A 165,459-nucleotide genomic window follows, 5' to 3' on the forward strand; every position below is an offset into this window, starting at 1 on the left:
ACCGCGCCATGGACGAGATCGAGGCCACCGTCCTCATCGCCAGCGAGGCCCGCGAGGAGATCGGCGACGTCGTCGCCGCCCGCCGCTCCCTCGACCTGGGCGCCGAACTGTCGGCCGCCGTCGCCCTCATCGAACTGACCGGCGCCCGCTGCGACCTGCGCCTCGGCCTCACCGAGATCGACGAGGTCACCGGCGACGCCCTCGCGTGGATCGTCAGGGAGGCCGCCACGAACGTCGTCAGGCACAGCACCGCCCGCACCTGCGTCATCGAACTCGACGACAAGGACGGCCGCGTCCACCTGCTGATCACCAACGACGGCGCCCGCCGCGCCACCAGGGGCGACGGCTCGGGCCTCATCGGCCTCCGGCAGCGCGTCGATCGGCTGCACGGCGACCTGAAGGCCGAAGAGACAGGCACGGACGGTTTCGAACTGCGGGTCTGGCTGCCCGCCGTACACGATCAGGAGAGAGTGATCACCGTTGATTCGCGTTCTGCTGGCTGAAGACCACGGTGTCGTCCGGGGCGCCCTCGCCGTCCTGCTGAACCTGACCGGCGACATCGAGGTCGTGGCCGAGACCGACCGCGGCGACAAGGTCGTCGCCCAGGCCCTCGCCGCCCGCCCCGACGTGGCGGTCGTGGACATCGAGATGCCCGGAGCCGACGGAATCGAGGCGACCTACCGGCTGCGCCAGGCGCTGCCGACGTGCCGGGTGCTCATCCTGACGGCCCTGGCCCAGACGACCCTGCTGAAACGCGCCATGGACGCCGGAGCCAGCGGCTTCCTGCTGAAAGACGCCCCGACCGAGCGGCTGGCCGAGAGCATCCGCCGCATCGCGGCCGGAGAACGCGTCATCGACGCCACCCTGGCCCTGGCGGCGATGACCGCGACGGCCTCCCTGCTGACCGACCGGGAGGCGGACGTGCTGCGCCTGGTCGGGCTCGGCGCGACGACGGGGGAGATCGCGGCCGAACTGCACCTGTCGGCGGCGACGGTCCGGAACTACATCTCCAACATCATCACCAAGACGGGCGCCCGCAACCGGACGGACGCGGTGCGCATCGCGGTCGACTCGGGCTGGATCGAACGACCGCGCCCTAACGCCGCGACGCCGGCCCGCCGGTAGGCGCGTACGACGACGACCGGAACAGCGCGACCATGCCCGCGATCATGAGGAGCAGCGCGCCCACCAGCAGACCGACACTGCCGAAGTCGATGGCGAGCCCCGATTCGGCGACGGGCGGCGCGTCAACGGGCGCACTCGCGGTCGGCCTGAGGACGGGCTTCATGAGGACGTTCGCCGACTCCCGCGCCGACTTCTCCGGATCGCCCCGGCCGGGCCCCGCCTGCCACGCCTCGATCAGCTGCACGGAGACGCCCTCCAGGCTCGCTTCGACGCCGGTCGGCAGACGCCGGCCCAGCACGTGGATCGTCCGGGCCGGCAGCACCTCGTCGAGCAGGGGCGACCGTTCGAAGGGCAGGGCCATGGCGGTCGGCACGACCGCCATGGTGACGTCGCCCCGCTCGATCGCCCCGGAGAGCTCCTCCTCCGGCAGCAGCACCAGCTCGGGCTCCGGGTAGCGGGCCTTCAGCCTGTCGGCGTCGGGGAAGTCGGTGCGGACCGCGACGACGGTCTTGTCCGAGGCGAGCGCCTCGGGGAGCTGCTCCGCCTTGATCTCGTCGGGGTTGAAGACCAGGCCGTTCTGGACCGGCGGCGGGTCCAGCAGCGGGTCGTAGCCGGGGTAGCTCGCGGCGCTGCCGGTGATCACGATGTGGGCCCGCTCCGGGTCGAGGCTGGTGAACGCCCGCACCTCGGAGTGGTAGCCCAGGTTGCGCAACATCTGGGCGTAGACGTCGGCCAGGAAACGGTCGCGCGGGTCGGCGTGCACGGTGATCGACTGCCGGACCTCCTGGACGACGGCGGTCGTCGTGTCGGCGGGCGCCGCGCTGTTCTCGCCGGGGCCGGAGAAGATGCTGAGCGTCGCGAAGAAGAAGAGCACCAGGCCGACGGCGAGCGCGCCCACGCTGAAGACGTACTTCCCCGCCCTGCCGGGCGCCACCCGCTGCCACCACGGCCGGTCACCGCGGAGGTCGTTGATGACCTTCTTGACCTGCGCCGGAGTAGTCGACCTGGTGAGGAGCACATCGGCGATCTCGGTCCGGCAGGTGTCGGCGGTGAAGGCCGCCTTCGCCACCTCCGTGTAGCGGGGCTCGGGGTGTTTGAACCTGCTGATCGGGAACTGGAAGCAGTCGTGCTCGAGCAGGGCCGACTGCAGGACCAGCCGGTCTTCTCGCGTCTCGATGGCGTCGAGCAGCTCGCGGAGCCGCCCGGACACCTCGGAGTCCTGCGTCGCCATCTTGAGCGACCCGACGAGGCGGGTGATCGGCGGCCGTTCGGGTTTCGCCTTCGGCGTCGGCTCGGGTTCGCGCGGCTCGCGGGAGATCTGTTCGGCGACCGGGAGGGCGCACTCCTCCAGGAGGATGCGCGCCTTGAGGCACCCCGCCTCGTCGAACGAGATGGGCGACCTCTTCTCCGCCAGGCGCTCCACCAGCTCCCGGGGCGGCACCCGGCGACCGGTCAGCAGGGCGGCGTACTCGCGGGCCACCGACTCGGTCGCGGGGATGGGCGCGCCCTGCCGCCAGGCGACCACGTGGGTGCCCTCGGCGGCGTGTTTCGCGAACGACAACCTGATCTTGTGGCCGGCGGTCGCGCTGACCCAGGTGGCGGCGGTCATCCTGGTGCGCATGCCGTAGGGGAGCAGCGCCGCGACCTCGTCGACGAACCGCAGGCGCTCGATCATCGGGGCGCCGTCGGCGCCGAGCACGCACACGTGCCTGCCGGTCATCAGCAGCGCGGCGGCGCTCGCGGCGTCGCCGTAGAGTTCGTCGTCCTCGGGCAGGCGGGCGTGGGCGCGGACCGCGATCGTGGGCGGGCGGTTGTCTCCGAGGTCCTTGAAGGCGTCGTACAGGGCCTCGTAACTCACCCGCTGCCCGGCGAGCTGATCGAAGGGGACGTAGTACCAGCGGGTGCGGTAGATCTTGCGGTTGGTGCCGTCGCGGTGGCCCGACCACTCGTTCTGCAGGGCGAGCACGACGTAGTAGGAGACGCCCTCATCCTGCTGCCGGGTGCCCGCGAAGGCGATCGTCACCTGCGGCTGGTCGCCCGTGGCGCCGGTGGCGTAGCGGCTGCGGATCTCGTCGAAGATGCCGAGGCTGAGGCCGTCGCTGTGACTCAGCACCTCGTAGTCGTTGTAGCTGCCCGGCGGTTTGCCCTCCAGCGCCCACTCGTAGTCGACGGTGACATGGCGGACGGTCTCGGGGCTCTGGGTCATCGCGGACGCCCCGTCCGGGCCAGGCGCTCACCGAGCCACAACATCGGCTCCACCACGTTGATCGGGTAGACCGGCCCCCTGATCCGCAGCGCCGCGTGGTCGGACTCGTCGGGGATGAGGTTCAGGTAGTCGTGCCAGTCGAAGGTCTCGGTGTGGGGGTTGACGTAGAAGCCGATCGACGACGTCACGTAGAACTTGATGTGGCTCTGGTGGAAGAACTTGTCGAGCGAGTTGATCACCATGTCGGCGGTGCCGGTGGCCGAGACCCTCGACAACTGGCCGAACAGGTCGCGGGCCTCGTCGCTGCCGACGGTCGGGAAGCGGTGTTTGTCGTCGTATTCGATCAGGCCGCGCTTCTGCGCCGTCTGCAGGACCCGGGGGTCGTCGAACTTGGTGATGCACACCGCGATGTGGTGGGGCAGCTTGCCGCCGTCGAACTCGTCGCTCTCCAGCATCTTCTCGGCCAGCCGGTTCAGCGGGCCGTGGAGGTGGTCGTAGGCGTCGCCGACCTCGAACTCGCGGATCGGGTCGAACAGGAACACGATGCCGCGGCTCTGGGTGAGGTTGGCCATCAGCTCCTCCTGCCGCTCCTCGGCGCCGCCGCCCCGGCCGGTCCGTTTGCCGGGCGCGAAGTGGCCGCCCGGCGCGTCGACCATGGTCAGCCCGATCGTGGTGGACGCGCGTTTCGACCCGCGCCGGAACAGGCTTCTCCGCTGGGCCGGGCCGATCAGCGCCCACTGGTAGGTCTCCAGCGCGGTGCTGGCCTCGGGGAACTCCTTGCCCGAGGTCAGCGCGCTCGTCATCTCGGTCAGGTAGGCGGTCGACTCCGGGTTCTGCCCGATGATCTTCCAGTCGTCGTCGCGGCGGTTCAGCGCGATGGACAACGCGGCCAGCAGTGTCGTCTTGCCGCTGCCGGGAGCGCCCCACATGGCGATGTGGTGGCGGGGCGAGTCGGGCTGCATGGTCAGTACTCCACGTCGATCAGGGGGAACGGGACGGGAACGGCATCGGAGACGAGCCCCAGACCGGAGACGAGCCCCCGGAGGTCGAGCGCGTCGAAGTTGGCCAGCGCCGCCGAGCCGAGCTGCCGCCACACCCGCGACATCCGGTCTCCTGACTGGTAGTCGACGATCGCGCCGAAGACGACCTGCCGCGACTGCTCCAGGCGGGTGGCGACGGCCCGCCAGTCGTGCCGGTGGGGGCAGGGCAGCACCCGCGAGGCGTCGAGCTTCGGCGGGTGCGGCGGCCGGTCGCCGATGGTCAGCAGCGCGACGGACGACGCCGGGTCGCGGGAGAGCCGCCGTTCGACGACGGCCAGCATGTCCTCGACCTGGGCGGCGTGCGGATGGAACGGGTAGCCCTGCGTGATCGCGCCGCGTTCCTCCAGCTCGTCGAGGGTGTCCTGGGCGGCGGCGACGTCGACGCGCCAGGCGCGCACCTCGACCGGGACGTCCTTCACCGACCGGTCGAACGAGTGCGCCCCGTAGGCCACCACCGAGAACGACAACCCGGTCCGGTCCGACAACGTCGAGACCACCTGACGGGCCCGGCCGACCCGCTCGGCCACCTTAAGGTCCGGCCCGCAGACCTCGATCGCGCAGATCAGGTGTCCCGGGTCGGAAGGCCGCACCGGCAGCCGCGCCGGGACGTCGGCGACCAGTTCGGCCCAGCCGCGCGGATCGTCGGTCAGCTGGGGCAGGCCGCTGAAGCTCACCCGGCCGGGCCGCCGGAGTTCGGCGGTGACGTTGTAGGAGCCCGGGTGCAGCGAGCCCGACACCACCGACAGCAGCTGGGGTTCCTGGCCCTGCCAGGTGACCACCGCGAAGGCGGTGCCGTCCGGCCCGCCCTCCTCGCAGCGCAGCGCCATCGTCATGGTCGCGCCGGGCCGGGCCTGCGCCGGGAACAGCGGCACCGTCGTGAGTTCCAGGGTCCCGTCGGTACGCGGGCGTAGGACGACCAGATCGTAGGAGCGCGTCAGCGGGTCGTCGCGCAGCACCTCGGTGATCGCGGCGGCGACGGAGGCGTCGACCCGTAACGTCGGCGCGTCGGGACGGGTCGCGCGGAGCCACTCGAACGCCTGGTCGGCCTGGGCGCTGCCGGGCGAGGAGCAGACGAGCAGCACGTCGTCTTCGGGGTCGAGGTCGGCCGCCCGGAGCAGCGCGGCGTGCTCCCCGCCCAGTTCGGTCCACGACGAATGCCAGCGGCGGCCACGCGGAACCCCGTGGTCGTCGCGCGCGACCTTGAACGAGGTGAGCCCGTCGGCGGCCGCCTCCACCACGCTCAGCCTGCCGATCCCCGGGAGACCCGCCACGGCCTTGGCGAGCGCCTTGCGAAGGAGATCGTTTTCGGGGTCGGGCACCGGGTGCGCCTCCGGGGTGTCGTCAATTGCGGAGTGTCGTAAATAGGTCAGATCATTGGGTGAAGGTCCCGGTTTAAAGCGAAGTGCGATATTGCAGATAGGCTAGCGGGGGTTGGCCGTGACTGCGAGGATCTAGACCCAGCACAGAACGTGAGCTCCATGGGTGGGGAAAACATGAGGCGCTTTCTGATCGCGTTATCCGGTGCGCGGCCCGATGTCCTGGCTCGCTGTAAAGGCGAGACGGCGAAATTCGAAGGCGTCGGCGGAGCGGTACTGACCACGGCGGTGATCGCCGTGATCTCGATGTGTTTCGCCCTGGTGAGCGCCCTCGACGTCACCGTCTGGCTCGCGGTGCCGACCGCGCTGGTCTGGGGTCTGATGATCCTCAGCCTCGACCGGTGGCTGGTCACCACGATGCGTAGCGACAGCCCGCGCCGTTTCGCGCTGGCGGTGCCGCGGCTGCTCATGGCCGTCCTGCTCGGCGCGGTCATCTCCACGCCATTGGTGCTGCAAATCTTCAAATCGGAAATCGACGCACAAATCGTAGAAATCAAGCAGCAGCGTGCCGAGGCGTTCGAGCGCGAGCAGTCCCAGGGCGCGGTGGGCAAGAGCGTCGACGAACTCCGTGCCGATGTGACCCGGCTCCAGCAGGTGATTTCGTCCGGCGGAGACGTTCCGGTCGACCTCTCGCAGGACGCGAAGATCAAATCCCTGCAGGCCGACCGGGCGACCGCCGAGAAGCAGTCGGAAAAGCAGTACAAGGAATGGCAGTGCCAGCTCTACGGCGGCGCCGGCTGCACGAAGAAGGGCGACGGCCCCCTCGCCCAGAGCAGCAAGCGGGCCTACGACCGCAGCCAGGCGCGCATCGCCGACCTGAACCGGCAGATCGAGAACCGGAAGGGCGAGCTCACCTCCGCCGGCGCCGACGCCAAGGAGAGCAGGCTGGCCAGCGCCCGCGAGGCGCTGCCGAAGGCGCAGCGGCAACTCGACCTGGCGGTCGACCGGCAGGCCGACCTGCAGAACGTCTTCGACGAGGAGAACCTCGTCACCAACGGCCTGCTGATCCGGCTCCAGGCCCTCAACGAGGTCACCGGCAAGGACTCCACGCTCAGCACCGCCCGGATCGTGCTCTTCCTGCTGTTCCTGCTCATCGAGTGCCTGCCCGTGATGATCAAGCTCATGATGCGCCCCGGCAACTACGAGCGCGTGCTCGCCCTCGCCGAGAAGGACGAATACCGCAAGGCCCGCAGCAGCTTCAACGAAGGCGGCCCCCAGGGCGACACCGGCGAACCCGACCCGGGCGGCTCGTGGAACGTGTGGGGGGTCTGGTCCCGCCCGTCCGACACCGACGGCTTCAAGGCGCAGGGCCGGCGCGGCCCCAACGGCACCAGCGTGGAAGAACGCCCGGAGCCGGTGGCCGGCATGCGCGACGACGACGCCCTGCGCCGCATGAACGACACCCGCGCCGCCAGACTGACGAGCATGGAACGCCCCGGCGGCGTGGAACTGCTGCCCGACGACGACCACTGACAGCAGGATGATCAACGAGAGATACGAGCTGATCCGTCAGCTCGGCGCCGGTGGCATGGGCACCGTGTGGGTGGCCCGCGACACCAGGCTCGGCCGCAAGGTGGCGCTCAAGCGCATCACCCTGTCGGGCCACAAGGAAGCCGTCGACACCCAGCGCCAGCGCGCGCTGCGCGAGGCCCGCGCCGCCGCGTCGGTCACCCACTCGGCGGTGGTGCCCGTCCACGACTGGTTCCTCGACGACGACGGCACCCCGTGGATCGTCATGGCCTACATCGAAGGCGACACGCTGGAAGAGTGGATGGAACGCGGCCCCCGCACCGAACGCGAGGTCGCCACCCTGGCCCGCCAGGTCCTGGGCGGCCTGATGGCCGTCCACCGCGTGGGCGTGCTCCACCGCGACATCAAGCCCGCCAACATCGTGGTCACCCGCGACGAACAGGTGTGCCTCGTCGACTTCGGCATCGCCCGCATCGCCGGCGAGACGGGCGTCACCGCGACCGGCCTGCTACTCGGCACGGTCGAGTACATGGCCCCGGAGCGCGTCAACGACCGCGCCCAATCCCCGGCCGCCGACCTGTGGTCCTTCGGCGTAACCTTCATCCACGCCCTGGAGGGCCACTCCCCGTTCCGCCGCAGCAGCTTCCCCGCGACCTTCCTGGCCATCCTGAACGACCCGCTGCCCCCACCCCGCCGCCCCGGTCCCCTGTACGACGCCCTGACGGCCGTCCTCCCGAAGGACCCAGGCCGCCGCCTCGCCGCCGAAGCCCTGGCCGCCCGCCTGGACCGAATCCTGGCCCCGGCACGTGTTCCACCGAGGCGACCCGACCCACACGATCAGAGGGGCCCAGCCGCACCCAGACAGCCGACCCCGCACGCGCAGAACGAGCCGGCGGCCTCCAGACGGCCGGACTCACCCAACCGAGGTGATCAGGCTCAGCGTGGTGAGGTGGGGCCAAGGCATCCGCAGCGCGACCCGGCTGCGCCGTCGGATTCTCGTCAGGGCGGCTCGGCTGGGCCTAGCGAGTCGGCCTCCTCCGGGCAGCCCGACTCGCACGATCAGCGTGGCCAGGCGGCCCTCAAGAAGCCGGGCCCTCGTGGGCCGGGTGGGTCGGATGGGTCGGCCTCCTCCGGCCAGCCGGATTTCCACGATCAGCATGGTCAGGCGGCCTCCAGGGAGCCGGATCCGCGTGGGCGGGGTGGCTCGCCCGCGCCCAGGGAGCCGGGTCATGGTGGGCGAGGCGGTTCGGTTGGATCCGAGCAGCCGGATTTCCACGATCAGCATGGTCAGGCGGCCTCCAGGGAGCCGGATCCGCGTGGGCGGGGTGGCTCGCCCGCGCCCAGGGAGCCGGGTCATGGTGGGCGAGGCGGTTCGGTTGGATCCGAGCAGCCGGATGCCCCCGATCAACGTGGTCAAGCCGCCCCCAGGGAGCCGGATCCTCGCGGGCGAGGTGGCTCGGCCGTGCCCGAGGAGCGGGGTCATCGTGGGCGGGGTGGGTCGGCCGGATCCGAGCAGCCCGATTTCCGTGATCAGCGTGGCCAGGCGACGCCCGGCCAGCCGGATCCTCGTGTGCGGAGGGGAACGGCAGCGCCTGGGGACTCCTCCGGACAGCCGGACCTGCACGATCAGCGCGGTCAGGCGAGATCCCGGTGGTCAGATCCCGCTGGGCAGGGTGGCTCGGCCGCGCCCAGGCAGGCAGACCGTCGTAGGGAGGGCGAGCCGTCGGCGCCCAGGCGGCCGGACTCGCACGCTCGCCCAGGCCAGGTGGATCCCCGTCGGCCGGGTGGTTCGGCCGGCGGGTCGAGGCAGGCGGATCCTTCTTCGCGGCGGGGGCAGGATCCAGGCGAGTCGGGTCGGCCCACCGTTTCCGTTGGGCGGATGGAGCCGCGGGGGGCGGCTGAGCGGCTCGATGATCTGGTGGCGACTCGTCCCCATGAGGTGGCCGCGACGCTCAGGGCCCTTCCGGCCGAGCGGGCCGGGCGCATCCTCGGGCTCATGCGGCCTGAAGGGGCGGCGGCGGTGCTGGTCATCCTGCCCCCCGACCAGGGTGTACGTCTGCTGCTGCACACCGGTGAGCGCACCGCCGGGGCGTTGCTCGGCACGCTCGGGGTCACCTCGGCGGCGACGCGGCTCCTGGAGGCGATGACCCTGACGCGGGCCGTCGGGGTGCTGGAGCATGTGCCGCCGGCCGTGACCGCCGGCCTGCTCAAGGCTTCGTCGGACGGCCGGTCGGGCCGGCTTCTCAAGGGTCTGAGCCCCGCCACCAGGGCTCAGGTCACCGAGACCTACTAGCACCTCCTTCGATACTCCCCAGCGGTTCAGTGGCCGCGGACGACGATGTCGCCGTATGAGGTGGTGGCGCGGATGTCGACGGTGAGGTCGCCGTCGAACTTCTTGCGGAGGTCGCGCAGGGTGCCGTGACCGGTGGTCGCCTGCAGCCCCGCCGAGACCCCCGCCGCCACTCCGACCTCGATCGTGCCGTGGCTGGTCTTCAGGTCGAGCAGGCCGCTGACGGCTTCGTCGATGCGGATGTCGCCCTGCGCGGTGTCGGCGATGACGGCGCCGTCGACGGTGCCGAGGGAGATGTCGCCCTTGGCGGTCTGGACGCGGCCGCCGCCGAAGCGGCCTTCGGTGCGGAAGCCGGTGGCCATGCCGCTGCCTTCGGCGGTCGACCCGGCGGGCAGCTCGACGGTCACCTCGACCGAGCCGCTCTTGCCGAAGCGGGGGCTGTCGGGAGCCTTGACGTCCAGGACGCCGCCGGCGAATTCGACGGTGGTCTGCTCGGCGGCCTTGACGTCGGCCGCGCCGCCGGGGTTGGTCGGCCGGACGGTCACGACGGTGTCGGCGCGGTCGCCGGCGACGATGCGGACGCCGCCCATCGGGACGGAGATCTTGGCGGTGATGGCCTGGGGGGTGTCGAACTGCATGATGTGCTCCGTGGTGTCCGGTGTGTTTCTGACATTCGAAAGGCTATGTTGCGTTCGCGAATCCTTCAACTGTCTCGTTGCATTGAAAAGGCATCACAGCAGCTAATGGCATCGAAATCATTGCAATGGAGGTGAGCATGAATGCAATGCGACGATGCCACGTGTTGCAATGAACTGAGGGTGAAGGCCATAATCGGCAACGTCGAGGCGGTCGAGAGAAGGGGCGCGGCCCGATGCCGGGAGGAAGACTCAGTCAGCAGGAGCGGCAGCAGATCTCCGCGGGGCTCGCCGACGGGCTGGCCTACGCCGAGATCGCCCGGAGCCTGGGCCGGCCCACGTCCACCGTCACCCGTGAGGTCATGCGCAACGGCGGGCCCGCCGCCTACCGGGCCGAGACGGCCCATCGGGCCACCGAACGCCGGGCCCACCGGCGCAGGCGGTCGCCCGCGGGGGCGCCGGCGGCGGCGCCCGACGCCTACGGGCGGGATCCCGAGGCGGTTCGCGGGTTCGAGGAGTCGTTCACGACCTCGTTCGTCGAGTCGGGGCTGCCGCAGATGATGTCGCGCATCCTGGCCTGCCTCTACGTCAGCGACAGCGGCGGGATGACCGCCGCAGAGCTGGTGCGGCGGTTGCAGGTCAGCCCGGCGTCCGTGTCCAAGTCGATCGCGTTCCTCGAACGGCAGGCCCTGGTCAGGCGTGAACGGCAGGACAACCGGCGGGAGCGCTACGTCGTCGACCTCGACCTCTGGTACCAGTCGATGCTGGCCAGCGCGCGGGCCAACGACCGCATCGTCGCGGTCGCGCGTGAGGGTGCCCAGGTGATGGGGGCGGACACCCCGGCGGGGCAGCGGCTCGAATCGGTGGCCCGGTTCATGGACCACGTCACCCACGACCTCATCCGGTCGACGTTGCAGTGGCGTTCGGTGCTGTTCCCCGACGAGCCGCAGTCGTGAGGGTCAGACCGTGTTGAGCGACAGGCCGATCACGTCGAGCAGGTGGGCGACCCGTTCGCTGGGCTTCTCGAAGACGAGGTCGTGGCCGCGGTCGCGGACGGTGGCGCGGGCGCGCATGAGACCGAAGATCCCGGTCGAGTCCATGAAGACGACGTCGGAGAGGTTCACGGTCAGCCTGCTGCGTCCTTCCGCCATGAGCAGGAGGAAGTCATAGAGGTCGAAGATCGACGCGATGTCGATGTCTCCGCCCACGTGGACGACGATCGCGGCGCCGCGTTTGCGAACGCTGAGCCGGAGGTTCATCTCTCGATCCCGAGTCAGACGATCATCAGCATGTTGATGTGCTGGTAAAAGCCGCATACCCTGCCAAACCACCACATAAACCCTGCGTTGATCACGTGACAAGGGGTAGGGCGGCCACATGACCAACAAGAAGAAGGGTGACGAGGTCACCTGGAAGAGCCACGGTCAGACCGTCCACGGAAAGGTCGAGAAGAAGATCACCAAGCGGACCGAGGAGTCGGGCCGCACGGTCGACGCCTCGCCCGAGGAGCCGCAGTACCGCGTGCGCAGCGACAAGAGCGGGCGGACCGCCGTACACAAGCCGGAGGCCCTCGATGACGACGGGTGACAAGGATTTCGACGAGGCGGTCAACATGACGGCCGCCGAACTGGAGAAGTGGCTCCGCACCGACGAGTCCCAGCAGGTCGGGCAGAAGAACTCGGGAGGCGAGTCGACCGGCCACGAGTCGGGCCGCAAGATCGTCAAGATCCTGCGCAAACGCAAGGGGCAGATCACCGACGCCGACCGGGCGCACATGCGCAAGGTGACCGGCTACGTCCACCGGCACCTGGCCCAGCGCCCGAGCGGCGACGTCAGCGGCACGCCGTGGCGTTATTCGCTCATGAACTGGGGCCACGACCCGGCGAAAGCAGGATCTTGATCGCCCCGTCGCGCTTCTTCTGGAACATCTCGTAGGCCTGCGGGGCCTCGTCCAGCGGAAGCCGGTGGGTGGTCAGGTCCATCACGCCCAGCGGGTCGGCGTCGTCGGCGACCAGCGGCATCAGGTCGTCGATCCACCGTTTGACGTGGGCCTGGCCCATGCGCAGGGTGACGCCCTTGTCGAACAGCTTGAGCATCGGCATCGGGTCGCTCATGCCGGCGTACACGCCGGAAATCGAGACCGTGCCGCCACGCCTGACCGCGTCGAAGGCGGTGTAGAGGGCGCTCAGCCGGTCGACCCCGGCCGTCGACATGAGCGGCGCGGCCAGCTTGCCGGGCAGGAACGTGGTCATGGTCTGGGCGACCTTGGCCACCGGTGACCCGTGCGCCTCCATGCCGACCGCGTCGATCACCGAGTCGGCGCCGCGCCCGCCGGTCAGGTCGAGGATGTGCGCCTGGACGTTGTCGATCTCCGAAGCGTCGACGGTCTCGATGCCGTGGCGGCGGGCCATCTCCAGCCGTTCGCGCACCCCGTCGACGCCGATCACGCGGTGGCCGAGATGGCGGGCGATGCGGGCGCACATCTGGCCGATCGGGCCGAGGCCGATCACCGCCACCGAGCCGCCCTCGGGCACGTCGGCGAAGGCGACCGCCTGCCAGGCCGTCGGCAGCACGTCCGACAGGAACACGAACCGCTCGTCGGGCGGCCCCTCGGGCACCTTGATCGGGCCGAACTGGGCCTGCGGCACCCGCAGGTACTCGGCCTGGCCGCCGGGGACCTGGCCGTAGAGCTTGGTGTAGCCGAACAGGGCGGCGCCCTTGCCCTGGTCGCGGACCTGGGTGGTCTCGCACTGGGCGTAGAGCCGCTGGTCGCAGGTGTGGCAGTGGCCGCAGGAGATGTTGAACGGGATCACCACCCGGTCGCCCGGCCTGATGTGGGCCACCTCGGGCCCGACCTCCTCGACGACGCCCATGGGCTCGTGGCCGAGGATGTCGCCCTCGTCGATGAACGGGCCGAACAGTTCGTACAGGTGCAGGTCGGAGCCGCAGATCGCGGTCGTGGTGACCCTGATGATCGCGTCGTTCGGCTCCTTGATCGCAGGATCGGCGACCTCGTCGACGCGGACGTCGCGCTTGCCGTGCCAGGTGACTGCCTTCATGGTCTGCTCCCTCGAATTCGAAAGCCCCCCTTGTTCGCCGTGCCCTCCTTCGAAAACCGCTAACGGATCCGATGGCCGTCCTCCTGTTGGCCGCGATCTCCGCGGGTCGTCCGCGACCGGCTTCACCACCATGGGGTTCGGCCTGCCCGGAGAAGGTCCATCCCGACATCCCGGTGACCATCAACCAGGGGCAGTTCGACGAGCAGGCGTTCCTATCGCCGACCAGGGCGGCTGGAACCGGGTGAAGGCCTTCGCCGACACCTTCGACTACTTCGGCGCCGGCAACCCCTTCGCCAAGGACCAGCTCGGCATGTTGCCGACCGAGCAGTTCGTGGTGGCCGCCATGGCGGGCGCCGACCCCGACGCCGACATCACCGTGCTGCCCTTCCTCGGCCGCGACGGCACCCCGGTCAACAACGTCGGCGGCAACGCCTGGGCGGCGCCCAAGGGCGCGAAGAACCCCGAGGCGGCCTGCACGTGGATGAAGGAGATGACCTCCGCCGAGACGTGGATCGCGGCGGCCAGGGCCCGCCAGGCCAAACGCACGGCCGAGGGCAAGGTCAACATCGGCACGTACACGGGCAACATGAAGGCCGACGAGGTGATCTTCGGCGAGATCGTCAAGCCGTCGGGCCACCGGGCCTACGACGACGCGGTCACGGTCATCCGCTCGGTGCAGCAGGCCGGTTTCACGGTGCCGCCGTCGCGGGCCGCCGCCGAGTTCACCACCGCCTACCAGCAGGCGGCGACCCGGGTCCTCCAGGGCGCGCAGCCGGCCGCCGAGTCGCTGCGCCAGGCGCAGGCCGAGGCGGTCAGGGCGCTCGGCCCGTGAGGACGGTGCTGTTCGCGGCGCTGCGCAACGTGCCGCGCGAGCTGACCGAGGCCGCCATGATCGACGGCGCGGGCACGTGGGCGCGTTTCCGGCACGTCACCCTGCCGATGATCAGCGCCGCCTTGTTCTTCGTGGTGATCGTCGACACGATCGCGGCGCTGCAGATGTTCGACCAGGTCTACACGATGTACTTCGGCACCTCCCAGGCGCAGCAGACCAGCGGCGACGCCGCCCTGTTCTACGTCGTGTACCTGTTCCAGCAGGGCTTCCAGTACCTCCACATGGGCTACGCCTCCGCGCTGGCCTGGTTGTTGTTCGCGGTGATCGCCGTGATCACGTTCGTGCAGATCAAGGTCGGTGACCGTCTGGTGCACTACGAATGACCGCCCGCCGGATCTTCCCCCTGATGCTCCTGGCCGCCGCCTCGGCGATCTTCCTCTACCCGTTCGTCTGGCTGGTCCTCGCCTCGTTGCGGCCGCGCGACCTGACCTTCGCCGGGCAGTTGCCGATCCCGTTCCGGCCGCAGAGCTACGCCGACGTGTGGGCGGCCGCCCCCATGCTGACGTGGCTGCTCAACTCGGTCGTCGTCGGCGTCGCGGCGGCGCTGGCGGTGACGGTGTCGAGCGCGTTCGTGGCGTTCGGGTTCGCCTACTTCCGGTTCCCCGGGCGCGGCCGGCCCTGATCATCGCGTTCGTCTTCGAGCTCAAGGCGAGCTGGTTCGACCTGATGAAGCCGCTGATCTACCTCCAGGACGCGGAGCTGTTCACGCTGCCGCGCGGGCTGAAGGCCGTGGTCGACCAGTTCTACCAGGGCGGCGACCCGAAATGGGAGATCGTGCTGGCGGCAGCGTGGTGACCACGCTGCCGCTGATCGTGGTCTTCTTCCTCGGCCAGCGCTACTTCGTGCAGGGCATCGCCACGACCGGCCGCCGGTGACCGGCCTCAGCTCACCAGCGCCTGGGTCGCCGAATCCTTCAGCCGCGCGTTGGCCCAGCGCAGCTGGCGCAGCGTCTCGGGGTGACACCGTTCGGCCAGCGACAGCAGGTCGGCCCGCCGGGCGCCCTGCGCCGCCTGGGCCAGCAGCTCCCAGTCGGCCGACACCCCGGCCGCCAGGCGGTAGAGGTAGCGGAAGTCGGCCAGCAGCAGGACCGAGGGCTCCCGGTGGCCGAGCCAGTCGCGCGTCAGGGGCACCGGGCCGTCCGACGGGGTCAGGTCGAGCCCGAACTCCTTGCCCGCCGGGGCCAGCGCGCGCAGGTGGTCGAACGACCAGGCCGCCAGGTCGCGGGCCACGTGGAAGGTCTCGTGGTCGTTCCGGTGCCGGTCGGCCATGGTGAGCAGGGCCCGGCCGAGTTCGTCCTCCGACCGGTGCAGTTCGTCGATCAGCAGGTGGAACTTCACGGCCGGTCCTCCTTCTCCACCTGGGCGGCGGCCGTCTTGAAGATCGGCTGCTTGGACACCGGATCCCAGTCGGTGATGGTCAGCTCGTTGGCCGCCCGGTCGTGGTCGCCGCCCTCGCGGTCCCAGTAGCCGTAATGGAACGGCAGGAAGACCACGCCCGGCCGGATCCCGGTGACGCGCACGGGCGCGACGACCACGCCGCGCGGCGTCGTGACGCGCGCGAGGTCGCCTTCGGCCAGGCCGAGCCGGCGGGCGTCGGCGGCCGACAACTCCGCCCAGACCTCCGGGTCGGCGTCCTGGAGTTCCGGGGTCCGGCCCGTCTTGGTGCGGGTGTGGAACTGGTAGAGCGAGCGGCCGGTGGTCAGCCAGAACGGGAAGTCGCCGCCGGGCGACTCGTGCGGGGCGACGTACCCGGCCGCGCGGATGATCGCCCGGCCGCCGGGGTTCATGGCGCGGTAGTCGGTCTCCTCGAACGGCGCGCCGGTGACCAGGTCGCGGCCGTAGCTCTCGCAGTAGTCGGGCGCGGCGAGGAACTCGCCGCCGGCGTAGAGGCGCTCGGTCCCGTCGGGCTTCTCGTCGGTGCAGGGCCACTGCACGCCGCCCTCGCGGAGTCTCCGGTACGTCAGCCCGCTGTAGTCGCACGGCCGCCCCCGGGAGCACTCCTTCCACGCCTCGAACGCGGCCTCGGGGTCGTGCCACTTCACCAGGGGCGCGCCGTCGCGGTCGGTCAGGCCGAGCCGGGCCGCGAAGTCGACCAGGATGTCGAGGTCGGACCGGGCCTCGCCGGGAGGGTCGACGGCCTGCTCCGACAGGTGCACGGTCCGGTCGGCGTTGGTGAACGCGCCGGTCTTCTCGCCCCATGCGGCGGCCGGGAGCACCACGTCGGCCAGGTCGGTCGTCTCCGTCGGGAAGATGTCCTGGACGACCAGGAACAGCTCCTCCCGGGCCAGGATCTCCCTGATCCGGGCCAGTTCCGGCAGGGAGACGGCGGGGTTGGTGCCGATGACGTACAGGAACCTGATCGAGCCCTCTTCCGCGTAGCGGAAGATCTGCATGGCGTGGGTCGGCGGCGAGTAGCTCGGGATGTCGAGCGGGTCGATGTTCCAGATCCGCGCCAGGTCGGCGACGTGCGCGGGGTTCGACCAGTTGCGGAAGCCGGGCAGGTCGCCGTCGGCGCCGCACTCGCGGTTGTTCTGCGCGGTCGGCTGGCCGTTCATCTGCAGCACCCCGCACCCGGGCCGGCCGAGCATGCCGCGCACCAGGTGGACGTTGTTGACCTGCACCGCCGCCGCGGTGGCCTGATTGGCCTGGTAGAAGCCCTGCAACACGGTCGACAGCAGCCGCTCGGCGGTGCCGACGAGCACGGCGGCCAGGCGCAGGTCCTCCTCCGGCACCTCGCAGATCAGCGCGGCCTTCTCCAGCGGGTAGTCGGCGACCGTACGCCGCAGCTCGTCGAAGCCGACGGTGTGGGCCTCGACGTAGGCCCGGTCGATCCACCCGTTCTCGATGATCTCGTGCAGCAGGCCGTTCATCAGCGGCACGTTGGTGCCCGGCCGGTTGGCCAGATGCACGGTCGCGGCCTCGGCGACCGGCGTCGTGCGCGGATCGACGCAGATCAGGGCGGGCGGGTGCGGCCCGGCCAGCCGGTCGAGGATCCGGCTCCAGGTGACCGTCTGGGTGGCGGCCATGTTGTGGCCGTAGAGGCAGATGACGTCGGCGTGGTCGATGTCGGCGTAGCTGCCCGGCTGCCCGTCGCAGCCGAACGACTCCTTCAGCGCCGCTGCGGCGGTCGCCGTGCACAGGCGGGTGTTGCCGTCGACGTGGGCGGTGCCCAGCCCGCCGTGGGCGATCAGGCCGAGGGTGTAGTACTCCTCCAGGAACAGCTGCCCGGTCGTGTAGAAGCCCAGCGCGCTCGGCCCCTGCTCGTCGAGCAGTTCCCTGACCCTGCCGGTCACCCGGCCGAGCGCGGTGTCCCAGCTCGCCTCGACCAGACGGCCGTCCTCCCTGACCAGCGGCCGGGTGAGGCGGTCGGGGGAGTTGCCGGACTGCCAGCCGAACAGGTCCTTCGGGCCCAGGCGGCCGTGGTTGACCCGGTCGCCGGCCCGGCCGCGCACCCCGGCGATGCGGCCGTCCTTGACCGCGATCTCCAGGCCGTCGCCGTTGCTGTGCAGGATCGCCGCGCTCGGCACCCATCGGTCGACGTCGCCGGGCGCCAGCCCGTCGGCGAGTTGGCAGTCGACCCGCACCGGCCACGCCTCGCCCGGCCCGTAGGGGGTGCGGTCACCCCACGGGTCGGCGATCCGGCCGCTCACCACTTCTTCTGCCGCAGCGGCGCGATCTCGTCGCCCGCCTCGGCGGTCTCGGGGCTCAGCATCATCTGCCGCCGCCGGGTCAGGATGCCCTCGCGGACCGCCCACGGGCACATCTCCACCTCGTCGAGGCCCAGGTCGGTCATGACCGCCTCGGCCACGATCGCCCCCGCCAGCACCTCGTCGGCGCGGTCGGGCGCGACGCCCTTCAGCTTGGCCCGTTTGCGGTTGCTCATCGCGGCCAGCTTCGGCAGCCGCTTGCGCAGCCGCTTCAGCTTCAGCACGCCGTGGCCGCCGGTCAGCTTCGCCAGCTCGTGAAAGGTCTTGGACGTCGCCACGGCCCGCACCGGCCCATCGGCCCGTACCTTGCCGACCGACCCCGCCAGCTGGTTGTGGACGACGTCGCTCGCGCGCCGCACCTGGTCGGCGCTGGGCGGATCGCCGGGCAGATACTCGGCGGTCACCCGCCCGGCCCCGATCGGCAACGAGATCTCGGCGGCCGGTTCCGCGCCGTCTCCGACGGCGACCTCCAGCGATCCCCCGCCGATGTCGAGCACCGCCAGGCGGCCCGCCTGCCAGCCGTACCACTCGCGCGCGGCCAGGAAGGTCAGCCGCGCCTCGGCCTCCGACGGGAGGAACCCCATCCGGACGCCGGTCTTCTTGGCGACCTTCGAGACGACGGCGTCCCGGTTGGGCGCGTCCCTGACGGCCTCGGTCGCGAACGCGATCAGCTCCTCGACGTCGTGCTCGCGCGCCTCCCGGACGGCTTCGTCGACGGCCCGCACCAGTTCCTTGACCGCGCCGGGCCCGATCGCGCCGTCGTCGCCCGTGCCCTCGGCGAGCGGCGCGTCGTGCTTCTCGGACGCCACGGCGTGGAACGGCCCCTCGCGGGTGATGTCGGAGACCGTGAGATGGGTGGTGTTCGACCCGATGTCCATTACTCCGATGCGCATTCACCCGCCTTACCCGTTATGTCTGGGTTGAAGGTCGAGAGAGTCCCCCGGCTTGCCCATGTTCACGAGACCGGCCGCGCCTTCGGGCGGCGGCCGGTCTCGGCTCACGATCAGGCTTCGGCGTTGAGGCGGACCTGCTCGATCTGCGCCTCGGTGACGTTGAGGGCGCCGAACTGCTTGACCGCCTGGTAGTAGGTCCAGGCCACGCCGTTGCAGGTGTTGCGCGGGATGGTCGAGTAGCCGGCGCAGACCTGCTTCATGTCGTAGTAGAACGCGTCGTCGATGCGCGGCTTGTTCGCCGAGAACTGGCCGACGGCCTTGTAGTTGCGGTAGCCGAAGTCGTGCCGCCGGCACGGCATCCGGAAGTCGAAGCCGAGCGGCTGGTCGGGGCTGGTCGAGCACAGGTCGGTCGACCAGTCGAACCCGTAGTCGGCCCAGGCGCCCTGGTTCTGCCAGGCGCCCCGCCAGCTGTCGGCGCTCGACGCGGTGGGCTGGCTGAAGGTGGAAAGTGCGGAAAGTTTTTGCTGCAGGGTCACCGCGTATGCGGGAAGAGTTAATCCGACTAATGTGGCGAGGGTGGGGGCGACGATTGCGACGGCTCGCTTGACCATGAGGGCCCTGCCTTTTGGGTGAGGAGACCTGCCACGCCCCACGATGAGGGGAAACCGTCGCCCACGCCGGAACAGATCTCCATCAAGACGAGCCGGAACATTGGCGGAACATCGCCATTTACAAACGCATATTCCCGCCGTCACCACACGTTGTCATAGCCAGGTCACGAAGCGCCCGCGGGGAAAATCGGGAGGACGTTGACCTGAAGGAGATTCCCCGGAATGGAGATGACATCGTCGAAAAGCAGCCCGGGGCCGTCGGCGGCCCGCGCGGGAGCGGCGACCCCCACGGCGCCAAGTGCGAGCAGGGCCACGACGAACGCCTTCTTCACTTCAGTCACTCTCCGCTGGTAGATGGGGGCCTGACGGCTACGGAGAGTATCGGGGGTCAGTGAAAGCGGGTCAACTCGATGGTCCGTGCACGATCTGCGCCACGCAGTCGCGGAACAGGTCGTCGACGGTCCGGCCGGGCTCGAAGTACTCCGTCACGCCGGCGATCACCGTGGGATACGCCGCCGCGTAGGCGTCCATGTCGAAGCCCTCCAGCGCCTCCGCGCCGGGCGGCCCGGTCTGCTCCTCCAGGACGTAACCGACGGTGAACCGCAACACCGTCACCACGACCAGCCGGGCCCGCCGCAACGGGACGCCCCGCGCCACGAGCGTGCTCATCGCCAGTTCCGAGATGCCCGCCATCGTGAGCGACAACTGGGAGGCCGAGATCACCCGCGCGCCGTCGGGATGGGCCAGCAGCGCCCGCCGCAGCCGCCCGGCCAGCCGGATCAGCCAGTCGGGCCAGGGCTCCGCCGGATCGGGCGACACGAACTCGGGGAACTGCTGCTCCAGGATCGCCTCGGCGATCGCGGTGACCAGCGCCGCCTTGTTCGGGATGTGCCAGTAGAGGGTCGGCGACTGCACGCCGAGCCGGGCGGCCAGCTTGCGCGTGGTCACCCCGTCGAGCCCTTCGGCGTCGAGCAGCGCGACGGCCTCGGTGATGATCCGCTGCCTGTCCAGAGCCAATTTCCGCTACCTCCTTGCGCACCCTATCGCTGATAGAGTTCTCTATCGGTGATAGAGAACCCAGAGGAGGCACCGATGAGCCACCGGCTCCGAGACCTGCTGCACCGGGCGACCCACCGCATCCCGGGCATCCCCGCACACGCCGAGAATCCGCCGCCAGGCCACCAGGGCCGGCCGCGCCACGACCACACCCGGCCGCCGCGCGTGCTGGTGGCCTGGCAGACCCGCGTCGCCCGGGTGTTCGGCCAGGACCGGCCGTGAAAGCCGCGGTCCTGTACGAGCCGGGCGGCGTCCCCCGCTACGAGGACTTCCCCGACCCGGTGCCCGCCGACGGCGAGGTCGTCATCGACGTGAAGGCGGTCGCCGTGGAGAACGTCGACAAGGCGATCGCCGCCGGCACCCACTACGTGAGCGCCGAGTACCCGCTGATCCCCGCCTTCGACGGCATCGGCGCCCTGCCCGACGGCACGCTGGTCGGGTTCGGCAACATCCGCCCGCCCTATGGGGCGCTGGCCGAGAAGTCCGTCGTCCCCCTCGGCTCCTACGTGCCGATCCCCGACGGCGTCGAACCGGCCGTGGCGGCGGTGCTGGCCTCGGCGATCACCGCGATGTCGATGAAGACGGCCGCCGGGTTCACGCCGGGCGAGACGGTGCTGGTGCAGGGCGCCACCGGCGTCGCCGGACGGCTCGCCGTCAAGGTCGCCCGCCTGCTGGGCGCCGGGCGCATCGTCGCCACCGGGCGTGACGACGTCCAGTTGCGGGAGATCCGGGCCCTCGGGGCCGACGAGGTGATCAACACCGCCGTCTCCGACGACGACCTGGCGCGGGCCTACCTCGACGCGAAGGGCGACGGCTACGACGTCGTGCTGGACTACCTGTGGGGGAGGCCCAGCGAGATCCTGCTGCGGGCGCTGACGCCGACGTCGTTCGCGTTCGGCACGCCGACCCGGGTGGTCCAGATCGGGGAGTCGGCCGGTCCCGCGCTCACGGTCGCGGCGTCGAGCCTGCGCACCTCCGGGGTGGAGATCTGCGGCGCGGCCAAGGGTCTCGACCCGCGGACCATGGACGAGGCCTACCGGCAGATCGTGACGTGGACGCGGTCGGGCGAGCTGACCTTCGACGTCGAGAGGGTGCCGCTGAGCGACATCGAGAGCGCGTGGCGGCGTACCGACCTCAAAGGGCGGCGCCTCGTCGTGACGCCGTGACCTGTTCGGCCATCCGCTGCAGCTCGGCGGTCGCCGCGGGGGTGGCGTACACGAAACCGTTGGTGGCCGTCGGGCTGCGCAGGAAGCGTCGCAGGACGGCGATCAGCACCCCCTCGGGCAGCGTGCGCACGGCGGCGACCGCGCGGGGGACCGGCGGCGTCGGCAGGGCGGCCAGGTTCCGCCGCATGTGCCGGATCATGGCGCGGACCGCGCCGGGATCGCCGGCCAGCGACTCCGGGCCGCCCGCCGCGTTCGACGCCTGACCGAGGGGCACCTCGACGGCGGCGTGGGTCTTGAGGTAAGCGTCCACACGCGGTTCGGTTCTGGCGGGGAGACCGGCGGCGCGGAACATCTCGACGACGCGCTCCACGCGCGGGGTGGTCCGCCCGTCGGGCTCGCCGACGGCCATCGCGATGCGGCGGGTGACGAGGTTGGTGGGCCGGTAGCGGAGGACGTCGCCGTCGAGCGTGCCGCCGGACGCGGGGAAACCGAGCAGCACCCGCTCGGGCCCGATCGCCGCGCCGAGCGGCTCGGGGCCGGCCGCCCAGTTGAGCAGGAACAGCACGTCTCCTTCGACGTGGACGAGTGTCCGCAGGACCTCGTCGACCTGGTGCGTGCGCACGATGACGAGGATCAGGTCGTATGCGCCGGCGGGTTTCTCGACGACCGGCACCGGTATCCGCCTGATGTCGGGGCTGGTCCCCTCGGCGAGGCGCACGCCGTGTTCGCGCAGGTCAGTCAGGCGCTTGCCCCGGGCGAGGAGCGAGACGTCGTGCCCGGCCTCGTGGAGGCGGGCGGCATAGAAGGTGCCGAGTGCCCCGGCGCCGTAGACGAGCAGCTTCATGATCGCCTCATTCAAACGTTCGTTTAAATCAGTCGTTCGTATACTGCCACACGTGACGAACCCCGACACCCGCACGCAGATCCTCGACGCGGCCGCTCATCTCTTCGCCGAACGCGGCTATCGAGGCACCTCGGTGCGCGCGGTCACCGACCGGGCCGGGGCGAACCTGGCGGCCGTCGGCTATCACTTCGGCTCCAAGGCGGAGCTCCTGGCCGCGGTGGCCCGCCGCGTGGTCGAGCCCATCATCACCGCGCAGTGCGCCGCCCTCGACCGGCTGCTCGCCGAAAATCCGGAGCCGCCGGTCGCCGACCTGGTGGCGGCGTGGGTGGGGCCGATGTTCGACGAGATGTCGGCGGCCGAGGGGACGTCCAAGCTGATCATGATGATCCTCGGCGACCCGGCCGAGGAGGTGCGCAGCTGGACCGGCCCGGCCCAGAGCACGGTGTACGACCGCTACCTGGCGGCCTTCAGGCACGCGCTGCCGGCCCTCTCCCCGGAGGAACTCTGGTTCCGCATGCGGGGACTCCTCGCCGTGACGGCCGTCGACCGGGCCGAGGGCGCGTGCCGAGTGGGCGGCGAGGAGTCCCGCGCTTACGCGATCACGTTCCTGGCGGCGGCGATGAGCGCGCCGCCGACCTGAGCCCTACGACATGGGCTTGCACGGCGGCGTCTGGAAGACGACCCCGTCGAGGAAGTTGCCGAACGCGCCCCCGCCCGCCGACGAGACGGCCTGGAAGGAGAACCGGGTCGTGGTCTGCCCGGCCGGAACCGTGTAGGTGCCGGTGTACTGACGCCAGGCGGTGTTGCCGGTGGCGATGTCGGGCGAGCTCGCCCCGTTCGGGGTCTGCGCGACGGTCGCGCCCGGCGCCCCGATCAGCACGTGCATGACGTCGGTGCCCGCACGGCCGCGGTGCCAGATCGACCAGCTCATGACGGTGCCGGGCACGGTCGGCACGTCCTGGTAGAGCGTCGAGGGCTGGGTGGCGTTGAGCTCCGCGAACTGCTGCCCGTCGGCCGAGGGCACCCCCTGGTAGCCGCTGCGCCAGATCTCCAGCATCCCGTCGGTGGCGGTGGTGCGCCATCCGGCGGCCGGGTTGGTGGCGGCGTCGGGGATGTCCCATCGCGCCGAGGCGACATAGGGCGACTCGAAGCTGCCGTTGGCCAGCCCGATCGGGTTGCTGACGCACGTGACGACCACGGTGACGGTCGCCGTGCTGGTCCCACACGCCGTGGTGATCGTGTACGTGAAGCTGTCGGTGCCGCTGAGCCCGGCCGGCGGCGTGTAGAGGACACCGTTGCCCGAGACCGTCGCGGTGCCGTGGGCGGGCTGCCCCACGGCGGTGATCGTGGCGCCCGCGCCGGTGTCGTTGCCCAGCACCGGGATCGTGACGGGGGTGTCCTGCGGGGTCGTGACGTTGTCGTCGACCGCGGTGGTCGGCGAGATGCTCTGACCGCTCACGATGCGGATCGGCGGCGCCGGGGTGTTGTTGCCCAGCTGACCCGGGAAGGCGATGACACTGCTGATGCCGCTCGGCCGGATGGTCATGCTCCGCCCGACGGTGCCCTGCTTGACGCGGAAGGTGATGACCTTCGCGGCGGGGTCGGACTTGGTGCCCGACGAGATCGTCAGCGTGTTGCCGCTGATGGACCCCGTGCCCGACTGGCCGACGACGTCGGCGTTGGCCAGCAGCGCGGAGATGTCCCACCTGGTGGTGTAGGTGCGCACCAGGAAAGGCCACTGGGCGGTGCGGTGGGCAAGCCGGACGCTGAACGTCGAACCGGGCGCGATCTCCCCGCCCCACAACGACGGCGTGGTGGTCACGGACACGTCGCCCCGGCCCAGCTGCGCGCCGATGACGTTCTTCCAGTAGTAGTTCACCGGATAGGCGGCCTGGCCCGTCCGCACACAGGGGGTCGTGTTGTTCCGCGTGGCGGGTGCCGCCTGCGCGGTCCCGGTCGCCATGGCCGAAGCGGTGACCAGCGTGAGCAGTGCGGCGGCAAGGGCCGGCGTACGCCGATGTGACATCAAGACGAGCTCCGTTCTCCTAGATCAACTCGGCCGGAACGTTACTGGTCGTGATCTTGAAGTCACGTGTGGCGACACACTTGTTGATCATCCCGTTGCGTCGGTCGGCCTAAAGCGAGGCACCGTTACCCGCGGCGACGAACTCGAGAGCTGCCCCCGGTCCTACTCCAACACCGGCTACACCGCCCTCGGCCTGCTCGCCGAGAAGATCACCGGCCTGCCCCTGCGCAGGCGCTGACCACCCACTTCTGCGCCAGATGACGACCCGTGGCCCGGGGAAGGCCGCCACGCCGGCGTCAGCCGAACACGGATCCTTTCGACGGCGTAGGCAGCACGAAGCCCGGTCCTCAGGTTCGGTCAAGGGACGCATCGTTCTGGGTCATCGGTGGCGCGGCATCACGGGCACCCGCGTCGGCCGGGGAGAACATCCGCGTCATGCGGAACAAGATCATCGCAGGACTGGCGTGCGTGGCCATCACCTGCTCCGGGCCGACGGTCGCCTCGGCCTCGGCGGGCATCTCGTCTGCCGCGGCGCCGGTAGTCCGGTTGTCGCTGGACGGCGAACACCTCACCGTTCGTGACGCCTTCGCCGTCCTGGAGGCCGACACCGTACAGGTGAAACTCGACCCCGAAGCCGTCACGGCCATGAAGCGCACCCGCCGAGGCGCACTCGCCGCCCTCAAGGGCGGCGCGAGGGTCTACGGCTGGAACCAGGCCCTCGGCCCGCTGAAAGACCATCCCCTGGACGCCACCCAGCAGCGCCGCTTCCAACGCAACATGCTGCTCTCACACGCTGCCGGAACCGGCCCCGCCCTCCCGGACCGCGTCGCCAGGCTGGCCCTGATCATCAAAGCCAACCAGATGGCCCGCGCCGACGAGGGCGTCCGCCCCGAAGTACCGCAACGGCTCCTGGACCTGGTCAACGCCGGCATCACCCCGGTCATGCCGCAGATCGGCTCACTCGGCACCGGCGACCTGCAACCCCAAGCCGCAGCCGGCCTGGTGGCGATCGGCGAACAGGCCCCCGCCCGCTACCGAGGCGAGGAACGCCCCGCCGCGCAGATCCTCCCGATGGCCGGACTGAGCACCGACTTCGAGTTCCAGCAAGGTGAAGCCCTCCCGCTGATCAGCGGAAGCACCGTCGCGGCGGCACAGTTCCTGGACGCCGTCCACCAGGCCGAGTCCCTCGCCGACCTGGCCGAGGGCGCGTTCGCCCTGTTCATGGAGGCCACCCGCGCCGAACAGAGCTCCCTGGACAGACGCACCCACGACGAACGCCACATCCCCGAGCAGAAAGCCGTCGCGGCCAGGATCCGCACCCTGATCAAGGGCAGCCAGTGGATGACCGACCGAGGACGAGCCCAGCTCGACACCGCCCTGGGACAGGAGCCTCACCCGCGGATCCAAGACGCCGTCTCGGTACGCGCCGCCCCGCACATCCTCGCGGTCCTGCGCCGCGACCTGGCCCACTGCCGCACCATCCTGCGCCGCGAGATCAACTCCTCGACCTCCAACCCGCTGATCTTCCCCAAGGCGGGCGGCGGCTACGAGTTCGTCATGGGCGGCAACTGGGACGCCGCGATGATGGGCCACGCGGCCGACACCCTCAACGCCGACGTTGCCGACGTAGCCGTACTCTCCCAGGAACTGTCCGGCCGCCTGCTGTCGAGCAGATGGAGCTACGGCCTGCCCGCCAACCTCGCCGGCGGCGTGGTCGGCCTGAACTCCGGCCTGGTCCAGGTGCAGACGGTCGCCGCGGCGCTGATCCCCGAGATGCAGAGCAACGCCTTCCCCGCCAGCGTGCTGTCGCGCCCGGTGAAAGACGGCCAGGAAGACCACAACTCCATGGCGATGGCCTCCATCCGCAAGACCCTCGCCAACCTAGGGCAACTGCCCACGGTCCTGGCCGTCCAGTACCTCATGGCGGCCCAGGGCATCGACCTCATCAAGGACAAGATGACCGGCCTGTCCCTGGGCGCCGGCACGAACGCACTGCACCAGGCGATCCGCAAACGCGTCCCCGCCCTCGTCGACGACCGCTGGATGAGCCCCGACCTGCAGGCTGTCACCAACGCGGTCACCAACGGCGAACTGCTCGCAACCGTCCGCGCAGCCACCAAGGGCTGACCCGCCGACGGCTGCTCCGACTAGCGTCGACTTGCCTCGCCCCGGGCTACGCGGGGCGAGCACCGCCCAGAGGCGGCTGCCGCCGATTCTTCGCCCACGCCGTGATCCTCTGCAAGGGAGGCGCACTCGGGCACTGGTAGCACTCAGCCACCCAGTTCAGGGCCGGAGGCGGCCGCCTTCCCTGCTGGACGCGGAAGGCGATCGACTCCGGAGGCTATATCGGTGACCTCACCGGCCTCGCGTGCAGCTGTAAAACGACAGGGCCGGGAAGACCAAACCCAGAGTTTCCGCGTCGCAAAACGACTCACGCCTGATCCGGCAGGTCAATAGATGGGCCGGCCAAAGAGCCCGATCACGAAGAGAGATCCCGTAGCCAGGAGGCGATGGCCTCTCCGATCTCATTGGGCGCGTCTTCTTGGAGCATGTGGCCGCCCTTGATCGTGACGTGCGCCTGATTCGGCCACGAACGGGCGATGACGCGATGCGCTTCGAACATCGTCCCCGGAACCGCTTCGACGAACAATTTGGGAACCGGCGAATTCCCGAGCCATTCCGCATAACGCGAGATGACGTCATGGACGTCGCGAGGTTCGCCCGCGACGGGAACCTCACGCGGCCAGGTGAGCGTAGGCCGACGCGACTCACCTGGCTCCGTGTAGGGACGGCGGTAGACGGCCAACTCCTCCTCTGACAACCCTCGCAGCACCTGCGCAGGCAGGATGTCGTCGACGAAGATGTTCCGGTCGATTACCATCTCCTCTCCCGCCTCGGAGCGAACCGCCTGGAAGAAGGCCACTGCCTCCTCCGGCCAGTCACTCCACGAGGAGATCGAGCTCACGAACGCCTCCATGTAGGCGATGCCCCTCACCGAGGCAGGGTGACGGCAGGCCCAGTCGAAACCCAGGGCCGAACCCCAGTCCTGCAGCACCAACACCACCCGCTCATGTACGCCGAGGGCCTGGAGGAACGCGTCGAGATAACGGCGGTGCTCGACGAATCGATATGAGCCCGGCCCGCTGTTTGGGAGTTTCGCTGAATCGCCCATCCCGATCAGGTCAGGGGCGATACAGCGCCCGTAACCGGTCAGGTGCGGAATGACGTTTCGCCATACATGCGACGACGTAGGGTTGCCGTGCAGAAAGACGATCGGATCGCCTTCACCCTCATCGACGTAGGCCATTTCTAGCCCGTCGATCTCAATGCGGTGCTTCCGATAACGTTCATCGCCAGAAATCACGGTTATCCCCACTCCGAATATCGCGCCACACAGTTGTCGGCACGGCTCCGGTCGGAGATTCTGCATGACGACAGGGGTCTTGCCACAAGCCCACCCATAGGCCATACTCTGCGGCCGTTGTCAGGTATCGCCTGTCGCGGCAATGCCACCCCTGCAGTTCACAGCCTCCAAGGCTGCGCGAGCGAAGCGAGTGCGATCCGAGCGGAGCGAGGCCTGTCCAGGGAGCGCGAGGGGCGGAGCCCTTCGCCAGGGAGCGAAGCGACCCCGGAGCGTCAGCGACGCCAGGGCCGTGACAGCGGACCAGGGGGAGCGCGAGGGGGCGCAAGCCCCTTCGCATCGGGGGTCCGGGGGTCGCCCCCCGGAGTAAACGAGAAACGACTCATGACAGCCGCCCCGAAGGGGCGTCAACCATGAGTCGGTTCGAAGGGTGGGGCGCCAGGGATTCGAACCCTGAACCTACGGATTAAAAGTTCGAGGGTTCCGTGCCGTTCGGTGTCGGGGCGTGCTGGCTTCTGCCGGTTTGCCCGCCATCATTCCTGATCCAGTGCCGGTCGGTGGTGGCCCGTGCCGCGCTGTTTCGCGTGCCAATGAGCAACCCCCGAGCAACCGGGAACTACCCGACAGGGCTTTACCGAACTACCAGGACGCGACTTCGACCCCGATCTTTGTGATGGCCCGCCTCATTGTTGGGACAGGAGCGTCCCCCGCGAGCGGCATTCCGCCTGCTCGCGGAGGACACGAACGTTATTCGGTCACTCGGGATGTGCGCGGTGCAGCATGCCCACCGCAGCCAGCACCGCAAGCGCGGCCACCACTGCGGCCAGGATCCCCTTGATCTCGTCGACACTCTGGCCGGTCTGAAAGCCCAGCACCAGCACAAGAATGATGATCATCAAGGGGCGGGGCGGCCGGGGATGGGGTGAGGGATCGGGCGAGGGATGAGTCATCATGGGTAGGACACCTTTCTTCTACGGAGTGGGTGGCGAACCGTCGGCCCCTGTCCTGCTGTGGAAGGTGGAGGCAGGGGCGACGGGGTCTGGGTGAATTCAGGGCGCCTCGTGCTCGGCTTGAGCGATCACCATGTTCCCGAGTCGGCGTGCGATGTCAGCCCGTTGATCCGTTCGAAGAGCGCGGAGGAGCGCCCAAGTGCGTTCCGCATCGGTGGGTGGCCTATGGTCCATGGCGATCCATGCGAGCAACTTCGTCTGATCGCTCGGGGAAAGCCCCTGGACCAGATTCCAGACTGCTTCCGGGTCGAGCGGGTCATGCGACCGTCGGTCATAGGCCGCATGGCAGTTGGCACAGAGTGTAATTAGGTTGTTTAGCGAGTCGGTGCCGCCCTCGGAACGTGGCCGTACGTAAGCAAGCTTCAGAATGTGTTGGATCTCGGAGTCGATGGTTCCCTCCACCAGCGAAAGTCCGCAATTGGTGCAGGAGTGGCCATCGCGCTCCAGGACCGCGTCGCGTATTCGACGGTGTGGCACAAGGCCAGACTTCGCAACATAGACGAGTCCGTGCGGCTCCCAAACAGGGTCGCCTGCTTTGACGAACAACATCTCCGATGGAGCCAAGCCGGCGAGGGTTCTCGACGTCTCGATTACCCAGCCGTGGTTACGGAGGTCTCGTAGCCGTCGATCTACCTGCGCGGACGGGAACGCATGATGGAGTCGCTCTTTGGTAAAGGGGTTTCCTTCGCCGACCTCGTCCAGCAGCCAGAGCGCGACTCGGATACGAGTGCCCAGCTTCTCGTTGCGCCAGTTCGGTCGCTCGGTAGATGCCTCCGCTTCGGCTCCCCTATCCGTCATACCACAAGGGTACATGATCTGTTTGCCTCGGCATGCCTCAACTTGCCGCAGCCAAGATGCCTCGCCGCATGACGTGGTGCGAGCAAGGCTGAGGCTGCAGGCGGTCAGGGTGGCCGGCCACGTCACCTTGATGACGTAGTCGCCGAAAGTCGTCGGAGTCGCAATAAGCGGGTTAACCGCCAAGATCTGAGACATGAACGGACCATTTTCCTGGGGGGAGGGCGGCAGATCTGGTGACCGGTTAGGGGCGTGACGAGCGGTGTTTGCGTCTGGGGTACCCTCGGGCCGACCACGACGCTGACGTCTACGGTCTGAGCTGTAGGGGATGACGTCGTAGCGCGAGCCCCAGCCCACCCGAGCTCCTAATTGCAACCCGGTAGCAGTAATCTCTCCCGATCCGGTCCGACTCCTCGCAGTAACACCTTCGTGTTGGATCTTCGAGCGATACGTTCAGTCCGAAATCATGATCGAGAAGCCTCTTGATCACTGCGCTATGGGTGGGTCCACCGCGCCATTCCAGTTGGATTCCGTCATCAATCCACAGACTCCAATAGCGAACGTTTTGGCCGCCATATATTGCGTGACAACGGCGTATGAGGCCAGACGTGAACGCATTTCCGGAAATGCCGAGATCGAAAAGTCTGTTGTTGATCTTGTAGAAAGCTACTTCTTTCGGTGTCCATTCATCCGCATGGTCCATCCACACTGCCATATCGCGGTTGGTGTGGTCGATGGCGAGTGCAACTGCGGCCTCCCAGGCGAAGGAAGGGGTAAGGACCTTGATCCGTCCGGGCCGACCGGGACGAGTGAGTAGCACATGCTTTGCGCGTACCTCGGCGCGGAGTCCTGCGATCCCACCCACCTCAGTTCCGTCCGTTTCGACCGCAGGCATGACCAGCCCGACAAAGAAAGGGAGGAGGTCGGGATGGACGTCGAGTTGGAGCTCATCGGGAAGCGGGACGACATAACGGAATCCGAAAGGTGGGTACCAACGCCGCTCGGAGTTAAGAGGTGCACGCCAGGGGCGATAGTCCATGCGACCGCACATGATAAGCAGTAGCGTTTCGAGCGCAGCCTGCTCCGGTGTTGCGGATGGGATCGATAGCGTGCTATCGAGAAGGTGACGGCTGGCGATGCTCAGCGGCTCACCTGTGTATCGCCTGCGATTGCGAATGAGATTGCGGCGCTGTGAATGAAGCATTAATTGCTCCGTTGCGCTGCCCGACTCAGCACATATCGGAGAAGTGACTGCTTCACTTCCGCACTCAATGAACTCATAATCGTGGTGAGGCGTGCCCCTGGGGTCCTGCAATGACCGCTGTCGGGTCGGTCACGCGGACTAGGCGGCCACACCGCCCGGAAATCCCTGCGGACATTATGCATCAGCCGTCGATCGGGCGCTACTCAAACTGTTTTCGTGCACGGAGTTGCAATCTCGTCACCGGAGCGCCCACCTGACCCGTTTCGGAAGGCGCTGACGGTGTCGCTTGCTCGGATGAGTTGGTCACGAATGATCGAGGTGCGCCTTGGCCTCCTCCCGGATCCGGGTTAGGAGTTTGGAGATAGGGCTGTGGCTTCTTGTAGCCCGTCAGGTCGGCGATCTCGCAGAGCTCGGTGAACCCGCTGTTCAGGGACATGACAACCTGGCGCTCGCGGCCGTCTCCTGATGGCAGACCTCGGCTTCCCCCAGGCCGAGCACGAAGGGCTCATCGGCTGGCCCTGGCTCAGCGCATGTCCGAATACCGACCGCCACCCGCGTTCATACGTAGCTCGAACCTCGCGGGATGCGCCTCATTCCGAACGAGCAGGAGACGACGTCCCATGCTGTGTGTCTAGTGCTGTGACCGGAAATGTTGGCCGGGTTGTGCGGTCAGGCGGCAGGTGACAGTGGCCGGCCGCCCCAGCGGACGCGTTTCTCGCTGCGGACGCGGGCGCGTTCTCGGCGCTGGGCGGCCAGGACATCAGGGTGGCGGGCGTTGGCGTTGCGCCAGCGCAGGTAGGCATGCAGCGCCCGGGTCTGGACGGTGTGGTTGGAATGGTTGGAGCCGGCGATGGTGAACTGGCGTAGCGGCCCGAAGTGGGCCTCGATGGGGTTGGCCCAGGAGGCGTAGGTCGGGGTGAAACACAACTCGACCCTGTTGCGCCTGGCCCAGGAGCGGATGCGCCAGTTCTTGTGCGTCGACAGGTTGTCCAGGATCACGTAGATGGGGGCGCCGTCCGGGCGGGCCGCGCGGATCGACCGGAGCGCGGCCCAGGTGTGGTCGATGCCTTTGCGGCGGCGGTTGACGCCCCAGAGCAGGTCATCGCCGACGGAGTAGCAGCCGTGGAAATAGGTGATCCCGTGGGTGCGGTGGTAGGTGGCCGGCAACCGGCCCGGCCGGCCCTGCTCGGCCCAACCCGATCGGTGTGCGGGGCGGATGCCCAAAGGTCCGAACTCGTCGAAGGCGAAGGTTCGCTCCGGGCGCTGGGTCAGGGCGTACTCGATCCGGTCAAGTTTGGCGTCGAAGTCCAGGTCGGGGGATTCCTTCCAGGTCTTGGTGCGCTGGAAGGTGATCCCCGGCGGGCGAGCAGGGTGCGTAAGGTCTCGCGGCCGATGACCAGCGGCCGGCCGGGAAGGCGTTGCAGATGGGCGGCCAGCTTGCGGATCGACCAGCGGGTGAAGGGCTGCCCCAGCTTGGCGGGGCGGGTGGTGGCCATCTGGATGACGAGCTCTTCCTCATCGTCACTGAGCAGGCGGGGACGGCCTCCCGCCCACCGAGGGTCCAGGCAGGCCAGCCCGATCTCGTACAACCGGTGGATGACGTCGCGGACGGTGTCCTCATCTGCGGCTACCAGGCGGGCGATCACCGGGACGGTGTTGCCTCCGGCTGAGGCCAGCACGATCATCGCCCGCCGGTACCGGACCGAGCTGGTGCTGCCCCGGCGGACGATCTGCTGCAGTTTCTGCCCTTCGGCGTCCATCAGTCTTCGCACTCTGACCGGTTCTGCCACCGCGCCTCCTCGCATCGGCCGGACGTGTACGACACATCCAACCGATGCCGGCGGCTACACGCGAGACCGGTGAAGGTTTCCGGTCACAGCACTAGGAGCTGTTCCGAGTTCGGATCATGTGGTTGAGGTGAGGAGCTTCAGCCACATAATCGAGCCCCGCAGGTGGAGTCCGGCCTCATAGCTGTCCGGGGATTTGTCGTAACGGGTGGCTAACCCGCGCCAAGCCTTGATCTTTTGGAAGCAGCGTTCGACGGTGTTGTGCTGCCGATAGAGGTCCGCGTTGAAACCGACGGGCCGTCCGCCGGCCGAGCCCTTCCTCTTCCGGTTGGCCTGCTGGTCGGCCTTCTCCGGGATGACCACAGTGATCCGGCGGCGGAATAGCAGATGGGGCCAAGATCTTACATGTCCAGTTTGCGGGGTCCAATAGAAGTAATGACCCGGATCATCGCTTTGTGCTAACAAGGGCGATTCGGTGACCAGCGAGCTCTCGTGAACTCCATCGCAGGCCTCAGCGGCAAGCCACTTCGACATCGGGCATACTCTTACGTATGACCATGCAAGACGATGTTCAGGCGGCGATTCGGCTGGCCGAGCTGGAAGACAACGAGCTACTCGTCCGGCTCGGTCGCGAGCTATTCGGCGACGGCCGGGATGTATCGCCAGGGCAAGCGTGGGAACGCATGCGACAGCGGACAGAAGAATGGTTCGATGCGTGGCTGCGAACCTCGCGAGAGGCCATCTGTAGCCACAAGTCAGTCATAAAGATCCAGAACGACAGTACAGCAACACGCATACAGGAAGCGGCAGCGCTTATAGACGCAATCGCTTCCCTGAAGGCAGTACCTCCGCTAGCCACCGTGACAGCGATTCTATTGAAGCGAGGCATCGGAAGAATCTGCGCCGTTTAGTGGAAGCCGAGAGTAGATTAGCACTACGATCTCTACCTCCGACCGAAGAGGTCATGAGGGCGTCTATTACTCATCTGCGATCTCTGTACGAGAGCGCTCCACCGGAGCTCATCGAATCCATAATCGATGAATTCAATCGCCACGGAACCATGACCTCGGATGTGGAGCGCGCCTGGGCGAGGCTACGAAATCGAGTCATGGACGAGGGTGCATCAGAGCGCCTCAGCCAGATCTCATCCAAGCTTGTCGTGGGGGCGTGCAGTGGCGGTGAAGTCTCTACAGCCACATTCGCGTTTGATGACGGTTCATTCTTGATCCTCATGGACCATGGACTCGCGAACCTCACATTCTTTTCCGCCGCACTCTACGTCGCCAGCCGCAACTCCCCTCTGCTGGGTCGCCCAGTGATCGGCGAGCAAGTGGATTCCGTCACAGCAGCGCGTGCAATCAGACTTGCCGTAGCGTGGGTTGCTGCAGGCGGGCGTGCAGGGCAGGTTCCGCCACTCAAGTTGACACTCGAAGAATTGGAGATGGCTAGCCTACTGGTCGCCGAAATGGACGTATTCGTCCTGGGCCATGAAGCGGCACATATTCTGCTGAACCATTTCGCTGGCGAACGCAAGTCGCTCGGAATGGTCGGAGGAACCAATCGATTGCTCGGCAAGGGACAGAACGAAGAACTCTCTGCAGATATCCTCGGCACCACATTGATGTTCGACGACATGCTGGAGAGTGGAACCGGCTCCACAGCGGTTATCGAGCTGAGAATAACGGCTATCCGCCTTTTCCTGGCCACTCTGGAGATGTACGAGCAGTCGTGCTTTTTGACTCAGCCAAGTAGTCATCCTCCTGCAGGGCTCCGATGGCAGCGAATAGTCGATACATGTCTTAATCCACGGTTTCCCGAACTCTCCGAGGAACTACGCTTTTTCGATCTGCCGTCCAGAGCCCTCGACCGACTGAGGGATTTCCCGCGCTGGGGGGATGCAGACGCCGTACGCAACGGCCTCGGGAAACGCCTGGATACACCCTTGTGGCGACAGGACGACTGGAAACGAGCAGCGGAACTCAGTTTCCTACTGTGTGCAACCACCTCCGAAGCATTGGCCGCACTAACAGGCTGGTCCGGATGGTTGCCCGAGGAACATATCGGAGAACGTATTAGCGCGCTCATCAAGTGCGTTCTCGAAACGCCGCCCGTGCGCGACCTGATCCGAGAAACAGTCGTCGACGCCCGGACCGTGACACGACTCGAAGCGCTGGAGATCATCGCGGCCGAGGTTAACTTGATTATGGGTCAGCCGGAAGGCGAAGACCCTTTTCCGAACTGGGCCATTGCGATCATACTTATTGCCTCCGTTCGGGGCATGGGGGAGCGTAAACGCGCGAACAAGCACGACGATCCGTTCCAGGAGGAGCCGCTAGAACGGCTGCCATCCTGAACGAAGCGCTCCGCACCCTCGGTTCTTTGACATGATGAGCGAGATCTGCGGGATCATGCCCGAGGCGCGCACGTTGCGGCGGAAGATCTCCCCGTACAGGCCGAGAGAGACCACACCCTCCTGGATGCGCGCCCCCGCACCCTCGTTGATGTTGACGATCGGGGCGCCGATCTTGACGGCCATGTCCATGACCTTGCAGGTCTTCTCGACGTAGACCTCTGTGCCTGCCGATTATTCCATCCGTCCAGGTCACGGGCTTGAAGGCAGGCTTCGATTCCTGACGAGAAATAGTGCGGCAGGATGACCGGTCATGCTCCTTCGCCTGGCCTACCCGGCCGTCACGAACACCTTCGCGGCGCTGCGGTTACTGCCAATGGGAGATCGGGACAAGGACATCGAGATCCTCGCCCTGCGTCACCAGATCATCGTTCTCGAACGGCAGCTCGGCGTCGGCGCTCGGGTAAGGTTCGCTCCTGAGGATCGAGCGTTCCTCGCCGCTCTCCTGGCACCGCTGCCCCGCGACGTCCTGCGCCGGCTGAAGCTGCTCATCCGGCCCGACACCGTCGTGCGCTGGCACCGCGATCTGATGAAACGGCGTCATGCTCGTGCCTGCGCGCCGAAACGGCGTGGACGCCCGCCGACCGTCCGCTCTATCCGCGTCCTTGTCCTGCGCCTGGTCCGGGAGAACCCCTCCTGGGGCTACCGGAGGGTCCACGGAGAGCTCGCCACGCTCGGCATCACGGTGGCGCCGTCCACAGTCTGGGAGATCCTCAAGCGGGAAGGCATCGATCCCGCACCGGGCGGGCGTCGACCACGTGGGCCGACTTTCTGCGCTCCCAGGCCGAGGCGCTGCTGGCCTGCGACTTCATCGAGACTGTCACTCTTGATGGGCGGCGTCAGTACATCCTGGCCGTCATCGACCACGCCACCAGACGCGTCCGCGTGCTCGGCACCACCACCCACCCGACCGCGAACTGGGTCGCCCAAACCGTCAGGAACCTGATGATGGATCTGGAGGACACCGGCTGCCGGGCCGCTTTCTGATTCGCGGCCGGGACGGCAAGTTCCCCGGGCTCATGGACGAAATCCTGGCTCAGGCCGACGTTCAGACCGTGCTCACCGGTATCCGGATGCTGCGGATGAACGCGGTCATGGAACGGTGGGTGCGGTTGTGCCGCCGCGAGCTTCTTGACCGCTGTCTGCTGTGGAACGAATGCATCTGCGGCACGCTCTGCGCGAGTACGAACAGTTCTACAACGGCACCGCGCCCATCAATCCCTTGGCCAGGCGGCCCCGCTGCGTCCCGTCCCGGCTCTGATCATCGAGCAGGAGCGGATCGCGAGCTTGACCATCCGTCGGCGGGACCGGCTCGGTGGAATCCTTTACGAGTACTCACATGCGGCTTGAGCTGCACGGATGGAATTATCGGCAGGCACAACCCTGACGCGCAAGCTCGTCGTGACGCCGGGGACCGACGCCGTGGGCATCCTCGATGGAGTGTCCGCGCCGTAACACGCACCCGATTCACCCCTCCATGGCCGGTCCGGACTCCCTCCGGGCCGGCCATGGAGGTGGAGTCGCCGGGACGGTCCGGTGCGTTCCTGGGAGGAGCGCGTGAAGCTACGAAGACGGATCCAGGCGGCGCACGTGCGCGACAGCCTGGAGATACCTTTCAACCAGTACGGGCTGAACTGCTGCGAGATCGGCCAGGTCCACACGGTCGCGGTCCAGGGCTTCTGCGAGCATCAGTGCTCGTCCGCGTTCGAGCGCGACCACCGCATCGGCTCCCTCGCCCTGCCGGGCCGCCGCCGACGCTGTGCGAGCGCCCAGTTCCGTGAAGCTCAGCAGCCACGTCTCTTTGTTCCGGCGGCCTGCCTGCAGGCGGTAGAGCTGTTCAGCGGCCCGCCAGGCGAAGGAGAAAGCCTCGCTCGCTTCGGCCCAAGCGTCCCGCTCCATCGCCCAAATGCCCCAGTTCTGTGCGGCCGACAAGATGTCCTCCGCATACGCGTGCGTGTCGAGTTCACAGCATCGGCGGTACAGGGCGATCGCCTCGCGCGTGTCGCCTGCGCCGAAGCGCAGTGCGGTGGCCAGATTCGTGAGCCTGCCGGGAAGGTGGGGGGAGTCGGCGGGCGTGGAAGCGACGGCCTCGCGCAGGCAGGCAGTCGCCCGGGTGTAGTCGTCGTCGGACTTCAGGACGGTCGAACGGTCCAACAGCGCGATGCCGAGATTCATGAGGATCTTGGGGTGCAGCGGGGAGCCATCAGAAAGCTCGGCGGCTCGTTCGTAGGCGCGGATCGCCAGGAGCAGATCGGTGATCTCGATCGCCGGATCGTTGCTCGCCTGGATGCTTTCCATGGCCAGGTGCTCGTATCTCAGGCGACGGGCGTTGCCCAGGTTGTTGAGATGGCCCGAGAATTCCTGGTCACCGGCCGGGGTGTTCTTCAGCGCAGCTTCCGCGGCTTGGATGGCGGCGTCCAGAGCCGAGGGCGTGAGTGTTCGCTCGTAACGGTCGATCAGCAGCATCGACAGATTGGAATAGGCCCTGGCGGTGTCAGAGGAGCCGGGTTCGGTGTGGTCCAGAGATTCAGTCAGCAGGTCGAGTGCGGTGTCCAGGTCGTGGAGATCCCCCCGGCGGTCGTATCGGTCGGACAGGAAGACTCCCAGATTGCTCAGGTAGGTGATTCGGTCCGGCGAATCGGCGGAAGTGGTCCGCAACGCCGCCCAGCCCATGTCGATCGCCTCATCCAGGTCTGATTCTGAAGCAGTGCGCTCATACCTGTCGGACAGGGCGACGGCCAGATTGGACAGGTAGACAGCCAGGCGGGGATCGTCGGCGGACGCCGCGTCCAGTGCGGCGCGGAAGAGGGCGATGGCTTCCTGGAGTGGTTCGAAATCTCCGGTGACGGCGTATCTCGCGCGTGCTTCGATGCCCTGCTCCACCAGTGCGCGGGACTGTCGCGGCCCGTTCGTGTTCGTCATCGGCGAGGCGGCAGGTCTTGCCGGTATCGCTGTTTACCGAACAGGAATGCTGACTGCGGGCCGATGAGGTATTCCTCACGGCGTCCATCGATGATGTCCTGGCTGGTCGCCAGGATCACGCCTTTTTCTTCGGGATCCTGGGCCAAGGCGATGATGTGTTGCAGCATGCGCCAGGTGCGTTCATCAGAGGAGACGGGCTCGTGTATTTCGAATACGCGGAGCTGCCAATACTCCTTGCCGGGGATTCTCCGGGGCCGTTCGACCACTTTGCGAACGGATTTGAACGTGAGGGCCTCAGTACCGGCGGCGAGTTCGCTGTGGCCGATTTCGGCGAGTTCCTCGGCGAGTTCTCGTCGCAGGCATTCGGTGACGGACTCGCGGTCGCTGTTCGTGCCGAACCACCGCAGGAATGATGCCAGAGCTCGGGAGGGAAGGAAGCCGCGCAAGTCCGATGAGGTCATGTCTTCGTTCACCGAGGGGCGATCGGCGCGGAAGGAAAGGCGGTCGAGGGTAGACATCGCTTCGGGATGGAATTTGAACACCCCGCCCGGCGGCCCGTAGGAGCCGGGCGTGTAGGGGGTATGGAAAAGCACGAAGCGGTCGTCTCGGCTGATGCGCAACAACGCGCTCATCGAGACCCTCACTTTCGCGGTCGGACGCAGCGCTGTCGACCATGCCGGGAGAATGTCCCGGTTGCGCCACGCCAACGCCCCAATGGCGATGAGAGCACTGGCTAGGAGACTGGAGACGATGCCGCTGACCATTCGGACTCCGGCTTCTCGGGCTGCATGTACAACGCACGTGCTGTCAGCTTGGCATGGGGGTTCAGCTCGGTGGAAGGCGAGCTGTGACAAACCCCCATCTGGGCGAGTTTGTCCTCACTTGTCATTCATCGCGGAGCGAGCGGGAGTCGCGTCACTCGGCGGCGGCTCGGTGAAGAGTCCGGCTTTGTGCTCGGCGTCGCGTCGTAGTCGTGACAGCACCGTCCGAACGGAGTCGGGCAGGGCCGTGGCCTGGAGCCTGGTGGTGATCGATAGGGCCACATTCGTCTCGCTGTCGGCGGGTGTGTCGTTCCGCCAAAGCTGTAAGGCGTTGGCCGCGATCTGCGCGAGCCGCGGGTCATCGAGGTCGCACCCCTCCAGCACCCGCCTCCATTCGCCCAGGTACGCCAGGCCCGTCAGTCGGCCGACGGCCACGCTGGGATGAGATCGGGCGACCGGAAAGGCCGAGAGCGTGGCTCTGGCCATGTCGGCTTCGGATCGGTTGCCTCCTCGTGCCGAAATTCTCCCCAAGTAGCCGACAGCAGCGAGAACACCCGCCAGATCGGTCTCCTCAAGGTGGCCGTACCCGCTTGTGCTGATGATCGCCGTGGTCGGGTTGCCGCTCAGTTCCACGGCGAGATCGCAGGCGTAGGGGAGCGCCTCAGTGGCGCCGACGGCGGCGGCCGCCATCACATACCGCCATGCCTGCCGGCCGGAGGGCTTCGGTCGGGCGGCGCGGAATCCGCCGGCGCCACGTTCGTCGAGCCGCACTCCGGGACCCGGCCGTGCGTCGATGAGGAATCCGAGGCCGGCCAGGCCGAAGATCGCCAGCTCGACTGCTCGGTCGTCCCCTGCCAGCAGGGACAACAGGTCGGTGATGCCGCCTCTGGTTCGGGCGAAGGCCATGGACCAAGGCCAGGCCTGCCGCCCGGCGATGCCTCGGACCTCCAGGGCTCGGGCGGTGTGCAGCGTCAGCCTCACCCCGCGCTCGCGGTCGATGGCGAACACCCCGGTCACCAGTGCGGCCAAGGATTCCAGCCGGTCGGGGTCGGCGTGCGCGGCCATCTCGGTTATGACGTGTTCGACGTGGTCCAGCGCTCTGGAGGCATTGACGACGTCGAGGTCGGCGATGGCCGCCGCGGTGATGAGCATCCTGGAAGGTGATCCGTCAGGGACAGCGCCCATCACGATGGCAGTCGCCTGCACGGGAAGCAGACGATGGGCGGCCGCCGCCGCCACCGGCTCGTCGTCTTGGTCGATCAAGTTCATCAGACGAGCTTCGGTCTCCGGCTTGGTGAGCACGGCCCACGCAGGCGTGACGTCCTGAGAGGAGTCCGTCTCCAGGTCGTTCAGGAGGTCGGCGACATCGTCGGCGAGATCGAACCGGAACCGGTACCGGAGAAGGAGGTCGTGATGGGGCGCGCAGGCGAGTTCGGCCAGCAGACGGCGGCGTTCGCCGGTCAGCCGGACCTGTTCCTCATGTCGTGCCGCGTCGGCGATCTCGGATTCGATGCCCTGGAGTCGGTCAGAGCACGAGGCCGTCCAACGGTGGCGGACAGCGTCGGTCGAATCGGCTTGGAGAGCCCGGAAGGCTGTCATCGCCGCGTCGGTCGTCGGCCAGGGCTGGGCCGGGTCGACGAGCTCGGCGATGCGGGGCAACAGGTGATGGAGGCCGGCTCGCCCGGCCAGATCCAGCGCGGCATGGCGGACCTGTGGCGGGGTGCCGGAGGTGAGTACTGCGTGGATCGCCTGGCGAAGTGTCGTGCGGACGCGCCCCGAGGCCGGTTCAGGCGCGCGGTGCATCATCCGTTCCAATCCCCGCAATGCGGCTACGCGCGCCGGGGCCGACACGGATGAGTCGGTCACCAGGGAGCCCAACAATTGTCTGGCCCCGCGTCCCCCGAGATCTGCCAGCGCCGACGCGGCGCGAACTCGCTCGTCTTGACGTAGGCCAGGCAGCGCGATGCGGTCGCGGAGGTCGGCACGCAACTGCGGCAGCAGGGCACGGGCGGGGGTGCGGGCGGCGCGCAGGAACTCCACGGCCAAGCCCTCGTCGTACCGCATGGCTTCGTCGACCAGCGCGGAGACGGCGGGGTCGTCTCCTTCGAGGCTGTTGAGCAGCAGAAGGATCGGCACATGCCAGCGGAAGTCCCTCACCCCCTCCAGCAGTTCCGAGCGGTTGACGCGAGCGAGCGCACGAGCGGAGAAATAGTCCTGAATCAAAGAGGATTCGAAGGTCACACTCGCGGCTTGGCGGGTGAGCAGACCGCATGCGACCAGGTCATCGACCATGTCTTCGACGTCGTCGGCGGCCGAAACGGCAGGAAGATCCGTGAGAGGCAGACGTTCCGATCTTCTGCGGGTCAGTTCACCGGCGATGGCGGACAAGACGCGGTCTCTGAGGTGAGCGTCGATTCGCGAGGTTTCGACCAGCCTGCCGACGTATCGGCCCAACAGCGCGTTGACCGAAGGGTCGGCGTCGGGTTCCTCCGCGAGGATGTGGATCAGCGGGAGCACCGCAGGCGACCACAGGGTCGGGGAGGGCCATCGAGGGATCCCCTCACCCCCGTCGGCATGGTCGTCGACGAACCGATCGATCAATGATCGGCCGGTGTCACCGTTGGAGGCCAGCGCGCGCTGCAGGAAGGGTCGAACGAGGGCGGGAGCGGGCGGGGCCAGGATGTGGATGCTGAAAGGCCCGATATGTGAAGTGCTGCCTGAAGTGTCGGCATGAGCGCCGATGCGGCAGGCGATGACGACAGAGCTGCGGCGGCCTTCATCGAGGGCCAGGTCACGGAGCCATTCGAAGATCCCTTCTCGCCCGTCGACGCCGAGATGATCCAGGTGATCGACGAGGAGGCGGACCGCCCCGATGGCCAGGAGCGCGGGAAGCTCCTGTGCCCAGTCTGTGGGCAGTCCGCAAGCCGTCCAAGCGAGGCGCAAACCGTCCAGGTCGCCGACTGCCGACAGGTCGGCGGCGCTCACCTTCAAGGGCAGGAATGCGGGAGCCGGTGATGGATCACTCTCGATGTCGGGTGTCATCGAGCGCAGGCGAATTTCCTCGAGCAGAGTGGTTTTGCCGGCAAGGGCCTGTCCAAGGAGGACGACGTGCCGGTCCTGCCTGAGGAGTAGCAGGGCGTCCTGTCCCGGCGGATGACCCCCACCGGGGTATGCGGTCAGCGGGACGTACTCGACACGATCTCCAAGAGATGTCGGATGCGCCGATTGATCTCCCAGGACGCCCTTCACCAGACTGTCACGAAAGGAGGCCAGCGTCTGTTCGACGAGGGCGTCGCGGACGCCTCGACGGTCGAGTTCGGTCACCAGTTCGGCCGCGATCTCGGCTGCATCCCGGCTCCGGCCGTCCAGGATCGGGATCAGTGCCCGGGCGGCTGCTGTCAGTACAGAGATCTGCCACCTTTCGAAGACGCGATCGCTCCGCCACATCTCCGATGCCGCCCCACCGGCCGCGACGACGGCGCTCATCCCCGCGGCGGTGTGACCGTGGTCGCCCCACTTGAAGGTGCGGTTCACAGCGATCACCAGCTGTGCGGCGTATTCGCGCCACCAGGCGGGGCCCGACTGGGCCGGATAGACATGACAGCCCTGGACCCTGACCGCCCACAACAGGCGAAACGAGTTCTCCAGATCGGGGGCGACCTCCCGGATGACCTCGACGAGGGCCGCTTCGACGGCGGCTGCCCGTCGCGCGGAGCCAGGGGGTGCGGTCGCCTCCAGGGCGCGGCAGGCCAGGCCGAGCAACCGCTGCAGCAGGAGCATCTGGCCGAAACCGTGCCGACCGGCCAGCACGTCACGGAGTAGTCCTGTTTCCAGCCAGGCGTAGTCGCTCAGCAACGGCTGTCCGGCGTCGGTCTTGTCGAAGTCGATCAGGAAGGGCCGGTCAGCGCAGACCACGATGTTGCGAGGATTGAGGTCGCCATGGACGAGCGCGACGACCCGGCCCTGCTCTTCTCGGGTGAGAATCTCGTAAAGGCAGCCGAATGGCAGGTCGGTCTGCTCCCTGCCCCAGAAGAGGTGCGCTCCTTCACGTCGCAGGTCTGGGCACAACCTGGACATCAACGACCAACTGGCGCCGGCGAAGGTCTCAGCCACCTTGCCGGTGATCTCGGCGACCTCGCCCGGAACCGGCGCAGCGTCTGCCGCCACCTTGATCTTGAGCCCGTAGTACTCACCCCACAGGCCGTCCCGTCCGGGGATCAGCGTCAGAGGGAGACGGACGCGGCCGAGTCCGGCCTCGGTCGGAAGGGACAGACAGGCGGCCAGCAGGGTGTCCGAGTCGACGAGGGGGCCGTCGCCGTCGTCGGGGTCCAGTGTGAGCATGCAGCCGAGCGTTCCGGCCTGACTCCGCAACGAGTCCGGACCGGGTTGCGGTTTGGCTCCGCCGTACAGCACCGAACCCGCCGATCGGGCGAACCGGGCGATGACGTCGATCAGTCGATCGACGGTGTCGTGACAGCCCTGGCGGGCCAGGTCTTCGAGAGTGGCGAGAGACTGATCGGGGCTACCGGAGAAGGACGTGACGTGGCCATAAACAATCAGTTCTCTCTGCCCGCGGATGCGCTTGGTCTCATCCAGCACCGCCGGCGTGGCCAGTTCGACGGGCGCGCACAGGACGTTCGACTTGCCGGCGAAATACTTCCTGTAGGCACCCCACTCCCGCGCCAGTTCTTCGGCCGGCCCGAGCTTGGCGACGTAGCGCCAGTGCCCCTCATCCCAGTAAGCGGTGATTTCGAAGACGTCGGCGCCACCTCGTCCGCCCGTCAGCACACCGTCCACGACGATCCGGTCGGGCAATCGCGCCCACCGGCTCTCACCCTCGGACGAGGCGACCAGCCGGTGCAGCGCGTCCCGCGCCCCGGCAGGAGCGCCGTCACCGACGGAGATCCGTGGAATCGGCACATTCCCTCCGCTTCTCATCGCCTACAGTCAGTATGCATAGGCAGGGGATATCGCGATGTTGCAAGAACCACCCGAGCTGCCCACCTCATGGGCGGACATCTGCGCGCTCAAGCGACGGCTCAGGCAGTCGGCCCGGGAAACGGGGCATTACCTGCTATGGCGAGACCTCGACGACGACGCCAAGAAGGGCCTCGACACCATCGAGGGATGGCTGGGCCTGTGCGAGAAGATCGCTGAAGGCGGGGAGTGGTACGGCTCCTACATCATCAGAGACGGCGCGGCCGAAGATGACGACGACGGCGAGCAGTTGTACGGGTGTCCCAACCACCGGCGTTGTGAGCGGGTCATGACCGCCTGCCCCCGGGGGCGGCCCATCTGCGAGCTGTCGGGCGAGCCGATGGCGGAACTCCCGTCGCCCGATGCGGGAGGACGTGCCTGAGGCCGCGTCCCCCCTTCCTCACTCCGGTCAAGGTGGTTGCCATGCCCGACTCTCACCGGGATCGTCTGCTCATCGACCGGGCCCGGATCATCGAGCATCTGGGAACTCTGCGGGCCGGTGACCTGACCCGGCTGCTGTGGCTGAACAACCTCGGCAACCTCTCGCTGGCGCTCTACGACTGCACCGGCGAGCTCGAGCACCTGCAGGCGGCAGTCGATTGGCACACCGCCGCCTGGACGCAGTCGCCGGGTGACGACCCGGGACGCGCGGGGTTCGCCGCCAACCTGGCCACCAGTCACTTGCAGCGTTTCCGCGCTCGCGGCGACTCAAGCGATCTGGCCGCCGCCAGGGAACACATCGAATCGGCTCTGGCGATCACGCCGAGCGGACACGAGCAGCTTCCGGGACGGCTGCACACGCTCGGCAACGTGCTGGAGGTCATGTTCCGTCGCCATGCCGACCCCGAAGTCTTGGAGGAAGCCACCCGCGCCCGGCGGCGGACACTGGAGGCCGTGCCCGAAGGTGCCCGCGGGCGTTCGATCTTGCTCACGGGTGCGGGCAACACCGCCAAACTTCGCTATGAAACCCACCTCGATATCGCCGATCTGGATGCTGCTCTCGCATTTCACGAGCAAGCTCTGGCCGAGGCGCCGTCAGACGCCGTCCGCGCTGCGGCCCGAAGCAATCTGTCGAACTGTTACGCCGATAGGTTTCAGATCTCGGGAGTTCAGACTGACCTGGCCGCCGCCCTCGATCTCGCAGAGGGCGCTCTCGCCCTCACTGCGAAAGATCACCCTGAACGGGCCGGACGCGCGAGCAACCTGGCATCCATGCTCCGGGCCCGCTACGACCACGAGGGTGATCCCGCGGATCTGGATCGGGCGATCGCGCTCACCGAGGGCGCCTTGGCGGGGCATCCCGCCGGTTCACCGGGCAGGCCGGCTCTATTGGGCAATCTGGGAGCCGCTTTGCACACCCGTTTCCGGCATCGCGGCAGCGGCGCTGATCTCGAGACGGCCGCAGGTCTTCTTCGCGAAGCGGTGACTGCTTCCGGAGTCTCCAAAGCTGAGCTTCCGCGTTGGAAGAACAATCTCGGCAACGTGCTGAGCAGTCTGTTCCTGCGCACGTCCGACATGCGGGACCTCGATGAGGCGATCGACAGTCTACGCGGGGCCGTGGCTCTGACGCCCGGGGCGCATCCCCAACGGGCGGCGCGACTGCACAACCTGGCCGGGTCGCTGCACCGCCGAGTGGCCTATCGCGGTTCCGTCGCCGACCTGAACGAGGCCATAACCTGTTATTCCGCCGCCGCCCAGGCGGCTCCAGCCGGTCGGCGACTCGCTTCCGCGGCCAACGCCGGACTCGGCGCCACGCTCGGTCTGCGCTTCGCCCTTCAGGGCGACGGAGAAGACCTCGACGCGGCCGTCCGCCGGCTCCGACTCGCCTTACGTTTCGTCGGCGATCTCGATCCCGATCGCCCCACGTGGCTGGTCAACCTGGCCGATCAACTGATCAGGCGTTTTCAGCACACCCAGGATCGGGACGCGCTCGACGAGGCGATCGAGGTGCTGGCTCAAGCCACGAGAGCCACTGAGCCCGGGCACCCGTTCCAGTCGCTGCGGCTGGAGACCCACGGCCGGGCGCTGGCGATGCGCTTCGAGGCTTTCGCCGACCTCGCGGACGCCGACGCCGCAGTGCGGCGATGTGAGCAGGCGGCGGACGCAGCCCTCGATCCGGTGGACCGCGGCACCGCGCTTCATGTGCTGGGCGACGTGCTACAAGCCCGCTATGTGTACGCGGCGGGCCCCGAAGACCTGAATCGAGCCGGTGCGGCGTTGAGAGAAGCGGCACGTATCCTCCCGGCCACCCATCCCGATCATCCGATCGCCCGGCGCAGCCTGGCCCTGTGGGTGCGCTTCTGCGCGGCCCTCAACCACGATCGGCATGCGGCGGATCAGGCGGTCGATCTGCTGGAGAGTCTGGCTCGGCGGACATCTCGTCCGGGACGGCCGGACCCCGTGACACTGATGGAACTGGCGACGGCCTACCGTGTCCGCTCCGAACTGCCCGGAGACCCCCTGCGAGGGCGAGAGGACCGTTCGCTGTCCCGGCGGACCGGCCAGGAGGCACTCCAGGCCTGTGCCGAGGAGGTCCTGCTCCAACCGGGCACCGCCGACGGCCTGGCCGTCGCCCGCCGGACGGCCCGTCGGGGCTCGGCTGTCATCTCCTGGTGTCTGCTCGACGACGAGGTCGCCGAAGCGGTGGAGGTGATCGAGTCGGCGCGCGGGCTGGTTCACCGAGCCGCGATGTTCACCGGATCCACCGGGCGGCGGTTGCGTGCGGCTGGACACGACGATCTGGCGACGCGGTGGGAGGCGGAACAGGCTCTGGCCATCCAAAGCCGCGGGACCATGGTCGGTGCGACGGCGGTCGCCCCGCCGGATGCCCCGATCATGCCGAGTCGCCTGCGTGGCGAAGTCATCAGCGTGCTCGCGGGCCGGGGGCTGGAGACCGCGTTTTCGCCGGACGCCCTGTCGGCGACCTTGGCTGAGACACGCACCGATGCCCTCGTCCATCTCTTGCCCGGTACGGCCGAACGGCCCGGGTACGCGGTGCTGACGCCCGCCCGAGGCCCCTCACGGCGGCTGATCTTGGACGACTTCCATGCGGTGCCGGGCGGCCACCTGTCGGTTTTCGTGGACGCGTACAACAGGCTCCTGGTGGCGGCCGCAAGGGAGATGCGCGGCCCCGACGACGAGGATCCGCACCGCGAGCGCCGGCGATTGACCGAGGCGTGGATCGCCACCCTGCACGCGCTGTGTGACTGGGCATGGGAAGCGGTGATGGCACCCGTCCTCACGGCGGTCGGCGATCTGTCCCCAGCGTGTGACGGCGCGCCTCCGCGCCTCGTCCTGGTCCCCGTCGGACATGCCGCGCTGGTTCCCTGGCACGCCGCCCGGACCCCCACCGACGAGGGAGGACACCATCACGCGGTGGAGGAGGCGGTCATCAGTTATGCCGCCTCGGCGGAGCTCTTCTGCGAAACCGCCCGCCGTGGACGGCTGTCCATGGACGGCCGTGCCCTCATCGTCGGAAACCCCACCTTCAACCTGCGATACGCAGAGGCCGAAGCGCGGCAGATCCTTCGGCGCTGCTACCCGTCCGGTCAGTTCATCGGTCCTCCTCGTGCAGGTGAGCAGCTCCACGTGACAGCCGAAGACCTGACGTCACAGCTGTCGGGCGAGGCTGCCTTCCCCGTCATCCACCTGGCCTCCCACGGCTACGCCGCCGCGGATCCGGCACGTTCCCGGCTGGCGCTGACAGGTGGCAGGTCGTTGACCATCGAGCAGTTGCTCGCGCACGGACGGGGGATCGGGGACAGGTCCGCCGGACCGCTGGTCGTGCTTTCCGCGTGCGCGTCGGGAATGAGCAACGACGACTTCGACGAGATGATGACGCTCACCACGGCCTTCCTCATCGCAGGAGCCTCAGCCGCCGTCGGCTCACTGTGGATCGTGGACGACCGCACGACCGCAGACCTCATGACCACCTTTCACGAGTTGCTGACCTCGGATCTTCCGGATCCGGCAGATGCGCTGCGGGCGGCCCAGATCGAGATGATTCGGGCCGGTCGTCAAACCTCGCCCGTGCCTGGCCGCCGTTCTCCGGGGGATCCGTACTGCTGGGCCGCCTTCACCCATCAAGGGAACTGACCTGGCGGCCGCTCGATGGGTGGGCGGCCGGTGGATCCTGAGAGGGTCGCGATCGTGGTCGACGCGGCCGCGAAGCGCGCCACGAGGTCGGAGCGCTGGGAGGACAGCGGTTCCAGGCGATGGCGCTGGAGGGCCTCGTCGAGAAGGGCCGCACGTCCACTGTCGAGTGCCAAGACCGCTTGGGCGAGATCGCCGGCCATCACCTTGGCGGCCGCGGCCTCGGCGGCGAGCTGCCCGGCGACGCGCAGCCAGTTCTCTTTGTGCGCGCGCAGAAGTTGACTCGTGAAAACCTGCCGCAGCGCGGCCAACGCGTGGTCGTAGGCCTCGACCGCGTCGGGCGCCGCTTGCCGGGCCATCGCCCACCTGCCCCAGTTCCGCGCTGCTTCCAATGCCCACAGCGCGTCGGTCAGCGCGCCTTCCCGACACGCGGTGCGGAACGCCTCGGTGGCCTCGCGGAGATCGGCTCGGGCGTCGGAACGGGTGTGACGATCGCGCAGGAAACAGCCCGCGCTGTTGAGGTACACGGGTCGAGACGGCGAGGTGGGCGGCAACAGATTCAAGGCTGATCGGATGAGGTCGATGGCGTGATCGAGATCAGCGTCGGCACCGTCGCGCCGCCAGCGAAACCAGACCGCTCCCGCGTGGTTGGCGATGACACGGGCCCGGTCGGAGGATCGCGCGGGCATGGCGTCGAGGGCCTCGGCGTAGGTGTCCAGGGCGCGGTCGAGGTCGCCGGGATCCTGCGTACGCTCGTAGCGGTTCACGAGTGCGTTGGCGAGGTTGTCGAGGTAGACGGGCAGGTCAGGGGCGGTCGGCGGGGTTCGCAGCACGAGGTCGTCGAAGGCCGACAACGCGGTTTCGAGGTCGGAGATCTGGTTCAGGTGCCGATAGCGGACGCGGAGCGCGTTCCCCCAATCGTTGACGACACCGGCTCGATGGGGGGATTGAGGAGGCGTCGCCTCTACGGCCTCGGCCAGACGACTCACGGCCTCGTCGAGGTCGGCGTCGACTCCGCTGCGATCGAAGCGGGACAGCAGGGCGTCCGCGAGGCCTTGAAAGGCGTCTCGGCGCATTGAGGAGGCGCCGCCGAAGTGTGCCGACGCGGCGATCTGTGCCCGGCGGGCGGCGATGGCCTTCTGAAGGTCGTGCAGGTCGCCGGTGAGGTTGTAGCGATCATTCAGAGCTTCGGCCAGGTTGCCCAGATAGCGTCCCCGCCGGGGCCCGGTTCGTTGCTCACCCCCGGGAGTGACGAGCTCTGTGAAGCGTTGTATGACGTCGGTCAGCTCTTCCCGTCTCTGACCGGTCATCCTGCTGCGGCTAAGTCGTGCGAGAGCCTGATTGTTGCGGTCGCCCATCGTGGGCGGCAGACTGCCATTGCGGGTGACCGCGCTGTCGAACAGGGCCTGCGCACGTTCGAGGTCTCGGTCATCCCCGACGATGTGCCAGCGTTCGATGAGCGCGACCGCCAGGTTGCCCTGCTGGTCGGCGCAGGCGGGCGATCGCGGTGCGACGGCGTCCACGGCGAACTCGAGCAGCTCGATCGCCCGGTCGAGAGCGTGACGTGATCCGTCCACACCGAACTGCTCCATCAGGCAGAGGGCCAGTGTCGCCGTCCCCGTGGGTCCGATGATGGACTGCTCGTGCCCGGCGTGGAAGGCGCCTTCTCCCGCTTGTATCGCCAGGCGGAGCTCACGCTGGTCGCCGGATCGTTCGTACTGCGCCAGCAGGGCGTTGACATAACCGATACGCGCGTGTTGAGAGAGGCCCTCGCGGTCGTAGAGACGCAGGCCCCGGGCGAGATCGTCGGGGTCGCCGTGTTCTTCGTAGCGGGTCACCAGGGCTTGGGCAAGGGTGTGCATCTGCCGACCGCGGTCGGCCGCAGTCGAAGGACTGAGCGCGAGAGCCCGTTCGGCCGAGGAGACGGCCTCCGTCAAATCGGAGAGGTCGCCGAGGCGGCGGTGCCGAGCGAGCAGGGAGCCGGACAGGTTCGCCAGGCGCAGCGGCAGGTCGGGAGATCGTCTCTCGGTCAGGTCGATCGCCTGCCGATAGGCGTTGATCGCTTCGGTCATGTGGCCGGCTTCGCCGGTGAGGTCGAAGAGTTCCTGGAGGGCGGTGCCCAGGTTCGTCAGGTGCAGAGGGCGATTGGAGTCCTGAGGTCGTCCACGACTGACCGCCTGGTGGTGGGCGGCCAGCGAGGACTCCAGGTGGGTGGTGTCATGGTCGATGAGATAGCGCTCGAAGTGAACCAGCCCGAGATTGTCCAAGACGGTCGGGACGAGATCGTCATCGTCATCGTCGAGAGCGAGTTCAGCGGCCAGGGTGAGGACCTCGCCGGCCTCCTCGAGCAGCGATCGCACGTCGGTGTGGGCGTAGGACGTGCGCAGGCAGTTGCCCAGATTGTTGAGGACGTACGGATCGCCGTGTGATGTGATGACGTCCGCTTGCCGGTAGACGCGCAGAGCGTAGTCCAGGTCGTCTCCGTCGCCGAGAACCCCGAAACGCTCGAGCAGTGCGCCGCCGAGTTCACCCACCAAATCGGGGTCGGAGGGGACGAGGAGGGAGATCTGCTCCCACAATTGCACAGCCAGCGTCGCCGCCTCGACGTCGCCGGTCTCGGCGAATTCCTCTCCGGCCGCATCGGCGCGGCGGATGAGGTCGTCCAGGTCCGGTTCCGCTGGAATGTCGTCGTTGAACAGGGCCATGTCCTTGTCATCCTTAGCGCCGGGATTCACACAGATGATCCGGTCCCCCGGATCGGTCAACGCCCGGCGACTGTGGCTGTGGGGGAGCCGTAGACGCTGTAGGCAAGCCAGGTCGGATCGCCCGCCTCGTCCATGATGTCCAGTCGCGCCGCCATCGTCGCCTGACCCAACGGCTTGCCACGTTGACAGAAGTGCTCGTAGAAGCAATCAGCGAACCGGGCTGCCGACGTCGACCGCACCCCCCAAAGGGAACCGATGAAAGCACCCGCGCCGATTCGCAGGAACGTGTCGGCCCACCCCGTGTTGGTGCGGATGGCCGGCGCCTGACCTGCTGTGCGGCATCCGTTGAGGAAGACCAGCGGGTTGCTCTTCCACCGGTTGCGATGCGCAGCCAGCTCGAGGTCGACGGGCCGCAGTTCGCCTCCGTGCAGTCGTACGGCCGGCCCGTGGGGCAGGGAGTATTCGTGGTGTCCGGCCAGATGCAGGATCCCGGCGAGATCGGCCTCGACGAGGGCGTGCAGATCGTCGAGGTCTTCGATGACGGGATCATCGCTGATGGTCTGGACCCTGTTCCGGATCGCCGCCATCTCGGCCGAAAAGCCATCGGCGTGTCCCTCATCACCGGGCTGCGGTGGTGGTGCGACGCAGACCAGGCGGTTCACGGCCAGCCTTTGCACCCGTTTGTGCCCGTAGGTCCAGCGGACGATCGGCACCGTCTCGGCGAGGAATCCGTTTTCCCGGTCGCCGTCCACCGGGTAGAGTAGTTCCCACGGGATGACGTCCAGTTCGCTGACGATGGTGAGGGAGCTGATTCGGCCAGCTTGCGCCCAGAACTGCTCACGCACCTTCTCGGGCACGATGCCCCATAGTTCGGCTCCCCTGCCTTGAAGCCGGCGGCGGATCAAAGACGAGGAATCGTGAGAGGCTTCACCGGCTGCCATGCGTGTCAGTTCATCGACGATGCGTTCGACGATCTGCGATGGATCGGCGGCGAGTCGGCTCACCGACTCGGGAGCGTTCATGACCTCGCCGAGGAATTGGAAGCGGTATCCGTCGTTGTCGCGCTGGACGTGAAGGGTGACCTCTCCGGGGTCGGGGGGAGCCGAGGAGAGAGCGGTGGCCTGCACTATCGGTTCCTGGCCGGAGACGACGGTTTGAGCTGCGAGCTGGACTGCGGTCTCACCGAGCAGCGTGCCATTGCGGAAGACGCGCACGGTCACCCTGTGCAGACCTGCGGTGTGGGCAACGAGGCCGAACCGTACCGGTTCTGAGTCGCCGTCGGCGGGAACGGTCAGTTCGGCTTCCATATCGTCTTTGACGACGAGAGTGGGAGCCCACAAGGAGATCAGGACCCGAGCTCCGTGGGACGGGACGTCGAAAGCGCGCAGCGCGGCCCCGAGATCGGAGTCTGATCGCGTGATCCGGACGTAGAGGGGCACGCGCTGTCCCAAGGCCATGTTCTCCGGCGCCGACACCTCCAGGAACCGGACCAGCTGCGCGGTGCGGTAGCCCTCCTCCTCAGGCACTTGGGTGCGCAGCCAGGCGCGGGTCTGCTCGTGACGGGTGAGCAGTTTGCGCAGCCTCTGCTTGGCCGCAGGGCCGCTGGGCATGCTCATGGCCAGGTCGAGATCCCGGATGAAGGTCATGGCAGTGCCGGAGTCTCCGATCAGCGTTGCCGCCAGCGGCCGGATCCGCTCGGCGAGAAGGCGCCACTCCGGCTCGGTCAGCGATGCGCGCACCGCGGGCTCCTCACAGTCTCCTGCGCGGACGGGTCACACTCCGACATGGCAGAACGCCGCCCAGTGGCGAATGGAGGCGTCATCATGTCGCCCGGGTTCGCGCTGCAGAATCCAGTCGAGGTGCGCATCCGCGACGCCGGGATCCGGCCACGAGGGATCTTCTTCGAAGGCGCGTTCCAAAACCTGCGCCTTCTCCTCGTTGGTGCTGTCTCGAAGCCAGAGCTGAGCTGTCCTCAAGGCTTGGGCCGGCGACCACGAGGGGCTGCGCCAGTCGCGGTAGAACTCGGTCATCAGCATGCTCGTCCGCACGTCCGGCACCGCCCACATCGGCGCGACGACACCGGCAGCCCCGGCTTGCAGAAGTCCGGCGGGAAGTCCGATGACCTCGTCCGGCAAGTCCGTCCCCGGCAGAGAGGCCTCGCATGAGGACAGGACCGCGACCCTGATCTTCAATTCCATCTCCAGCAGATCCCGCACACGAAGCGCCTGCCCGGCCGACAGCACGAGCCCGCTTTCCAGCGGATTGGTTAGGTCGGCGTAGCCGTGGCAGGCGAAGTGGACGACGTCAGCCGCCCGAAGTCTGCGGCGAACCTCAGGGAGCACCGCCGCTGACCCGGCGAGGACATTCGCCGTGCCTAGGGTGGCCGCCCTGACCGTGGCCTCTTCCAGTGCCGTGAACGGAATCGGCCGGAAGGCCGCGGACATGGGCTGTGGATCGATGACGGCCATGACCCTCTCCCTGCCCCGATCGGCGGCGATCTGCCTGGCTGCGGTCAGCGATCTGGCATTGGGCGCATAGCTGATGGCAGAGGTGTCTAGCGCGTAGCTGCGGCCCGTCGGTTTGGCCTGATCCGGTGTCCAGGCAGCGTGTAGTGGCAGGAGACCGAGCAGTCCGCCGGGGACCAGGGTGATGGCCGGTTCCGGTCCGATCAGGTCGAAGAGTGGTTCCATGACGGTGTCCCACAGCCACCGCGTGACCGCGTCCAGGTCGGCTTCCCACGGCCCGGCGACCGAAGTGGGATCGGTCCGGAATTCGTGGTAGGAACTGAACAACGCCGACACGCGAGTTTTCAGCGAATCCGTGGTCAGGTCGGGGAGCACCACGGAGTCGACCCCGCCGTCGGAACGAACGACCATCGCGAGGCCTTCCGCATCGGTCGCGCTTATGTAGCACAGTGGCTGGAACGCGGCGGCGGCTATGTCACCGAAGGTCGGAGCCGCGAGGAAATCCGCGTATCCGGGCACCTGGCGAATGTCCTCGACGACATCGTTGAGTTCCCGCCACGCGGCCCGTAGCTCCTCGAGGTCGTCGCCCTCCACGCCGGCTGGATCACTCATGGTGAGGATGCTACGCGTCGGGATGATCGTCGCATGGTGACTGCAGTGGAACGCCCGGCTATTTCGTTTATGTCGTGAATGCGTAATGTTGAAAGGCGCCGCGAATCAACGGGCGCTCACCGCAACCCTTTGCATGACTATCGGCACGAAGGCCGCCGGGATCAGGGCGAAGTGGAGGATGGTGACGGTAAGCCACGCGGGTTCGCTCGTCACCTGGGCGACCGCCATGGCGATGGAAGTCACCATGAGACCCCCGGTGATCAACAGGTAGACGCCCAGAGTCCGGCTGGAGGTCAGGAACCGCCGAGGTTGCCCGAGCCCGAGCCACCAGCGCAGCGCCCACCACAGGACCAGGCTCGCCACGGCCACGACGACGGCCGAGAAGGCCGCCGCTCCGGGGCTCGGCGGCACGTCCTCGTCCAGCGCGCCGAGGCCGAGCCACCCCGTCACGACGAACGGCACGAAGCAGAGCCAGGCCGCGAGGTTCAACGCCGAGACGACGCGCCTGCCGGGAACGGTGGCCTGGAGTTCGCGGGACACGGCCCGCCAGAGGTGGACGGCGGGCCCGATGTCGTCGCCGCCACGCCGCACTCTGATCGCCCGGTAGACCCAGACTGCGGCCACGCCCAGCGCGACGACGATCACCAGCCCCGTCAGCGGGGACTGTGCCTGCCGATAATTTCATCCGGCCACGTCACGGCCTCGCAGGGCTTCTCTTGTAGGCGGGCTTCGATTCCTGCGGAGGAGCCAGTGCGGCAGGATGACCGGTCGTGCTCTTTCGCCTGGCCTATCTCGCTGTCACGAATACCTTCGCGGCGCTGCGGTTGCCGCCGATAGGAGATCGGGACAAAGACGTCGAGATCCTCGCCCTGCGTCACCAGATCACCGTCCTCGAACGGCAGCTCGGCGTCGGCGAGAGGGCGCGGTTCGCGCCTGAAGACCGGGCCTTCCTCGCCGCCCTCCTGACACCGCTGCCCCGCGACGCCCTGCGCCGGCTGAGGCTCCTCGTCCGGCCCGACACCGTCATGCGCTGGCACCGTGACCTGATGAAGCGGCGTCATGCTCAAGCTTGCGTGCCGAAGCGGCGCGGGCGCCAACCGTCCCTTTCATCCGCGCCCTCGTCCTGCGTCTGGTCCGGGAGAATCCGTCCTGGGGCTACAGGAGGGTGCACGGAGAGCTCGCCACGCTCGGCATCAAGGTGGCGCCGTACGGTCTGGGAGATCCTCAAGCGGGAAGGCGTCGATCCGGCGCCCGAGCGGGCGTCCACCACCTGGGCCGACTTCCTGCGCTCCCAAGCCGACGCGCTGCTGGCCTGTGACTTCATCGAAACCATCACCCTTGATGGACGGCGTCAGTACATCCTGGCCGTCATCGACCACGCCACCAGACGCGTCCGTGTCCTCGGTACCACCGCACACCCGACCGCGCATTGGGTTCCGCAAGCGTTCAAGAACCTGGTGATGGATCTGGAGGACGCCGGCTGCCGGGCCCACTATCTGATCCGCGACCGGGACGGCAAGTTCCCCGCGCTCATGGACGAGATCCTCGCCGAGGTCGGTATCCACACCGTTCTCACCGGTATCCGGATGCCACGGATGAACGCGATCATGGAACGGTGGGTGCGGTCCTGCCGCCGCGAACTCCTCGACCGCTGCCTGCTGTGGACGAACACCACCTGCGGCACGCCCTACGCGAGCGAACAGCTCTACAACCGGCACCGCGCCCATCAATCCCTTGCCCAGGCGGCCCCACTGCGTCCCGTCCCGGCTCTGATCATCGATCAGGAACGGATCGCGAGCTTGACGATACGCCGGAGGGACCGGCTCGGCGGAATCCTCCACGAGTACTCACATGCAGCTTGAGCTGCATGGATGGAATATTCGGCAGGCACAATGCCGACCTCTTCTCGAGGGGTGGATGGCACGCAAGTCAAGCAAAGAGACTCCACGGAAGCCGGGGAAACACCAGAGCCTCCACCGATCCCGGACCGCTTCAAAGAGCCCGAATGGGAAGTGGTGGGGCGCCAGGAATTCGAACCTTGAACCTACGGATTAAGAGGGTTAAATGTCGGTTTCCCTCCGTTGGGCGAATCCCTCTTGCCAGGCGATGGGATTCCACAATCGCACGAACTGCGTTTTCAGGGCGGTGGCCTCGCCGGACAGTCTGTCGCCCTTCTTGAAGAACCGCCCGGTTGCCGTCGGCCCTGTACAGCCGCGGGCCCAATAGTCGTTGGCCCAGCGGAGGTAGGCCCGATCCGCCTCCAGGGATGCGAACAACGCGCCCACCAGAAGATTCTTGATCTCAGCGCCGTTCTCGATTGCGTCCACCTGGAGTGCGCTGGCCCGCGCGTGCTGCTCTTTCCTGGCCCCGGTGATCCGCTGAATGGTCACGAATCCGCTGTGGTCCAGGCAGGCACGTGCCTCGCCTATCGCGGTCCCGAGGTCACCTCGGCTCTGACGGGTCGATTCGATCAATTCGTCGATCGCCGTGACCTGTGCACGACGGGCCGTCTCGTGGTCGTCGACGGTAGCGGGCGGCTGGGGTGGATCCGTTGAGAACGTCTCGGCTGGAGAGGGACTCACCTGCTCCTGAACCGTCGCCTCGGGTGATTCGGCCGCAACGGGTGCCGGCTTTCCGACGAGGGGGCTTGGCACGGCGGGAGTCTCCCGGGCCGCGAGTTCGGCCCGAACGAAGGTGGTCATACCGAACCCGACTGAGATCAGCAGCGCGAGTACCAGACCACCGGCCACCGGGCCGACCGCCGAACGTCCTGCGCCTTTCCTCCGGCGCCGCCACGCGGAGCCGTGGACGAGACCACCGACCAGGCGCTCCCTGCCCAGGGCGTGTTCTTCCAGCCGATCCTTGTCATCCATGGAGGCCCCCCGCAGGGAAGCATGGGTTATGCCTGCAGTGCGCCACGAACGCGGCCCCGCATGGTCTCGACCGATTCCGTGGTCTGCCCGAGCGATGTCTTGACTTGAGCGAGAATGCCCGCGATTTGGGCGGCGGCGTTGTCCCACTGGTTCTGCACGCCGCGGTAGAGCTCCTGCTCGTCACCTTCCCAGTTCGCCGTAACGCCAGCGACGAAACCGCCCAGTTCGGCAAGGTTGTTCTCCAGCGCGGACATGGTGGCAGCGAGGTTCGCCTCGGCCTCGCGGGCGACTGCGGAATCGTAGCTGTACTTGTCACTCATCGTGCCCCTCCTGACGGCCGCTGAGCCGGATGGTCGTCACCCACGGAATTTGGCGCCGTCCCAGTCGGCGCTCGCTGCCGTCTGGCTAATGCCGGCCGCCTGTTCAGCGTGATAGGCGTCGTAGAGCTGACCGGCGTTCCCCACGCGGCCGCGGATGGTGGTGAGCGCCGAGTTGAGGTCGTGGGAGGCCGTCTCCCATCGCTTGGTCAACTGGTCGAAGGACTGGAACGCGGCTCCCTGCCAGACGCCAGGGAGGGCTTCCACGGCCGCCAGGAACTGGCGCAGGTTGGCATTCAGGTTGTTCACCGAGGTGTCCAAGTTGGTGCCGTGCTTGTTCACGGCATCGCCGGTGATGGAGAACTTCTGTCCCACCGTCAATCCTCTCTGGTCGGGGTGTCGTCGGGCTGGTCGGCTGGCACTGCGCGCGTGGCCGCGCGCAGCCGCGAACGCAGGTCGGCCTGTGGTGCCGCTTTGGGCAGGTCGGGTTCGAGAGAGGTGGCCATCCGGCGCACCGTCTTGGTCATGAGCTCGGCGTGGGCCGCGTTGGTGGTGGCGCCGGTGCAGAGCGCGGTCCACGTAGTGCCGGGCACGGGCAGATAGATCTGGGTGTCGAAGGTGCACCCCTCGGCCATGAGCCAGGGAAGCGGCTGGTCCCACTCGGTGCGCCCCGCCACCTGCAGCCCGGTCGCCAGATCGGTCTGCATGATCTCCTGAGTGCCCTGTTCGCCCGCCACCAACTGGACGAAGGCTAGGTCGGGCTCGATGGGCGCCGAATCGAACCATGCCAGGGTGAGCGTGCCGATGAAGGGCGGCCCGGCGGCAGAGGCGAACTTCGTCGCGGACACGCAGGCACCGGTCGCGCGGGCCACCGCAGCCACGTCGGCGAGAATGCGCAGGGCTCCGCGCCGTTCCGCGCCGGACAGCCGTCGCGCCCCTTCTTTTTGGACGTCCAGGAGAGCCTCTGTGCTGCGCTGCCAACCCTCGGCGGAGGTGTCGAAAATCGTCCAGTCGTCGGGCACCTCGACCCGAAAGGCGAATGGGGGCAGGACCGCCCGACTTTCGCGGGTCATGATTCCTCACCCCGGAAAGCGGCCGCGAGGGCCTGATCGTGCTCGCCCATCAACTGGCCGATATTCGTGGCCTTCTCTCCCCATGATCCAGTCTTCTGCACAAGGCGCTGGGTGGCATTGTCCCAGTCTTCCCTGAAGTCCTTCAGCGCCGAGGTGATCTCCTCGTACTCCTCGGCGCCGGTCGCCTCGGGAAAGACGGCACCGAATCGGACGGTTTCGGAGACATCCCGAAGTTGGGACCCCAAATTCTGCAATGTCGAGAGCCGTACGCTGAAGTGAGACGAAACCATGCGCATGACCTTGAAGATAGGCAAATCGTATGGAATGCACGCTACCATAGCCATCATCAGGAGTCAGGTCTAGGTTACTGTCACCCCACCCTCAAGGGCGCAGTCGCTTCCGATTGCGACATTTGGGGATTTTTGCTGTCTGATTCAGGGAGGAAACGCGCGTGCCCGTGCTGGAATTCCCCGCCGCCACGTTCGTTGTGGCAGGCGATCCCGAGTCGATCAGAGACACGGCCCGCTCCTATAGCACCTTCTCGACCCTCACCGGTCAGGCCGCGAGCGACATGCGCCGGCTCAGCTCCGACGAATGGGTCGGCTCCGAAGGAGATCTTTTCCGCAGCGGCCTGAATGAGCTGCCCTCGCATTTCGACACCGCACACCAGGCTTTCGGTCAGGTCTCCACAGCCCTTTCGGGCTTCGCCGCCGAACTGGAATCGGCGAAGTCGCGGATGAGTGGCTTATCCTCCGACGCCCAGGTGACCTTCGAGGCGTTAAAAGCGGCCCGAAATTCCCGTTCCGATCTCCAGCCTCCCCACCAGGACGACGAGGCCGACGGCTACGCGGCCTCGATGACCGCGTACGAGCAGCAGAAGAACAGTCTGAACGTCCGGGTCAACGGGCTGGAGGCCGACTGGCAACGGCACCTCGTCAGTGCCACCGCCCTCCGCAACGAGGCACGGGAGGCGGCCGGCCGGGCCGCGAACTCCATCCGCGCCGCCGGCCGCACCTCGCCCACCGCCGATCAGAATTTCCTGGAACGCAACCTGGAGAAGGCCGATACCTGGGTCTCCACGCGGCTCGCCGAACTTAAGAGCTTCATCGCCGACCGGGCGGTGATGTTCCGCGGGATCGCGAAGGCGCTGAAGGCTGTCGGCGCGGCCCTGATGGCGGTCGCGGCCGTTGCCATGGTCCTGGCCGCATTCGTCCCGGTCCTCGGCTGGCTCGCAGAGTTCCCCCTGGCTGGCATGTTCGCGGTGGGCGGCGCCCTGTACGGGACCGGGGACGCGCTGAATACCACCGTCGACTGGGCTGAAGGCAAGATCACCGGACAGGAACTGCTCTTCCGGGGCGGGCTGGCGATCGGGCTAAGTGTGGTCGGGGCGGGGGTTGGCGTCGTCGCGCTCAAAGCAATGGAGAAGGTGGCCCCCACCGTCAAGAAGTGGTTTGACGACGTCATCGAGCGCACCCGACACGACGAAAGGGGCAGCGTCTCCCTCCCCGCGAGCACTGCGCAGGCGATCAGAGATCGCATTAACTATTTAAGATATGAGGGGCCAAAGTCACATGCCGTGCAGCGCCACCTCGAGGTGACTGACGATCAGCTCAAGAAACGCCTTGGCACACCTTTGTATAATCCCGACGGGACGCCACAGTTAAAATACGATTTCGTCCAGACCAAAGACCGTATCGACCCTATGAACCCCGGAAACCCGGGATTCGATGGGGTCCATCCCGGCAAAAAACACCAGTGCTTCCCCTATGCCACGAGGTTCAACGACGCCAGTGATTTCGTCTTTGTAGACAAAGAACTTCGCCAGAAGGTAATCGAGACCGGAGTGCTGGAACAGAAGGTCCCCCTGAAGGAAATCTTCAAGGACGGCTGGGATGGCAAATTCACGGGCTACTACATCAATCCCAAAAACCCGACAGAGTATCTACCGGCGGATTTTTCAACTGGGAAAATCGTCGCCGTATACAAGCGCGACGCCCAAGGGGACCCATTCCTATATACTATGTATCCGGACCCTCTTGGATCCCCCTGACGTAAAGGTGGAAAAATGACCCTGAGCAAGGAGCTGGACACGTTCATCGGCTCGATGTTGCATATTGAGCTGGCCGACAACTTGGCGGACGCGAAAGAAGTCCTCGACGACGGGCCTGCGGCGCATGCGGTAGTAGTGAAGGACGGCCTGCGGCAACTGATCGCGGAGCACACCCTGACCGCCCGTGATTGGTTCTATCTGACCGGCGTTGGATTCGACACCGACGAAGAGCTCTATGTATACCTTCAGAGAGTTCTGGAATTCCTCACCGGAGTCAGGACTACTCCGCCGGACCTTCCAGACTGAGGCGCAGCTCACCGCGAGCAGTCATCCCGACCACTGCCTAGCCAGTTCCACCGCCCACCCATAAGCGTTGAAAAGACCGAGAATCAAGGGGCCGCAGGCGATCAGCAGAACGAGTTCGAGCCGATCGACCTGCTTACTCACCCGGATTCGTGTGATCTCACTCAGCCGCACGGTCGCACACGCAGCCAGCAGCACGGCGGCACCCACGGCGACAACGAGCGAAACGAGGGGATTACTCGCCTGCCAAATCACGGTCGTAGCGGCGACGAACATCCCCACGGCCCCAGCGGTCACGAGTACCCTGACCTGACCGGCGTGGCTGTACGCTCGAGCGCGCAGCCACAGCACCGCCGCCAGCGTCACAGCGCAGATCATGCCCCACACGCCCGGTGCGAGCGCGAGCATCCAGAGTTCGAAGACGGTCGGCACCGCGAGCCCGACCAGAAGCCACGTCAGGTATTCACGGGCTCGCGCCGCCAGGTCCCTGACCTCGCTCCTGCGCGTCGGGCCACCGGCGGACACTTTGTCGGCGACACGGCCGAGGCCGGTCGTCTCCGCGGCCAGCCGAGGCAGGAAGGCGATGCCGACCACCACCGCCAGCGCGCCGATCGCAGCCGCCCGGTATGGGCCGAGCCCGACCGCGCTCAGCCCGGCCCACCCCGCCATTCCGACCGCCGCGACCGCCGTCACGAGGAAGACCGCGGCCAGCCTCAGGCCGAGCCGGAAGGCTCCGATCGCGACGCCCGCCGCGAGCAGGGCGCCGACGCAGAACTGGGCAGACGCACCGAGATTGGCCAGGCCGGCCACGACCGCCCCCAGCGAGGCGGCAATCGTCGTCAATGCGAACGCCAGGCTGCTCGCGATGGCGGTCCGGCCCGATCGAAGTGCCGCGCCCCCGGTAACGGCGAGCGTGAGCGCGGCGAACGCGAGGATCACGACGTTCCCCACAGCGGCGCCGTACCGCATCACGAGCACCGGCCCGAACAACCCGAGCCAGATCCCTAGCAGCACCGTGGCCGCGTGGCGTGTGCGATCAGGTGTCCACGCCCCCGGGTCGGCGTCGGCGACGGCCGCGGCCTCCTCGGCGACGTCTTCGGCGAAGGGCGCCAGCGAGCCGTCGCCGGACGGGTGCAGGTAGAGGATCTCGCCGTCGAGGATCCCGGCCGAGCCGAGGCCGTCGTGCGGGGCGAGCGGTCCCTTGACCGGATGAATCAGGTTCCATTCACGCGGCTGATCGAGGCTGTTTCCCCCTGCCAGCCGAATCAGTTCGATGACGGGCGTATTGCCCGGAACGGACAAGTCGACGCGAAAGTCTGGCCCGGAAACGGTAATCCGGGTCATTGTGGTAGCGGCTACCACGAATCCCCACATTCTCCACGTAAGTAGTGCATGATTAACATGACACGGTTCATAGAATATTAGGCGATCTTGCCTGCTTATGGAGAATCATGGGTCACGAGGTCGTGCACCGTCCGGCACGTATTTGGCCGACCGAAATTCCCGCTGGCGTGGAAGAGCTCGCCCGCCCGCCGGTGCCCTCACCGCCACCGGGACCCATGCAGGCCGTGATGCAGGTCGCGATGCCCGTGCTCGGCGGCCTCGGCATGGTCGTCTTCGTGTTCGCCGGCCGGAATCCCCTGCTCATGGTGGGTGGCCTGGTGTTGGTCCTGGCCATGATCGGAGGCGGGGTGGGGATGCTCGTCGCCCAGCGCACCGGAACCCGCAGGCGCGCGGCCATGGCACGTGAGCAGTATCTGGCCTACCTGGAGGACCTCCGGGAGAAACTCCGGAATGCGGCACGGGCGCAAAGCGAGGCGGCCGCCACCATTCATCCCACACCGGGCGCATTATTGCATTTCGCCCGCCACCCGGCCCGCCGGTGGGAACGGCGCCCCGGGGACCCCGATTTCCTCGACCTGCGAATCGGGCTGGGCGACGTGCCGCGTGCGCTGCGCGCGGTCATGCGGCGGAACCAGAACCCGCTGGAGGAACACGACGCCGTATGTCAGCGGGCCGCCGAACGAATTGTTGCGAATTACACCGTTCTGCACCATCAACCGATCGCCGTCCCGATGCGGGACTCCGGCGTGGTGTCGATCGTCGGCACGGTGGATCACACCCGTTTGGTCGCACGGTTGCTGATCGCGCAACTGGCGGTCTCGCACGCGCCCGGCGAGGTGCGCCTGGCCCTCTGCTTCGCCCGGGAGGCGGAGCCCGCCTGGCGCTGGACGAAGTGGCTGCCGCACTGCCTCGCACCGGACGCCAGGGGCGCTCAGCCACCGCGCTACATCGCCGACTCCCCGGACAAGCTGAAGACGCTGCTGCGGCAGGAGTACGCCGAGCGCGCCGCCCAGGTGGATCGTTCCGCCCGGCTCGGCAGTAAGGCGGTCCCGCGAGACCGCCTGGTGATCGTGGTCGACGAGGCCGGTCTCGGGGAGCGCCCCGACCTGCGGCCCGACGATCAGACCCGGTCCCTGGCCGACCTGGGAATCTGCGTGGTCCACCTGGTCGGTGAGCGCCGCGACGAGCCCGGCCAGGTGGACGTACGCGTGTCGATCGGCGAGACCGCCGAGGTGGCGGTCCTGCGGCCGGCCTCGAACGCACCCGTGTCCTCCGTCACCCGGCTCGACGTACTGAGCGTGGCCGAGGCGGAGACGCTGGCCCGGGCGCTCGCGCCGCTGCGCCTTGACCACGGCGCCGCCAGCGCGGAGGAGCCGCTCGTGGTCGATCTCGACCTGCCCCGGCTGCTCGGCGGGGAGGCTGGTGCGGATCCGCCGATCCGGTGGCAGCCGCGTCCGCTGGCCGATTTCCTGCGTGTGCCCATCGGCGTCACTGCCGACGGTTCGCCGCTGCTCCTGGACCTGAAGGAGAACGCGCTGGGCGGCATGGGTCCCCACGGGATCTGCATCGGCGCCACCGGGTCGGGCAAGAGCGAGCTGCTGCGCACGCTGGTGCTGGCGCTGGCCATGACACACCCACCCGAACGGCTGGCCTTCGTCCTGGTGGACTACAAGGGCGGCGCCGCCTTCGCCGGGCTCGGCGAGCTGCCGCACACGGCCGGATTCATCACGAACCTGTCGGATGGCAGCGAGGCGGCGGATCCGTCCGGACCGGCCGCGGTCGGCGGCGGGTTCGCCCCGAACGCCGAGCTGGTGGATCGCATGTACGAGGCGTTGTCCGGCGAGATGCGACGCCGCCAGCAGATCCTCATGGCCGCCGGGAACCTGCCGAACGTGGTGGAGTACAACCGGCGGCTCGACGCTGGCCTGCTGACCGAGCCGCTGCCGAATCTGCTCGTCGTCGTGGACGAGTTCGCCGAACTGCTCGACGCCAAGCCCGAGTTCATCGGCCTGTTCGACCGGATCGGCCGCATCGGCCGTTCCATCGGCATGCATCTGCTGCTGTCGGCCCAGCGGCTGGAGGAGGGACGGCTACGCGGCCTCGAAAGTTGTATCTCCTACCGCCTCGGCCTGCGGACCTTCACCGCCGCGGAGAGCCGGGCGGTCCTCGGCGTGCCCGATGCGCACCAGCTACCGCCAGTGGCGGGATCCGCTTATCTCAAGGTCGACCCGAACGTGTTCCAGCGGTTCAAGGCCGCGTACGTCTCGGGGCCGTACCGACAAGGGCGGCCCGCACCGGCGGAGGACCGTGTCCCGATCACGGAGTTCCCCACCTACTACCGAGAACCGGCCTCTCCCCGGGCAGCGGGGGAGGCGCGGCCGGAGACTGCGGTGGGGACGGCCGACGCTCCGAGTGTGCTGAGTGTCGCGGTCAGCCGTCTGGCCGCCCGAGGCGGGAATGTCCATCAGGTCTGGCTGTCGCCGCTCCCAACGGCGCTGCCCCTGGACGCGGTTGCCGGACGGCCCTATCAGGACGAGCGGTTGGGACTGCGAGTGGCCCGGCAGCTGCCGCTCCGGGTGCCGCTCGGGCTGCTCGACCTGCCGGCCGAGCAGCGGCAGGAGACCTGGACGCACGACTTCTCCGGTTCCGGCGGCCATCTGGCCATCCTGGGCGCGCCCCAGAGCGGTAAGAGCATGCTGCTGCGCACCCTGATATTGAGCGCGGCGCTGACCCACAAGCCGGGCGAGGTCGCCTTCCACTGCGTGGACTTCGGCGGGGGCACGCTGTCGAAACTGGCGGACCTGCCCCACGTCGGCACCGTGTGCGGACGTCTCGACCCGCAACGTGTCCGCAGAACCGTTGCCGAGGCCGCATCCCAGTTGGAGGAGCGCGAACGGGTGTTCGCCCGGCGGGGAATTGACTCGGCGGAGACTATGCGCGCCATGTGGCACGCAGGTGAGCTGCCGGAACTGCCGTACGTCGATCTCTTCCTGGTGATTGACAACTACATGACCATCAAGAATGACTACGAGGATCTGGGCGACCTGCTCGCCGAGATCGCCGCCCGAGGGCTGGGCTACGGAATCCATCTGGTGCTGACCGCCGCCCGCTGGCACGATCTGCGCGGCAACCTGCAAACCGCCATCGGCGGCCGAATAGAGTTGCGGCTCAACGACCCGATGGACTCCATCATCTCCCGCAAACAGGTCGAACTCCTCCGATCCGATCAACGTGGCCGGTGCGTGACCATCGACGCCAGGATGGTCCAGATCGCCCTGCCACGGGTCGACGCGATCGCCGCGACCGCCGACCTGTCCGACGCGCTGACGTGGGCTTGCGGCCAGATCAACCGAAGCTGGCCGGGGCCTCGAGTGCCGCCGGTGCGGTTGCTGCCGGAACGGGTGGAACACGCCCGGCTCGCCCCGCCGTCAGCGGGCGGCCGAGTCGTCCTGGGCATCGGAGAAAACGACCTACGCCCGGTAGAACTTGACCTCTTCGGAGCCGACGGTCATCTGCTGGTCTTCGGCGAGGGTGGCGCCGGTAAGACCTCGGTGCTGATGACCCTAATCCGCTCACTCATGGCGGCGCACACCGATGACGATGTCGTCTTCGCGATCTTCGATCCGCGGCGCACGCTGCTAGGGTTCGTCCCGGAGGCATACGTGGGCGCTTACGCCGGGACTCCCGACCAGGCTGCGGGACTGGCCGCTGGCCTGGCGCAGGAACTCAAGGCGCGACTGCCCCCCGATGACATCACCCCTGAGCAACTGCGGGCCCGAGCGTGGTGGCGAGGGCCTCAGATGATCGTGGTCGTCGACGACTACGAACTCCTGGTCGGTTCCGGCAATCCACTCACCCCCCTGCTGGAATATCTGCCGCAGGCGCGGGACCTCGGCCTGCACGTCATGGTGGCTCGGCATAGCGGCGGGGTGGGACGCGCGCTGTTCGAGCCGTTCCTGCAGCGGCTGCGCGAACTCGGAGCGGCCGGGCTGGTTCTGCGCGGAGATCGTCAGGAAGGCCAGCTCTGGCCGGGGGTATGGCCCTCGAGCCAGCCAAACGGACGCGGTCACCTGGTCCGCCGTGGTCATCGGCCACTGCTCGTTCAGGTCGCACATCTGGACGAGCAGCCCCAAGTTTGAGCGGCGAACTATGTGGTGGATACCGCGGTTCCTGGTCAATGCCAGGGGGGATGATGTTCCCCCACTTCCGTGGAGTCGCTTTGCTTGACTTGGGTGCCATGGACCCCCAGGAGAGGTGGGCATGCCACGCAAGGGCTACCCCTCGGAGTTCCGCCGCAAGGTGCTGGACCTGGTCGAGGCCGGACGGCCCGTCCGGGATGTCGCCCGTGATCTGGGGATCAGTGAGCAGACGATCTATGTCTGGCGCAAGCAGGACCTGATCGACACCGGCCGCTTACCCGGAGCGACCACGACCGAGCAGGCCGAACTGCTGGCGGCCCGCAAGCGGATCCGGGAACTGGAGACCGAACTGGCCGTCACCCGCCGGGCGATCGAGCTGGTGCGGGAGGTGGTGCCCCCAAAAGACGGTTCGAAGCGATCGCGGTGATGGCCGATGAGGGTCTGCCAGTTCAGGTCGCCTGCCGGGTGCTGAACGTCTCCGAATCGGGCTACTTCGCCTGGCGAGGTCGGCCGCCTTCGCCTAGATCGCTGCGGCACGCGTGGCTGAGCGAGCGGATCCGGCAGATCCACGCCGCCTCCCGCGGCACCTACGGATCGCGGCGCGTCCACGCCGAACTCACACTCGGCAGCGGCCTGATCGTCGCCTACCACACCGTCGAGATGCTGATGCAGCGCGAAGGCATCCGAGGCCTGCCCGGCACCCCGCGACGGCGCCGGCCACCCCAGCAGGTCCCCACCGCCGCCGACATGGTCGACCGGGACTTCCACCGAGACGCACCCAACATGCTGTGGGTCACCGACATCACCGAGCACCACACCCGCGAGGGCAAGGTCTACTGCTGCGTCGTCCTGGACGTCTACTCCCGCCGCGTCGTGGGCTGGTCAATCGACTCCACCCAGACCTCGGCGCTGGTCACCAACGCACTCGGCATGGCCGTCCACAACCGCACACCGCAAACCCGGCGGGCTCATCCACTCCGATCACGGGACGCAGTTCACCTCCTGGGCGTTCACCCGCCGCGCCCGCGAATCCAGGCTCATCCCCTCCATGGGATCCATCGGCGACTGCTTCGACAACGCCGTCATCGAGTCCTTCTGGGGCCGCAGGCAGGTCGAACTCCTCAACCGCCGGCGCTGGAAAACCCGCATCGAACTCGCCAACGCGATCTTCGAATACCTCGAGATCTTCCACAACCGCCAACGCCGCCACAGCGCCCTCGGCATGCGCACACCCGTCGAATACGAGATGCTCTACCCAACCCGCCTACCGGCATAAAGTCCAGCGAGACGACTCCACCCAACACGGGGAACATCAGAGCCTCCATCAGACCCGGACCGCTTCACCCTGGATAAGAGGGGTTATGCGGGGAGTTAGCAGTCGCCGGATTGACGTTGGTCACGCCACCTCGGGGGCGGCTGGGGATTCCCCGGCGTGGATAAGGCAACCGGTTGAGGAGTCAATGAGCCAGCCGGGCGGCCACACGTGTGGGCGTGCGGGGTCGTCGGCGCGGCATCCTTCCAAGTGCACGCGATCGTGGAAGACCGCATCGGTGAAGTCGCCGCGCCCGCCGAAGGTCGCGCCGCGGAAGATGGCATCGCTGGCGAAGACCGTCTCCAGAAACCAGGCGTCTCCCCCCAAGGTGGCGTCGGTGAACCATGCGTGGCCGGTGAAGGTGGCGCCGCCAAAAACGGCGATCTCGGTGATCACCGCATCGCCGAAGTAGGCACCGCCCAGGATCCGCTTTCTGATGAAGGTGGCGCGCCGCACGTGGCAGCCGTGGAAATTCCAATCGATCAACGCCGCATCGGTCAGGTCGATACTGATGCCGGACCAGAATCGGAGCTTAGACGACGTCACTGCCAACGGCAGCTCAACTGCTGCGGCGGCTGCGGTGAGGCACAGATGCTGGTTGAGGATGCGCTGAGCCGCCAACCGTACCTGCCGCTCCTCACGCGCGGCATGTGCGACCTGGGGCTCGGCCTCTTCCCCCGGCATCTCATAAGGCATCCGCAGATAGGCGCAAATGACCTCGACGATGCTCTGACGATGAGACACGTGGTTGTCGGCCAGGCGCTCCAGCGCGTACAAGCCGGCCAGCCGCACTGCGGCCTTATCCGATCCGAGCTGATCGGCGGCCTTGGTATACAGCTCTGTGATCCTCCTCTCAGTCGCGTCGTAGTCGCCCAGCGCGGTGGCGATCTCTTGATGACGCTGCCTCCGGAAAGCCAGCAACAACCCCACCGCCGCCCCGGCCCCCGCACCGGCGGCCAGCCCCGTTCGTACCGCCTCCATCTGAAGCCTCGCCCGTTCGGCACCGGGCGGCACCTGATCAGCCGTCCCCAGCAGCGCGGCCGTGACCACCCAGATCGCCGCTCCGGCCACCAACCCAGCGACCACCATCCATACCCCGGCCGCTAGCGGTCTCAGACGCGGCTGGGACATAGGACGTCGCCAACGCGAGACCAACCACCGCCGAGCCTGCGGCCTCCACCTACCACCCGAGCTCCCCGGCTCAACGAAGGTCATACGACCACAATCACTGCTTCACTACCCCCTGCATAGATCCCGCCGCGGGCCTCGGCGTGGTTCTTGCTGTCGCCGGAACAGCGCGGCAGGGGTCGAATGAGGGACTGAGTTTGCTGACCGGCCTCGGAATGATCAGGCGCCCGAGTACAGGCCGGGCACGACGCAGTCCTTATCGGGGCGGCCAACTGATCGCCACCTCCGAGCAGCAGCACCCGGTCGGCGCCGAGGCGGTGCCCACACGAGCCAGGGTCTCTGCACTTGCCTGGCCATTTGATGACCAGGGCCAGGCCCATCTCGACCTCTTGAAGCGTCGCTTGTGTGATCGATGCCGTCACGATCGCCGGATTTGTGTTTCTCCGTTTAAGGAGGAAGGTGATGACGATGGGTGAGAGTCATCCAGTGGTCTACAAGCGGTGTGGTTGCACCGGGCGGAGCGGGTGTCCCAGGTTGGCCGAGGACGGGCACGGTTCGTGGTATTTCGCCGTGCAGGTTCAGGGCCTGTCGGGGCAGCGGGAGCGTATGCGGCGGCGCGGATACGCAAGCGCGGCGGAAGCCGAACAAGCCGGGCTGCAGGTGATCGCGGCCGAACATGGTGGGGGCATCGGGGCGGCATGCACCGTGGCGCAGTGGCTCCGGTATTGGCTGGCTACGGATCAGGGCATCCGGCCGAGGACGCGTCAGGGGTATGCGGATCACGTCCGTTTGCATCTGCTCCCGGCGTTGGGGCGGATCAGGCTGGCGGAGCTGTCCTTCCGTGATGTGCGGCGGATGTTCATGGTGTTGGCCGGGCGCCGGAACCGGTATGGCAGGCCGTTGGCGGCGGCGTCGCTGGAGCGGATCCGTGCCACGTTGCGGGCGGCGCTGAACGAGGCCGTCCGGGAAGGGCTGATCGACGCCAATCCCGCTCGTGGGTTGCGGTTGCCTGCCGCGCCGCGTCCGAGGGCGCAGGTGTGGACCGATCGGCGGGTGGCGGTGTGGAGGGCGACCGGTGAGAGGCCGACTGTGGCGGTTTGGACGGTGCCGCAGCTGGTGGACTTCTTGGACAGCATCCGGGGCGACGCCTTGTTCCCGCTGTGGTGGCTGGCGGCGCTGCGTGGGCTTCGCCGGGGGGAACTCGCCGGCCTGCGCTGGGTGGATCTCAGCCTGCAGACTGCCGAACTCGACGTGGTGCGGCAGCTGGTGCAGGTCGGTGGAAGGCTCGTGTTCTTCCCACCGAAGAGCCAGGCCAGTAGACGCACGGTCGCGCTGGATCCGCAAACGGTCCGGCTACTGCGCCGCCACGAACGCGAGCAGCGAACGGAGGGAAGGTTCTGCGACGGCAGGGCGCAGGTCTTCACTCGGATGGACGGCAGCCCGGTGGCGCCGGACTACCTCACCTACCGGTTCCATAAGCTGGTTCGAGAGAGCGGGCTGCCACCGGTGCGGCTGCATGACCTGCGGCACGGCGCCTGACGATGGCACTGGCCGCGCACGTGGATCTACCGGTGGTCCAAGACCAGGGGGGCCACGCCAGCATCGTGCTGACCGCTGACACCTACACCTCGGTGTTGCCGGAACTGCAACATGAGGCCGCCAGAGCGACGGCGCGTCTGGTGATGTCAGCGGCCCGCGGAGCTGCCCGGAAGGTGCGCCGGGGGAGGTGCGGGTGGATGACCCAGGTATGACCCATCCGTGTCCCAGGCCATGATCGGGGGATCTTGGACCTGGGAGGACGCGCAGGTCAAGAGTGGTGGGGCGCCAGGGATTCGAACCCTGAACCTACGGATTAAAAGTAGTTGCGTCTCTTGCCGGAATTTATCGGGATCGATCGCGATACGCCGTGCATGCAGGTCAGAGGCTTGCGTACTTGCCGGAATCTATCGCTCTCAACGCTCGGGATCGGGATCGTACGTTCCTGCCGGTCTCCCCTCGGTCTCCCCGGCCGTCGGGAGACCGAGGCGTTCCCGGGGCTTCAGTCCTGCTTCAGCCGGCCGGTCGCGCGGGCCCAGTCGAGGATGTCGGCGAGCCACCACCAGTCGCGGCCGGAGATCTTCCCGGCGGGCTCGGGGAACTTCTCGACGGTCACCCACTCCTTCGAGCGGCGTCGCCACGTGACGACGGTGTCTTGCGTGACGCCGAGCTCGTCGGCGATGCCGTCAATGCCGACGGGAACCCAGGGCGCGCTGGGGCGAGTCGCGGTCATGGGCACATCGTACGGGTCAGACGGGCGCACGTCTGTACAGGGCGCACGTCCGAATCGGGCGACGATCTAGAACGGGCGTACGTCTAAGGTTGACAGGTGTACGCCTGGGACGTACGGTCATCGTGTTGGCACCAGTTAACACGGCGGGCCCGCCCAAGCGACTGCAACGCGAGGACGGACCCTTGACCGGGAAAGGCACTCCCAGCCCATGACCCACCGTACGGGCGTCGACGAAGACGCCACCAGCACCCCCCAGAACGGCACGCCCGACCACCCCGCCCGCGCTCCCTGGCTCACCGGGCCTTGCCCGCCGTGGTGCCGGGAGCAGCACACCGACCTGTCCGTGGCCCCGGCCGACCGGGCGCACGTCGGCCCGTACGCCTCCGTCCCGCTCACGTCGGAGAACTACCCGAAGGGCAGCAAGGCCCCGATCGACCTGATGGCCCGCCTTGAGCAGGGCTACCGCGAGGCCGAGGCCCGCGTCTGCCTGGTCGACAACGAGACCGAGACGCCCCGGTTCCTCACCCTCGACGAGGCCGAGCGCCTGGTCGAGACGCTGACGCAGCAGATCCGCCAGGGAAGGGGCGAAGCATGACCGCCAAGCACACCGATTCGTGCCCGTCCTGGTGCGTCAACGGCGAGCATGGCGTCCAGCCGCTCGCCGGGGACCGGATGCACGTGGTGATGGTCGACGCGCAGCCGCTGCTCACCATGGAGTTCGAGAACTGCGGTTCGGAGTGGGAGCCGTATGAGCTCCTCGTCGAGATGACCCAGCACGTTCGCGAGGTTGAGGCCCGGATCGTCATCGCCTCCACGCTGCCGCTGGACAAGCCCCGCGACATGCAGCTCACCCTCGACCAGGCCGAGCATCACGCCCGGCTCGTCCTGGAGCTGGTGCGCGCGGCCCGGACGAACACGCCGGTCGACTACGCCAACGTGACCGGCTCGGAGGAGCAGCAGTCCTGAGCGTGCAAGAAGCCCCCGCCGACGCGATCGGCGGGGGTTTCGCCTTGCGCGGGGCCGGCTGGTCTTCGCGCTGGCGTCAACCGCGGCGCCCGCTCGAGCATCTCCTGTGCATCCCGATACGCCAGGAGCCGACCGTGCGACGACTCGCCCCCGCCCTCATGCTCGCCTTCGTGCTCGCCCTCGCGGGGTGCGGCGACGACGAAGGGACCGCCCCGGCGGGCGGCAGCGAGGCGTGCAACTCCCCGGAGACCCTGACCAACGACGAGGCGATCTGGTGCGCCTACCAGATCGGCGAGACCTGGTGATGTCCTACGAGGTGGGGAGCGCCTCGCCGTAGGTCAGCGTGTAGCGCTCGGCGCTGAGCACGGACTCGGCGGTCTCGACCGGGCGGCCGTCGAGGTCGTAGTGGGTGCGCGTCAGGACGTGGACGACTGAGCCGGGCGGAACCCGGAGCGCCTCGACCTCCTCGGCGATGGCGATGCGCGCGTCAACCTGGTCGACGCAGCCCGCGATGATGACGCCGATCGAGCGGAACCGGTCGGCGATGCCGAGCAGGTTCTCACTCTTGCCGGGGATCATGACCGGCGTTCCGCCCGTGATGGCCAGCAGCTCCCACGAGACCGTCTTCTCCGACGGAACCCCGTCCACCTCGAAGAGTGACTCGGTGCGGATGACGTCGGGCTCTTCGCCGGCGGGGTCCATCCGGAGCCGTTCGCGCACCGGGCCGGGTGCGACGTCTGGCCGCGACGTGGTCCGTAGGAGGACCTGGTGGCCCTGTTCGGGGAGGTCGAAGACGGCCGATGATCCGGAGTCGGTGAGCCGGAGCGTGAAGTTCCTGACGAGGGTGCGCCTCTTGGGCCGCGCCCTGACGTACGTGCCGCTTCCGGCGCGTGCTTCGGCGAGGCCCTCGGAGACCAAGATCTGGCTCACCTTGAGGGCGACCGAGTTGGACACGCCGTACAGGCGCTGGATCTCGGGCCGGGACGGGAGCTGGTCGCCGGGTTCGAGCTCGCCAGATTCGATCTTCTCGCGTAGCTCTTCGACGATCTTTGCGTACAGGTAAGGGCGATCTTCGGTCACAAAGTACAGCTTGACACCCTGTACCGTCAGCTTGCAAGCTGTAGGAGCAACACAACAGCCTGTACCGACAGCTAGGCGGTTTGATGTTCCCGACGTCGCTCCCCCCTACTGCGGACTCCCCGGCGCTGGCCGCCGCGTGGGCCCGCTCCATCGCCCAAGCGGAGTTCCCGAAGTTCGCCGACGCCGCTGAGGACCTGGCCCGTGACCTCGTCTCGCAGGCCATCCCCGCGCAGCCGCCGCCCGGCGGTCACCACGTTCAGCTCCAGGTCGGCCTCACCGACGAGGGGCGGTTGCGGGTCGAGGTCCACGCCCCGTTCGCCACCAGCCGTGGCGGTGCGGAGTGGGCCAGCCTCTACAGCCTGACCAAGTCGTTCGAGACCACCAACGGCGCCGACGGGCACCACGCCTGGGCCGAGCTCGGGGAGGCGGTGTGAAGGCGGACGACGACGAGCTGTTCATCCCGGAGGGCAAGGCGCTCAAGGCGATCGAGTCGGCGGACATCAAGCCCGGCGACCGGGTCGTGGTCGAGCAGCTCCTCAAGGACCCGGACGCGATCGTCCCGAGCGACGCCCCCGCCTCGATCGTCGGCCGGAAGGCCCGCGTCCTGCGGGTCTCGGCGAACAAGCGGACCGCCCGGATCCAGATCGAGCAGGTGGGTTCGATCCACACGCTCGTGGCCGCCGGCCTCCGCGCGATCTCCGAGGACGACAAGCCGTGAGCGGCCAGGAGGACGACCAGAGCGCCGCGCTGGCGACGACGAACCAGACCGGTAAGCCGCCGTTCGCGATCGATCCGAGCGAGTGGCCGACCGAGGCCGACGCCATCGTCGACCGCTACCTGACCACCTGAAGCGCCTGCCGACCACGAGCCCCCGCAGTGGAAGGCAGGCAGGGCCCGGTCCTCCGGCTACGCAGCCAGGGACAGGAGGGCCGGGCCCCCAAGACGACGACACAGCCCCGAGAGGAGCAACACGTGGACCAGAGCAGCGCGGCCGGAGGGGACACCACGGCGACGCCGAAGTCCACCGGACCGTGCCCGTCCTGGTGCGCCCGCCACGCCCACTCCGGCATGGGCGAGCAGCACCACTTCCGGATGATCGGCGGCTGGCACGACGACAACGACGTCAGCGTCGAGCTCGTGCTTGAGCAGGAGCTCGGCGAGGGCGAGGAGCCCGTCGTCCGCGTCCTGTACGGCCCGGACTGGGCGAAGACCGAGCACGTCGACCTGACCGGCCGCGCCGCCGCCGGGCTCGCCGAGGCGCTCGCGTTGATGCCGCCGGGCAAGCTCCCCCAGTTCGCCGAGGGCCTGCGCCGCGCTGGCGCCGCACTCACCACGGGTTAGCCGCCGGCTGACCCGCTGACGGCCCCCGACAGGGAATCCGACCTCCCGGCCGAGGGCCTCCCCAGACAACCTGACGAAAGCAGGAGTCCGAGTGAAGACAGAGGTACACCCCAGGCCGCCCGCCGCGCCAGAGAACGCGCGTTCGGTCGAGGCGGCCGAGAGCGTGGCCACGCGCAGGGCCGCGAAGATCGTCGTCAGCGTCATCGCGATCGTCGCCGCGTACGTGTCGTTCCGCCACCAGTTCGGCCTGGCCCGGCTCGCCGGTGACTCGGCGGAACTGGCGTGGACGCTGCCCGTCCTGATCGACGGCATGATCGCCATGGCGTCGCTGGTGATGCTCGACTCGTCTCGGCGCGGACTGTCCACGCCGTGGCTCGCCCGGGTCGCGCTGGTCCTGGGGACGGTGGCCACCCTGGTGGCGAACGTGGCCCACGGGTGGCCGGGCGGGCTCACATATCGCGTGATCAGCGGGGTGGCCCCGGTGGTCCTCGTGATCGCCGTCGAGCTGCTGATGGGGATGCTCCGTCGCTCCGTCGTCGCCCCGCCCGTCGAGGTCGTCGACCAGGCCCCGGCCGACCCGGAGCCGGTCACGGTCGAGGAACCGCCTGCTCCGGAGCCCGTCCCGAGGACGGCCGACGAGGCGGCCCGGCTCGCCTACGAGGCGTCCGTGGTCGACGGTAAGCCGATCTCCGAGCGCGGTCTGGCCAGCCAGTTCAACCTCAACCGGCACGCCGCCGGTCGTGTGATCGCTGCGGTGGTCACGGACGCGGTCCGTGCGTACTCGCTGACGCACAACGGGGAGCTCCCTCCGGCCGCCGACCTGACCGCCCGGTTCGGCATCACCGCCAAGCGAGCCACGGACCTGGTCATGGCGGCCTACGAGGTCGACCCGGCGCACGGCCCCGAGGCCGCCGACCCCGAAGAGCGGATGGTCCGGCCGGAGCTGAACGGGGCGGCGGCCTGATGAAGATCCGTGTGAAGAGCTTCGGCTTCGGCCACGGCGCGCAGCCCGAGGCCGACATGACGTTCGACGCGCGGCGCGTGCTGCGCAACCCGCACCACGACCCGGCGATGCGCGAGCTGACCGGTCTCGACTGGGCCGTCCGCGAGCACGTCGCCAAGACGCCCGGAGCCGTCGGGATCGCCGTCCACCTCGCGGTCGGCGCGCGGCACCTCGCGTGGGAGACCGGCCGGGACATCGACGTCGCGGTCGGCTGCGCCGGCGGGCGTCACCGGGCGGTCGCCCTGGCGGAGATGGTCGCGGCCGAGGTGCGCAAGCTCGGCGACTTCGAGGTGACCGTCGAGCACCTACACGTGGACCGGCCGCTGCTGCCGCTCTCGGCTCACCGGGAGGTGCGGTGAAGCGCTGGGAGTACCACGTCGAAGTCACCCGCCCGCCCCTCGGCAAGCAGCCCCTCGACGAGCTCGGCGAAGCCGGTTGGGAGCTGGTCGCGGTCGCCATCCGCGGCGAGCACGGCAGCTTCATCTACACCTTCAAGAGGGAGTTGGCGTGACCGAGCGCGACCTTCGCCCTGTCCGGGACCCGGAGCAGGCGCCGCCTCTCCCCGTTCCGGCCCAGGGCGGGGAGCTCGACAGAGTCGTCTACGCCGCCGAGGTGGTCGACGACGAGGTCGAGGTCGAGGCCACCGACGAGAAGGGCCGACGTCTCCCGGCCCGGATCGTCGGTAAGGCCGCGGCGACCCGGGGGCCTGAAGACGGCCCCACCGTGGGCCGCCGGGTGCTGAGCGTCGGCGTGACGATCGCGATGGGCTGGTTCTCCTGGCTGTTCCGGGCGGGGGACGCCGCCACGTACGGCGTCTATCGCAGGCAGATCAAGGCCGCCGAGGCGGTAGGCGACCGCGAGGCCCTGACCCACTGGCTGACGCTGAAGGACACGGCGGCGAACTCCCGGCACGCCCGGGTGATGGACCTGCCGGCCAAGGCGTTCGGGGTCGCCCGGGTGCTGGTCGGCGGGTGCCTCGGCCTGGTCGTGCTGATGGTGCTGACCGCGACGCTGGTGTGGGCGGTCGGGGCTGGCGAGTTCACTGCGGTCTTCTCGTGGGTGGCGACGGCGCTGCGCTGGTTCTTCTGGACGGTCGCGTTCCTGTCGACGCCCGCACTGATCGCCTTCCCGTTCGCGGTGCTGTTCGCCGCCTACCGGGAGGGCAGCCGCCGGGGCGCGACGCCGACATGGCTGGCCACCTCGGCTGACCTGGACATCGACATCGAGATCGACGAGACGACGATCGCTCGGGCGCTCGGCGCGCTGCGCATCCCGCAGATCACCGCGTACCTGAAGGAGGGCCTGCCGCTCCAGTTCATCGTCACGGCCCGCCGTGACGGGCGCGGTACGTACGCCGAGGTGCGGCTCCCGGCCGGTGTGACCGCCGACTCGGTCGCCCGTCGCCGCGCTCAACTGGCCACCGGCCTCTACCGGCTGGCGAAGGAGGTGTGGCCGGGGACCGGCTCCGAGGCCGGAATCTTGAAGCTGTGGATCGCGGACAAGGGCGCTCTCGCCGAGGGGGCCGGGCCGTACCCACTGCTCACCGAGGGGACGGTCGACGTCTTCGAGGGGGTGCCGCTCGGTAAGACGCTGCGCGGCGACCCGGTCACGGCTCCGCTGATGGAGCGCAACACGATCGCGGGTGGTCAGCCGGGTCAGGGCAAGTCGTCGCTCGCGCGGTGCATCTGCGCCGGGTGGATCCTCGACCCGACGGCCGAGCTGTGGATCGGCGTCCCCGACACGAACTACGACTTCGAGCTGTTCAAGCGCCGGTGCGCCCGCTACGTGATGGGCAACGAGCTCCACCACTTCAAGCAGATCCGGGACGACCTGCTCGACCTGGAAGCCGAGGTCCAGAAGCGCGGCCAACTTCTCATTGACCACGAGGAGCCGCAAGTCACGCGGAAGCTCGCCGACGCCGGGATCGGTCTGCACCCGCTGCTCTACCTGCTGGAAGAGGCGCACCTGGCGATCCAGCACAAGAAGTACGGCAAGGAGATCTCGCAACTCCTGATCGACATCGTCCGCCTCGGCCGTAAGCGCGGCATTCACGTCATCGTCTCGACCCAGGCGCCGACGAAGGACAGCATGCCGCGCGACGTCACGCGGAACTGCTCCAACGGCTGCGCGTTCTACGTCGGCGACCACGTCGCGAACGACGCGCTGCTCGGGCAGGGCGCCTACGCGGCCGGCCACCGGGCGACCGAGCTGATCCCGGGCGTCGACCGGGGCACGGCGGTCTGTAAGGGCATCACGGGCGAGCGGTCGGAGATCGTCCAGATCTACTTCATCTCCATCACCAAGGGTCGCGACGAGCTGACGCCCATCGTCGAGCGGTCGCTCGCGCTGCTGGAGGCGCGGGGTTCGGGAGTCCCCGGGACGGACCGCCCACAGCCGGAGCCCGAGGCACCCCGTGACCTCCTGGAGGACCTGGCGGCGGTGCTCGGCGACGAGCCGACCACGGCAGCGGACCTGCCCGCGCTGCTGGCCGCACACGCCCCCGGCTGGGCTCTGTACAAGTCGATGACCGGCGTCGGTCTCCGGGCGCTGCTCTCCGAGTCTTACGGCGTCCGGGTGCCGTCGACCGGCAACAAGTGGCCGGTCTCCAAGGCCCTGATCCTCGACGCCCTGGCGGCCCGCCTCGACCTCGATGAGGACGAGGAGGACGGCAGTTAGTTAGGTCCGCCCGGTGTCCCCTGAGGCGCTCTCAGGGGCCGTTTCAGGGGCTCGCCGGGCCGGGGCTAACTCACCTAACTACCTAACTTCCCGCAGCTCAGCGGCGGTTATAGGCCGCTGATGGCTGGAGTTAGGAACCTAACTCGATCTGCTCGACCTAACTCACTCCGAAGGGACCCAGGATGCCCCCCAAGACTCGCTCGACGACGGCCCGGAAACCGGCCGTCAGGAAGGCGCCGGCGAAGCGGAAGAAGGCCCGCCGCAAGATCGTGAAGGCGAGGATCACGATCGCCCTGTTCCGCTGCAAGACGTGCAGGCGCGGCTACAACTGGCCGTTCGGCCATGTCTGCATGGTCGGCGCCACGCCCGCACAGCGCGCCGCCGCGCTGAAGAACATCGCCCTCGCCCGCAAGGCCAAGGCCCAGAAGCGGCGGTGGTGGTGATGGAGACCATCGGCGTACTGCTGTTCGTCCTCATCGTCATCGCCGTCTTCTACCGGGCGACCGTGAGCAACCCGCTCAAGCGCTGCGGCCGATGCAAGGGCAAGGGCACCATCCCGAGCACCGTCCTGTCGGGCCGCTATCGGGTCTGCCCGCGCTGCACCCGCAAGGGCGAGGTCCGCGCGTGGGGCGGTGGTTCCGAATGACCATCGTCGCGAACGACATCACGCAGTGGCCGCCGGGCACCGTGGCCCGCTACCTGACGGTCGTCAAGGCGATCGTCACCCTGTCCGAGCACGCGGGCTGGGTCCGCCTGCCGGACGTCTTCACCGAGCACCGCGCCGAGTGCTCCGGCTGCGGCGACCACGAGACGTGGAGCTGGCGGTTCAACATGGCCGCCCACGAGGAGGGCCGCCGCCAAGACCCCCACGTCGCCGAGCTGAAGGCCAAGGGCGTGAAGCAGGGCCGCGAGTGGTCCCAGGCCCACGCCGAGAGATGCCGGGCGCTGCCCCGGCCGCAGGCCAGCCAGTAACACCCCCAACCACACGAAGGAGAGCACTGTGCCCACGAACGAAGTCAGCGGCGGCTACACGCCCATCATGGTCGGCCGGGTGGTGGGCAAGTCCCAGCCCGACCTCGACGACGAGCAGGAAACCCCGGAGACCGAGGAGCCCAGCCCGCGCGGCAGGACCCGGAACGTCGTCACCGGGAACGCGAAGGTCGGCGTCCAGGCCGACGTCATCCACGGCGGCGTGAACGTGGTGATGTGGTGAAGGGCCCCGAGGCGCTGCACGGCATCGACTTCAAGGAGCGGCAGGCCCGCGCCGCGATCCCCTACGACCTCGACGACGACGGCCTTCCCCTCAACCCGGTCGAGCGGCACCTCCCCGCCGGGCGCGGCGACCTGTGGGTGTGGGGCGAGCAACGGATGGCGGACGCGGTCGTCACCGCGACGCTCGTCCGGCCCGTGCGGAAGCTGGTCGACCCCGGGCAGCGCGTGGTGCTGATGGTCCGGCGCGGCGACGACGGCACGTGGGCGGCCCCCGGCGGCGGCATGGACCCGGGCGAGACCCCGATCGAAGCGGCCCGGCGCGAGTGCCGAGAGGAGACCGAGCTCGACCTGACCGGCGTGGACGGACAGGAGGGCGAGGCCGAGTACGTCAAGGACCCGCGCGCCGGCCTGAACGCCTGGGCGGTCTCCAACGCGTGCCGGTTCGACCTGGGCGAGGTCGAGGTGTTGCCCGTCGTCCGGGCGTCGGACGACGCCGATGAGGCCGTGTGGGTTCGCGCGGACTCCTTCGACCAGCTCCTCGACGAGCTGGCCGCTTGTGGCGGCGAGCTCTTCCCGGCCCACACGTCGTTCCTCCGGGCCGCGCTCGACGGCGTGATGGTGTAGCCGTGGCCGACCGCACCCACCCCAACGCCCCGCCCGACAAGGACAACCCGATCGACCACGAGGAGTGCGCCGGCCAAGGCTGCCCGGTCGACGGCGGCTCGGGCATGGTGCCCGGCTGGCTCTACACGATCGACTCCTGAGCACGACAAAGCGCCCCCACCCCGGTCCGGAGACCAAGGTGGGGGCGCTTCGCTTTGCCCCGGGGAGAGGGCAACCGCCGCGTGAAGGCGGGGTCAGGGCTACCGGATGGCGGGTGCGGTCATCTGCGGGCCGGCGTGCGGCTCGACGTGGCCGCGCACGTACGCCGAGGCGAGGACGGCGACGAAGCCCATGACGCTGGCCACCTGGACGGCGGACCAGTCGAGGCCGAACGTCGCGCCGAGCGTGAGCAGCGCCTGGGCCAGGCCGAGGATCGCGGCCTGCAGCGACGAGCCGCCGTCGACCGCGCGGGTCGCCCACGCGGTGACGAAGCCGAGGACGGCCGCCGCGGCGGCGTTGACGACCGCGACGGTGGCGTCGTCCCAGTGGAGCCAGAAGGCGACGAGGAACTGAAGGGCCGCGCTGAACAGGCCGAGCAGCAGCGCGGGTTCACGGCCGAAGATCTTCATACGGGACTCCTGTCAGGAGGATGGGCTCGGCGACGGAACCGGCGTCGAGGTACACGAGAACGTCCAGACGGTCGACGTCGTGGCGGCGGCGACGCGCGGACATGACCAGGTCTCGGCGGGCCAGCGGAACACCAGCCGGGCCGGGGTCACGCCGGTCACGGACGGCAGAGTGATGCGCGTCTCGGAGCTCTGGCACTTGCCGTAGACCGACTTCGGCAGCCGGTTCCGCTCCAGGGCCCGCAGGTCGCCGGTGGCCTTGCTGACACAGACGCCGTACGACTTCGCGGGCTCGGGGTCGGCGGCCGAGGCGACGGCCGGGCCGATGAAGGCCAGGCCGAGGACCGCGACGGCAACCAGGGCGAGGATCTTCTTCACGGGGCGATCTCCTCCTTCGGGGGTTCGGGCTCGCTGACGTCGAGGCGGATCGTGATGCCGTCGATGACGGCCCCGACCTTGGCCTCGATCTTCGCTACCAGCGCCTCGACGTCGACCGCCTCGTCACGGGCGGCGAGCGCCTCGGCGAGGGTCTGAATGACGACGGCCTGGGCGTCGAGCCGGGCGAGGATCGCGTCGAGCCGGGCCAGGGCTTCGCGGTGCCTGGCGTAGCCGTCCTTGCCGTAGGCCCAGATCTGCCGGATGCCGGTCTTCGGGTCGAGCGTCTCGCCCTCGGGGAAGATGCCCTCCCGGACGGCCCACAGGTCGCCCCCGAGCTTCTGGGTCAGCCGGGCGTAGACAGCGTCGGCGTACTCCTTCGGGCTCATGTCCGCCTCCTGATAGTCGGGATAGCCGTAGCCATAGATCCGGTCACTCGAGCGGGCGACCGTCTTGCGGTAGACGCCGTCGCCGTTGTGGTAGGTGCCGGCGAGGCTGCCGGAGGTGTTGCCGCCGATCGTGGTGATCGTGGTGTCGGTGACCTTCTCGACCCACTCGACATGGGTTCCGCCACCGGCGCCGTAGTAGACGAACGCGCCCACCTTGGGCGTCCGGCCGAACCGGTCGTGCGCCTTGAACCAGGCGACGCCGACCTCACACCCGGCGGTCCACGGGAAGTCGACGCCCGGCTCCAGGCCGACGCGGTCGAGGCCGACCGAGAGGAACGTGTGGCACCACGGGTAGCCGAACCCGTCGTGGGGGTAGCCGGGGATCTTCCCGAAGGCCCTGTTGAAGGGCGTGTTGTTCTGCCCCGCCTCGCGGTAGCCGATGTGGCTGGCCAGCTCGCGCTGTGTCTCGTCTAACAGGGTCACGGTGTCCCTCCTTCGGGGATCAGTCGCTCCAGGGCCGCCACGCGCTCTTCCAGGGCACGGCGGGCACGGCGCTCGCTGGCGAGCTCGTCTTCGAGGGCGCGGCGGGCTGACCGTTCGGTGTCGAGCTGGGTCTCGACCTCGGCGAGCTGGTTCTTCAGCCGCTCGTTCATCTGCGTGAGGGTGTCGAAGGTGGCCACCTGGACGTCGCTGGTGTTCTTGCTGGCCTCGCTCTTGTCCTTCCGGCGGTTGCCGAAGTAGCCGATGACGGCGGCGACCGTGCCGCCGCCGAGGATCGTCGTCAGCACGGTCCCGACGTCAACGGCCATACGCACCCCGCCGGTTGCTGAGAACCGCCTGCTCTACGGCGGTGCCGAATGCGACGACTCCGAGGGGCCAGGCGGCCAGGGCGCCGGCCCATCCGCCGACCGTGATGATCGCGACGCCGTAGACGAGCGCCGTGATGCTGATCAACTGGAGGCCGAGGATCATCGCCGGGAGTCGCCGGACGACGAGGCGCCCGTCGACCTCCCGGACTGAGGCCAGGCCCGCGCCCCAGGCGAGGCACCCGAGCAGCAGGGATGCCGCCCACAGCGGGCGGGCCCAGAACGGCAGGACCGTGTCGAGCGCCCTCGATGTCGAGGGGCCGACGAGTGTGAGCACCCCGGACGGGATCCCGAGCAGGACGCACATGACGGAGATCGGCTGTGCCTGGACCCACTCGGGGAGGTGTCGAACCAGGCGGCGGATCATGGGCGCCTCATATCCGGGAGTAGGTGACGCCGTCGAAGGAGAGCCAGGTCGCCGAGGTCACGGCGCGGCCGATCGTGACGTTGCCGGACGTGTCGATGAACCCGTGAATCGCCGTGCTCTGCCCGTTCGCGAGGGAGAACCGGACGGTCTTGGAGGGCCTGAACTGGCTCGGCAGGATGAAGACGACGTCGTTGAGCACGGTGTTCGTGACGTTCACTCGGCCGCGCATCTGGACCGTCTCGTTCGCCGGGCCCACGAGCCGGACGGCCGGTTGCCACTCGGCGTGGTTGGCGTCGACCGGCGTGTAGTCCACGTCGTTCGACGTCAGGACCGTCCACGCGCCGTTCGCGCCCTGGAAGCTCCCGGTGATGACGAGGTTCCCGTTCGGCTTCACGCAGGCCAGCACCGTGGCGTCGGTCCGGTTGTTCAGGACCTGCCAGATGTCGGCCGTCTGCCCGGACAGGCCGTACCAGCGGGCCGCCGCCTCGTCGATCTTCGCGGCCTCGCCCCGGACGCTGCCGTTCTCGTTCCACCAGGTCTTCTTCACGCCGTTGTTGAAGATCCGGAACAGGTCCGGGCTGTTCACCGGGTCCGTCGTGTAGTTGACGTGCCACTCAGCGACCGGCGCGGCAGGCTGCGAACTCGCGGTGTACGCCTTCGGCAAGAACGTCGCCGCCGCGTGCGCCCGATCACCGTGCGGGTCCGATGCGGCAGCGTGCGCCGACACCTTCGCCGTCGCCCCCGACGTCGTCTCCAGCGCGCTCGTGTCCGCGATGCCATGCACCGCCGTCGTATCGCCAGCATGGGTGGCGAGCTGGCCATCGGCGTAGGCCCGATCTCCGTGGGGATCGAAGGCGACGGCGTGGGCGCTGACCTTTGCCGTCGCGCCGCTCGTCGTCTCCAGGGCCGCTGTGTTCGCGATCCCGTGGACGCCTGTCGTGTCGCTGGCGTGGGCCGACACCTCCGAGGCGGCCGTGCCCGCCGGGTCAGCGCCGACGTCGACGGCGTCCAGGACGACCGTGCCGGTCTCGCCGTTGACGCTGTTGACCGCCCCGCCGCCGCCCTCGCCCGCGTTCTCCAGGACCCATTCCCGGCTTGCCGCCTGGCCGTCTTCGAGGACCAGCGGCCCGGACAGTTCGCCGCCGGTCAACGGCAGGTACCCGGCCAGGTCGACGCCCGCCTCGCCGGGGAGAGTCACGCGAAGGTCGGCCGCCCGGTGGTCGCCGTCGGCGGGCACGGAGATGTGGAAGCGCCCGGCCTGGCCGCCGCCGGTCTCCTCGACGCGCCACAGCGTGGCGCCGTGAGGCGAGGCGATGTCGGCGGTCGGGACCAGGTCGACGGACCAGTCGCCGTCCGCGTCGACCGCCGGCGAGAACGCCGAGACGATCTCGACGCTGGAGGTGAAGCCGACCACGGGGACGTCGGCCAGGTCGACCAGCGTGACGCGGATGGTGGGCCACTTCGGGATGCCCCCGCCCGGGGCTGCAACCTTGCCGGTTACGGTCGTCACAGTGCGCCCTCCTCAGCTCGTGGGGGTTACGGAGATCTCCCGACAGGAGATGTCGGCGGTCCCGGCCCCGGCCGCCGTCGCGTGCATCACCCGGGCGTAGTACGTCTCGCCGGGGATGAGGTTCTGCAGCAGCGACGTCCGGGAACCGTGGGCGTACTCGGTGGCCGGCACCGAGGCATAGCCGCGGACCACGACGCTCGGGGTCAGGTGCTCGGTGCCGCTGGAGTTCGGGCCGCGGAAGACCTGGGGGGCGATGAACACGCGGTCTCCGTTGCCGCCGTTGTCGCGGCATCCGCCGCCGACCGTGAGGATCACCCGGCCAGACGTGGGCGCGGTGAACGTGACGCCGACCTCCGGTGTGCCCGTGGCGTAGGACGTGTTGCTGAGGTTGAGCTGGGACAGATCGTCTTGGGCCCAGGCGGTCGCGGGAGCGTCCTGTCCTCGGACGTTCTGACCGTTGATCGGCATCGCTTCTCCTACGCGGCGGGGGCGATCGTGATCTGGCGGTAGGCGATGTCGCCGGTCTGCGCGCCCGGGTCAGCCGAGACGACGTGCATGATCCGCGCGTAGTAGGTGGCGCCCGGCGTGAGGCCCTCCAGGATCGAGAGCCGGGAGCCGTAGTGGAACCCGGCGGCCCCGTTCTCCGCGCTGTAACCCCTGGTCACGACGGTCGGGGCGAGGATCTCCGTGCCGGTGGCGTCCGTGCCCAAGAAGACCTGGGGCGAGAGGAAGATGCGGTCTGCGCCGCTGGAGTTGCCCAGGCCGCCGCCGACGATGAGCCGGACCCGCCCGGTCGTCGGGGCGACGAACGTGCCGCCCACGACGGGGCTGCCCGTGGCGTACGTCGTGTTCGTGGGGTTGTCGATCTGGGTGGCGTCGGTGTATTCGACCGCCGGGGGGAAGTCGAGCGCGTCGACCACGGTCCCGGCAAGCAGGTCTCCCATGTCGTCCTCTCAGCTCACGGGCTCGACGACGATGTCTCGGACCTCAAGGTCGGCCGTCGAGCCGCCCGAGACCTTGTGCATCGTCCGGACGTAGTACGTGCTCCCGGCGGTCAGCCCCGTGATCAGCGACGTCCGGGAACGGTGCTGGTTGACGTTCGAGGTGTTGCCGACCGAACCGACACCTCGCCCGACGACGTCGGGCGCGAGGAACTGGGTGCCCGCGTTCGAGGTGCCGAGGAAGATCTGAGGCGCGAGGTGGACGCGGTTGCTCGCCGAGTCCTTCGCGGCGAACCCCACGGTCAGCAGCACGCGACCGCTCGTCGGCGCCACGAACGTCACACCCACCTCGGGCGACCCGGCCACGTACGTGGTCGAGGTGATGTTGTTGTTCGCGGTGTTGTCGAACACCGAGCGCGCCGGGGGGAAGTCCGCGGGCTTAACCCTCGCCCCGGCGAACGTGTCTGGCATACCGACCTCCTACAGGGCCCTGATCGCGGGCTGGAACAGCTCGACCGGCGCGGCCGAGCCGTGCGCCTTCACGACGCCGTTGACCGAGCGCGTCACCGTGAACGTCTGCGGTGAGCTGGTGCCGCTGATCGCGGTGACGGTCATGCGCTCGCCGCCGATCACGATGTCGAACGGCATCTCGCCGGCGTCCGTCGTCCACCTCGGGCCGGACGTCGTGGCCACCGACAACGACGTCGCCGAGCTGGTCGCCGAGCTGTTGAGCTGGGACCCGGCCGTCCCGTAGCGGCCGGTGCCGTACAGCGCCACATCCCACGGCCGGGCGGGCGACAGGTTCGCCGTCCACAGCCAGCGGAACGAGTCGATCGTCTCCGAGTAGCCGTCGATGATCAGATCGGCGAGGCCCGGCGGGAGCCACGGCGGCAGGTTCGCGATCGTGATCCGGTCGCCCGAGTCGAGCGCCGCGACCTCCTCGATCAGGTCGGGGTTCGCCCCCAGGTCGATCGTCAGCGTCGGATACCGGGCCTCGTCCCACGCGCCGAGGTGAAGCAGCCACCCGGCCTGGTCCGCACAGTGGAGGTCCCGGGCCAGGTTGAGCGTCACCGGGGCGTCGTAGCGGCCCGCACCGAGCGGCGGGGCGAGGACGCTGTTCGGGCCGGACGTCTTCTCGGCGCGTGCTGAACCGCCGCTGCTGCGCGAGACGGTGACGTCGTTCGTCAGCTCCGAGTCGTCGTCGAGCGGCTTGAACGGCGGGCTGATGTGCCCTTGGGCGTAGTCGAGGGCGAGGCTGACCGGCTGGTTGTAGCGGCCTTGGCGGACGCCGTAGCCGTAGCCCAACTGCGTGCGGAGCTCGGTCAGAACCCCGTGGTCGGCGTCCGCCGCGTCCTGGATCAGGGTGGAGAGCGTCGCCGGGAGCTGCTCGCCCATCAGCGTGCCGGTCCCGGTGACCGCCGCGGTGATGCCGTTCTCGGCGCACAGCCGCGCGATCCTCGACCCGGCCGGCTCCCGGAGCCAGCCCCGCGTCTCGTCGGCCAGGTCGTAGATCGAGGTGACCGAGGTCTGCAGGCTGATGTGCCCGATCGCCGTGTTGGTCAGCCCTCGATCGGGAGCGGCCCAGATGGTGGTGACCCGGCCAACCGTCTGGGAGTTCGCGGTGCCCGAGGTGACGAAGCCCGCGCCGGTCACCGCCGACATCGTCGCGAACTCCCAGTTCACGTTCCCGCCGGACTGCGTCAGCCCGATCGTGATGCGCAGCAACTGGCCGTTGACGGCGTAGCTGATCGCGCCGGAGTCGACGGTCGCCCCACCGTCGGGGCTGTAGCCGAACAGCCGCAACGATCCGCCTGTGCCGTACACGAGCTCCCAGCGGACGATCGAGCCGGTCGTGATGAACCGGATGATCGGCTGACCGACCGTCGCGCCCCCGGACGGGACCGCGAGCAGCCATCTGACCTGGGTCTGCCCCGTGATCGCGTAGGCGGCGATCCGGCCGTAGAAGCAGGCGTCACCCATGACCGGGATCGGGTCGCTGGCCAGGAAGCCCGAGAACCCCGCGAGATTGGGCGTGCCTGCGATGGACATGGGCAGGCCGCCCACGCCGCTGGAGATGGACTCGGCGCGCTCGCTGTCCTCGCACGGCCAGTACGCCACCGGGGGCACCGTCGAGGTCGCCGCCGTCAGGCCGCGCCGCAGAGTCGACGAGAGCGCCGACTGGCCCTGACCGAGCCGCCGGCCGATGCCCGCGGCGGTCATGTCGACCCAGACGTCGTTGCCGGTGACGTCCCACTCCGACGGCCAGGCGGGGATCTCGCCGACGAAGCGCGTGCGCCGGTTGGTGAGGGCGCTGCCGCTGGCCACGGTCCACGTCCGCCCGGCCGCGTCGGCGAAGCTGGCGGCCGCCACGGTCTGCGCGGTGAAGTCGGGGTTGGCGACCGCCGACCCGCCGATGCCGTTGCGGATCTCCGCCCCGTAGAACTCGCCGAGTGGCTTCAGGAAGGCGATGTTGGTCGCCCCGCCGATCCTGACCTGCGACGTGCTGTTGAAGATGCTGGTCGTGCCCGAGGTGGTGACGACCTCTTCCAGCAGGGTCCACGAGCCGCTCAACGTGGCCGCGTAGTAGAACGCGACCGTGTAGCCGCCCGACCCGTTGCTGACGTCCAGCGTGATCCGCCACGCCTGGCGCCGGCCGGGCGGGATGGGCGGCTCGACCGAGCAGTGGGCCGACAGGGTCGCGGTGCCGTTCGCTGACCACTCGAAGTAGGGGCGGCCGTCGCGCGCCTGCATGAACCAGGACCGCTGGTTCGAGGTGGTGGTGAACTTCCCGATCAGGTCGACGGCCAGAAGCGACCCGGACGTCACCCAGTTGTCGAGCCGGGCGTCAATCCTGACGTCGATGTCGCCAGTGATGTCCAAGGCGCTGGCGTCGGGGGTCGTCACGCCGGTGTTGCCCGTTCCGCCCTGCACGTACAGGTAGGCCGCGCCTTCGTTCACCGACATCCGGACGGGCGTGTTCCGCCCGATCAGGCCATACAGAGGGCTGAGCGGGTTACGCGGCGAGTACTGCCCACCGGCGTTGTTGACCTGCAGATCCATCGCGGACGGGTCGGTCTTGTCGCCCTCGTCGCGACGCCCTCGGCTGATTGAGATCTGCCCGTTCTCGCGAAGGAGGACATCGTCGGTGATGTCCTCCCAATCGCCGTCCACGTAGATCTCGATTAGCCCGTCGAGCGGCGTGCTGGGGAAGGCCATCAGGCCGCCCTTCTCTTCCCGAAGGCGACCTGGACGTTCCCGCCGCCGACGACTCGGACCCGTTCGCGGAACCAGCTCATGAGGTGATCGCCTCCGCCCGTGAAGTCGACGAGCACGTGGACGGTCCCGCCGCCCGAGGTGCCCGTGCGGACCATCCCGAAGTCGCGGGCCATCTGCGCCACCAGGCCCATCGCGGCGGGACGGTGGGCGGGGTCGTAGGGCACGAAGCCCTCGGGTGCCTTGCCCTCCCCGAACAGGACAGTCGGCCGGGTGGCGATGCCGGGGCCCGGGCGGATGCCGCCCCGGTCGTAGCGGTGGATGCCGCCCCGCTCGTACCCCATGGAGGAGTACGCCGCCGAGATCTCCTCTTCGGACAGGCCGGTCATGGCCATGACCTCGGGGATGCTCTTCGCGCCGCGCTTGCGGGCGTCCTTGATGGCGAACACGGCCGGCAGGCTCGCAAGCTTGGCCTGCTGCTTCGAGGCCGTGCCGACCTGGTTGGCCAGCGCCTTCAGCTTCGTGTTGCTGAGCTTCGCGGCGTCCTTCGCGTACGCCTCGGCCTCGGGGCCGCCGATCTCCAGCAGTTGCGCGGCGAGACCCGGGTAGCCACGGGCGGCGATGGTCTCCAGGTTCTTGATGAAGCTCGCCGTGTTCTTGATCCCGAGGCCCACGGCGGCGGATAGCCGGGCGGCGGGCTTGAGCTGGGTCTTCTTGTACCCCGCCTCGGCCGTCGTGAGCTTGGACGTCGCCGCCGCGAGGTCGCGGCGCTCCTTCGCCACCCGGGCCTCATCGTCGGCGATGGTCCGGGCGCTCTTCCCCGACCGTCGGTCATCGCGCAGCTTCCGTTCGGCCTTCCGGAGCTGCTCGACCGCGTCCTTCCGCCGGTTGATCGCGGTGGTCAGGTCGGCCTTGGTGACCGGGCTGCTGCCCATGTAGCGGTCGACGAACTCGCTCAGGGGGGCGTCGACCGGACCCCCGGCGGCGTAGCCGCGCACCGCGCCGCCGGGGGCGTTTCCGACCGGGCCGCCGTTGGCGAACCGGTTCTCGTTGATGGCCTCGATCAGTCCGCGGTGCCGCCTCGTGGCGTCGGCGTTGACGACGTACTCGCCGTTGCTGGCCCAGATGGGGACCTTGTCTTCGCGCGGTCCGCCGGGGCCGGTGACGGGGCCGCCCGAGGCGCGACGGCCAGCGCGGGCGCCGTGCTCTTGGAGGTCCGATCGGACATGCACGCCGATCGTGATCACGCGGCCTGACTGCGTCCTGATCAGGCGCCCGATCGACGCCTCGGCCGGCGACGTGTTCGCCCGGATCGTGACGATCTTCCCGTTGGGCAGGACCTTGATCGCACCACCGAGGCGGTTGGTGACGATGATCCCTTCCTTGGTCTTGGTGATCGTGCCGCCCATGGAGCTGGCGAGCCCGTCGACCGCAGCAGCGCCGACCTTGCTGTTCCCCGCCAGCTTCACCAACTGCGGCAGATGCTTGACGATCTCCGCGTCGGTGAGCTGGACGATCTTCTTGGCCTGGGCCTGCTTGTCGATGTACGTGCCGACCGCGCCGAGGTTCGATTCGAGCTGGCGGCTCATCGACCGCAGCGCTTCCGACTTCTCGGCGTCGGTGCTGGTCGAGTCCTTCAGGACCTTCTGCGCGTCCTTGATGGTCTTCCCGCTGGCCGCGAACGCGTCGGCCATCTGGTTGGTCGCCGACAGCACACCGAGCGCCGGGTTGAAGTAGGCGCTCATCGCGGTCGAGACCGCGTCGACCCGGTCCTTCAGCGTCAGCGCCTGGTTGCCGGCGTCCGCCCACGCCTGCGCGACCACCCGCGTCGGGTCAGAGGCGAACTCCACGGCCTGCCGGTAGCGGTCGAACTTCGCCGCAGCCCCGGCGGTGACCTCGCCGTTCTCCAGGATGCCCTTCGACAGGTTCACACCGACGGCGTCGGCCAGACGGATGGCCTCATCCCGGGTGATGCCGTACTTCTTGGCGATGGCGTCCGCGCCGGACACGACCTGGCGGGCCTGCTCGTTGGCCTTCTCCTGCGCGGCGGCGAGCTTCTCGGCCGACTGCTGCGCCTGGTAGCGGGCGTTGGCGCTCTGGACGACCGAAGCGTTGACCATGCCGTTGTTGGCCTGGACCGCCGCGGTGACTTCCTTCTGCTTCTGCGCCTGCTCCGCCAGGGCCTTGTTGACCTGGCCACCGAGGGAGGCGGCGAGGTTCTGGTAGCCCGCGATGTTGTTACCGGTCGCCCGGTTGGCCACCGTCAGGGAGTCGATCAGCTTGTCGGTGTCGGACTTCGCCGACAGCGCCTTCGCGCCGAAGAACGCCAGCGCGACGCCGGCGGCGACGTACAGGTTCGGGCCCGCCGAGGTGACCAGGTTGAGCGCCTTGGTCGCAAGGCTCGCGTCCTTGGTCTTCTTCGAGAACGCGCCGTACTTGTCCCCAGCCTTGCCGATCATGCCGGTCAGCCCGGAGATCGGGGAGCGCAGCGCCAGCAGCAGGACTGCCGCCTGAGCGAGCTCGGGGTTCAGGTCAGCCAGAGCTGACACCAGGTCGGCGACCATGCTGATGGCGCCCAGGCCCGAGGTGGCCAGCGGCATCAGCGACTCGGTCAGCGACATGACCAGGCCGACGCCGCTCCCGGCCGCCTGCCCGAGCGCGGCCACGGCGGCGGGGGCCTCGCGCTCCAGGAAGACGAAGAACTCATCCGCCCGGTCGGAGTTGAGAGCGTCCTCAAGGTTGTTCGCGAACGTGGTCAGTTCCCGCGCGACCGACTTCGTGAGCGGCACCAGGCGCGGCATCAGCGCCTCGGTGACCCCCAGCCCCGCGTTGAAGGTCTGCAGCACCTCAGGCTCGACCGACTTCGCGAGCTCCTTGTACCGGGCGATGAGCTGCCGCAGCCCCGACGCCGCGACCTTCTGCTCAGTGGACAGGGTGTCCCACTGCTCGCCCATCTCTGCCTGAGCCTTGACCACGCCCATGATGGCGGGCACGGCCAGGGCCCCGAAGGCCACGACCCCGGCGCCGGCGGCGACAGCGGCCGGGGCAACGGCGGTAGCGGCGGCGGCCAGCGACAGCAGCTCACCGCGCATCAGGGAGGCACTCTTCTGGGCCGTCTTCTGGCGGTTCTCCATCCGGGCCGCCGCGTACTCCAGCCGCCGGAGGGACGCCTCAGCCTTTGCGACGGCGCGCTCTAGGCCGCGGGGGTCGCCGTCGATTGGGACGTTGAGGTCTCTCTCCACCGGTCACCTCCCTCGTCGTGTCGTCGTCGTGGGGGATGAGGGCGACCCGCGCCCCGTAGGACTCGTCGGTCAGGCCCTTCGAGAGCGCGCCGATCTGCGCGCACCCCCGGCACTGGGTGATCTCGGCGTAGTAGGCGTCGGTCCGGCCGCCCTTGTCGGGGTCCCACTCGTCGGCCCGGGTGCCGCACCCGGAGCAGCGCTGACGGGAGCGGACCATCTGCCAGATGGCCTTGTCCCGGTCGTCCTGGCTCCACTTCAGGAACTCGCTGTGCGGCACTTGGTAGGCCGCGCAGACGTCGAGCTCCAGCGTCAGGAGAGGATCGACATCCAGTCTTTTGGGAGCGTCGGGGAGATCGTCCTCACGTTCACGGCCACGGCGGCGTTGAACAGGCTGATCTTCTCGGCGTGGCTGCACGTCTTCTTGATCCAGGCCAGCCACTCCGGCCCGGTCATGACGTCCGGCGCGCACGCCAGGAACGCCGCCTCGGGGAGCGTGTCGGTGTTCCACGCCTCGTCGACCGGGTGGCCCTCACGCGCCGGGTGCGCGGCCAGCAGCGCCTCGAACTCCTCCGGCTCCATCGGCGTCAGCGGGATCGGCTCGAAGCACGCCGCCAGCGCGGCCTGAGCCGCCTTCACCGCCTCGCGAGCCGCCTCCTCGCCTTCGGTGCCCAGAGCCGCAAGGAACGCCTGCTGCGCCTCCGTGGCCGCGCTGGTGGCCTCGGTGGTGTCGTCCACCCTGACCAGGTAGGGCAGCGGCAGGCGCTTCTTGCCTTCGAGCCGTTCACGCAGTCCCACAGGTTCCCCTCCTACTTCCAGCCGTGGCGACGGCCGATTTGAACGATGGTGTCGGCGAGCTCCTTGGTGACGGCCTCGCCCTTCTCCTCGACCGCGTCGAACAGGAACGGCCGCGCCTTCTGTGCCACCCAGACGTCCCGGTTGCCGAACACCGGGTGCCGGAACGGGTCGCCCGAGATGCCCTCGAAGGGGCGCGCGTGGGGCGCACGCTTCGCGCTCGTCACGATCACGACGCCGCCGCGCCTCTTGGCGAACTTCGTGGTGATGCGAGTCGCCCTCGGGATGCGGCTCGACCAGCTCGCGTTCGCGCGGGCCTGGGAGAGCACCGGCTCGGCGCCCCGCTTGAGCGCCGGCCTGAGCTCCTTCCGCAGATCCGGCGGGATCTTGCCGAGATCCCGGGTCAGCTTGCGGATCGCCCGGGTCGCGTCGAGCTTGACGTCGATCATGGCTACGACGTCGCCCGCGAGACCGCGCCCGAGGTCGGGTACGTCACGCCCTTGGTCGCCAGCTCGCCGACGTTGCCGCCCACGGTGTGCTGGCTGATGAAGACCTCGCCGGTGTACTTCGGGTTGGTCGCGGAGACCGAGCCGGCGTCCGGCCGCACCTCGAAGCTGACGACCGTGCCGAACAGCGGCCACAGCGTGACGTCGGTCTCGGCGGCGGCGAAGTCGTCGAGGAACTCGATCTGGAGCTGGCCGGACTTGAGGCCGCCGCGGGCCTTCACCCAGCCGTCGCCCATGGCGGTCGGGTCGAGCTGGGCCGAGTCCAGGGTGAGAGTCGCACCCTTGACGTGGTCCGACATGTCGACCGAGTTGATGGCGACGTACATGTTGGTCAGTGCGAGAACACCCATGGGAACCTCCGGACATGCGAACCAGGCCCCGCGACGGCGAGGCTGGAAGGGGCTGCTACTGGACGGCGAGAGCCCCGGCGACGACGAACGCGCCGGTGATCGCTGAGATGTTGAAGCGGTAGTGGGTGTCGGTGATGGCGCCCGCGACCCGGGTCATCCACCGCCCGCCCGCCGTGGTGAAGGGGCCGAGGGTGGCCCGCGTCGTCGGCGACCCGAACCCGGACGAGTCGTCCGACTGGACCTGCACCGTGATCGTCGTCCCGGGCGTCCCGAACAGGTGCAGCGTGGCGTAGAGGAACTGCCCGGCCCCGACGGCGCCGAGGTTCTGAACGCTTCCGAGCACGCCCGTCGCGTTCACCTGCCCCATCGCCTTGGCCAGGCGACCCCGGACCACACCGACGGCCTCGGTGTTCTTCCCGGCCAGCGTGAACGGCGCCAGGTCGCCCACGTTCCCGCCGAGGACGTAGTTGAAGTTGCCGCCCTGCCACATGTAGGCCGGGCCGCCCTCGGTCTCCTCAGGCCCGAACGTGACGACCCTGCCGTCTACGCCGAGGTCACCGAACGCGATCGGGTCGACCTGGTCGGCCCCGGCCTGCCACAGGCCGCCCATGCTGAACTCGCCGGTCTTCAGCCCGCCACCGGCGAGCGTCCGCCAGCCCTGGGAACGGAAGGTCGTCCGGTCGAGCTCGGCCGCCGAGCCGTTGAACGTCAGGGCGTTGCTGTCGCCCGTGAAGTCGTGCGAGTCGACATACGAGAAGGCGTTGACCAGCGTGATCGGGCTCATTCGTCACCCTCCTTCGGCTCGGTCTCCGACTGCGGCGCGGCCGGGGCCTTCACGGCGATGTGGCCCGCCTCGACGAGCGCGTCGACGTCCACCACGTCGGGGTCGAGGGTGACGGTTCGGCCAGGGGGGACGCCGTCGACGGCGTGCGGCCCGACGACGTGGAAGCGGCGCTTTGCGGCCATTACTCCTCCGGTGGGTTCTCATCCGGCGGCGGCTCGTCGGCGATCGGCTCGATCCATCCGCCGGCCAGGTAGGTCTTGGCGTTGATGTCGTCGAGCTCGATCCGCTCGCCGGGTGCCTTCCCGGCGACGTGCTCGGGCCCGACCACGCGATAGACGGCCACGGCTACTCCGTTCCTCGGGTGGCGACCATGAGCCGCAGCTTCGCGCCGATGTGATCGATCGAGGCGGCGGTGAACGTGGTGCCGTAGCTCGACATCGCCGTGATGTGGGCGGCGGTGTTGGACAGCCCCAGCGTCCGCGCCTTGAAGATCGCCTGACGGATGGACCGGTCACCGGCCCCGGTCACCAGGGCGTCGAGCTGGTCCTGAGCTGTGCCGAGCTCTCCGTCGGAGACCATCACCCACAGCTCGAAGAACCACACGTCCGTGCCGCGCCCCATGGTCTCCCCGAACTCGGCGTCCTGGGGGAAGACGACGACGCACGGCAGCACGTTCGTGGCGCCGGGAACGGTGTCGTACACCTGTAGCCCCGAGATCGCGCCCTCCAGGGTCGCCTTGATGGCGTCCCGGACCGCCTCCAGGCCCGCCATCAGACACCTGCCATCTCGGCCCGCACGAAGCCGTTCAGCAGCTCGCAGACGTCGGAGTCGCGGCGCGAGATGCGGACCGCGAACCCCTCCGAACCCATGCCGGCCACGCCGAACGGCGAGTCCTTTCGCAGGAACAGCGCGGCGGCCCGGAGAAGGGTCGCCTCGTGGACGTCGTCGGGGATCGCCGACCAGCCGAACCGGGCCGTCACCCGCAGGGTTGGACGGCCCGAGCTGACCGGGAACCGGTGGTCGCCGATCGCCCGCAGCTTCCACCAGGCGTACGCCCCGCCGTCCGCGTCAGCGTCCAGCGGTTCCGGCTGGAAGTCGGACGGGCCCCAGGTCGTCGACCACGAGCCGTCCAGCGCCGGGTCAGTCTCGACGACCAGGTCGTCGAGGGTCGAGATGTCGTGGACTCTCACCAGCGCGCCGTCATCGGGCCGGTAGCGGCGGGTCTGGACCGTCGGGTCCTGCCAGAACCGGCGATGGGTGTACTTCTCCACGGCCCGCGAGGTCGCGTTGACGGCCCGCTCCAGCAGCGTCAGGGACAGCTTGTCGCCGGAGTCCCCGAGGTGCTCGCGCAGCTCGTCGACCGTGCAGTAGCCGTTGACGACTGTCACCGGTTCGCCGCGCCCTTGTGCTGCCGGTCCGGCGCGGGCTTGGCCTGACGCGGCTTCGCGGGCGTCTCCTTGGCCTCCTGGAGGGCGCCCGGCGAGTCGTTGTTGACCCAGTCGGCGACCTCGGGCTCCAGCTCGACGGTCTCGCCGGCCTCCCAGGGGCCGAGGACGTCGCCGTCCCGATCGGCCCGGTAGGCGTGCTGCACCTCGTAGCGGGTCATGACTGCGCTCCGACCATGCCGTACCAGCGGACGCCGTCACACCACACCATCGCGGCCTCGGCCTGCGTCGGCGTGACGATCGTGGCGCCGAGGGCGTCCCGGACGGTCAGCACCTCGGCGGCGTCGGCCGTGTTCGAGATGTACAGGAACGCCCCACGGCAGGACGCCGCGGCGGGCAGGTCGAGGTTCCGGCCGGCGCCGCCCGGGTCGAAGGCGACCGCCTGGAACTTCTCGACCTCGGCCAGGGTCAGCACCCGGTTGCCCGTCAGGGTTTCCGCCGTGCGCGCCGAGAACCGAGAGGCCCGGCCGGTCGGCGCGATTGCGATGCGCTCTCGCATCGATACCTCCTCATGCCGAGGGCCGGGCGCGACGGCCCGGCCCTGGTTGGCTCGCTCGGTTACAGGTCGATGTTGTAAAGGACGTCGGCCCACTCGATGCCGCTCGCGGCACCGGTGGGGGTGAAGCGCCCGAAGCCCATGCGCAGCGAGTAGACGATGCGCGTCTGGTCCGTGGCCGGGATGCGCTCGGTCTCGACCTGGACGCTGCGCCGGTTGCCGACCACGCAACCGCCACGGTTGAACGTGACGATCTGCCCCTTGGTGTTGTTCGCCGGGGTGTCGAAGCTGACCTTGCCGTCGGCCTCGGTCTTCGACAGGTCGATCGAGGAGATCAGCGGGTGGGACAGCACCCGCCCCTGCTGGCCGTTGAGGATCGTCGCGCCGGGGCCGAACTTGTCGACCGTCAGGACCTCGTCGAGGAACGCCACGGCGTCGGCGGTCTCGGGGTCGGCGATGTAGACCAGGTCGCTCGGGTCGTTCGGGTGGCCCCAGTCGTGCTTGTAGGTCGTCGACAGCATGCGGCCCTTCTGGGCCCGGAACTCGTTGAGGCTGATTGCGCCCGCGACGCTCTTGGAGTTGCCGGTGTTGTCGACCAGGCCGGCGTGCCGGATGCCGTCGAAGGCGAGGAAGTGCTCCGTGCCGCCCGGGTCCTCGTCGTCCTGGTTGATGTTGCCCGTCGCGGCGTCGGTCGTGTCGCCGTTCAGGACCAGGGAGTCCATGTGGTGGGCCAGCGAGCGCATCGCCTGGCGCCGCAGGAACGGGATGAACGGGGTGATGGAGTCCTCCTCCATCTCGCCGGACCACATCTGGTGCATCACGAACTTGCGCGCGTTGACCTGGACGCGGTTGGAGCCGGTCTTGGTCGTCGCGTAGTTCGCCGAGTTGTTGTCCGTCGACTCGCCGACGAACAGCAGTGCCGGGAGGCCCGCCTCGACCGGCAGGTACGCGGTCGGGTCGGTCATCTGGAAGGAGTTGATCAGGTTGAACACCCGGGCCTGGGCTTGGGCGCCCGTCCAGAGCTCGCCGACGTACTGGGCGCCGATGAGCTGCGAACCGAAGCCCGACTCGGCGGTGTCCATCGCGCGAACGGCGCGCTCGTAGTCGCGGAAGCTGCCGAAGCGGCCTTCCCGCCACATCTTGTCGAGCTGCTCGTAGCCGTCACCGCGGACCAGCGCGGTCTCCCGATAGCGGCCCTCGGAGATCGCGTTGAAGGTGCGGGTCAGCTCCTCCGACGGGCCCTGCTTGGACCGGCCCGACTCCTTCGCAGCCCGGAGCAGGTCGTGGCAGAACTCCACGTCGGCGACGGTCCAGCCGAGGCGGGCGTACTTGCCGCCGATGAGCTGCTGGTCGGCGCGGCCGAACTTCATCTTGCGGAGGAACTCGTTGTCCTCGGTGAGCATGCCCTGGAGCGTCTCCTCGACCAGCGCGCGGAGGCGCTGGTCGCTCATCTTCTCCGCCAGGTCGGCGTTGACGCCTTCGAACCGCTGGCGGATGTCAGCGGCGAGGGCCTCAAGCGTGATCCCACTCATTCCATGAACCCCTTTCAGAGGGTGATCGCGGCCAGGAGGCCCTGGGCTGCGTCGTCTTCGATCCCGGCCACGAGCTCCTCGGGCGGGGCGGTTGGTGTGGCCTTCATCGCCCGCGCGACCGCGAAGGCGAGAAGGTCAAGGTCGGCGGTCTCCGCCAGGTCGGCCGAGACGCGGACGGTGTGCCACAGGCCGGAAGGCTCGCGGACGGTCTCCACGGGGACGTGAACGCCGGCGGCGTCGAGCTGTTCGAGCAGCGAGGCCATGGCCCGGGAGCGGCCCGACTCCACGACCGCCGCGGCGTCCATCGGGACGGTCACCGCCGAGAGCTCCAGCAGCTCCCACTTCTCGGCGACGCCGCCCTTCCAGTACGAGCCGACGCCGTTCTCCCAGGCGTGGACGTCGAAGCCGATGCTGACCGCGTTCATGAACCCGCCGCGATACTTCCGCTCGACCTCGACGGCGAACTCGTCGGCCCGGTCGAACACCACGTCGATCAGCAGCCGGGCCCCGTCGACCCGGACGTCGGTCGCCCGGCCGATGGGCAGGCTCGACCGGCCGTAGGTCTGGTGCCCGTACAGGAAGACCGGGTTCGAGCGGTAGCGCTCCAGCTTCGCGCCGGTCATACGCAGGTCGATCAGGTCAGCCTTGCGGCCCTCGGTCGCGGCGATGAACCGCAGCGGCCCATCCTCTTCGGTGGCGTCGCGGTCCAGAGCGGCCCGCGTGTAACCCATATCCATGGTCATCTCCTCGCGTGACCGTTGATCTGCGGGAACGCGGCCATCAGCAGCGCCCTCGCCTCGTCTTCCACGGCCTGATCGTTCGTGGTCTCGTCGTCCGGCTCCGTGTCGGGCTCGGTGTCCGGCTCGTCATCGGCCTCGCCGGTGGGGGAGGTGTCGCCCTGGGGTCGCGACGTGGCGTCGCTGACCGCCGACTTGTTGACCGGCGCCCACCAGACGTCGCCCCAGGCCACGGGCGCTTCGCCGTTCTTGGCGCGGATCTCGTTGATCGTGTAGCGGCCCACCTCGATGGCCTGCCGCTCACGCGACCACACGTCGGAGACCGCCTCTTGCAGCGCCGGCACCTTCGAGTAGTCGTACTCGGCATACTGCGCCCCGCCCCGCCGCTTGAACATCGGAAGGAGCGACTCGGCGATCTCGTCGGACCGGAGCTGAGAGTCAGGGACGAGCGTGTGAGTCCAGAGGATGCTCTGCAGGTCGCGGACGTTGCTGAGGGTCGCGTGCTCCAGGTCGTTCAGCAGCGGCACCGGGATGCCGTAGGCGTTGGCGACCTGCCGCAACGTGAGTTGGAGGCCCCCGAGGAACTCGGCGTCCTTCGGGGTGACGCCCATCTCCTTGAAGGACGCCTCGAAGCGCAGGACCGCCCACCGGTGGGCCTTGTCGACGCCCTTGAAGCGCGTGTCCAGGTCGTCTCGGAGGTCGTCGGCCTGGTGCTTCTCGAAGGTGACCTTGTCGCCCGCCGGCATGACCACGCCGCCGGGCATCAGGCCGTTGGTGAACAGGTTCCGGTTGGCCTTCATCATCGCCGAGGCGGTGTCGGCCGCCAGGCGAGACGCGGCCACGGGGGAGAGAGGCGCGAACTCGTCGAGGGGGTTCGGGTAGCGGAACCAGACGATCTCGTCGGGCCTGAACTCGATCATCGGGCCGCCGTAGATCGGTTCGTAGAGGAACTTCTCCAGGTAGCCCGACTCGTGCTCGACCGGGCGCATCCTCGACGGCTTGCACCACCAGATCTCGCGGGGAACGCCGGCGTCGTCCTTCTCGACGGCCCAGAACGACTGGCCCCACACGCACATCGACAGCTCATCCATGCGGGCCAGCCGGCGCGGCGTCCAGAACGGGTTCACGTACTCCAGCAGCTCGACGGCCGGGCCGTTGATGACCTCGGTCCGGGCCGTGCCACGGCCCCGGAAGAGCTGCAGATTGAGGCTCGACATCAGCCGGGCGCGCAGGCTCGCCGCCGAGAAGATCTCGTTCGAGGTGGCGATGTACTCGCCGTACTCCTCGGGCGAGAACTCCGAGACGTCGTGCCCGTGCGAGGAGACGAACGGGACGACCGCGCCCTGACCGACCGGCCACGCGCGAGGCTTCCGCGCCGCGCGCATGCGGTCCAGCAGGCCCATCAGTCGGCCTCACCGTGGGCGGACTTCCAGCCCAGCACCACGGCCGTCAGCGCCCACGACACGACCGCCCACACCGCCCGGACGACCTGAGCGGCGACCCAGCCCACGACGAAGAACACCCACGCGATCGGCGTCAGCACGACCGTCACGGGGTCGAGCTGCCGCGCGCCGTGCTGGACGCGCTCCACCACCGTCGTCATGTCCACCCCCTATGCCATCAGCGAGCCGACCAGCTTGATCGGCCCCTTCTTGAGGTGGCCCCGGGTCTGGAAGCCCCAGCGGGCCAGCGTGACCGCCACGACCGGGCTGATGTCGACGCTGACGCCGCGCCGGGCCCACGCCCACAGGTCGGACAGGTCGCGTTTCGTCGCGCCGGCCAAGGCGGCGTTGAGCGGCGCCTGGTCGAGGTGGCGCAGCGTCGAACGCCAGTCCTCCGGGGCGTCCTTCGGGGGCACCACGGCGTCGTACAGCGATCCGCACGCCTGGGCATGGTCACGCGCGGTCGGCTTCACGACCTCGATGCCCGCCGCCTCCAGATCGGGGATGAGCGAGCCTGCCGGGCCAGCGCCGTCGACCACGACCGCACACGGGCCCCATCGCTCGATCAGCGTCAGCGTCCGCGCGACCATCCATCCCGTGCCGGCCCGGTGGTCGATCACCTCGACGTGCTCCAGGCCGTCGGCGCGGCGGCCGGCGGCGGCGATCGAGCCCCACGACCGGTCCGGGGTGACGTCGAGGGCGATGGCGATGGGGTCGACCAGCTCCGACTCGGGGTCGATGATCGCCGTCCAGTCGTCCTGGGGGATCACCGACCACTCGGGTGCCAGCTTGTCGACCTTCTGGCAGAGGCACTCGGTCCGGAACACGCCCTCGGGGTCGGTGTCGAGCGCGTCGGCCAAGGCCTCCTCGGTCACCGTGTAGCCCAGGCTCGGGTTCGCCAGCGCCCACGCGGTCCGGTCCTGCAGCCGACACCGGACGGTGTGCCGCTTCCCCGGGCGCCCGCACGTGCATTTCACGTCGTCGGGGGCGCTCCACTCGAAGTGCCCGAACGAGCCGTCCCCGCCGCTCTCGACGGCCTCACGGCCCTTCTCGACCAGGTCGTTCAGGACCACGCTCTTGTCGTCGCCCGCGTTGGTGAAGGCCCAGATCTGCGCCTGCTTCCGCGCGATCGTGGTCTTCGTGACGGCGGCCCAGGCGTCCCAGGTCTGATGCTCGCGCAGCTCGTCAAGGTTGACGTCGTCCGCGCTCAGCGACCGGCCGCCCTTGCGGCTCGCCGCGGCGACCTTCCACCGGGAGCCGTTCGCCAGGCGCAGCGCCTTCTTCCCGTTCGTCCGGTCGACGTGCACGACCTCGGCCGCGAGCTCCGGCGTGGCCTCGACCAGGTCGACGGCGTTGCCCCAGGACTCTTCGGAGTAGTCGAGGTTCTGCGCGGTGCCGAGCACCAGGCCCACGCCGAGGATGAACATCTTCCACAGGTTCTTGACCTCGACGATCGTGGTCTTTCCGTTCTGCCGGGCAACCAGGACCAGGACCGTGCGGAACCGGAACTTGCCGTCGGGGCGCAACTCGTGGGCGTGGATCAGCAGCCAGCGCTGCCACGGAATCGGCTCGATGCCCAGCGGGTCGTTCGCGAACTCCACCGCGCCGAACCCGCGCGACGTCTCCGGCGTCAGCGCACATCCACACCCACACGGACCCGGAGGCCCGGTCACCAGCGGCGGCGTCCAGAGCCTAGGCGTCGTGCTTCCCAGCAGCGGCACGGAGCTGCGCAACACGACCCCCCGCCTGCTTCTCCTTGCCCAGCACCTTGCGTGCGGCCGGCGCCCCGCCGAGGTCACGAAGCACGCCCTGGAGCTGGGGGCCGAGCCAGCCGACGGTCTTGGTGACCTCGCACTTCGCTTCGAGGGCCTTCAGGCGCTTGAAGGCGCCCTCGTCGCCGGCCAGGTCGCGGCGCACCTCGTCGAGCTCTTGCGCGCGGTCGACGGCGGTCTCGATCTCGTCGGCCAGACGCAGCGCGAGGGCCTTCATGGGCTCGTCGGCGGGGGTCAGCCAGTCCATCGCCTTGATCGCGTCGCGTACGGCATCACGCAGGTCAGGGGCGCGTTCGCGGGGCGGATCGGCTGTGACGGCCTTCAGATCGGGCTTGCGAGTACGAGGGGGCACCCCATCACCTCCGACCGGGTAGGGGGTGGTCGGGGGGAGAAAAAGGGAGCGGGCGGGCCGGGTCTCCCATATGTCCGGTTTGGCGTGATTTTCAGGGGGCTATCCCCATGATCACGATCACCACGGTTAGGGCTCCCGATCTACCAAGATCGCGACGTGGGGAAGGGGGGTCGGCCGGGCTTGGTGCCCTTCTCCTGGTTGCACTTACGCCCGCAGGTCGGACAGCCCTGCCATCCGTGCGCGGGCTTGAGGTAGAGGGGGTCGCGCGGGTCGAGGCCGTTGGCTTCGAGCTCCTTGAGCGGCGGGTTGTGGTCCACCTCGGTCGACCCGTCATGACCACACAGCCAGCACGTGGTCGAGGCGGCGAGGACTGCGGCCCGGACTCTGCGCCACGGTCGGCCGACACGTCCCTTGCTGCGCGTCACGTCCGGGCAGGCGCCGGGTAGTGGCGTGAGAGCTGTGGCATGACCAGGTCCTTGGGTCCTCGTGCGTACTCGCCGTGCGGGTCGCAGCGGAACCAGATGGTTCCCGTCGTCTCGAAGCGGGCCCAGTTGCCGATCGGCTCGATCTCGCGGACCTCGGCCCCGGCCGTGACGGAACACCCGTGCATGTGGACCTCCAGCCGTGGCGGGTTGCAGGCTGCAACTTGCCGAGGTGAGGGACCGCAGGAGTCCCGATACCTGCGGTCCCTCGTGCCCCAGCTCCTCCCAGGCGAGGGGTGCCCGGGAGCTCGCCCGACGTGGCCGTGCTTCCAGTCGGGGGAGTAGGGGCCCGGCGCCCGCTGCGGCTTGACGCCGGGGAATCGTGGGCCAGAAACGCGAAAGGCCCGCTCGGTGGCGGGCCCAGTACGTCTAGCTGATCAGAATGATGCGCTACAGCAGGTCAGCCAGTCAACTCACCTTCCGTGCGTCGCGGTCCTGCACGAGCGTGATGACGTCCCCGACGCGGTAGGTCGGGATGGGGTCGCCGGTCTCGCTGAGCGACGGCTCGAACCCCCGGATGAGGATCCGGCCACGGGACGCCCACACGCGGACGGTCGACGCCCCCACGCGGTAGCCGAGCGCGGTCGCCACCTGCGAGGTCCAGGTTGCCGAGCCGAGCATGTCGGTCACCCAGTCGAGCATCCACTTCCGCCGCCGCTCGACCACGTAGTCGAGCTGACACGGCTGGCACCTGACCAGGGTTGCGCCCGGCCGGGCGTACAGGTCGCGCTCGCACTGGTTGCACGGCCCGGCGTAGATGGCGTCGGCCCGGCGGTCGATCGTCCGGCGGCCCCGCCGGATCGCGTCGCGCAGCTCGTCGAAGGCGCGGCCGGCCTCCGGGTGAGCGACGAGCGCGGCGTGCTGGCGTGCGAGCCAGCGGGCCGTGTCGCCGATCTCCTGGCCCGGGTTCGTGACTCGGTCGCGGGCGAGGTTCATCGCGACGCATGTGCGGTGCTTGCAGGCCCGGCACGTGGGCCCGGGGTAGATGGTGACGGGCGCGCTGCGGATGACGGTCACCCACGCGGTGAGGGTCTCGGCAAGGACCTTCTGGGCGTCGCGGGCCTTCTGGTTCCAGGGCACGGGCGTCTCGTCGTCGCTCCGGCCGCCGCCTCCGCTACCCATGCGGACCTGCCCGGTGGCGGCGAACTCCAGGTGTAGGGCGAGGTTGGGGACGTCGGCCAGGTCGCGCTGGAGGCTGCTGACGCAGGGCTTGCAGACGTTCAGGCTGGCGGCCATGTCGAGGCCGCAGGCGGGGCAGCGAAGCCGGAGAGGCACGGGTTTCTCCTCAGGCTGTGGATCAAGCTGTGGATGCTGTGGATAGGGCGCGGCGTTCGGCCGGGGTCTGCACGGGAGTGTCGGGCGTTCGCCGCCGGGCGCGGATGGTCACGTATCCGGGTTGGCCGGCCTCGACGGTGCGGGGGTCGACCGCCTCGAAGGGGCAGTCGGCGGCGTAGATACCGTCCGGACTTTCGGACCGGTCGTAGTCCTTGACCCAGAAGACGCGGCGAGCGAAGCCGAAGTCCCAGGACGAGAGCAGCGGGTTGAGGACGCCGTAGCCGACCGTCCGGCCGATGTAGGGGTTGGGACACCGGACGTGGCCCTTGCGGTTGCGGGTGTAGACGACGGACTGGCGGACGTAGTCGAACGTCTCGATGTCCTCGGTCCAGACGATGGCGATCTCGTGGGCGAGTCCCTCCATGAGCCGCTCGGGCCGGGCGGGGCGCCAGGTGAGGTCTCGGCTGGTGGCGTCGAGCTGGATCACGCCTTCTCCTGCTCCTGGTAGACGTCGACCACGATGGCGCTGAGACCGAGCTCGGCGACGAGTTCGGCCCGGGTCCAGAGACGGCGGTTGTTGATGAACACGGGCTCGACGACGGTCTCGGGGAAGAGCTCGCCGCCGAAGTCGGCGCTGACGACGGCCCAGGCGACGATCGGGCACCTCAGCCAGTGCTTCGTGTCGGTGTCGGCCTCGGTCTTCATCGTGACGTCGGCGGTCCAGCCGGGGCCGGCCGTGGTGAGGGAGAGCGGCGACCCGGGGATCAGGTCTCGGGGTTTCATCTCGGGACTCCTTCGTGTGGTGCTTCGCGCCCGTCAATCTGACGGGCGCAAATTTGAGACGGTCAGGTTGACCGGCTCAAATCGTGATCTTCGAGTTGACTGCCGCGATTTGCGACGGACAGGTTGTCCGGCGCGAAAGGGGCTGCTGGGTTTGCAGGGTTTAGGTGCAGGGTTTGGAAGCGCGGCCGGGCGCTAAACCCTGCACGGGTTGTCGCAGGTCAGGGGGCACGTTGCAGGCTTTGCGGGTTTAGCAGGGTTTGTTTTCGATCCGGCCTCATGTGCGCCTGTGTGCGCGTGTACGTGTAAGACCTCATTTCAAAGCCTGCTAAAGCCTGCAAACCCAGCAAACGGGCGTCTGAGCTGGGGAAACGAGTGCAGGGTTTAGCGTCAGTGATCGTTTCCAAACCCTGCATTCGGGCGTCCAAACCCTGCACGCGGCCCGCCAAACCCTGCACCCGGCTCATGCCGCACCGGCCTGCTGCTGCTCGACACGGTCCACGTGGTAGTGCCACACGCCGGTACGGGACTGCTCGCCGACGAGCTTCCAGCCGGAGAAGATCCGGCCCCGACGGCTGGTCAGGAACTTGCCGAGCCCCTTCGCGGTGAACGGCCTGCCGTCGGGCTTGCTCGGGAAGACGCCGTCCCACGAGTCGTACATCTCGCCGTTGAGGTTCTCGACCCGGGCGCTGTCGAGGAGCTGCGCAGCCGTCTGGGGCTGCCGCCCGAACTTGGTGTGCCACTTGGTCAGGAACGCGATCGTGGCCGCCTCGTCGTCGTCGGCCTGCTCCATCTCGTGCCGGTTGTCCATGAACCCGTCGATGCCGTGGAAGCGGGTGAAGCCGCCCATGGTCTGGGCCCAGGCCGAGAAGTTCCGCATCTTCAGGTCACGCTCGCGCGGCGCCCCGGCCGCCATCCACGCCGCGGTGAGCACCAGCAGGGCGCGCAGCAGCTTGGCCCGGTTGGCGTCGTCGCGGAGCCACGACCACAGGTCGTCGATCACGAAGCCCGTTCTCAGGTCGGGCCGCTCCATCTGGGGGTCGAGGCGCACCAGGACGGACCGGGACGCGATGTCCCCGCCGACGGCCACGTTGTTACCCGTGACGCACCACAGCCGGTCGTTGATCCCGTTGAACGTGGAGTTGACGCCGAGGATGCGGGAGCTGAAGTGGGTCGAGGTCAGCAGCATGGCCAGCGAGGCGTGTTCGACGGTGTCGAAGACGTCCACGTTGTCCCACGTGACCAGCGGCTCGGTGGTGTCGCGAAGGATGGCGGTGATGGACTTGGCCATCTCCTCCTCCTTGCGCGGCCAGGGGTACATGCGCCAGCCGTAGATCGAGCCGATGATCTCGGCCAGCAGCGACTTCCCCGAGCCGCGCGTGGTGGCGCTGATGACGCCGAGGGGCGCGACGCCCTGGGTGAACAGGCGCAGCAGCGGGGTCATCAGCAGGCCGACGAAGTTGGCGCGGCTCGCGGGGGAGTCGAACACGAAGTCGGCGAGCACGTAGTCGAGGAGGAACCGTCGCGCCGCCGCGATCGTGGGCAGGTCGGGCGCACCCTCGACGGGCGTGTGCGGGAAGTCCGGACGCAGGTAGAGCCGGGTCGCCGGGTCGTACCCGGGGTCCTGCAAGAAGCTGCCGTCGGCGCGGACGACGGGCGTGGTCGCCACCCCGGCCAGGGTCGGGATCCCGGACCAGACGGGCTGCGAGAGCACGTCCTTCGCGACGGCCACCGACGGCAGACCTGAGGTCTCCTCCGGCCCCAACCGGGTGGACCGGACACGGAAGCAGGCCGAATGCCGGGCGAGCAGCGCCCGCAGGCCGTTGGCGTCAATGGGCTGGATGGCCAGGCGCGGGCCGGTGCCGTCGTCCAGGTCGACGATGCGGCTCAGGCCGCCGTTGCGGACGTACAGCTCGGGGACGATGCCGCTGTTCAGGGCGTCGCTGATGAACAGGACGGCCTTGTCCTCCAGGGTGATGTCGATGCGCCGCCGCCCTTCATCGTCGCGGGAGCCGGGGGCGCCGTTCTCGAACAGGATGTCGTCGGCGGACTTCACGCGGCCCTCATCCCGGCGCGCAGCCCGGACCCGATCGTTCCGTGGTCGGAGTCGTGGCCGATCTCGGCCGGGGTGAGCCCGACCTCCAGCGCGGCGGCCTGGAGCACCTCGAAGGCGGTGCGCTCGTCGACCTCCCCGGCCGCGACCATCGCCCCGGCCTTGTGGGCGGCCCAGTTCAGCGCCGAGTTGCGGCCACCGGACGCGCTGCGGAGCACGGTGTCGACGAGACCCCGGAGCCGGGCGTGCACAGTCGCCGGCGGGGGCGGCCCGGTCTGCTGGCGCGGCTTCGCGCCCGGCGTCCGGGTGAGGTGCGCGGTGATGCGCGGGTGGAGCGGGGCGAGTTCGAGGTCGAACCGGTCGCCGATCCACCGGTAGGGCTCGCCGGTCTTGGGGCTGCGGGAGGGCCCGACGACGAAGTAGCCGCCGTCGGCCTTCACGTCCACGCCGGGGCCGAGCTTCCCGGTCCCGCCCGTGACGCGCCCGCCTGGGTGGGCGTAGACGAGGTGGGTGCCGCCGGAGGGCGTGACGGCGGTGATCGTGCCGGGGAGCACGCCCGCTTCGTCGAGGCGGGCGGCGGTCTTGATGCCGTCGCTGCCGTGCTCGTCGAGGGTGTCGATGTCGACGACGACGATGCCGGAGACGGCGCCCGTGCGGATGGCGACCAGGCCGCCGGGGATGCGCTGCTCCATGGCGCGCAGCCGGTCGGGGTCGGTCGTGGCCGCGTAGAAGCCGTGGCAGGTGAGGCAGGTGCACGCCTCCATCAGCTCGGGCGCCCTGCGGTGCTCCTTGCAGGGGTCGCAGAGCTTGACCGGCGTCTTGGTCTTGGACAACAGGAACGTCCGCCACCCGTGCGCCGCGTAGGCGAGCATCGCGTCGAGCTTGGGGGTGTCGGGCGTGATCGCGGTCATTCCCAGCTCCCCGCGGCCTCGCGACGCGCGGCGTTGGCGGCGGTCTCGTCGAGGAACTCCTCGTGGTGCCGCCTGCTGAGGTGGACCGCCGCGATGAGCGCCTCGACGCCGCGCCCGTGGGCGTTGACGGTGACCTCGGAGCCGTACAGCAGGCGCCCGAAGTCGAGGAGGGCGTCGGGCAACGTCAGGTCGAGCGTGCCCTCGACGGTGATGGTGATCCGGCCGCTGACGGGCTCTCGGACGCGCCGGGCGACCTGGCCCGCGTTCTCGCGGTCGAGGACGCCGTCACCGTCGGGGGTGAGCGTGATCTCGGTGCGCCAGGTGACTTCGACCTGGTGGGTGGTGCTGGTGTCCATTTCAGTAACCCCCGGATGTTCTTCCCGAATAGAGCTGGAGCGGATGGGGTTACTGAGCGGGCACCTCGTCCTCCAGGCCCAGGCTGCGCAGCAGGTCGACGCGGGTGACCACGTAGGAGCTGCCGAGGCGGCGGACCGGGCAAGGGAACTCTCCCGCGCGGGCCAGCTCACGGGACTTTGTGCCGCCCATGCCCCACGCCCGGCCGGCGACGACGAGGGGAACGGAGACGGGGAGCCCGAGGAGCTCTTCCATCGACATGCGGATGACCGCCATCACCGGCCCCCCGAGGGCGCGGCGAGCAGCGCGGTCATGGGGACGTCGAGGGCGCGAGCGAGGCCCTCGGCCAGCTCGGGCGTGCAGGTCTGTCGCTCGCCGCGCTCCAGGCGGGAGACGAAGGAGTCGTGGACGCCGACTTCGGCGGCGAGCTCGGCCAGGGTCTTGCCGCGAACCTGGCGGAAGGCGTTGAGGGCGTGCGAGTTGATGGGGCACCGCCCGCCTCGCTGAGTCTCAGCTTTCACAGATCACATACTGCCAGAGTTGGCACTCAACTTGCCACTATGAAGTGTCAGGTGATGTAGCTGGTTGCAGGTCGGTTGCCCCTCTGGATGTCACAAAACGGCCACATGGGGTGTCATCTTGCGCTTCTGCTGTGACAGATTGGGGAGTACTCTGGCAGTGAAACAGCACGGTCATGCAGGTCACAGGCCGATGGGCTGCCGATACGGTGAGCCGCATGGGTGATGAGGTGAGGACAACGAAGACGCAGGGCTACTACGTGCGCAGGCGTCGTGAGGCGCTTGGCCTTTCTCAGGATTCGGCAGCGTGGTTGGCCAGAGTGGCAAAGACCACCTTCCGCAATATCGAGGGCGACAAGGTCGAAGAAGCGCGCACCTGGCCTCAGGTGGAGAGGGCGCTCGGGTGGCGGCCGGGCAGCGAAGACATGATCAAGATGGGCCTGGAGCCGCGATCGGTGCTCAGTGATTCGGTGCTCCGGTCGATCGTCAAAGTGGTGCTCCGGTATCAGGAGATCGCCACTTTGATCCGGCAGGAGTGTTCGATAGCCGAAAGGCGTCTGAACGAGCTTCATGCCGAGCGGGGGAGAGTGTCGACGGAGCCCGACGCGGATCAAGAAGCAATAAGCCGTATCGAGTACGAAATAGAACGATCCGAAAAATATATCCACGAGCGAGAGCGGACTCTGGAGCTGCGGGATTACAACGCTTTCCATCTCCAGTCTATGTACTCTGGATTTCTTTACGGTTTGGCAGACGGGACGCTGGCCCCGGCTCTCACGACGCATGAGTTTGCAACCCTCATGGCGAGAGCGATGCAACCAGGGGAGTTCGAGAGTCTCGTCACCGATGTGATCAATATCACGGGTATGGATATCCGAGGCTTCCTAGATGAAGACGTACTGCAAGACCTACCTGCGAACTTGCGCAATGGAGTGCAGCGAGTCGAACGCCTCCCACATTTGATGCGCCCTCCAGCTTCTCCGGTGGAGAACCGTCTGGTTCTGTCCCTCGCCGTACCGGGCGCCGAAAATCTGGATGAGTCGGATGTGCAATTCATCGCAGCCCAAGTAACCGAGGTGGCAACAGCCATCGCGAAAGCTTTCGTGAGAGCTAAAGCTTCCGGTGCAACACAGATTCAGATGGGTGAGACGAAAAGAGGATAAGTGGTTACTGCAAATGGCTATAAGCGGTGCCGATGTAGAGATGCCGAAGGGCGCGAGTTAGGTGCAAAGTGCCCGAAGCTGCGACGGAAGAACGGCTCATGGAACCCGAACCATGGGGCGTGGGCAGGTAAAGCCGAGTTGTCCGCTGGGCCCGACGCTAAGCGGGTCTTCCTCCGGATGGGCGGCTTCGCCTCCGAGAGCGACCTCGACGACGCCTACGAGCTGGCGGGCAAACTGCTCGACATCCCCGACGCCGGGCACGAGGGACACCAGGCCCGCATGGAAATCAGGGACCTGGTCATGGCGGCCCACGCCAAGAAGGCGCCGTGGCCCGACGAGGACGAGCTCCGCCGGAAGTACAAGGCCGGCCAGCCGCTCCAGTCGATCCGGTTCGGCGAGTACTTCACCGCCTGGATAGAGCGCCGGCGCAAGGCCGGCGACATCCGCAAGACGACCCTGATGGGTTACGAATCCCACTACCGCGTCCACCTGGAAGAGGTCCTCGCCCAGGTCCGCATGGACCGCCTCTGGGTCGTCACGCTGGAGGCCGTGTTCGTCCGGATCGAGGAGAAGAACGAGGCCGTCCGGAAGGTGCGAGCCTCCGGCGACCGCGAGGCGCGGGCGGCGATCAAGGGGCAGAAGATCACGGGAGCGGCGACCAAGCAGCGCATCCGGGCGACGCTCCGGACCGTGCTGAGCGATGCCCAGCGCGAGGGCGTGATCGGGTCCAACCCCGCCAAGCTGGTCAAGCTCGACCCGGGCAAGCGGCCCAAGGCGCTCGTCTGGACGAAGGCCCGGACCGAGGCGTTCATGGAGGCGTACAACCGGCGGCTGGAGGAGACTCGCGCGGCGGCCCGGGGCCAGGCCGTGAGCGGCCTCAAGGTGTGGCGGAACACGCCCTCCGAGCTGCGGCCTTCCTCGGTCATGGTGTGGACGCCCCGCCAGCTCGGCGCGTTCCTCGACCACGCGGCCAAGCACCGGCTGTACGCCCTGTTCCACCTGATCGCCTTCCGGGGGCTTCGCCGCGGCGAGGCGTGCGGCGTCCGCTGGGTCGACGTCGACTTCGACGAGAGCACGCTCACGGTCACCAAGCAGCTCGTCCAGCTCGGCTGGGAGTTCGAGGAGGGCGCCCCGAAGACCGACGCCTCCGACAGCACGATCGCCCTCGACGCTGGCACGGCGGCCGTACTGAAGGCCCACCGGGCACGGCAGAACGCCGAGCGGCTGGAGTGGGGCGAGGCGTGGGAGAAGACCGGCCGGATCTTCACACGAGAGAACGGCGCCGAGCTGCACCCCGCGTGGGTGAGCGAGCTCTTCGAGGAGCTGACCTACGAGGCCGGCCTTCCGCCGATCCGGCTTCACGACCTCCGGCACGTCGCGGCGTCGATCGCGTTCGCGGCCGGGGCTGATATGAAGATCGTGTCTGCGATGCTGCGGCACTCGTCGACCGGGATCACGAGCGACACCTACACGTCGATCCTGCCCGAGCTGGCCCACAGTGCGGCCGAGGCGAGCGCGGCCCTGGTCCCCCGCCTGGTCGCCGTCGGAGAGGCGTCCCAGACTGGCGGTCTCCCTTCGGTCTCCCCTGTGGGTGACCGAGCCTCCGGGTCACCCCGGGTTAGAAAGAAGATGCAGGTCAGAAGGTCGGAAGATGGTGGGGCGCCAGGGATTCGAACCCTGAACCTACGGATTAAAAGTCCGGAGCTCTGCCGTTGAGCTAGCACCCCTCGTCTGCAGGGTACAGCGATCGTCTCACCGGAGCGAAGCAGTTCCCTGTGATCAGCCTACCGGCCGCTTCACCGATATGCCGCCACCCCGGTCAGCGCCTCCCCGAGCACCAGCGTGTGAATCTCCTGGGTCCCCTCGTACGTCAGCACCGACTCCAGGTTGTTCATGTGCCGGATAACCGGATACTCCAACGTCACCCCGTTGGCCCCCAGAACCGACCGAGCCTCCCGCGCCACATCAAGCGCCGCCCGCACGTTGGCCAGCTTCCCGAACGACACCTGCTGCGGCCGAAGCGCGCCGGAGTCCTTCAGAGAACCCAGGTGCAGAGCAGTGAGCCCCGCCTGCCCCAGCGCCACCGCCATCCACGCCAGTTTCTCCTGCGTGAGCTGGAACCCCGCGATCGGCTTCCCGAACTGCACCCGCGTCTTCGCGTACTCAAGAGCGGCCTCGAAACAAGCCCGACCAGCCCCGACGACCCCCCAGAGGATCCCGAACCGAGCCTCAGACAGACACGACAAAGGCCCCTTAAGACCAACCACGTCCAACACGGCAGACCCAGGCACCCGCACATCGTCAAAGTAGAGAGATGAGGTAACCGAAGCCCGTAGCGACAACTTCCGGTGGATCAGGGGAGCGGAGAACCCCGGAGACGACGTCGGCACCACGAACCCGCGCACCCCGCCGTCGGTCTGGGCCCAGACGACGGCCACGTCGGCCACCGACCCGTTGGTGATCCACATCTTCGACCCGTTGAGGATCCAGTCGCCGGACGGGTCCTGCTTGGCGTACGTCTTCATGTTCGCCGGGTCGGACCCGTGATCGGGCTCGGTCAGCCCGAAGCACCCGATCGCCGTCCCTGCCGCCAGGGAAGGCAGCCACTCCTCTTTCAGGGCGTCGGATCCGTACTTCCAGATCGGGAACATCGCCAGCGACCCCTGGACCGACACGAACGACCGCAGCCCCGAGTCGCCGGCTTCCAGTTCGCGGCACGCCACCCCGTAGGAGATCGCGTCGAGGCCGGCGCAGCCGTAGCCGGTCAGGTGCATGCCCAGCATGCCCAAAGAGCCCAGCTCAGGGCCCAGTTCGCGGGCCGGGAAGGTGCCTTCTTCGAACCACGTCGCGACGTCGGGGAGGATGTGTTCCCTGACGAACCCCTGAGCCGTGTCCCTGACGAGTCGCTGGTCTGGGGTCAGGCGGTCGTCGAGGTTCAGAAGGTCCATGATGGCAGCGTATCCGGGCGGGGTCGGGGTAGGGCCAGGGGGAATCCCGATGTGCCATAGACGACAAAAGGGGCACGCTATGGACATGAACGAGATACAGCCCAGTGGCCACGTCAAGCAGCTTCGCCGGACTCGCAACGGCCGGATCGTCGCCGGGGTCTGCTCCGGTGTCGGCCAGTACATCGGCATCGACCCGAACATCCTGCGGATCGTCCTCGCGGTCGCGTCGTTCTTCGGCGGCCTTGGCATCGGCGTCTACGCCGTCGCCTGGCTCCTGATCCCGAGCGAGGAGAAGAACGCCTCGATCGTGCAGGACCTGATCGAGAAGAACAAGGACAACCCGACCTGGCTGGACGTCAAGGCCAAGACGCAGGAAGGGTGGGCCAAGGCGACCAAGTCGCACAACGGTCACCAGGCGACCGCTCCGGTCGACCCTTACACCGTCCACCCCTACGCCCAGACGAAGCAGCCGAACGACTGATCACGAGGTGTGCACCTTGGCGATGATCTCCGTTCGGGAATCCGTCCACGCGATGGCCAGGATGGCCGCGGCGCTCAGCCCGGCCACCCCGGCCAGCGCCACGACCGGCTCCGGGCCGAGGATCTGCGCGAGCGCGCCGCCGATGAGGATGCCGACACCCTGTGAGGCCAGCAGGCCTGACTGGACCAGGCCGAACGCCTGACCCCGTCGTTCGGGGGGCACGCACTGGACGAAGGCGGCGTTGGCCGCCAGCTGGTATGCGCCTCCCACGCCGGACAGGATCCAGAGCACCAGCACGATCTCCAACGGCGGGCGCATGGCGCACACGACCAGCGGAGCGCAGGTCAGCATGGCCATCCAGCCCATCGTCTTGAGACGGGTGCTGGGGTTGACGAACCTGCTGAACAGGAACGCCCCGAGGACCGTGCCGGTCGGCATGGCGGCCATGAGCAGGCCCGTGATCACGGGCACCGGGAGCCCGCCGTCGTCGAGCTCGGCCGCGTAGGGCACCGCGATCCCCTCGGGCAGCACGTAGAAGCCGCACAACCAGGCGAACAGCACCAGCGTGCGCAGCCGGCGGTCGCCGAAGACCAGCCGGGCGCCCGCGGCGGTCATCGTCCACATCGAGGGTTTCCCCCCGTCGGCCGACACGGTGGCCGATCTGCGGCTCACCCCGGCGACGATGATGAGGGCCGAGGCCAGGAACGTGGCGCAGTCGAGCGCCAGCGCCCGATAGGGGCCCAGGCCCGCGATGACGGCCCCGCCCGCGGCGAATCCGAGCATCTGGACGGCCTGGTTCGTCATGTTCTGCAGGGCGCTGCCCGCGACGTACCGATCGCCTTCGAGGATCTCGGGCAGCAGCGCGGCGCGCGCGGCCGAGAACGGCGCGCTGAGCAGCACCACCAGGAAGACCAGCACGCACAGCACCGGGAACGGGACGCCGGGGATCGCCATGATCGCGACCATCAGGGCCCGCAGGATGTCGCAGACGAGCATGACCTGCCGGCGCGGATAGCGGTCGGCGAGGCCGGCCAGCAGGGGGCCGCCGAGGATCGGCGGCAGGTAGGTCAGTGCGTAGACGGCCGCCGTGGCGAGCGCCGACTGGGTGCGGTTGAATACGAGCACCGCCAGGGCGACCTGCGCGAGCTGGTCGCCGAGCAGAGACAACCCCTGGCCGAGCCACAGGGCCCGGAACTCCTTGATCGCGATGACTTCGCCGTATGTCGCTTGGCGCTCCGCTGGACGGCGGTGTCTCCCCGGCAGTTTTCCGGGCTTCGTGGCCGCCATTTCTCTCCGCTGAGCTCAGGCCGTAGCTGACAGAATGTGTTCAGTATGTCACCTACAGTGCCTATGGCGCTCGCGAATCGCAACCTCGCGACTACCATCCGAGTTCGTGCAGCCGGTCGTCGTCGATGCCGAAGTGGTGGGCGATCTCGTGCACGACCGTGATCTGGACCTCTTCCACGACGTCAGCTTCGGTTTCACAGATTGCCAAGGTCGGATTTCGGTAAATCTCGATCCGGTCGGGAAGCACTCCTGAGTACCACTCGCCCCGCTCCGTGAGCGGAATGCCGGTATAGAGACCGAGGAGGTCAGGTTCGGGCGGATCGTCCACGACCACGACGACGACGTTGTCCATGACTTTGGCCAGATCGGGTGGGATCAGGTCGAGTGCCTCGGCCACGAGCTCCTCGAACTTGCTCCTCGAGACGTCGATCACACGTCAAATCTACTTCCCCGTGGTTTTCGGGTAGACAGGAAGGAACGTGGATTTGCCGAAGTGGGGGGAATCCGTGGTCCGGTTCCTTCGGGGCCGGTTCGTGCGGTTTCTGACAGTCGTCGTTGTAGCCCTGGCCGGAGCGTGGCTGGGGCTTTTGTTCGGCGCGTCCGTGCAGACCCCGATCGGTCCCGCCGACATCAACATGGCGCTGCGGCCCTCCTTCGACGGGGGCACGGTCGTCGACGTGCGGCCGCTCGGAACGCTCCGGTTCGACACCCACTCGGGGCCGGTGCAGCTCAACCTGAGCATCGAGGCGGTTCATCCCGAGGCCGCCGAGCAGATCCTGCAGAACCCCCGATGGGCCGACCGGCTGCCCGAGACCATCGAGACCGACCTGATGGGCGGCGTGCAGGACCTGCTCGTCAGGGCCGCGATCGGCGCGGTGATCGCCGGCTTCCTGGGCGGGCTGATCGTCTTCAGAGACGTCTTCCGCGGCCTGTGGAGCGGTCTGGGCTCGATCCTGCTGGTCGGCGCGATGGCCGTCACGGCCGCCCTGAGCTTCAACCCCCAGGCGATCGCCGAACCCCGCTACACCGGCCTGCTCACGGGTGTGCCGTCACTGGTCGGCAACGCCCAGTCGATCGTCACCAAGTTCTCCGAATACCGGGGTCAGCTGGCCAAGCTCGTCACGAACATCAGCCGCCTGTACGAAGCCGGCTCGACCCTCCCCATCTACGATCCCGACCCCGACACGATCAGGGTGCTGCACATCTCCGACCTGCACATCTACCCGCCGGGCTGGAACGTGGTCCGCTCCCTGATCGACCAGTTCAAGATCAACCTGGTCATCGACACCGGCGACATCAGCGACCACGGCACCAAGATCGAGAATTCGTTCGTCGAGGAGATCGGCGACCTGGGCATCCCCTACGTGTTCGTCCGGGGCAACCACGACTCGATGGAGACCCAGAAGGCGGTCGCCAAGCAGAAGAACGCGATCGTCCTCGACGATCGGGTCGCCGAGGTCGCGGGCCTGCGCATCTACGGCATCGGGGACCCCCGCTTCACGCCCAACAAGTCGGTCGAGGTCGAGGAGGACGCCGAATCGCTGGCGGCCCTCGGCCGGGAGAAGGCCGCGGGCGTCGCGCCGCCCGAGTGGCCGCGCTCGTCGTCGACCACGGCGCCGCAGCGGTCTCCGGTCGATCTGGTGGCCGTCCACGATCCGACCATCGGCCGGGCCTTCTACGGATCGGTGTCGCTGGTGCTGGCCGGCCACGTCCACGCCCGCTCGACCGAGCTCTCGCCGACCGGCACCCGCCTGATGATCCAGGGGTCGACCGGCGCGGCGGGCCTGCGGGGCCTCGAACACGACACCCCCACACCCATCCAGGCGTCGGTTCTCTACTTCAGCAAGGACACGCACAGGCTTCAGGCCTGGGACGACGTCACGGTCGGAGGGCTCGGAGAGCAACGTATCGCCGTGGAGCGGCAAATCGAGGCCGCGCCAGGTCGTACAATTTTCCCAGTGCCAGGGAACGCCCCGTCTCCGACGGGAACGATCTCTGACACACCGTCGCCGGTCGCTTTGGCACAGAGGGCAAACGTCCCCTATGCTTCAGAGGTCCCCGACGGAGCGCGGTAAGGACAGAGAGAAATCTCTGCGCCCCCATCGTCTAGCGGCCTAGGACACCGCCCTTTCAAGGCGGCGGCACGGGTTCGAATCCCGTTGGGGGCACGGAAGGGCCAGGAAAACGGCAGGTCGAAGACCTCCGAAGAACTGGTAAGCTACAAAAGCCGAAAGCGAAACGCCGGAAGCGAAAGTAGCAAAGCAAGGTCCTGTAGAGCAGTTTGGAGTGCTCGCCACCCTGTCAAGGTGGAGGTCGCGGGTTCAAGTCCCGTCAGGACCGCTTGGGTCAGGTAGCTCAGTTGGTACGAGCGACCGCCTGAAAAGCGGTAGGTCGGCGGTTCGACCCCGCCCCTGACCACATCTCTTGCTAGAACGAAATGCCCTGCACACATCGTGTGCGGGGTTTTTTCATTTCTCCCGTGAGAACGGCCCGCCGAGACTTTTTCGGCGGGCCGCCGTCGAATCAGCCGACTCTCGGCTCGTTCGCGCTGAAGGTGTCGCACGATCTGGCGTCCCGCGACTCGAAGCCGCGCGTGAACCACGCCTCCCGGTTGCGCGGCGAGCCGTGGCTGCCGTTGATGCCGCCCCCGTCGTCGTCGAGGGTCATCATGCGCCGCAGGTCCCGCAGGTCGGAGGCGGGCCGGTTCAGCGACTTCCACGCGCTGCCCATGAACACCCCGGCCAGGCACTCCGACTGCAGCTCGATGCGCCGGGAGCGCTCCAGTTCCTCGGCCTGGCCGGAGGTCGGCAGGTTGACCTCGGCCCACAGGATGCCCGTCATGTGCTGGACGTGGTGCCCGTATTCGTGGGCGGCCAGCAGGAAGGTGCTGAGGTCGTGGGGCGTGGCCAGCAGGCGCTGGTCGAGCAGGACGTCGAAGCGGCGGTCGGCGGGGCAGTACTGGCCCTGGATGCCCTGCCGCCACATCACCCCGCACCGCATCTCGGGCCGGTTGACGAAGCCCGCGGTCGCCGGCGGCATCGGCACCCCGACCCGGCCCATGAGGTCGGCCCAGGCGGTGTTCATACAGTCGACGATCGAGCGGACGTACTTCCTCGTCAGGTCGCGGTTGCCGACGGCGACACGTTTCTCTGGGCAGTCGACGTCGGCCATCTGGCCGGCCCGGTAGAGCAGGTTGCCGGTCAGGACGGGATCGTCGACCGGGTAGGCCGTGCCGCCCACCAGCAGGAGGGAGACGAGGAGAGCGCGCATCTATGCCACCTTGCCGGGCTTGGAGGTCCAGGTGTTGCACGATTTCGGGTTGCGGGATTCGAATCCCCGCATGAACCAGGTCTCCTGGTTCTTGCCTCTGCCGTGGTCGTGGCCCTTCCAGTACTCGTCGCCGCTGCTCCGGATGATCTGCCTGAGCTCGGCCACGTCGCTCGCCGGGCGGCCGAGCGACGCGAAGGCGCTACCCAGGAAAACCCCTGACAGGCAGGTGGCCTGGAGTTCTAATCGGCGGGTCAGTTCCTGCGTCTCGCGTTTTCCGCCGGTCGGGTAATAGCTGTACGCCTCGATGAGACCCATCGTCTTCTGGATGTGATGGCCGTACTCGTGGCCGACGAGCTGGAAGATGAACAGGGTGTGGGGATATTCGAGCAAGTTGCGGTCGAGCAGGATGACGTAGCCGAAATCCCGGTGGCAGTACATTCCGGCGACGCTGGCCTCCCATTTCGATCCGCAGTGGTTCTTGCGCTTGTCGATGAAGCCGAGGTCGGCGTCGGTGAGCGGCAGGCCGACCTTCTTGAGCTGGGCCCGCCACGCCTTGTTGAGGCAGTCGTTCAGCGCCTTGATGTACTTCCTGGCCTGCGGGCGGTTCATCGACGAGAGCGGCTTCTCGCGGCACTTGACCTTGGCCATCTTCCCCGTCTTGTACAGCGGGTTCTCGGTGAGCGTCGGGCTGTCGACGGGGTGGGCGGTCGTCACGGAGAGTGCCAGGGCGAGGGGGATGAGCACGTCAGGCCACCTTCGTTGACTTGGCGGTCCAGGTGTTGCAGGCCCCCGGCTTGCGGGTCGCGAAGCCGCGGTCGAGCCAGCCGAGCACGTTCTTGCCCCGGCCGTGCGTGCGGCTGTGGCCGGTGCCGTCGAGTTCGCGCAGGTACTGCCAGTCGGTGTCGGTGCGGCCGAGGGTCGGCCAGACCGCGCCGAAGAACACCCCGGCCAGGCATTCGGCCTGGAGTTCGTTGCGGCGGATCTGCTGGTAGAGCTCGGCTTTGGAGTGGTAGGGGTGGGTGCGGTAGGCGTCGGCCATGCCGGTGAGGTTCTGGATGTGGTGGCCGAACTCGTGGGCGATCACGAGGTAGAGGTAGAGGTTCGACGAGTCGACCAGGGCGTCCTTGTCGAGCAGCACCATGAAGCGTCGTTGCGAGTCGCAGTAGCGGCCGGCGGCGTCGCCCCATTTGCGGCCGCAGAACGCCTTCGGCCTGGTCTGGAAGCTGATCTTCACGGGGGTGAAGGGCAGGCCGTGCTTGCGGAAGTGCGCACCCCATGCCTCGTTGAGGCAGCTCAGCACCGTGGTCGCGTAGCGGCGGGCCGAGGCCGCGTCGCCGTCGCGTAACGGGGGTTCGGGGCAGTCGACCGGTGCGAGCCGGCCCGTTCGATAGAGCGCGTTCTGGGTGAGGGCGCGGTCGTCGATCGGGTAGGCGTTCGCGGGGGCCGCTCCTACGACCAGGAGCGAGGCGAGCACGGTGACGAATGGGGTTAAACGCACAAAGGCGATCCTAGGTGGGCGACACATTCTGGTTGAGGTGGAATATGTTCTCGGGATCCCATTTGCGCTTCAGTTCGGTCAGGCGCGGGAGATTGTCGCCGTACGCCAGCCGTACGCCCTCCTCGGCCAGGTGGTTGACCTCGGCCCCCACCGACCAGTCGCGGGTGGCCTGCCAGAGGTCGTCCGCCCAGGTCACGTGGGGTGCGGCCGGGGCGTCGCCGGGCCAGGCGGCGGCGATTTCGAGGCACCAGCGGGCGGTGCGGTGGAAGTAGGCGGTCTCCGACGGGCCGACCTCGGCGATGGCGCCGCCCAGCTCGGCCAGCAGGATCATCGTCGCCGGCGACGGGGGCGCGGAGCCGAACTCCACCAGGGTCTCGATCAGCGGCTCGGTCAGCGGCCCGCCCAGGTGGTGGCGCATCCGGTAGGGCGTCGGGTGGTCCTGCCCGTCGTTGGCGTGCTGGAGGGCGGCGAACGTGGTCGGGCCGATCAGGTCGGCGAGCGGGGTGCCGAGGCCGCGTAACCAGGCCAGGTCGCGGTCGCCCGACAACCAGCAGACGGCCAGGAGGAAGACCGGCCGGCCGGGCTCGGGGAGGAACGGCGGCGCGCCCATGATCGCGGCCAGCACGCTCGCCTCGCGCGGGGCCTCCCACTCGGCCAGCGTGCGCAGGAGCGCGGGGGCCTCCTCCAGCGGGTAGAAGATCATGCCGCCGATGACCTGGTCGACCGGGCGCAGCCGCAGGGTGTACTGCAGCACGATCCCGAAGTTGCCGCCGCCTCCGCGCAGGCCCCAGAACAGGTCGGGGTTGTCGTCAGGGGAGGCGGTGACCACCTCGCCCGAGGCGGTCAGGACCTCGGCCGACAGCAGGTTGTCGCAGGCCAGGCCGTAGGACCGGCCGAGCCAGCCGTTGCCGCCGCCCAGGGTCAGCCCGGCCACGCCGACGCCGCCGACGTGGCCGCCCACGGGGGCCAGGCCGGTGGGGGCGGCGGCGTCGGTCAGTTCGCCCCAGCGCACGCCGGGGCCGACCGTCGCGACGTCGCCGGTGATCTCGATCGTCTTCATCGGGCCGAGGTCGAGGACCAGGCCGCCCTCGGTGGTGGCGAAGCCGGGGAAGCCGTGGCCGCCGCCTCTGACCGCGACCTCCAGGTTCGCCGACCGGGCGTGGGCCAACGCGGCGGCCGCGCCTGCCGCGTCGGAGCAGCGGGTGATCGCGGCCGGGCGCCGGTCGACGGCCCGGTTCCAGACCCGTCTCGCCGTGTCGTAGTCGTCATGGGCGGGGGTGATCAGTTCGTACATCAACCAAGTCTGAACCGTCAGGAGCGGTTGATGAAGTCCGCGACCTCCTTCGGATGGCTCAGCATCGGCATGTGGCCGGCCGGGATGTCGGCCGTCTCGGCATGGGGCAGTCGGTCGTCGACCATGCGGCGCATGAAGTCGATGGGGAAGAAGCGGTCCTCCGTACAGAACAGGAAACGCACGTGGACGTTGGGCCAGGCCTCCCCGGGAGCGTCGAAGACGGTGAACGACTGGTCGCGGGTGGCGGCCTCGCCGATCGCGACTCCCTCGGGGTCGACGCCGTTGTAGAAGACGGCCATCTCGTCGGAGGAGTCGACGCCGAGCTCGTGGTGGCCGGTGTTCTCCCACCATTCGCCGCCGGTCTCGCCGGGCTTGGGCACCATCGCGGTGAGGAGCACGATCGCGCGGGCCGGGACGCGGGCGGCGACCCTGGGAGCGGTCAGGCCGCCCAGCGAGTGGGCGACCACGACGACGTCGGTGCGGTCACCGACGGCCTCGACGGCCAGGTCGGCGTATTCGGGCACGCCCGCCGCCGGGTCGCCCGTCGGCAGGTCGAGGGCGATCACCTCGCCGTCGAGCAGGGGCGCGAGCCGGCTCCAGTAGCCGGGCCCCGCGCCGCCGCCGGGTATTAGAACGTAAGTGCGCATGCTTCTACCCTAAGCTGGGGCGCATGCTCTCGCGGCGTGCTTTCCTGGCCGGGGTCGTGCTGCCGGCGGCCGGGGGCCGCGACGACGTCTGGCCGGCGCTGGAGCGCAACTGGCTGGCCGTCTCGTCCCGGGGCGAGCCGTCGTCGCCCGAACAGGCGATGGCCCGGGAGTTCCGCCGCACGGGCGATCCGGCGCTCAAGAGGAAAGTCGTCGGCGAGATCGACCGGGCGGTCCGGGTGGCCTACCACGCGGGGGCGGTCAAGGCCGGGAACTGGTGGAACTGGGAGATCGGCCTGCCCCGGTGGCTGCTCGACCTCGCGATCCTCGTCGGCCACCGCGACGACGACCTGATCGCGGCGGTCGACCACTTCGTCCGGCCGTGGCGGCTGCTGTTCTACCGGGGCACCAGCACCGCCGCCAACCGCGCCGACCTGTGCCTGGTCACGCTGCTCAACGGCATCCTGGCGCGCGACCCGCGAAAGATCTCCCGCGCCGCCGGGGCGCTCTCTCCGGTCTTCCGGTACGTCACCGAAGGCGACGGCCTCCACCGCGACGGCTCGTTCATCCAGCATTCGACCGTGCCCTACCAGGGCACCTACGGGGCGTCGATGCTCCACGGGATCGGCGCGATCCTGCGAACGCTGCGCGGCACCCCGTGGGAGATCACCGATCCGGCCCTCCAGAACGTCTTCGGCAGCGTCGAACACTCCTTCCTGCCCTTCCTCCACGAGGGCCGGATGATGGACCTGGTCAGCGGGCGGGCGGTCGCGCGCAAGCCGTACGGAGACCGGAGAAGGGCCCGCGCCTTCGCCGACGCGCTCGACCTGCTCGGCGAGTCGGCCCCCGCCTCCCAGCGTTCTCGCTGGCGCGAACTGATCGCGAACCCGCCGACCGGCCACCGCCTGATGCCGGCCAGCGCCCGCGCGGTCCACCGCGGCGACGGCTGGGTGGCCGCGCTCAGCATGGCCTCCCACCGGGTCGCCCACTACGAGCACGGCAACGGCGAGAACCTGCGCGGCTGGCACACCGGGGCCGGAATGCTCTATTGGTGGGGCGAGGGCCACGGCGACCACTACTCGGGCGACTTCTGGCACACCGTCGACCCCTACCGGCTGCCCGGCACGACGGTCTCCACCAAACGCCTGCCCGACGGCGCGGGCGGAGCCTGGGGCGAGAACTGCCCGCCCGCGCGGTGGGTGGGCGGGGCCTCCGACGGCGTGCACGCCACCGTCGGCCAGCACCTCTTCGGCCTGGAGAGCACCCTGGAGGCCCGCAAGTCGTGGATCTTCCTCGACGACATGGTGGTCTGCCTGGGCGCCGGGATCACCTGCCGTGACGGCGTTCCGGTCGAGACGATCGTCGACAACCGCCGCACCCACGCCCGGCTCACCGTCGGCGACGGCTGGGCCCACCTGGAGGGCCACGGCGGCTACCTCTTCGACGGCTCACTCCGCGTCGACCAGGGCGAATACACCACGCTCTGGTTCGACCACGGCACCGACCCAACTGACGCCCGCTACTTCTACGCGCTGCTGCCCAACGCCGACCTGGCCGCCACGAAGGCGGCCCGGGTCACCGTCGTGGCCAACACGCCCGCCGCGCAGGGCGTGACCACGGGCGGCCTGACCGCCGTGAACTTCTGGCGACCGGGAACGGCCGCCGGCATCACGGTCACCGAGCCGTCGGCGATCCTCTACCGGCCGGGCCGCTCCCTGGTCGCCGAAGCGCAGGGTTAACGCACCCTCCGGGGCTTGCCGAGCTGCTTGATCGTCTTCGGGTCGGCCCCCTTGGGCAGGTCGGCCGCGGTGATGGGCCCCTTGCCGTGGGCGACCTTCATGTTGGGCAGGCACATGTTCGTGGCCAGCCGCCCCTCCCACTTGTAGACGAACACCAGATACCGCGCGCCCCGCGAGAACTCGGCGCCACAGGCCGCCGTCTGCGTGGGCGTGCCCACCGAGACGACCCGCTTCGGCTTTCCCTTGTACGCATGGTCGACCCGGAAGCTGTAGGTGACCGGCCGTTCCGGGTCCCACCTGTCCTTCGGCCGTCTCACCGTCTTGACGGTGCCGGTGAACACCAGCGCCGAGCTCTTCAGGTGCCGGGGAACCTCGGGAGGCATGCAGCTACAGGCGTAGGAAGGCGTCGCCCCGAAGACGAGGGTGCCTAAAACGAGGGTGAGAACGATCACGATTCGACGCAGCATGCCCCTGAAACGCAAACCGATGCCGAACGGTTCGGGCGAAAAACCTGGGTTGGGCTAGTCGCGATCAAGAGAGGCCACTACGCTTGGCCAGCAGTGAATCCGCCGTGTGTCCGCGGGCCTTTTCTCATTTCATTGGGGTGGCTACGTGTCGGGGCCCGGCGTTGAGTTCCTGCTCGCCAATGTGCTGCAAGGTGTCGCCGACCTTTCCGGGGTCGACGGGGCCGCCCTTCGCCTGCTCGACGACTCCGATCGGCTCCGCATGATCGGAGCCACCGACGAAGACGGCTGGGTTCTCGAGCGCGCGGGCTGCTCGGCCCTGTCCGTTCCCCTGGTCGAGGGCCGAGAAGTCATCGGGGAGCTCACTCTCTACACGCACGAGCGTCACGAGTGGAGCCGTTCCGAGGTGGAAAAAGGCGCGCGGCTGGGCGAGCTCGTCGTCGTCGCTCTTGAAGCCATGGCCGGGGGCAGGACTGAGTCCTCCGCCTCTGGGCAGGTGAGATGACCACGAAGCTACCTCTCCACGACCGCGCCGGCGCACAGGTGAGGTTCACGGGAGGATACGGAATGACCCATATCGATCCAGAAGCGCTCGTCGCGAGCTTGCGGCGAATGCAGAAGGCCGCTCCGGCGACCGGGATCGTGTACCACCTTGAGCGGATCGTCCAGGTCGTCGACCGGATCTTCGGATATTCCGGGGCCGGCCTGATGTTCGCCGATCCCGATCGCACCCTGCGATACCTGTTCGCCACCGACGAGGCGGGACGCAGCCTCGAACACGCCCAGGCGACCGTCCAGGCGGGGCCCTGTGTGGCCGCGTACACGACCGACGACGCCGTGACCACGTACGACGTCCGGAAGGACGACCGCTGGCCCGATCTCGCGGCGCTGCTGCACCCCGATGTGCGGGCCGTCGCGGGCGTGCCGGTACGTCTCGGCGGAGAGCCCGTCGGAACGCTGAACGTCTACCAGGACACCACCCACGACTGGGAGGAGTCCGACACCGAGGCGTTGCACGCCTACGCCCATGTGATCGAGCAGGTCATCGCCGCCGCCGTCGAGGCGGAGGAGAAGTCCCAGCTCGCCGACCAGCTCCAATACGCGCTCGACTACCGCGTGGTCATCGAACGGGCCATCGGTTACCTGATGGGCAAGCACGACCTGACCGCCAGCCAGGCCTTCACGGGCCTGCGCAAACAGGCCAGGGACAGTCGCCGGAGGGTTGCCGATCTGGCCGCCGAACTGCTCGGGGAACAGGGTCGTGGAGATCCGGACCACGCGATCTGACCTGATGACCACGATCATCCTGCAAGGTGATCTCGACGTCTTCGGCGCCGTGGAACTCCGCCGCGCCGTCTGGAGGGCCGGCCGGGCCGCGCATCTGCGGCTCGACCTGGCCAAGGTGACGTTCATCGACGTCGCGGGCGCCCGGACCCTGCTCTGGGCGCACCGCAGGGCCCGCGGGCGGGTCTCCTTCGCGAACCCGCCCGAGGGGGTGCTCCGGCTGCTGCGGCTGCTCGACTTCGACCGGTACCTCGAAGTGGATACGCTGGCCGGTGATGTCGTACCGAATGTTCTTCACGTGGGTCCTGCGCCGTACCGACGCGGAGAAGATCCACCATCTGACGATTCGACTGCTGGCGACCCTGTCGGTCCTGCCGGTCGTGAAACGGATCCTCCACGCCGTCCTGGCCCCCCGTGACGAGTCCCTGCGGGTCCAGGCGTTCGGGGTGCACTTCCCGACGCCGTTCGGGCTCGCGGCCGGGTTCGACAAGAACGCCGAGTGCGTCCCGGCGCTGAGCGCGCTGGGCTTCGGCCACGTCGAGGTCGGCACGATCACGGCCCACGCTCAGCCCGGCAATGCCCGCCCGCGCCTGTTCCGGCTGGTCCCGGAGAAGGCGATCATCAACCGGATGGGCTTCAACAACGAGGGCGCCAAGATGGCCGCCCGCCGGTTGAAGCGGGTGCGCGGGGTGCCCGCGGTGGTCGGCGTGAACATCGGCAAGACCAAGGTCGTGCCCGAGGAGGAGGCGACCCGCGACTACGTCGCCAGCGCCAGGGTGCTCGCCGGGCTGGCCGACTACCTGGTCGTCAACGTCTCCTCGCCCAACACGCCGGGCCTGCGCAACCTGCAGGCGGTCGACCTGCTGCGCCCGCTGCTGACCGAGGTCAAGGCGGTCGCGGGCCGCACCCCGCTGCTGGTGAAGATCGCCCCTGACCTGGCCGACGAGGACGTCGACGAGGTCGCCGAGCTCGCCGCCGAGCTGGGCCTGGCCGGCATCATCGCGACCAACACCACGATCAGCCGCGCGGGCGTCGCCAGCACCGAGACCGGGGGCCTGTCGGGCCGTCCGCTGAAAGACCGGTCGCTTGAGGTGCTGCGCCGCCTCCACGCCAAGGTCGGCGACCGACTGGTTCTGGTCTCGGTCGGCGGCGTCGAAGACGTCGACGACGTCTGGGAGCGCCTGCTGGCCGGCGCCACGCTGGTCCAGGGCTACACCGGCCTGATCTACGGCGGCCCGCTGTGGGCCTCGACCATCAACCGGCAGTTGTCCCGCCGCCTGCGTCGCCACGGTCTTTCCTCGGTACGCGACCTACATGCTCGGGCGGGTCGAGTCGGCTGACAGCGTCAGCTCGTCGAGATGGCGCATGACGGCGGCCACGTCGTTGCGGCCCGGTGTGTGGGGCCGTGAGCGCTGCCAGGGCCGGGGGCCGTCGAGCGGGCGGTAGTTGACGCCCACGGCGTCGAGCCGGCCGAGATGGTGCTCCAGGCGGCCCGGGAAGTCCGGCGCCGCCGGGCGGCCCGTCCAGGCGATCTCGGCCATGGCGCAGCCCCGGGGCCACGCCTTGTAGTCGAGGGTGCGGGCGTCGGGGATGTGCTCCGACCACAACTGGAACTGCGCGCCCGGGTACCCCGAGACGTCGAAGGCCGCGACGTCGGCCACGGTGATCGTCTCGCCCAGCGCGGCCGGTTCGTCGGCCGAGGCGGCCTCGGCGTAGTCGAAGTAGAGCGGGAACACCGGCGTGAGGACCACGTCGTGCCCCGCGGCGGCGGCCCGCCGGGCGACGTTCATGCCCCGCCAGGGCATCACGATCGTGTCCGCGCGCAACATGCCGCTGACGAACGCCTCGTCCCACACCACCGCGCGGCTGCCCCGCTGGGCCAGCAGGTCGGCCAGCTGCCGCAGGAACCAGGCGTGCAGGTCGCCCGGCGTGGCCAGGCCCTGAGCCCGCTGGAAGGCGGTGATCTCGGTGGACGCGGCCCAGGCGTCGAGCACGCACTCGTCGCCGCCGATGTGGAAGAACGGGGTGTCGCCGAGCGCGCCGAGGATCTCGTCGACGACGGCGGCCAGGAAGTCGATCGTCTTCGGCAGCGGGGCGAGGATCGCGGGGGAGATGCCCCACCGCTCCAGCACCAGGTGCCGCTGGGCCGGGTCGGCGCCGAACTCGGGGTAGGCGGCCAGGATGGCCGACGCGTGGCCCGGAACGTCGATCTCCGGCACGACCGTGACCGCCCTTTCCCGGGCATAGGCCGCGATCTCCCGCAGATCGTCGAGCGTGTAGAAGCCGCCGTGGGGGGTCGCGTCGTACGTCTGGGGCTCGCCCTTGCGCGAGGTGATGGTCTGGGCGCGGTGGGAGCCGATCTCGTGCAGGCGCGGATAGGCCCGCGACTCGACCCGCCAGCCCTGGTCGTCGGCCAGGTGGAGGTGCAGCCGGTTGAGCTTGTGCATCGCCAGCAGGTCGATCATCCGCAGCACGTCGTGCTTGGGCAGGAAGTGCCGGGAGACGTCGAGGTGCGCGCCGCGCCACGAGAGCGCCGGAGCGTCCTCCACACGCACGCAGGGGACGTCATATGCCGAAAGCGGCGAAACGGCGCGGAAGGCGTCGTGGGGGAGCAGCTGGCGCAGGGTCTGCGCGGCGTAGAAGGCGCCCGCGGCGTCGCCCGCCACGATCTCGACGCCGTCGGCCGTCACGGTCAGGGTGGACGACTCGGGGGCGCCGTGGCGGCGTACCGAAACAGGGTGGTCGCCCGCGACGGGGCCGAGGGCCGCGAGCGCCCGCCGGACCGGCTCGGCGAGGTCTCCGCCGACGCCGAAACCGGGCGCGAGCGGGAACGCGCCCGGGAGGGGTTCGACGGACCGGGGGGCAGGCAGGAAGTCGCGCATGCCCTCGATCATGGGCTACTTCAGGTAGGTCTGGAAGCTGCCCGCCAGCGCCTGGGCGAGCTCCTGACGCCACTTGGCGCTCTTCATCTTCGCGGCGTCGCCGGCGTTGCGCATGTTGCCCGACTCGATGAAGATCTTCGGCACCGTCGACAGGTTCAGCCCGCCCAGGTCGGAGCGGTAGTCGAGGGCGTTCTTGCCGATGTAGTTGGCGTAGGGCATGCCGGTCTGCTTCTTCACGGCGTCGCGCACGGCGAGGCCGAGCTTGGCCGACTTGCCGACCACGGGGTCGACCGGGCCGTTGATCTTCTTCGGCATGATGACGTGGAAGCCGTGGCTGCCGGCGCCCGCGCCGTCGGCGTGGATCGAGATCGCCAGGTCGGCCTTGGCCTTGTTGCCGATCGCGGCGCGCTGGGTGATGCACGGCCCGACGCCCGTGTTGTTGTCACGGGTCAGCTTGACCGTGGCGCCCTCGGCCCGCAGCAGCTTGGCGAGGCGGACCGAGACGTCCCAGGTGAACGCGGCCTCGGAGTAGCCGTCGTTGGTCGCGGTGCCGGTCGTGTCGCAGGCCTTCTTCTGCGTGAGCACGTCGACCTGCTTGTTGATCACGTCGGGGCGCTTGTAGTTGCCGCCGTTGTGACCCGGGTCGATGACGACGACCTTGCCCGCGAGCGGTTTCGCGGGAGCCTGCGCGGGGGCGGCGACCGCTTCAGCGGTGTTCTTCTGAACGGCGGCCGGGGCAGACTCGGCACCCGCGGCCACCCCGCCACCGCACGCGGCGGTTCCCAGACCGAACACGGCCAGAGCGGCGGCGGCGAGCGCCGGACGAGTCTTCATCACGGAGGTTCCTCTCGCAGGCGGGCAGTACGAACACCCAACCTACGCGTTCCCTGGCCGTGACCTGGCCGTTATGTGGGTAAAGGATGCGATTCACCCAGAGCCCAGGTTCTGGATCTGCAGCAGGGCCGCCAGTTCGCGGGCCTCCTCGGCGTCGAGACCGAGGACGACCCGGGGACGGCCCCACGGGTGGTCGATCGAATGCGCCACGTAGCTGGCGACGGACTCGTCGCCCGCCTCGGCGCGGCCCCGGGAGTGGCGCCAGTGGCCCCAGGCCCGTTCGAGTTCGGCCGCCGCGCGCTGGGCACAGGAGACCAACTCAGGATCACGCATTGAATTCCCCCAGATCTTCACCGTCCGGCGTCGTGGCCCGAGTCAACACGGACCGTGACCCGACGCCGGACCGGTTGACCTAGCTTTGGGAATCCTTTGGCGCGGGCCCAGTGCTGCGGCGGGTGATCAGCTGCGGCGTCACCTGACGCAGCCGGGAGTTCTTGCCGGGCTCGGAGATCCGGTCGCTGAGCAGCGCGGCGGCCGAGCGGCCCATCGCGCGGCGCGGCTGGTCGACCGAGGTCAGCGAGATGTGGTGGACGGCGGCCAGGTGGGTGTTGTCGTAGCCGACGACCGACAGGTCTTCGGGGACCCGCAGCCCGAGTTCGCTGGCGGCGGTGAGTACCCCCAGGGCGACGACGTCGTTGGCGGCGAAGATGGCGGTCGGCCGGGGCTCGCGCTCGAGCAGGGCCAGCGCCGCGCGGCGGCCGCCCTCCTCGGTGAAGTCGCCGTGCTCGACCATGATGTACGGCGCCAGCGCGTGGCGGCGCATGGCCACCAGGTAGCCCTCGCAGCGGCAGCGGGCCGCGGAGGACGGGGCGCCTTCGATGTGGGCGATCCGGCGGTGTCCGAGCTCGACGAGATGGTCGACCGCGAGACGCGCGCCGAGCTGGTCGTCGTCGACGACGATGTCGACGCTCTCGAGGTCGACGTCGCGTTCACCGACGACGACGGTGGGCGTGTAGGCGGCGGCCTCGGCCAGCGTGTCGCTGGACGGGGCGACGCCCAGCAGCACCAGCCCGTCGACGCGCAGTTCGAGGAAGGCCTCGACGGCTTCGTCCTCGAACGCCGGGTCGAAGCGGCCGGAGCCGATGAGCAGCCGCAGGCCCTCACCGTGGAGGCTCTCCTGGAGGCCGTCGAGGAACTCGGCGTAGAACGGGTTGTGGAGGTCGGCGACGAGGGCGCCGACCAGATGTGTGCGGCCTTCGACGAGACTGCGGGCGACGGCGTTGGGCCGGTATCCCAGCTCCCTGGCCGCCTGCAGAACCGCCTCCCGGCGATGTTCGCTCACATGAGGTGAGCCGCGAAGGACCAGCGAGACCAGGGACTTAGAGACGCCCGCGCGCTCGGCTACGTTGCGAATCGTCGGCCGTGGCCGTGGACTGAATCCGTCGAGTCCGGTAGGTCCGGGTACCGCGATGTCGCGCCGGGCAGTGGTCTGCATGGACGGTCCTGACATGGTTCTCCCCACGATGCGCGGATGTGCACCTGCCAAGAAGAACGATCGAGAGCCGAATAAGGTACGGCCGACTTGTCTCGATCCTTGAGAAAGCTGTCAGGACGAAGCGGGAGGGGCCACCGAACCGGTGGGGGTTGGCGCCGGGCGGGCGGCGCCTTTCCACACCCCTACTGCAGGTGTGCGGCTGTTGGACGCGCTCACTCACGCGAGCGCGCCATCCCCCTCGTGGTTGCGACCCCCCGCTGCGTTACTCCGAACGCTGCTGCGGAATCCCCGCCAGCAGCGCCCTCACCTCGGTCTCCCGGTAACGCCGGTGCCCACCGAGCGTGCGGATGGACGTCAACTTGCCGGCCTTCGCCCACCGCGTGACGGTCTTGGGGTCGACCCGGAACATCGTTGCGACCTCCGCCGGGGTGAGCAGTGGCTCTGCCTCGGGTGTACGAGCTGACATTTGTGCGGCCTCTCCTCCGTGTGGACCGGCGACAGCGATCCTGCGACTTATATCTGCGCTTGTCACGGGATGTCCCTCAATGATCCATAACGTGCGGTTTCACGGACCATTTGCGGCATCACCCGATGTGACCATACAGCCACGTAGCGCGATTGGCGAGCCCTCTGGGCACAACGTCTCGACCACGTGTTGATGTCACGCTCGGTGATTCTAGCGACACGTTTCGTGGTATCGCAGTGAAAACGGCAAACTACTCAGTTCGCAGTTGTGAGATCGCGCATCTCCTGACCCAATGTTGCAGGTCAGCGTCGCGTGATTACGGTCAGTTAGCCGATTCGAGGCTCTGCACCGACCGCCAGCGGAGGATCACCCGCTGGTACATGGCGAAGGCAAGTTCTTCCTGACCGTTGTCCAAACCCGTGAGAGCGGCCGCCAGCTCGGCGACCGACTGGTCGGCCTGCAGGGTCTCGTCGTCCATGAGGTGGACGATGCCGCCGTAATCGAGCTCGACCAGGGAATGGGGGTGGAACTCCTCCAGCCAGCGGCCCACTTCCTCGACGTCGGTGAGGGTGTCGACGTCGCCCACGTGCCGGCGGATGACCACCAGGGCGCGGGCCACCCGCTTCCTGGCCTGGGCCATCGAGGTGACGTAGAGCATGTTCCTGGCCGGGGCCATGGTCACGCCGGTCGACGACTCGGGCTCCTGCTCACCGCGCAGCACGAGCCAGCGCTCGGCCGAATCGAACGGTACGAACCAGGGCGTCGGCACGTGCCAGGTGCTGGTCATGATGTGGGTGCGCAGCGAGGGTTCGCCGCGCTTGAAGGCGTCGAACTCGTCGGCCGTGTGCTCCGCGACCGGCGGGGGGACGAACCGGTTGGCCAGCTTGGTCGGCAGGCTGCCCCGCCACGAGGCGAACGCCAGCCACGACCGCAGCCGGGTCTGCCACGGGCAGACGTAGAGGACGCCGTCGACCCGGCGCAGATAGGCGTTGTGACTCTCCGCCGCCGGCGCCGGGGCGGGTGGGACCCGCAACAGCCGGCGTACCGACTCCTCGTGCTCCACCGCGAGGGCGCCCGCACGGCGGGGCCGCCGCGGATTCTGGGCATAGGCGTTCCACCGAAGGCGTTCCTGCTCGGAGAAGGCGCTCAGCGGCTCATAGACGCGGAGATACGCGGCGTAGGGCAGCACAACGGCATCGTGCCATGCCACGCCGCGTCACGCATTGGGCGGCGTTCCGTAATCCATGATCGTCGCTACGCTGGAAGGTGTAACCGCCGCAACGGGGCGGCGGACAGAGACGATCAGGAGTCACCAAAGTGACCGACGTCTTCGGGCTTTCCCACAAGGATCAGACCCGTCACGAACAGGTCGTGTTCTGCGCCGACGACAAGTCCGGCCTCTACGCGATCATCGCCATCCACAACACCGCCCTCGGCCCCGGCCTGGGTGGAACACGTTTCTATCCCTACCCGGACGAATCCGCCGCGCTGGCCGACGTGCTCAATCTGTCGCGGGCGATGGCGTACAAGAACGCGCTCGCCGGCCTCGACCACGGCGGCGGCAAAGCGGTGATCATCGGCGATCCCGCGACCGACAAGTCCGAGGCCCTGCTGCGCGCCTACGGCAAGTTCGTCCAGTCGCTCGGCGGGCGCTACTACACCGCCTGTGACGTGGGCACCTACAGCGAGGACATGGACCTCATCGCCCGCGAGTGCTCCTACGTCACCGGCCGCACCCCGGCCAACGGCGGGGCCGGCGACAGCTCGATCCTCACCGCCTACGGCGTCTACCAGGGCATGCGCGCCGCCGCCCGGCACGCCTTCGGCGAGACCTCCCTGCGCGGCCGCCGGGTGGGCGTCGAGGGGGTCGGCAAGGTGGGTCACCGGCTGGTGGAACACATTCTCGACGAGGGCGGCGAGGTCGTCGTCTGCGACGTCGACGAACGCGCGGTCGACCGCGTCCGGCAGCGCCACCCCCAGGTCGAGGCCGTCGCCGACGCCGCGGCCCTGAAGAGCAGCGATCTCGACGTGTACGCCCCCTGCGCCCTCGGCGGCGCGCTCGACGACACGGCCGTGGCCGAGCTCCAGGCGAAGATCGTCTGCGGCGGGGCCAACAACCAGCTCGCCCACCCCGGCGTCGAGAAGCAACTCGCCGACCGAGGCATCCTCTACGCCCCCGACTACGTGGTGAATTCGGGGGGAGTGATCCAGGTCGCTGATGAGATCGCCGGATTCGACATGGACAGGGCGAGAGCGCGGGCGGGTCAGATCTTCGACACGACCCTGAAAATCTTCGCCATCGCCGATGACGAAGGCGTTCCACCGGCCGTCGCAGCAGATAGGCTGGCGGAGCGCAGAATGTCGGAAGTCGGGCGGCTTAGGGGTATTTGGCTGGGCCGGTGACCGCCGACGCGCATACGGCGTACCGAGCGGGGCGCAAAACAGGTACGGTTGTAGGCGAACGAATTGGCTGACGTCCAAAGTCAGGTGACGTCAGTGCGTGGTGCGTTAGCGACGAGGGGTCGGGCACGACCCCGCATGAGGGGGTCGAGCCAATGGGGCGCGGCCGAGCCAAGGCCAAGCAGGTCAAGGTTGCCCGCCAGCTGAAGTACAACAGCGGCGGCACCGATCTTGAGCGCCTGCGCGCGGAGCTCGGAGTCGAGGAGCCTGTCGATTCCGACCGCACAGACGAACCCGACCCTTATGACGAGTTGGCCGAGCGGTACGCCGACTACGCCAACGTCGATGACGAGGATGATGAGGACGACTCCTCATCCGGGGGCCGTCGTTGAGCGGCACCTGACCCAGCGTTGATCACGCCCGGCGCGGTTCGCCACGCCGGGTGTTTTCCGCGCGACCTCGTGAGGGTCCCGCGCTCCGGGTGACCGGAGTGCATACAGTCATTTCCATACGAGACCGAGAGCGCCGCCCGGTGGCAACCAACCACCAGGCGGCCTTTCGTGTTTCTCCGAGCCCGGCGGCCGCCCGCCGGGCTCTTCGGCGTGGTGATCAGCGGTATCGCGCTTCGCCCGAGCCCGGCACGATCTCGCCGAGCACCCACGACGGCACGCCGCGCGTGGCGAGCAGTTCCAGCGCCTTGTCGGCCTCTTCGGCCGGGACGATCGCGGCCATGCCGACGCCCAGGTTGAAGGTCTTGTCGAGCTCGGCCTGCGCGACCTTCCCGGCCTCGCCGAGGACGGTGAAGACCGGCGGGACCGTCCACGACGAGCGGTCGAGGACCGCGTCGACACTCCCGGGCAGCGAACGGGCCAGGTTGGCGGTCAGGCCGCCGCCGGTGATGTGGGCGTAGGCCCGGACCGGCACGTGGCGCATCAGGGCCAGGCAGTCGAGCGAGTAGATCCGGGTGGGTTCGAGCAGTTCCTCGCCCAGGGTCCGGCCGAACTCGGCGATCGGGGAGTCGAGATCGAGACCCGCCGTCTTGATGATGTGGCGGACCAGGGAGTAGCCGTTGGAGTGGACCCCGGATGACGCCATGGCCAGAACCACGTCACCCGCGCGGACCCGGTCGGGGCCGAGGAGCTCGTCGGCCTCGACCACGCCCGTGCCGGCGCCCGCGAGGTCGTACTCGTCGGGGCCCATCGCGCCCGGGTGTTCGGCGGTCTCGCCGCCGACCAGGGCGCAGCCGGCCTGGCGGCACCCCTCGGCGACGCCGCCGACGATCTCGGCGATGCGCTCGGGCACCACCTTGCCGCAGGCGATGTAGTCGGTCATGAACAGCGGCTCGGCGCCGCAGACGACCAGGTCGTCGACGACCATGCCGACCAGGTCGATCCCGATCGTGTCGTGCTTGCCGAGCTTGGACGCCAGCATGACCTTGGTGCCGACCCCGTCGGTCGAGGTCGCCAGCAGCGGCCGGCGGAACTTCAGCAGCGCCGACACGTCGAACAGGCCGGCGAACCCGCTGGCGTCGTCGACCACCTCGGGGCGCCGCGACCGGGCCACCTTCGACTTCATCAGCTGGACGGCGCGGTCACCGGCCTCGATGTCGACACCGGCGGCGGCGTACGAGGTCATGCGCGGGCCTCCAGGACGTACTTGCCGACCTTGTCCTGGTCGATCGGGATGGGGTAGCTGCCGTCGAAGCAGGCGCGGCAGAGCTTCTGGGCCGGGATGGTGGTGGCCTCGGTGAGGCCCTCCATCGAGATGTAGCCGAGGGAGTCGGCGCCCAGGTGCTCGCGGATCTCCTCGACGTCCATCGACCCGGCCAGGAGCTCGGCGCGGGTGGCGAAGTCGATGCCGTAGAAGCAGGGCCAGGCCACCGGCGGGGCCGAGATGCGCACGTGGACCTCGGTCGCCCCGGCCTCGCGCAGCATCTTCACGATCGCCCGCTGGGTGTTGCCGCGCACGATCGTGTCGTCGACCACCACCAGGCGTTTGCCCTGGACGATCTCCTTCAGCGGGTTCAGCTTCAGCCGGATGCCGAGCTGGCGGATCGTCTGGGACGGCTGGATGAAGGTCCGGCCGACGTAGGAGTTCTTCACCAGGCCCTGGCCGTAGGGGATGCCGCTCTGCTCGGCGTAGCCGATCGCGGCCGGGGTGCCCGACTCGGGGGTCGGGATCACCAGGTCGGCGTCGACCGGGTGTTCCCTGGCCAGGCGGCGGCCGACCTCGACCCGGGTGGCCTGGACGCCGCGCCCGGCGATCGTGGTGTCGGGGCGGGCCAGGTAGACGTACTCGAACAGGCAGCCCTTGGGGTCGGCCGGGGCGAACCGCTGCGACTTGACCCCGCGCTCGTCGATGGTGAGGAGCTCACCGGGCTCGACCTCGCGCACGAACGTCGCGCCGACGATGTCGAGGGCCGCCGTCTCGGAGGCCACCACCCAGCCGCGCTCCAGACGCCCCAGGACGAGCGGACGGATGCCCTGGGGGTCGCGGGCCGCGTAGAGCGTCTTCTCGTCCATGAAGACGAGTGAGTAGGCGCCGCGCACCGCCGGGAGCAGGCGGGCCGCCGCGTCGTCGATCGGCTCGTCGCGGTCTTTGGCCAGGATCGCGGTGAGGATCTCGGTGTCGGTGGTGGCCCTGGTGGTGCCGGGGGCCACCCGCTCGGCGAGCTCCCCGGTGTTGATCAGGTTGCCGTTGTGGGCCAGCGCGAGACCGCCCACGTCGGTCGAGCTCAGTGTGGGCTGCGCGTTCTCCCACACACTCGAACCGGTCGTGGAGTAGCGGCAGTGGCCGATGGCCAGGTGTCCCTTGAGGGTGCCGAGAATCGACTCGTCGAAGACCTGGGCCACCAGGCCCATGTCTTTGTAGACGAGGATGCGGCTGCCCTCGCTGACCGCGATGCCCGCGGACTCCTGCCCGCGGTGCTGCAACGCGTACAGCCCGTAGTAGGTGAGTTTGGAGACGTCCTCCCCCGGAGCCCAGACGCCGAAGACGCCACAGGCGTCTTTCGGGCCTTGGTCGAGGGGGTCAAGGTCATGGCTCAGATGGCCGTCGCCCTTCAGCACATGCTTGAGTCTATTTCGGCCTCTTGGCTGCTCGGACCCCCGGGTGGGCTCAAGCCGACGAAATGATCACCAGCGCTTTGCCGTGTCGGCCGCCGTACCCCCGGTCTCATAGGGGAAGTGACAGGAACATGACCACTCCTGACGAGCCGAGGGACGACCCGCCCAAGCGGCAGATGCCCTGGGACGTTCCGCCCGAACAGGCCCCGGGCAGGCCGTCGCCGGACGCCGAGGACACCGCCGTCTTCAGCGCCCAGCAACACCCGGGCGGCTCCCTCGGGCCCGACCCGAGCCGGCCGGAGAATCCGCCTTACGGGGCGCAGCCGCCCTCGGAGCAGCCTCCTCAGCCGTCTTCCCAGCCGCCCTACGGAGCGCCGCAGGGCTCGCCCTACCAGCCGGCCTCCTACCCGCAGGCGCCCTACCCGTCGGCGCCGTACGGCGACCGGCCCGCCGCCAAGGGCGGGCTGGGCACGGCCGCGCTGGTGCTGGGCATCCTGGCGATCGTGCTGCTGCTGGTCTGCGGCCTCGGGCTGCTGGTCGCGGTGGCCGGTGTGATCGTCGGCGTCATCGCGATAGCGAAGCGGTCGAACAAGGGGCGCGCCGTCGTCGGCCTGATCCTGAGCATCCTGACGCTGGTGATCGGGGCGATCATCATCGGCGTGGTGGTCAACTGGGCCAACAAGAACAACCTCGCCGAGTGCTTCGACACCCGGCTGCACCCGACGCAGGAGTCGTCGCAGCAGTGCGTCCAGCGGAAGATCAACGCGCCGGTCTCGGAGGGCGGCTACTAGAAGATCGGGAGGTAGGGCGACAGGTCGGCCCGGCCGCCGCTCGCCCTGACCCGCCCGTCGGCGACCGCCGCCGGCCAGTTCTCCCGGCCGGTGGCGAGCGCGATCCAGGTGCGGGGGTCGGTCTCGACCACGTTGGGCGGGGTGCCCCGGGTGTGCCGGGGCCCCTCGACGCACTGCACGGCCGCGAACGGCGGCACCCGCACCTCGACGGTCCGGCCGGGCGCCTTCGCCACGAGCTCGTCGAGCAGGAACCGCACGGCCGCGCCCAGCGCCTCGCGCCGGGGCGCCGTCTCCCGGCCGTACGCCGTCAGCACCGCCGACACCACTGCGGGACCCGCGTCCTGGTCGGGGCCGTCGAACGGCGGCAGGCCCAGATCTGCCAGCTGGACGTCGAGAGCGGCGCGGACGCGCGCGGGATCCTGGCGGCGGGGCGGCATGTGCCCATTGTGGCGCGTGGGGATCGTTCACCGGTCCGGCGAGTGACGTTCACCACAGCTTCGGCCGCCGACAATACGGTCCGGGCGGGGACCCGCGCCGTCTGGGCCGTTCCCCCCGATCCCTTTGGAGGAGCTGTGACGAACCCGTCACCGCGTCGATCGCTGCCGCTGCTGACGCCGGCCCACCCGGGCGGCCGCAGCGCCATGACGTGCAAGTACCGCTGTGGCGACGCCTGTTTCCACGAGGTCCCCAACACGAGTGAGAACACCTACTTCGGCGACGTCGTCGCCGAGATGTCCCGCCGCGGCGCGCTGCGCGCCGGTGCGCTGGGCGCGCTGGTGCTGTCGGCGGGGGCCGTCGGCGCGGCCGCCGCGACGCCCGCCGCCGCCGACGACAAGTTCACCCTCGACTGGTGGAACAAGGGCGGCAACTGGAACAGCGGGGGCTCCCACCCCTACAAGGGCGGCCTGACCTTCACGCCGGTCGCTCCGAACACCAACGACCAGGTCACGGTGCCCAACGGCTACCAGGCGGCCGTGGTGGTGCGCTGGGGCGACCCGGTGGTCCCGGGCGCGCCGGCCTTCGACTTCGAGGCCCAGACGCCCGAGGCGCAGGCCAAGCAGTTCGGCTACAACTGCGACTTCGTGACGATGTTCCCGATGGGCCGCGACCGCGCGCTCCTGTGGGTGAACCACGAGTACACCAACGAAGAGCTGATGTTCCGCGGCTACACCAACGGCGACAACGCCACCGCCGATCAGATCGCCATCGCGATGAACGCCCACGGCGGTTCGGTCGTCGAGATCAGGCGCAGCGGCGGCACCGGCCGCTGGGAGCTCGTCACCGCCGGCCCGCGCCGCTACAACCGGCGCATCACGGCCCACACCGAGATGAGGTTCAGCGGCCCGGCCGCCGGTTCCGCGTTCCTGAAGACCGCCGCCGACCCCAGCGGCCGCGTCGTCAAGGGCATGCTGAACAACTGCGCCGGCGGCACCACTCCGTGGGGCACCGTGCTGACCGCCGAGGAGAACTTCAACCAGTACTTCGTGAACGCCGCCAAGGCGCCCGCGGAGGCCCAGGCCGCCCTGACCCGGTACGCCTTCCCCGCCGCTCTCGGCGGCCGCCGCTGGGACCGCGTCGACGAGCGCTTCGACCTCGGCAAGCACCCCAACGAGGCCAACCGCTTCGGCTGGATCGTCGAGATCGACCCGACCGACCCGACCGGCACCCCGATCAAGCGCACCGCCCTCGGCCGCATGGCCCACGAGGCGGCCACCACGACGGTCAGCCGCGACGGGCGCCTGGTCGCGTACATGGGCGACGACTCGCGGTTCGAGTACATCTACAAATTCGTCTCGCGCGACCGGTACATCCCGGGCAACGACCGGCACAACCGCACGCTGCTCGACAACGGCACCCTCTACGTCGCCAAGTTCACCGGCGACAGCCCGGCCGCCGAGATCGACGGCACCGGCAAGCTGCCCAAGGACCGGGCGTTCGACGGCGTCGGCACGTGGATCCCGCTGGTCAGCGGCACCAAGTCCTACGTCGCCGGGATGACCTACGAGCAGGTCCTGGTCTTCACCCGCCTGGCGGCCGACAAGGTCGGCGCGACCAAGATGGACCGTCCCGAGGACATGGAGCGCAACCCGGTCACCGGCACCGTCTTCGTCGCCCTGACCAACAACACCGCGCGCACGCTGCCCAGCCAGGTCGTCGACGAGGCCAACCCGCGCTTCAACAACAAGCACGGCCACATCCTGGAGATCGCCGAGAACCGCGACGACGCCGCCGCGACCTCCTTCGCGTGGAACCTCCCGCTGGTCTGCGGCGACCCCGCCGACCCGGGCACCTACTTCGGCGGCTTCGACAAGACCAAGGTCTCGCCGATCTCCTGCCCCGACAACGTGGCGTTCGACGGCGACGGCAACCTGTGGATCTCCACCGACGGCAACGCCCTCGGGACCCACGACGGCCTGTTCGCGGTGCCGGTCCGCGGCAAGGACAAGGGCCACGTGCGGCAGTTCCTGACCATGCCCAAGGGCGCCGAGTGCTGCGGCCCGATGGTGTCGGAGGACCAGAAGTCGGTCTTCGTCGCCGTGCAGCACCCCGGTGAGGGCACCGGCGCCTCGCCGGCCGCCCCGATCTCCCACTTCCCCGACGGCGGGACCTCGCAGCCCCGTCCGTCGGTCGTGGTGGCCTGGCACAAGCAGGGCAGGAAGATCGGCAGCTAGACCAGCGCGGGGTCCCGCTCGTCCTCGGCGGCCGTCTCGACGGCCGGCTCCCTGCGGAGCGAGTAGAGGGCGACCGGGACCCCGACCAGCACGATGGCCGCGGCGATGAGCAGCGTGAACTGGTAGGCGTCCAGGAACGCGGCCATCGTCGGGGCGGTCTGGCGGGCGTTCAGGATCGCGCCCAGGATGGTGATCCCGAGCAGCCCGAAGACCTCGCGGGAGACGTTGAGGGTCCCGGAGGCGATCCCGGCCCGGTCGGCGGGGATCGCGCCGATGATGACGTCGGTCAGCGGCACCAGCATGCCGCCGCCCGCGCCGAAGATCAGGAACCAGGGCAGCAGGTCGAGGTAGCCCGAGCCGGCGCCGGTGCCCGACAGGCCCGCCATCGCGACGACCATCAGGGCCAGCCCGGCGGCCACCGACGGGCCGGTGCCGATGCGCCGGGCCAACTGGGGCGAGAAGACCGCCACGGCCGCCATGAGCAGCGCCATCGGCACGAAACCGGCCCCGGCCTCGGTCGGGCTGAAGCCGAGCGCGCTCTGCAGGTAGATCGCGGTGAAGAAGTAGATCCCGAACACGCCGAAGGCCCACAGGCCCATCGACAGCAGGCCGCCGCTGAACACCCGCGAGCGGAACAGCCGCAGGTCGATCATCGGCTGGCGGCTGCGCGACTCGATCACCAGGAACGCCGCGAACGCGACGGCGGCCAGTGCGAACGAGCCCAGGATGAGCCCGGAGGTCCAGCCCTCGCCCTCGCCCTCGATGAGCGCGAAGGTCAGCGCGAACAGCGCGAGCGACGAGGTGAGCACGCCGGGCACGTCGATGCGCACCCCTCGCATGCGGGTGCTCGCGGGCAGGGCGACCGCGGCGATCACGGCCACGGCGACGCCGATGGGCAGGTTGATCAGGAAGATCCAGCCCCAGCTGATGTTCTCGCTCAGCAGGCCGCCGGTCAGCGGCCCGACGGCCAGCGCCAGCGCGGAGACCGCGCCCCAGACGCCCACGGCCGTGGCGCGTTCGCGCGCGTCGACGAACGTGGCCCTGATCAGCGCCAGCGACGTGGGCGTCACCAGGGCGGCGCCGACGCCCTGCACGACCCGCGCGGCGATCAGCGCCTCCTGCGAGCCGGCCAGCCCGGCCGCCACCGAGGAGGCGGTGAACACGGCCAGGCCGATGAAGAACATGACCCGCAGGCCGAAGACGTCGGCCAGCCGTCCACCGGCGAGCAGCAGCCCGGCGAAGGCCAGGATGTAGCCGCTCACGATCCATTCGAGCCCGGCGAGCGTCAGCCCCAGGTCCTGCTCGATCGTCGGCAGGGCGACGTTGACCACGTTGTTGTCGAGATAGGTCATGAAGGTCGCCAGCGACACGGCCGCGAGCACCCACCATCTTGAACGCATTTCCCAGGCCCCCTATACGGAGTACTTGTACGACGTACATGTACAGTGCATAGCTCAGCTTGTACGTCGTATAGTTGTCAAGTGGCACCTGAGAAGCTGAGCCGGGAATCAGTCGTCGAACGGGCCGTCGACCTGATCGACGCCGAGGGGCTCGAGACCGTCACCGTGCGGCGGCTGGCCCAGGAGCTCGGCGTCACGCCGATGGCCCTCTACTGGCACTTCAAGAACAAGGACGAACTGCTCGCGGGCGTGACCGACCATCTGCTGGCGCAGATCCTCGCCGACGTCACCGACGAGCCCGAGTGGCACGTGCAGGTCAGGGGGGTCGTCGAGCGCCTGGTCGCGCTGCTCGACCGCCACCCGGCGCTGACGACCCTGCTCCACACCATCGACAAGCACCGCGTTGACAGCTTCAACGTCGCCACCAACATGGCCCTCGACCTGCTGCGCCGGGGCGGGTTCAGCGTGCAGGAGGGCTTCCTGGTCTCGTCCTACCTGCTGGCGGGCGTGATCGGCCTGGTCGGCGGCGCGCCGGTGTGCCCGACGCCGCTCAGCCCCGCCGAGGCGCGCGAATGGCGGCGGCGCAAGCGGCTGGAACTGGAGAACCTGTCGGCCGAGCGCTTCCCGCTGCTCATGGAGTTCGCCAAGACGTGGGAGGACGAGACCGACGTGGCCGCCTACTACGCCTACGGCGTCGACCTGCTCATGGCCGGGGTCGAGACGATGGCCGCGCGAGCGCGGCGCACAGGGCCCCCGCGAGACTGACGCAGAACAACGTCGCGTACGTCAGCCGGAAGCCCCCCATCAGCTGCTCCACCGCCGACGGCGACAGCCGCGCGAGCGTCGCCTGGTAGACCTGCGCCCGGATCTCCGGCGTGACCGCCCCGGTGAGCAGGGTCAGCGTGGTCGCCACGCTGAGCGAGGTGCCGACGTTCTGGATCGTCAGCCGGAAGCCGTTTACCACCCCGAGGCTGCCCGCCGGGAGCACGTTCATGATCTGGGTGGTGTTGCCCGTCAGGAAGGTCCCGTTCCCGCACCCGGCCAGGAACAGCCCGGCCGCGATCACCGGATAGGACGCCTCGGTCGACAGCGCCAGCACCGCCAGCCCGCCCGCCGCGAGCACCGCCCCGCCCACCGACACCGCGTAGGCCCCCAGCCGCCGCGCCAGCACCCCGGCGAGCGGCGAGGCGAGCGCCATCCCGGCCGGCACCGGCAGGATCGCCAGCCCGGCCTGGAGCGCGTCGACGCCGCGTGCGGCCTGGAAGTAGAGCCCCGCCAGCAGGATCAGCGACGAGCGGGCCAGCGCCGCGCAGAACGCGGCCAGGTTGGAGAACACCAGCAGCGGCGCCCCGAACAGGGCGCCGTTCAGGATCGGGTCGGGCGCCCGGCGCTCCACCGCGAACAGGACCGGCGCCAGCGCCGCCGCCACCGCGAGGGCGCCCAGGGAGCCCTCGGTCACCGCGTAGAGCGCGGCCGACAGCAGCGCGAAGATCACCAGGTTCCCGGCGGCGTCGATCGGCGCCCGCCGTCCCCGGGTGCCCGGCCGCAGGATGAGCAGCCCGGCGAGCAGCGCCAGCAGCCCGGCCGGCACGTTCACCCAGAAGATCCACCGCCAGCCGAGCGTGTCGGCGATCAGCCCGCCCACCGTCGGCCCGGCCAGCTGCGCGATCGACAGGGTGCCGATGTAGACGCCCATGCCCTGGCCGAGCCGGTCGGGCGGGAAGGCGTCGGTGATGATGACCGTGCCGTTGGCCAGGATCATCGCGGCCCCGATCGCCTGCAGCGCCCGCATCGCGATCAGCACGCCGACGTCGGGGGCCAGCCCCGCCAGCGCCGAGGCGGTGGTGAAGATGGCGAACCCGGCCAGGTAGACCCCGCGCCGCCCGAGCAGGTCGGCCACCCGCCCGAAGAACACCAGCGTCGCCGTGTTCACCAGCATGAACGACAGCAGGATCCAGTTCGACGCGGACGGCGAGGCGTGGAAGTGCCGGACGACGACGGGCAGCGCGACGTTCAGCGTGCTGCCCGACATGCCGATGAGGATCAGCCCCAGGCTGGTGACCAGGCAGACCCGCCAGGCGTACCTCACCGGGCTCTCTTGCGCAGCCCGTCCAGGTCGTAGATGATCACGCGGCGGCGGCCGGTCTCGATCAGGCCCCGGTCGCGCAGGCTCCTGAGAGCCTTGCTGACGGCCTCGCGCGACGCGCCGGTCCAGCCGGCCAGTTCGTCCTGCGAGAGCGGCAGCATCACCCTCACGCCGCCCGGGGTCTGCTCGCCGTAGCGTTCGGCCAGCTCGACCAGGCGGGTGGCGACCCGGCCGGTGGTGTCGAACGCGCCGTATTCGACCCGCTTGCGGTCGGCGTCGCGCAGCCGGCCGGTGATGAGCTGGAGCAGCAGGACGGCGATGCGGCCGTGCTCGCGCAGGAACGCCGCGAAGTCGCGCACCACGATGGCCTCGATGGGCTCCAGCGCGGTGACGGTGCCCGAGCGTGGACCCCCGTCGACGGCCGACATGTCGCCCAGCAGGGCGCCGGGCCCGCGTACCGCGAGGACGACCTCGGTGCCGCCCGCCGTGTGGGACGACACCTTCACCCGCCCCGAGGTCAGCACGATCACCCAGTCGTTGGTGTCGCCCTCGGTCATGACGGTCTCGCCGCGCTCCCATTGCCGGGGACGCCCGGCGGCCCGGAGGTCGGCGATCTCCTCGGCGGTGAGGAGGGCCAGGAACTCTCCTGGCTCCGGTGATTTCATGTCGTCCAGTTTTGGGTCAATCATGGTCGTTCGTAAAATCGATCTCCACGCTCCGCAGGACGTAGGCGTGCACCGTGTTGTCCTTGCCCTTGAGCGACAGGTCGCCCAGCGAGACCACGTCGGCCCGGCCGAGCAGGTCGTAGGTCGACTGGCCGATCACCACCGACCCGGGCTCGGCCAGCGCCTGGAGCCGGGCGGCGACGTTGACCGCGTCGCCCATCGCGTTGAAGCCGCGGAACTCGGGGCTGCCGATGTTGCCGACCAGCGCCTGCCCGGTGTTGACGCCGACCCGGAACTTGGGCCACTCGACCTCCGACAGCAGTCCGGCCTGCTGCTCGCGCAGCACCTCGGCCGACACCCGGGCCGCCGCCCGCTGCATCTCCAGGCCCGCCTGCGCGGCCCGCCGCGCGTGGTCGGCCTGCGGCGCGGGGGCGTTGAACAGGGCCAGCAGGGCGTCGCCGACGAACTGCACGATCGTGCCGCCGTTGCCGAGGATGCACGGCACCGCCGCCGTGTGGAACCGGTTCAGCATGTCGACGATCTCGCCGGGCGCGACCTTCTCGGAGAACGTCGTGAACCCGCGCAGGTCGGCGAAGAGCGCGGTGACCTCGGTCAGCGAACCGCCGAGCGCGGCCTTGTTGGGGTCGGCGAGCAGGCTCTTGGCGACGTCGGGGGACATGTAGGCGCGGAAGAGGGTCTCCAGCTCGGCGTACAGCCGGGCGTTCTCCAGGCTGATGGAGAGCTGGGTGGCCAGGGTGGCGGCCAGGGCGGCGTCCTGGGAGGTCTGGCCGACCGGCACGGCCAGCGCGCCCGCCAGGTGGCCCTTCACGGTCAGCGGGTGGACCACCGAGCCGGACATCTCGATCGGCGACCCGCCGGTCAGGGTGGCCATCTCCTGGGTGGTCAGGGTCGGCGCGCCCCGAGGGCCGAGCGGGGTCAGCGCGCCGTCGTTCATGACGCTCACCCGCACGTCCCCGTACGCCTCCCGCACCCGGCGGAGCGACTCCGTCAGCAGCTCCGACTCGGGCAGCCCCACCCGGGCCCGGCCGCCGACCTCGACGAGCGCGCCCAGCCGCTCGGACAACTCCCGCTCGTTCGCCAGCGCCGCGCCGGCCCGGTCGAGCACCGCCGCCTGGCCCTCGGTCAGCTTGAACCGCCCGGCCAGCCGCGTCGCGACCGGCACCCCCGACTCGGTCCGGCGGCGCAGGTGGGAGACCAGCTCCTCCAGGGCCTCTTCGTACTGGGCCTGGATACGCCGCGCGGTCGCCGACAGGGTGACCGCGTCGAACAGGCCGCTGCTGGAGCCCTCGCGCCGGAACTGGATGTACGCCGAGTAGGCCACGAAGAAGAACGCCAGCGTCAGCAGCACGTGCCAGAGCCACCACGACAGCGCCCAGTTCCGGTGCTCGATCCCGGCGATCATCACTTCGGCCAGCAGCGCGTAGGCGGTGATCAGGGAGATCAGCACGGCGGCCGGCCGCTTGCGGTGCAGGCGGAACATCATGGCGGCGGCGGCGAGGTAGAGGAAGACCCCGATCAGGCCCCAGAACCCGAGGCCGATGCCACCGGGCGGCAGCTTGTCGGTCAGCGGGGTCAGGCCCGGCACCAGCGACGCGACGCCCCACACGACCAGCAGCAGGCCCACCGCGAGACGCAGCGGGAGCTGGAGTTTCAGCACCGTCTCGCCCTGCCGGTCGTTCAGCGGCAGGCCCGAGAGGAAGGCGAACACCGAGGCGATCATCAGACCGACCGGGTGGGCCAGGTCGAAGCCGACGGTCGCGCCCGGGAGGATGACGGCCGGGGTGGTCAGCGCGTGGAGGGTGAAGAACCCGGCGCTGCTCAGGAACACCAGCGAGACCAGGAGGAGCCGGGCGTCCCTCCGCCGCGCCGACGCCTGGCTGATCAGCACCCCGAGCACCAGGTTGATCCCCGCGACGATCAGGACCAGCCAGAAGTGGCTCGGGTTGTGCTGCCAGACGTGGTCGAGGTCGACCGTGTGCGGGTCCTCGTCCACCGGGTGGGCCAGCAGCAGCCACAGGCCCAGCATCGGCACGATCATGTGAATGAACCAGACGACCCCTCGCACCGGCTGCGTCGCCGGCGGCAGGAAGGGGTCTTGGTCGTTCGAGGCCACGGAGATCCTCCGGAGGTCAGCCTTGGGCTTGAAGTGCGGGTTCCTCCCGAACGGTGCTGATTATTCCGCTGCCTGGGAGCGCGGCCAACGCGAAGAGGCCATACCAGGGATTAATACGCGTTCACCGATGCGAAGACGTGATATTCCGCTGACATCCAACGGCACACGTTGCTCGTCTATCTCTCTGTCACCTGATGTCACAGGCGTTGAGGTCGTGGGGGCCTCGATGCTCGTACACATGACAGAGCCCCTCCGGATCGGCGCCGGAGGGGCTCTTTTTCATGTACGACCAGGGGATCTACCCGAAGACGCCCGGAAGGGTGGCCTCGTGGGACATGCGCAGTTCGGTGACCGTGGCCTCCAAAACGCCCTCGACGACCAGGCTGTCGCCGCCGGTCTCGCCCAGGCCGTAGCAGGGCACGTCGAGGCGGGCGCACAGGTCGGTCAGCGCCTCGAAGTTCTCCGGCTTGAGGCAGACCAGCGCCCGCGCCGCCGACTCGGAGAACAGGTCGACGAACGCGTCGCCGCCCGGCAGGGAGACGGTCGCGCCGACCCCCTGGGCCAGGCAGGCCTCCGCGAGCGCGATGCCCAGACCGCCGTCGGACAGGTCGTGGGATCCTTCGAGCAGGCCCTGCTTGGCCGCCTCGGTCAGCACGGTCGCCAGGTCGCGCTCGGCTTCGAGGTTCACCCGGGGCGGCAGCCCGCCCAGGTGGTCGTGGGCGATGTGGGCCCACTCCGACCCGCCGAACTCGTCGTAGGTCGCGCCCAGCAGCACCACGCGCAGCCCGGCGGCCGGGAAGCCCGACCTGACCCGCTGCGCGACGTCGTCGATCACGCCGAGCACGCCCACGACGGGGGTCGGGTTGATCGCCGCCGAGCCGGTCTGGTTGTAGAACGACACGTTGCCGCCGGTCACCGGCACGCCCAGGGTCTTGCACGCGTCGGCCAGGCCGCGCACGGCCTCGGCGAACTGCCACATGACCTCGGGGTCTTCTGGCGAGCCGAAGTTGAGGCAGTTGGTCACCGCGAGCGGGGTCGCCCCGGTCACGGCCACGTTCCGGTAGGCCTCCGACAGCGCCAGCTGCGCGCCCGCGTAGGGGTCGAGCTTGGCGTAGCGCCCGTTGCCGTCGGTCGCCAGGGCGATGCCCCGGGTGGTCTCCTCGGCGCCCGGCATGACCTCGCTGACCCGCAGCAGCCCGGCGTCGGCCGGCTGGGCGAGCACGGTGTTGCCGCGCACGTAGCGGTCGTACTGCGAGGTGACCCACTCACGCGACGAGAGGTTCGCCGACGCGATCAGCTGGAGCAGGGTGGTCCGCAGGTCGGACGGCCGCTCCAGCGAGTCGGGGGTGTCGAGGTTGAGGTCGTGCTGGCCGAGCGGCTCGTGGAAGGGCCGCTCGTAGACGGGGCCGTCGTCGGCGGCGGTGCCCGGCGGGATGTCGACGATCACTTCGCCGTCCCAGGTCATGACCAGGCGGCCGGTGTCGGTCACCTCGCCGATGACGGTCGCCGGGACGTCCCACTTCTCGCAGATCGCCAGGAACGCGGCGATGTCGCCGGGCGTGACCACGGCCATCATGCGTTCCTGCGACTCGCTCATCAGGATCTCCTCGGGCCGCAGCGTGGGGTCGCGCAGCGGGACGAGGTTGAGGTCGACGTTCATGCCGCCGGTGCCCTTGGCCGCGAGCTCGGTGGTCGCGCAGGACACCCCGGCCGCGCCGAGGTCCTGGATGCCGACGACCACGTCGGCCTGGTAGAGCTCCAGGCAGCACTCGATCAGCAGCTTCTCCATGAACGGGTCGCCGACCTGCACGGCCGGCCGCTTGGCCTGCGACTCGTCTTCGAAGGTCGCCGAGGCGAGCACCGAGGCGCCGCCGATGCCGTCGGCGCCGGTCCGGGCGCCGAACAGGATGACCTTGTTGCCGGGGCCGGGGGCGGTGGCCAGCTTGATCTGGTCTTTCCGCAGCAGGCCCACGCACAGCGCGTTGACCAGCGGGTTGCCGATGTAGCAGGGGTCGAAGACGACCTCGCCGCCGATGTTCGGCAGGCCCAGGCAGTTGCCGTAGTGGGAGATGCCCTCGACCACGCCCGGCAGCACCCGGCGGGTGTCGCCCTGGTCGAGCCCGCCGAACCGCAGCGAGTCCATCACCGCGACCGGCCGGGCGCCCATCGACATGATGTCGCGGACGATGCCGCCGACCCCGGTGGCCGCGCCCTGGTGGGGCTCCACGTAGGAGGGGTGGTTGTGCGACTCGATCTTGAAGGTGGCCGCCCAGCCGTCGCCGATGTCGACGACGCCCGCGTTCTCACCCATGCCGACCAGCAGCGCCTCGGACTTGGGGGCCTTGGTGCCGAACTGCCGCAGGTGGACCTTGGACGACTTGTAGGAGCAGTGCTCGCTCCACATGACCGAGTAGATGGCCAGCTCGGAGCCGGTCGGGCGGCGGCCGAGGATGGCCACCACGCGGTCGTACTCGTCCTGCTTCATGCCGAGCTCGGCGAACGGCATGCGCTCGTCGGGGGTCTGCCCGGCCCGCTTGACCGTGTCGAGGCTCACGCGTTCACCAGCTTCCGGACGATCGAGGAGAAGAAGCCGCGGCCGTCGACGCCGGGGGCGCCGGTGAGCTCCTCGACGGCGTGCTCGGGGTGGGGCATCAGGCCGACGACGTTGCCGGCCTCGTTGGTGATGCCGGCGATGTCGTTGAGCGAGCCGTTGGGGTTGGAGCCCGCGTAGCGGAACACCACCCGGCCGGCCGATTCGAGCTCGGCCAGCGTCTCGGCGTCGGCGACGTAGCGGCCCTCGCCGTGCTTGACCGGGAGGGTGATCTCCTGGCCTTCGGCGAAGTCGGTCGTCCAGGCGGTCGAGGCGTTGTCGACCCTGATCCGCTGGTCGCGGCAGACGTAGTGGAGGCCCGCGTTGCGGACCAGGGCGCCGGGCAGCAGGTGGGCCTCGCAGAGGATCTGGAAGCCGTTGCAGGTGCCCAGCACCGGCAGCCCCGCCTTCGCGGCGGGCACGAGTTCGGTCATCAGGGGCGCGAACCGGGAGATGGCCCCGCACCGGAGGTAGTCGCCGTAGGAGAACCCGCCGGGGAGGAAGACCGCGTCCACCCCCTTGAGGTCGTGGTCGGCGTGCCACAGGGGCACGGCCTCGGCACCGGCCAGCCGCAACGCTCGCGCCGCGTCCTGGTCGTCGAGTGTTCCGGGAAAGGTGACTACTCCCACCCGCATGGTCCGAGATCCTCCAATGCGCACGCGAAGCCACCGGCTCTTGTCCGGCGGTCTCTGGCGGTACGCCTCAGGTTATCGGACCACGTGGGATGGGTTCACGCGGGTCAGACGGCGGCCAGTTCGCGGTCTCTGGCCATGGACAGGGCGATGGCGTCGTGGTCCCAGTCGAGTTCCTTGCAGAGGCGCACGGTGGTGCCGCTGCCAGGAGTGATGTCGAAGGAGATCTCATCGACCACGGCCTGCATGATGAGGATGCCGCGTCCGTTCTCGACCTCGCCGGAGGGGTAGCGCTGCGGGATCGCGGTGAGACCGCGACCGCCGTCTACCACACGGAGCTCGCAGCGGCCGTCGTCTATGGCCGCTTCGACCTGGTAGCGGGCCGAGGGCCCGCCGTGCCGCACCGCATTGGCGCACGCCTCGGAGGTGGCGAGGAGGATGTCGGACACACAGTCCTCCGTCACGCCGAGTGAACGAAGGGCGTCTCCGATCACGCGACGGACCATCGGGATGCCGACCGCATCCCTTGGCAAAGCGAGCGAGAACTCGATGTCCACGGGGTTCCCTCCCCGGTCGTCGTAGGTACCTAAGCAGAGCTTCCCTGTGTGATGAGGGCTAACCGCAAAATCACGCTCTTGTTATTTAGGTTGACCAGGAGACCGGTTTACGGATGACGGATGAGGCCCTTATGGCGCTTTGCGTAGTTCGGGCCGACGGGAATGTGCTGTTTTACCCCTCGACGCGGACGACGAAGTCCTCGATCACCGTGTTGGCCAGGAGGGTTTCGGCCATCTTCCTGACCTCGGCGATCGCCGCGTCGTCGGCCGGTCCGTCGACTTCGACCTCGAATCGCTTGCCCTGCCGGACGTCGGCGACGCCCGAGAACCCCAACCGGGGGAGCGCGCGGGCGATGGCCTGACCCTGGGGGTCGAGGATCTCCGGCTTGAGCATGACATCGACGATCACGCGCGCCACTTCGGGTGCCTCCTGCTTTGGGGACGGAGCTCGGGGATGAGTGAGCGCGACAAGCTTATCCACAGGCTGTGGATGGTGTGGCGGCAGGTCGGAGGGGAACCGGAAAGGTGTGGAGCAGGGTGTGGAGGCCGACAGTGATGTCTGCCACTATGTCCGCATGCGCGGACGTTCCACCACCAATCGGGACGAAAGCGTCTAGACCCGGCCAAAGCGTGATGGAGACCCCATTCGTGTACGGCCCCGAACGCAGGAGTGGCACATGACTGCCCCTACGGCACCCCCGGAACTCGTCCAGCTCCTCACACCCGAAGGTGAGCGGGTCGAGCATCCCGACTATGACATCGACCTCACGGCCGAGGAGATCCGGTCGCTCTACCGCGACCTCGTCCTCGTACGCCGGGTCGACCTGGAAGCGGTCGCCCTCCAGCGGCAGGGCGAACTCGGGTTGTGGGCCTCGCTGCTCGGCCAGGAGGCGGCCCAGGTCGGATCGGGCCGCGCGCTCACCGACGCCGACATGGCCTTCCCCACCTACCGCGAACACGGCGTCGCCTGGTGCCGCGGGGTCGACCCGCTCCACCTGCTCGGCCTGTTCCGCGGCGTCAACCACGGCGGGTGGGACCCCTACGAGCACAACTTCCACCTCTACACGATCGTCATCGGCTCGCAGACCCTCCACTCGGTCGGCTACGCCATGGGCATCCAGCGCGACGGCGCCGAGGCCGCCACCATCGTCTACTTCGGCGACGGCGCCACCTCCCAGGGTGACGTGAACGAGGCCTTCATCTGGGCGTCCGTCTTCAACGCGCCGGTCGTGTTCTTCTGCCAGAACAACCAGTGGGCCATCTCCGAGCCCCTGGAGAAGCAGTCGAAGATCCCCCTCTACAAGCGGGCCAGCGGGTTCGGCTTCCCCGGCATCCGGGTCGACGGCAACGACGTCTTCGCCTGCCTGGCGGTCACCCGGGCGGCGCTGCGCAACGCGCGCGAGGGCAACGGCCCGACCCTGGTCGAGGCGTTCACCTACCGCATGGGCGCCCACACCACCTCCGACGACCCCACCCGCTACCGGGTCGCCGACGAGCTGGAGGCCTGGAAGCTCAAAGACCCGATCGAGCGCGTGAAGGCCTACCTGTTCAAGAACCAGCTGGCCGACCAGGAGTTCTTCGACAAGATCGACGCCGAGGCCGACCAGCTCGGCAAGGACCTGCGGGCCCGCTGCCTCGCCCTCCCCGACCCCGAGCCCGGCGCGATGTTCGACCACGTCTACGCCGAGCCCCACGCCCTCCTCGCCGAGGAGCGCGAGCAGTTCACGACCTACCTGGCCGGCTTCGAGGGGGCCCAGTGACCACTCTGACCTTGGCGAAGGCCCTCAACGAAGGGCTTCGCGCGGCGATGGACGCCGACTCGAAGGTGCTCGTCATGGGCGAGGACGTCGGCAAGCTCGGCGGCGTGTTCCGGGTCACCGACGGCCTGCAGAAGGACTTCGGCGAAGACCGGGTCATCGACACCCCCCTGGCCGAGTCGGGCATCATCGGCACCGCCATCGGCCTCGCGCTCCGCGGTTACCGCCCGGTCTGCGAGATCCAGTTCGACGGCTTCGTCTTCCCGGCCGCCGACCAGATCATCACCCAGCTCGCCAAGATGCCGCTGCGCTCCCTGGGCAAGATCAAACTGCCGGTGGTCGTACGCATCCCGTTCGGCGGCGGCATCGGCGCGGTCGAGCACCACAGCGAGTCCCCCGAGGCCTACTTCACCCACACGGCCGGCCTGCGCGTGGTGGCCTGCTCCAACCCGGTCGACGCGTACACCATGATCCAGGACGCGGTGCGCTGCGACGACCCCGTGGTGTTCTTCGAGCCCAAGCGCCGCTACTGGGACAAGGCCGACGTCGAGTTCGGCGCCCCCGGCCTGCCGCTCGACCGGGCCCGGGTGGTCCGCGAGGGCGACGACGTCACCCTCGTCGCCTACGGCCCGATGGTGAAGACCTGCCTGGAGGCCGCCGCGGCGGCCGAAGAAGACGGGCGTTCGATCGGCGTCGTCGACCTGCGCTCCCTCAACCCGCTCGACATGCCCGTCGTACGCGAGGCCGTCGAGCGCACCGGCCGGTGCGTGGTCGTCCACGAGGCGCCGATCTTCAGCGGCCTCGGCGGCGAGATCGCGGCGCGGGTGACCGAGCAGTGCTTCTACCGGCTCGAGGCGCCGGTCCTGCGGGTGGGCGGGTTCTCCACGCCCTATCCGCCGTCGCGGCTGGAAGACCACTACCTGCCCGACCTCGACCGCATCCTCGAAGCCGTCGACCGCGTCTTCGGCTACTAGGAGCGCACCAGATGAAACGTGATTTCAAGCTGCCCGACGTGGGCGAGGGCCTGGTCGAGGCCGAGATCGTCCGGTGGCACGTGGCCGTCGGCGACACCGTGAAGGTCCACCAGACCCTGGTCGAGATCGAGACCGCCAAGGCGGTCGTCGAACTCCCCTCGCCCTACGAGGGCGAGGTCGTCGCCCTGCTGGTCGCCGAGGGCGAGACGGTCGACGTCGGCCGGGTGATCATCACCGTCGACGACGCGACCGAAGAGGCGCTGACCGAGAGCCTCGTCCCGGAGGAACCCCAGAAGCGTGAACCGGTGCTGGTCGGCTACGGCGTCAAGCAGGGCCCCAGCAAGCGCAGGGCCCGCAAGTCCCACGCGACGGCGGCGGTTTCGCGTGAGCCGGTCGCGACCGCCCCCGCACCGATGAGCCCGCCGGTTCCGCCTCCCGTGCGTCCGTCTCCCGGCGGGTCCGCCCCCCGGGTGGCCGTGCTGGCGAAGCCGCCCGTCCGGAAGCTGGCCAAGGATCTCGGCGTCGACCTCGCCGACGTCGCGCCCAGCGGGCCCAACGGGTCGATCACCCGCGACGACGTGCTGGCCGCGCAGGTCGCACCCGTCGTCCCGCTGGTCGTGGAGGAGCAGGAGTCCATCCCGGTACGCGGGGTCCGCAAGGCGACCGCCGCCGCGATGGTGGCCAGCGCCTTCACCGCGCCCCACGTGACCGAGTTCCTCCAGATCGACGTCACCGAGACGATGAACGCCGTGCGCCGGATGCGGGAGGAGCCCGACTTCGCCGGGGTCAAGGTCTCGCCGCTGCTCATGGTGGCCAAGGCGCTGGTGACCGCGATGAAGCGGTACCCCCTGGCCAACTCCACCTGGACCGACGAGGCGATCCTCATCAAGAAGTCGGTCAACCTCGGCATCGCGGCGGCCACCGAGCGCGGCCTGATCGTGCCCAACATCAAGGACGCCCAGGCGCTCTCCCTGCCCGCGCTCGCCAGGGCGCTCGGCGACCTGACCGAGCGGGCCAGGGCCGGCAAGTGCACCCCGGCCGAGATGTCCGGCGGCACCGTCACGATCACCAACATCGGCGTCTTCGGCATCGACGCGGGCACCCCGATCCTCAACCCCGGCGAGGCCGCGATCCTGGCGTTCGGCCGGATCAGAGACCTGCCGTGGGTGGTCGACGGGCAGATCGCGGTACGCAAGGTCACCACGCTCGCGTTGTCGTTCGACCACCGGGTGATCGACGGCGAACTGGGCTCCTACGTGCTCAGAGACGTCGGCGCGATGCTGGAGGACCCGCTGCGGATGCTGACCTGGGCGTAAGCGCAAGAGTCCTGCAAGTCGGCACCAGTGATCCCCAAGTGACGGCTCCTACCGTCGGAGGCGGGTTCCCGTCGGGAGCCCGCTGATCGTCGCGCGGCGAGGCGGCGCCGGGCCCCCTCGGAAAACGGGCCTCGCCGCGCGGCACGGTTCGCCGAGAGGAGCAGAACTCAGTGATCACGGGATCGGACGCCGACTGCCTCGTCCGGGTCGACGCGGTCCACCTGCCGGTCGCCGAAGCCGTCACGATGGTCCGCCAGTTCTCCCATCGTGACCGTGCGGTCCACGACGAGATCGTCGACTACTGCCTGATCAGGGCCGAGATGCTGGCCGACGTCGAACCGCTGACCGAGGACGACCTGCGGGCCGCCGCCGACGAGTTCCGCGACGGCGTGCCGCTGCGCGACCGGGCCGAGACCCTGGCGTGGGTGGCCGAGATGGGCATGTCGGGGGGCCAGTTCGAGGGCTTCATCACGCTGATCGCCCGCCGCCGCCGGTTCCGCCGCCGCAAGGAGGAGGAGCTCGCGCCCGCCTACCTGGCCCATCATCTCGACGACTTCGACCAGGTCAGAGCCATGTGGGTGACCAGCACCCAGCCGGTCAACGGAGAGATCCTGCGCGGCCTGGGCGGCTTACTGGGCTGCCCGGAGGCCGCCGTCGTGGTCGGCACCCGCCGGGCCCGCGCGCTGCCCGCCCCGCTGCGGCACGCCCCGCGCGACACCCTGATCGGCCCGGTGGCCTTCGAGAACGGCTATCTGACCGGCCTGGTGCTGGAGCGCCGTCAGGCCGCGCACGACGCCGACACCCTGGCTTTGGCCGGACGGCTGGCGTACACCGAATGGCTGGCGGCCCGCCGCGAGAGGGCCTCCATCGAGTGGCACTGGACGACGTCCTAGGCTGACGGCCATGTTCCGTCACATTGTGCTGCTGCGCTGGATCGACGACGCCACCGAAGATCAGAAGGCCGCCGTCGTCACCGGGCTGGAGACGCTCCCGGTCAACATCCCCGAGATCAAGAAGTACGTGATCGGCACCGACGCCAAGGTCAACGAGGGCAACTTCGACCTGGGCGTCGTCGCCGACTTCGATTCGGTGGACGACTATCTCGTCTACCGCGACCACCCGGTCCACCTGCAGGTGGTCGACGACTTCATCAAGCCGATCGCGGCGGGCCGGGCGGCCGTGCAGTTCCCGCTGGGTTAGAACGCGCTCTCCGGCAGGTCCATCAACTCCTGCGTGGTCGCCGTGAGCATGCGCCGCTCCGACTCGATGCGGGGCAGCACGTTGCCGGCGAAGAAGGTCGCCGCGGCGACCTTGCCGGCGTAGAAGTCGTCGTCCGTGCCCTCCAGGGCCTTGAGGGCGATCTCGGCCTGCCGGAGCAGCAGCCACCCGATGAGCAGGTCGCCGAGGGCCATCAGGAACCGGGTGGTGTTGAGGCCGACCTTGTAGACCTCCTTCGGCGACTCCAGCGACGAGATCGCCCAGCCGGCCATGGTGTCGGCCATCGCCCTGACCTCGGCGACGGCGTCGCCGAGCAGGCCGCGCTCGACCTTGAGGCGGCCGTTGCCGGCGTCGGAGTCGGCGAACGCCTTGATCTGGCCGAGGAGCTCGCCCAGCGCGGCGCCCTGGTTGCGCAGGATCTTGCGGAAGAACAGGTCGAGACCCTGGATCGCCGTGGTGCCCTCGTAGAGGGAGTCGATCTTGGCGTCGCGGATGTACTGCTCGATCGGGTAGTCCTGCAGGAAGCCCGACCCGCCCAGGGTCTGCAGCGACCGGGCCAGCAGCTCGTAGGAGCGCTCGGAGCCGACGCCCTTGACCACCGGGAGCAGCAGGTCGTTGATCGCCTCGGCCATCTCGTCGCGGCGGCCCTCCGAGGTGGCGACCTGGATGGAGTCCTGGAAGGTGGCCGTGTAGAGCACCAGCGCCCGCATGCCCTCGGCGTACGCCTTCTGGAGCATCAGCTCGCGGCGGACGTCGGGGTGGGCGGTGATCGGGACGCGGGGGGCCGTCTTGTCGGTCATCTTGGTCAGGTCGGCGCCCTGGTGGCGGTTCTTGGCGTAGTCGAGGGCGTTGAGGTAGCCGGTCGAGAGCGTGGCGATGGCCTTGGTGCCGACCATCATGCGGGCGTTCTCGATCACCGTGAACATCTGCCGGATGCCCTCGTGGACCTCGCCGACCAGGTAGCCGATCGCCGGGTGCCGGTCGCCGAAGGTGAGTTCGCAGGTCGTGGAGACCTTCAGGCCCATCTTCTTCTCGACGTTGGTGACGTAGACGCCGTTGCGCTCCTTGAGCTCGCCGGTGTCGAGGTCGACCAGGAACTTGGGCACCAGGAACAGCGACAGGCCCTTGGTGCCGGGGCCGTGGCCCTCGGGGCGGGCCAGCACGAGGTGGAAGATGTTCTCCGCCATGTCGTGCTCGGCGCTGGTGATGAAACGCTTGACGCCCTCGATGTGCCAGGTGCCGTCGTCCTGCCGGGTCGCCTTGGTGCGGCCGGCGCCGACGTCGGAGCCCGCGTCGGGCTCGGTGAGCACCATGGTCGAGCCCCAGCGGCGCTCGACGGCCAGCTCGGCGAACCGCTTCTGCTCCTCGGTGCCGAGGTTGTGCAGCACGTGGGCGAACTGCGGCCCGCAGGCGAACATCCACACGGCCGGGTTGGCGCCCAGCACCATCTCGGCGACGGCCCAGCTCAGGGAGCGCGGACCGGGGGTGCCGCCGAGCTCGGGCTGGAGCTCCAGCCGCCACCACTCGGCGTCGACCCAGGCGTTGTACGACTCCACGAAGCTCTTCGGCATCGTCACCGTGCCTGTGGCCGGGTCGAAGACCGGCGGGTTGCGGTCGGCGTCGGTGAACGAGGCGGCGATCGGCCCCTCGGCCAGCCGGACGACCTCGTCGAGGATCGCGTGGGCGGTCTCCTCGTCGATCTCCGCGAACGGCCCGGTGCCGAAGAGTTCACCCCGGTTGAAGACCTCGAAGAGGTTGAACTCCAGATCGCGGATGTTGCTCTTGTAGTGGCCCATCACCGCTCCTCCGATACGAGTGCTACTGATGAGTAACTCTACCGGAATGCTACCCGCCAGTAACCCCCCAAAGCGGATATTCCGCACTGTGAGACGACAGTGCGCCGGGCCGTCGGAGACGACCCGGCGCACGATCCGCCACCTGCTAGTTCTTGGTGGCCCGCCCCCGCATGGCCATGGCGACGATGGCGGTCAGCAGGTAGATCCACGCGCCGCCCCAGACCGCGTCCCACGCCGCGCCGAAGACGCCGTCGCCGTCGAGCACGAGCTCGATCGGGTACATCAGGATCGCGGCGCCGGCCGCCGGGTAGAGCGAGAAGCGCCACGGGTGGCGCAGCGACCAGTTCCGGGCCTGCCGGGTGACCCGGTCGCCCGTGTCGGGCTTGGAGATCGCGCCGATGGCGGCGATCAGGGTGAAGAGGGTGACCCCCGCACCCAGCGCCCAGGCCAGGTCGGCCGTTCCGGTGATGAGTCCGAGGAGGAGGCTGGCCGTCGCGACCGCTCCGCCGGTGACGGCCGCGGCCTTCCAGGGCGCGCCACGCAGGGCCGCGCCGGCGAGCGACATCTCGTCGCGTCGAGTCAGTTCGTTCATGTATCCAGAGTGCCGAATCGGGCGCTTTGCCCGCATCGGGGAAGCCCCTGACCGCTCCCTGAGCCATCGGTTCACGCCACGGGGCTGATCTCCACCAGGTTGTCGTGGTAGACGGGCCCGTTTCCGAGGTCGGCGTCGCGCTCCTCGACCACGGCGTTGGCGTTCGCGCCCCCGCTGAGCTTGGGCCAGTGGCCCTTCGGCGAGGCGGCCACCCCGGGGCGGACCTTGTCGGAGACCTCCACGTACGCCTCGAACGCGCCGAAGCGGTTGGAGATCCGGGCGCGCGACCCCGAGACCAGGCCCCGGGGTTCGGCGTCCAGGGGATTGACCACCACGGTGGGGCCCTTCGAGCGTCTGAGCAGCTCCGGGTTGTTGGCGAAGATCGTGTTCAGGAACGTGTGGGAGGCCGGGGTGATCAGGGTCAGCAGCCCGTCCTTGTTCCGGGTTCGGGCGCTCAGGGACGGCACGTAGGTGGCGACCCGGGGCAGGCCCGCCTTCTCGGCCAGGTCGGAGACGAACTCCAGCCGGCCGCTCGGGGTGGGGAAGCCGCCGGTGAACGCGACGAAGGGCTCGGCCACGTCGAGCCGGGCCCAGCCGCGCTTGCGCAGTTCGTCCAGCTGGATCGTGGGGGTGCCCTCCAGCAGTTCGGCCGCGATCTCCAGGTCGGTGGCGTACAGGGCCGGTTCGGTCAGGCCCATGCGGTGGGCCAGGCGGCGGAAGGTCTCGGTGGTCGACAGGGCCTCGCCCGCCGGGGGTACGGCGGGCTCGTTCCACATCAGGTACATGTGGCCGTAGCCCTCGTGCAGGTCGAGGTGCTCGATCTGCATCGTCGCCGGGAGCACGATGTCGGCGTAGTCGACGGTGTCGGTGGGGAACTGCTCCATGACCACGGTGAACAGGTCGTCGCGCAGGAGCTTCTCGCGGATCCGGTTCTGGTCGGAGGTCGAGCCCATCGGGTTGGCGCCGTACACCCACAGGCACTTGACCGAGTCGTCGAGGCCGTCGGCGAGGCGGGTCATCGTGAGGCTGCGCACAGGGTGGGGGAGGAGCTCGGGGCGGTGGTCGACCCGCAGCGGCACGTGGGCCGAGGTGGAGAAGGCCAGCCCGCCGCCCGGGTGCCGCCAGTCGCCGGTCACGCCGGGGATGCAGGCGATCAGCCGCAGCGCCGAACCGCCGCCCTCGTGGCGCTGCAGGCCCATCGTGGCGCGGATGCCCGTCGGGCGGGTGTGCGCGAGGCGGCGGCCGAGGGCGCGGATGTCCTCTTCGGGCAGGCCGGTGATCTCGGCGACCCGCGAGGGCGGGTACTGGAGGATCTCCTCGCGGAACTCGGCCCAGCCGAGGGTGTGGTTCTCCAGGTAGTCGCGGTCTTCGGCGCCTTCTTCGAGGACGACGTACAGCAGACCCAGCGCCAGCGCCCCGTCGGTGCCCGGCGCGATCGGCAGGTGTTCGTCGGCCTGCTCGGCGGTCCGGGTCCGGATCGGGTCGATCGCGACGATGTGCGCACCGTTCGCGCGGGCGTCCTGGATGAACTTCCACAGGTGGTGGCCCGACGTGAGGGTGTTGGTGCCCCAGAGCAGGATCAGCTTGGAGAGCGCGAACGTCTCCGGGTCCATGCCCGCCGGGGTGCCCATGGTCAGCCGCAGGCCCTCGTTCCCGGCCCGCGAGCAGATGTTCATGTTGTGGAAGGAGGCCCCGAGGGCGTTCCAGAACCGCCGCCCGGCCATGCCCGACTCACCCTGGACGAACCCGAGGGTGCCGGTGCCCTGGTAGGGCCAGATCGCCTCGCCGCCGTGGACGTCGACGATCTCCCGCAACTTGGTGGCCAGGATGTCGAGCGCCTCGTCCCAGCCGATGCGCTCGAACTGCCCGGAGCCCTTCGGCCCCACCCGCTTCATCGGATGCAGGATCCGGTCGGGCGAGGCCGCGTGCTCCAGGTAGCGGTTCACCTTCACGCAGAGCGCGCCCCGCGTGTAGGGCTGCTCCTTGTTGCCCCGCAACGAGGTGGCTTTTCCGTCCTGGACGGTCACCACCCACGAACACGTATCCGGACAATCAAGGGGACATGCCCCCAGAACCCGCAATTCCATCCCGTCATCGTACGGGGCGTGTGGTGAAGGCGAGCTGCTCCACGATGTAGGCGACCGCGTCGGCGCTCACGTCCAGGACCTGCCGGTTCACGTTCTCGATCGTGTCGCACGCCTTGTGGTAGCACGGGTCGAACGAGCGGTTCGCCGCGCCGCCGTACATCGCGGCCTGGTCGGCGGTCTTGATGTCGTCGCCCCCGGTGAAGATGCCGCCCGCCGGGATCCCGGCCTTGACGAAGGGCCCGTAGTCCGACCGGCCGTCGAAGGCGACCTGCTCCGAGGGCAGCCCGCGCATCCGGTAGAACTCGTGGCCGGCCTCCTCGATCGCGTTGTCGCTGTCGTAGACGCCGTTTCCGTGGTTCGGGGTGGCGACCATGTCGAGGTTGACGTACCCGGCGATCTTGGCCTTCTCCGCCGCCGACAGGTTCCTCACGTAGTGGGAGGAGCCGACCAGCCCGACCTCCTCGGCCCCCCAGAACGCGAACCTGACCGCCCGCTCGGGCCGCATCCGGGCCATCTGCTCGGCGATCTCCAGCACCACCCCGACCCCCGACCCGTTGTCGTTGATCCCGGGCCCGGCCTCGACCGAGTCGAGATGGGCCCCCAGGATCAGCACGTCGTCGGGGTCCCCCTGGTCGGTCTGCGCGATGACGTTCCGGCTGACCTTGGTGGTCGACGTGGTGGTGGTCTGCACCGTCACCGGGCCCTCGATCTCCACGTCGGGCGCCACGCCCACGACCGGCAGCGGCACGCCCGGCTCGCCCAGCGATCCGCGCAGCTCACCGGGCTTGTCGTTGACCACGATCAGGGCCCCCGCCCCGGCCCGGACCGCCTGCTGCGCCTTCACCCGGAACGAACAGCCGCCCCGGTCGGCCAGCGCGATCGCCCCCCGCCGGAACCCGGTCCAGTCGGTGGACGAGCAGCCCAGGCCCGCCTCCTGGACCTCCCCGGTGGCCCGGCCGGAAGGGGAGAACGCGAAGGTCGCCGCCTGGACGGGACCGGCGGCCGTGGTCAGCACGGCCGGGCTCACCTCGCGGTAGTGCGGCAGCGTGAACGTCTGGGAGGTCACCTTGTAGCCCGCGGCGGTCAGCGCGCGCTCGACGTACTGCGCCGACGCCTCGTAACCGGCGGTGCCGACCGCCCGGTTGCCGTGCAGCTTGCCTATTTCGGCCAGGACCTGAACGTGGGCGAAGACGTTGGGTTCGGTGACGGCTTCGTCCAACCCCGGATCGGCCGACATACCCGTCGTTGTCAGCACCAGAGCCGCAGATACCACAATGCGCACAGTTTCCCCCTTGATGAACGGGCCGGGGGAAGGCGGCACCAGACTGGCAGCCGCACGACGTTTCAGGCCAGGTTCGAGGGTTACGGCGCGTCGGCGCGAAACGGGCCGCGATCCATAGACTCGACCAGGAGGGGGACTCGGGGGTCAGGTCGCTGTGCCGTGACTTTCGATTGTGGACACTGGCAACAAAGATCGCAGACAATCACGGTGGTGAGGGGCATCAAGGAAAAGGACGACTCGCTGACGTCCCCGGACTCCGGGGTCGTCCTCGTCGTGGAGCCCCTGCTGCCGCAGCGCATCCGGCGTCCGTCCGACCTGCTCCGGATGTTGATGACGCTGCTGGCGGTGACGGCGGTCGTGCTGCTGGCCCTGGTCGCCCGCAGCACCCTCAACGGCCTGGAGACCGACGTCCAGGCGGGCACCGGCCGGGCGCCCGAATGGCTCTCCTCGGTCGCCGGCCTGCTCGGCGGGGTCGCCGTGCTGGCCGTGCCCGTGGCGTTCGCCGTCGAGCGGGTGTTCCACCGCGACGGCATGCGCGTCGCCCAGGGGCTGATCGCCGCGATCCTGGCGCTGCTGCTGTCCTACGGCCTCGGCGAGTGGATCGTCAGCGCCGGCCCGCTGGAGCTGCGCCAGCTGCTCACCGGCAACCGCGACGTCGAGCCCCTCAACACGGTGCTCACCCCGGCCATCGCCTACGCGACGGCGGTGCGCATGTCGCGCAGGCCGCGCTGGCGGGCGCTGTTGTGGTTCGCGCTGATCCTCGACCTGTTCGCCCTCTTCACCTCCGCCAAGATCACGGTGCTGGGCGCGATCGTCACCTACCTGGTCGGCCTGGTCGTCGGCTTCGCCACCCTCTACGGGGTCGGCAGCGCCAACACCCGCCCGCCCGGCAGCGCCGTCGTGGCCGCCCTGCGGCGGCTCGGCTTCTCGATCGTCAGCGCCCGCCGCATCGACGACGACAGCTCCGGCAGCCGCCGCTACATCGTCGGCCTGGCCGACACCACCCGCCTGGCGGTGACCGTCCTCGACCGCGACCGCCAGGTCGCCGGGGTCGTCTACCGCCTCTGGCGGCGGCTGCGGCTCAACAGCGAGACCCGCCGCCGCGCCATCCGGTCGCTGCGCGCCGAACTCGAACGCGAGGCCCTGATGGCCTACGCCGCCGAGGCCGCCGGCGCCAGCACCCCCCGCCTGCTCGGCACCAGCGAGGTCGGCACCGAGGCGGCGCTGCTGGCGTACGAACACGTCGAGAGCCGCCCCATCGAATACCTGCCCGACGAGGAACTCGGCGACGAACTGCTGGCCGAGATGTGGGAGCAGGTCCGCCTGCTGCACGCCCGGCGGCTGGCCCACCGCCACCTGACCGGCGAGTCGATCCACCTGTCGCCCGACGGCCGGATCGTGCTCGTCGACGCCCGGTCGGGCGAGATCGCCGCCGGCGACCTGCTGCTGCGCCTCGACGTCGCGCAGCTGCTGGCCTACCTCGGCCTGCGCGTCGGCCCGGAACGGGCGGTCAAGAGCGGCGCGACCGTGCTCGGCGCCGACACCGTCGCCTCGGCGCTGCCGCTGCTCCAGCGCATCGCGCTGGCCCGCGAGACCCGCTCGGCGGCCCGCAAGGACAAGGCGCTGCTGCCCGCGCTCCGCGAGCAGATCGTCGCGCTGAAGCCGCAGGCCACCGTCGAGGAGGTCCGGCTCGAACGGTTCCGGCCGCGCACCCTCGTCACGATCATCGCCAGCGCCCTGGCCGCCTACTTCCTGCTCTCGCAGCTCAGCCAGGTCAACCTGGTCACGGTGGTCACCAGCGCCCACTGGGGCTGGGGCGGCATCGCCCTGGTCGCCGCCGGGGCCAGCTACATCGCCGCCGCCTCGATGTTGCGCGGGTTCGTGCCCGAACAACTGCCCTACGGCCGCACCATCCTGGTCCAGCTCGCCTCGTCGTTCGTCAAGCTGGTCGCCCCCGCCGCCGTCGGCGGAGTCGCGATCAACACCCGCTACCTGCAGAAACAGGGGATCCCGCCGGGTCAGGCGGTGGCGAGCGTGGGCGCCTCGCAGCTCATCGGCCTGGTCTCCCACATCATGCTGCTGCTGCTGGCCGGCTACCTGACCGGCACCCAGGCGGCCCCGTCGCTCACCCCGTCACGCGGGCTGCTGATCACCCTGCTCGCCATCGCCGTCGTGATGGTGGTCATCCTGGCGGTGCCGCCGCTGCGGCGCATGCTCTCGACCCGGGTCCGGTCGCTGTTCAGCGGGGTCGTGCCCCGGCTGCTCGACGTGTTGCAATCGCCGGCCAAGATCGTTGAGGCCGTGACCGGGACGATGATGGTCACGGTCTCTTTTGTGATCTGCCTGGCGGCCTGCGTGAAGGCGTTCGGCGGTGAGCTGGGCATCACCGCCGTCGCCGTCGTCTTCCTCGCCGGGAACGCCATCGGCTCGGCCGCGCCGACGCCGGGCGGCCTCGGCGCGGTCGAACTGTCGCTCACGGCCGGGCTGACCGTGGCCGGGCTCAACCCGACCATGGCCACCTCGGCCGTGCTGCTGTTCCGCCTGATGACCTTCTGGCTGCCGGTGCTCCCCGGCTGGGCCTCGTTCACCTGGTTGCAGCGCAACGACCAGCTTTAGTGGTCGCTGCTGGTCTTCCACAGGTTGATGCCGGCCTCGACCGCGTCCTTGTCGATCGCGTCGAGCTCCTCGTCCGAGAACGCCAGGTTCTTGACCGAGTCGAGGCTGTCGTCGAGCTGCTTGACGCTGCTCGCGCCGATCAGCACCGAGGTCACCCGTGCGTCGCGCTGCGCCCACGCGAGGGCCAGCTGCGCCAGCGTCTGGCCCCGGCTCTTGGCCAGCTCGTTGAGGGTGCGGATGTGCCGCAGGGTCTCGTCGGTCAGCAGATCGGGGCTGAGCGACTTGCCCTGCGAGGCCCGCGACCCCTCGGGCACGCCGTTGAGGTAGCGGTCGGTCAGCATGCCCTGCGCCAGCGGCGAGAACGCGATGCACCCGACGCCCAGGTCGCCCAGGGTGTCGAGCAGCCCGCCCTCGATCCACCGGTTGAGCATCGAGTAGGACGGCTGGTGGATCAGCAGCGGCGTGCCGAGACTCTTCAGGATCTCGTACGCCTCCACGGTCCGCTCCGGCGAGTAGGACGAGATGCCCGCGTACAGCGCGCGCCCCGACCTGACCGCCGTGTCGAGCGCCCCCATCGTCTCCTCGAGAGGGGTCTCGGGGTCGAACCGGTGGCTGTAGAAGATGTCGACGTAGTCGACGCCCATCCGCTTCAGCGACTGGTCGAGGCTGGCCAGCACGTACTTGCGCGACCCCCACTCGCCATAGGGCCCCGGCCACATGTCGTAACCGGCCTTGGTCGACAGGATCAGCTCGTCGCGGTACGGCCGGAAGTCCTGGGCGAAGATCGTCCCGAAGTTCTTCTCCGCCGAGCCGTAGGGCGGCCCGTAGTTGTTCGCCAGGTCGAAATGGGTCACCCCGCGATCGAACGCGCGGCGCAGGATCGCCCGCTGCGACTCGATCGGCTTGTCGTCGCCGAAGTTGTGCCACAGCCCCAGTGAGACCGCCGGCAACTTCAGCCCGCTCCGCCCGGTCCGGTTGTACGGCATCGGCCCATAACGGTCGGCGGCGGCGACGTACGTCATTCGGTCACTCCCAGTCGGTCGAGAATCCAGGAGAGCGTGAACGCCTCCTCGTGCCACGCGTCGTAGCGCCCGCTGCGACCCCCGTGCCCGGCCCCCATCTCGGTCTTCAGCAGGAACGGCCCGCCCTTGGCGGTGGCGCGCAGCCGCGCGATCCACTTGGCCGGCTCGTGGTAGAAGACCCGGGTGTCGTTGAACGAGGTGATCGCGAGTATCGGCGGATACGTCACGTCACGCACATTCTCGTAGGGCGAGTACGACTTCATGTACTCGTACACCTCCGGGTTGTGCAACGGGTCGCCCCATTCGTCCCACTCGATCACCGTCAGCGGCAGCGACGGGTCGAGGATCGTGTTGAGCGCGTCGACGAACGGCACCTCGGCGACGACCCCGGCGAACTCGTCGGGCGCGATGTTGGCCACCGCGCCCATCAGCAGGCCGCCCGCGCTACCGCCCCGCGCCACGATCGCGCTCGACCAGGTGCCGCGCAGGTGCCGCGCCACGGCGACGAAGTCGGTGAAGGTGTTCTTCTTCTGGAAGAACTTGCCCTCCTCGTACCACCGCCGGCCCATCTCACCGCCGCCCCTGACGTGGGCGACCGCGAAGACCAGGCCGCGGTCGAGCAGCGAGAGCCGGGCCACCGAGAAGTAGGGGTCGATGGACGTCTCGTAGCTGCCGTAGCCGTAGAGGAGCGTCGGGGCCTTCTTCGCGGTGCCCTTCTTGACCACGATCGAGATGGGGATCCTCGTGCCGTCTTCGGCGGTGGCCCACTCGCGGAACTGCTCGTAGTCGTCGGGGTCGTAGCCGCCGAGGACCGGCCGCTGCTTGAGGAGGATGAGCTCCTTCGACCGGAGGTCGTAGTCGTACACGGAAGGAGGCGTGACCATCGAGGTGTAGCCGAGCCTGAGCCGGTTGGTGACGTATTCGGCGTTCCCGCTGGGCGCCACGTCGTAAAGGGGCTCGGGCCACTCGATCTCGTAGGCGTCCTGGCCCTCCGGCAGGATCCGGATGCCGGTCAGGCCGTCGCGCCGGAAGTGCACGACCAGGTGCGACTCGAAGGCGTCGACGTCGAGCAGGCGCGTGGTGTCGAGGTGGGGGACCAGCGGGGTCCACGCCGACGGGTCGGCGACCGGGGCGCTGGCCAGCTCGAAGTTCTCGGCGTTCTCGTTGTGCAGGATCAGGAACCGCTCGCCCTGGTGGTCGAGGTGGTATTCGAGCCCGGTCTCCCGCGCCCTGACCACCTGGAACTCCCCGGCCGGGTTGAGCGCGTCGAGGAACCAGACCTCGCTGGTGATCTTGCTGTGCGCGTTGAGCAGCAGGTAGCGCTCGCTGCGCGAAAGGCCGACGCCGACCCAGAACCGCTCGTCGGGCTCGTGGTAGACCTCGACGTCGTCGGCCTGCCCGAGCGTGTGCCGGTGCACCTTGTCGGGCCGCCAGGCGTCGTCGACCGTGGTGTAGAAGAAGGTGCTGCCGTCCTTCGACCAGGCGCCGCCGTAGAAGATGCCGGTGATCTCGTCGGCCAGCAGCTCGCCCGTGCCGAGGTCCTTGAAACGCAGGGTGAACCGCTCGTCGCCCGCGAAGTCGGTCGAGTACGCCAGCATCGTGCCGTCGGGGCTGACCCTGCTCACCCCGAGGGAGAAGTGGGGACTGTCGCCGGCCAGCTCGTTCCCGTCGAGGATGACCTGCTCGTTCGCGAGCCTCTCCCCGGCTTCGACGGTCGGGGGATCCTCTCCTTCCGCCGGTACGCGGCACTGGATGCCGTACTGCTTCCCTTCCTCGGTACGGGAGTAGTACCACCACGCCCCGAGCCGCGCCGGGACGGAGAGGTCGGTCTCCAGCGTCCGGCCCTTGATCTCCTGGAAGACGTCGTCGGCCAGGGGCTTGAGGCGTCCGGTGACCTGCTGGGTGAAGACGTTCTCCGCCTCCAGGTAAGCGACGACGTCGGGGTCGTCCTTCTTCGCGAGCCAGGCGTACTCGTCGATCACGGTGTCGCCGTGATGCGTACGCTCAACAGGGTCTTTTTTCGCCGGCGGTGGCTGCTCACTACTCACCCGGTCGAGTCTAGGCACCCGGGTACGGGGATCTCCGTGGCTCTTTGATCTCCCCGCGCCTATTCGATCTTCGGGAATGAAGCAGGGGGTGTCGTCGTTGAAAACGGTTCGACGGCCCCTGAGGGGCTGCTAATCTTGAGGAGTCGGGGACGCCCCCGGCAGACCCCCTCCAACATCCACCCGGGGAACCGGGCGATTTGACATCGCCGGGGATGCGGGTAAGTTAGAGGGGTTGCTCTTCGGCAGGAACCGGGAAAACGTCGAATTTGACATTAACCGGAACCGCTGAAAAGATAAAGGCACAACAGCAAGAAAAAAGAACGAAAACAAAAGCAAGTCCGTTTCTTGAGAACTCAACAGTGTGCTAAAAGCCAGTGCATGATGCACAACCCCGTCATTTGATGACGGATTCCTTTGGTTGACATTATGTCAGCCGGGAAAATTCTCTGAAGACATCTTTTGGAGAGTTTGATCCTGGCTCAGGACGAACGCTGGCGGCGTGCTTAACACATGCAAGTCGAGCGGAAAGGCCCTTCGGGGTACTCGAGCGGCGAACGGGTGAGTAACACGTGAGTAACCTGCCCCTGACTCTGGGATAAGCCTGGGAAACTGGGTCTAATACCGGATGTGACGTCTTCCGGCATCGGATGGACGTGGAAAGTTTTTTCGGTCAGGGATGGACTCGCGGCCTATCAGCTTGTTGGTGGGGTAGTGG

At 68.9% G+C, this 165,459-nt stretch carries 164 protein-coding genes, 4 tRNA genes, 1 rRNA gene and 6 pseudogenes (1 of these 175 running past the window's edge); 66 read left to right on the forward strand and 109 right to left on the reverse strand.

Annotation, left to right across the window (positions count from 1 at the left end):
• Together AW274_RS33095 and AW274_RS33100 are read left to right on the forward strand one after the other, a co-directional pair.
• Nucleotides 1-503: the 3' portion of a sensor histidine kinase gene (locus AW274_RS33095; RefSeq protein WP_062440989.1), read on the forward strand. The gene continues 646 nt to the left of window position 1, outside the view; only the last 503 of its 1,149 coding nucleotides appear in the window; its start codon lies beyond the left edge, outside the window; it ends in the stop codon at nt 501-503.
• Nucleotides 481-1,125 (forward strand): response regulator transcription factor, encoded by a 645-nt coding sequence (locus tag AW274_RS33100; RefSeq protein WP_062440992.1) that lies wholly within the window; start codon nt 481-483, stop codon nt 1,123-1,125. Before AW274_RS33095 ends, AW274_RS33100 begins: the two co-directional genes overlap by 23 nt.
• Here the strand turns inward: AW274_RS33100 and AW274_RS33105 are convergent.
• Genes AW274_RS33105 through AW274_RS33115 form a run of 3 tightly spaced genes read right to left on the reverse strand, consistent with a single transcriptional unit; the run spans nt 1,097 to nt 5,690 of the window.
• Complete coding sequence (locus AW274_RS33105; protein WP_062440995.1) at nt 1,097-3,331, reverse strand: hypothetical protein; 2,235 nt, start codon at nt 3,329-3,331, stop codon at nt 1,097-1,099. The genes AW274_RS33100 and AW274_RS33105 overlap by 29 nt on opposite strands.
• Nucleotides 3,328-4,293, reverse strand: a complete 966-nt coding sequence (locus AW274_RS33110) for an ATP-binding protein (RefSeq protein WP_062440998.1) — start codon at nt 4,291-4,293, stop codon at nt 3,328-3,330. The genes AW274_RS33105 and AW274_RS33110 overlap by 4 nt, the downstream gene beginning before the upstream one ends.
• Before the next feature lie 2 nt (nt 4,294-4,295).
• Nucleotides 4,296-5,690, reverse strand: coding sequence for a hypothetical protein (locus tag AW274_RS33115; protein ID WP_062441001.1), 1,395 nt, complete (start codon nt 5,688-5,690; stop codon nt 4,296-4,298).
• A gap of 174 nt (nt 5,691-5,864) precedes the next feature.
• Between AW274_RS33115 and AW274_RS33120 the strand changes: the two genes are divergently transcribed.
• The 3 genes and pseudogenes from AW274_RS33120 to AW274_RS42370 all read left to right on the forward strand — a co-directional run bounded on the left by AW274_RS33120 (nt 5,865) and on the right by AW274_RS42370 (nt 9,510).
• The gene (locus tag AW274_RS33120; protein WP_198169529.1) at nt 5,865-7,220 is read left to right on the forward strand and encodes a DUF4407 domain-containing protein; all 1,356 of its coding nucleotides are present in this window, start codon (nt 5,865-5,867) and stop codon (nt 7,218-7,220) included.
• Between the two features lie 55 nt (nt 7,221-7,275).
• Nucleotides 7,276-7,938 (forward strand): annotated as a pseudogene (locus AW274_RS43075) (serine/threonine-protein kinase); the annotation flags it as partial.
• A 1,197-nt stretch (nt 7,939-9,135) separates the two neighbouring features.
• The gene (locus AW274_RS42370; RefSeq protein ID WP_232320594.1) at nt 9,136-9,510 is read left to right on the forward strand and encodes a magnesium and cobalt transport protein CorA; all 375 of its coding nucleotides are present in this window, start codon (nt 9,136-9,138) and stop codon (nt 9,508-9,510) included.
• 26 nt (nt 9,511-9,536) lie between these two features.
• Here the strand turns inward: AW274_RS42370 and AW274_RS33140 are convergent, their stop codons facing one another.
• Nucleotides 9,537-10,145, reverse strand: a complete 609-nt coding sequence (locus AW274_RS33140; RefSeq protein ID WP_062441015.1) for a DUF4097 family beta strand repeat-containing protein — start codon at nt 10,143-10,145, stop codon at nt 9,537-9,539.
• A gap of 233 nt (nt 10,146-10,378) precedes the next feature.
• On the opposite strand from AW274_RS33140, the gene AW274_RS33145 reads away from it, so the two are divergent.
• Nucleotides 10,379-11,098: a GbsR/MarR family transcriptional regulator gene (locus AW274_RS33145; protein WP_062441018.1), complete on the forward strand. Its 720-nt coding sequence runs from the start codon at nt 10,379-10,381 to the stop codon at nt 11,096-11,098.
• A 3-nt stretch (nt 11,099-11,101) separates the two neighbouring features.
• Here AW274_RS33145 and AW274_RS33150 read toward each other — a convergent pair whose 3' ends face one another.
• Entirely contained in the window at nt 11,102-11,401 is a 300-nt protein-coding gene (locus tag AW274_RS33150) for an STAS domain-containing protein (protein ID WP_062441027.1), read from the reverse strand.
• Nucleotides 11,402-11,519: 118 nt separating this feature from the next.
• On the opposite strand from AW274_RS33150, the gene AW274_RS33155 reads away from it, so the two are divergent.
• Nucleotides 11,520-11,729 (forward strand): hypervirulence associated TUDOR domain-containing protein, encoded by a 210-nt coding sequence (locus AW274_RS33155; protein ID WP_062441031.1) that lies wholly within the window; start codon nt 11,520-11,522, stop codon nt 11,727-11,729.
• Nucleotides 11,716-12,042: a DUF3140 domain-containing protein gene (locus AW274_RS33160; RefSeq protein ID WP_062441033.1), complete on the forward strand. Its 327-nt coding sequence runs from the start codon at nt 11,716-11,718 to the stop codon at nt 12,040-12,042. Before AW274_RS33155 ends, AW274_RS33160 begins: the two co-directional genes overlap by 14 nt.
• On the opposite strand, the gene AW274_RS33165 is transcribed toward AW274_RS33160, so the two are convergent.
• Nucleotides 12,002-13,201 carry a zinc-dependent alcohol dehydrogenase gene (locus tag AW274_RS33165; protein ID WP_062441037.1) on the reverse strand — a complete coding sequence of 400 codons (1,200 nt, stop codon included), beginning with the start codon at nt 13,199-13,201 and terminating at the stop codon, nt 12,002-12,004. The genes AW274_RS33160 and AW274_RS33165 overlap by 41 nt on opposite strands.
• Before the next feature lie 241 nt (nt 13,202-13,442).
• Here AW274_RS33165 and AW274_RS41590 point away from each other — a divergent pair, with 241 nt between their 5' ends.
• From AW274_RS41590 to AW274_RS42810, 4 genes are read left to right on the forward strand one after another with little or no spacing between them, the layout of a single operon-like run.
• Entirely contained in the window at nt 13,443-14,033 is a 591-nt protein-coding gene (locus AW274_RS41590; RefSeq protein ID WP_062441040.1) for a type 2 periplasmic-binding domain-containing protein, read from the forward strand.
• A complete protein-coding gene (locus AW274_RS41595; RefSeq protein ID WP_198169530.1) occupies nt 14,030-14,416 on the forward strand; it encodes a carbohydrate ABC transporter permease in 387 nt (128 codons plus the stop codon). Before AW274_RS41590 ends, AW274_RS41595 begins: the two co-directional genes overlap by 4 nt.
• Complete coding sequence (locus AW274_RS41600) at nt 14,413-14,715, forward strand: ABC transporter permease family protein (protein ID WP_198169531.1); 303 nt, start codon at nt 14,413-14,415, stop codon at nt 14,713-14,715. The genes AW274_RS41595 and AW274_RS41600 overlap by 4 nt, the downstream gene beginning before the upstream one ends.
• A gap of 44 nt (nt 14,716-14,759) precedes the next feature.
• Nucleotides 14,760-14,888, forward strand: coding sequence for a hypothetical protein (locus AW274_RS42810; protein ID WP_269750642.1), 129 nt, complete (start codon nt 14,760-14,762; stop codon nt 14,886-14,888).
• Between the two features lie 86 nt (nt 14,889-14,974).
• Here AW274_RS42810 and AW274_RS33185 read toward each other — a convergent pair whose 3' ends face one another.
• The 6 genes from AW274_RS33185 to AW274_RS33205 form a co-directional block, all read right to left on the reverse strand.
• Nucleotides 14,975-15,430, reverse strand: coding sequence for a hypothetical protein (locus tag AW274_RS33185; protein ID WP_062441047.1), 456 nt, complete (start codon nt 15,428-15,430; stop codon nt 14,975-14,977).
• Nucleotides 15,427-17,742 carry a molybdopterin oxidoreductase family protein gene (locus AW274_RS33190; protein ID WP_198169532.1) on the reverse strand — a complete coding sequence of 772 codons (2,316 nt, stop codon included), beginning with the start codon at nt 17,740-17,742 and terminating at the stop codon, nt 15,427-15,429. The genes AW274_RS33185 and AW274_RS33190 overlap by 4 nt, the downstream gene beginning before the upstream one ends.
• Nucleotides 17,739-18,692, reverse strand: a complete 954-nt coding sequence (locus AW274_RS33195; RefSeq protein WP_083975246.1) for a Ppx/GppA phosphatase family protein — start codon at nt 18,690-18,692, stop codon at nt 17,739-17,741. Before AW274_RS33195 ends, AW274_RS33190 begins: the two co-directional genes overlap by 4 nt.
• 110 nt (nt 18,693-18,802) lie before the next feature.
• Nucleotides 18,803-19,228: a phospholipase gene (locus tag AW274_RS33200; RefSeq protein ID WP_232320595.1), complete on the reverse strand. Its 426-nt coding sequence runs from the start codon at nt 19,226-19,228 to the stop codon at nt 18,803-18,805.
• A gap of 239 nt (nt 19,229-19,467) precedes the next feature.
• The gene (locus AW274_RS40800; RefSeq protein ID WP_157520864.1) at nt 19,468-19,635 is read right to left on the reverse strand and encodes a hypothetical protein; all 168 of its coding nucleotides are present in this window, start codon (nt 19,633-19,635) and stop codon (nt 19,468-19,470) included.
• Nucleotides 19,636-19,705: 70 nt separating this feature from the next.
• The gene (locus tag AW274_RS33205) at nt 19,706-20,320 is read right to left on the reverse strand and encodes a TetR family transcriptional regulator (protein ID WP_062441055.1); all 615 of its coding nucleotides are present in this window, start codon (nt 20,318-20,320) and stop codon (nt 19,706-19,708) included.
• Between the two features lie 75 nt (nt 20,321-20,395).
• Here AW274_RS33205 and AW274_RS33210 point away from each other — a divergent pair, with 75 nt between their 5' ends.
• Nucleotides 20,396-20,581 (forward strand): hypothetical protein, encoded by a 186-nt coding sequence (locus AW274_RS33210; protein WP_062441058.1) that lies wholly within the window; start codon nt 20,396-20,398, stop codon nt 20,579-20,581.
• Nucleotides 20,578-21,525 (forward strand): quinone oxidoreductase family protein, encoded by a 948-nt coding sequence (locus AW274_RS33215; RefSeq protein ID WP_062441060.1) that lies wholly within the window; start codon nt 20,578-20,580, stop codon nt 21,523-21,525. The genes AW274_RS33210 and AW274_RS33215 overlap by 4 nt, the downstream gene beginning before the upstream one ends.
• On the opposite strand, the gene AW274_RS33220 is transcribed toward AW274_RS33215, so the two are convergent.
• A complete protein-coding gene (locus tag AW274_RS33220; RefSeq protein WP_062441063.1) occupies nt 21,494-22,369 on the reverse strand; it encodes a ketopantoate reductase family protein in 876 nt (291 codons plus the stop codon). The two genes, AW274_RS33215 and AW274_RS33220, sit on opposite strands and share 32 nt — an antisense overlap.
• 52 nt (nt 22,370-22,421) lie before the next feature.
• Between AW274_RS33220 and AW274_RS33225 the strand changes: the two genes are divergently transcribed.
• Nucleotides 22,422-23,009 carry a TetR/AcrR family transcriptional regulator gene (locus AW274_RS33225; protein WP_062441066.1) on the forward strand — a complete coding sequence of 196 codons (588 nt, stop codon included), beginning with the start codon at nt 22,422-22,424 and terminating at the stop codon, nt 23,007-23,009.
• Nucleotides 23,010-23,012: 3 nt separating this feature from the next.
• Here AW274_RS33225 and AW274_RS33230 read toward each other — a convergent pair whose 3' ends face one another.
• Nucleotides 23,013-24,395 (reverse strand): Ig-like domain-containing protein, encoded by a 1,383-nt coding sequence (locus AW274_RS33230; RefSeq protein ID WP_157520865.1) that lies wholly within the window; start codon nt 24,393-24,395, stop codon nt 23,013-23,015.
• A 435-nt stretch (nt 24,396-24,830) separates the two neighbouring features.
• On the opposite strand from AW274_RS33230, the gene AW274_RS33235 reads away from it, so the two are divergent.
• Complete coding sequence (locus AW274_RS33235; RefSeq protein ID WP_062441073.1) at nt 24,831-26,522, forward strand: HAL/PAL/TAL family ammonia-lyase; 1,692 nt, start codon at nt 24,831-24,833, stop codon at nt 26,520-26,522.
• A 352-nt stretch (nt 26,523-26,874) separates the two neighbouring features.
• On the opposite strand, the gene AW274_RS33240 is transcribed toward AW274_RS33235, so the two are convergent.
• From AW274_RS33240 to AW274_RS42385, 6 genes and pseudogenes are all read right to left on the reverse strand, one after another.
• The gene (locus AW274_RS33240) at nt 26,875-27,759 is read right to left on the reverse strand and encodes a haloalkane dehalogenase (protein ID WP_062441488.1); all 885 of its coding nucleotides are present in this window, start codon (nt 27,757-27,759) and stop codon (nt 26,875-26,877) included.
• Between the two features lie 752 nt (nt 27,760-28,511).
• Nucleotides 28,512-28,709 (reverse strand): hypothetical protein, encoded by a 198-nt coding sequence (locus AW274_RS40805; protein ID WP_157520866.1) that lies wholly within the window; start codon nt 28,707-28,709, stop codon nt 28,512-28,514.
• A 96-nt stretch (nt 28,710-28,805) separates the two neighbouring features.
• Nucleotides 28,806-29,759, reverse strand: coding sequence for an HNH endonuclease (locus AW274_RS39745; RefSeq protein ID WP_083975250.1), 954 nt, complete (start codon nt 29,757-29,759; stop codon nt 28,806-28,808).
• Between the two features lie 109 nt (nt 29,760-29,868).
• Nucleotides 29,869-30,765: a hypothetical protein gene (locus AW274_RS40810; protein WP_157520867.1), complete on the reverse strand. Its 897-nt coding sequence runs from the start codon at nt 30,763-30,765 to the stop codon at nt 29,869-29,871.
• A gap of 669 nt (nt 30,766-31,434) precedes the next feature.
• Nucleotides 31,435-32,570: pseudogene (locus tag AW274_RS43080) on the reverse strand (IS630 family transposase).
• 99 nt (nt 32,571-32,669) lie between these two features.
• Nucleotides 32,670-32,936, reverse strand: a pseudogene (locus AW274_RS42385) (hypothetical protein); the annotation flags it as partial.
• Between the two features lie 724 nt (nt 32,937-33,660).
• On the opposite strand from AW274_RS42385, the gene AW274_RS40815 reads away from it, so the two are divergent.
• Nucleotides 33,661-34,905 carry a M48 family metalloprotease gene (locus AW274_RS40815; protein WP_157520868.1) on the forward strand — a complete coding sequence of 415 codons (1,245 nt, stop codon included), beginning with the start codon at nt 33,661-33,663 and terminating at the stop codon, nt 34,903-34,905.
• Nucleotides 34,906-34,920: 15 nt separating this feature from the next.
• Here the strand turns inward: AW274_RS40815 and AW274_RS39755 are convergent.
• From AW274_RS39755 to AW274_RS33285, 5 genes and pseudogenes are all read right to left on the reverse strand, one after another.
• A pseudogene (locus AW274_RS39755) lies at nt 34,921-35,124 on the reverse strand (carboxyl transferase domain-containing protein); the annotation flags it as partial.
• Nucleotides 35,125-35,269: 145 nt separating this feature from the next.
• A complete protein-coding gene (locus tag AW274_RS40820) occupies nt 35,270-35,506 on the reverse strand; it encodes a hypothetical protein (protein WP_062441089.1) in 237 nt (78 codons plus the stop codon).
• A gap of 1,019 nt (nt 35,507-36,525) precedes the next feature.
• Nucleotides 36,526-37,884, reverse strand: a complete 1,359-nt coding sequence (locus AW274_RS33275) for a tetratricopeptide repeat protein (RefSeq protein ID WP_083975254.1) — start codon at nt 37,882-37,884, stop codon at nt 36,526-36,528.
• The gene (locus AW274_RS33280; RefSeq protein WP_062441095.1) at nt 37,881-38,648 is read right to left on the reverse strand and encodes an SMODS-associated NUDIX domain-containing protein; all 768 of its coding nucleotides are present in this window, start codon (nt 38,646-38,648) and stop codon (nt 37,881-37,883) included. The genes AW274_RS33275 and AW274_RS33280 overlap by 4 nt, the downstream gene beginning before the upstream one ends.
• A 114-nt stretch (nt 38,649-38,762) precedes the next feature.
• A complete protein-coding gene (locus AW274_RS33285; RefSeq protein ID WP_062441098.1) occupies nt 38,763-43,565 on the reverse strand; it encodes a hypothetical protein in 4,803 nt (1,600 codons plus the stop codon).
• A gap of 55 nt (nt 43,566-43,620) precedes the next feature.
• On the opposite strand from AW274_RS33285, the gene AW274_RS33290 reads away from it, so the two are divergent.
• Together AW274_RS33290 and AW274_RS33295 are read left to right on the forward strand one after the other, a co-directional pair.
• Nucleotides 43,621-44,004 (forward strand): hypothetical protein, encoded by a 384-nt coding sequence (locus tag AW274_RS33290; RefSeq protein ID WP_062441100.1) that lies wholly within the window; start codon nt 43,621-43,623, stop codon nt 44,002-44,004.
• A 41-nt stretch (nt 44,005-44,045) separates the two neighbouring features.
• Complete coding sequence (locus AW274_RS33295) at nt 44,046-47,717, forward strand: CHAT domain-containing tetratricopeptide repeat protein (RefSeq protein WP_062441103.1); 3,672 nt, start codon at nt 44,046-44,048, stop codon at nt 47,715-47,717.
• Here the strand turns inward: AW274_RS33295 and AW274_RS33300 are convergent.
• The 4 genes from AW274_RS33300 to AW274_RS33315 form a co-directional block, all read right to left on the reverse strand.
• Nucleotides 47,705-50,479 (reverse strand): hypothetical protein, encoded by a 2,775-nt coding sequence (locus AW274_RS33300; protein WP_157520869.1) that lies wholly within the window; start codon nt 50,477-50,479, stop codon nt 47,705-47,707. The genes AW274_RS33295 and AW274_RS33300 overlap by 13 nt on opposite strands.
• Nucleotides 50,476-52,158 (reverse strand): CHAT domain-containing protein, encoded by a 1,683-nt coding sequence (locus AW274_RS33305; protein WP_062441110.1) that lies wholly within the window; start codon nt 52,156-52,158, stop codon nt 50,476-50,478. Before AW274_RS33305 ends, AW274_RS33300 begins: the two co-directional genes overlap by 4 nt.
• A gap of 33 nt (nt 52,159-52,191) precedes the next feature.
• Entirely contained in the window at nt 52,192-53,496 is a 1,305-nt protein-coding gene (locus AW274_RS33310) for a CHAT domain-containing protein (protein ID WP_083975256.1), read from the reverse strand.
• Between the two features lie 105 nt (nt 53,497-53,601).
• Complete coding sequence (locus AW274_RS33315) at nt 53,602-54,141, reverse strand: hypothetical protein (RefSeq protein WP_062441116.1); 540 nt, start codon at nt 54,139-54,141, stop codon at nt 53,602-53,604.
• Nucleotides 54,142-54,266: 125 nt separating this feature from the next.
• Here AW274_RS33315 and AW274_RS41605 point away from each other — a divergent pair, with 125 nt between their 5' ends.
• Nucleotides 54,267-55,358, forward strand: coding sequence for a hypothetical protein (locus tag AW274_RS41605; RefSeq protein ID WP_198169533.1), 1,092 nt, complete (start codon nt 54,267-54,269; stop codon nt 55,356-55,358).
• Between the two features lie 198 nt (nt 55,359-55,556).
• On the opposite strand, the gene AW274_RS33325 is transcribed toward AW274_RS41605, so the two are convergent.
• From AW274_RS33325 to AW274_RS33345, 5 genes are read right to left on the reverse strand one after another with little or no spacing between them, the layout of a single operon-like run.
• Nucleotides 55,557-56,369 (reverse strand): hypothetical protein, encoded by an 813-nt coding sequence (locus AW274_RS33325; protein WP_157520870.1) that lies wholly within the window; start codon nt 56,367-56,369, stop codon nt 55,557-55,559.
• A gap of 26 nt (nt 56,370-56,395) precedes the next feature.
• Nucleotides 56,396-56,689 carry a WXG100 family type VII secretion target gene (locus tag AW274_RS33330; RefSeq protein WP_062441122.1) on the reverse strand — a complete coding sequence of 98 codons (294 nt, stop codon included), beginning with the start codon at nt 56,687-56,689 and terminating at the stop codon, nt 56,396-56,398.
• Between the two features lie 36 nt (nt 56,690-56,725).
• Nucleotides 56,726-57,061, reverse strand: a complete 336-nt coding sequence (locus AW274_RS41610) for a WXG100 family type VII secretion target (protein WP_062441125.1) — start codon at nt 57,059-57,061, stop codon at nt 56,726-56,728.
• Nucleotides 57,062-57,063: 2 nt separating this feature from the next.
• Nucleotides 57,064-57,759: a hypothetical protein gene (locus tag AW274_RS41615; protein ID WP_062441129.1), complete on the reverse strand. Its 696-nt coding sequence runs from the start codon at nt 57,757-57,759 to the stop codon at nt 57,064-57,066.
• On the reverse strand, nt 57,756-58,055 hold the full coding sequence (locus AW274_RS33345; RefSeq protein WP_157520871.1) for a hypothetical protein: 300 nt from the start codon (nt 58,053-58,055) through the stop codon (nt 57,756-57,758). The genes AW274_RS41615 and AW274_RS33345 overlap by 4 nt, the downstream gene beginning before the upstream one ends.
• A 155-nt stretch (nt 58,056-58,210) precedes the next feature.
• Between AW274_RS33345 and AW274_RS33350 the strand changes: the two genes are divergently transcribed.
• Both AW274_RS33350 and AW274_RS33355 read left to right on the forward strand, forming a co-directional pair.
• The gene (locus AW274_RS33350) at nt 58,211-59,809 is read left to right on the forward strand and encodes a WXG100 family type VII secretion target (RefSeq protein ID WP_062441136.1); all 1,599 of its coding nucleotides are present in this window, start codon (nt 58,211-58,213) and stop codon (nt 59,807-59,809) included.
• A 15-nt stretch (nt 59,810-59,824) separates the two neighbouring features.
• Nucleotides 59,825-60,115, forward strand: coding sequence for a hypothetical protein (locus AW274_RS33355; protein WP_062441140.1), 291 nt, complete (start codon nt 59,825-59,827; stop codon nt 60,113-60,115).
• 21 nt (nt 60,116-60,136) lie between these two features.
• Here AW274_RS33355 and eccD read toward each other — a convergent pair whose 3' ends face one another.
• The gene (eccD, locus tag AW274_RS33360) at nt 60,137-61,456 is read right to left on the reverse strand and encodes a type VII secretion integral membrane protein EccD (protein ID WP_062441143.1); all 1,320 of its coding nucleotides are present in this window, start codon (nt 61,454-61,456) and stop codon (nt 60,137-60,139) included.
• A 107-nt stretch (nt 61,457-61,563) separates the two neighbouring features.
• Between eccD and eccCa the strand changes: the two genes are divergently transcribed.
• Together eccCa and AW274_RS33375 are read left to right on the forward strand one after the other, a co-directional pair.
• The gene (eccCa, locus tag AW274_RS33365; protein ID WP_063813819.1) at nt 61,564-65,595 is read left to right on the forward strand and encodes a type VII secretion protein EccCa; all 4,032 of its coding nucleotides are present in this window, start codon (nt 61,564-61,566) and stop codon (nt 65,593-65,595) included.
• A 121-nt stretch (nt 65,596-65,716) separates the two neighbouring features.
• Nucleotides 65,717-66,871, forward strand: a pseudogene (locus tag AW274_RS33375) (IS3 family transposase).
• Nucleotides 66,872-66,991: 120 nt separating this feature from the next.
• On the opposite strand, the gene AW274_RS42815 reads toward AW274_RS33375, so the two are convergent.
• On the reverse strand, nt 66,992-67,996 hold the full coding sequence (locus AW274_RS42815; RefSeq protein ID WP_062441152.1) for a pentapeptide repeat-containing protein: 1,005 nt from the start codon (nt 67,994-67,996) through the stop codon (nt 66,992-66,994).
• 444 nt (nt 67,997-68,440) lie between these two features.
• Here AW274_RS42815 and AW274_RS33385 point away from each other — a divergent pair, with 444 nt between their 5' ends.
• Nucleotides 68,441-69,574 (forward strand): site-specific integrase, encoded by a 1,134-nt coding sequence (locus AW274_RS33385; protein ID WP_062441157.1) that lies wholly within the window; start codon nt 68,441-68,443, stop codon nt 69,572-69,574.
• Between the two features lie 499 nt (nt 69,575-70,073).
• On the opposite strand, the gene AW274_RS33395 is transcribed toward AW274_RS33385, so the two are convergent.
• Complete coding sequence (locus tag AW274_RS33395) at nt 70,074-70,304, reverse strand: hypothetical protein (protein ID WP_062441164.1); 231 nt, start codon at nt 70,302-70,304, stop codon at nt 70,074-70,076.
• Between the two features lie 208 nt (nt 70,305-70,512).
• Here AW274_RS33395 and AW274_RS33400 point away from each other — a divergent pair, with 208 nt between their 5' ends.
• The 3 genes from AW274_RS33400 (at nt 70,513) to AW274_RS40825 (ending at nt 71,575) form a co-directional block, all read left to right on the forward strand.
• Nucleotides 70,513-70,899 carry a DUF6907 domain-containing protein gene (locus tag AW274_RS33400; protein WP_062441167.1) on the forward strand — a complete coding sequence of 129 codons (387 nt, stop codon included), beginning with the start codon at nt 70,513-70,515 and terminating at the stop codon, nt 70,897-70,899.
• A complete protein-coding gene (locus tag AW274_RS33405) occupies nt 70,896-71,270 on the forward strand; it encodes a hypothetical protein (protein WP_062441170.1) in 375 nt (124 codons plus the stop codon). The genes AW274_RS33400 and AW274_RS33405 overlap by 4 nt, the downstream gene beginning before the upstream one ends.
• 134 nt (nt 71,271-71,404) lie before the next feature.
• Nucleotides 71,405-71,575, forward strand: a complete 171-nt coding sequence (locus tag AW274_RS40825) for a hypothetical protein (RefSeq protein WP_157520872.1) — start codon at nt 71,405-71,407, stop codon at nt 71,573-71,575.
• Between the two features lie 4 nt (nt 71,576-71,579).
• Here AW274_RS40825 and AW274_RS33410 read toward each other — a convergent pair whose 3' ends face one another.
• Nucleotides 71,580-72,350, reverse strand: coding sequence for a GntR family transcriptional regulator (locus AW274_RS33410; protein WP_062441173.1), 771 nt, complete (start codon nt 72,348-72,350; stop codon nt 71,580-71,582).
• An 83-nt stretch (nt 72,351-72,433) separates the two neighbouring features.
• Here AW274_RS33410 and AW274_RS33415 point away from each other — a divergent pair, with 83 nt between their 5' ends.
• The 14 genes from AW274_RS33415 (at nt 72,434) to AW274_RS40835 (ending at nt 79,346) form a co-directional block, all read left to right on the forward strand.
• The gene (locus AW274_RS33415) at nt 72,434-72,784 is read left to right on the forward strand and encodes a hypothetical protein (RefSeq protein ID WP_157520873.1); all 351 of its coding nucleotides are present in this window, start codon (nt 72,434-72,436) and stop codon (nt 72,782-72,784) included.
• Nucleotides 72,781-73,068, forward strand: coding sequence for a hypothetical protein (locus tag AW274_RS33420; protein ID WP_062441180.1), 288 nt, complete (start codon nt 72,781-72,783; stop codon nt 73,066-73,068). The genes AW274_RS33415 and AW274_RS33420 overlap by 4 nt, the downstream gene beginning before the upstream one ends.
• Nucleotides 73,065-73,199, forward strand: a complete 135-nt coding sequence (locus AW274_RS42820) for a hypothetical protein (RefSeq protein ID WP_269750643.1) — start codon at nt 73,065-73,067, stop codon at nt 73,197-73,199. The genes AW274_RS33420 and AW274_RS42820 overlap by 4 nt, the downstream gene beginning before the upstream one ends.
• 123 nt (nt 73,200-73,322) lie before the next feature.
• Entirely contained in the window at nt 73,323-73,691 is a 369-nt protein-coding gene (locus AW274_RS33425; protein WP_062441184.1) for a hypothetical protein, read from the forward strand.
• 91 nt (nt 73,692-73,782) lie between these two features.
• Nucleotides 73,783-74,655, forward strand: coding sequence for a DUF2637 domain-containing protein (locus AW274_RS33430; protein ID WP_062441187.1), 873 nt, complete (start codon nt 73,783-73,785; stop codon nt 74,653-74,655).
• Complete coding sequence (locus tag AW274_RS33435) at nt 74,655-75,053, forward strand: RapZ C-terminal domain-containing protein (protein WP_062441190.1); 399 nt, start codon at nt 74,655-74,657, stop codon at nt 75,051-75,053. The genes AW274_RS33430 and AW274_RS33435 overlap by 1 nt, the downstream gene beginning before the upstream one ends.
• Nucleotides 75,050-75,205: a hypothetical protein gene (locus tag AW274_RS40830; protein ID WP_157520874.1), complete on the forward strand. Its 156-nt coding sequence runs from the start codon at nt 75,050-75,052 to the stop codon at nt 75,203-75,205. The genes AW274_RS33435 and AW274_RS40830 overlap by 4 nt, the downstream gene beginning before the upstream one ends.
• The gene (locus tag AW274_RS33440; RefSeq protein ID WP_062441192.1) at nt 75,202-77,370 is read left to right on the forward strand and encodes a hypothetical protein; all 2,169 of its coding nucleotides are present in this window, start codon (nt 75,202-75,204) and stop codon (nt 77,368-77,370) included. Before AW274_RS40830 ends, AW274_RS33440 begins: the two co-directional genes overlap by 4 nt.
• Nucleotides 77,371-77,552: 182 nt before the next feature.
• Complete coding sequence (locus tag AW274_RS33445) at nt 77,553-77,813, forward strand: hypothetical protein (protein ID WP_062441195.1); 261 nt, start codon at nt 77,553-77,555, stop codon at nt 77,811-77,813.
• Nucleotides 77,813-78,016, forward strand: a complete 204-nt coding sequence (locus AW274_RS33450; protein WP_157520875.1) for a hypothetical protein — start codon at nt 77,813-77,815, stop codon at nt 78,014-78,016. Before AW274_RS33445 ends, AW274_RS33450 begins: the two co-directional genes overlap by 1 nt.
• Nucleotides 78,013-78,342 carry a hypothetical protein gene (locus tag AW274_RS33455; RefSeq protein ID WP_062441201.1) on the forward strand — a complete coding sequence of 110 codons (330 nt, stop codon included), beginning with the start codon at nt 78,013-78,015 and terminating at the stop codon, nt 78,340-78,342. Before AW274_RS33450 ends, AW274_RS33455 begins: the two co-directional genes overlap by 4 nt.
• Nucleotides 78,343-78,370: 28 nt before the next feature.
• Nucleotides 78,371-78,583, forward strand: a complete 213-nt coding sequence (locus AW274_RS33460; RefSeq protein WP_062441204.1) for a hypothetical protein — start codon at nt 78,371-78,373, stop codon at nt 78,581-78,583.
• Nucleotides 78,580-79,206, forward strand: a complete 627-nt coding sequence (locus AW274_RS33465; protein WP_232320598.1) for an NUDIX domain-containing protein — start codon at nt 78,580-78,582, stop codon at nt 79,204-79,206. The genes AW274_RS33460 and AW274_RS33465 overlap by 4 nt, the downstream gene beginning before the upstream one ends.
• A gap of 2 nt (nt 79,207-79,208) precedes the next feature.
• Nucleotides 79,209-79,346: a hypothetical protein gene (locus tag AW274_RS40835; protein WP_157520876.1), complete on the forward strand. Its 138-nt coding sequence runs from the start codon at nt 79,209-79,211 to the stop codon at nt 79,344-79,346.
• A 99-nt stretch (nt 79,347-79,445) separates the two neighbouring features.
• Here AW274_RS40835 and AW274_RS33470 read toward each other — a convergent pair whose 3' ends face one another.
• The 38 genes from AW274_RS33470 to AW274_RS33645 all read right to left on the reverse strand — a co-directional run bounded on the left by AW274_RS33470 (nt 79,446) and on the right by AW274_RS33645 (nt 107,298).
• On the reverse strand, nt 79,446-79,814 hold the full coding sequence (locus AW274_RS33470) for a hypothetical protein (RefSeq protein WP_062441212.1): 369 nt from the start codon (nt 79,812-79,814) through the stop codon (nt 79,446-79,448).
• 12 nt (nt 79,815-79,826) lie between these two features.
• On the reverse strand, nt 79,827-80,189 hold the full coding sequence (locus AW274_RS33475; RefSeq protein WP_062441215.1) for a hypothetical protein: 363 nt from the start codon (nt 80,187-80,189) through the stop codon (nt 79,827-79,829).
• Nucleotides 80,186-81,058 (reverse strand): CHAP domain-containing protein, encoded by an 873-nt coding sequence (locus AW274_RS33480; protein WP_062441219.1) that lies wholly within the window; start codon nt 81,056-81,058, stop codon nt 80,186-80,188. The genes AW274_RS33475 and AW274_RS33480 overlap by 4 nt, the downstream gene beginning before the upstream one ends.
• Entirely contained in the window at nt 81,055-81,384 is a 330-nt protein-coding gene (locus tag AW274_RS33485; RefSeq protein ID WP_062441222.1) for a hypothetical protein, read from the reverse strand. The genes AW274_RS33480 and AW274_RS33485 overlap by 4 nt, the downstream gene beginning before the upstream one ends.
• Nucleotides 81,374-81,808: a hypothetical protein gene (locus AW274_RS33490; protein WP_062441225.1), complete on the reverse strand. Its 435-nt coding sequence runs from the start codon at nt 81,806-81,808 to the stop codon at nt 81,374-81,376. The genes AW274_RS33485 and AW274_RS33490 overlap by 11 nt, the downstream gene beginning before the upstream one ends.
• Before the next feature lie 7 nt (nt 81,809-81,815).
• The gene (locus AW274_RS33495; RefSeq protein WP_062441229.1) at nt 81,816-83,318 is read right to left on the reverse strand and encodes a hypothetical protein; all 1,503 of its coding nucleotides are present in this window, start codon (nt 83,316-83,318) and stop codon (nt 81,816-81,818) included.
• A gap of 12 nt (nt 83,319-83,330) precedes the next feature.
• Complete coding sequence (locus tag AW274_RS33500) at nt 83,331-83,786, reverse strand: hypothetical protein (protein WP_062441233.1); 456 nt, start codon at nt 83,784-83,786, stop codon at nt 83,331-83,333.
• Between the two features lie 8 nt (nt 83,787-83,794).
• Nucleotides 83,795-84,262: a hypothetical protein gene (locus tag AW274_RS33505; RefSeq protein WP_062441237.1), complete on the reverse strand. Its 468-nt coding sequence runs from the start codon at nt 84,260-84,262 to the stop codon at nt 83,795-83,797.
• Nucleotides 84,263-84,271: 9 nt separating this feature from the next.
• Complete coding sequence (locus AW274_RS33510) at nt 84,272-84,730, reverse strand: hypothetical protein (protein WP_157520877.1); 459 nt, start codon at nt 84,728-84,730, stop codon at nt 84,272-84,274.
• Nucleotides 84,731-84,739: 9 nt separating this feature from the next.
• On the reverse strand, nt 84,740-87,475 hold the full coding sequence (locus AW274_RS33515; RefSeq protein WP_062441243.1) for a hypothetical protein: 2,736 nt from the start codon (nt 87,473-87,475) through the stop codon (nt 84,740-84,742).
• On the reverse strand, nt 87,475-90,714 hold the full coding sequence (locus AW274_RS33520; RefSeq protein WP_198169534.1) for a phage tail tape measure protein: 3,240 nt from the start codon (nt 90,712-90,714) through the stop codon (nt 87,475-87,477). The genes AW274_RS33515 and AW274_RS33520 overlap by 1 nt, the downstream gene beginning before the upstream one ends.
• Entirely contained in the window at nt 90,644-90,991 is a 348-nt protein-coding gene (locus AW274_RS33525) for a hypothetical protein (RefSeq protein ID WP_062441252.1), read from the reverse strand. Before AW274_RS33525 ends, AW274_RS33520 begins: the two co-directional genes overlap by 71 nt.
• A 32-nt stretch (nt 90,992-91,023) precedes the next feature.
• On the reverse strand, nt 91,024-91,509 hold the full coding sequence (locus AW274_RS33530; protein ID WP_062441254.1) for a hypothetical protein: 486 nt from the start codon (nt 91,507-91,509) through the stop codon (nt 91,024-91,026).
• Between the two features lie 11 nt (nt 91,510-91,520).
• On the reverse strand, nt 91,521-91,955 hold the full coding sequence (locus AW274_RS33535; RefSeq protein ID WP_062441258.1) for an HK97 gp10 family phage protein: 435 nt from the start codon (nt 91,953-91,955) through the stop codon (nt 91,521-91,523).
• A gap of 2 nt (nt 91,956-91,957) precedes the next feature.
• Nucleotides 91,958-92,362 (reverse strand): hypothetical protein, encoded by a 405-nt coding sequence (locus tag AW274_RS33540; protein ID WP_063813820.1) that lies wholly within the window; start codon nt 92,360-92,362, stop codon nt 91,958-91,960.
• A 55-nt stretch (nt 92,363-92,417) separates the two neighbouring features.
• The gene (locus AW274_RS33545) at nt 92,418-93,146 is read right to left on the reverse strand and encodes a hypothetical protein (protein WP_062441265.1); all 729 of its coding nucleotides are present in this window, start codon (nt 93,144-93,146) and stop codon (nt 92,418-92,420) included.
• Nucleotides 93,143-93,328 carry a hypothetical protein gene (locus AW274_RS33550; protein WP_062441268.1) on the reverse strand — a complete coding sequence of 62 codons (186 nt, stop codon included), beginning with the start codon at nt 93,326-93,328 and terminating at the stop codon, nt 93,143-93,145. Before AW274_RS33550 ends, AW274_RS33545 begins: the two co-directional genes overlap by 4 nt.
• Complete coding sequence (locus AW274_RS40840) at nt 93,328-93,489, reverse strand: hypothetical protein (protein ID WP_157520878.1); 162 nt, start codon at nt 93,487-93,489, stop codon at nt 93,328-93,330. The genes AW274_RS33550 and AW274_RS40840 overlap by 1 nt, the downstream gene beginning before the upstream one ends.
• Nucleotides 93,490-93,491: 2 nt before the next feature.
• The gene (locus AW274_RS33555) at nt 93,492-93,917 is read right to left on the reverse strand and encodes a hypothetical protein (RefSeq protein ID WP_062441271.1); all 426 of its coding nucleotides are present in this window, start codon (nt 93,915-93,917) and stop codon (nt 93,492-93,494) included.
• Nucleotides 93,917-94,534, reverse strand: a complete 618-nt coding sequence (locus tag AW274_RS33560) for a hypothetical protein (RefSeq protein WP_062441275.1) — start codon at nt 94,532-94,534, stop codon at nt 93,917-93,919. The genes AW274_RS33555 and AW274_RS33560 overlap by 1 nt, the downstream gene beginning before the upstream one ends.
• Entirely contained in the window at nt 94,531-94,752 is a 222-nt protein-coding gene (locus AW274_RS33565) for a hypothetical protein (protein WP_062441279.1), read from the reverse strand. Before AW274_RS33565 ends, AW274_RS33560 begins: the two co-directional genes overlap by 4 nt.
• Nucleotides 94,749-95,090 (reverse strand): hypothetical protein, encoded by a 342-nt coding sequence (locus AW274_RS33570; protein ID WP_062441282.1) that lies wholly within the window; start codon nt 95,088-95,090, stop codon nt 94,749-94,751. The genes AW274_RS33565 and AW274_RS33570 overlap by 4 nt, the downstream gene beginning before the upstream one ends.
• Nucleotides 95,091-95,149: 59 nt before the next feature.
• Entirely contained in the window at nt 95,150-96,619 is a 1,470-nt protein-coding gene (locus AW274_RS33575; protein ID WP_062441286.1) for a hypothetical protein, read from the reverse strand.
• A 14-nt stretch (nt 96,620-96,633) separates the two neighbouring features.
• Nucleotides 96,634-97,356 carry an HK97 family phage prohead protease gene (locus AW274_RS33580; protein ID WP_157520879.1) on the reverse strand — a complete coding sequence of 241 codons (723 nt, stop codon included), beginning with the start codon at nt 97,354-97,356 and terminating at the stop codon, nt 96,634-96,636.
• A 2-nt stretch (nt 97,357-97,358) separates the two neighbouring features.
• Nucleotides 97,359-98,759 (reverse strand): phage portal protein, encoded by a 1,401-nt coding sequence (locus AW274_RS33585; RefSeq protein ID WP_062441292.1) that lies wholly within the window; start codon nt 98,757-98,759, stop codon nt 97,359-97,361.
• Nucleotides 98,759-98,959 carry a hypothetical protein gene (locus AW274_RS33590; protein WP_157520880.1) on the reverse strand — a complete coding sequence of 67 codons (201 nt, stop codon included), beginning with the start codon at nt 98,957-98,959 and terminating at the stop codon, nt 98,759-98,761. The genes AW274_RS33585 and AW274_RS33590 overlap by 1 nt, the downstream gene beginning before the upstream one ends.
• Before the next feature lie 9 nt (nt 98,960-98,968).
• On the reverse strand, nt 98,969-100,399 hold the full coding sequence (locus tag AW274_RS33595; RefSeq protein ID WP_062441299.1) for a terminase large subunit domain-containing protein: 1,431 nt from the start codon (nt 100,397-100,399) through the stop codon (nt 98,969-98,971).
• A 91-nt stretch (nt 100,400-100,490) separates the two neighbouring features.
• Nucleotides 100,491-100,922, reverse strand: coding sequence for a terminase small subunit (locus tag AW274_RS33600; protein WP_232320599.1), 432 nt, complete (start codon nt 100,920-100,922; stop codon nt 100,491-100,493).
• A 140-nt stretch (nt 100,923-101,062) separates the two neighbouring features.
• The gene (locus AW274_RS39780; RefSeq protein WP_157520881.1) at nt 101,063-101,239 is read right to left on the reverse strand and encodes a hypothetical protein; all 177 of its coding nucleotides are present in this window, start codon (nt 101,237-101,239) and stop codon (nt 101,063-101,065) included.
• A gap of 104 nt (nt 101,240-101,343) precedes the next feature.
• Nucleotides 101,344-101,532, reverse strand: a complete 189-nt coding sequence (locus AW274_RS33605) for a hypothetical protein (protein WP_062441301.1) — start codon at nt 101,530-101,532, stop codon at nt 101,344-101,346.
• Nucleotides 101,533-101,812: 280 nt separating this feature from the next.
• Nucleotides 101,813-102,679, reverse strand: coding sequence for a hypothetical protein (locus AW274_RS33610; RefSeq protein WP_157520882.1), 867 nt, complete (start codon nt 102,677-102,679; stop codon nt 101,813-101,815).
• 22 nt (nt 102,680-102,701) lie between these two features.
• Nucleotides 102,702-103,166: a DUF6009 family protein gene (locus tag AW274_RS33615; RefSeq protein ID WP_198169535.1), complete on the reverse strand. Its 465-nt coding sequence runs from the start codon at nt 103,164-103,166 to the stop codon at nt 102,702-102,704.
• Entirely contained in the window at nt 103,163-103,462 is a 300-nt protein-coding gene (locus AW274_RS33620; RefSeq protein WP_062441308.1) for a hypothetical protein, read from the reverse strand. Before AW274_RS33620 ends, AW274_RS33615 begins: the two co-directional genes overlap by 4 nt.
• Before the next feature lie 460 nt (nt 103,463-103,922).
• Entirely contained in the window at nt 103,923-105,515 is a 1,593-nt protein-coding gene (locus AW274_RS33625; protein WP_062441312.1) for a hypothetical protein, read from the reverse strand.
• Complete coding sequence (locus AW274_RS33630; RefSeq protein ID WP_062441315.1) at nt 105,512-106,423, reverse strand: bifunctional DNA primase/polymerase; 912 nt, start codon at nt 106,421-106,423, stop codon at nt 105,512-105,514. Before AW274_RS33630 ends, AW274_RS33625 begins: the two co-directional genes overlap by 4 nt.
• Nucleotides 106,420-106,779 carry a hypothetical protein gene (locus AW274_RS33635; RefSeq protein ID WP_062441319.1) on the reverse strand — a complete coding sequence of 120 codons (360 nt, stop codon included), beginning with the start codon at nt 106,777-106,779 and terminating at the stop codon, nt 106,420-106,422. The genes AW274_RS33630 and AW274_RS33635 overlap by 4 nt, the downstream gene beginning before the upstream one ends.
• Before the next feature lie 49 nt (nt 106,780-106,828).
• Nucleotides 106,829-107,053: a hypothetical protein gene (locus AW274_RS33640; protein ID WP_232320600.1), complete on the reverse strand. Its 225-nt coding sequence runs from the start codon at nt 107,051-107,053 to the stop codon at nt 106,829-106,831.
• Entirely contained in the window at nt 107,053-107,298 is a 246-nt protein-coding gene (locus AW274_RS33645; RefSeq protein ID WP_062441322.1) for a helix-turn-helix domain-containing protein, read from the reverse strand. Before AW274_RS33645 ends, AW274_RS33640 begins: the two co-directional genes overlap by 1 nt.
• A gap of 215 nt (nt 107,299-107,513) precedes the next feature.
• Between AW274_RS33645 and AW274_RS33650 the strand changes: the two genes are divergently transcribed.
• Both AW274_RS33650 and AW274_RS43085 read left to right on the forward strand, forming a co-directional pair.
• Nucleotides 107,514-108,458, forward strand: a complete 945-nt coding sequence (locus AW274_RS33650; RefSeq protein ID WP_157520883.1) for a hypothetical protein — start codon at nt 107,514-107,516, stop codon at nt 108,456-108,458.
• A 924-nt stretch (nt 108,459-109,382) separates the two neighbouring features.
• Nucleotides 109,383-109,874, forward strand: a pseudogene (locus AW274_RS43085) (tyrosine-type recombinase/integrase); the annotation flags it as partial.
• 236 nt (nt 109,875-110,110) lie between these two features.
• On the opposite strand, the gene AW274_RS33665 reads toward AW274_RS43085, so the two are convergent.
• Nucleotides 110,111-110,185, reverse strand: a tRNA-Lys gene (locus AW274_RS33665).
• Between the two features lie 69 nt (nt 110,186-110,254).
• On the reverse strand, nt 110,255-111,406 hold the full coding sequence (locus AW274_RS33670) for an acyl-CoA dehydrogenase family protein (RefSeq protein WP_062441334.1): 1,152 nt from the start codon (nt 111,404-111,406) through the stop codon (nt 110,255-110,257).
• A gap of 85 nt (nt 111,407-111,491) precedes the next feature.
• On the opposite strand from AW274_RS33670, the gene AW274_RS33675 reads away from it, so the two are divergent.
• A complete protein-coding gene (locus tag AW274_RS33675; RefSeq protein WP_198169536.1) occupies nt 111,492-111,887 on the forward strand; it encodes a PspC domain-containing protein in 396 nt (131 codons plus the stop codon).
• Here the strand turns inward: AW274_RS33675 and AW274_RS33680 are convergent, their stop codons facing one another.
• A complete protein-coding gene (locus AW274_RS33680) occupies nt 111,888-113,174 on the reverse strand; it encodes an MFS transporter (protein ID WP_062441340.1) in 1,287 nt (428 codons plus the stop codon).
• A 91-nt stretch (nt 113,175-113,265) separates the two neighbouring features.
• On the reverse strand, nt 113,266-113,607 hold the full coding sequence (locus tag AW274_RS33685; RefSeq protein WP_062441343.1) for a metallopeptidase family protein: 342 nt from the start codon (nt 113,605-113,607) through the stop codon (nt 113,266-113,268).
• Between the two features lie 169 nt (nt 113,608-113,776).
• On the opposite strand from AW274_RS33685, the gene AW274_RS33690 reads away from it, so the two are divergent.
• The 4 genes from AW274_RS33690 (at nt 113,777) to AW274_RS33705 (ending at nt 115,592) form a co-directional block, all read left to right on the forward strand.
• Nucleotides 113,777-115,249 carry a metallophosphoesterase family protein gene (locus AW274_RS33690; RefSeq protein WP_232320602.1) on the forward strand — a complete coding sequence of 491 codons (1,473 nt, stop codon included), beginning with the start codon at nt 113,777-113,779 and terminating at the stop codon, nt 115,247-115,249.
• Nucleotides 115,250-115,269: 20 nt separating this feature from the next.
• Nucleotides 115,270-115,342: transfer RNA gene (locus AW274_RS33695), tRNA-Glu, on the forward strand.
• A 97-nt stretch (nt 115,343-115,439) separates the two neighbouring features.
• Nucleotides 115,440-115,514: transfer RNA gene (locus tag AW274_RS33700), tRNA-Asp, on the forward strand.
• A 4-nt stretch (nt 115,515-115,518) separates the two neighbouring features.
• Nucleotides 115,519-115,592 (forward strand) — tRNA-Phe (locus tag AW274_RS33705).
• Between the two features lie 105 nt (nt 115,593-115,697).
• Here the strand turns inward: AW274_RS33705 and AW274_RS33710 are convergent.
• Genes AW274_RS33710 through AW274_RS33730 form a run of 5 tightly spaced genes read right to left on the reverse strand, consistent with a single transcriptional unit; the run spans nt 115,698 to nt 119,883 of the window.
• Complete coding sequence (locus AW274_RS33710) at nt 115,698-116,444, reverse strand: neutral zinc metallopeptidase (RefSeq protein ID WP_062441346.1); 747 nt, start codon at nt 116,442-116,444, stop codon at nt 115,698-115,700.
• Complete coding sequence (locus AW274_RS33715) at nt 116,445-117,188, reverse strand: neutral zinc metallopeptidase (protein ID WP_062441349.1); 744 nt, start codon at nt 117,186-117,188, stop codon at nt 116,445-116,447.
• A gap of 1 nt (nt 117,189) precedes the next feature.
• Entirely contained in the window at nt 117,190-117,942 is a 753-nt protein-coding gene (locus tag AW274_RS33720; protein ID WP_198169537.1) for a neutral zinc metallopeptidase, read from the reverse strand.
• A gap of 10 nt (nt 117,943-117,952) precedes the next feature.
• Nucleotides 117,953-119,236, reverse strand: coding sequence for an FAD-binding oxidoreductase (locus tag AW274_RS33725; protein WP_062441357.1), 1,284 nt, complete (start codon nt 119,234-119,236; stop codon nt 117,953-117,955).
• A gap of 17 nt (nt 119,237-119,253) precedes the next feature.
• Nucleotides 119,254-119,883: an alpha/beta fold hydrolase gene (locus AW274_RS33730; protein WP_063813825.1), complete on the reverse strand. Its 630-nt coding sequence runs from the start codon at nt 119,881-119,883 to the stop codon at nt 119,254-119,256.
• Between the two features lie 23 nt (nt 119,884-119,906).
• Between AW274_RS33730 and AW274_RS33735 the strand changes: the two genes are divergently transcribed.
• Nucleotides 119,907-121,619 (forward strand): polysaccharide lyase 8 family protein, encoded by a 1,713-nt coding sequence (locus AW274_RS33735; RefSeq protein WP_062441364.1) that lies wholly within the window; start codon nt 119,907-119,909, stop codon nt 121,617-121,619.
• Here AW274_RS33735 and AW274_RS33740 read toward each other — a convergent pair.
• A complete protein-coding gene (locus AW274_RS33740; protein WP_198169538.1) occupies nt 121,616-122,071 on the reverse strand; it encodes a hypothetical protein in 456 nt (151 codons plus the stop codon). The genes AW274_RS33735 and AW274_RS33740 overlap by 4 nt on opposite strands.
• A gap of 160 nt (nt 122,072-122,231) precedes the next feature.
• On the opposite strand from AW274_RS33740, the gene AW274_RS33745 reads away from it, so the two are divergent.
• The 4 genes from AW274_RS33745 to AW274_RS33755 all read left to right on the forward strand — a co-directional run bounded on the left by AW274_RS33745 (nt 122,232) and on the right by AW274_RS33755 (nt 124,707).
• On the forward strand, nt 122,232-122,588 hold the full coding sequence (locus AW274_RS33745) for a GAF domain-containing protein (protein WP_157520885.1): 357 nt from the start codon (nt 122,232-122,234) through the stop codon (nt 122,586-122,588).
• 107 nt (nt 122,589-122,695) lie between these two features.
• A complete protein-coding gene (locus AW274_RS33750) occupies nt 122,696-123,370 on the forward strand; it encodes an ANTAR domain-containing protein (RefSeq protein ID WP_062337432.1) in 675 nt (224 codons plus the stop codon).
• 4 nt (nt 123,371-123,374) lie between these two features.
• A complete protein-coding gene (locus AW274_RS42400; protein WP_157520886.1) occupies nt 123,375-123,785 on the forward strand; it encodes an STAS domain-containing protein in 411 nt (136 codons plus the stop codon).
• Nucleotides 123,706-124,707, forward strand: coding sequence for a quinone-dependent dihydroorotate dehydrogenase (locus AW274_RS33755; RefSeq protein ID WP_232320609.1), 1,002 nt, complete (start codon nt 123,706-123,708; stop codon nt 124,705-124,707). Before AW274_RS42400 ends, AW274_RS33755 begins: the two co-directional genes overlap by 80 nt.
• Here the strand turns inward: AW274_RS33755 and AW274_RS33760 are convergent.
• The 6 genes from AW274_RS33760 to AW274_RS33785 all read right to left on the reverse strand — a co-directional run bounded on the left by AW274_RS33760 (nt 124,678) and on the right by AW274_RS33785 (nt 130,233).
• Complete coding sequence (locus AW274_RS33760) at nt 124,678-126,249, reverse strand: beta-N-acetylhexosaminidase (RefSeq protein WP_062441504.1); 1,572 nt, start codon at nt 126,247-126,249, stop codon at nt 124,678-124,680. The genes AW274_RS33755 and AW274_RS33760 overlap by 30 nt on opposite strands.
• 15 nt (nt 126,250-126,264) lie before the next feature.
• On the reverse strand, nt 126,265-127,083 hold the full coding sequence (locus AW274_RS33765) for an N-acetylmuramoyl-L-alanine amidase (RefSeq protein WP_062441371.1): 819 nt from the start codon (nt 127,081-127,083) through the stop codon (nt 126,265-126,267).
• A 93-nt stretch (nt 127,084-127,176) separates the two neighbouring features.
• On the reverse strand, nt 127,177-127,416 hold the full coding sequence (locus AW274_RS33770) for a hypothetical protein (protein ID WP_062441374.1): 240 nt from the start codon (nt 127,414-127,416) through the stop codon (nt 127,177-127,179).
• 79 nt (nt 127,417-127,495) lie between these two features.
• Nucleotides 127,496-128,593: a LacI family DNA-binding transcriptional regulator gene (locus AW274_RS33775; protein WP_062441379.1), complete on the reverse strand. Its 1,098-nt coding sequence runs from the start codon at nt 128,591-128,593 to the stop codon at nt 127,496-127,498.
• Between the two features lie 247 nt (nt 128,594-128,840).
• Nucleotides 128,841-129,044 carry a developmental transcriptional regulator BldC gene (gene bldC / locus AW274_RS33780; protein WP_013133571.1) on the reverse strand — a complete coding sequence of 68 codons (204 nt, stop codon included), beginning with the start codon at nt 129,042-129,044 and terminating at the stop codon, nt 128,841-128,843.
• Nucleotides 129,045-129,366: 322 nt separating this feature from the next.
• Nucleotides 129,367-130,233: a DUF8083 family protein gene (locus AW274_RS33785; protein WP_062441382.1), complete on the reverse strand. Its 867-nt coding sequence runs from the start codon at nt 130,231-130,233 to the stop codon at nt 129,367-129,369.
• A 128-nt stretch (nt 130,234-130,361) separates the two neighbouring features.
• Between AW274_RS33785 and AW274_RS33790 the strand changes: the two genes are divergently transcribed.
• Together AW274_RS33790 and AW274_RS33795 are read left to right on the forward strand one after the other, a co-directional pair.
• Nucleotides 130,362-131,447, forward strand: a complete 1,086-nt coding sequence (locus AW274_RS33790) for a Leu/Phe/Val dehydrogenase (RefSeq protein ID WP_062441387.1) — start codon at nt 130,362-130,364, stop codon at nt 131,445-131,447.
• A 152-nt stretch (nt 131,448-131,599) separates the two neighbouring features.
• On the forward strand, nt 131,600-131,836 hold the full coding sequence (locus AW274_RS33795) for a DUF3073 domain-containing protein (RefSeq protein WP_062441392.1): 237 nt from the start codon (nt 131,600-131,602) through the stop codon (nt 131,834-131,836).
• A 217-nt stretch (nt 131,837-132,053) separates the two neighbouring features.
• Here AW274_RS33795 and purM read toward each other — a convergent pair whose 3' ends face one another.
• Together purM and purF are read right to left on the reverse strand one after the other, a co-directional pair.
• Nucleotides 132,054-133,079, reverse strand: coding sequence for a phosphoribosylformylglycinamidine cyclo-ligase (gene purM / locus AW274_RS33800; protein WP_062441396.1), 1,026 nt, complete (start codon nt 133,077-133,079; stop codon nt 132,054-132,056).
• Entirely contained in the window at nt 133,076-134,512 is a 1,437-nt protein-coding gene (gene purF / locus AW274_RS33805; protein ID WP_062441400.1) for an amidophosphoribosyltransferase, read from the reverse strand. Before purF ends, purM begins: the two co-directional genes overlap by 4 nt.
• Before the next feature lie 128 nt (nt 134,513-134,640).
• Here purF and AW274_RS33810 point away from each other — a divergent pair, with 128 nt between their 5' ends.
• Entirely contained in the window at nt 134,641-135,300 is a 660-nt protein-coding gene (locus tag AW274_RS33810; protein ID WP_062441403.1) for a hypothetical protein, read from the forward strand.
• On the opposite strand, the gene AW274_RS33815 is transcribed toward AW274_RS33810, so the two are convergent.
• Complete coding sequence (locus AW274_RS33815; protein ID WP_062441408.1) at nt 135,297-135,737, reverse strand: sterol carrier family protein; 441 nt, start codon at nt 135,735-135,737, stop codon at nt 135,297-135,299. The genes AW274_RS33810 and AW274_RS33815 overlap by 4 nt on opposite strands.
• A 135-nt stretch (nt 135,738-135,872) precedes the next feature.
• Here AW274_RS33815 and AW274_RS33820 point away from each other — a divergent pair, with 135 nt between their 5' ends.
• Complete coding sequence (locus AW274_RS33820; RefSeq protein WP_062441411.1) at nt 135,873-137,972, forward strand: PhoX family protein; 2,100 nt, start codon at nt 135,873-135,875, stop codon at nt 137,970-137,972.
• Here AW274_RS33820 and AW274_RS33825 read toward each other — a convergent pair.
• Nucleotides 137,969-139,372, reverse strand: coding sequence for an MFS transporter (locus AW274_RS33825; protein ID WP_062441416.1), 1,404 nt, complete (start codon nt 139,370-139,372; stop codon nt 137,969-137,971). The two genes, AW274_RS33820 and AW274_RS33825, sit on opposite strands and share 4 nt — an antisense overlap.
• Before the next feature lie 81 nt (nt 139,373-139,453).
• Here AW274_RS33825 and AW274_RS33830 point away from each other — a divergent pair, with 81 nt between their 5' ends.
• On the forward strand, nt 139,454-140,137 hold the full coding sequence (locus tag AW274_RS33830; protein WP_063813829.1) for a TetR/AcrR family transcriptional regulator: 684 nt from the start codon (nt 139,454-139,456) through the stop codon (nt 140,135-140,137).
• Here the strand turns inward: AW274_RS33830 and AW274_RS33835 are convergent.
• From AW274_RS33835 to purS, 7 genes are all read right to left on the reverse strand, one after another.
• Entirely contained in the window at nt 140,076-141,461 is a 1,386-nt protein-coding gene (locus AW274_RS33835) for an MFS transporter (RefSeq protein WP_062441420.1), read from the reverse strand. The genes AW274_RS33830 and AW274_RS33835 overlap by 62 nt on opposite strands.
• Nucleotides 141,458-142,123: a Crp/Fnr family transcriptional regulator gene (locus tag AW274_RS42410; RefSeq protein ID WP_062337460.1), complete on the reverse strand. Its 666-nt coding sequence runs from the start codon at nt 142,121-142,123 to the stop codon at nt 141,458-141,460. Before AW274_RS42410 ends, AW274_RS33835 begins: the two co-directional genes overlap by 4 nt.
• Nucleotides 142,124-142,139: 16 nt before the next feature.
• Entirely contained in the window at nt 142,140-144,257 is a 2,118-nt protein-coding gene (locus AW274_RS33845) for an adenylate/guanylate cyclase domain-containing protein (RefSeq protein ID WP_232320603.1), read from the reverse strand.
• Nucleotides 144,258-144,555: 298 nt separating this feature from the next.
• Nucleotides 144,556-146,763 carry a phosphoribosylformylglycinamidine synthase subunit PurL gene (purL, locus tag AW274_RS33850; RefSeq protein ID WP_062441510.1) on the reverse strand — a complete coding sequence of 736 codons (2,208 nt, stop codon included), beginning with the start codon at nt 146,761-146,763 and terminating at the stop codon, nt 144,556-144,558.
• A gap of 44 nt (nt 146,764-146,807) precedes the next feature.
• Nucleotides 146,808-147,482 (reverse strand): phosphoribosylformylglycinamidine synthase subunit PurQ, encoded by a 675-nt coding sequence (gene purQ, locus AW274_RS33855; protein WP_062441428.1) that lies wholly within the window; start codon nt 147,480-147,482, stop codon nt 146,808-146,810.
• A gap of 104 nt (nt 147,483-147,586) precedes the next feature.
• The gene (locus AW274_RS33860; protein WP_062441513.1) at nt 147,587-147,985 is read right to left on the reverse strand and encodes an ATP-binding protein; all 399 of its coding nucleotides are present in this window, start codon (nt 147,983-147,985) and stop codon (nt 147,587-147,589) included.
• A 223-nt stretch (nt 147,986-148,208) separates the two neighbouring features.
• A complete protein-coding gene (gene purS / locus AW274_RS33865) occupies nt 148,209-148,454 on the reverse strand; it encodes a phosphoribosylformylglycinamidine synthase subunit PurS (RefSeq protein ID WP_062337467.1) in 246 nt (81 codons plus the stop codon).
• Nucleotides 148,455-148,713: 259 nt separating this feature from the next.
• Here purS and pdhA point away from each other — a divergent pair, with 259 nt between their 5' ends.
• The 5 genes from pdhA (at nt 148,714) to AW274_RS33890 (ending at nt 153,283) form a co-directional block, all read left to right on the forward strand.
• Nucleotides 148,714-149,796: a pyruvate dehydrogenase (acetyl-transferring) E1 component subunit alpha gene (pdhA, locus tag AW274_RS33870; protein ID WP_062441433.1), complete on the forward strand. Its 1,083-nt coding sequence runs from the start codon at nt 148,714-148,716 to the stop codon at nt 149,794-149,796.
• Nucleotides 149,793-150,767, forward strand: a complete 975-nt coding sequence (locus AW274_RS33875; RefSeq protein WP_083975284.1) for an alpha-ketoacid dehydrogenase subunit beta — start codon at nt 149,793-149,795, stop codon at nt 150,765-150,767. The genes pdhA and AW274_RS33875 overlap by 4 nt, the downstream gene beginning before the upstream one ends.
• A gap of 11 nt (nt 150,768-150,778) precedes the next feature.
• Nucleotides 150,779-152,083: a dihydrolipoamide acetyltransferase family protein gene (locus AW274_RS33880; RefSeq protein ID WP_062441437.1), complete on the forward strand. Its 1,305-nt coding sequence runs from the start codon at nt 150,779-150,781 to the stop codon at nt 152,081-152,083.
• Between the two features lie 170 nt (nt 152,084-152,253).
• Nucleotides 152,254-152,976, forward strand: a complete 723-nt coding sequence (locus tag AW274_RS33885; RefSeq protein WP_062441440.1) for a hypothetical protein — start codon at nt 152,254-152,256, stop codon at nt 152,974-152,976.
• Between the two features lie 10 nt (nt 152,977-152,986).
• Nucleotides 152,987-153,283: a Dabb family protein gene (locus AW274_RS33890; protein ID WP_062441444.1), complete on the forward strand. Its 297-nt coding sequence runs from the start codon at nt 152,987-152,989 to the stop codon at nt 153,281-153,283.
• Here the strand turns inward: AW274_RS33890 and AW274_RS33895 are convergent.
• The 4 genes from AW274_RS33895 to AW274_RS33910 all read right to left on the reverse strand — a co-directional run bounded on the left by AW274_RS33895 (nt 153,280) and on the right by AW274_RS33910 (nt 158,995).
• Nucleotides 153,280-155,097: an acyl-CoA dehydrogenase gene (locus tag AW274_RS33895; protein WP_062441449.1), complete on the reverse strand. Its 1,818-nt coding sequence runs from the start codon at nt 155,095-155,097 to the stop codon at nt 153,280-153,282. The genes AW274_RS33890 and AW274_RS33895 overlap by 4 nt on opposite strands.
• A gap of 145 nt (nt 155,098-155,242) precedes the next feature.
• Nucleotides 155,243-155,689 (reverse strand): hypothetical protein, encoded by a 447-nt coding sequence (locus AW274_RS33900; protein WP_062441453.1) that lies wholly within the window; start codon nt 155,687-155,689, stop codon nt 155,243-155,245.
• Nucleotides 155,690-155,760: 71 nt separating this feature from the next.
• Nucleotides 155,761-157,776, reverse strand: coding sequence for a molybdopterin-containing oxidoreductase family protein (locus tag AW274_RS33905; protein WP_062441457.1), 2,016 nt, complete (start codon nt 157,774-157,776; stop codon nt 155,761-155,763).
• Between the two features lie 4 nt (nt 157,777-157,780).
• Nucleotides 157,781-158,995: a M28 family peptidase gene (locus AW274_RS33910; RefSeq protein WP_198169539.1), complete on the reverse strand. Its 1,215-nt coding sequence runs from the start codon at nt 158,993-158,995 to the stop codon at nt 157,781-157,783.
• A 273-nt stretch (nt 158,996-159,268) separates the two neighbouring features.
• On the opposite strand from AW274_RS33910, the gene AW274_RS33915 reads away from it, so the two are divergent.
• Nucleotides 159,269-161,674 (forward strand): lysylphosphatidylglycerol synthase transmembrane domain-containing protein, encoded by a 2,406-nt coding sequence (locus tag AW274_RS33915; protein WP_232320604.1) that lies wholly within the window; start codon nt 159,269-159,271, stop codon nt 161,672-161,674.
• On the opposite strand, the gene mgrA is transcribed toward AW274_RS33915, so the two are convergent.
• Nucleotides 161,671-162,696 (reverse strand): L-glyceraldehyde 3-phosphate reductase, encoded by a 1,026-nt coding sequence (gene mgrA / locus AW274_RS33920; protein ID WP_062441465.1) that lies wholly within the window; start codon nt 162,694-162,696, stop codon nt 161,671-161,673. The genes AW274_RS33915 and mgrA overlap by 4 nt on opposite strands.
• A complete protein-coding gene (locus AW274_RS33925) occupies nt 162,693-164,762 on the reverse strand; it encodes a S9 family peptidase (protein ID WP_269750644.1) in 2,070 nt (689 codons plus the stop codon). Before AW274_RS33925 ends, mgrA begins: the two co-directional genes overlap by 4 nt.
• Nucleotides 164,763-165,200: 438 nt before the next feature.
• Here AW274_RS33925 and AW274_RS33930 point away from each other — a divergent pair.
• Nucleotides 165,201-165,459: ribosomal RNA gene (locus AW274_RS33930) — 16S ribosomal RNA — on the forward strand; the annotation flags it as partial.

Origin of the sequence: Herbidospora daliensis, assembly GCF_001570585.1 — a bacterium.
GTDB classification, from domain to species: domain Bacteria; phylum Actinomycetota; class Actinomycetes; order Streptosporangiales; family Streptosporangiaceae; genus Herbidospora; species Herbidospora daliensis.

Excerpts from the sequence above, each read along its gene's own strand:
- AW274_RS33405 (WP_062441170.1), top strand. The coding sequence starts at position 70,896 with ATGACCGCCAAGCACACCGATTCGTGCCCGTCCTGGTGCGTCAACGGC.
- AW274_RS41600 (WP_198169531.1), top strand. The coding sequence starts at position 14,413 with ATGACCGCCCGCCGGATCTTCCCCCTGATGCTCCTGGCCGCCGCCTCG.
- AW274_RS33150 (WP_062441027.1), bottom strand. The coding sequence starts at position 11,401 with ATGAACCTCCGGCTCAGCGTTCGCAAACGCGGCGCCGCGATCGTCGTC.
- AW274_RS33880 (WP_062441437.1), top strand. The coding sequence starts at position 150,779 with ATGAAACGTGATTTCAAGCTGCCCGACGTGGGCGAGGGCCTGGTCGAG.
- AW274_RS33605 (WP_062441301.1), bottom strand. The coding sequence starts at position 101,532 with ATGCACGGGTGTTCCGTCACGGCCGGGGCCGAGGTCCGCGAGATCGAG.
- AW274_RS33230 (WP_157520865.1), bottom strand. The coding sequence starts at position 24,395 with ATGTCACATCGGCGTACGCCGGCCCTTGCCGCCGCACTGCTCACGCTG.
- AW274_RS42410 (WP_062337460.1), bottom strand. The coding sequence starts at position 142,123 with ATGAAATCACCGGAGCCAGGAGAGTTCCTGGCCCTCCTCACCGCCGAG.
- AW274_RS33710 (WP_062441346.1), bottom strand. The coding sequence starts at position 116,444 with ATGCGCGCTCTCCTCGTCTCCCTCCTGCTGGTGGGCGGCACGGCCTAC.
- AW274_RS33510 (WP_157520877.1), bottom strand. The coding sequence starts at position 84,730 with ATGCCAGACACGTTCGCCGGGGCGAGGGTTAAGCCCGCGGACTTCCCC.
- AW274_RS33750 (WP_062337432.1), top strand. The coding sequence starts at position 122,696 with ATGCAGAAGGCCGCTCCGGCGACCGGGATCGTGTACCACCTTGAGCGG.
- AW274_RS33730 (WP_063813825.1), bottom strand. The coding sequence starts at position 119,883 with ATGCGCACTTACGTTCTAATACCCGGCGGCGGCGCGGGGCCCGGCTAC.
- purM (WP_062441396.1), bottom strand. The coding sequence starts at position 133,079 with ATGACCTCGTACGCCGCCGCCGGTGTCGACATCGAGGCCGGTGACCGC.
- AW274_RS33580 (WP_157520879.1), bottom strand. The coding sequence starts at position 97,356 with ATGGATATGGGTTACACGCGGGCCGCTCTGGACCGCGACGCCACCGAA.
- AW274_RS40810 (WP_157520867.1), bottom strand. The coding sequence starts at position 30,765 with ATGCTTCATTCACAGCGCCGCAATCTCATTCGCAATCGCAGGCGATAC.
- AW274_RS33120 (WP_198169529.1), top strand. The coding sequence starts at position 5,865 with ATGAGGCGCTTTCTGATCGCGTTATCCGGTGCGCGGCCCGATGTCCTG.
- AW274_RS33105 (WP_062440995.1), bottom strand. The coding sequence starts at position 3,331 with ATGACCCAGAGCCCCGAGACCGTCCGCCATGTCACCGTCGACTACGAG.
- pdhA (WP_062441433.1), top strand. The coding sequence starts at position 148,714 with ATGACTGCCCCTACGGCACCCCCGGAACTCGTCCAGCTCCTCACACCC.
- AW274_RS33905 (WP_062441457.1), bottom strand. The coding sequence starts at position 157,776 with ATGGAATTGCGGGTTCTGGGGGCATGTCCCCTTGATTGTCCGGATACG.
- AW274_RS33275 (WP_083975254.1), bottom strand. The coding sequence starts at position 37,884 with ATGACGAACACGAACGGGCCGCGACAGTCCCGCGCACTGGTGGAGCAG.
- mgrA (WP_062441465.1), bottom strand. The coding sequence starts at position 162,696 with ATGACGTACGTCGCCGCCGCCGACCGTTATGGGCCGATGCCGTACAAC.
- AW274_RS33585 (WP_062441292.1), bottom strand. The coding sequence starts at position 98,759 with ATGGGCCTGCTGGACCGCATGCGCGCGGCGCGGAAGCCTCGCGCGTGG.
- AW274_RS33400 (WP_062441167.1), top strand. The coding sequence starts at position 70,513 with ATGACCCACCGTACGGGCGTCGACGAAGACGCCACCAGCACCCCCCAG.
- AW274_RS33810 (WP_062441403.1), top strand. The coding sequence starts at position 134,641 with ATGACCACTCCTGACGAGCCGAGGGACGACCCGCCCAAGCGGCAGATG.
- AW274_RS33535 (WP_062441258.1), bottom strand. The coding sequence starts at position 91,955 with ATGATCGACGTCAAGCTCGACGCGACCCGGGCGATCCGCAAGCTGACC.
- AW274_RS40820 (WP_062441089.1), bottom strand. The coding sequence starts at position 35,506 with ATGACGCCGTTTCATCAGATCGCGGTGCCAGCGCACGACGGTGTCGGG.
- AW274_RS33330 (WP_062441122.1), bottom strand. The coding sequence starts at position 56,689 with ATGAGTGACAAGTACAGCTACGATTCCGCAGTCGCCCGCGAGGCCGAG.
- AW274_RS42400 (WP_157520886.1), top strand. The coding sequence starts at position 123,375 with ATGACCACGATCATCCTGCAAGGTGATCTCGACGTCTTCGGCGCCGTG.
- AW274_RS33485 (WP_062441222.1), bottom strand. The coding sequence starts at position 81,384 with ATGGCCGTTGACGTCGGGACCGTGCTGACGACGATCCTCGGCGGCGGC.
- AW274_RS33280 (WP_062441095.1), bottom strand. The coding sequence starts at position 38,648 with ATGGTCAGCGGCATCGTCTCCAGTCTCCTAGCCAGTGCTCTCATCGCC.
- AW274_RS33895 (WP_062441449.1), bottom strand. The coding sequence starts at position 155,097 with ATGGGCCACTACAAGAGCAACATCCGCGATCTGGAGTTCAACCTCTTC.
- AW274_RS33160 (WP_062441033.1), top strand. The coding sequence starts at position 11,716 with ATGACGACGGGTGACAAGGATTTCGACGAGGCGGTCAACATGACGGCC.
- AW274_RS33635 (WP_062441319.1), bottom strand. The coding sequence starts at position 106,779 with ATGGACACCAGCACCACCCACCAGGTCGAAGTCACCTGGCGCACCGAG.
- AW274_RS33500 (WP_062441233.1), bottom strand. The coding sequence starts at position 83,786 with ATGCCGATCAACGGTCAGAACGTCCGAGGACAGGACGCTCCCGCGACC.
- AW274_RS33195 (WP_083975246.1), bottom strand. The coding sequence starts at position 18,692 with ATGCGCATCGGAGTAATGGACATCGGGTCGAACACCACCCATCTCACG.
- AW274_RS33620 (WP_062441308.1), bottom strand. The coding sequence starts at position 103,462 with ATGAAACCCCGAGACCTGATCCCCGGGTCGCCGCTCTCCCTCACCACG.
- AW274_RS33355 (WP_062441140.1), top strand. The coding sequence starts at position 59,825 with ATGACCCTGAGCAAGGAGCTGGACACGTTCATCGGCTCGATGTTGCAT.
- AW274_RS33555 (WP_062441271.1), bottom strand. The coding sequence starts at position 93,917 with ATGGCGGGCCTGGAGGCGGTCCGGGACGCCATCAAGGCGACCCTGGAG.
- AW274_RS33345 (WP_157520871.1), bottom strand. The coding sequence starts at position 58,055 with ATGCGCATGGTTTCGTCTCACTTCAGCGTACGGCTCTCGACATTGCAG.
- AW274_RS42815 (WP_062441152.1), bottom strand. The coding sequence starts at position 67,996 with ATGGTGGTCGCTGGGTTGGTGGCCGGAGCGGCGATCTGGGTGGTCACG.
- AW274_RS33795 (WP_062441392.1), top strand. The coding sequence starts at position 131,600 with ATGGGGCGCGGCCGAGCCAAGGCCAAGCAGGTCAAGGTTGCCCGCCAG.
- AW274_RS33815 (WP_062441408.1), bottom strand. The coding sequence starts at position 135,737 with ATGCCGCCCCGCCGCCAGGATCCCGCGCGCGTCCGCGCCGCTCTCGAC.
- AW274_RS33140 (WP_062441015.1), bottom strand. The coding sequence starts at position 10,145 with ATGCAGTTCGACACCCCCCAGGCCATCACCGCCAAGATCTCCGTCCCG.
- AW274_RS33570 (WP_062441282.1), bottom strand. The coding sequence starts at position 95,090 with ATGCGAGAGCGCATCGCAATCGCGCCGACCGGCCGGGCCTCTCGGTTC.
- AW274_RS33415 (WP_157520873.1), top strand. The coding sequence starts at position 72,434 with ATGTTCCCGACGTCGCTCCCCCCTACTGCGGACTCCCCGGCGCTGGCC.
- AW274_RS33210 (WP_062441058.1), top strand. The coding sequence starts at position 20,396 with ATGAGCCACCGGCTCCGAGACCTGCTGCACCGGGCGACCCACCGCATC.
- AW274_RS33650 (WP_157520883.1), top strand. The coding sequence starts at position 107,514 with ATGGGTGATGAGGTGAGGACAACGAAGACGCAGGGCTACTACGTGCGC.
- AW274_RS40815 (WP_157520868.1), top strand. The coding sequence starts at position 33,661 with ATGGACGAGGGTGCATCAGAGCGCCTCAGCCAGATCTCATCCAAGCTT.
- AW274_RS33490 (WP_062441225.1), bottom strand. The coding sequence starts at position 81,808 with ATGATCCGCCGCCTGGTTCGACACCTCCCCGAGTGGGTCCAGGCACAG.
- AW274_RS33295 (WP_062441103.1), top strand. The coding sequence starts at position 44,046 with ATGCCCGACTCTCACCGGGATCGTCTGCTCATCGACCGGGCCCGGATC.
- AW274_RS33165 (WP_062441037.1), bottom strand. The coding sequence starts at position 13,201 with ATGAAGGCAGTCACCTGGCACGGCAAGCGCGACGTCCGCGTCGACGAG.
- AW274_RS41615 (WP_062441129.1), bottom strand. The coding sequence starts at position 57,759 with ATGACCCGCGAAAGTCGGGCGGTCCTGCCCCCATTCGCCTTTCGGGTC.
- AW274_RS33540 (WP_063813820.1), bottom strand. The coding sequence starts at position 92,362 with ATGGGTGTTCTCGCACTGACCAACATGTACGTCGCCATCAACTCGGTC.
- AW274_RS33890 (WP_062441444.1), top strand. The coding sequence starts at position 152,987 with ATGTTCCGTCACATTGTGCTGCTGCGCTGGATCGACGACGCCACCGAA.
- AW274_RS33765 (WP_062441371.1), bottom strand. The coding sequence starts at position 127,083 with ATGAAGACTCGTCCGGCGCTCGCCGCCGCCGCTCTGGCCGTGTTCGGT.
- AW274_RS33900 (WP_062441453.1), bottom strand. The coding sequence starts at position 155,689 with ATGAACGAACTGACTCGACGCGACGAGATGTCGCTCGCCGGCGCGGCC.
- eccD (WP_062441143.1), bottom strand. The coding sequence starts at position 61,456 with ATGACCCGGATTACCGTTTCCGGGCCAGACTTTCGCGTCGACTTGTCC.
- AW274_RS33290 (WP_062441100.1), top strand. The coding sequence starts at position 43,621 with ATGTTGCAAGAACCACCCGAGCTGCCCACCTCATGGGCGGACATCTGC.
- AW274_RS33760 (WP_062441504.1), bottom strand. The coding sequence starts at position 126,249 with ATGCGCGACTTCCTGCCTGCCCCCCGGTCCGTCGAACCCCTCCCGGGC.
- AW274_RS33725 (WP_062441357.1), bottom strand. The coding sequence starts at position 119,236 with ATGTACGAACTGATCACCCCCGCCCATGACGACTACGACACGGCGAGA.
- bldC (WP_013133571.1), bottom strand. The coding sequence starts at position 129,044 with ATGTCAGCTCGTACACCCGAGGCAGAGCCACTGCTCACCCCGGCGGAG.
- AW274_RS33590 (WP_157520880.1), bottom strand. The coding sequence starts at position 98,959 with ATGACGACGGTGGTGGAGCGCGTCCAGCACGGCGCGCGGCAGCTCGAC.
- AW274_RS33145 (WP_062441018.1), top strand. The coding sequence starts at position 10,379 with ATGCCGGGAGGAAGACTCAGTCAGCAGGAGCGGCAGCAGATCTCCGCG.
- AW274_RS33515 (WP_062441243.1), bottom strand. The coding sequence starts at position 87,475 with ATGGCCTTCCCCAGCACGCCGCTCGACGGGCTAATCGAGATCTACGTG.
- AW274_RS33825 (WP_062441416.1), bottom strand. The coding sequence starts at position 139,372 with ATGCGTTCAAGATGGTGGGTGCTCGCGGCCGTGTCGCTGGCGACCTTC.
- purQ (WP_062441428.1), bottom strand. The coding sequence starts at position 147,482 with ATGCGGGTGGGAGTAGTCACCTTTCCCGGAACACTCGACGACCAGGAC.
- AW274_RS33565 (WP_062441279.1), bottom strand. The coding sequence starts at position 94,752 with ATGACCCGCTACGAGGTGCAGCACGCCTACCGGGCCGATCGGGACGGC.
- AW274_RS40805 (WP_157520866.1), bottom strand. The coding sequence starts at position 28,709 with ATGATGACTCATCCCTCGCCCGATCCCTCACCCCATCCCCGGCCGCCC.
- AW274_RS33680 (WP_062441340.1), bottom strand. The coding sequence starts at position 113,174 with ATGGCGGCCACGAAGCCCGGAAAACTGCCGGGGAGACACCGCCGTCCA.
- AW274_RS33435 (WP_062441190.1), top strand. The coding sequence starts at position 74,655 with ATGAAGATCCGTGTGAAGAGCTTCGGCTTCGGCCACGGCGCGCAGCCC.
- AW274_RS42810 (WP_269750642.1), top strand. The coding sequence starts at position 14,760 with ATGAAGCCGCTGATCTACCTCCAGGACGCGGAGCTGTTCACGCTGCCG.
- AW274_RS33455 (WP_062441201.1), top strand. The coding sequence starts at position 78,013 with ATGACCATCGTCGCGAACGACATCACGCAGTGGCCGCCGGGCACCGTG.
- AW274_RS33220 (WP_062441063.1), bottom strand. The coding sequence starts at position 22,369 with ATGAAGCTGCTCGTCTACGGCGCCGGGGCACTCGGCACCTTCTATGCC.
- AW274_RS39745 (WP_083975250.1), bottom strand. The coding sequence starts at position 29,759 with ATGTCTCAGATCTTGGCGGTTAACCCGCTTATTGCGACTCCGACGACT.
- AW274_RS33575 (WP_062441286.1), bottom strand. The coding sequence starts at position 96,619 with ATGAGTGGGATCACGCTTGAGGCCCTCGCCGCTGACATCCGCCAGCGG.
- AW274_RS33640 (WP_232320600.1), bottom strand. The coding sequence starts at position 107,053 with ATGGCGGTCATCCGCATGTCGATGGAAGAGCTCCTCGGGCTCCCCGTC.
- AW274_RS33735 (WP_062441364.1), top strand. The coding sequence starts at position 119,907 with ATGCTCTCGCGGCGTGCTTTCCTGGCCGGGGTCGTGCTGCCGGCGGCC.
- AW274_RS33110 (WP_062440998.1), bottom strand. The coding sequence starts at position 4,293 with ATGCAGCCCGACTCGCCCCGCCACCACATCGCCATGTGGGGCGCTCCC.
- AW274_RS33670 (WP_062441334.1), bottom strand. The coding sequence starts at position 111,406 with ATGGACCTTCTGAACCTCGACGACCGCCTGACCCCAGACCAGCGACTC.
- AW274_RS33395 (WP_062441164.1), bottom strand. The coding sequence starts at position 70,304 with ATGACCGCGACTCGCCCCAGCGCGCCCTGGGTTCCCGTCGGCATTGAC.
- AW274_RS33445 (WP_062441195.1), top strand. The coding sequence starts at position 77,553 with ATGCCCCCCAAGACTCGCTCGACGACGGCCCGGAAACCGGCCGTCAGG.
- AW274_RS33155 (WP_062441031.1), top strand. The coding sequence starts at position 11,520 with ATGACCAACAAGAAGAAGGGTGACGAGGTCACCTGGAAGAGCCACGGT.
- AW274_RS33630 (WP_062441315.1), bottom strand. The coding sequence starts at position 106,423 with ATGACCGCGATCACGCCCGACACCCCCAAGCTCGACGCGATGCTCGCC.
- AW274_RS33675 (WP_198169536.1), top strand. The coding sequence starts at position 111,492 with ATGAACGAGATACAGCCCAGTGGCCACGTCAAGCAGCTTCGCCGGACT.
- AW274_RS33550 (WP_062441268.1), bottom strand. The coding sequence starts at position 93,328 with ATGGCCGCAAAGCGCCGCTTCCACGTCGTCGGGCCGCACGCCGTCGAC.
- AW274_RS33775 (WP_062441379.1), bottom strand. The coding sequence starts at position 128,593 with ATGTCAGGACCGTCCATGCAGACCACTGCCCGGCGCGACATCGCGGTA.
- AW274_RS33235 (WP_062441073.1), top strand. The coding sequence starts at position 24,831 with ATGCGGAACAAGATCATCGCAGGACTGGCGTGCGTGGCCATCACCTGC.
- eccCa (WP_063813819.1), top strand. The coding sequence starts at position 61,564 with ATGGGTCACGAGGTCGTGCACCGTCCGGCACGTATTTGGCCGACCGAA.
- AW274_RS33310 (WP_083975256.1), bottom strand. The coding sequence starts at position 53,496 with ATGAGTGATCCAGCCGGCGTGGAGGGCGACGACCTCGAGGAGCTACGG.
- AW274_RS33450 (WP_157520875.1), top strand. The coding sequence starts at position 77,813 with ATGGAGACCATCGGCGTACTGCTGTTCGTCCTCATCGTCATCGCCGTC.
- AW274_RS33505 (WP_062441237.1), bottom strand. The coding sequence starts at position 84,262 with ATGGGAGACCTGCTTGCCGGGACCGTGGTCGACGCGCTCGACTTCCCC.
- AW274_RS33325 (WP_157520870.1), bottom strand. The coding sequence starts at position 56,369 with ATGGATGACAAGGATCGGCTGGAAGAACACGCCCTGGGCAGGGAGCGC.
- purL (WP_062441510.1), bottom strand. The coding sequence starts at position 146,763 with ATGCCGTTCGCCGAGCTCGGCATGAAGCAGGACGAGTACGACCGCGTG.
- AW274_RS33860 (WP_062441513.1), bottom strand. The coding sequence starts at position 147,985 with ATGGTCCGTCGCGTGATCGGAGACGCCCTTCGTTCACTCGGCGTGACG.
- AW274_RS33770 (WP_062441374.1), bottom strand. The coding sequence starts at position 127,416 with ATGCGTGATCCTGAGTTGGTCTCCTGTGCCCAGCGCGCGGCGGCCGAA.
- AW274_RS33545 (WP_062441265.1), bottom strand. The coding sequence starts at position 93,146 with ATGAGCCCGATCACGCTGGTCAACGCCTTCTCGTATGTCGACTCGCAC.
- AW274_RS33470 (WP_062441212.1), bottom strand. The coding sequence starts at position 79,814 with ATGAAGATCTTCGGCCGTGAACCCGCGCTGCTGCTCGGCCTGTTCAGC.